Origin of the sequence: Bradyrhizobium sp. SZCCHNR1017, from assembly GCF_032381375.1 — a bacterium.
In the GTDB taxonomy this organism is placed as follows: domain Bacteria; phylum Pseudomonadota; class Alphaproteobacteria; order Rhizobiales; family Xanthobacteraceae; genus Bradyrhizobium.
The window spans coordinates 171,196-396,867 of the sequence record NZ_JAUHIR010000001.1 but is presented as its reverse complement, the minus strand read 5'-3'; the positions used below and the strand labels follow the sequence as shown (position 1 = coordinate 396,867).

Genomic DNA, 225,672 nt, shown 5'->3' with positions numbered 1-225,672 from the left:
GCTCTAGGCCTATCGGCTAGGGAAGATTGTCCCGCAGGAAGATATCGATGCGGATGCGCTCCTGATCGGGGCTGATCGGCTCGCCCGAGCAATGCGCGAGCAGGACCCGCGCAGCCGAGCGCGCCTCGTGGCCGGGATCCTGGTTGATGATGGCGTCGCACGTGCCGCGGACCAGGAACCGCCTGGTGTGCTGGGTCAGCTCATGAGTGATCCAGACCACCTCCCGGGCGCGGCCGGATGCCTCGAGCGCATCGGCGATGCCACGGTTGCCGGCGCCACAACAGTAGATGCCGCGCAGATCCGGATGGCGCGCGAGCAGCGCGGCGGTCAGCTCCCGCGTGCGCTCGCTCTCATCGCGGCCTTCGATTGCCGGAAGCGCGAGCAGGTTCGGGTACTCGCTGGACAGGATCTGGTGAAAACCGAATTGCCGCTCGGCGTGATCGCGCAGCGACAATGATCCCGCGATCACGGCAACCGTCCCCTCGCGACCGCCGAGATAGCGCCCCATCAGCGTGGCCGCCGTCCGTCCCGCGGCAGGGTTGTCGATGCCGACGTAGTGCAGGCGGCGCGAGCTCGGGGCGTCCGAGACCAGGGTCACCACCGCGACGCCGCGCGCGGTGAGCTCGTCGATCGCGGCGCGCACTCTGGGGTGATCGAGCGCGATGACCGCAACGCCCTGATAGGCCGGCGACAGGTTCTCCAGCGCACCGGCCAGCACGTCAGGATCGAACACGTCGACGTGGAGGATATCGATGAAGCCGCGCTGGCCGGCCAGCCACTCTGCCGTGCGCTGGACCTGCTCGGTCAGGATGGTCATGAAGCTGTTGCCACCGGTCGGCAGCACGAAGGCAAAGCGGAAGCTCTGGCCGCGCGCGAGCCGTGCCGCTGCGACGTCGGCGCGATAACCCAGCTTGGCAACAGCGGCCTCCACCCGGGCAACGGTCTTGGCACGCACGCCCTCGCGCCGGTTGATGACGCGGTCGACGGTGGCGAGCGACACGCCCGCCGTCCGCGCGACGTCCTCCAGCGTGGCCCGGACCGGTAACGGGTTCGCGTCAGCCGTCACTCGCGCGCCGCCCATAGCATGCCGCGGGTCATCAACGTCCGGATCTCCGGCACGTCGAGCTCGTAGGCACGGTGGCCGAGGGAGGAATAGAACACCCTGCCCGCGCCGTAACGCTTCTTCCAGACCACCGGCATCACCACCCCCTCGATCCATGGGGCGTGCTCTCCGGTGAAGGTCGTGGTCGCCAACACCTCGTTGGCCGGATCGACGTGCATGTAATACTGCTCGGAACGGTGCTCGAAACTTGTCAGGCCCTTCATGATGGGATCGTCCGGCCTGGTCAAGTCGACCCGGTAGTCGATGATGTTGCCGGGATGGGCGACCCATTGCCCGCCGCACAGGAACTGGTAGTCGACCGAATCGCGGAAGGCATCGCACATGCCGCCATGATGGCCGGCGAGCCCGACGCCGCTGCGCACCGCCGCGCAGAGGTTGAGCGCTTCCGCCTTCTCGATCTTGGACATCGTGTAGATCGGGATGATCAGCGACAGATCGTGGATCGCAGGATCTGCGAACGCGGCCGTCGTGGTCTCGATCCGCACCTCGAAGCCTTCCGCCTTGAGCCAGCCGCGGATCATCGAGGCACAGAGATCGGGGTCATGTCCTGGCCAGCCGCCCCATACAATCATTGCCTTGCGCATGTCTCTGTCCTCAGTCGATCTGTCCGGTGTCGCGTCCAACAGGCAACATCGCCGGCCGCTCCACGCGGCTCTCGATCTTGACCCGCCGCCCTTCGCTTGCGGAGGTCTGGAACGCCTCCATGACCTCCAGCACGTGGAAGGCGAGCGCACCGCTGGCCCGATGCGGCCGGTCGTTCAGGATCGCGGTCGCCATATCGGCCACGCCGATGGAGCGGAACTCGCCGTCGACGTGACCATGCGTCAACGGCATCGTCTGCCAGTCGCCGCCGGTCTTGGCGACCTGCACCTCGCCGCCGAAGCGGTTGGGGTCCGGCACCAGCATGCTGCCCTCGGCGCCATAGATCTCGATGGGCGCGTGCCGGTGCTTCGGAACGTCGAAACTCATGGTGACCGAGACCACCGCCCCGCTCTCGAACTCGAGCGTGCCCGCGACGTGGGTCGCGACCTCGACCGGGATCAGCGTGCCGTTCATCGGCTGGCTGGTGACCAGGCGTTCGGATCTCGGGCGCGCGGTCGAGCCCATCACGCTCGCGACCGGGCCAAGCAACTGCACCAGATCGGTGATGTAGTATGGGCCCATGTCGAGCATCGGGCCGCCGCCGCGCAGGTAATAGAAGCCCGGCGCCGGATGCCAGCGCTCATGGCCGGGACAGCCGAAGAACGCGCTGCCCGCGACAGGCGTGCCGATCGCGCCGTCGTCGATCAGCTTGCGCGCGGTCTGGTGGCCGCCGCCGAGGAACGTGTCGGGCGCGCAGCCGACCCGCAGGTTCTTCTGCGCGGCAAGCTCGATCACCTTGCGGGCTTCCGCGACGTCGATTCCGAGCGGCTTCTCGGAATGAACGTGCTTGCCGGCATTCAGCACGGCGAGACTGACATCGGTATGGGCGAGCGGCACCGTGAGATTGATGACGATCTCGACGTCATCGCGCTTCAGCAATTGATCGACCCGCATCGCCGGCAGGCCGAAGGCTGCGCCCTGTCGCTCGGCTGCGTCGCTGCGCATGTCGGCGAGCGCCTTGATGTCCAGAACGGGGAAGCGCTGGGCCGCCTTCAGATAGGCGGTGCTGATGTTGCCGCAGCCGATGATGCCGATGCCGACTTTTCTCATTGGGGTCTCCGTGAGGTCCGGTTCATCCCTTGACCGCGCCCGACGTCAGGCCGGCAACGATGTGCTTCTGCGCCAGGAGGAAGAGGATGATCGTTGGCAGGATGGTCAGGGTGATGAAGGCGAGGATCAGGTGCCACTCGGACGAATACTCGCCCTGATAGACCATGATGCCGAGCGGCCATGGATACAGCGCATCGGTGTTGAGCATCACCAGCGGCAGCAGATAGGCGTTCCAGCTGTTGACGAAGGTAATGGTGCCGACCGTCGCCAGGATCGGGCGCGACAATGGCAACGTCACGTAGCGGAAGAATTTGATATAGCTGCAGCCGTCGACCAGCGCGGCCTCGAGCAGCTCGTAGGGGATGTCCTTGAAGAAGCGGCGCAGCAACAGCACGCTCATGGCGAGGCTGAAGGCGACCTGCGGCAGCGCGACGCCGAAATAGGTGTCGAGCAGCCCGAGATCGCGCACTTTGATGAACAGCGGCAACACCGCGGTCGCCGCCGGAAACAGCAGGCCGAGCGTCAAATAGCTCAGCAGCATCGAGCTGCCGTAGAATCGGACATGGGCAAAGGTGAAGGCCGCCATCGACGCGACGATGAGAGTCAGGACCACCGTCAGCGTGGAGATGATCAGCGAATTGCGCAGGAGCTGCCAGTAGCGCCCGGAGAACAGGATATCGGCATAGTTCTGCCACGCCCAGTGCTGCGGCAGGCCGAACGGATTGACGCGCAATTCCCCGAGCGACTTGAAGCCACCGAGCAGCGTCGCAAGCAGCGGCACCAGCACGAAGATAGCGACGATCGCGAGGAAAACCGTCTTGAACAGCACGGCGGGATCGAATGGTGCCCGGGTCGTCTCCACCTCATTCATCGCGCATGAACCATCGCTTGTAGGTGAAGGCAAAGGTGACGCAGATCACGAACAGGATGACGCCGATGGCGCTGCCATAGCCGACCCGCATCCGGGAGATGCCGTTGTTGTAGAGAAAGCTCACCATCGTATTCGAGGAGTCGGCGGGCCCTCCGCGCGTCAGCGGCATCACCAGGTCGAACAGCTGCAGCGAGCCGACGATGGCGAAGAACACCGAGAGCCGTATCGTCGGATAGAGCAAGGGAATGACGATGTGGCGCAGGCTCTGCGACCGCGTCGCACCGTCGATCCGGGCGGCCTCGATCAGGCTCTTGTCGATGCTCTGCAGCGCTGCGATGAACAGCATCATGTGGAAGCCGAAATACTTCCAGACGATCACGATCAGCACCGCCAGCATCGCGGTGTCGGTCGAGGCCAGCAGATGCGGCGGCTCGGCGCCGAAGCTGCGCCAGATCGACGCGACCAGGCCGTAATCGCCGTCATAGACGAAGCTGAAGATCAGCCCGGTCGCAATCTCGGCGAGGATATAGGGCATGAAGAACAGCATGCGCAGTGCCACCGCGCCGCGGAACCGCTCCGCGAGCATCAGGGCCAGCGTCAGCGCCAGCGGCAACTGGACACACAGCGAGACCGCAATGATCAGGCCGTTGTTGCGCAGCGCGAGCCAGAACGCGCGGGTCTCCAGCACGAAACGATAGTTGTCAAAGCCGATCCAATGGGTCGGCCTGCCGAACCCATTCCAGTTGAAGCCCGAGTACCAGGCGGCCTCGCCGATCGGCAGCACCACGAAGAGCGTGAACAGCAGCAGCGCCGGCGGCAGGAACAGGATCAGGACGGTGAAGCGGCCGTCCCAGCTCGGGCCGCCCACCGCGCGCGTGGAGAGCGATGCCGGCGATACACCCATCGCCGGCGAACTCGCGATCGGACGTGCCACGTCAGTTGCCCTGCTTCCGCGCTGCCTCGATCGCCTTGGCAGCCTCCTGCGGACTCATGCTGCCGCCGGCGATCTCCGCGGAGACATCGTTGACGACGCGACCGACGGAGGGACCGAGGCTCTGGTCATAGAAGTTCTGGTGATAGTTCGATTTGGCCAGATTGGACGCGATCAGCTTCATGAAGGAATTGTTGAGGCCGGCGTCCGCGCCCTGCACCACCGGGATGATGAAATTTCCCGCCGCCAACCGTGTCTGGACGTCCTTGGAGATGAAGTACTTCAGGAAATCGACGGCTTCCTTGGGCGAGCCCTTGGTGACCAGCCAGCCGGTGATGCCGCCGAGCGTATCCGTTGGCGCGCCCTTGCCGCCTTGCACGACCGGAAAATCGAACCAGCAGATCTTGTCTTCGCTCAAGCCGACCTTGTCGGCGGCGAGTGCCCGCTGCAGATTGTAGACGGAGCTGATCGCGAGCGTCATCGCCGCCTTGCCATCGCCGAAATAACCGACGGCCTGCGGATTCTTGAAGCCAAGAAAGCCATTCTGGAATGGCTGGAGATCGACGAGCTGCTTGAACAGCTCGCCTGATTTGACGAAGGTGTCGCCGGCAAAGCCGCCATTCTCGCCGCGCAGCGCCGCGTCGAATGCCGGCTTGCCGCCGATCCGCACCGCAAGATGCGTCCAGTAGAAATGCAGCGGCCATTTGTCGGCGCCGCCGACCACGATCGGGGTCACGCCGGCCGCCTTCAACGTCTTCACGGCGCTCAGCAGATCGTCCCAGCTCTTGATCGCCGTGGGATCGACCTTCGCCTTGGCCATCAGCTCCTTGTTGCAGACGAAGCCGACCTGCGACAGCGAGATCGGAAGGCCGTAGACGTGGCCGCTATCGGTGAATGCCGCGAGCGCCGCCGGAGTCACGCTGTCGCTGTAGCCTTTCACCTGCTCGGTGATGTCCTCGAGCACGCCAGCCTCGATCTGCGCCTTCAGGACACCGCCCGCCCAGCTATAGATGATGTTCGGCCGGTCCTTGGACTGCAGGATGGTCGGCAGCTTGGCCTTGTAGGCCTCGTTCTCGAGGAACTGCATCTCGATCTTGACGCCCGGATGCGACGCCTCATAGGCGCGGGCCACCTCCTCCCAGATCTTCACCTGGGCCGGATTGACCTCGATATGCAGCCATTTCACGGTGGTATCGGCGCTCGCGACGGTGGCCCAGAGCAGGCATGCGGCAGCAGCGAGTCCCAGCTTCGCGAGCAGTCTCATCACAATCCTCCCAACCGTCTTCTTTGTTGCGGTAATCCTGTCCTCATTTTTTGAGGTGCGCAACTGAAATTCTGACAGAGCAAACCTCAAACGTGTTCGCATTTGCGAACAGCTTCACGAGTAGACAGAGAGATTGCTAATTGGGCTGAGCAAGACTCGGCGGGCAGCCGCACGCGCCTTTCGCCTGGAAAAGGCGGAGCGGGCGTCTGCCGGACCGCGAAGGATATGCTGGAGATCGCCTGACGCTCAGGTGCAGCGCGCCTTGAAATTTGCGGCGACAAGCTTCGCCATCACGTCGTTGAGATGCGCCTGGTCGCGCGTCTCGATCACCAGCTCCAGCAAGGTCGCCTTGGCCGGCAGGTCCGAGAACGTTCGCTGATGCGACACCTCGATGATGTTGGCGCCGGCATCGGCGAGCAGCGTCGACACGGCAGCGAGTTGTCCGGGACGATCGACGATGTCGATCGACAGCTGCGTCAGCCGCCCCTCGCGAGCGAGCTCGCGGGTGAGCACCGAGGCGATCAGTCGGGTGTCGATGTTGCCGCCGCTCAGCACCAGGCCGACATTGCGGCCGGCAAACTGCGCGGGATGCGCGAGCACTGCGGCGAGACCGACGGCGCCGGCGCCTTCGACCACCGTCTTCTCGATCGAGATCAGCGTGGCGAGCGCACGCTCGATCTGCGGCTCGTTGACCAGCAGGATATCGTCGACGAGATGGCGGATGATCTCGGTCGTGATCCGGCCCGGCGATTTCACCGCGATGCCCTCGGCGAGCGTGTCGCCGCGCATCGGCAGCTGACTGCTGCGGATGGCGTTGTACATCGACGGATAGAGTTCGGCCTGAACGCCGACGATGCGCAAGCCCGGCTTGATCGCGCGCGCCGCGACCGCCATGCCGGAGATCAGCCCGCCGCCGCCGATCGGCACCACGAGCGTATCGAGCTCGGGGACCACCGCGAGCATCTCCAGCGCCACCGTGCCCTGCCCTGCGATGATCAGTGGATCGTCGTAAGGATGGATCATGGTCATGCCGTGCGCCGCGCCGTGCTCCCTGGCGAACGCGCCCGCCTCCTCCAAGGTGGCGCCGGAAATCACGACCTCGGCGCCGTGCCGCTTGGTGTTCTCCACCTTCACCATCGGCGTGCCCACCGGCATCACGATGGTCGCGGGAATGCCGAGACGCCGCGCGTTATACGCGACGCCCTGCGCGTGGTTGCCGGCCGACATCGCGATCACGCCGCGTTCGCGCTGCTCGGCGGACAGCGCATTCAGCCGGTTCAGCGCGCCGCGCTCCTTGAACGACGACGTGAACTGCAGGTTCTCGAATTTCAGCCAGACGTTGCAGCCGCAGATCTCGCCGAGCGTCCGGCTCTGGTTGCAGGCCGTCGCGAGCACGGCGCCACCGATGGTCTCGGCGGCGGCCCGCACATCGTTGGCGGTGACGGGCAGCGCGTTCAGATCAGTGGCGGTCATGGGTCTGCCCATTCCTCAGCGTGCGTCATTGCACGCGATGCCGGCGGCGCGCCGACCTCGCATGATGTTGCCGATCGTGCCGGCGCGTCTGCGGCCGGACGATCCAGATCGGTCTCAGCTCCCGAGATCGGGCAGTCCGAGCATCAGCCGCATGTTCTGCACGGCCGCGCCCGAGGCGCCCTTGCCGAGATTGTCGAGCCGCGCCACCAGCACCGCCTGGTGATGCTGGTCGCTGGCGAAGACGTAGAGCTCGAGCTTGTTCGTCTCGTTCAGCGCCTCCGGCTCGAGCCGGCCGCTCTTGGCCGCCGCGCCATCGAGCGGCATCACCGAGACGTATTTGCTGCCGGCATAATGCTTCGTCAGGGCCGCCTGCAGGTCCGAGCCTGACGGCTTGCCCGGCAGTGTGTCGAGTTGCAGCGGCACGGAGACCAGCATGCCCTGCCGGTAGTTGCCGACGGAGGGAATGAAGATCGGCCGCCGGGTCAGCCGCGAATAGAGCTGCAGCTCAGGCAGATGCTTGTGCTCGAGGCCGAGACCGTACAGCTCGAAGTTCGGCGCGGTGCCATTCTCAAAGGCCGCGATCATCGTCTTGCCGCCGCCGGAATAGCCGCTCACCGCGTTCACCGTGACCGGATAGTCCTGCGGCATCAGTCGGGCATCGACCAGCGGCCGCAGCAGCGCGATGCCGCCGGTGGGATAACAGCCGGGATTGGAGACCTTGCGCGCATTCCGGATCTTGTCGGCCTGGTCGGCGGCGAGCTCGGGAAAGCCATAGGCCCAGTCCGGCGCGACCCGGTATGCGGTCGACGCGTCCAGCACCTTCGGCGCAGAGCTGCCCATGCCGTCGATCAGCGCCACCGTCTCCTTGGCCGCATCGTCCGGCAGGCAAAGGATGACGAGATCGACCTCGGCCATCAGCGCCCGCTTGGCCGCCGGATCCTTGCGCTTGTCCTCGGCGATCGTCTTCACGACGATGTCCGGCTGGTGCCGGAGACGCTCGGCGATTCCCAGGCCGGTCGTTCCCGAGCCGCCGTCGACGAACACGGCGCGTGTCGCAGTCCCGGAGGCGGCGTGAGCTTTCGGCACGTTGCTGTCGATCACGGTCATGACACGCTCCTTAGGTCTGGGTTTCGCCGGCAAAGGCCTGGGGCCGCGCCTGCCGCATGAGAGAGGAAATCTGTTGCGAGCCAATGTCGGGCTGCTCGCCGAGCCTCGTCGCGATCGTCGCGTAGTCGGCCTCGGACTTGTGCTGGTTGAGCTTGAAGCTGCCTTCGACCTGATCGATCGTCATGACGATGCCCACAATCGCCTTGCGCATCGCCTCGAGGCGTCCCGCCGTCATCTTGTCCGAGGTCCAGGGCTTCTTCGGCAGCAGCCGCTGCTCGAACTTCGCACTGACCTCATCCGTCTGCCGCGCGAGCTCGGCCTCCGACAAGATCCGCGCCGTACCGGTCAGATGCACGGCCTGATAGAGCCAGGTCGGCACCTGGTCGGGCGACACATACCAATCGGCGGAGACGTAAGCATCGGCGCCGCTGACGGCCAACAGCCAGGGCGTCGTACCGTCGGCGATCCTTGCCAGCGGATTGCCGCGCGCGACATGGAAGAACGCCTGCGGCGTACCATCGTTCAAGGCGCCCAGGTGAAACGGCACCGGTGACGCGATCGGCTTTGTGCCGTCCCACGCGCAGACCATGCCGAAGCCGCGCGCGTCAGCGAAGCCGAGGCTCGCGGCGCGATCGGGCTTGAAGGGCGGTGGCGTGTACATCGGAAACTCCTGCTGGACGAAGGAGCCGCCTGGTCAATCGCGCTGCAAGGAGAAAGTCTGCCGCGGGATCGGATCCGGCGGCAGGGGCTGTGATCTAGACGCAGATCATCGCCCGTACCGCGGAGGTACGACGGCGCATTTCGGCGATCATGTGGGTCGCTGCGTTGATCATGGGGGCAGGCCTATAAGGCTGCCGGGTTCCTGCGTCAAGCTCGCAAGTCGGCCGGCGCGTTCAGGGCTGGCGTCAGACCGCATGCCACAGCCATTCCATGATGCGCCCGATGATGTCGCCGAACAGCAGCAGCACCGCCGACCACACCAGCGCCGACACGAAGTTGGCGATCTGGAACACCATGTAGGGCATCTCGAAAATGCCCGCCGCCAGCGGCACCGATGCGCGCAACGGGCCAAAGAACCGGCCGATGAAGATGCTCGGCACGCCCCAATCGCGCACGAAGGCCTCGCCGCGCGGCAGCAGCTCCGGGTAGCGCGACAGCGGCCACATCTGGGCGACGCGGTCCTTGTAGCGGTAGCCGAACCAGTAGGAGACCCAGTCGCCGAGCGCGGCGCCGATGCCCCCGGCCAGCCATATCGGCCAGAAGCTGATCCCGGTGGCGCCGATCAGGGCGCCGATCGCGACCAGGGCGCCCCAGGCGGGAATCAGGAGCGAGACGAAGGCCAGGGACTCGCCAAAGGCAAGCAGCAGGACGATCGGAGCAGCCCAGGCCTGATGGTCGCGCACGAAGTCGGCAACCGCGCGGCCAAAATCTTCCATCTGCTCGACGCCTTTCTGCTCCGCGGCGCTTAAGTGCTTGAAGGCCTTCGCGGTTCCATGGCGCAGACTGGTACGCCACCGAACCCGCCCACTTCAAGTCACAACAACCGGCTGAACCGCGTGAACAGCGGCGATCCGGCGTTCGGAACCGGCCAAGACGTGGCAGGCCGGTGAACGTCGTTGTTTCCCGGGGTCATTGTTTTATGCCGGTCCATGGCATAGTCAGGCCCAACGATTCGTTCCATCTTGCGCACACGCAACATCAGATTCCATGGGTAAGCCGTTGAAATCAGCTGCAAAAGCCAAGGCCAAGGGCGTCACGGACCCGTTGGCGGCGTTCGCCGCCAAGGGCAAGGCTCCGGCCAAGCCAGCCGCCCGCTCGGCGAGTGCCGAGGGCGATTACACTGCCCGTGACATCGAGGTCCTCGAGGGCCTGGAGCCGGTGCGGCGCCGCCCCGGCATGTATATCGGCGGCACCGACGAAAAGGCGCTGCACCACCTGTTTGCCGAGGTCATCGACAACTCGATGGACGAGGCGCTGGCCGGCCACGCCACCTTCATCGAGGTCGAGCTCGACGCCGAAGGCTTCCTCACCGTGACCGACAACGGCCGCGGCATTCCTATCGATCCCCATCCCAAGTTTCCGAAGAAGTCGGCGCTCGAAATCATCATGTGCACGCTGCACGCGGGCGGCAAGTTCGACTCCAAGGTCTACGAGACCTCGGGCGGCCTGCACGGCGTCGGCATCTCCGTGGTGAACGCGCTGTCGACCCGGCTCGAGGTCGAGGTCGCTCGCAACCAGAAGCTCTACCGCATGGTGTTCGAACGCGGACATCCCAAGGGCAAGCTCGAGGAGGTCGGCAAGGTCGCCAACCGGCGCGGCACACGGGTGCGTTTCCAACCCGACCCGACCATCTTCGGCGCCAAGGCGACGTTCAAGCCGCAGCGCCTGTTCAAGATGGCGCGCTCGAAAGCCTATCTGTTCGGCGGCGTCGAGATCCGCTGGAAGTGCGATCCGTCGCTGCTGAAGGGCATCGAGGACGTCCAGGCCGAGGCGACGTTCCATTTCCCCGGCGGTCTGAAGGACTACCTGGCCGCAGCGATCCATGCCGACACGCTGGTCCATCCGGATATCTTCGCCGGCAAGTCGGGCCGCACCGGTGGCCATGGCGGCTGCGAATGGGCGGTCGCCTGGACCGCCGATGCCGACGGCTTCCTGTCCTCCTACTGCAACACGATTCCGACGCCGGACGGCGGCACGCACGAATCCGGCATCCGCAGCGCGCTTCTGCGCGGCCTGAAGGACCACGCCGAGCGCGTCGGCCAGGGCAAGCGATCCGCCAACATCACCTCCGAGGACATCATGGCGGGCGCCGCCATCATGCTCTCGGTGTTCGTGCGCGAGCCGGAATTCCAGGGCCAGACCAAGGACCGCCTCGCCACGGCAGAGGCCCAGCGCATCGTCGAGCAGGCCGTCAAGGACCCGTTCGACCACTGGCTGTCCGGCAATCCGGTGCAGGCCAACCGGCTGCTCGATTTCGTCATCGAGCGCGCCGAGGAACGCATCCGCCGCCGGCAGGAGAAGGAGACGGCGCGCAAGACCGCGACCAAGAAGCTGCGCCTGCCCGGCAAGCTCGCCGACTGCACCGACGCCGGCACCGAAGGCTCCGAGCTGTTCATCGTCGAGGGCGATTCGGCCGGCGGCAGCGCCAAGCAGGCGCGCGACCGCAAGAAGCAGGCGGTGCTGCCGCTGCGCGGCAAGATCCTCAACGTCGCCTCCGCCGGCAAGGACAAGCTGACCGCCAACGCCCAGCTCGCCGATCTCGTGATGGCGATCGGCGCCGGCACCGGCACGTCGTATCGCGAGGAGGATCTGCGCTACCAGCGCATCATCATCATGACCGATGCCGACGTCGACGGCGCCCACATCGCCTCGCTGCTGATTACCTTCTTCTACCGGCAGATGCGGCCGCTGATCGACGAGGGGCATCTCTACCTCGCCGTGCCGCCGCTCTACCGGCTCACCCATGGCAGCAAGACGTTCTACGCGCGCGACGATGCCCATCGGGACGAGCTCCTGAAGCGCGAGTTCAATGCCAACGCCAAGGTCGAGATCGGCCGCTTCAAAGGTCTCGGTGAGATGATGCCGGCCCAGCTCAAGGAAACCACCATGGATCCGGCCAAGCGCACCCTGCTGCGCGTGGTTCTGCTGGCCGAGGATCGCGACGGCACCGCCGACTCGGTCGAGCGGCTGATGGGGACCAAGGCAGAGGCCCGCTTCGCCTTCATTTCGGAAAAGGCCGAATTCGCCAGCGACGAGCTGCTCGACGTCTAGCTTTTGACCCGATTTCACGCCTCGATTGCAGGTTCCATTGGCTCGCGCGAGCCTGCAATCGACCTTTCCAATCAGAGGGTTACGAGAATCCCAAGCATCCCGCAGCGCACTTTCCCCTCCGGTGTGCTCAACCTGCAACAGCTTTTGGGCACCAATCGGCTATAGTTCGGGCACATCTGGCGAGGGAATCGCCGCCGCAACCCGGCACCTGCGACACGACGATCTTGGGGAATTGGATATGAAGAAGTTTTTGCTTGCTGCCACTGCGCTGGTTGCGATCACGGGTGCCGCCTCAGCTGCTGATCTGGCGGCTCGCCCCTACGTGAAGGCTCCGATGATGCCGGTGGCGCCGAGCTGGACCGGCTTCTACATCTTCGGTGGCGCTGGTGGCGGCCTCTGGGATGCAGACTCCCACACCAACTTCAACGGCGTGCCGCTGACGATCGATCAGCGCGTCGGCGGCGACGGCTTCCTCGGCACGGTCGGTGCGGGTTATGACTGGCAGGTCAATCCGACCTGGGTCTTCGGCGTGTTCGCTGATGGCCAGTTCGGCAGCCTGCGTGGCACCTTGCAGGATCAGTTCGCTGCCCTGACCGGCCGCATCAAGATGGAAACCGCCTGGGCCGCTGGCGCCCGCGTCGGTTACCTGGTTGCGCCGAACGTGCTGTCATACGTCAACGCGGGCTACTCCGGTTCGCACTGGTCGGGCACCGGCCTGACCACCCTCACCGGCGCGGCCTCCGGTTTCCACACCGACTCGTTCAACCGCAACGGCTGGTTCGTCGGCGGCGGCGTCGAGAACAACCTGAACATCTTCGGCATCTCCGCGCCGGGCTGGTTCATGAAGACCGAATATCGTGCTGCCTATTACGACCGCAAGGACATCGCGGTCCGCACCGATGTCGGCAACCTCGTGACGACCGACTCGGTCAGCTTCAAGCCGTGGGTGCAGACCATCAGCACCTCGCTGGTCTACCGCTTCAACTGGACCGGCCCGGTCGTCAAGTACTGAGCCGAACGCACTCGGTCTTTCAATAATTCTGCGAAAAGCCCCGGTTGATCCGGGGCTTTTTGTTTTTGGCTCGGATATTGGCGGCTGGAGCCGCTGGTCATCTGCCGCGCCGGCCGCTAGCCTCCTCGTCACAAAACTTCACAAAAAAGACGGCAGCAGCGTTTCCGATGCTGTGACGCGGTCGACGAGGGAGGACATGGTCATGCGGAAATTCCTGATGATCGGCGGCCTGCTTCTGCTCGCCATCGGCCTGCTCTGGGTCGGTCAGGGCACCGGGGTAGTGGCATGGCCGCGGACGAGCTTCATGATCAACCAGCTGCAATGGGCCGGCTATGGCGTCGGCATGGGTGCACTCGGCCTGGTGATGATCTGGCAGGGCACCTGCTGACGTCTGACAACAACGACATGGAGACACGACATGGCGGGCCGTTTCGACCTGAGTGGCAAGGTTGCGATCGTGACGGGAGGCAACGGCGGAATCGGCTTGGGGATGGCGCGCGGGCTTGCCGATGCCGGCGCCGACATTGCCGTGGTCGGCCGCAACGAAACCAAGTCACGGGCGGCGGTGGCTGATCTCGCCGGTCGCGGCGGCCGTGCCATCACCGTCACAGCCGACGTCAGCGACAAGGACGACGTCGCCGCCATGGTCGCGCGCGTGACCAGCGAGCTCGGTCGCATCGACATCCTCATCAACAATGCCGGCATGAGCATCCGCAAGCCGCCGCACGTGCTCGAGCTGGAGGAGTGGCAGCAGGTGATCGACACCAATCTCACCAGCGCGTTCCTGTGCTCGAAGGCCGCCTACCCGGCCCTCAAGGCGAACGGCGGCGGCAAGATCATCAACATCGGCTCGATGCTGTCGATCTTCGGCGCCAGCTTCGCGCCGGCCTATGCGGCCAGCAAGGGCGGCATCGTGCAGTACACGCGCGCCTGTGCCTGCGCCTGGGCGCCCGACAACATCCAGGTCAACGCGATCTTGCCGGGCTGGATCGACACCGACCTGACGCGCGCGGCGCGCAGCCAGATCGACGGCCTGCACGACCGCGTGCTGGCGCGCACGCCCGCGGCACGGTGGGGCGACATCGACGACTTCGCCGGCATCGCGACGTTCCTGAGCTCGCCGGCCTCGGACTTCGTCACCGGCACAGCCATTCCCGTCGATGGTGGCTATTCGATCATGGCCTAGCCGAGGTCTCAGCGTCGAAAGCTCTTGATTTCGGAGACGCTGCCGTCGCGATAGGTCAACTCCACCGAGACGAACTTCGTCGCTGGCGGCAGCTTCAAATAGGGCGTGGCGTTGGAGGGAATCGCAATGGGATCGCGCATGTCGCAGCCGGGCATGTTGAGGACCTTGTCCGGCACCGCCGTGTCGATGCCGATGCGGACCTCGCGGATGGCGCAGCGATACGACATCAGGTGCGTGTAGTAGACCAGGAGACCGTTGAACTCGCGGAACGACAGCCAGCTCGTCGCGGTCATGTCGAGGATCTTGCGCTGGTCATGCACCAGCGCGGCCTCCGGCTCGAAGCGGATCGGGAACGGTCCCTGCATCTCGCCGGATGCATCGACATAGCGGACCTGGATTGTGCCCGCGGGCGCATCCGCCGGCAGCTGGATCGAGGGATTGGGCATGCGCTTGCGCGTGCGCGGATCGAGCACGTCCATGAAGCCGGTCTCGCGAAACTCTCCTGCCTCACCCATGCGCCAGGAAATGCCGAGCGTCGGATCGGCGATCGAGAACGTGAGGGTCCAGCCGCCATTGTGGCGCGAGAACATCGCAATCGGTGCGTTCAGGCTCTCGTTCGCCGGCGGAATGCGCGGCGCCGAGACGGGAGGCAGCGCCGCCAGCTTCTGCTGCGGCTCGGCCGGCTTGTCGGCTGCAGCCGGCCCCTTCGCCATGCCGTTGAGAAAGACATCGTCGACCATCTGGTCGAAATAGACCGGAATCTGCTTGTGCCGCACGGTCTCGGCGAGCTCGCTGACCAGCCGGCGCGTGCGTTGCGCCACCTGCACCAGATTGACGCCGGGCTGCGTCAGCTCCTTGGCGAAGGTGCGCGTGAACACCGAGTTTGGATTGACGTCATCGTTGGAGAGCCGGTCGAGCGCGGTCTGGCGCGGACCGGCCGAGAACACTGAGAATACGCCTTCCGGCAACTGCGTCATCGGCGCCAGGCCACCCCCGCCCGCCACCGCGCGCGTGCCCGAGCGCTCGAACGGATTGTTGCGGCAGGCGTCGAACACCAGGATCGAGGTGCGCGCCTTCTTGTTCTGCAGCCGCTCGATGACGCGGTCCGCGAGGATCGAGGCGTCGCGTACCAGCTCTTCCTGGCCTTCGGTGGCCGCGGGCACGTCGGTCGGCAACAGGAAGTTCTGACCAGCAATTTCGAAGCCGTGACCGGCATAGAAGAAGAACGCAGTGTCGCCCGGCTCGACGGCGTTGTCGAACGCCAGCAGTGTCTGGCTGAACTGCTGGCGATTGAGATTCTCCGCGACCATGACATTGAAGCCGAGCTGCTTCAGCGTGTCGCCCATCGTCCGCGCGTCGTTGACGGCCTTCTGCAGCTTCGGCACGAAGCGGTAGTCGTTGTTGCCGATCACGAGCGCAACGCGCTTCTCGGCACGCGCGGCGGCCGGCGCCAGAACCACTGCCAGCATCGCCAGCCCGCACGCCAGCCACGTCCGCATCGATCTCATCGTTCGTCCCTGCCCTCATCGCGTGGGCTGCCGCCCTCGGATAGTCGACGGCACCGCGCCACCGGTTCATGCCCGGCGGCACACGCGGCTGCTCCCCTGCCGAACACACGCCGCAATTCCGTCGACAATTCGACCAGAGCGCTTTCCGCGACCGGCCGTAGGAAGCTTCGGAGCACCCGAATACGACAGATCGACGACAGGTTGCCTGCAAATAATGCAAAAACATTAAGCTTTTTCGGTACTTCGCTCCCCTCCTCCATTGACTTTGCAGAATTCGCCCCTATCTTCCGCAACAGCGCGGCCGGATCGCATCCGATTCCTGAGAGATTGACCGCGGGTCGGCGTTAGTCAGAAAACCCCCAGCTTCGTTAGAGCATGCCGTTTCGGGGTTGAGCGCGACCACAGCCTTTTACCCTCGATTCCTAACGGCGGCGTCGAATAGAGGCCCCGTCGCCTATCGGCGCGTGACATAGAGGCTCGATGTCTTTTTCCAATCTCGGCTTGTCCGACAAGGTGTTGGCTGCAGTTGCGGCCACTGGTTACACCACCCCGACCCCCATTCAGGAACAGGCGATTCCTCATGTGCTGGCGCGCCGCGACGTGCTCGGCATCGCCCAGACCGGCACCGGCAAGACCGCCGCTTTCGTCCTGCCGATGCTCACGATCCTCGAGAAGGGTCGTGCCCGCGCCCGAATGCCGCGCACCCTGATCCTGGAGCCGACCCGTGAGTTGGCCGCCCAGGTCAAAGAGAACTTCGATCGCTACGGCGCCGGACAGAAGCTCAACGTCGCCCTGTTGATCGGCGGCGTCTCCTTCGGCGACCAGGACGCCAAGCTGACCCGCGGGGTCGACGTGCTGATCGCCACGCCAGGCCGACTGCTCGATCATACGGAACGCGGCGGATTGCTGCTCACGGGCGTGGAGCTCCTGGTCATCGACGAAGCCGACCGCATGCTCGACATGGGTTTCATCCCCGACATCGAGCGCATCTGCAAGCTCGTCCCCTTCACCCGCCAGACCCTGTTCTTCACCGCGACCATGCCGCCGGAAATCCGGCGCATCACCGAAACCTTCCTGCACAACCCGCAGAAGGTCGAGGTCTCCAAGCCGGCCACGACCGCCGTCACCGTGACCCAGTTGCAGGTCCCATCCGGACGCGAGGCGCATCAGAAGCGCGAGGTGCTGCGCAGGCTGTTGCGGAACGCCAAGGATCTCAACAACGCGATCATCTTCTGCAACCGCAAGCGCGACGTCGCCATCGTTCACAAGTCGCTGCAGAAGCACGGCTTCAGTGTTGGCGCCCTGCACGGCGACATGGACCAGTCGGCCCGCACCGCGGCGCTCGATCAATTCCGCAAGGGCGAACTGCCCTTGCTCGTCGCCTCCGACGTCGCCGCACGCGGCCTCGACATTCCCGAAGTCAGCCACGTCTTCAATTTCGACGTGCCGCATCATTCCGACGACTACGTTCACCGCATTGGCCGTACCGGCCGCGCCGGACGGACCGGCACGGCAATCTCGATCGTGGCCCCGGCCGACCAGAAGTCGATGGTCGCCATCGAGAAGCTGATCGGACAGGGCATTCCGACCATCGAGGGTGACTACGAAGTGCAGGAGTCCTCGGGCGACGAGGATACGCGTGAGCGACGTCCGCGTGACGCCGCGCGTCGCGGCAGCCGCGGCAAGGCCCGGGAGCGCGATGCGGCCCCGCGCGAGCGTGATCCAGCCCCGCGGGAGCGCGAGCCGCGCGCGGCAGCTCCGCGCGCCGCACAGGCAAATTCTCCGCGGCCTGCGCCGAGCGCTCGCAAGGAACAGCCTCGCAACGAACAGCCTCGCAATGAAGCGCGGCGGCCGCGGCGCGACCACGACAACGAGCCCGCCGATCACTCACATCTGCCCGCCTTCCTGCTTCGCCCGGTGCGGGCACCGCTTCCCTGAGCCGCGGGCCCAAGATTCCGGGCTGCTCCCCCATGCGGTCGCCCGGAACATCAGCCGCTGCATTCGTAGACCTGACTTAAGTCGACAGCGCTGAGCTCTCGGCGAGGCGTGCGTCGAGCGAACAATTCCAGCCCGCGTCAGCAAGTTCCCGGCAGCATCCTATGTAGCTCATTGAACATATGAGCTGCCGTTCCCGTACCCACGGCGCGGCGCATCCGGGACTCTACGGCCGTATTTACCCCTGGTTCACAAACGTCCTTTAGCTTGGCCGGCATTGTTTATTTCATTGCTGTGACGACGACGGCGACGCGGGCGATTGGGGGGAACCTGTGGTGGTCAATGCGCTTGACGAACACGAACGCACGATAGGCTTCGCCGAAGTCGCGCTCAGCCAGATCAGAACGCTCCGCCATTCGGCCAATCCGCGCAATTACGAGGTCTGGTACGTCTACGCGACGGGCTACAACGCACCGCTGAACGAGATCATCAACGAGACGCTTTCGCGCAACGGCAAGCTGTCGCAGTCCGATCTCGATCAGCTCTACGACTCCTACCTCGCGCAGCTCAAGACGTCGGATCGCATCGACAAGGTCGGCGCGCGCGTCGTCGGCGAGATCGACGACCTGGTGAACATGCTCACCGATGCTCTCGGCAGGACGGCGAGCTACGATGCGAGCCTCGCGGGCGCCGATCAACGACTCGCGTCGGCCACCAGCCGCGAGCAACTGGTCGACATCATCGAGGCGCTGGCCCATTCGACCAAGCAGATGCGCGAAACCAACCGGATCCTCGAAGAGCGGCTGACGCTGTCCAAGGACGAGATCAGCGGGCTGCAGCATAGCCTGGAGGTCATTCGGGCCGAGAGCCTGACCGATCCCCTCACCGGCCTCGGCAATCGCAAATATTTCGACCGAATGATCGAGACGACGGTGCAGTCGGGGCTCGCGACCGAGCAGCCGCTGTCGCTGTTGATGTTCGACATCGACCACTTCAAGTCCTTCAACGATTCCTACGGACATCTCACCGGAGACCAGGTGCTGCGCCTGGTCGGGATGACCCTGAAGCACGCCATCAAGGGCCAGGATATCGCAGCGCGCTACGGCGGCGAGGAGTTCGCCGTCGTGCTGCCCAACACCTCGCTACAGCACGCGCTGACGGTGGCCGATCACATCCGCCGCGCCGTCACGGCAAAGGAGCTCAAGAAGAAATCGACGGGAGAGATTCTCGGACGTGTGACCATCTCGGTCGGCGTATCCGTGCTGCGGGCCGGCGATGACACCGACGCCCTGATCGAGCGCGCGGACGCCTGCCTCTATGCCGCCAAGCGCAACGGCCGCAACAAGGTGGTATGCGAGAACGATCCCGAATACGCGACGACGACGCGAGGTCGGGTCGCCTGACGGCAAGGTCGCCAGCGACGCATATGGAGCATCAGCGTGTTCGCGATGATGCTGCGCGCGACGTCTGCCGGCCACGCGCCACTGTCGCGCTGCGTGTTTTGCGACCGGCGGGACCCTTGTCTGCGCTCTTGTCAACGCTCTTGGCCACATTTCCCGTCTTGGCCGGCTTGGTCTTTTTCACTGCCGGCCTGGTTGGTCCAGGCTTCGCCCCACCCCGGGTCGGGACCAGTCCGTTGCCCCGCGCCGCCCGCTTCTTGCTGGTCCGCTTGCTCAAGGCCGCCCTCTGGGCCGCTGCGAATGCATCTCTCGCCCAGACCGCGAACTCGTCGGTGTCATCGAACAGATGTGCCGGCACCTGCCAATACGACCGCACCGTCATGGTCCGCGCGCGGGTCTCGTAGGAAAACGGCTTGGATCCGGCCTCCTCGAATCTGGCAAAGCTGGTTTCGTCAGCACGGAGATAAAGGCCGCTGCGCAGCGCAAGCGCGAAGTTGATGCCGTCGGCGGAGATGCCGAAGCCGGAGAACATCCGCCGGATCGTGACCGGACCGAAGCCGGCGAACAGATCGATCAGGAATTCGCGGTCCATCGCTCCAGCTCCCGCCAATACCCCACGTGCTCGCCTGGAGTTTTCGGTCGGGAAGGTGGCGCGTGTCAATGTCCGGAACGCGACAGCACCGGAGCCGCACTGGCTGGAAGCGGACGATCAGACCTCGGCCGGCTTGAGCTGCACCGACTCGCCGCAGCCGCAGGCGCTGATCTGGTTCGGATTGTTGAAGACGAACTGGGCCTGCATCTTGTCAGCCTGATAGTCCATCTCGGTGCCGAGCAGAAACAGCACGGCCTTGGGATCGACCAGGATCTTGACGCCCTTGTCCTCGACGACCTCGTCGGTCGGCCGGATATCATGGGCATACTCGACCGTGTAGGACTGACCGGCGCAGCCGCCATTCTTGACACCGACACGCAATCCGATGATCTCGGACTCGGCGCGATCGGTGAGCTCACGGATGCGCTTGGCCGCCGCATCGGTGAGCCGCATCACCTGCGGGCGGGGCCGCGGCTTGGGCTTGGCAACAGGCGCTGTCGAATTCGTCGTGCTGGTCATGGCGTCATCCCGGCGGGGTATGTGATCCGCCCTTACTATTCAAACTTCGTGCCCGCTCGTCTCACCACATGTTCAGGACGAGCCGGGCCTCGTCGCTCATCCGGTCCGGCGTCCATTGCGGCTCCCAGACGATGCTGACGTTGACGACGCCGACACCCGGCACGCTCGCAATCGCGTTCTCCACCATGGTCGGCAGCTCGCCCGCCGCCGGACAGTTCGGCGTCGTCAGCGTCATCATGACGTCGACGCTGCGGTCGTCCTTGATGTCGACCTTGTAGATCAGGCCGAGCTCGTAGATGTCGGCCGGGATCTCCGGATCGAACACCGTCTTCAGCGCCGCGATGATCTCGCTGGAGAGCCGCTCGGTCTCCTCCGGCGGCAGCGCCGAATGCGTTTCGACGGACTGAGTTTTGACGTCGGCCGTGTCGGTCATGCAAACAATTCCCGCGCCTTGATCAATGCCTGTGCAAGCTGATCGACCTCTTCCCTCGTATTGTACATGCCAAACGAGGCCCTGCAGGTCGCCGTGACGTTGAATCTCTCCAAAAGCGGCATCACGCAGTGCGTGCCCGCACGCACCGCGACACCCTGCCGATCGATCACGGTCGCGATGTCATGGGCATGCGCCCCCTTCATCTCGAACGAGATCACAGGGCCCTTGCCCTTGGCGGTGCCGATCAGCCGCAGCGAGTTGATCTCGCGCAGCCGATCCTGGGCATAGGTGAGCAGGTCGTGCTCATGCGCGGCGATGCGCTCCTTGCCGACCGAGTTGACGTAATCGATCGCGGCGCCGAGCCCGACCGCCTCGACGATCATCGGGGTGCCCGCCTCGAACTTGTGCGGCGGATCGCCATAAGTGACCCAGTCGCGCGCAACCTCGCGGATCATCTCGCCGCCGCCATTGTAGGGGCGCATGGCAACGAGGTGGTCGTACTTGGCGTAGAGCACGCCGATGCCGGTCGGCCCGTACAGCTTGTGGCCGGTGAAGACGTAGAAGTCGCAGTCGATGTCCTGGACGTCGATGGCGAGATGCACGGCGGCCTGGCTGCCATCGACCAGCACCGGAATGCCGCGCGCATGCGCAATGCGCACGACCTCCTTCACCGGGACCAGCGTGCCGAGCATGTTCGACATCTGGGTGATAGCGACCAGCTTGGTTTTCGGCGTGAGCAGCTTCTCGAACTCGTCGATCAGGAAATTGCCGTCGTCGTCGACCGGAGCCCACTTGATCACCGCGCCCTGGCGCTCGCGCAAGAAGTGCCAGGGCACGATGTTGGAATGGTGCTCCATGATCGAGAGCACGATCTCGTCGCCCTCGCCGATGTTCGGTCCGCCCCACGACGACGCCACGAGATTGATCGCCTCGGTCGCGTTGCGGGTGAAGATGATCTCCTCGCTGCGCCGTGCATTGAGAAAGCGCGTGACCCGCTCGCGGCCGCCCTCATAGGCCTCGGTCGCGGCGTTGGCGAGATAGTGCAGGCCACGATGCACGTTGGCGTATTCGCTGGTGTAGGCCTGCGTCATGCGATCGAGCACCGCGCGCGGCTTCTGCGCCGACGCCGCGTTGTCGAGATAGACGAGCTTCTTGCCGTAGACCTGCAGCGCCAACGCAGGAAAATCCTCGCGGATGCGGGCGACGTCGTAGGATCCGTTGGAGACGGCGGGATGCGTGCTCATGCGCGCGCCTCCATCCAGTCCTGGGCGGCAGCAATGACGCGCTCGCGCAAGGAATCGTCCTCGATCGCTTCGATCGCCTCGCCGACGAAGGCCTGGATCAGCAGCGCCTGGGCCTGCTTCTCCGGCAGGCCGCGGGCCTGCAAATAGAACAACAGGCTGTCGTCGAGCGCGCCGGCGGTGGCGCCGTGGCCGCAGGAGACGTCGTCGGCGAAGATCTCGAGTTCCGGTTTCGAGTCGGCCTCGGCCTCGTCGGACAGCAGCAGCGCACGGGTCATCATCTTGCCGTCGGTCTTCTGCGCGTGGGGGCGGACGATGATGCGGCCCTGGAACACGGAATGAGCGCGATCGTCGAGCACCGCGCGGAAGTTTTCGCGGCTGGTGCAGCCCGGCACCGCATGGTCGACGACGAGCGTCAGATCGCCATGCTGCTTGTCACGCAGCAGGTTCACGCCGTTGATGATCAGCTCGCTGCCTTCGCCCTTGAGAGTAATGAAGCCCTGCAGACGACTGACGGCGCCGCCTGTCGTCATGTTGAAGAGATTGAGTTTCGACCTCGCACCGACCTCGTACCTGGCTGAGGTGATGTTCACAGCATCGCTGCCATCGCGCATCAGGCGAATGGTGGACAGCGCAGCGTCATCACCGAGGGAGACGACCACGGCGTCATTGGCCTGATAGCCTGAGGCACCATCGGCGGCGATCGCGCTTTCGATCAAGGTGGCCTGCGCGCCGTTCCCCACCGAAAGATGTGAGCGACTGGCGCGCGATGCTTGCGATGCTGTCGCGATGTGAATGATCTGCAGCGGATGCGAGAGCTTTGCACCGTCCGCCACGGAGATCAGGACTCCGTCGGTCGCAAGCGCCCCGTTCAACAGGACCATCGCATCGTTGACAGTCGTCTCCAGCAGCCGCTCGCTGCCGGCGCTCTGCAGCGCCTCGCGAAGCGTGCGAACCTTGACACCATCCTCGAAGGCCGAGATATCCGAGAGCTCCGCCACGAACACGCCGTCGACCAGCACCAGCTTCCGAGCACCGTCGACGGCAACAGAAGCCAGCACGGCCTTAGCCCGCGCCAGCGCCGCCGCATCCGGCGCGCCTGCCAGCGGCAGCACCTCGCGCATCAGCGCACGCAGATCGGTGTACTTCCATTCCTCGATACGACGGTGCGGCAGGCCTGTGCGCTCGAAAGCCGAGAAGGCTTCGCGCCGGATATCGGCCACCTTGCCGGTGCCGGGCAGACGGCCCCAAGCGGCAGAGAGCAAGCTGCTCGCCGCCGGACCGCTGTCGTTCTTGACCAAAGCTACGTTCATCACAGATCCATTCACGCGAGGCTCAGGCCGCGTCTTCGAACTGGGCGTAACCGGACGCCTCCAGCTCGAGCGCGAGCTCCTTGCCGCCGCTCTTCACGACGCGGCCCTTCGACATCACATGAACGACGTCGGGGACGATGTAGTTCAGCAGCCGCTGATAGTGGGTGATCACGATCATCGAGCGCTCCGGCGAGCGCAGCGCGTTGACGCCGTCGGCGGCGATGCGCAGCGCGTCGATGTCGAGGCCGGAATCCATCTCGTCGAGGATGCAGAGCGACGGCTGAAACAGGGCCATCTGCAGCACCTCGTTGCGCTTCTTCTCGCCGCCGGAAAAGCCGACATTGACGCCGCGCTTGAGCATGTCCTGCGGAATGCTGAGCGATTTCGAGATCTCGCGCACCTTCCTGAGGAAGTCCGGCGTCGAATACTCCTCCTCGCCGCGCGCCTTGCGCTGCGCATTCAGCGCGGTGCGCAGGAAAGTCATGGTGGCGACGCCGGGGATCTCGACCGGATACTGGAACGCGAGGAACACGCCCTTGGCGGCACGCTCGTCCGGCGCCATGGCGAGCAGATCCTCGCCCTTGAACAGGATCTCGCCGCCGGTCACCTCATAGCCCGGCTTGCCGGCGATGACGTGGGACAGCGTCGACTTGCCGGAGCCGTTCGGCCCCATGATCGCGTGCACCTTGCCGGCGTCGATCGACAGCGTCAGGCCGTGGAGAATCTCGCGCTCCTCGACGCGGACCTGCAGGTTGTTGATTTCGAGTAGTGCCATGATCTGTTTCCGCTCAACGCTTGCCCTGGCGCCACCGATTCCATCGGGTCCGAGGGCGTATGATATCGATGTCAGCACGAGCGGGCCGCGCCGCGGCCCCGCTGCATTGTGGCCTCAGCCGACCGAACCTTCGAGGCTGATCGAGATCAGCTTCTGCGCCTCGACCGCGAACTCCATCGGGAGCTGCTGCAGCACGTCCTTGACGAAGCCGTTGACGACGAGCCCGACCGCCTCCTCCTGCGAAAGACCGCGCTGGATGCAGTAGAACAGCACGTCCTCGGAGATCTTGGACGTGGTCGCCTCGTGCTCGAAGGTGGCCGAGGAATTCTTGGCCTCGATATACGGCACGGTATGCGCGCCGCATTTGTCGCCGATCAGCAGCGAATCGCAGGCGGTGAAGTTGCGCGCGCCGGTGGCTTTGCGATGCGCCGTGACGAGACCGCGATAGGTGTTCTGCGAGCGGCCTGCGGCGATGCCCTTGGAGATGATCCGGCTGGTCGTGTTCTTGCCGAGATGGATCATCTTGGTGCCGCTATCGACCTGCTGATAGCCGTTCGAGATCGCGATCGAATAGAACTCACCGCGCGAATTGTCGCCGCGCAGGATGCAGCTCGGATATTTCCAGGTGATCGCCGATCCCGTCTCGACCTGGGTCCAGGAGATCTTGGAATTGTCGCCGCGGCAGTCGCCACGCTTGGTGACGAAATTGTAGATGCCGCCCTTGCCTTCCGAATTGCCCGGATACCAGTTCTGCACCGTCGAGTACTTGATCTCGGCGTCGTCATGCGCGATCAGCTCGACCACGGCGGCATGCAGCTGGTTCTCGTCGCGCTGCGGCGCCGTGCAGCCTTCGAGGTAGCTTACGTAGGCGCCCTTGTCGGCGATGATCAGCGTGCGCTCGAACTGGCCGGTGTTGCGCTCGTTGATGCGGAAATAGGTCGACAGCTCCATCGGGCAGCGCACGCCCGGCGGCACGTAGACGAACGAACCGTCTGAGAACACCGCCGAGTTCAGCGTCGCGTAGAAATTGTCGGACGTCGGCACCACGCTGCCGAGATATTTCTGCACGAGCTCGGGATGCTCGCGGATCGCCTCCGAGATCGGCATGAAGATCACGCCGGCCTTCCTCAGCTCCTCCTTGAACGTGGTCGCCACCGACACCGAATCGAACACGGCGTCGACCGCGATCTTGCGCGTCTCGGGGCTGCCCGCGCCGGGCACGGGCTCGACGCCTTCGAGGATCGCGACCTCGCGCAAGGGAATGCCGAGCTTCTCATAGGTCTTCAGGATCTCCGGATCGATCTCGTCGATCGAGGAGAGCTGCTTCTTCGGCTTCGGCGCCGAGTAGTAGTAGAGATCCTGGAAATCGATTTTCGGATAGTCGACGCGCGCCCAGGTCGGCTCGGTCATGGTCAGCCACCGGCGATAGGCCTCAAGGCGCCATTCGAGCATCCAGGCGGGCTCGTTCTTCTTGCCCGAGATGAAGCGGACGGTGTCTTCGGAAAGCCCCTTCGGAGCCTTCTCGGATTCGATGACGGTCTCGAACCCATAGCGATATTGGTCGACGTCGATCCGCCTGACGCGGTCGACCGTCTCTTGTACGGCTGGCATTCAATCCTCCGCTCGCGGTTTCAAGGACCGCGGTGGACACGTTCTGGAACCGTCTTACGACGTTTCCTCGACGAAATCACGCCCTTAGAATCGCTCAAGCACGGTTTCGTCGCCACCTTTAAGTAGGGTCAATGACAGCTTTCGCCAAGCCTGCACGCCGCGATCGACGTCCGCCTCCGTCGTGGACCAGCCCAGACTGAGGCGCACCGCTCCCTGGGCCGCTGCGGAACTGGCGCCCATCGCTTCCAGGACATGGGAGGGCTGGACCTTGCCGGACGAGCAGGCCGAGCCGGAAGACACCGCGATTCCTTCGAGATCGAACCCGATCACGGCCGTCTCGGCCTTCAGCCCCGGCGCCGTGAACAGCGTCGTGTTCGGAAGCCGCGCCGCATCGGAGGAAAATACCGTCACGCCAGCGGTCTGACGAAGGCCCGTTTCCAGCCGGTCGCGCAGCGCCGTGATCCGAGGCAGGTCGACCTCGAGCTCAGCCAGGGCAGCACCGACCGCGGCGCCAAATCCGGCAATTCCGGCCACGTTTTCGGTTCCAGCCCGGCGACCGCGCTCCTGGCCGCCACCGCGGAGAACCGGAATCGGCTCCTCCACACCAGCGCCCAGAACCAGCGCGCCGACGCCCTTGGGTCCGCCGATCTTGTGCGCAGAGATGGTCATAAGGTCTGCGCCCATCTCTTTGATATCGAGGGGTATTTTCCCAAATGCCTGGACCGCGTCGACCTGCAGCAGGCCGCCCGCCTGGTGCACGATCTCAGCAACTTTCGAAGCCGGTTGAAGCACCCCGGTCTCGTTGTTGGCGGCCATGACGGATACCAGCGCCGGCGGTCCTCCGGCCAGCAGGGCTTTCAGGCGGCCGAGATCGACCACGCCGGAGGGGTCGACCGGGATCGTCTGCACTACTGATGGCGCGAACCGGCCGCCGGCCAGCACCGAGGCATGCTCGACCGCCGACACCAGCAGCCGCTCGACCGGGCCGGCCGGCGCGCGCAGGCCTGGGCTCAAGGCGAGCACATTGGCCTCGGTTCCGCCGGAAGTGAACACCACGCGGCGCGCGACGGTGCCGAGCCCCCGGGCGATCACCTCGCGGGCCTCCTCGGTCAGCCGCCGCGCCTTGCGGCCTTCGGCGTGAACCGACGAGGGATTGCCGACCAGATCCATGGCGGCGAGAATCGCCGCGCGCGCTTGCGGTCGCAGCGGGGTCGTCGCATTCCAGTCGAGATAGATCCTGTCGGCCATGGCTTGTTCTTATCAACTCGGGCCACGAACGACCATCGCTCGCCCGCGCCATGATGATGCGCGACGGCCAGCGTGATATTGTCGGGCGCGAGATTGAGATAGCGGGTCCGGTGCCATGAACAAGCTTGTCGGCTCGATGCTGCGTCCGAATGATCGGATCTTCTACGCGATCATGGCCGGGCTCTCGCTCGGCATCGGCGTCGTCAACGCCCTTTCCGCCGCCCACGATGCCGTCAGGCGGGGCGCGGCCTATGATCTGGAAAAACAGTTGCTATGGGAGATGACGAGCATTGTCGTCCTCATCCTGCTGGCGCCGCTGCTGGTCGCTACGGTTCGTTCCATCCGGCTGGGTCCGGCTGCCATGGCACGTCACATCGCGCTCGCAATTGCCGCCGTGGTCGCCTTCTCTGCGCTTCACATGATTGGCATGGTGACGCTCCGCAAGCTGCTGATGTGGACCGCGGGCGGCGCCTACGACTTCCAGCTCTCGCTGGCCACCATCGTGTACGAGTTCCGCAAGGACGTCATGACGGCGCTCCTCATCGGTGCCACGCTCTGGCTGTACGACGGCTATCGCGCGAGCGCTGTCCGAGAGCCGACACGGCGATCCGAGCCGCCTGCCCCTGCCACGCTCTGGCTGCGCGACGGCGCGAGCCGCATCCGCATCTCGCCGGCCGACATCCTGTGGGTCGCCGCGGCCGGCAACTACGTCGAATATGCCATGGCCGACGGCAGGCGACATCTGATCCGCGGCACCTTGTCGGCCGCCGAGGTCGAGCTCGCTCGCTTCGCGCTCGTCCGCATCCACCGCGGCCGGCTGGTCAACATGGCCCGGGTCGCGGCGCTTTCGGTCCTGCCAACGGGCGATTTCGGCCTGACCTTCGACAACGGACAATCCGCGCAGGGCAGCCGCCGCTATCGCAGCGCCGTTGCGCAACTGGAGCACACGGCGTCGCTGCGCTGAACGGCCGGGCCGCAGACGAAAACGCCAGTATTTTCATCGAATTGCAGGCGCATTCGGATCACGTTCCGCGACCGCTTCGCCCCGCCGCTGTATCGGCGGCCCGGTCTGCATCCCTGCCGCAGCCGCCTTGCCGGGCGTTGAAAATCCTTGCTTTTTGCCCCGCGCTCCATGCTAGAAGGCCAACTTCCAGTCACGCCAGCGCTGCTCCGTCCAAGCGAACGGATGGCGCTCGATCACCACTTTTCCTGCTGAACTCGTCGGCGAGGCGCCAGATGAAGCATGGACGAAGTCGGTCGACGCTCTGCCAAGGATTCTCTGATGCCTGAAGTCATCTTCAACGGTCCGGCCGGCCGCCTCGAAGGCCGTTACCATCCGGCGAAGCAGAAGAACGCGCCGATCGCGATGATCCTGCATCCGCATCCGCAGTTCCACGGCACGATGAACCATCAGATCGTGTACCAGTGCTACTATGCCTTCGCGCATCGCGGCTTCTCGGTGCTGCGCTTCAATTTCCGCGGCGTCGGCCGCAGCCAGGGTTCGTTCGATCACGGCACCGGCGAGCTGTCCGATGCGGCCTCCGCGCTCGATTGGGCGCAGACCATCAACCCCGAAGCTCGCGCCTGCTGGGTCGCCGGCTTCTCGTTCGGCGCCTGGATCGGCATGCAGCTCCTGATGCGCCGCCCGGAGGTCGAGGGCTTCATCTCGATCGCGCCGCCCGCCAACCTCTACGACTTCTCGTTCCTGGCGCCCTGCCCGTCCTCGGGCCTGATCGTGCACGGCGAGCGCGATGCGGTGGTGCCGCCCAAGGACGTCAACACGCTGGTCGAGAAGCTGAAGACGCAGAAGGGCATCGTGATCGACCAGCAGGTCATCCCCGGCGCCAACCACTTCTTCGACGGCAAGCTCGAGCCGCTGATGGAAACCATCACCGCCTATCTCGACATGCGCCTCGCCAATGTGAGGTGAGGTTGCGTCATCACCCGCGAAAGAAAGCGGGTGATCCAGTACGCCGCGGCTTCTCGGCTGATCATCAGCGTCTCGGAATACTGGATCGCCCGGTCAAGCCGGGCGATGGCACTGTGAGCGGCGTGAACGCTCGGTACGACAACAACGTTCCTACGCCGCCTGCTTCAACAAATACGCATCGTGCCGCGCGAGGAACGCGCGCAGCAGCTGCGGATAGTCGGCGCTGACCGCCGTCCTCACGCTCGGCCGCTGCGCGAGCCGATCGCGCCACGCCCGAACCTTCGGCGTCGACGCAAAGATGCCGAGATCACCGTAGCCATCGAACACATCGAAGTAGCGGAAGATCGGCGCGAACACGGCGTCGACCAGGCTGAAGCGGACGCCATCGAAATACGGCCCCTCGCCCAACGCAGCCTCAACGCGGACGAACTTCGCCGTCAGCGCCTCGCGCTTGGCCGCGAACACCGCGGCATCCTGCGTCGTCTCCAGGCCCCAGAGATCGCCGAGGATCGCTGAACCGAACTCCATCCAGGCGCGATGCTGCGCACGCGCGAGCGCGCCCTCGGGATGCAGCCTCGCGCCGGCTTGCGTGTCCTCGATGTACTCGCAGATCACGTTGCTCTCGAACAGCGCCACCTCGCCTTGCGCCGTCGGCACGACCAGCACCGGCACCTTGCCGAGCGGCGATATCTTCAGGAACCAGTCGGGCTTGTTGGCGAGATCGATGTCGATCCGCTCGAATGCGACGCCCTTCTCGGTGAGCGCGATGACGGCGCGTTGCACATAGGGGCAGAGCTTGTGGCTGATCAGCTTCAGGGCAGGCGCCATGACATCCTCGGCAGTTTGATGCAGATGCATCAAACTAGATGCATGCGCATGGAACTGTCAAGGTCCATGCAGATGCATGGATTATGGTCGCGCGATCACTCCGCCGGTCATCGGAAACGGCACGCCGGTGGTGGTGGGATAGCTCAGCGGCAGGCCCTTCATGCCGCGGACCGCCAGGAAGCCGAACGCCTGGGCCTCGATGGCGTCCGCCGACCAGCCCAGCGCATCGGCCGATTCGACGCTCGCCGGCGCGACACGCTCCCGTAGCATCCGCATCATGGTATGGTTGCGGGCGCCGCCGCCGCAGACGATCCAGCTCGCCGGCGGCTTCGGCAGCAGCGGGACGATGCGGGCAATCGCTGCGGCCGTGAACGCCGTCAGGGTCGCGGCCCCGTCCGCCGGCTTCACATCGCCCAGCTTCAGCGCGGCAAAATCATTGCGGTCGAGAGATTTCGGCGGCGGCAGCGCGAAGAAGGGCATTTCCAGCGCGCTGGTGATCCAGGCCTCGTCCGGGTTGCCCTGCTCCGCCACGCGGCCATCCTGATCGAATGCCTGTCCCGTGGTCCGGTGCATGAAATCGTCGAGCAGCGCATTACCGGGACCGGTGTCGCAGGCGATCAGCACGTCGTCGCCGTCGATATAGGTGATGTTGGAGACGCCGCCGATATTGACCACGGCGATCGGCCCCGCGCGCGACAGCGACTGCGCCAGGGCGCGGTGATAGACGGGCACGAACGGCGCGCCCTGCCCGCCGAAATCGACGTCGGCGGCGCGGAAATCGTGCATCACCGGGATGTGGACGGACTTGGCAAGCACGGCCGCGTCACCGATCTGCACGGTCAGGCGGCGCTCGGGGCGGTGCAGCACGGTCTGGCCGTGGAAGCCGATGATGTCGATGTCCTCGGGCTTGAGCCGGTGCTGCGCCAGGAACGCGGCGACCGCCTCGGCATGCGCCACCGTCACGACGCGCTCGGCGTCGCGCACCCGTCCGGGGCGCGCATCGCGCCGCTCGATCTGCACCGCATCGGCGAGCGCCTCGCGCAGCAGGCTGCGCTCCGCGGCGCTATAGGCCCGGTAGCCCGAGGGACCGAGGCTCTTGATCTGCCGCCCATCGGTCTCGATCAGGGCCACGTCCACCCCGTCGAGCGAGGTGCCACTCATGAGGCCAAGTGCGGTCAGAATCATTGCAGTCGAACCTGAAAACCCTGCCCTGCTTGCCAAGTACGGCCGATTTGAGGTCCCGCCCAGGCCGTGCACATGCTTGTACAAGCCCGGCGCATCTTATAATGCCACAACGCCCGTATCCGTGGCATGTGCCTCCCGCACGTCCCCGCGACAAGCGGTCAATACCGTAAACAAATGCTCAGAGTCGCCGACAATGACTGGCTTCAAGTCTGATTTCCTGAACGTGCTGCAGAGCCGCGGGTTCATTCATCAGTGCTCGGATTTCGAGGGGCTGGATGCCCTCGCCGCCAAGGGCCAGGCGACCGCCTATGTCGGCTACGACTGCACCGCACGCTCGCTGCACATCGGCAACTTCCTGACCATGATGATGCTGTATTGGCTGCAGCAGACCGGGAACAAACCGATCACGCTGATGGGCGGCGGCACCACCATGGTCGGCGATCCCTCCGGCAAGGACGAGACGCGGGCGATGCGCACGGTCGAGGAGATCGAGGCCAACAAGGCGTCGATCCGCGGCGTGTTCGCCAAGGTGCTGCGCTACGGCAATGGCGCCACCGACGCCATCATGCTCGACAATGCCGAATGGCTGACGAAGCTGAACTGGATCGAGATGCTGCGCGACATCGGCCGGCATTTCTCGGTCAACCGCATGCTGACCATGGACTCGGTCAAGCTGCGGCTCGAGCGCGAGCAGGAGATGAGCTTCATCGAGTTCAACTACATGGTCTGCCAGGCCTACGACTTCGTCGAGCTGGCGCGGCGCACCGGCTGCCGGCTGCAGATGGGCGGCTCCGACCAGTGGGGCAACATCGTCAACGGCGTCGAGCTCGGACGCCGCATGGGCACCGAGCAGCTCTTCGCGCTGACCACGCCGCTCTTGACCACCGCATCCGGCGCCAAGATGGGCAAGACCGCGCAGGGCGCGATCTGGCTCAATGCCGACCAGTGCAGCCCGTATGATTTCTGGCAGTACTGGCGCAACACCGAGGACGCCGACGTCGTCAAGTTCCTCAAGCTGTTCACCACGCTGCCGCTGTCCGAGATCGAGAAGCTCGGTGCACTGCAGGGTGCCGAGATCAACGAGGCCAAGAAGGCACTGGCCGATGCGGCCACCACCTTGCTGCATGGCGAAGAGGCGGCACGCACCGCTGCCGAGACCGCCCGCCGCACCTTCGAGGAAGGCGCCATCGCCGAGAACCTGCCGACGGTCGAGGTGCCGCAGGCCGAGCTCGACGCTGGCCTTGGCGTGCTCAACGCCTTCGTCAAGGCCGGCCTCGTCGGCTCCAACGGCGAGGCGCGGCGGCAGATCAAGGGCGGTGGCCTGCGCGTCAACGACATTGCGGTCACCGACGAGAAGATGGCGCTGACGCCGGCTGCACTGACCAGCGAGGGCGTGATCAAGCTGTCGCTGGGCAAGAAGCGCCACGTGCTGGTCAGGCCTGCATAGCCGCATTCGTTTTTGCCTGCTTGTCAGGGAAGGCCGAAAGGCGCTCCCTCAGGGCATGACGATCAGCGCGCCGCAAGAGACTGCGCAAGCCGAGGAAACGCCGACAGCTCCACCACGCGCGCGCATGGCGTTCGTGGTGCTGGGTCTCTGCTTTGCGCTCTCGGTGGTCGGCCGCGGGCTGGGGGAAAGCTTCACCGTCTTTCTCAAGCCGATCTCCGACAGCTTCGGCTGGGACCGTTCCGAGGTCGTCTCGATCTATTCGCTGACGGCGCTCGCCGGCGGCCTCGCCGCACCGCTGATCGGGCGGCTGTTCGATCACTCCGGACCACGCGCCGTCTATGCGCTCGGCCTCCTGCTGCTTGGTTCCGCCTTCACGGCCGCGGCGCACGCGCGGGCGCTGTGGCAGTTCCAGATCAGCATCGGCCTGTGCGTCGGCATCGGCATCGCGCTGATCGGCAACGTCCCCAACTCGATCCTGCTGGGCCGCTGGTTCGGCAAGAAGCTGCCGACCGCGATGGCGGTGATCTATTCCGCCACCGGCGCCGGCGTGCTGATCCTGCTACCGGGCTCGCAACTGCTGATCGACGCGATCGGGTGGCGCAGCACATATCAGGCGTTCGGCGCCGCTACCTTCATCCTGCTGGTGCCGCTGGCGCTGCTGCCCTGGCGGCTGTTTGCCGCCGGCGCGCCCCACATCACCAGGCCCGTCGCCGACGAGTTCGCCGACGATGCCTGGACCTTGTCGCGAGCGCTGCGCCATCACGCCTTCTGGGCGTTGTTCTCGACCTTCTTCTTCACCGCCGTTGGCATGTATGCGATCGCGCCGCAGGTCGTCGCCTATCTGATCGATGCCGGCTTTGCGCCGCTGCAGGCCGCCACCGCCTGGGGCTTCTCGGGCGTGGTGCTGCTGTTTGGCATGCTCGGCGTCTCGGCCCTCGACGGGCTGATCGGCCGGCGGCCGTCGGTGCTGTTCTCCTACGCCGTATCGATCGCAGGAATCCTGATGCTGTGGGCGCTGCAATTCTCGCCGAACATCTTCCTGCTCACCGGCTTCGTCGTCTGCTTCGGCAGCATGATCGGCTCGCGCGGGCCGCTCCTGTCGGCGACCGCGATGAAGATCTTCCGCGGCAGGCGGCTTGGGACCATCTACGGCACGATCACGATCGGCAGCGGGCTCGGATCGGCACTGGGATCATGGAGCGGCGGCGTCATCCACGATCTCACCCACGGCTATGATGCCGTCATTCTGCTCGCGCTCGTGAGCGTCGTCATCGGCATGATCCCGTTCCTGGTCGTTCCGGCCCTTCGCACCTAGTCGGCCCGCGGTCCAAGTACGATGTGCTTGCGCGCTCCGATAGCCGCCCGTCCACATAGTGGACGGCGCACAACAACCACGCGTTCATGATTAGTAAGCAGCTTGATGATAGTTGTTTCGGCAAGGACGCGCCGTCGAAAGCGCGCGCCATACCGACGGGATCGTCCGCGCCCTGGCCGATGGCGCCAAGCAGATCGAGCACGTCGCCGAGCTGATCTCGAGCATCGCGGGCCAGACCAACCTGCTGGCGCTCAACGCCACGATCGAGGCCGCGCACGCCGGCGAAGCCGGGCGCGGCTTTGCCGTGGTCGCGGCGGAGGTGAAGAGTCTGGCCAGCCAGACCGGCACAGGCCACGCAGGAGATCGGCGACCGCATCGCCCGGATCCAGAACGCGACGCGGGAAGCGGTCGGCGCGCTCGACGCCATCACCCTGACCATCGAGGAGGTGTCCGCGATCGCGGCCACGATCGGATCGGCGATCGAGGAACAGGGAACGGCCACCGCGGAGATCGCGCGCAACGTCACCCAGACCGCGCAGGCCACCCGCGAGGTCACCGCCAACATCGGCGGCGTCTCGACGGCGGCCAATGAGACCGGGAGTGCCGGCCACGTGCTGATCGCGGGCGGCAACCTCTCCAAGCAGGCCGAGCAGCTCTCCCGCGAGGTCGACACCTTCCTTGCTGGCCTCAGAGCGGCCTGAACCGCATCGATCGGGTCTGTTGACGTCGCCGAACGCCGGCGGCCGGCAGCGTCAATTGTTCGGCGGCAGCTCCGCCGGCGGGTATGGCTGCTTGCCGGTGTTGAAGTCCATGATCTTGCGCGTCACGCCCGGCAGCATGGCCGAGATCGGGTTGATGCGCACCACAGGCTGGCTTGGCGTGCCCACAACCTCATAGGTCACGCCGAACAGACCTTCATTGCTGCCGCCGAGGAACAGCCCGACGATCGGGATCTGGTTGAACATGTTGTTCAGCCCGTACAGCGGCACGATCGTGCCCGAAGCCCGGACCTGGTTGACGTTGTAGTCGATGCTGCCCTCGATGGTCAGGCCGAGCGTCGGTCCCTTGACGACGCCGTCGCGGATCGAGAGCAGCCCGTTCTGCCGCGTGAACTCCGCGCGCAGCATGGTGAAGGCGATGCCTTGCGAGGCGCCCTGTGCTGCGCCGGAGGCGGCGCGATCCAGCGCCTGCTCACCCCTGACGGTGAAGTTGCGAACGATCGCCAGGCCTTCCTTGGGGCTGGAGTCGGCCGTCGGCGGCTCCATCGCCAGTTCCAGCTCGCCGCCAGCCATCTTGGAATAGGTGTCGGCGAAGCGCAGCAGCGCGCCGGCATCGTTGGTTACGAGATAGATCACCTCGCGGCCCTGGCGACGCGCGCGAGGGTCGGCGCTCGGCGCCTCGCGGCCGACGCGGATGTCGGCGGTGACGGGCGTGTCGCGGCCGACCTTGCCGGTCAAATTGAAGCTCTTGAAGGCGCCGCCGCGCCTGGAGAACTTGAGGTCGACGCTGCGCAGCGCCTCGCCGTTGAAGCCGGCGACGGCGCCGAGCTTGACCTCGGCGTCGAAGTCGAGGTTGGAGCGTGCCTTGTTCTTGTCGGCGTCCTTGTTGGTGCCCGAGATCGCCGACTTCAGGAAGCCGCGGCCGTCGAACACGTCGCCGCGCATCGACAGCTTCAGCACGCCGTCCTGGCCGCGCTCGGCCTTGAGCTGCGTCTTGTCGCCTTCCGACGGCGAATAGGTCGGGAAGTTGGCGTTCATCAGGTCGCCGTTCTGGTCGACTTCCAGCGAGCCCTTGATGGAGACACCGCCGCCTTCGATGTTGATGTCCTCGAAGCGTGTCGACTGCTGCTTGGCGACCACGTTGAAGGTGGCCTTGCTCGCCTTGCCCGGATTCTTCACCCAGCCCGGCAGCAGGTTGTCGAGCTTGAGCTGGGTCAGATCGGCCTCGACGCCGAGCCGGCTGTCGCGATCGGCGGAGCCCGCGATCTTGCCGTTGAGCTTGAGCGGCACGTTGCCGGTGATCGCGGTGCCCAGATCCATGCCGAGCCGGGCCCGGCTGGCATCGTCGAGGATCGCCTGCATCTTGATGTCGGCGTCGCCTTCCGTCGGCTTGCGATAGTCGAGCGTGGCCGGCTGGCCGTTGATCTTGACGTCGCCCTTCACCTGATAGCCGGCGGTGTTGGCCACGATCTTGAGCGTGTTGGCCTCGAGCTTCTGGTTCATCACCAGCTTGTCGGCGGCAAAGCCATTGAGATCGGCCGTGACCGCGTAGCTGGTGTCGGCCTTGGTCAGTTCGCCCTTGACCGGCATCGCGAGATTGACGCTGGCCTGGAACGTTCCCTTGGTCTGGTTGGGATCGATCGGCATCGACGACAGATCGTTGAGCCGGTCGGAGGCGAGGATCTCGGCGGCAGCGGCGACCTGCCCTTCGACGCGCATGCGTACCCGCGACGGCGACGGCTTCGGCGCCATGTCCGGTACTTCGAACACGACGTCGGAGAAGTTGAGCTTGCGCCCGGCCGGCGTATCCGCGACGCCCTGCCCGATCGTCACCGTCGCGGTGCGGCCGGTGACATGCGCCTTCACGTCGGCATCGCGCACCGACGGCAAGCCGTCGACCGGATGCACGGTGACATTGGTGGCGACGATGTTGACGTCGAGACCATCGTCGGGAATCGGCGGCCCCTTGCGCGGCAGGTTGCGCGTCGGCGAATTGACGGCGACGTCGATCCGCTGCACCGAGCCGCGCTCGATGCGCTCGATGATCCAGGCCCGCACCTCCGGCACGATCAGCGCCGGCCAGATCCGTTTCATCGCCAGCGCGGGCATCGGCGTCGCCGCGAAGCCGAGCTTCAGCCGCGGCTCGCCGGCATAGTCGACGCTGCCGGTGCCGGCGACGCCGATCTCGCCATTGGAGACCTCCGCCTGCGTCAGCAGCACGCGCTTGCCCTCGGTGTCGAAGCGGAAGTTGATCGAGATGCGGTTGAAGATCAGCGGTGGCTCGTTTTCGATGGCGCCGAGCAGAATGGTGCCGCCGTTGAGACCCAGCCGCCAGTCGTTTGCGGTGTCGTTCGGAGGCTCGAGATTGGCGTTGAGCGTGATGCGGTTGGCGCCCGAGATCACCTTCAACGGCGCGATCAGCACGCGGCGCCCGGCGTCCCATTCCATGCTGATCTCGGCGGAGTCGATCGCCATCGGATAGTCGGGCGTATCGGTGTCGATGATCTTGCCGGCGCCGATGTTGATCTTGCCGCGCAGATAGGTCGGCAGCCCGTCGCGCGCGAGCTCGCCCTTGATCTCGCCGGTCATGGGCAGGTCCGCCATGTAGGTGAGATCCTTGAGCCGCATCGCCAGCAGGATGTTGCTGGTGGAGACCTTGTCGGCCTTGATGTCCACCGTGCGCACGCCGTTGGCCTGGGGCCCGACCAGGATGCGCAGCTGCCACGGCTTGGCGCCCTCTTCGCCGAGGCTCAGCGCCACCCCGCCGCCGGACGGCCGGCGCAGGCTGAGGCTGATGTTCTCGAACGTCCATTTGTTGCCACGCTGCTGGTCGTCGACGATCAGCACGCCGTTCTTCAACCCGATCTCGTTCAGGTTCTGGCCATCGAGCCCGGTGAGGCTGAGGCTGTCGAGCCAGTCCAGGCCGGCAAGCAGGCCGTTCGGCGCAGCGGTCGCGGGCACAGTCGACATGGCCGGCGGTGCTGGCTGCGAGCCGGCCTGCGGTCCCGGTGCGTTGGGCGGTGGCGCGGCCTGTCCCGGTCGCGGGAATGTCGGCGGCAGGCCGGCATCGCGCTTGGAGGCGACGCCCGTTGCCAGCGGCTTGGTGGTCTCCCCCGTCGACACCGTGACGGTGCCGTCCGGGGTGATGCGAATCGCGAGCTCGGCGTCGACCAGCTTGAGGCTCTCGGCACGCAGCTGGCCCATCAGCAGCGCGGCGCCGGACAGCCGCACCTCGGCCTTGGGCGCGCTGGCGACGATGGCGTGATCCTGATCGCGCACGATGATGTCGCGGATCCGGACCGCGATCCTGATCCGGCCGGCACGCTCGATCTGGGTGCCGCCGACCTCGACGGTGTTGCCGTGGCCGATATTGTCCTCGATCGCCGCCGCGAGCCACGGCGTCGCCAGATCGAGGCTGATCGGGCCCGCACCGAGCCGCAGCCACAGGCCGGCGAAGCCGAGCCCGACGAGCAGCATGAGCGATGCCAGCGTGATGACGATCCGCTTGGCCACGCGGCCGCCCGGCAGACGCGGACGCGCCCAGCCGAATCGACCGGTGCTCCCGCCCGAATCGGGCCGCGACAACAGGCGCCGGGCGCGCTGCCCGACCGTCTCGTCGTGCTCGGCGGCAGCCTCATACTGGTCGGCCACATCCCAGTCGGCCTCATCCCACTGCTGGCCCTGGGTGTCCGCTTGCAGATGGGGCCGGTGGGGTGATGTCTGTCTTGCCATTGCCTCTCGGTGCCGGCCCCTCGTGTCCGAAACATTCGTGCCAACCTGGCCTCGGCCAGGTTGGTCGCCGGTGTGGCCCCGCCCGTTCACGCAGCGCGCGTGCTCACTGCCGGCAGGACTCGATGCCCCAAATGATCCCGTCACGCTTCGGCGGGTGCTGTCAACACGCCGCTGGCGCTTCGCCGGCGGCGCGGACGACGCGCGACATCCTCGTCACTATCCCCCGCCGCCGTCAGGTTTGCCCACCTGCTCGCGCCAGCGGACCGGCGCCTCTCCACCGCCGGACGAATTCTGTGGCGGGGACGTCTGATCCGGAGACGGTACGAGAGTCGTCATTGCACTGTGCTCAACTGCGCTGGTGCTCACGCCTGCTGGTAGCCATGATCTTCGCTTCATCGCAAGAGGCGCGATCCCCTGCGCGCCGCGAAGCACGGATTCCAGATCGATCCCGGGACACCGGACAAGAACCGAGATACTTTCATTTTTGAGCCGCCGAAAGCGACGAAAGGAAGGCGTATGTCAAAGGAATCACAAAAGAAATCCTCCAACCCGGCGTCCTACGGGGCGATTGACGGGAACCGGCTCGCCACCGCGGCCAAGAAGGCCACCAAGAAGACGGCCAAACCGGCAGTGGCGAAAGCCGCCAAGACGACCTCTACCAAGACGACCTCCGCAAAGACCACGACGTCCAAAGCCGCGACCACCAAAACGGGAGCTGCGAAGGCCGGGCCCACCAGGACGCCAGCCACCACTGGAACGGGCCTCACCGAGGGCGTCAAGGCACCCGCGTTCAAGCTGCCGCGCGATGGCGGCGGAACCGTTTCGCTGGCCGACTACGGCGGCCAGAAGCTCGTGCTGTTCTTCTATCCCAAGGCCAATACGCCCGGCTGCACCAAGGAGGCGATCGACTTCACCCGCCTGTCGAAGGACTTCGCTGCCGCCGGCGCCGCAGTGCTCGGCGTCTCCGCCGATTCGGTCAAGGCGCAGGACAATTTCCGCGACAAGCACGATCTCGCCGTGCCCCTGATCTCGGACGAGACACATGAGATGCTGGAGGCCTACGGCGCCTGGGGCGAGAAGTCGCTCTATGGCCGCAAGTTTCTCGGCATCATCCGAAGCACCGTCTTGATCGGCGCCGACGGCCGCGTCGCCAAAGTGTGGCGCAACGTCAAGGTCGACGGCCATGCCGACGCGGTGCTCGCGGCGGCGCGCGCGCTCTGAGAATGCGCCTGACGGCGTTGGCGGAAAATTAACCATGCAGGGGTCAAATCGCTCCCGTAAATGACGCCGCTGGAACGACGATCTCCGGCCGGCGCGGGAGTGCCGATGTCGTATCGTTCCGGCCATCACGCCGAATATCCCCAGCACCATTCTCATGACCGTGGGCACGCCCATCACCATCGGCGCGCCCCCGTCAGCCATCCGGCGCCGGTCGCGGCCGCGTCGCAGAGCGACTACACGCTGGTGCATGCCGGCAAGCAGGTGCGCATCGGCCCGGTGGTATTCTGGATCGTGGTCGGCACCGTCAGCCTGCTCGGGCTGTGGTCGGCGGCGACCGCGACCTATTTCGCGTTTCGCGACGACGTGCTGACGCGGCTGATCGCGCGCCAGGCCGAGATGCAATACGCCTATGAGGACCGCATCGCCGAGCTACGCGCCAAGGTCGATCGCGCCACCAGCCGGCAATTGCTCGACCAGGAGCAATTCGACCAGAAGCTCGACCAGATCCTGAAGCGCCAGAGCGCGCTTGAAGGCCGCGCCACCGCGCTCGGCAGCATGCCCGACATCACCGGCTCGATCCGCGCCCCGGCGCGCGCGCCTGTCGCGATCGAGCCGCCGTCGGCGCCAGCCACGCCCAAGCCGTCGCCGATCAGCGACACCGTGATCTTCACCGCGCCGCCGGACCGCGAGGCCCGGCTCGAATCGCGCAGCCCCGTGATGGCCAACGCGCAGCCGAACCCATCGACCAAGCTCGCCGGCGTCGACAACGTGCTGACGCGGCTGACGCGCTCGCTCGACCAGGTCGAGGCGCGGCAGATCGCGATGCTGTCCTCGGCCGAGGAGACGCTGGAATCGAAGCTGCGCCGGATGCGCGGCGTCATCACCGATCTCGGCCTCGACATGGGTCAGCTCGAAGCCGCGGCACCGAAGGGCGGCATGGGCGGCCCGTTCGTGCCGGTCAAGCTCGGCGCCGAATCCGGTCCGTTCGAGCGCCAGCTCTACCGCATCAGCATCACCCGCGCCCAGGTCGAGAAGATGAACCGCACGCTGTCGCTGGTGCCTTATCGCAAGCCGGTGATCGGCGAGGTCGAGTTCACCTCCGGCTTCGGCGTGCGCTCCGATCCGTTCCTCGGCCGCCCAGCCATGCACACCGGCCTCGACTTCCGCGCCGCCACCGGCGATCCGGTCCGCGTCACCGCCAACGGCAAGGTGGTCAACGCCGGCTGGGCCGGCGGCTACGGCCGCATGGTCGAGGTTGATCACGGCAACGGCCTCTCCACCCGCTACGGCCATCTCTCCGAGATCAACGTCAAGATCGGCCAGCATGTGAAGATCGGCGACATCATCGGCGAGGTCGGCTCGACCGGCCGCTCGACCGGCCCGCATCTGCACTACGAGACCCGCATCGACGGCGAAGCCGTCGACCCGCAGAAATTCCTGCGCGCCGGCGTCCGGCTGAGCGCGGGCTAGGTCAATCAGCTCACATCAAGTTGGTGCGGTGCAGCGTCCCGCGCGGGCGCTCCACAGCCGGGCCTATCGCCTGGCCGGGAGCATGAAGACCTGGCCCGGATAGATCAGATCGGGACTTCGGATCTGCTCCCGGTTTGCCTTGTAGATGACCGCGTAGCGCGTGCCGCCCCCAAGCAGGCGGCGGCTGATGTGCCACAAGCTATCGCCGCGGGCGACCGTGACCGTCGTCATCTTCGGCTCGCCTCTGGCAGAGGGCACGATCGCCTCACGCGGGTTGCCTGCAGCCGCGACCAGCGTGGACTGAGCGGCCGCGCGTGCCTTGGCCGTCTCGGCCCCCGCAACAACCGAGGACAGCGATGCAGTCGTCGCGTCGTCGGGCAGGCTCAACGGGACCTCGGCGCGCGCCTGGACGGAGCCGGATGCCGGATCGACCTCGTCGAGCCTGATCCGGTCTTTGCCCGCCCGGCTGACGTCCTTGCCGATCGCGATGCTGAGACGTCCGTCGGCACCCGCCACCGTCGATGAGATCAGGCGATCGTTCAAATAAAGCCTCACCGTCGCGCCCGGACGCGCCCGGCCGTTGACGCGCAGGACGCCATTCGTCTCGTGATCCACCGCGTCCACCGCCGGCGCCTGCGGGATCGCGCCGGCCGGCTTCGACAGAACGCGCGTCGGCTCATCCGGCGACAGCAGAGCCACCGTGGCCTGCTGCCGCCCGGCCTCGACGTTCACCGCCACGCTCTGCTTCGACGTCACCTCGTGTCCGTCGGCGAGCTTCGATCGCAGGGTCAGATCGTAGGTTCCGGCAGGGAGACGGGGCGGCACCATGGCGAACTGTCCGGCCCGGTCCGCAACGACGCGGTCATGAACCTCGCCGTTGCGCAGCAGCTCCACGGTGGCGCCGGGCGCTGCGCGCCCGGCGACGACGGCGTCACCCGAAGGAGCGACGTTGACGACATCGAACGCCGGACCATCGCTTTCGGCGCCCGACTGTGGAACCAGCGGGCCCAGCGCGTCGGCAAGACCACTCGCCTGCTGCTGCATCGTCGCAAGCGGGCTCGCGCCGCGACCATGGTCCGCGGCGGACGGCGCTTGCTCGGCGGTCGGAACCGATGCGGACTGCCCCGGCGCTTCGGCCGCCGGGATTGCCGCTCCGCTCGCGGCCGTTTTGTCCCGCCCGATGATCGGGACGTCACGGACCAGGGCGGGATCGAACACGACGACCAGCGCTGCCGCCAGGACAATGAGGGCCGCGACCCCAAGAATGATCCGGATCACCGGCTTGCCGCTCATGATCATGCCTCGGTCCATTGCTGGTCGCGTCGATCGCGCGTGTGTCGAGCCATACCATCCGGTCCGGCGAAACACCATTGCAGCCGGGCGGGCACGACACCGGACAATTCCGGGATACCGGCCGCCGAGGCCGCCCATGGCTGGCCCGGCCGCGCCCGGACCCGACCGGCTCACGCCGCGCCGAGCGCATCGACAAAGCGCGACAAATCTTCCCACAACTCGCCCGGCTCCAGCGCCGCCTCGTCCTGCGAGACGCCGATGCTGAGCCGCACCAGCACATCCTTGAGCGCCTTGCGCAAGGCCAGATCCCTCACCGTGATCGCGCCGAGCAGCAGGTCGGAATGGTCGCCGACCGCGGGCACGAGACAACATCCGGTCATTTGCGCGACGCGCGTGCCCTGCTCCGGCCTTCGGACGCAATCTGCGCCGCGCATTCGGCGAACACCTGGCGCAGGAATTTGTGGCTGGGGTCCTGATCCCTGAACGAGGGCCAGATCATGGACTCGTTCAGGCGCGGAATCTCGAACGGGAAGCCGACGAACTTCACGGGATAATGCAGCGCCAGATCCTGCGCGAGCAGCCGATGCAGTGTCGCGATCCGGTCCGTCCCGCACAACATCCTGGGCAGGAGGCAGTAGGAATCGACCGTACAGGCAATCTTTCGCGGCCGGCCGGCGCGCGGGAAGAACAATTCCTCGAACGAGAAGGTGCCGGCTTCGCCGAGGCGGACGTTGACGTGATCGGCCGCGAAATAATCGTCCTCGGACAGCTTGCCACGCCGCAACGGCCGCTCCCGGCACATCATGCAGACATGATCGTCCGACAGCAGATGCGTCTGCGGATGCGCTATCCGTGATGCATACTGCTCGGGCAATATCAGCAGGTCGATGTCGCCGAGCCCGAACACCTGCTCGACATGCTTGGGCAGATGCGCGATCTCGAGCTGGAATCCGCTCGCGCGCTGCGCGAGCGCGATCGCCACTCGCGACACCAGCACATAGGTCGCGTAGTCGGATGCACAGATTCGGAACGTGCGGCTGATCGTCGAGGGATCGAAGTCCGGCCTCGTGCTGATCGCGGCGCGCGCACGAACGAGCGTGTCCTTGACCGGCTCGACCAGCGCCTGGGCGAGCGGCGTCAGCTCGAACTGCCGTCCGACCTGGGTCAACAACTCGTCCTCGAAGAACTCGCGCAGACGCGCCAGCGCGGCGCTGGTCGCGGATTGACCGAGCCGGAGGCGATCCGCAGCCCGCGTGACGTTGCGCTCGTCGAGCAGCGCGTCGAGCGCCACCAGCAGATTGAGATCGAACCTGTCCAGCCGCATCGCAGCGCGCTCCCTTCCCCTGGACTTGTCACTTGGTATCGATCGTATCGATGACGATGCGCAATTCAATCGATTTTGCCGGATCACGGGTTCGACCTAGCGTGTGCTCGGACCAGCGTCGGCAGAGGGCGCGAAAGCCCGGGCCAAGGGGCCCCCGCGACTGGTCCGTTCACGGGGAGGGAAACATGAGCCGATCGAGCTCGGGTGGAGTCGTGCTCGCCACGTGCCACGTAGCCGGCATGCTGGACCTGGTGGCGCTGCCGGTCTGGGTCGGAACGTTCATCGAATTCTACGGTCTGTCGCCGGCGCAGGCGGGTGCGACCGTCACCAGCTTCCTGGCGGGCATCGTGCTCGCGAGCCTGGTGACCGCGCGATCGTTCACGCGGCTCGACGCGCGCAGCATCGTGGTCGGCGGCTTCGTCGTGGCCGCTGCGGCGTTCGGCTATCTCGCGGGCAGGCCGCCAGAGCTGGTGCCATTCTGGGTCCTGCCGGTCATCCACGCCATCGCGGGCCTCGCAGCCGGTGCCGCCTTGTCGATGACGCACGGCACGATGGGCCGTACCGACAATCCGCACCGCCTGTTCGGCCTCGCCAATGTCGCGCTCGCCGTCTTCAGCGTCGCCTTCTTCGCCACCGTGCCGGCCCTGATCCATGCGATCAGCCCGCGCCTGCTGTTCGCGGTGTTCGCAGCCAGCATGGCGGTCGCGGCGCTCCTGGCCTCTCTCGGCTTCCCGCGCTCCGTCGCCGCCGCCGAGACCGGCGGTGAGATGCTGCACGCGATGCCCGGCCGAGCCTGGCTGATCATCGCCGTCGTGATCTGCCTCGCCTTCAACCAGTCGCTCGTTTTCTCCTTCCTGGAGCGCATCGGCCGTCACAAGGGGCTGTCGCAGGACGACGTCACCAAGGTGCTGATCGCCGTCGGCTTCATCAACCTGCTTCCCGGCGCGCTGGCGGCGGCCCTGCAACGACGCCTGTCGCCGATCGCGATCGGCATTGCCGGCCCGCTGCTGCAGGCCATGCTGGCTTTCGTGATCGTCAATGCCCAGGGCTTCTCGACCTACGCGGCCTTTGCGATCCCCTACGTCTCGATCGTGATCTTCACCCACACGTTCCTGTTCGGACTGCTGTCGCAGATCGACCCGAGCCGGCGCGCAGTCGCGGCGACACCGGCGATGATGATGATCGGATCGGCCGCGGGACCCGCCGTCGCCGGCGCGATCGTGGAGAGCCTGGGCTACGGCGGCCTGAGCTACGTGGCCGGAACGATATCCACGCTCGCCGTCGTCCTGATGCTGACCTTCAAGGCACGCACCGCCGCATCACCGGCAATGCTGCGCTCCGCCTGAGCCCCCTGCCCCCAAGGAGAGTCCCATGAACAAGCACGTCACGCAGCACAACGGCCTGGAGTTTCCGCAGGATATCGTGTTCTCCGGCTATGCCGCTCCGGTACGGATCGAGGGCGAGGTGCACGACCTCGAGGTGATCGGCCGCATTCCGGCGGGGCTGGAAGGCGTCTACTACCGCAACAGCGCCGACCACACCTACCCGCCCCTGCTGGGCAAGGACATCTTCCTCAACGGCGACGGCATGGTGCACATGGTCCGCATCCAGAACGGTCATGCCGATCTGGCGATGCGCTACGTCCGCACCCGCAAGTTCCTGATCGAGCGGCAGGCGCGCAAGGCGCTGTTCGGCGCCTATCGCAATCCGTTCACCGATTCACCCGAGGTGGCGGGCGAGGATGCCAACACCGCCAACACCTCGGTGATGTGGCACCATGGCAAGCTCTATGCCCTGAAGGAATCCGGCCGCCCCTACGAGCTCGATCCGGTCACGCTGGAGACCCGTGGCGAGACCGATTTCGGCGGCCAGCTCCGGAGCCGCACCTTCACCGCCCATCCCAAGATGGACCCGCTCACCGGCGAGTGCATCGCGTTCGCCTATAATTGCGAGGGCACGGCCAGCAATGACATCGAGCTCTACACCATCGCGCCGGACGGCGAGTTCACCCGCACCGAGCGCTTTACCGCGCCCTACTGCTCGATGGTCCACGACTTCCTGGTATCACGCAACTACATCGCCTTCGTGATCTGCCCGATGGTCTGCGACTGGGATCGCGTCAGGAAGGGCGAGCCCTATTGGCATTGGGACAGCCACAGGCAGACCCATGTCGCCGTGATCCCGCGCTGGCAGGGCGTGGCCGGCATCCGCTGGTTCACCGCGCCGAAGCTCGCGATGCAGACCCACACCTTCAACGCCTGGGAGCACGGCAGCCGCCTGGTGCTCGACCAGTTCGTCACGGAGTCCGGCTGGCTCAGCCAGTTCCCGGACATCCGCGATCCCGAGGCCAAGGAGCTGCCGCCCTTCGGCGAACGTTGGACGATCGATCTGTCGAGTGCATCTGGCGCCATCGACATCTCGCGCTTCATCGGACACATCGGCGAGATGCCGGTCATCGACCAGCGCTTCGCGATGGCCCGCGTCCGGCACTTCTGGTTCGGCACCAACAATCCCAAGCTCGGCCCGATGCTGCCCTTCGGCCCCAAGGGACCGCCCTTCACCTGCCTCGGACATTTCGACGAGGAGACAGGCAAGCTCGACTTCTACTACGCCGGCCCCGAGAGCTCGCCCGAGGAGCCATGCTTCGTTCCCCGCAGCGCGCACGCAGCCGAGGGCGACGGCTGGCTGCTCAGCATCGTCGGACGGCGGGCGGAGAACCGCACCGATCTCGTCATCCTCGACGCACGCAATCTGTCGGCCGGCCCCATTGCGACAATCCGCTTCCCGTGCCGGGTGCACGAGGGTTTCCACGGCATCTGGGTGCACGCCGACGTCCTTTAACGCATCCGGCCACCGGAGGCGCCAGCCGCGGATCCGCCAGCGCCTCGCGCTGAACGACAAACACTCCAATGACAAAGAGCCTCGCAGCAGGCCTGTCACAACCGGGGAAACACCATGATACGTCTGTACGGCTCGATGCACTCGCGCGCGCATCGCTGCGCCTGGATGCTGAAGGAGCTCGCGCTCGACTTCGAGCACGTTCCGACCGGCTTCACCGACGGCAGCACCCACACGCCGGACTTCCTGAAGATCAATCCCAACGGACGCGTGCCCACGTTCGTCTCCGACGAGATCCGCCTGTTCGAGTCGCTCGCGATCAACCTTCATTTGGCGCGCCGCTACCGCAGCGACCTTTCTCCGGCCACCCTGGAAGAAGACGCGCTCGTCACCCAGTGGAGCTTCTGGGTCGTGACCGAGATCGAGAAGCCCCTGCTTCTCGCCGCAGCCAATCGCGTCCTGTTCGATGCCGACAAGCGCGATGCCGACGAGCTCGGGATCGCGCTCACCAAGCTCGGCCGTCCGCTGGCGGTCCTCGATCGGCATCTCACCGAGAGGCCCTATCTCGTCAGCGGCCGCTTCACCGTGGCCGACCTGAATGTCGCCGCCGTCATGACGCTGGCCCGGCTCGGCACGCTCGACATGTCACCATGGCCCCATGTCGACCGCTGGCTCGATCGCTGCCTGGAACGGCCGGCCGCTGCGGACTGGAAGACGATCAGTTTCCGCGTTCCGCGGCCCGAGAACCCTCTCGGCATCCTCGCGATGTTCGTCTGAGGCACTATCGCAGATTGAATGAGGAACCGCACATCATGCTGATGCTCGCCGACGCAGTGATCATCATCGACGCCGCGCTGCGCGAAGCGCGTGCGAAGAACCTCGCGCCGCTCGCGGTCGCCGTGCTCGATCCAGGCGGACACCTGATCGCCTATCAGCGCGAGGACGGCGCCGGCATCGTCCGCTTCGACATCGCCTTCGGCAAGGCCTTCGGCTCGCTCGGCATGGGCTTCGGATCACGCGAGCTGAGCCGTCGCGCCGGCAACATGCCGACATTCTTCACGATGCTATCAGCCACGACCGGCGGCCGCCTCGTCGCCTCGCCCGGCGGCGTCCTGGTGCTCGGACCGGACAGGCAGGTGCTCGGCGCCGTCGGCATCTCCGGCGATCTCGGCGACAATGACGAAGCCTGCGCGATCGCCGGCATCGCCGCGGCGGGCTTTCGAACGGAAGGGCCGCCCGGCGCGTGAACCGGTGAAGAACGGCCAAGCGGACCGCCGAAACGGTCCACGCGGCTGATCATCGCTTGGCCGGGAGCACGAAGACGTGGCCGGCCCCACCGCGGGTGGGCGCCATCATTCGGCTGAAGGGGAGGATCACGCCAAGCAGCAACTCCCTCATCCGAATTCTCCCACGCGATTTTGTTATTTCTTTTTTCCAGAAATCATGTATGATCCCCCCATCCTGCCCTCTCTGCGAGGGGCGTACGCGTCGTCACGGACGTTGGGGCGGGATGCGGTGGACGCGGGCTGCGATGCACGACGGGCATGGCGGTCGCGGACGATGAAGTCGCGTGGTCCTGGCGCCCCGATGCTGGCGCCAAGTTCGTGCCGGTGCAGATGCGCTGGCGCGGATGACGGGGGCAAGAAAGCCGGTCCCCGGGGAGATCGCGTATAAGTTGTTAAAACCATCGCGCAGGGAATGCCGGTTACGGCTTTGCCTGTGGTACCTGCCGCCTGCATTCTTCTCGCAGGCGGGCCATGGGTGAGGCCTTCACCCGGCATTCCCTGCACCCTCGCGTCGAGGGGGCGCTGCCGAAAACCCCGGGTGCACCGCGCCGCGGGAGCTCTTTCTGCACGCTGAATCACATACTTGCGCGCGAGAGCGAGCATTCCATACAAATTGCAACCTTTATGAGCAGTGCGTAGTCGTACGGTGCCTAGGTTTTACGCAACTTTTAAGGAGTCGGCGCCTTCTAGGCGGTGATCTGAAACTCTGCATCCAGTGTCCGCATGCAGGTGGGACAATTTGGAGTCATACCGTGCGCAAAAATCTGCCTGTCACCCACAACGAATACCCGATCACCGACGAGACGCTGATCGTCTCGCGCACCGATCTGAAGGGCAAGCTGACCTACTTCAACGACCAGTTCGTCGATGCCGCCGGCTTCACCCCCGACGAGCTGATGGGCCAGCCGCACAACATCATCCGCCACCCCGACATGCCGGAGGCCGCATTCGCCAATCTCTGGGACACGCTGAAGCAAGGCAAGCCGTGGGCCGGCGCCGTCAAGAACCGCCGCAAGAACGGTGACTTCTACTGGGTACTGGCGAGCGCATCCCCCATCCGCGAGAACGGCCGGATCACGGGCTACACCTCCATCCGCACCAAGCTGCCGGCCGAGCAGCGCGCCGAGGCCGAGAAGGTCTACGGGCTGTTGAATCAGAACAAGGCGCAGGGCTACGCGATCAGCGCGGGCGTCATCCGCCGCCGCTCGGTGTTCGACCGCCTGTCGCTCTTCACGGGTACGCTCAGGGCGCGCCTGACGACCTTGGCCGCGGTGCTGGGCGTGTTCATGCTGATCATCGGCGCGGCCGGCCTGCTGTCGACCCGCTCCACCAACGTCGCCATGAAGTCGCTGTACGAGGATCGCACGATCCCGCTGGCGCAATTGCTCGAGATCAACGATCGCACCTTGCAGAACATGTCGTCGCAACAGTCTGCGGCGGCGAACGGCAAGGCCGGAAAACCGATCGACGGCATCAGGGCGCTGGTGGACGGAAACAGCGCCAGGATCACCAAGGTCTGGGCCGACTACATGGCGAGCTACCTGACGCCGGAGGAGAAGATCGTCGCCGATGCCTTCGCGATCAAGCGCAAGGCCTATCTGGAGGAAGGCATCAGGCCGGGATTGGCTCTGCTCGAGCAGGGCAAGTTCGACGAGGCGAGCCAGCATATCGCCACCAAGGGGCATGATCTGTTCGAGGCCGCCAAGCACGAGCTCGACAAGCTTGTTCAGATCCAGGTGAAGGAAGGCAAGGCGCTCTACGAGGAGGCCGAGAGACAATATCTGGTGGTGCTCGCGATCATTTCTGTGATGATCCTGGCCGGTATCGGAATCGGCGCTACGTTCAGCCTGCAGAGCATCCGCGCGGTGCTGCGGCCGCTCAAGGTGCTCAACGACGCCATGCAGAACATCACCGCCGGCAAGCTCGACAACCGCATTCCGGTGGAGCGCGACGACGAGCTCGGCGAGGCGCTGCGCAACCTGCAGACCGTGCAGGCGATCGTCCGTTTCAACAGCGAGGAAGTGAAGGCCGTGCAGCACTCGGCCGAGGTCAAGCGCAAGGCCGGAATGAACAAGCTCGCCAGCGAATTCGAAAGCGCGATCGGCGGCATCGTGCAGACGGTGTCCTCGGCCTCGTCGCAGCTCGAGACGTCCGCCGGCACGCTGACCTCGACCGCGACGCGCTCGCAGGAGCTCGCCACCACCGTGGCCGCCGCGTCCGAGCAGGCCGCGACGAACGTGCAGTCGGTCGCCTCGGCCACCGAGGAACTGACCTCGTCGGTGACCGAGATCAGCCGCCAGGTGCAGGAATCGGCGCGCATCGCCAACGGCGCCGTCGATCAGGCGCGCACCACCAACGACCGCGTCAACGAGCTCTCGAAGGCTGCCGCGAGGATCGGCGACGTGGTCGAGCTGATCAACACCATCGCCGGCCAGACCAACCTGCTGGCGCTGAACGCCACCATCGAGGCGGCGCGCGCCGGCGATGCCGGCCGCGGCTTCGCCGTGGTCGCGTCCGAGGTCAAGGCGCTCGCCGAGCAGACCTCGAAGGCCACCGGTGAGATCGCCCAGCAGATCTCGGGCATCCAGGCGGCGACACAGGAATCGGTGTCGGCGATCCGGGAGATCAGCACGACGATCGAGCGGCTGTCGGAAATCTCCTCGACCATCGCCGCCGCCGTCGAGCAGCAGGGCGCGGCGACGCAGGAGATCTCGCGCAACATCCAGGAAGCGTCGCGCGGCACCGCCGAGGTCAATGCCAACATCGTCGACGTCCAGCGCGGCGCCTCGCAGACCGGCTCTGCTTCGGGCAACGTGCTGTCGGCGGCGCAGTCGCTGTCGCAGGAGAGCGACCGGCTGCGGCAGGAGGTCGACCGATTCCTCGGCAACGTGCGGGCGGCCTGAGCCGCCCCGCGCTCACCGCCCGGTCAGCCGGATCGGGCGGCCCTGACTGATGAAGGCGTAATGGCCGGCGCCGATGCCGCCGACCATCAGCGCCTCGACGACGGGCTCGGCAATCTCACCGGTCGCGGCCCAGTCGATGACGAAGTTGGCGCCGGTGCCGCCGCGGGTGTCCTTGATGGGCACGAAGATCTCGACGGTCGCGAACGGCCTCAAGGCGACGGGCTCGCGCAGATGCGCCTCCACCAGCGTGCCGGCCGTATCGTAGTAGTTGATGCGCCGGACGATCAGCGGCCGCTGCTCGGAGGCGTTGTGGATGCTCAGCGTCACCGAGAAATCGGCCTGGACCCGGCCCGGGGTCATCGCGACGCTGGAATAGACGGGGACATAGACGGCGCCCGTGACCGTGACGGGCTCCGCCGGAACGGGCGTCAGCGAGCTCGCGAAAGCGGTGGTCACGTCGTCGGCGGCCCGCGCCGCGCCGGCCGCAACAGCCGCGATGAGCAGCAGCGCGAATGCGCCGGTCCGGATGTGACAGATTGCGGGTTTCCTTGCGCGGCGGCGCGACATAAGTTGCCGCCCCGGGGGTTGCTTCATGCATGAACTGATCGGCGACATCACGCTCTGCATCCTGTTTGCGTGGGTGCTTGGACTGGCGGCGCACAGATGGCGCCAGCCCTCGATTCTCGCTTATCTGGTCGCGGGCTTCGCCATTGGCCCCTTCGGCACCGGCTGGGTCAAGTCCCAGGAGTCGATTTCGGTGATCTCCGAGCTCGGCCTGATCTTCATGCTGTTCATGATCGGGCTCGAGATCGACCTCAAGAAGATCATCCGTGCCGGCCCGGTGATTCTGATCGCCGGTGGGGTCCAACTGCTCGGGGGTGCCGCGCTCGGCATCCTGTTCTTCGTCGCGATCGGCATGCGGATGGGCGCCGAGAGCTACGACGCACTCTATCTCTGCGTCGCCTGCGCGCTGTCCTCGACCGTCATCATCGTCAAGGTGCTGTACGAGAAGCGCGAGCTCGACACCCTGCCCGGCCGCATCACGCTCGGCGTGCTCGTGCTGCAGGACGTGTTCGCCATCCTGTTCCTGGCGGTGCAGCCGAGCCTCGACGACCTCCATGTCAGCGTGATCCTGCTGTCGTTCGCCCGGGCCGGCACGCTGGTCGCGATCGCCCTCCTCCTCAGCCGCTACGTCTTGCCGCCGGTGTTCCATCGCATCGCGCGTACCCCGGAGCTGATCCTGCTCGGCGCGCTGGCCTGGTGCTTCCTGATCGGCGAGATCGCAGAAAGGCTGCACCTGTCGCGCGAGATGGGCTCGCTGGTCGCGGGCGTCTCGCTGTCGACCTTCCCCTACGCGCTCGACGTCACCGCCAAGGTCACGACGTTGCGCGATTTCTTCATCACGCTGTTCTTCGTCGCGCTCGGCATGACGATCCCGATCCCGACGATGTCCGTGGTGGGGCTGGCGCTGGTGATCGCGTTGTTCACGGTGGCGAGCCGGCTGCTCACGACGTTCACACCGCTCTACATGATGCGGCAGGGCCTGCGTGCCAGCCTGCTGCCGGCGCTCAACCTCGCCCAGATCAGCGAATTCTCGCTGGTGGTGATCCAGACCGGCGCCGCCGCCGGGCACCTCAAGAACGGCACGTCGAGCGCAGCGTCCTTTGCTTTCGTGCTGCTCGCCGTGCTCTCGACCTTCGTCATCGTACGCTCCGATCCGATCGCGCGGCGAAGCATCCCGCTGCTCAAGCGGATCGGTCTGCGCGACCTCGATGCAAGCAAGGATGGCGAGGCCGGCCATGAGGGCGGACACGGCGCCGGACGGCCGATCGTTCTCCTCGGATTCTTCCGCACGGCAAGCGCGCTGCTCAGCGAGATCGAGCGCAACGAGCCAGCGCTGCTGGAGCAGATCGGCGTGGTCGATTTCAACCCGGTCGTCTTCCGAACCTTGTCCGATCGCGGCATCCAGGTGACCTATGGCGACATCAGCAACGTCGACACGCTGATTCATGCGGGGGTGGGCCAGGCCGAGCTGATCATCCTGAGCATCCCGGATTCGCTGCTCAAGGGTGCCAATAACGAAAAGCTGGTGCGCCATGTCCGCAGCATCAATGCAACGGCCAAGATCATCGCGACCGCCGACCTGCTCGCCGACGTCAACGACCTCTACGCTGCCGGCGCCGACTACGTGACCGTGCCGCGGCTCAGCGATGCGCAGGTGCTGCTCAACCTGATCCAGGACGTCAGCGCCGGGCTCCTCTCCGAGCGCCGCAGCCAGGCGGAGACGATGCTCGCCGACCGCCGCGAGGTGCTGCCATGAGCCTGGCACGCATCCATCTCCCACAGAACCTGCGATCCTGCTGGACTTGAATCATGGCAAACACGAGCGTTCACGTCGTCGATCACCCGCTGGTCCAGCACAAGCTCTCCTTGATGCGCGAGCGTGACCGCTCGACCAAGGGCTTCCGTGAGCTGTTGAACGAGATCGGCATGCTGCTGGCCTACGAGGTCACGCGCGACCTGCCGCTCGAGCTGGTCGACATCAAAACGCCGATCGCGCCGATGAAGGCGCCGAAGATCGCCGGCAAGAAGCTGACGCTTGCGCCAATCCTGCGCGCCGGCGTCGGCTTCCTCGACGGCATGCTGGCGCTGATGCCGTCCGCGCGCATCGCCCACATCGGGCTCTACCGCGATCCCAACACGCTGCAGGCCGTCGAGTATTACTTCAAGGCGCCGCAGGACCTGAGCGACCGCACGGTGATCCTGATGGACCCGATGCTCGCGACCGGCAACTCCGCCTGCGCGGCTGCCGAGCTGCTCAAGACGCGCGGCGCCCGCGACATCCGTTTCGTCTGCCTGCTGGCGGCACCGGAAGGCATCGCCAAGTTCGAGAAGGAGCATCCGGACATCCCGATCTGGACCGCGGCGATCGACGAGAAGCTGAATGACCACGCCTACATCGTGCCCGGTCTGGGCGATGCCGGCGATCGGATGTTCGGCACGAAGTGATCGTGCGCGTGCAGTTCAGCAGGACGGTCGCGGTGAAGGGCGAATGACGCTGAAGATGCGACCGTCGATCACCAGCAGCGCACTCCCGATCACCAGCGCGCCGCTGATCTCTCCCAACGAGATGCTTTCGCCGAGCACCAGCGACCCGAGCAGGATCGTCGTCAACGGGATCAACAACGTCACCAGCATCACGTTGGTCGCCCCGGACCGGCGCAGGATTTGGAAGAACACGATATAGGCGAACGCCGTCGACAGCGCCGCAAGGCTTATGACCGCGACCCAGGTCTGCAGTCCGGGAAGCGGGAGACGCCAGGGCTGGTCGACGACAGCGGCGATGGCCAGCATCATCACGCTGGAAGCCGAGAGCTGGAAGGTGGCGGTTGCAAGCGGCGGCGAATGGGCGAGATGGCGGCGCACCAGCAGCGCGGCGATGCCGTAGCTGAGCGACGCGCCAAGACCGAACAGAATGCCGTAGCCGCCTGCCGAGCCGTCGAGCCCCGGTCCGCCCCGCAGGATCACGACCCCGACGAGGCCGACGACCAGACCCGCTGCCCGCCGGGCCGACAGCCTTTCCTCTCCCGCGGCGGCCATCACCACGATTGTGAACAGCGGCGTCGTCGCATTGAGGACGGCAGCAAGGCCGGAGGTGATGAACGTCTGGCCGATCACGATCAGGCAGAACGGCACGACATTGTTGAACAGCGCCACGGCAAGGAACGGCAGCCAGCCGACAACCCCCTTGGGAAAGCCGAGCCCGCGCAGTCGCGCCACCGGCAGCAGAATCGCCGCCGCCAGCACGATGCGTAGCAGCACCAGCGTCAGCGGGGGCAGTTCCTTCAAGGCGAGGCCGTTGAAGATGAACGATCCGCTCCACAGCAGCGAGAGCAGGCCGAGCAGCGACCAGTCCCGCGCGTCCATGCTCTCGTTCTGGGATGTCATCGCCGCAAGCCGCTGTTTCATCTGCGCGAGCCTTGCAGGCGAAGACTCGCGCCGTCCACCCGCTTTCCGTTGGTGTGTCTACGGCATGGATCTCGGCCGCGACACCAGCTCGATCATGCGGCCTTCGTCCTCATCCGGCATCACCGCCTTCGCCCGCGCATAGGCATCGACGGCTGCCTGGGCCATGATGGGACGCTCACCAAGCAGCTGCTCGGCGAGCTGCAGCGCATAGGCTGCATCCTTGTGACGGAGCGCCGCGGTGAAGCTTGCATCGGCGAAGTTGCGCGCGATCATGCGCGGCGCGTGGCGCAGAACCTGGGGGCTCGCCGCGACGCCGCTCTGGATCGCCTCCAGCACGAGCTTCATGTCGAGGCCGGCCTGCTCGGCGATTGCGAGCCCCTCCGCAAGACCTGCGATCTGCATCGCGCCAAGCAGGTTGTTGATCAGCTTGTAGACTGTCCCGGCGCCCACGGGCCCGAAATGGCGAATCGTCGAGCCGATCGGCTCCAGATACGGCCGCGCGCGGTCGAGATCGGCAGCGTCGGCACCGACCAGCAAGGTCAGCTTGCCGCTCGCGGCCGCGTCGGGCAGCCCGGTCACCGGACAGTCGAGATAGGTCACGCCGCGCGCATCCAGCTCGCGCGACAGGCGCAGCGCATGGTCGCGCGATACGGTCGAGCATTCGATCGCGATCGTGCCGACCCGCATGGTGGCCGCGGCGCCATCCGGCCCGAGCCAAACCGCGCGCGAGGCGTCGTCATCAGCCACCATCGTAACGACCGCATCGGCATCGATTGCCGCATCAGCTGGCGAGGTCGACCAGCGCGCGCCGCGCGCGATCAGATCCTCCGCCTTCGCCCGGCTGCGATTCCAGACCGCCACGGAATAGCCTGCGTCGAGATAACGGCCGGCCATACCATGGCCCATGCGCCCGAGCCCGATGAAGGCAACGCGCGCCACGCTCAATCGACGTCCTCGATCGCGGCGCCCGGCGTCGTGCCGAACGCGCGCTGCGCCAGCGTCGCCGCCATGAACTCGTCGAGATCGCCGTCGAGCACGCCGGCGGTGTCGGACGTCTGCACGCCCGTGCGCAGATCCTTCACCATCTGATACGGCTGCAGCACGTAGGAGCGGATCTGGTGGCCCCAACCGATCTCGGTCTTGGCCGCCTGGTCGGCCGCCGCTTTCTCCTCGCGCTTCTTCAGCTCGATCTCATAGAGACGTGCGCGCAGCATGTCCCAGGCCTGGGCGCGGTTCTTGTGCTGTGACCGGCCAGCCTGACAGACCACGGCAACGCCGGTTGGGATGTGCGTCAGCCGCACCGCCGATTCGGTCTTGTTGACGTGCTGGCCCCCGGCGCCACCGGACCGCATGGTGTCGACGCGGACATCGGACTCCTTGATGTCGATCTTGATGCTGTCGTCGATGACCGGGAAGATCTGCACCGAAGAGAACGAGGTGTGGCGGCGTGCATTCGAATCGAACGGAGAGATTCGGACCAAGCGATGCACGCCAGCTTCAGTCTTCAGCCAACCATAGGCATTATGCCCGGAGATCTGGATGGTCGCCGACTTGATGCCGGCCTCTTCGCCCAATGATTCTTCGAGATACTCGATCTTGAAACCGTGCTTCTCGGCCCATCGGGCGTACATGCGCAGCAGCATCTGCGCCCAGTCCTGGCTCTCGGTGCCGCCGGCGCCGGCATGGACCTCGAGATAGGTGTCGAACTTGTCGGCCTCGCCGGACAGGAGCGCCTCGAGCTCGCGCCGCGCGACCTCCTTCTTCAGCTCCTTCAGCGCATTCTCGGCTTCGGTGACGACACCGGGATCGTTCTCGGCCTCGCCAAGCTCGATCATCTCGATGTTGTCGCTGAGCTCACGCTCGACCTTGCCAATGCCGGTGAGCGAATCCTCCAGCGAGGTCCGCTCCTGCATCAGCCGCTGAGCTTTTTGGGGGTCGTTCCAGAGATTGGGGTCTTCGGCGAGCTTGTTCAGCTCGGCCAGCCTTGCCGTCGATGTCTCGACGTCAAAGATGCCTCCTCAGCAGCCCGACCGACTGCTTGATCTCTTCTACGATTTTCTCGATTTCGGCGCGCATGTCGCTCTCTTCAGGCCACGGCTCGAAGCGCCGCAGCATCATCTCTCACAGGGGGATGTAACGGCGCTCGGCGCAAAGCGCAATCGCTCTGCACCGCACCAGCACAGTTTCGCCGGTCTAGTAGAGGCTACCGGTACCCGGACGGATGATGAAGCTGCCAGCATCAGGCTGGCCGCCGCTCTGCGACGGCATCACGCGTCCATCGGCGTCGGCGACACCGATGACCGAGTAGTTGTCCGGCGGCGCCGTACCAGGTTTGAACGCTTCCATGATCGTGCGGCCGCCATCGCCAGGGCTCGCGCGCATGCCGGTCTTGGCATCGACACGGACCAGCTTGATGCCGGCCGGGATCTTGAAGGGCGTGGCCGGCTTGTCGGCCAGCGCGAGCTTCATGAAGTCTTTTGCGATCGGCGCGGCCAGATGACCGCCGGTCGCAGCATTACCCCTACCGAGCGGCCGGGGCTTGTCGTAACCCATGTAGATGGCGACGGCGAGGTCCGGCGAGAAGCCGACGAACCAGGCGTCCTTGGCCTCGTTGGTGGTGCCGGTCTTGCCGGCGATCGGCTTGCCGACCTCCTTCAGCACGGTCGCCGTGCCCGCCTGCACCACGCCCTCGAGCATCGAGGTGATCTGGTAGGCCGTCATCGTATCCAGAACCTGCTCCCGACGGTCGACCAGCTGCGGCTCGCTCTGGTTCTTCCAGCCGTCCGGTGCGTCGCAGCCGCGGCACTCGCGGGCATCATGCTTGAAGATGGTGTGGCCGTAGCGGTCCTGGATGCGGTCGATCAAGGTCGGCTTCACCCGACGGCCGCCATTGGCGATCATCGAATAGGCCGTGACCATGCGCATGGCCGTGGTTTCGCCGGCGCCGAGGGCGTAGGAGAGGTAATTCGGCAGTTCGTCATAGACTCCGAACCGCTTGGCGTATTCGGAAATCAGGGGCATGCCGACGTCCTGCGCGAGACGCACGGTCACCGTGTTCAGCGACAGACGCAGCGCGTTGCGCAAGGTCGTGGGCCCGAGATATTTGCCGTTCGAGAAGTTGTCGGGGCGCCAGACCTGCCCGCCCTGCCCCTGGTCGATCTCGATTGGTGCGTCGACGACCTGGGTCGACGGCGTATAGCCGTTGTCGAGCGCCGAAGAATAGACGATCGGCTTGAATGACGATCCGGGCTGCCGATAGGCCTGCGTTGCCCGGTTGAACTGGCTCTGGTCGAAGGAGAATCCGCCGACCATAGCGAGCACACGGCCGGTGTTCGGGTCCATGGCAACCATCGCGCCGGACACTTCGGGCAGTTGCTCGAGGCGATACTGGCCTTCGACCGGATTGCCTTCCTTGTACAGCGGATCGGCATAGATCACGTCGCCCGGCTGCAGCACCTGGGCGACCGACGTCGGCACCTTGCCACGGCCGTTGGCCGTCGCAGCCCGCGCCCATTTCACGCCGTCAAGCGTGATCAGGCCAGTCTGGCGTTCCTTGCTGACGGCGCCGCCGAGTTCGCGCGGCGGCTGGAAGCCGATGCGGGCGGACTGGTCACTGGTCTCGAGCACCACGGCCATCCGCCACGGTGAGATGTCCGAGAGCGATTTGATGTCGGCGAGCTTCACCCCCCAATCGCCCGAAGTATCGAGCTTGGAGACAGGCCCGCGATAGCCCTGCTCCTGGTCGTACCTCACGAGTCCGGCGACCATGGCCTTGCGCGCCATGACCTGAATCTTCGGATCGAGCGTCGTCCGGACGGACAGGCCGCCTTCGTAGAGTTTCTTCTCGCCATAACGTTCGAAGATGTCGCGGCGAACTTCCTCGGCGAAATATTCACCCGCAAAGATGTGGGCGCCGGTGTTGCGGCTCGCGATCGTCAGCGGATCCTTGCGCGCCTTGTCGGCGTCGGCCTGCTTGATCCAGCCGTTCTCAAGCAGACGATCGACGACGTAGTTGCGGCGCTCGATGGCGCGGTCGCGATTGCGGATCGGATGCAGGCTGCCCGGCATCTTCGGCAGCGCGGCGAGATAGGACGCCTCCGCCACGGTGAGCTCGTTCACCGACTTGTCGAAATAGACCAGCGACGCCGCGGCGATGCCGTAGGCGCCGGAGCCGAGATAGATCTCGTTGAGATAGAGCTCGAGAATCTTGTCCTTCGAGTAGGTGCGCTCGATGCGCATCGCCAGCAGCGCTTCCTTGATCTTGCGGGCGAACGACACCTCGTTGGTCAACAGGAAGTTCTTGGCGACCTGCTGGGTGATGGTGGAGGCGCCCTGCGGACGGCGATTCGAGCCGAAGTTCTGCGCGTAGACCACGGCGGCGCGCGCCATGCCGGTGAAATCGATGCCGCCATGCTCGTAGAAGTTCTTGTCCTCGGCGGCGAGGAAGGCGTTGATCACGAGCTTGGGAACCGCCTGGATCGGCAGGTACAGCCGGCGCTCCCGGGCATATTCACCGACCAGCGAGCCGTCGACCGCGTGCACGCGCGTCATCACCGGCGGCTCATAATCCTGCAACTGGGAGTAGTCAGGCAGGTCCTTGGAAAAATGCCAGATCAGGCCGGCCGCTGCTGCCACACCGACCAGGAACAAGACGGTACCGGCCGCGAACAGGAAGCCCAAAAACCGCACCAGAAAGCGCATCGGCGAATATCCGTTCCAACTCTTGTTTCGTCTCTCGGCTCGGACGCGGCGCACCCACAGGCGCTACCGCCAAAAATCACACGGTCGGCTGCAATGCCGCGTGACCCATGCCAGAGAAACGCATGGTCAAGCCTATCAGCGGTCAAGCCTATCACAAGTCTGCCGAGAAGGAATCCTCACTGATTCCGGGTGCCTCGCAGCACGTTTATACGGATGTTGCTGTGGCCAAACTAGGGCTTTGCGCGCACCGCCGCCGGCTTGTCCGGCCTCTCGGGACCCGCATTGGCGATGCGCTTGGCCAGAAAGGCATCGATCGCCCGCGCCATTGCGTCCGCCGTGCGCGACCGCCATGCGTCGGAGACCAGGTTCCCCATATCGCCCTTATTGGAGACATAGCCGAGTTCGACCAGCACGGATGGCACGTCGGGCGCCTTGAGCACGCGGAAACCGGCCGATTTCAGCGGGCGCTTATGCATATGCACCGCCGTCTTCATGTCGTTCATCAGCACACGGGCGAATCTGTTGGAAAACGTGCGGGTTTCCCGGCGGGCAAGATCGATCAGGATGTCGGCGACGTCAGCCGGCTCCTCGGTCAGATTGACCCCGCCGATCTGGTCGGCCCGGTTCTCGGCCTCGGCCAGCCGTTCCGCCTCGACGTCAGACGCCTTGTCGGACAGCGTATAGATGGTCGCGCCCTGCGCAGTGCCCTCACCTCGCGGCAGCGCATCGGCGTGGATGGAGACGAACAGAGCCGCCGACTGCTTCTGGGCGATGCGGACCCGGTCTCCAAGCGGGATGAAGGTGTCGTCGTCGCGAGTCATGATCACGCGGAACTTGCCCGACCGTTCCAGCCGGTCGCGCAGCGCCTGGCCGAAGGCGAGCACCAGATTCTTCTCCGGCACCTCGCCGCCCTGGGTGCCGTAGTCGATACCACCATGACCGGGGTCGATCACGACCACGGGCCGGGTGTCCGGCGGACCATCCGTCGGAGGGGGGGCGATGGCGACCGTCGTCGGCGGCGGCCGGACTGCCGGCGCAGGGTTTCCTGCGACCGCGACCGACGCCGTCGCGGAACCCGAATCGGCAGGCCTGGGCGCAAGACGGCTGTCGCTGCCGATGGCGCGGGCGAAGGTCGCCTCGTCGACCTCCTCCAGCTCAAGCACCAGCCGCGGCGGCTGACCGTTGGCGGCATCCAGCACCGTGGAGTTGGCGATTCGAGCCGGGCCGGTGAGATCGAAGACGATGCGGGACCCACCGGGCATCACCATCCCATAGCGGAACGCCTTCACCAAACCACGGCCGCTGGTCCCGGCTCCAGTGGGCAGATGAAAGCTGACCTGGGGCAGGTCGACGACGACGCGATAGGGTTCGCTGAGCAGGAAGGTTCGAAACGGCACCGTCCGGTCGAGATCGAGCACGAATCGGGTCTGTCGGGAATCGCCTGCGACCCGTGCATCGGTGGCGATGGGGAACCCGGGCCCGACCACGGCGGACGGCACCTGGCCGACCGGCCCGCTCTGGGCGCGGGCCGGAATGACCGCCGCACATAACATTTGCGTGACGCACAGCGACGCGCATCCCAGCAAGGAAAGGTAATTCGCCCGGCCAATTGCCAAATCGATGCCTCCGCGGGATCGTCTTACCGCAACCAATCCCAGGGGTTAACCGCCAAATTTTGTCATTTTCGTTAAAGGCCACCGATTGTTGCGGTTCCGCGACGCTTCGCTTGCGCGACCTGACCATTCCTCGTATGTACGAAGGGCTGAAGGCTAATCCTTACTGCCGGTTGTGTCGCGTTCAACCTCCGGTGAAACGCCGGAAGCTTCGTGATCGGGGTGCTCGATATCGGGTCCTCGGTCGTTGCGAAGAGTCCAGCGCCTTTCCGACGCTCCACCAAAGCCTGCGCGATCCCGCGCGGCCGCAACGGAGAGCCGGTCACGAGCCGAGTGGCGCCTGTCAGGGCGCCTCCTCGCAGAGACCGCCCGGGCACCAGGTCAGACACGGTATAGCCTGATACCGCACCCGTGACAGGGTGGGTATTCGATCCAGGCAAGCGTTTCGGCGCAATCTGGCCTTCGGCAACAGAGAAGGCGGCACCCGCTGCCGCCCACATATTCCAGACGGGCCGACGCTTGATGCGCCAGACTGAGTTGCCAACCATGACCAGCGGACGATCCGCGCCGATGCGGGGCCAGACCCCCGTCCGGCCAATCGCCCCGCCGGCATCAGGGTTGGCGCGGCGCGACCAGCTGCGTTTAGGCCTTCCCCTCACCCCCGAATCAGGTGGACCGTCGCGTCATCCGACAGCGCGCCACGCGCTCGCGGCCAATCGCGCCCGTCGCCTCCAAGAGTTCCAATATGCCCAACAAGATGTTGATCGATGCTACCCACCCGGAAGAGACCCGGGTCGTTGTCGTCCGCGGCAACCGCGTCGAGGAATTTGATTTCGAAACGGCCCAACGCAAGCAGCTCCGCGGCAACATCTACCTGGCCAAGGTTACCCGGGTCGAGCCCTCGCTGCAGGCCGCCTTCGTCGAGTATGGCGGCAACCGCCACGGCTTCCTGGCCTTCAGCGAAATCCATCCGGACTACTATCAGATCCCGGTCGCCGACCGGCAGGCTCTGATCGAGGCCGAGGAGCGCGCGCACCGCGAAGCCGAAGAGGAAAGCGAGAACCGCTCCAACCGCCGCCGCAACCGGCACCGCAGTTCACGGCGCCGCGGCAGCGGCGAACGGGTCCAGAGCGAGATCGTCGAGGCCGCCGAGGCGGGCCTCCCTGCCCCGACCGAAGGGCACGAGGCCGACCACGAGGCGCAAGACCACCACGCCTACGCGCAGGACGATCAGCCGCACGCCGACGCGACCGCTCCCAGCGAGGCGCAGGGCTTCTCCGAAGGCCCGGTCGAGGCTCAAGGTCGGGACGCCTCGGGCGAAGCTCGGCAGGGCGCAGCCGACGAATCGCGCGAGCATGCCGACCGTCAGCCTGATGCCGTTGCCGCGCAGGACCATGACGCTGCTACCGAGCAGCCCGCCGGCGAAGCTGCGGAGGCCGCGAGCCCGCAGACCGGCGACTCGCACGCTGCCGAGGCGGCCAGCCCGGCTGTCGCGGCAGACGAGCACGACGACGAGCATGACCATGAGCATCACGGTCACGACGAGCATCATGACGGCGAGCACGAGCATGATGAGCACGAACATCACGAATACGACCATCATGAGCATGATCACGATGAGCACGACGACGATGACGTCGCTGCCGTGGGCGAACATGCTGATCACGGCGTCACCATCGTGCCCGGCGACGAGAACGGCTCCGACACCGCGTCCGGCGACCATGAGGACGACGAGGACGACGGCGAGGAGATCGAGGAAGAGCACGTCGAATCCGTCGGCGGCGATGACGTGCTGGAGGAAGTGCCGGAGCGCACCTTCCGTCCGCGCCGGCAGTACAAGATCCAGGAAGTCATCAAGCGCCGCCAGGTGATGCTGGTGCAGGTCGTGAAGGAGGAGCGCGGCAACAAGGGCGCGGCGCTGACGACCTATCTGTCGCTGGCCGGCCGCTATGCCGTGCTGATGCCCAACACGGCGCGCGGTGGCGGCATCAGCCGCAAGATCACCTCGGCGCAGGACCGCTCGCGCCTGAAGGAAGTGGTGCAGGACCTCGACGTGCCCGAGGGCATGGGCGTGATCCTGCGCACCGCCGGCGCCAACCGCACCAAGCCCGAGATCAAGCGCGACTTCGAATATCTGCTGCGTCTCTGGGAAACGGTCCGCGACATGACCCTGAAGTCGCAGGCCCCGACCCTCGTGTATGAGGAAGGCTCGCTGATCAAGCGCTCGCTGCGCGACCTCTACAACAAGGAGATCGACGAGATCCTCGTGGCCGGCGAAGACGGCTACCGCGAGGCGCACGATTTCATGAAGATGCTGATGCCGACCAATGTCCGGGCGGTGAAGCAGTATCGCGACGGCCAGCCGCTGTTCTCCCGGATGGGCGTCGAGAGCCAGCTCGACGCGATGTTCTCGCCGACCGTGCAGCTGCGCTCAGGCGGCTATATCGTGCTCAACCAGACCGAGGCGCTGGTCTCGATCGACGTGAACTCCGGCCGCGCCACGCGCGAGCATCACATCGAGGACACCGCGCTCAAGACCAATATGGAGGCGGCCGAGGAAGTGGCGCGGCAGCTCCGTTTGCGCGACCTGGCCGGGCTGATCGTCATCGACTTCATCGACATGGACGAGAAGCGCAACAACCGCTCCGTGGAACGCAAGCTGTCGGACTGCCTACGGCAGGATCGCGCGCGCATCCAGGTCGGCCGGATCTCGCATTTCGGCCTTCTGGAGATGTCGCGGCAGCGCATCCGGGCCAGCGTGCTCGAAAGCTCGACCGAGCCGTGCGCGCATTGCGGCGGCACCGGTCACGTGCGCTCGGTGTCCTCGGTGGCGCTGCAACTGCTGCGCAGCCTCGAAGAGACGCTGATGAAGGGCGCCACCCACAATCTCGTGGTCCGCACCCGCACCGAGGTGGCGCTCTACGTGCTCAATCACAAGCGCGGCCATCTGCGTGACCTCGAGAACAGCTTCAAGGTCTCGCTCGCCGTCATCGCCGATCCGAGCGTGAGCGGCCAGCAATCCTTCATCATCGATCGGGGCGAGCAGGTGCACACGCTCGAGGCCGCCAAGGCGCTGCTCGCCGCGCAGGCCTCTGCCCCGCCGCTGGCGGCCGAGGAAATCTACGACGAGGAAGAACCGTTCGACATCGAGACGGAATCCGAGGTCGAGACCGAGGAGACCGAAGGCCTGTCCGAGGACGCAGCCGACGGCAGCGCAGCCGAAGGCGAGCGGGACGGCGCGCGCCGCAAGCGGCGACGGCGCCGGCGTGGCCGCGGCAGCGAGGCCCGCGAGGGCGCGCTCCCAGAAGGAACGGCCGGACTGCAGTCCGCCGAGCCCGGCTCTGCCGCCGAGCAGTCAGCCGAGGATACCGACGGCGAAGACGACGAGTCGGAGGAACAGCCTGCGTTCGCACAAGGCGAGCAGACGGATCAGCCTGGCGGCGAGCGGCGTCCGCGCCGGCGTGGACGCCGCGGCGGTCGCCGTCGGCGCGGTGGCGCGGAAGAAGGTCTCGCCGCGTCGATCGGCGACGAGCTCGCGCCGGCTTCGGCATCGGAGGCAGAAGCCGCCGTGGCCGATTTCGACGGCAATGGCGCTCCCCACCACGACGAGGAAGAGCCGGCAGAGCCCGCGGCGCCAGTCCATGCGTCGGCCGCAACCGAGGCCGATGAGCCCGTCGCTGACGCCTCCGTGCCAATGCCACAGGCTGCTCCGGGGCAGCCCGAAGTGCAGCAGAGCGAGGCTCCGAAGACGGAATCCGAGAAGACCCCACGCCGTTCGACGGTTCGCGAGAAGGTCAGCTTCCTCACCGAGCCGAGGCCGGAGGGCGCGGTTTCAGCCGTCAACGTCGCCGAGAGCAGCGCACCCACTCCTGCTGTCGACGTCGCGGCGTCCGAACCGGTTGCCACCGAGCCGGCGGCCACCGATTCCTCGTCCCCTGCGGCCCCGCGCCGGGCCGGATGGTGGTCCCGCCGTTTCGGTGGCGGGCAGTAAACCCCCGCTCTCCGACGCTTCAATGCAAAACGCCCGGCCAGATTGGCCGGGCGTTTTTCATATGGCGTTCTTCGTATGGCGATCGTTCTTGACCGTGACGACCGGAGGCCGCTCAGCCGGTCGTCACGGCCGTCTCGACATCCGACGGATCGATCTGCTGATTGAGCCGTCGCTGCAGGAAATCATGGTCGAGTTCGTCTTCGCGCCACGAGACGAACACGGTGGCGATGCCGTTGCCGATGATGTTGGTCAGTGCACGCGGCTCGCGCGCCCTAGCCTAACCAGCGCGCGATCCGGGCCACCGCCTCACGCATGTCCTCGGCCGAACGCGCATAGGAAAAGCGCACGAAGCTGCGGCCGTGGATCGGATCGAAGTCGACGCCCGGCGTGGCCGCCACATGGGTCTCCTCCAGCATCCGCTTGGCGAAGTCGAAACTGTCGGAGGTGAAGTCGGACACGTCGGCATAGAGGTAGAAGGCGCCGTCGGTCGGCAGGAACCGGGTCAGGCCGGCCTTCGGGAAACCCTCGATCAGGATGCGCCGGTTCTCCTGGTAACCGTGCTTGATGGCCTCCATTTCAGTCCGGCCGTCGAACGCCGCTTCCGCCGCGATCTGCGACAGGGTCGGAACCGAGATCGCGAGGTTCTGTTGCAGACGCTCGATCGGCCGCACCAGCGCATCTGGCACCACCATCCAGCCGATGCGCCAGCCCGTCATGCAGAAGTACTTCGAGAACGAGTTGATGATCAGGGCCTCGCGCGACAGCTCCGCCGCCGTCACCGCCGGAAACGCGTAGTCCAGACCATGATAGATCTCGTCGGAGATGAAGCGGATGCCGGCGTCGCGTGCGGCTGCGATGACACCGCCCAGCGCCTCACGCGACATCATGGTGCCGGTCGGATTGGCGGGACTTGCCACCAGCACACCCTTCAGCGGCGTCTTGCGGTGCGCGGCGAGCAGCGCTTCGCCGGTCAGGGCGTGACGGTTCTCCGCCGTGGTCTCGATCAGCACCGGCTCGCAGCCCAGCGCCGTCAGGATATGGCGATAGGGCGGATAGCCCGGCACGGTCACGGCCACGCGGTCGCCGGGCTCGAACATCGCCAGGAACGCCAGGATGAATCCCGCCGAGGATCCCGTCGTGATCACGATCCGCGCCGGATCGACCTCGCAAGCGTGCGTCTCACGATAGTGCCGCGCGATTCGCTGTCGCAGCGACAGCAGACCGAGCGCCGAGGTGTAGTCGATGCGGGCCTGATCGAGCGCGGCATGCGCGGCCGCAATGGCCGCTCGTGGCGCAGGCGCCGCCGGTTGGCCGACCTCCATGTGGATGACATGTCCACCGCCCGCCTCGATCCGCTCGGCCGCAGCCATCACGTCCATCACCATGAACGGCGGAACATTGCTGCGCGCGGACGGCGCCGTCAGGTCGGCGATCCGCTGTTCCAATGTCGGTATCACTGTCGCATCCACCATCGATATCTGCTATTGACCCCGGCTGTTCGGACCCGCTCCGTGAACCGGTCGGGGTCAGCCCATGGGCCTCGTTCGCCGCAGATGAGCCGCATTCCGCCGTTTGGTGGGCAATAGCCCGTCTCGCGCCTCGCGCCAATTGCAAAGATCGCCTGATGTCGCTCCGTATCGTGCTTCGCAAGAAACTGTCCGGCGGGCTTGCCGCGGTCGTCGCGGCGGCCGTGACGCTGGCGCCGCTCGCGCCTGCATCGGCGCAGCAAGGCAAGGGACCGCCGATCCTGCGCGACACCGAGACCGAGGTGCTGCTGCGTGAATATACCCGGCCGATCCTGCGCGTCGCCGGGCTCGAAAAGCAGAACATCCAGATGGTCATCATCAACGATGCGTCCTTCAACGCGTTCGTTGCCGACGGCCGCCGCATCTTCGTCAATTACGGCGCCATCCTGCAGTCGGAAAATCCGAACCAGCTGATCGGCGTTCTCGCGCACGAGACCGGCCATCTCGCCGGCGGCCATCTCGCCAAGCTGCGCCAGCAGCTCGCCACCGCCCAGACCCAGATGATCATCGCCACCATTCTCGGCGCCGGCGCCCTCGCGGTCGGCGCGCGCGGCGGCGGCAGCGGCCTTGCCAATGCCGGCGCCGCGACGCTGTCGGCCCCGGGCGAGGTCATCCGCCGATCGCTGTTGTCGTATCAGCGTCAGCAGGAGGAGAACGCCGACCGCGCGGGGGTGAAATTCCTCACTGCGACAGCGCAATCGCCGAAGGGCATGTACGAGACGTTCAAGCGCTTCACCAATGAGAGCCTGTTCGCCGCGCGCGGCGCCGACCCCTATCTGCAATCACATCCGATGCCGGCCGATCGCGTCGAGGCGCTCGAGGGCCTCGCGCGTCAAAGCCCCTATTGGGACAAGAAGGACGACCCCGCATTGCAGCTCCGCCACGACATGGTCCGTGCCAAGATCTCGGCCTTCATGGAACGGCCGGACACGGTGGCGCGGCGCTATCCATTGTCGGACACCGGCCTGCCCGCCCGCTACGCCAGGGCAATCTCCACCTACCTGCATGGCGACCTGCGCAGCGCCCTGAGCCAGATCGATGCCCTGATCCAGGTGCAACCCAACAACGCCTATTTCTACGAGGTCCGCGGCCAGGCCCTGCTGGAGGGCGGCCGCCCCACTGAGGCGATCGCCCCGCTGCGCAAGGCGGTGCACCTGTCCAATAACGCCCCGCTCATCGAGATGTTACTTGGTCAGGCCTTGGTGGCATCCGAGAACAAAGCCTACACTGAGGAGGCGATCTCAATCTTGCGCGCGGCGGTCGCGCGCGAATCCGAGGCGCCGCTCGGCTATTCCCAGCTCGCGATGGCCTACGGTCGCAAGGGCGATTATGCGGAGGCGGATCTCGCCTCGGCGCAGGCCGCCTTCCTGCGTGGCGACAACAAGACGGCGCGCGAGCTTGCCTCGCGTGCAAAAACCCGCTTCGCGGTCGGCTCGCCAGGCTGGGTCAGGGCTGACGACATCGTCACGGCAAAGCCGCTTTCCGGCCAGTAGGGTGTCGGACAGCGGGGTTGGCGCCCGCTGAAGTTTTGAACTACTGCTATCATCCGATCCAGAATATCAAAATACCGTCACGACCATCGACAAGGACCCGATCATTTGACCCAGAGGACCTCCTTCATGCCGTCAGTCCGCACGCTCATTCCCGCGATGTTGCTCGCGCTTTCGCTCTGCGGCGTGCCTCAGCTCGCGTCGGCGGAGAGCTTCTCCGACAGCCAGCGGGGCGAGATCGAGACCATCGTCCGAAACTACCTGATCGCGCATCCCGAGGTTCTCGAAGAGGCGATGGCCGAGCTGCAGAAGCGCCAGACGGCAGCCGAGGCGGCCAAGCACGAGGCCAGCGTCAGCAAGAACGCCGAGACCATTTTCAACTCGCCGCGCGGCGTCGTGCTCGGCAACAAGGATGGCGACGTCACCTTCGTCGAGTTCTTCGACTACAATTGCGGCTACTGCAAGCGCGCGATGGCCGACATGATGGAGCTGATGAAGAGCGACCCGAAGCTGAAGGTCGTGCTCAAGGAATTTCCCGTGCTGAGCCAGGGCTCCGTCGAGGCCGCGCAGGTCGCCGTTGCCGTTCGCATGCAGGCCCCGCAGAAATATCTCGACTTCCACCAGAAGCTGCTGGGCGGCCGCGGCCAAGCCGACAAGGCCCATGCGCTCGCGGTCGCCAAGGATCTCGGGCTCGACATGGCGCGCGTCGAGAAGGACATGGCGAGCCCCGAGGCCAAGGCGACGATCGAGGAAAACTTCAAGCTCGCCGAGGAGATGGGCATGAACGGGACGCCGAGCTACGTGATCGGCAAGCAGGTCGTGATCGGCGCCGTCGGCGTCGAGGGCCTGCGCGAGAAGATCAGCGCGGCCCGCTGCGGCAAGGCGAGCTGCTGAGCATCTCTGCCAAAGCGTCTCGCCATCACGAGATCAATCGAAGGCCGGCTGTCTCAGCCGGCCTTCTGCTTTTGCCGTGAGCCGGTGGCGAAGCGGCAGCCGGGTGGCGGCAGCGCCCTCGCCTATCCCTTCAGCTTCATGCCGAGCCGGGTTCGAAGTGCCTCGCGGATGTGCCCGCGTGCAATCGCCTCGGCCCGATCGGGATCGCGGATCGCGATCGCTTCGATCAGCTCACCATGCTCGGCCGCGGCTGTTGCCGCACGTCCTTCGGCCGCAAACGTCGTGGTTCCCAGCAGCGCTGTCGCGACATGCATGTCCTCGAGGGCGGCATCGAGATAGCGGTTGCGCGCCGCGCGCTGGATCGCACCGTGCATCAGCCGGTTCAGCCGCGCGAGCTCGGCGGCGTCGTCCCCCCCGCTGACAAAGCGTGCATGAATGTCGCGGAGCGCCGCGATCTCGGCCGACACGGCATACTGCGCGGCGAGCCGGGCCGCGGCGCCTTCGAGAATTTCCCGCATCGCGTACAGCTCGAGGACTTCATTCTCGTCGAGACTGCGCACGATCAGGCCGCGTCCACCAGCCGGCTGCACCCACCCCTTGGCCACCAGCTTGCCGAAAGCCTCACGGACCGGCGTCCGGCTGACGTTCAGCTTCTGGGCGACCTCGTCCTCACGCAGCCGATCGCCGGAGCGATAGAAGCCGTTCTCCAGCGCATGGCAAAGCGCACGAAATACCGCCTCGCCGAGAGAGACGTTGTCACGATCGATGGTGAGCGATGGCGCTTCCGAGGACATGGGGGTCACCATTTCACAATCTCGTTGCGAACAACAGCATATCTTGCATATTTTTGTATACAATAGCATACTAACCCTATGCGCACTGTAGCCTTTACTTCCGTACCGTCCATCATCGCTTGGCCGACGGCTGGCATGCCGATGGGGTGGCTGTGTGGACCAAAGCCGGTCCAGGCCCCGCCGCCTTGCGTCCGCGAGGGCCTGCGATGACTGATCAGAGCGATATCGCCGACCATCCCCTGACCTACGACGTCGTCGTGGTCGGCGGCGGCAACGCAGCCCTCTGCGCCGCCATTGCGGCACGGCGCGGCGGGGCCTCGGTCATCGTGCTGGAGGCGGCCTCCAAGTTCTATCGCGGTGGCAATACGCGCCACACCCGCAACATGCGCTGCGCCCATGACGCGGCGACCGCGACGTTGAGCGGCCCCTACCCTACACCGAGGACGAGTTCTGGGACGATCTCCTGCGCGTCACCGAAGGCCAGACCAACGAACAACTGGCGCGCCTGATGATCCGCGAGTCCAAGGACATGCTCGACTGGATCGTCGCACAGGGCGTGCGTTTCCAGCCGTCGCTCGGCGGGACGCTGAGCTTAGGGCGGACCAACTCGTTCTTCCTGGGCGGCGGCCGGGCCATGCTCAATGCGCTGTATCTGACCGCCGAGCGGCTCGGCGTCGACGTGCTGTATGAGGCGGAGGTGGTCGGGCTCGACATCGATGAGACCCGTTTCGACGCTGCGATCATCCGGCAGCGTGACGCCAGGACGCGGATCTGCGGCAAGGCGCTGGTTGCGGCAGCGGGCGGCTTCGAAGCCAACATCGACAGGCTGGTCGAGGGCTGGGGCGAGATCGCGCGCAACTTCCTGATCCGCGGCACGCCCAACAATCGCGGCACGGTGCTCGACATGCTGCTCGGCGCCGGCGTCGACAGCATCGGCGATCCGACCCAGTGCCACGCGGTGGCGATCGATGCGCGCGCCCCCAAATATGACGGCGGCATCATCACGCGGCTCGACTGCGTCGTGTTCGGCATCGTCGTCAACAACAACGCTGAGCGATTCTACGACGAAGGCGAGGACGTCTGGCCGAAGCGCTACGCGATCTGGGGACGCCTGGTTGCCGCTCAGCCGGACCAGATCGCCTACATCATCTTCGACGCGAAATCGGCGAACCTGTTCATGCCGTCGCTCTACCCCGCGATCGAGGCGGCCAGCATCACCGAGCTCGCTGGCAGGCTCGGCCTCGATCCGGACAAGCTGACCGCCACCGTCGCGCACTTCAACGCATCGGTGCGCGACGGACAATTCAATCCCGACATCCTCGACGATTGCCGCACCGAGAACCTGACGCCGCCGAAATCGCATTGGGCGCGCCGCATCGATAGCGGCCCCTACTACGCCTATCCGGTTCGGCCCGGCATTACCTTCACCTATCTCGGCGTGCGGGTCGATCACGCCGCAAAGATGATGATGAAGTCCGGCGGTCCCGCCGACAACATGTACGCCGCAGGCGAGATCATGGCCGGCAACGTGCTCGGCCGCGGCTATGCCGCAGGAATCGGCATGACGATCGGCAGCGTGTTCGGGCGTATCGCCGGCCAGGGAGCAGCGACACATGCAGCGCAGTGAGGCGTTGACCGAGGCGGATCGGCTGATGACGATCTGCAATTCCTGCCGCTATTGCGAGGGACTCTGCGCCGTGTTTCCGGCAATGGAGATGCGCCGCGCCTTCACCGGCGGCGACCTCAACTATCTCGCCAATCTCTGCCATGCCTGCGGGGCCTGCTACGTCGACTGCCAGTTCTCCCCCCCGCACGAGTTCGACGTCCGCGTCCCCTCCGTTCTGGCCCGGGTGCGGCACGAGAGCTATGCCGACTATGCCTGGCCGCGCGCGCTGGCACCGCTGTTCAGGCGCAATGGTCTCGCGGTATCGCTCATCGCCGTGGTCAGCATGGCCGCGTTCATCATCGGCATCGTGGCCTTCAACGATCCCGCCGCGGTGTTTGCAAGCCGGCACGGCCCCGGCTCGTTCTACGTGCTCATGCCCCACAACGCGATGGCGCTGTTGTTCGGCGCCGCCTTCCTGTGGGCCATCATTGCCTTCATCATGGGCGCTCGGGCCTTCTGGAACGATATCGGCGAGCCGAGCTCGACCTTGACGCGCCCACGTCCACTGCTGCGCGCCGTTCGCGACGCAGCCAGCCTGCGCTATCTCGATGGTGGCGGCGTCGGCTGCTACAACGAGGATGAGCGGCCAAGCGACACCCGGCGGTTCTATCACCATCTGACGTTCTGGGGCTTCATGCTCTGCGTCGCATCGACCAGCGTCGCGACGCTCTATCACTATCTTCTGCACCGTGAGGCGCCCTATCCGTTGTGGGACCTGCCGGTCGTGCTCGGCACGCTGGGCGGATTGGGCATCGTGGTCGGTCCGCTCGGACTCTACACCGCCAAGCGCAGCCGTGAGCCTGCGATGATGGATGCGGGCAGTCGCGCCATGGACGTCGCGTTCTTGGCGATGCTCGTCCTCACCGGCGCAACCGGGCTCGCCCTCCTCTTGCTACGCGAGACCAGCACGATGGGCCTGCTGCTCGCGCTCCATCTCGGTGCGGTGTTCGCGCTCTTCATCACGATGCCCTACGGCAAGTTCGTGCACGGCCTTTATCGATTCTTGGCGCTCGTCCGCTACGCGCGCGAACGTCACGGCGCGTAGCTCATGCGAAGTCGCCGGCGACACGCAACGGATCACTGTTGTCGTCATGCAGCATTCATGACTCTGAGCATCCGTTCATAAAGTTGCGATCTGCGACATTTTTCCGGAACGATCGGCGACGCACGGAACGACTCCTACCTCCTGCCGTTGTCGGCGCGGGCAGTGCAAATACGAGGAGGATAGAGGATGACCAATCGCTTGATGGTATCAGTTGCTGCAATCGCGCTCCTGGCGGGTGCAGGTTTTGCTCATGCGCAAGGTACCGGCGGTGCGGGCGGCGCAGCTGGACAGTCCGGCGGCGCAGCCATGCAGGGCGGTGCGACCGGTGGTGCTGCCGGCGGAGCATCGAGCGGTGGCATGAACGCGCCCGGCGGCGCGATGCATCGCGACAGCGGCTCGCCTGCGTCCGACATGCGCTCCAGTCAGTCCGAACAGAAGCCCGGTGCGACCAAGGGCCAGCGCGCCGAGGAAGGCATGAAGGGTCCGAATGCCAAGGGCGCGACCTCCGAGAACGACAAGGCCGGCTCCAAGAACATGAAGGCCGAGGGTCGCGACAGCAAGAGCGGCACCAGCACCAACGCCGAGACGAAGACCGGCAGCGATCGCTCGCAGACCACCACCGGACAGGCCGGCGCCGGCGCCAAGCTCACCACCGAGCAGCGCACCAAGATCACCAGCGTGATCCGCAGCCAGCACGTCGAGCCGGTGACCAACGTCAACTTCAACATCTCCGTCGGCACAAGAGTGCCGCGCGAGGTTCATTTCCACCCGCTCCCGGCCGAAGTCGTGACGATCTATCCGGAGTGGCGCGGATATGACTTCATCCTGGTGCGCGAGCAGATCGTCGTGATCGATCCTCGCACCTACGAGATCGTCGCGGTTCTCAACGTCTGATCCCGACCGGGCAGGCGACGAGAACGAGGGGCGGGCAGCAATGCCCGCCCCAATCTATTGTGCAAAGAGCACGCGGGAGCCACTGCACGCAACGCGTGCGGTCCCGTGGACGAACCCGGTTGTTCAGCAATTTCGTATGCTTAAGACGGTTTTTTCGTCTGACGGACCAAGCGTCGGGCAGCCGGCCCGGCTGCCGAAAGGCTTCCCCTTGGCGGCTTTGTTACCTATAACGCCGCCCACTGCCGCCACACCGCCGGGATGGGAATGGCCGACGCCGCGCACAACACGATCTATGTCCTCAACGGACCCAACCTCAACCTGTTGGGCACCCGCGAGCCGGAGACCTATGGCCATGCCACCCTGGCAGACGTCGAACGGCTCTGCGTCGAGACGGCCGCCCGCTTCGGCCTGACGGCGGAGTGCCGGCAGTCGAACCATGAGGGTGTGCTCGTGGATTGCATCCATGAGGCCCGCAGCCGCGGTGCGGTCGGAATCATCCTCAATGCCGGCGCCTACTCTCATACCTCCATTGCCTTGCACGACGCGCTGATGGGGGTGAAGATCCCCACCGTCGAAGTGCACATCAGCAACATTCACGCCCGCGAGAGCTTCCGGCACCATTCTTTCACCGCGAAGGCCGCGTTTGCCTCGATCTGCGGCTTCGGCATCGACGGCTACCGGCTGGCGATCACCGGCCTCGCCGCCAAGATCGGCGCCAAAGCCGTCACGCAGACCGACATCTAGCGCAAGCCTGACGTCACAGTCCTCACGCACCCAACGTTCCGGATCAGATCATGGCGCCCCAGCCCGACGACAAGACCATCGCGAAATCCGAAGACAGCCAGCTCATTCGCGAGCTCGCAGCGCTGCTGGATGAGACCAGCCTGACCGAGATCGAGCTGGAGCGTGCCGGCCTTCGCATCCGCGTTGCCCGCAACGTGACCGTTGCGGCGGCCGTCCATTCGGCCATCGGAACCGCCGCCGCTGGCGTTCCCGTGGTCGCAGCCGCCACCGCGGCAGCCGCCGGCGCGGACTTGTCAAAACATCCCGGCGTGGTGCCCTCTCCCATGGTCGGCACCGCCTACTGGGCGCCCGAGCCCGGCGCCAAGCCGTTCGTCGAGGTCGGCTCCAAGGTGTCCGTCGGTCAGACCCTGATGATCATCGAGGCGATGAAGACGATGAACCAGATTCCGTCACCGCGCGCCGGGACGGTGACGCAGATCCTGGTCGAGGACGGCCAGCCCGTCGAGTTCGGCGAGCCGCTGGTGATCATTGAATAATTGCGAGTAGCGAATGGCGAATAGCGAATAGCCGTCCGTTCCCTATTCGCTACTCCCTATTCGCTACTCGCCACTCGCGCCCGAGGCACCATGTTCGACAAGATCCTCATCGCCAATCGCGGCGAAATCGCCCTTCGCATCCTCAGGGCCTGCAAGGAGCTCGGTATCTCCACCGTCGCGGTGCATTCCACCGCCGACGCCGATGCGATGCATGTCCGCCTCGCCGACGAAAGCGTCTGCATCGGGCCGCCGCCGTCGAAGGACAGCTACCTCAACATTCCCGCCCTGCTCGCCGCCTGCGAGATCACCGGCGCCGACGCCGTGCATCCCGGCTACGGCTTCCTGTCGGAGAACGCGCGCTTCGCCGAGATTCTCGCGGACCACAATCTGCATTTCATCGGGCCGAAGGCGGAGCACATCCGCCTGATGGGCGACAAGATCGAGGCCAAGAAGACGGCCAAGCGGCTGGGCATTCCCGTCGTTCCAGGCTCGGATGGCGCTGTCACTCCGGACCACGACGCGATGGCGATCGCCAAGGAGATCGGCTTCCCGGTGCTGGTCAAGGCAGCCGCCGGCGGCGGCGGCCGCGGCATGAAGGTCGCCCACACTGAGGCCGACCTGCAGCTGGCGCTGACCACAGCGGCCAACGAGGCGAGATCGGCGTTCGGCGACGCCTCGGTCTATCTGGAGAAGTATCTGCAGAAGCCGCGTCACATCGAGATCCAGGTGCTCGGCGACGGCCGCGGCGGCGCCATCCATCTCGGCGAGCGCGACTGCTCGTTGCAGCGCCGCCATCAGAAGGTCTGGGAGGAAGGCCCCTCCCCGGTGCTTGACGCAGCGGCCCGGGCCAAGATCGGCAACACCGTCGCCAAGGCGATGCAGGAGCTGAAATATATCGGCGTCGGCACCATCGAATTCCTCTACGAGGACGGCGAATTCTATTTCATCGAGATGAATACCCGCATCCAGGTCGAGCATCCCGTCACGGAGATGATCACCGGGATCGACCTCGTACTGGAGCAGATCCGCATCGCCGCCGGCGGCGACCTGCCGATGACCCAGGACCAGGTTGTCATCAACGGCCACTCCATCGAGTGCCGCGTCAATGCGGAAAACCCTGTCACCTTCCGGCCCTCGCCGGGCAAAATCCTGCAGTACCATCCGCCGGGCGGCCTCGGCGTCCGCATCGACTCTGCCGTCTACCAGGGCTACGTGATCCCGCCCTATTACGACTCGCTGGTCGGCAAGCTGATCGTCCACGGCAAGACCCGGGTCGAATGCCTGATGCGGCTGCGGCGGGCGCTGGACGAGATGGTCGTCGACGGCATCGAGACCACGCTGCCGCTGTTCAGGGCCCTTGTCCGCGAGCCGGCCATCATCGATGGCGACTATCACATCCACTGGCTCGAACAGTACCTCGCTGGCCAGAAGGCGGAGTGAGCGGCTAACCGCAAAATTCCACTGACGCGCCGGAACCCTCCAGCCCGCACTGCGTTCTGCTCTTTCGGCGGTTCCGCTGAGGGGGCAGGTATTTCAATTGGCATGCGAGTGAGCGGTGGCGCCTGAGATTGGACAAAGGCGCACGCTGGGACAAATCCTGCTGCTGTCGGCGGGATTCCTGGTGCTGGTCGTCGTCAGCACGGCCTCGGTGCTGCTCGTCAACAAGGCCCGCAAAGACAACGCCTGGGTGGTGCACACCATCGAGGCGGAGAACCAGATCAACGCGCTGCTGCTCGAGGTCCGCCGGGCCGAGAGCGGCGCCCGCGCCTACCTGCTGACCCAGGACAATACGTTTCTGACCGATCACGACGCCGCCGTCACCGCGATCGCGCCGGTGCTCGACAAGCTCGGAACACTCGTGGCCGACAATCCTGCCCAGGTCGAGCTGCTCCGCCAGGTCCGCGCCGAAATCGACACCCGCCTCGGCCAGTTCAGGCGCGAGAAGGAGCTGGCCGCGCAGGGTGACCTCGCCGCCGCCGCCGCGCTCGTGCGGAGCGCCGCTTCCGGCAACACCAGCATCAACATCCGCGATCTCGCCAATCGCATGCGGCTGGAGGAAGAGCGGCTGTTCGTGCTGCGCACCGCCAATGCCGACCGCAGCCAGCAGCTGGCGACCGTCGTGACGGTGACTGGCTCGGCCCTGGTCGTCCTGCTCGCGATCATCTCGGTGCTCCTTGTGCGCCGCTCGACCAGCGCGCGCGACGAGGCCGAGGCCAGGCTGCGCGAGAGCAACCTCAACCTCGAAGCCACCGTCGACGAGCGCACCGCGGACCTGCGCGAGGCCAATGAGGAGATCCAGCGCTTCGCCTATATCGTGAGCCACGACCTGCGCTCGCCGCTCGTCAACATCATGGGCTTCACCAGCGAGCTCGACGAGCTGCGCAACGACATCTTCCGGCGGATCGCAACGCTGGCGCGGGCGGCCTCCGACGCGCCGCCGCCGGCGGAAGGCGCCGAGCCCGAGCTCGAAGGCGCCGACCAGCAGCTGTCGGAGGATTTCAGCGAGGCGCTCGGCTTCATCAAATCCTCGATCGCCAAGATGGACCGGCTGATCACGGCCATCCTCAACCTGACCCGCGAGGGCCGCCGCGAGTTCGTGCCGGTGCGGATCGATACCCGCGAGCTGATCGAGGGCATCGTCTCGACCCTGGCGCATCAGGCGGCGGAAACCGACACCACCATCCGCGTGGAACCGTTGCCGGCCATCGTCAGCGACCGCCTGGCGCTGGAGCAGATCTTCTCCAACCTGATCGACAACGCGATCAAATATCTCAAGCCGGGCGTTCCCGGCGACATCGCCATTCGCGCCCGTACCAAGCTCGGTTTTGCCATCTTCGAGGTTACGGACAACGGCCGGGGGATTGATCCCAGGGATCATCAACGTATCTTTGATCTTTTCCGTCGCGCCGGAACCCAGGACCGTCCGGGTCAGGGGATTGGATTGGCGCATGTCCGCGCGCTGGTGCGCCGGCTCGGCGGAACCATGTCGGTCGCGTCGGAGCTAGACCAGGGCAGCACGTTCACCATCACGCTCCCGATCAACTGGAACGCCTCAAACCGGAACTCAGACCGATGACCATGCCCGTGACGATCATCATGATCGAGGACGACGAAGGCCACGCCCGCCTGATCGAGCGCAACATCCGCCGGTCCGGCGTCAACAACGAGATCAAGCCGTTCACCAATGGTACAGATGCCGTGAAGTATCTGCTGGGTGCTGACGGCACCGGCCTTGATCACAAGGGGCACGCATTGCTGATCCTGCTCGACCTGAACCTGCCGGACATGACCGGCATCGACATCCTCAAGATGGTCAAGCAGAACAGTTTCCTGAAGAGCGCGCCGGTGGTCATCCTCACCACGACGGACGACTCGCAGGAGATCAAGCGCTGCTACGAACTCGGCTGCAACGTCTACATCACCAAGCCGGTCAACTACGAAAGCTTCGCCAACGCCATTCGCCAACTCGGCCTGTTCTTCTCCGTCATCCAGGTTCCGCCCGCCGCATGAGCTCCGCCGCCCCCACGCTGCTCTATATCGACGACGACGCAGCGCTGGCGCGGCTGGTCGAGCGCGGGCTCAAGCGATTGGGCTTCACGGTGGAACACGCCGCCGACGGCAGCGCGGGCTTGCAGCGGCTGGAGCGCGGCGGCATCGACGTCGTGGCGCTCGACCAGTACATGCCAGGCTTCGACGGACTCGAGACGCTGGAGCGCATCATGGCGCTGCCCGAACCGCCGCCGGTGGTGTTCGTCACCGCCTCACAGGATTCCAAGATCGCGGTCACGGCCCTGAAGGCCGGCGCGGCCGACTACCTCGTCAAGGACGTGCAGGGCGAGTTCATTCCCCTGCTGCAGGTCGCGGCCGAAGGCGCGGTGCGCCAGGCCCGGCTGCAGAAGGCCCGCGACGAGGCGGAGGCGGAAGTGCGGGCGTCACGCGACCGCTACGCGGCGCTGGCGGCCGAGCGCGAGGTCCTGCTGCGCGAGGTCAATCACCGCGTCGGCAATTCGCTGCAGATCATCGCCTCGCTGCTACATCTTCAGGCCAACTCCAGCACCCAGGACGACGTCAAGGCCGCGCTCACCAATGCAATGGGCCGCGTCGCCGCCGTGGCGCAGGTGCATCGCCGCCTCTACACGTCTCAGGATCTCAAGAGCGTGCTGCTCAACCAGTATCTGGATTCGCTGCTCGACGACCTGCGCCGCTCGGCGGAGGGCAACCGGATGTCGCGGCTGACCCTGAAGGCGGAGCCGGTCGAGATCGACCCGGATCGCGCGGTCGCGATCGGCATCGTCGTCAACGAGCTGGTCATGAACGCGGTCAAATACGCCTACCCCGATGGGCCGGGCCCGATCCATGTCGAACTGAAGCTTGCAGGTGAGGACATCGTGCTGTCGATCGCCGACAACGGCGTCGGCCTCAACGCAACCAGCGATCCGCGCTCGACCGGAATGGGCCAGCGCATCGTCAGCGCCATGGCGACCAAGCTCGACGCCACCGTCGGCCCCGATCCGAGCCATGCCGGCACCAGGATCGTGGTCCGCTTCCGCCTCGAAAAAGATGCTCCCAAGCCCGCGGCTGCCGCGGTCGGCTGAGCCGACGCAGCCGGCACGCAACCATCGCGCGCCCGGCATCGGCCTGCTATGCTGATCCCATGAATACGCGCGACTCTGCAGCGTCCGAGATTACGCCCGAGGTCCTGCTGCGTGCCTATGCCTGCGGCATCTTCCCGATGGCCGAAAGTGCCGACGACCCGACCTTGTTCTGGGTCGAGCCGGAGCTGCGCGGCGTCATTCCGCTCGACGGCTTTCGCGTCGCCTCGCGCCTTGCGCGCACGGTCCGGTCGGACGCCTTCGCCGTGACCGTGAACCAGGCGTTCAAGGCGGTGATGGATGGCTGCGCCGAGCCGCAGCCTGGCCGCGAGGACACCTGGATCAACAGGCGTATCCGCGAGCTCTACACCGGCCTCCACGCGCTTGGCCATTGCCACAGCGTCGAATGCTGGCAGGATGGCGAGCTGGTGGGCGGCCTCTACGGCGTCAGCCTGGGCCGCGCCTTCTTCGGCGAGAGCATGTTTCACCGCACCCGCGACGCCTCGAAGGTCGCGCTCGTGCATCTCGTCGCGCGGCTGATCGCCGGGGGCTTCGAGCTGCTCGACACCCAATACGTCACCGAGCACCTCAAGACCTTCGGCGCCGTTGAGATCCCGCGCCGGCGCTACACCGTGCTGCTCGAAAAGGCCCTGAGGGGGCCGGCCGCCAATTTCGCCAGGCTGGCGGTTGATCGGCCGATCTCGGGCACCGAGGCACTCGCGATCATCGCAGCGCGCGGCTGAGCGAGGTTATCTGAACACTCCGCCGAACGGTCCACCCGCCTGGGGCGGCGGCGGTGGTGGCGGCACCTGCTGGGTCTGAATCTGCTGCGGCGGCGATGGCGGTCTGGGCGCCGCCTGCCGCTGCTGCGGCGGACGCTTTTGCGCAGGCTGCGGCGCCGCGGCCGGCTTCTGATCCGGCGCGGCGGCGCTGACGACCGTGGTCTGCGGCTCTTTGCAGTCAACCAGCCAGATGTCGTAGATCGGGTGCTCGACGCCGTGCAGACCGGGGCTGGCCGCGAACATCCAGCCCGAGAAGATGCGCTTCACCTCGCCCTGCAAGGTGATCTCGTCGACCTGCACGAACGCGTCGGTGTTGGCGGCCTCGGTGGCTGGCCTCGTGTAGCAGGCGTCGGTCTTTACCCGGAGCGCCCCGAACTGCACGGTCTCGCCGATATCCTCGTCGAAATTGATGATGCGGCCGGTGATCTTGTCGAGCCCGGAGAAGCTCGCCTTCTTGTTGACGATCTTCTGCGCCGGCGGTTCGGTCACGACCTCGTCGCCCGGCTGGATGGTGGCCGGGGTCTGCGGTACCGCGCCGTTCGGCGGGATCGCTGCATTCTGGGGTGCGCCGCGTGGCGGTGCCTGCCGCTGACCAAGCGCAGCCCCCGGCTGGCCGGGTGGCGGCACGGCCGCAACCGGAGGATTGTTCTGTGGCAGGATCGTCGTTCCCGGCGGCGGCGCCAGCGGCTGGGATTGGACCGGACCCGGCAGGGCGGCGCCCTGCCCTGGCGGCGGACGGGTTGGCGCCGGCAGCACCCGGCCCTGCGGCAGCTCCGGGATCTCCTCCTCTTCCTCGGGAGGCGGAATCGGCTCGCCACGGCGCGGAATGTTGCCCGGCGGGCGCGGAACGGGATCGGAGAAAATGGTACCGATCTGCGCGCGCGCCGGCACGGACAGCGTGAGGGATGTGGCGGCCAGCAATGCCGCGATACCGGTCAGGACGATTGTTCGGTGCATCTCGCGCGGCTTTATCAGGCGAATCGGGGTTCGGGACAATCAAATCGCGTCATGACCCATCCGCCGCTCTCGATCAGCCCTCCCGTTAACATGTCGAATACGGCGGGGGAAGGGCGAGCTGCCAGCACTCCGCGTGCTGGTCAGCCGGTTCTTCCAATGAGATAGTCGTGATCAAGAGCCGGATCGGAACCGGCGCCAAAGGGAAGGAAATCGATGTCTGATTCGATCCGTCTCGACGGCCGAGTGGCCGTCGTTACCGGCGCGGCCGGCGTCATCGGCGCCGCGACCATGCGGCTGCTGGCCGCGCGCGGGGCCCGCATCGTCGCCGTGGACCGGCGCGAGGCCGATCTCGCCGCCGCGACGGCCGCCCTGCCGGCGAGCGCCGAGGCGCTCGCCGTGGCCGCCGACGTCACCGACGAGGACCAGGTCGCGGCTTATGTGCGACAAGCGTGCGATCGGTTCGGCACCATCGACGTGTTCTTCAACAATGCCGGCATCGAAGGCGAGATCAAGCCGATCACCGCATATCCGCTGGAGGCGTTCCGTCGCGTGCTCGACGTCAACGTCGTCGGCGTCTTCCTCGGCCTCAAGCACGTGCTGCCGGTGATGCTGAAGCAGAACCGCGGCTCGATCATCAACACCGCCTCGATCGCCGGCCTGATCGGCTCGCCGCAGATCGCCGTCTACAGCGCCAGCAAGCACGCGGTCATCGGCCTGACCAAGAGCGCGTCCTGGGAGTGCACCGGCACCAATGTCCGTGTGAACTGCATCTGCCCCGGGCTGATCGAGAGCCGCATGCTGAGCGCGATCATCGAAGGGCGCAGCGGCGCCGCGGTTCCGGCCGACAAGGTGGTCGATCGCGTCCCCGCGCGCCGGCTCGGCCAGGGCGCGGAGGTCGCCTCGATCGTCGCCTTCCTCGCCTCCGACGATGCCAGCTACGTCTCCGGCGCGGCCTACACCGTCGATGGCGGCCGCACCGCCGCCTGACGTCCCTTCAACTTGACCGTCTTTCAACCCGACAGGTTTTTGCAATGCCCGTGCAACTCGATGCCGATGCCGCTGCCGTCTACAAAGCATTTCAGGAGGCCGGTCGGCCGGCTTATGAGACGCTGACACCACAGGAGGCGCGGGACTACTATCTGGCCGCGCGCGTCGTGAGCAATCCCGAGCCGCCCGAGCTTGCGGACGTCAAGGACCTCGCCATCCCTGCCCCGCATGGCACAATCCCGGCACGGCTCTATCGGCCAAGGACGGTGCGGCAGACCAACGGTCTTGCACCAGGATTGGTGTTCTATCACGGCGGCGGCTGGGTGATCGGCAATCTGGAGTCGCATGACGTGGTCTGCCGCGCGCTGGCGCACGAAGGCGAACTGATCGTGATCTCGGTCGACTACCGCCTCGCGCCCGAGCACAAGTTTCCGGCCGCGGTCGACGACGCCGCCGCGGCCATACGATGGATCGCCGACAATGCTGCCGCGCTCGGCATCGATGCCGCCAGGCTCAGCGTCGGCGGCGATTCCGCCGGCGGCAATCTCGCCGCCGTCGTCGCGCTCTTGGCGCGTGACGGCAAGGGCCCGAAGCTCTCAGGCCAGGTGCTGATCTATCCGGCCACCGACTTTTCGATGAGCCATCCCTCGCACAGCGAGCCCGAGACCAGCGTGCTGCTGACGCATTCGGTGATCCGCTGGTTTCGCGACCATTATCTCAACAGTGCCGCCGACGTCCACGATTGGCGGGCCTCCCCGGCGAAGGCGGAAACCCTAGCCGGGCTACCGCCTGCCTATGTGCTCACGGCCGGCGCCGATCCGCTGCGCGACGAGGGCGACGACTACGCGCGCCGCTTGCGCGAGGCCGGCGTGCCTGTGACGCATCGCAACCATCCCGGCCAATTCCACGGCTTCTTCACGATGGGCAAGCTGCTCGACCAGGCCAATGTCGCCGCACGCGACATCGGCGCCTGGCTGAAGCAGCTCGACCGGCCCGGCGGCATCTGAGCGTTACCGCGCTGAGCTCAGAACGCACCGACCCGCGAGTTCGCGGGTCGTGCTCACATGCGGCCGAAGTCGTCGCGTGTGAGATCGGCTTGCTCGCGCTCGAGCAGCAGCTACATCCCGCGCAAGCCGGCCGGGACGACTGGACAGCTCACATTTCATTCCTCGCAGCAGGAGACTCCCGCATGAAGACCGTGAACCTCGCCGACAAGCTGAGCCAATTCTCAGGCCATTGGGACCCGCACGTGGTCGCGGACTACAACGACAATGACGTGATGGTCGTGAAGTTCATGGGAGAATTCCCGTTCCACAAGCATGACACGACGGATGACTTCTTCCTGGTCCTGGAAGGCGAGATGGAGATGGACATTCAGGGGCAGCCGTCGCGGACGGTGAAGGCCGGCGAGTTGTTCGTCGTCCCCAAAGGGGTCGTCCACCGGCCGCGCGCGGCCAAGGAGGTCAAGGTGCTCCTGATCGAACCCAAGGGCGAACCGAACTCCGGCGACTCCGACCGGGTGCCCGCGCCCAAGCCGCGCATCTGACTCGCCGGAAGGCGTCAGACCTTCGGGCCTCCGCGAGCTTGAGATATCATTCAGAGCGGACAGGTGAGCAGGATAAACATGGAGCCAACTCTGGAGATTGCGCTGGCTTGGTTCAAGCCCGAAGAGTGGGAGGACATCAGGCGGATCTGCCCGGATCTGCACGACACTTATGAAGAATGGCTGGCCAGCGCTCAGGAGGTCATCGACACGATCGGCAGTCGCCCGGACGAGCGGATCGTGAAAGTGATCCTGACCGCGGCCGAGCTTCGGAAATGGCAACGTGCGACAGGCCGCAAAGTCGATGGCAGGGTTCGCTCACAGCTTGCCGCCAGGCGCGCGCGCAAGATCCGCAACGAGTCCCCACAGCCGGCTCCCGAGCCCCGTTCTGGCTCAGAAGGCAGTCGCTGACGCTTGTCGCTCAGTTCGCTCAGGCGGGCCAGGGCAAGTTCTGAGGGCGCAACGGCCGCCCATGCAGCGAACGAAGCGGAGCATCGCCGAAATGTCCGCTGTTCTTGCGCTGCAACCGAGATAGTGTCCCGTCGCCCGCAAGGACGGCTTATGGCCGTCTGGCAGGCCCCTCCTCCAATAGGATCGCTCCGATGTTCGACCGCTTGACCCGCCAGCCCGAGGATCCCCTGCTCGCTCTGATCGGCATCTTCAAGGCTGACCCGAGAGCCGACAAGGTCGATCTCGGCGTCGGCGTGTATCGCGACGAGGCCGGCCATTCGCCGATCTTCCGCGCTGTGAAAGCTGCGGAGCGCATCATCTGGGAGAGCCAGGACAGCAAGAGCTATGTGGCGCCGGAAGGCGACCAGCTCTTCCTCGACCTGCTGTGGTCGCTCGTCGGCGGCCCCGCGCCCTCGGTCCATGCCGCAGGCGTGCAGACCCCGGGCGGCTCGGGTGCGCTCCGCCTCGCCGCCGATTTGATCCGCCAGGCCGGCACCGGCAAGATCTGGCTCGGACTGCCGAGCTGGCCCAACCACGCCGGCATCTTCGCCGCGGCGGGGCTCGAGGTCGAGACCTATCCCTACTTCGACGTTCCGTCGCAGACGCTGCAGCTCGACCGCATGCTGGAGGCGCTGCAGCGCGCCGCGCCCGGCGACGCCGTCCTGATCCACGCCTCCTGCCACAACCCGACCGGCGCCCCGCTCAGCACCGAGGACTTTGCGCGCATCACCGCCGTGATGGCCGCGCGTGGCCTCGTGCCGCTGATCGACTCCGCTTATCAGGGTTTTGGCGCCGGTCTCGAGGGCGATGCCGCCGGCCTGCGGGCAATGGTCGCGGCCCTGCCCGAGGCGCTGCTGGCGGTGTCCTGCTCGAAGTCCTTCGGACTCTACCGCGAGCGGACCGGCGCGCTCTACGCCGTCGCCTCGGCACAGGCCGCAGCCGAGACCGCGCGCTCCAATCTCGTCTCCATCGCCCGCACCAGCTATTCGATGCCGCCCGACCATGGCTCGGCGATCGTCAAGACGATTCTCGACACGCCGGACCTCTATGCCGACTGGAGCAGCGAGCTCGAGACGATGCGCCAGCGCCTCGCCGCGCTGCGCCGCTCTTTTGCCGAGGCGCTCGGCGGGCGCTGGTCCAACACGATCGCGATCGGCGTCCAGGAAGGCATGTTCTCGCTGCTGCCGGTGACGCCGGCCGAGGTCATGACTTTGCGCGAAAAGCACGGCGTGTACATGCCGACCTCGGGCCGCATCAACATTGCAGGCCTGAAGCTCGCCGACGTCGCGCGCGTTGCCGGCCTGTTCAAGTCGCTTTGAAACATCGCCTGCAAGGATCAAGGCCGTGACAGAGATCGTCGCTCAGGAGCGGCACAAGCTCTACGAGGACGCGATGGCGCTGACGCTGGGCACGCTGTTCGTGTCGCTCGGCATGCTGATCTACAGCAAGACGGTGCTGCTGGTCGGCAGCACCGCCGGTCTGTCGCTGCTGTTGAGCTACATCAGCGGTTATGGTTTCGGCGTCAGCTTCTTCCTGATCAATCTGCCGTTCTATGCGTTGGCCGTCCGGCGCATGGGCTGGCCGTTCACGATCCGCACCTTTGTCGCGGTCGGGCTCGTCGCCCTGTTCTCACGGCTGACGACGTCATGGATCGACATCAGCCATATCGATCCGATCTATGCCACCGTAATCGGCGCCGGCCTGACCGGGACCGGCCTGTTGATGCTGTTCCGGCATCGCACCGGGCTTGGCGGGATCAACATTCTGGCGCTGTATCTGCAGGAGCACTGGAAGATCCGCGCCGGCTATTTCCAGCTCGCCGTCGATTTCCTCATCATGATCGCCGCGTTCTTCGTCATCCCCGTGAACCGGCTGGCGCTGTCGATCCTCGGCATCGTGATCGTCAACGTCATCATCGCGATCAACCACAAGCCGGGGCGCTATATGGCGCTGAGCTGAACGGCCGAGCTCCAAGCGCAAGGTCGATCTGCGCTCGGATAGCCCCACCGTGACACGCGCCGGATGCCGCACGAGTGCGCTGCACCTTGCCAGACGGCGCATTCCGTGGGATGAAAGCTCTGGTATGCCAGCAACCGAGGCAATGGGTTACCGCATCCGTCCGCTCCTGCCGGACGCCTGACGGACTCGTCGGTACGGCTGGATCGCCAACAAGAAACGCGAACGCAAAATCTCGAACCGATCTCTGGGGACGACCAAGGTATGGCACGCAACATTCTGATTCTCGGGGCCTCCTACGGCTCCCTCCTCGGCACCAAGCTGCTGATGGCCGGCCACAACGTGACGCTGGTCTGCCGCAAGAAGACAGCCGAGCTGATCAACCGCGACGGCACGGAAGTCCGCATCAAGCTGCGCGACGAGCCGGCGCATCGCTCGATCTTCTCGCGCGACCTGCCGGGCAAGCTCGACGCGGCCACGCCCGATAGCGTCGACCTGTCGCGCTACGACCTGGTCGGTCTTGCGATGCAGGAGCCGCAGTACACCAACCACACCATTCGCGTGCTGATGGTGAAGATCGCCGAGGCCAAGCTGCCGTGCCTCTCGATCATGAACATGCCGCCGCTGCCCTATCTCAAGCGCATCCCGGCGCTCGCCAACGTCGACCTCGACGAGGCCTACACCAATCCCGCGGTGTGGGAACGCTTCACGCCCGGGCTGGTCACGCTGTGCTCGCCGGATCCGCAGGCCTTCCGTCCGCCGGAGGAAGCCGCCAACGTGCTGCATGTCGGCCTGCCGACCAACTTCAAGGCCGCCGCGTTCGAGGACGAGACGCACAACGCGTTGCTCCGCGAGCTGGAGCGCGACATCGACGCGGTCAGGCTCGACGGCCAGGACGTGCCCGTGAAGCTGAAGGTGTTCGACTCGCTGTTCGTGCCGCTGGCGAAGTGGTCGATGCTGCTCACCGGCAACTACCGCTGCATCACCCGCGGTGAACCGCAGGCGATCCGCGATGCCGTGCATAGCAATCTCGCCCAGTCGAAATCGATCTACGAGCATGTCGATGCCATCGCCCGCAAGCTCGGCGCCGATCCGAGCGACCAGGTGCCGTTCGAGAAATACGCCAAGGCGGCCGAGAGCCTGCTCAAGCCGTCGTCGGCCGCGCGCGCCGTCGCCGCGGGCGCGCCGTTCATCGAACGCGTCGACCTTCTGGTGAAGCTGATCTCGCAGCAGCTCGGCATGCCCAACCCCGACATCGAGCAGACGGTGCAGACGGTCGACTTCAAGCTCAACGAGAAGATCGTGGTCGGCGGCTCCAGCGCGCAGTGATGCGCAGGCGCCGACATCGTCCGTAACCAGATGTGACTTTGCATGAACGCGCGGCCGACGCATGGTTCGCGCGTTCATTGATTCCCATCGTTCGGAATGAAGATGCCGTCCTTCGGGCCTCTCGCTTTTCCTCTGCAGGCCCTGAGCTGGCTCGGCAATCAGGGCACCCGCGCCATCGTCGCGGTTCTGCTGGCGGCAATCGCCGTGCCGCCGCTGGGCGAGCTGGCGCGGCCCTACGTCACACAGGCGATCTTCCTGCTGCTCTGCATCTCCTTCATGCGCGTCGACGTCGCGATGCTAACAGCGCATCTGCGCCGCCCGCTGCTGGTGGTGGCCGCGACCGCATGGACCACGATCGCCGTGCCGACGCTGGTCGGCACGATTGGACGCATCGCCGGCGTCGATGCCACCGCGCCCGACCTGTATCTCGCGCTGATGCTGCAGGGGACGGCCTCGCCGATGATGGCCTCGCCCGCACTCGCCGCGCTGATGGGGCTCGACGCGACGCTGGTTCTCATCACGCTGGTGACCTCGACCGCGCTGGTGCCGCTGACGGCGCCGCTGTTCGCCTATGTGTTTTTGGGTGAGACATTGTCACTGTCTCCGGCCGCGCTCGGGCTGAAGCTCGCCGCCATCCTTGCGGGCGCCCTGGCGGCGGCCGCCGCGATCCGCCTTGCCCTCGGCATCGCGACGATCCGCCGCCACCGCGCGCCGATCGACGGCGTCAACGTCCTCATCCTGTTCGTGTTCGCGTCCGCCATCATGGCCCATTTCCTGGCCGACCTGGCCGCCAGCCCGTTCCGCATGCTGGGACTGGCGCTGCTCGCCTTCACCGTGTTCTTCCTGTTGCTTGGTACCACGATGCTGCTGTTTCGCGGCGCGGGGCGCGAACGCGCGATGGCGCTCGGCATGATGGTGTCGCTACGCAACATGGGGCTGATGCTCGCGGCGACCGAGGGCGCGATCCCCGGCACCACCTGGCTGTATTTCGCGATGAGCCAGTTCCCGATCCACCTTGCGCCGCAACTGTTGCGCCCGCTCGCCGAGCGCCTGCGTCCAAGGCCGCTTCCATCGGGCGGGACCGATCACGGCTTGATCAATCCTGCATCGGAATGAGGCAGAGCAGCAACGGCATGCGGCCGTTCCGGCATGACACGACGGCGAGCCGCTTACTATCAAGGCCGACATGGTTGTTGCTGGCGTGCAAGGCCGGCGCTACGCTCCGTGCCTGTTGGTGCAGGAGGATTATGTGACCACGTCAGACGATCAGAAAATTTCCGAAGACCGCCGCGATGCGCTGCGCTACGCGCTCGCCATCGGCTCCGGTGCCGCGCTTGCGTCCGCCATGACGACGACGCCCGCCTCGGCGCAAGCGGCCGACAACACGCTCGACCGCGTCCGCGCCAACAAGGTGCTGCGCATCGCCGTGCTGCCGGGCGAGCTGCCCTATTTCAACAAGGATCTTGCCACCGGCACCTGGTCGGGCTTCTCGATCGAGATGGCCAACGACATCGCCAAGCTGCTCGACGTGAAGCTCGAATATGTCGAGTCGACCTACGGCAATTCGGTGCTCGACCTGCAGGCCGGCAAGATCGATCTCGGCTTCGCCCTCAACCCGACGCCGCAGCGCGCGCTGGTCATCGACTTCTGCGGCACGGTGTTCCCGCATCCGTTCGGCGCCATGCTGAAGAAGGGCATGGAAGCGAAGACCTGGGCCGACATCAACAAGCCGGAAGTGAAGATCGCCGTCGACGTCGGCTCGGCCAACGAGGCGGTGGCGCGGCGCTTTGCTCCCAACGCCACGATCAAGTCGCTCAAGTCGCGCGACGAAGTGATGCTGGAGATGGCCTCGGGCCGCGTCGACGTCGTCGTCAACGCCCTGATCCTGGGCCTCACCGCAATCGCCAAGAACCCCAATCTCGGCTCCTACAAGATCCTGCAGTCGCCCTCGGTCGCGATCCCCTCCAGCATGGGCGTGCGCCGCGAGGCCGACAAGCGCTGGCGCGACTTCCTCGCGGTGTGGATCGACTACAACCGCGGCATCGGCCAGATGCGCGAATGGTTCGTCAAGGGCCTGGGGCTGGCCGGCGTCAAGGCCGAGGACGTGCCGGTCGAGGTGAATATCTAAGCGAAGCCACGCTCTCTCCCAGCGTCATTGCGAGGAGCGCAGCGACGAAGCAATCCAGGACCGTTCGTGCCGCCCTGGATTGCTTCGCGTCGCTCGCAATGACGGAGGCATTCGATGATGTATCGCCTCACGCCTTGTCGTACGTCATGCCGCGCTCGAAGCGGCGGCCCAGGAGCGTCGCCGGAAACAGGATCGCGAAATAGATCAGCGCGATGATGGTGTAGACCTCGAGCGGCCGATAGGTGTCGGCGTTGATCAGCGTCGCGTTGTAGACGAGATCGGGCACTGCGATCACCGACACCAGCGAGGTGTTCTTCAACTGCGTCACCGACTGGTTGACGTAGGGCGCCAGCATCGGCTTCAAGGCCTGTGGCAGGATCACGAGCCGCATCATCCGCCACGGACGCAGGCCGAGCGCGCGCGCCGCATCCCATTGCCCGCGTGGCACGCTCTCGATGCTGCCGCGCACGATCTCGGCATAGAACGCCCCGGCGTAGAGCGACAGCACGGTGACCGCGGCGACATGCGCCGGAATGTTGACGCCGATCACCACCGGGAACGCGTAATAGAACCAGATGATCTGCACCAGCAGCGGGGTGCAGCGGAACAGCTCGATATAGCCGATCAACAGCCAGTCGATCACGACCGGACGGCGCAGCCTGACGATGCCGACGACGAGCCCGATCACCGAGCCGAGCAGGATGGTGCCGAGCGTGTACGCCATGGTCCAGCCGAGCCCCAGCCAGAACAGATGGCTGTACTTGGCGAGGATGGCGAAATCCCAGGTATAGTTCATCGCAGCTCCGGCGTGACGCGGTCGCGGCCCCTCACAGATACCGGCTCGGAGCAAAGGCGGAGACGTCGAACGACGGCGCCTCGCCCGTGATCATCGCGGCGATCGCCGCGCCCGTGGCCGGCCCCGTGGTGAAGCCGATATGCTGATTGCCGAATGCAAGCCACAGGCCGGAATGGCGCGGCGCCGGCCCGATCATCGGCAGCGAATCCGGCAAGGTCGGCCGCGCGCCGCGCCATGGCTGGGCCACGGCCTCGCCGAACTCGACCACGCCGCGCGCCAGCGGGACCACCTGCTCGAGCTGGGCGAAATTCGACGGCGCATCGCGATCGGTCAGCTCGACGCCGGAGGTGACGCGCACGCCGTTCTCCATCGGCGTCATCAGGAAGCTGCCCTCGGCGTCGTGGATCGGACGGTACAGCATGCGCTCCGGATTGGGCGTGAACTCCTGGTGATAGCCGCGCTCGAACGCCATCGGCACCCGGTAGCCGAGCGACCTGAGAATGTCCGGCGACCAGGGACCGAGCGCAACCACGACATGACGGGCGCGAATCTCGCCGTCGCCGAGCACGACACGCCAGCCGTCCCCGTCGGACAGCACCGCCCTGATCTCGGACTGCCGCAGCACGCCGCCCGCGCCCTCGAACATCCGCGCGTAGGCTTTCGTCACATTGCCGGGCGAGTCGACCGACGCGGTCTGGCTATGCAGCAGTCCCACTTTGTAGACCGGCAGCATATTAGGCTCGAGCGCGGAAATGCCCTGGCGGTCGAGCAGCTCGCTCTTGATGCCGTATTCGGCCAGGAGAGCCTGCTCCGCCTTGGCCGCTCCGACAGCGTCGCTGCGCCACGCCTTGAGCCAGCCGGTCTCGCGGATCCGCTGCGGCTCGCCGGCGCGAACGATCCAGTCGCGATGCAGTTTCAGCGACGCGCCGATCAGGCCATGCAGCGCGGTGGCGCGCGGCTTGACGCGGGACTCCACGGCATTGGCGAGAAAGCGCAGCACCCATTCGACATTGCGCAGCGTCCATGCCGGATCCCAGCGCAGCGCCGCGCTCTTGTTGCCGAGATAGGACGGCAGGGCCTTGAACAGCGAGGGCTTGTTGAGCGGAAGGATCGAACCGGAGGAGAGAATGCCGGCATTGCCGTACGATGTCTCCTCGCCCGGCGCCTTGCGGTCGACCAGCACCACCGAGAGCCCGCGCTCCCGGATGGCGTAGGCGGAGGAGACGCCGACGATCCCCGCTCCCAGCACGACCACGTCGGCTGTCTGCTGCATACGCTCCATCGTCTCTCGATCCATCTGCTGCTTACATCAGGGTCAGGCCGCCATCGACCGGCAGCACCGCGCCGGTGACGTGGCCGGCGTCTTTCGACAGCAGGAAGGTCACGGCCGCGGCGATGTCGTCGGGCTCGGCGAGGCGCTGTTGCGGATTGGCCGCCGCCGCCGTCTGCCACGCGGCCGGATCGAGCGAGCCGAGCCGTCCCGCATCCTTGCGCGTATAGCCGGGCACGACGACATTCGCGGTGCCGCCGCACGCAGCCAGCTCGATGGCGAGGCATTTCACCAGCGCCTCCAGCGCCGCCTTGGCGGCGGCCGAGGCCGGGAAGGTGCCGCCCGGCACGAAGCGGTGCGCGACGAAGCTGGAGATCGCGACCACGCGCGCATGGGTGCTCTGCACGAGGTCAGGGAGCGCGGCGCTGGCGAGCTCATGAAATGCCGCGGGCATCACTGCGAGTGAGCGGTCGAGCCCGTCGCGCGGCAGATCGCGAAAGCTGCGGCGGTCGGCAAAGCCGGCAGCATGCACCACCGCGTCGATCCGGCCGAACCGCGTTCGTGCCGCAGCCGCCAGCTCGGTGGCAACGCCCTGCCTGACCAGATCGCCGCAATGAAACTCGGCTTCGGCGCCGGCCTCCCGGCACGCCGCGGCGACGTCCCGCAGACGCGCGAGACCTGCTTCGTCAGCCCCCTGCCCGTGCAGCATCAAGGCCTGCCCCGGTGCGGCCACGCGGCGCGCCACCGCAGCGCCGATGCCGGCCCCGCTGCCGGTGATGATGGTGACACGCATCGCGCCTCGTCTACCCCTCGGTTTCGCGGGGCGGACTATAGGTCTCACACCTGCCGATGCCAACACGCGGACGGACATGCGCCGATGTCCGTCGCGCGGGACTTCTTGCGCCTCAGACGTTCAGAACGTCCAGGTCGAACGGCTGAGTTCGCCGCTCAGCACTTGGCGCCGACTTTGCACTTGTTGGTCGACTGTGAAATCGTGCCGCCCTTGCCGCTGCAGGTGGCGGCATAGGCATTCACGCAGGCGACCTTCGCGGATGTGCAGCCCGCATGATCGTTCTTCACGCAGATCGTCTCGCTATAGGTCTCGATCGTGCTGCCGCCTTTCTTGCAGACGCACATTCCGGTGACTTCGGCTTTTGCCGCAAAAGCGCTGTCGACACTGCCGACCGCGGCAGCAGCAAACAAAATCAGGGACAGAAATACGCGCATCGTATCCTCCATGGACAAAGTGGCAATGCGCGTACTATGCGCGCTTCGCGCATGTCACACAACTTTAAATTGTCTCAACTGCCATCGAGGATCGTCGCCCGCGGCTGCTCGTCCACTGATCCAGGTCAGGCGGTGAGGCGTGCCGCGCGCCGCAGGGCCTGCGGCGGCTGGCCGAAGGCGCGAATGAAGGCGCGGCGCATCCGCTCAGGATCGCGAAAGCCGGTCGCCTCGGCCACCAGCTCGATCGGCTGATGCGAAGCCTGCACGCGATCGCGCGCCACCTCCAGCCTGAGACGCTCGATCGCCTTCGACGGCGTCGTGCCGGTCTCGGCCACGAAGGCGCGGGTGAAATGCCGCGTGCTCATGCCGGCACGCTCGGCAAGGTCGTCGACCGTCAGCGGCGCATCGAGATGCTCCCGCGCCCAGGTCAGGAGCTCGGCGAAGCGGCCGCTCGGCGCCTTCAGCTCCAGCAGCGAGGAGAACTGCGACTGCCCGCCGCTGCGGCGATGATACAGCACGAGCTGACGTGCGGTCTTCTGCGCGATCTCCTCGCCGTGATCGTCGGCGACCATGGCGAGTGCGAGATCGATGCCGGCAGTGATCCCAGCCGAGCTCCAGACATTGCCGTCGCGGACGTAGATGCTGTCAGGCTCGAGCTTCACTTGGGGGTAGGCTCGCAGGAACTGCCGCGTGCGCTGCCAATGCGTGGTCGCGCGCCGCCCGTCCAGCAGGCCCGCTTCGGCCAGCACGAAGGCGCCGGAACAGATGCTGGCAAGCCGGGTGCCCCGCTGCGCGACCTTACGAACGAAGTTCAGCGTGCATGCGTTGCGGCTCGCAGCTTCCACGCCCTCGCCGCCGGCGATCAGCAGCGTGGTCAGCGCCGACACCGGACCGAATTTCCGCGCCAGCATTTCGGCCCCTGACGACGACCGCACGGGTCCGGGCGTGGCGGCGACGACCCTGATCGATGGCGCGGCGCGCGCATAACGCGAAGCGATCTCGAACACCGAGATCGGTCCGGCGGCGTCGAGCAACTGAAAATCGGGGTAGATGAGCACGCCGATCATGGTGGATGACTCCGTGAGCCCAAGTCCGTGAGCCCAAGTGCGAAATCCCAAGCCCGTCCGGAAACGAGGGAACTTTGGCATATGCGCCATCCAGCGGACCATGCAGAATGCCCGCCGTCAAGCACCACACCTGCGAGCACCGCCATGGCCCAACCGCTCTCGATCGCTCTCGTCCTGTTTCCACATCTGACCCAGCTCGATCTCACCGGTCCGGTGCAGGTGTTCTCCAGCGTGCCGGGGGCGACACTGCATCTGGCGTGGAAGAGGATCGAGCCGATTCCGACCGACTCGGTCCTCACACTGATGCCGACCACCACCTTCGCTGACTGTCCGCAGGCGGACGTGATCTGCATTCCCGGCGGCTTCGGCGTCGACGCCATCCTCGATGACGCCGAGGTCATCGGCTTCATCCGCCGCCAAGCCGAACGAGCCAGGTACGTCACCTCGGTGTGCACGGGCTCGCTCGCGCTCGGCGCCGCCGGCCTGCTGGATGGCTATCGCGCAGCGACCCATTGGAGCGCGCGCGAGTGCCTGCCGCTGTTCGGGGCCACCGTCAGCACCGAGCGCGTCTGCATCGACCGCAACCGGATCACCGGCGGCGGCGTCACGGCCGGCATCGACTTCGCGCTGACCCTGGTGGCGCAGTTGGTCGATCGTCAGACGGCGGAGGCAATCCAGCTCAGACTCGAATACAATCCGGCGCCCCCTTTCACCGCTGGATCCCCCGACACGGCGCCGCCCGAGGTGGTGTCACGCATGCTGGAGCGGATCGCACCGTTCCGGAAGCGGCGAATCGAGGCGGCGGAGCATGCGGCGGCCGCCCTCAGGAGCAACCCGGCGTAGCGCAGGCTTGGCAGGCTCCCGACAGTAAAGAGGCCGCCCAGAGCTCGGGGCGGCCTTTTCCGATCGGGTCATCTCGAGCGAAATCGAATCAGCCGCCAGGAGTCCAGGGCTGATAATCACCGGTGGCCTTTGGCCTGCGACCGCTGCCCAAGGTCGAGCCGGCCGGGCGATACGCCAGCGCAGTCCCCGTCAGGTTCGGCTCATGCGGCTTTTCCCACTCGCGGGGCTTGTAGCCCTCCTGAGTCGGCGGCACATCGACCATATGATGCATCCAGCCGTGCCATTCGGGCGGAATACGGCTGGCTTCGGCCAGTCCGTTATAGATCACCCAGCGCCGCTCGAAATGCAGCACCGGGTCGATCTTGCCGCCGGCAGTCCGATAATAGCGGTTGCCCTGTGCGTCCTGCCCCACGAGCTCGCCGAAGCGCCAGGTCCACAATTGCGTGCCGAAAGTCTGGCCGTTCCACCACGTGAAGAGCTTGAGAAAGAACTGTTTCATGGGCTTGGGGCCGGTTCTGTGAAGGTCCCGGTTCTGATGCCACCCCGCCCGCATCTTGTCCAGTGTTGCACCGCTCCGCCCGCGACGATGTATCGGTTCGCGGCGGGGAACGACATCCGCGGCCTGCGGTTAGGTCACTTTCCCCCCCTGATGGAGCGATAGCGATGACCAGACTGAAGAGATGGAGCACTGCGGCGGCAGTGGCGCTGATTCTGCCGCTGGCGGCAGCGACGACGAGCTTTGCCCAGGGTCCCGGCGGCGGTCGTGGTCCGGGCGGCGGTGGTGGTGCCGCCATCGGCGGGGGCGGTGGCGCGGCCATCGGTGGTGGCGGCGGCGGAGCGATCGGCGGCGGCGGACGCGGCGGCTTTGCGGCCGGCCCGGGTGGCGCCGGGATGAGCGGCGGCAGCTTCGCCGGACGCGCAGCCGTTGGCGGCGCAGCGCTGGCGGGTCGCGGTCCGGCGGCCGGCGCCAACGTCGCCGTCAACACGGGTGGCGGCCGCGGCAACTGGAGCGGCGGCAATTGGAGTGGCGGCGGCTGGCAGGGCGGTCACCGTGGCGGCTGGCATCACCGCGGCGGCGGCTTCTGGCCGGGTGTCGGCGTTGGCGTCGGGATCGGATTGGGCAGCAGCTATGCCTACTACAACGATCCGTATTATTACGGGCCCGACTATTACTCCGACTACTCGTACTATGACGACTCCGCGCCTGTCGCCATCGTTGGAACCGAAGGCGTCGACCCGAGCTACTGCGCACGCAGGTACCGCTCGTATGATCCGGCTTCGGGAACCTATCTCGGCTATGATGGCTTTCGCCATCCATGTCCGTAAGAGTCTGACATAGTAGCTGCGACAACAGAGGGCGGCGAGCCTATGCTCGCCGCCTTTTTCGTGCCGTATTGTTGTTTGTTCTGTGTCTAATGCGCCACGTTGCAGGCTGATTTTCGCCCATATTTCAAAATGTGCCTCGCGACGTGCAGATGATCGGCCCGTTTCGGTCCAATATCGTTTGAGCATGTGATTCTGCCCGTTTGGCCGCTTCGCAGGCTTGGTTGATATCAGTTGATGGACACATGGATTTTCGCGGAACTCGCGCAATGCAAACGCCGCGGGTGAGTGGCTTGGGCCTGCCGCCCGCGAACGCGCCAAGAACTTCGAACAAGGAGGCGCGCCTTGCCGACATATCTTCACTGCTTGGACGCAGCTGCATCGAAACTCGGATGCATATGGCTGGCCGCGCTGATCCCCGGCCCCGCTGGCGGACGTGTCGATGATTGAGAAACGCAGATGACCTATCAGCGTCTCGCATTGGGGCTCGGTCTCGGAACGCTGCTGGCGATCGGCGCCGCGTCCACGGCGCTCGACATCAAGTCGCGCCACGACGCGGCCTGGGTGAATTCATCGCTCGACATCCTGCAGAAGACCTCCGATCTGCGTCTGCTGCTACGCGAAGCGGAAGCGACCTCTCGCGGCTACGCACTCGTCGGTGACGATCAATTCAGGACGGAGTTTGCCGATGTCAGCACGAGAATTCCGGTCGCCATGGCCGAGCTGCGGCGCGCCGTGGCCGACAATCCCGAACCGCTGAAGCTTCTGACCGAGACCGAAGCCCTGATTGTCCGCAGGGTCGAGCTCGCTGCGGAGTTGATCCGGTTGCACGCCGCCTCGGATCGTGCGGGGCTCGAAGCCCTCAGAAGCCGCGCCGAAGGGCCGGCAACCATGAGCGAGATCACGGCCCATCTCGACCGTTTCGTTGCCGATCAGCGCAAGCTGCTGACGCAGCGTTCGATGACGTCGAAATCCACCGGATCGCTGCTGCTCACGATCGACCTGTGCGGTCTCGCGCTGCTGCTGATCATCGCCTTCTACCTCATCCGGCGGACGTATCTCCACGATCGTGCGCTGCGCGCGTCGCTGGTCCGCTCCGAAGCCGAGGCCAACTCGCTGGCGGAAAAGGCCGAGCAGCAGCATCTCGACCTGATCGCCGCCCATGAGAAGCTGCGCCATTCCGCCGAGATCCTGCAGAACACGTTCAACAGCATGGCAGAGGGCGTGCTCGTCATCGATGCCACGGACACGGTGGTCTTCTCGAACCCCGCGGTCGAACATCTGCTCGGCTACAGCCCGGAAAAGAATCTGGCCGACGTCCGCGCGCGCCTCCGCGTCTACGAAAGCGACGGCGTGACGCCTGTTGCAGCGCACGACCTGCCGACGCCGCGAGCGTTGCGGGGCGAGAGCTTCGACCGCCGCGAGCTGATCGTCTACCGGCCCGACCAGGACGAGACGCTGCGGCTGATGATCTCCGGCCGCCCGCTGCGCGACGCCGCGGGCGGCATTACCGGCGCGGCGATGGTCTATCACGACATCACCACGGCGCACGAGACCGAGCGGCTGCTGCAGCAGGCGCAGAAGCTGGATGCGATCGGCAAGCTCACCGGCGGCGTCGCACACGACTTCAACAACATGCTGACGATCATTACCGGCACCATCGAAACGCTGGCCGACGAGGTGAAGGACCGCCCCGCCGCCGCGGCGACCGCAGCGCTGATCGGACAGGCGGCAGACCGCTGCACCGAGCTGATCCGGCATCTGCTCGCCTTCGCCCGCAAGCAGCCGCTGCATCCGCGCGACAGCGACGTCAACAGCACGATTCTCGACATCGCAAAGCTGCTGCGTCCGACGCTCGGCGAGCAGATCGAGATCAACTCGATCCTCGAAGAGGAGACGCTGATCACGCACATCGATTCGGCGCAGCTCGCCAACTCCCTGGTCAACATGGCGATCAACGCCCGCGACGCGATGCCCAATGGCGGCAAGCTGCTGCTGGAATCGCGCAGGGTGGAGCTCGATGAGGCCTATGCCTCAGCCAACGCCGGCGTGACGCCCGGCCCCTATGTCATGGTCGCCGTCAGCGACACGGGTACTGGCATGTTGCCGGAGGTCCGCGACCGCGCCTTCGAACCCTTCTTCACGACGAAGGAAGCCGGCAAGGGCTCCGGCCTCGGCCTCAGCATGGTCTACGGCTTCGTCAAGCAATCCGGCGGCCACATCAAGATCTACAGCGAGGAAGGACGGGGCACCACGATCCGGCTCTACATCCCTGTGCCCAAGGGACAGGCTGCGAGCCCTGCTCCGCCCGAGCCCCCGCCGCCGCGCGGCGAGGAGACCATCTTCATCGTCGAGGACGATCCACTGGTGCAGGACTTCGTCGTCTCACAGTTGCAGAGCCTCGGCTACAAGACCATCACCGCATCGACCGGGGTCGAGGCGCTGGCCAAGATCGACTCCGGCCAAAGCTTCGATCTCCTGTTCACCGACGTCATCATGCCCGGCGGCGTCAACGGCAAGGAGCTCGCCGAGGAGGCGCTGCGGCAGCGGCCCGGCACCAAGGTGCTGTACACGTCCGGCTATACCGACAATGCGATGGTCGAGCACGGTCGCCTCGACCAGGCTGCGCTCCTGCTCACCAAGCCCTATCGAAAGTCGGAGCTCGCCAAGATGGTGCGGCTGGCGCTGGCAGGCCCCGTGGATGACGCCTTGGCCGATGATGCCTTGGCCGAGAACGCCTTTTCCGAGGACGCGCAGACGCGCGCTCACTTCTCCTGACTTGACCATCGCGCAGATCGGAACTGCGATCGTCACGGAGCTGGGCCACAAATTCCAATGGAAACCTACCCCATGCAATTGGCAGGACGCGACGGCATCCCGCGCCATTGGAGGCCACCGATGATCCGCCGGCGGGTGGTGATCGGGCTCGGCCTTGGAACCCTGCTCGCGATCGGCGCCGCGTCGACGGGACTGGACATCAAGGCGCGCAACGATACCGCCCTGGTCGAGCACACGATGGAGGTGCTGGAGAAATCCTCCGAGCTCCGCGCCCTGCTGCGACAGTCAGAAGCCGCCTCGCGCGGCTTCGCATTGTCCGGAGCCGACCGGTTCATCGCAGAGTTTCAGGCGACGAGTGGACTTATTCCTGCGGCCTGGGCGGACCTGCGAGAGCTCGTCCGGGACAATTCCTCGCAGAGCGAGCGGCTGCGATCGATCTATGGCATCGTGCAGCGGCGCATTCAGCTTGCCGGCGAGCTGGTCCGTCGCCACGCGGCGAACGATCGCGACGGCCCGGAGGCGCTGGCGGCGAGCGCGGCCGGTCCGGCGGCGATGACGACGATCAACCAGGCGCTCGACGCCTTTACCGATGAGGAGCGCCGGCTGCTGGCGGACCGCGCCACGATCTCGCGACGAACCGGATCCTGGCTACTGGCGATCGACCTCGCCGGCGTCGGCCTGCTGCTCCTGATGTCGGCCTATCTCGTCCGGCGCGCTCATCTTTCCGACCGGGCGCTGCGCTCGTCCCTCACCCGGTCACGGGAGACCGCGACCTCGCTGGAAGCCCAGGCCGTGCAGCAGCGCAGCGATCTCGCCGCCGCCTATGACGCGCTGCGCCGCTTCTCCGCCATTCTCACGAACACCTTCAACAGCATGGCCGAGGGCGTCCTCGTCGTCGATCCCGAAGGCACGATCATGCTGTCGAACCAGGCGATGGGACGTTTCCTGGGAACGAATGTGGGCAAGACCTTCGCCGAGATGCAGGCTGCCAACCAGTTCTACGAGAGCGACGCCGTCACCCGCATCGTCGATGAGGAGCTCCCGATCGCGCGCGCCTTGTGCGGGCTGTCGTTCGACCGCCGCGAGGTCGTGGTCAAGCCGACCGACGGCCGGCCGCAGTTTCGCCTGATGGTCAGCGGGCGGCCGCTGCGCAATTCCGCAGGCGCGATCAGCGGCGCCGCGCTGGTGTATCACGACGTCACCGACGTGCACGAGACCGAGCGCCTGCTGCAGCAGGCGCAGAAGCTCGATGCCATCGGCAAGCTCACCGGCGGCGTCGCGCACGACTTCAACAACATGCTGACGATCATCACCGGGTCGATCGAGGTCCTGATCGACGCGGTGCAGGACCGGCCGGCGGCGGCCGAGTTCGCAGCCCTGATCGGCAGGGCCACCGATCGTTGCACCGAGCTGATCCGGCATCTGCTCGCCTTCGCCCGCAAGCAGCCGCTGCGTCCGCGCGACATCGATGTCAACGCCACGGTGGAGGACATCGCCAAGCTGCTGCGGCCGACCCTCGGCGAGCAGGTCGAGATCAGGACCGTTCTTGCCGACGAGGATCTCATCGCCCATGTCGATTCCGCGCAGCTCGCGAACGCGCTGGTCAACATGGCGATCAACGCGCGCGATGCGATGCCCGATGGCGGCAGGCTGCTCCTGGAGACGGCGAAGACCACGCTCGACGCGGCCCATGCAGCGGCCAATCCCGGCATCGTGCCCGGTTCCTACGTCATGGTCGCGGTCAGCGACACCGGCAGCGGCATGCCGCGGGAGGTGAAGGACCGCGCCTTCGAGCCGTTCTTCACCACCAAGGATGCCGGCAAGGGCTCCGGTCTCGGCCTCAGCATGGTCTATGGCTTCGTCAGGCAGTCCGGCGGCCACGTCAAGCTTCAGAGCGAGCAGAACCGCGGCACGACGATCCGGCTCTATCTGCCGGCGGCGCAGGCGACGCAGCAGATCGAGACGGAGCACGAGCAGGCGCTGCCGCATGGCCGCGAGACGATCCTGGTGGTCGAGGACGATCCGCTGGTGCGCGACTTCGTGCTCGCCCAGTTGCAGGGCCTCGGCTACACCACCCTCGTCGCCTCGCAGGCCTCGGAGGCCCTGGCCATCGCCGCGCGGAACCAGCCCTTCGACCTGCTGTTCACCGACGTCATCATGCCCGGCGGCATCAGCGGCCGGCAGCTCGCCGAAACCATCATGACCACGCGCCCCGCGCTCCCAGTGCTCTACACCTCCGGCTATACCGGCGATGAGATGGTCGAGAACCGGCAGCTCGTGCCGGACGCGCTGCTGCTAACCAAGCCCTATCGCCGCGCCGAGCTCGCGCAGATGGTGCGGCAGGCGCTGGACGGCAAGCCGGCGGCCGGCTGGCGCTAGCCGCGGGTCGCCATCGCCACCGCGGCCAGCGTGAAGGCCAGCGCGGCCACCTGCCCTGCCCCGAGCGGCTCGCGCAGCGCGATCGCGGAGGCCAGGACGCCGATCACCGGCACCGCCATGGTGCCGATCGCCGCCACCGAGGCCGGCAGCCGCGACAGCGCCGCGAACCAGGCGACATAGGCGACGCAGAACTGGATCACGGTGGAATAGAACATCAGCGCCCAGTCGAGCTGATCCAGCTTCGTCCAGTCGGAATGCTCGACCGCGAAGCCCACGAGCACGATCGGCACGCAGCCGATGCCGATCTGCCAGGCCGCCGCCGACAGCGGCGGCAGCCTGATCGGGAGCTTCTTGGCCATGACCGTGCCGAGCGCGAAGCCGAACGCGCCACCGAGCACCATCAGGATGCCCGGCAGCTTGTCGCGGCTGGCGTTGAGCCCGTTGCTGCCCATGATCGAAGCCAGCCCGGCGAACGCCAGCACCAGCGCGAGCACGCGCAACAGCGTCGGCCGCTCGCCGAGGATCGGCCAGGCCAAGAGCGAGGCCCACACCGGCATGGTGTAGGCGATCAGCGCCGCCTCGCTCGCCGGCAGCCACAGCAGCGCCAGCCCCATCAGTACCATCCAGGCGGTGACGTTGAGCATCCCGGCCAGGATGAGCCGCGGCCAGACCTCCCGCGGCACGGCGAGGCTCTGGCTGCGGATGACGGCCAGCAGCGCCAAGAGAGCCGCCCCGACCACCCCGGTGGTGCCGCGCAGAGTGAGCGGCGGCAGCACGCCGACCAGATGCTTGGTGACCGGCCAGTTGAAGCCCCAGCCGAGCGAGGTGATGGCGAGGAACATCAGCCCGGCGGGCGTGATCCGCCCGCTGGCCACTGGCTTGTCTGTCATGGAATCACCGGCGCCGTCCGTGGGACGATGAGCTTGCCGGCGTTTTCCCGGCCACACCAGGGATTGTGGGGCATGCCTGCCCCGCGAACGCTCCGTAGGCGCCCGTGAGTCCCGCTGATGCAAGCGAAACACGTCATTCGCACGCGAATAAATCTGCCCCTGTGAACAGCGGGACGAAGCCCTGTGGACAGCCTGCGGCACAAATTTTTTCGGTTTCGAATCCGCGAGGACTCGCCGATAGTTACGGCCATCACGATACCGGCACGCGCCCTGGTTATCCCGTACTTTCCCCCATATTTAGTGTTTGGTTAGGGAACCCCCACTAGTCCTTGACGTGGGAAGCGGAGTCGTCCTAGCTTCCGGCCCGGTTCGGCGCACAGTCATGTTTCGGGTCTGGCCGGCCGCTTCCCTCGAGAGGGCTCGAAGACGACCACGCCGCCGTCCCTACGGCTGCGGGCGTGGGTCGCCGTCTGCCCTGTGTACCACCGCTGCGCCGCCGCGCCCTGGCGGGGAACCCACTAGATGTGGGGTCTCCCCTGCAATGACGACGGAGCAGAGCGGCGGGAGTGACGCGTTGAGATCAGACGGCGCAGGCAGCGGACGGGCTGCACGCGCCGGCGAGGAAGACGGGGCGAGACGCCGGACAACGGCGCGGCAGCTTCCGGCTTCGAGGCTGAACAGATGCGGACCGGGCAACCGGTTGAACTGCGGCGGCAGACGAGTTTCCCGGCAGCGTCCGGGGACTTCCAGCCGCCGCCCTTGGATGCAATGATCCCGGCCGCAGCGAACGCGGTCCGGCAAGAACAATTGGGGCTCGCGATGCGGATTGAACGGCGCAACACCACCGAAGGACAGTCACCCTATGCAGGGATCGACTTCCGCCTGACCACGTCCGAGATCAAGAATCCGGATGGCTCCGTGGTGTTCCGGCTCGAGAATGTCGAGGTCCCCGAGTTCTGGTCGCAGGTCGCCTCCGACGTGCTGGCCCAGAAGTATTTCCGGAAAGCGGGCGTCGCCGCGCGCCTGAAGAAGGTCGAGGAAGAGAGCGTGCCGTCGTGGCTGTGGCGCTCGGTGCCGGACACCGAGGCGCTGGCCGCTCTCCCCGAGAACGAGCGCTACGGCAGCGAGCGCTCGGCCAAGCAGGTGTTCGACCGCCTCGCCGGCTGCTGGACCTATTGGGGCTGGAAGGGCAACTACTTCTCCTCGGAAGCGGACGCGCAGGCGTTCTATGACGAGCTCCGCATCATGCTCGCCAAGCAGATGGTCGCGCCGAACTCGCCGCAATGGTTCAACACCGGCCTGCACTGGGCCTACGGCATCGACGGCCCCGGCCAGGGCCATTATTACGTCGACTACAAGACCGGCAAGCTGACCAAGTCGAAGTCCTCCTACGAGCATCCGCAGCCGCATGCCTGCTTCATCCAGGGCGTCGAGGACGACCTCGTCAATGACGGCGGCATCATGGACCTGTGGGTGCGCGAGGCGCGCCTGTTCAAATACGGCTCCGGCACCGGCTCCAACTTCTCGCGGCTGCGCGGCGAAGGCGAGCGGCTGTCGGGCGGCGGCCGCTCGTCCGGCCTGATGAGCTTCCTCAAGATCGGCGACCGCGCCGCCGGCGCGATCAAGTCGGGCGGCACCACGCGCCGCGCCGCCAAGATGGTGGTGGTCGACGCCGACCATCCGGACATTGAGGCCTATATCGACTGGAAGGTGAAGGAGGAGCAGAAGGTTGCGGCGCTGGTCACCGGCTCCAAGATCAACCAGAAGCACCTCAAGGCCGTGATGAAGGCCTGCGTCAATTGCGAGGGCTCCGGCGACGACTGCTTCGACCCCGAGAAGAACCCGGCGCTGCGCCGCGAGATCAAGCTCGCGCGCCGCGCGCTGGTGCCCGACAACTACATCAAGCGGGTGATCCAGTTCGCCAAGCAGGGCTACAAGGACATCGACTTCCCGATCTACGACACGGACTGGGATTCCGAGGCGTATCTGACCGTGTCCGGCCAGAACTCCAACAACTCGGTGTCGCTGAAGGACGACTTCCTCCGCGCCGTCGAGACCGACGGCGACTGGAGCCTGATCGGCCGCACCAACAAGAAGGTCGTCAAGACGCTGAAGGCCAGGGACCTCTGGGAGAAGATCGGCCACGCCGCCTGGGCCTCGGCCGATCCCGGCCTGCACTTCAACACCACGATGAACGACTGGCACACCTGCAAGGCGTCCGGCGACATCCGCGCGTCCAATCCGTGCTCGGAATACATGTTCCTGGACGACACGGCGTGCAACCTGGCCTCGGCCAACCTGCTGACGTTCTACAACACCGAAACGAAGCACTTCGACGTCGGCGCCTACGAGCATCTCTGCCGGCTCTGGACGGTCGTGCTCGAGATCTCCGTGCTGATGGCGCAGTTCCCGTCGAAGGCGATTGCCGAGCTCTCCTACGAGTTCCGCACGCTGGGCCTCGGCTATGCCAATATCGGCGGCCTCTTGATGACCATGGGCCTGTCCTACGACTCCAAGGAAGGCCGCGCGCTGTGCGGCGCGCTCTCGGCGATCATGACCGGCATCGCCTACAAGACCTCCGCCGAGATGGCCGGCGAGCTCGGATCCTTCCCCGGCTACAAGAAGAACGCCGCGCACATGCTGCGCGTCATCCGCAACCATCGCCGCGCCGCGCGCGGCGAGGCGACCGGCTATGAGGCGCTCTCCGTCGCCCCGGTGCCGCTCGACCACGCCCACTGCCCGCAGGTCTCGCTGGTCAGCCACGCCATCCAGGCCTGGGACGACGCGCTCGCGCTCGGCGAGACCAACGGCTACCGCAACGCTCAGGTCACCGTGGTCGCCCCCACCGGCACCATCGGCCTGGTGATGGATTGCGACACCACCGGCATCGAGCCTGATTTCGCGCTGGTGAAGTTCAAGAAGCTGGCCGGCGGCGGCTACTTCAAGATCATCAACCGCGCCGTGCCCGCAGCCCTGCGCGTGCTCGGCTATCGCGAGAGCGAGATCGCCGAGATCGAGGCCTATGCGGTCGGCCACGGCTCGCTGTCGAACGCGCCCGGCGTCAACGCCACCACCTTGAAGGCCAAGGGCTTCACCGACGAGGCCATCGCCAAGGTCGAGAAGGCGCTGCCGACCGCCTTCGACATCAAGTTCGTGTTCAACAAGTGGACGCTCGGCGAGGACTTCATCGTCAAGCAGCTCGGCGTCACCACTGAGGCGATCGCCGCCCCCACCTTCGACCTGCTCACGGCGATCGGCTTCACCAAGCGCGAGATCGAGGCCGCCAACGTGCACATCTGCGGCGCGATGACGGTCGAGGGCGCCCCGCATCTGAAGGCGGAGCACTATTCGGTGTTCGACTGCGCCAACCCCTGCGGCAAGATCGGCAAGCGCTATCTCTCGGTCGAGAGCCACATCCGCATGATGGCGGCAGCACAGCCGTTCATCTCGGGCGCGATCTCCAAGACCATCAACATGCCGAACGACGCCACGGTCGAGGACTGCAAGGCGGCGTATCTCTTGTCCTGGAAGCTCGCGCTGAAGGCCAACGCGCTCTATCGCGACGGCTCGAAGCTGTCGCAACCGCTCAACTCGCAGCTCATCGCCGACGATGAGGACGAGGACGATGCGGTCGAGTCCTTCTACGACAAGCCGATGGCCGCGCGCGCCACGCAGGTCTCGGAGAAGATCGTCGAGAAGCTGGTCGAGCGCATCGTGGTGATGCGCGAGCGCGAGAAGATGCCGGACCGCCGCAAGGGCTACACCCAGAAGGCGGTCGTCGGCGGCCACAAGGTGTACCTGCGCACCGGCGAGTATGACGACGGCCGCCTCGGCGAGATCTTCATCGACATGCACAAGGAGGGCGCCGCGCTGCGCTCCTTCATCAACAACTTCGCCATCGCGGTGTCGCTCGGCCTCCAGTACGGCGTGCCGCTGGAGGAGTATGTCGACGCCTTCACCTTCACCCGCTTCGAGCCGGCCGGTCCCGTGCAGGGCAACGACTCGATCAAATATGCGACGTCGATCCTCGACTACGTGTTCCGCGAGCTCGCCGTCAGCTACATGTCGCGCTTCGACCTCGCCCATGTCGACCCCTCCGAGAGCAATTTCGACGCGCTCGGCCGCGGTGTCGACGAAGGCAAGCCGTCGGAGGACGGCCCGAGCCAGCAGGCCGCGAAGTATGTGTCGCGCGGCCTGACCCGCTCCCGGACCGACAACCTCGTCGTGATGCGCGGCGGCTCCTCGTCACCCTCCCCTGCAGGGGGAGGGTCGATCGGAAGCTCCGCTTCCGATCGGGGTGGGGTGAATCTCACCGCCCTCTCCCATGCCCGCACCGGTGACGCCCTCGACGGCGCCACCGCCCTGAAGCAGGAGCCGCAGCACGACCTCTCGCCCACCGAGAAGCTCGAGGCCCTGCAATGGAGCAAGGCCGGCACGGCCAACGCGCAAGTCGCCTCCAAGGCCGAACGCCGCGCCGAAGCCAAGGCCAAGGGCTACGAAGGCGAGATGTGCTCGGAGTGCGGGAATTTCACGCTGGTGCGGAATGGGACGTGCATGAAGTGCGATACGTGCGGCAGCACGACGGGGTGTTCGTAAGAACGTCTTCGCCCCCGACAGCAAAAATCTAGATGCCCATTTTCGTGGGCATCTAGACAAGCTTTCGACAGCACTGCATTGCTGAGGCTTTAGGACGATGAAGTGCCCACACTGCACTATCTTTTTTCATGACAGCTGGATTGAAGATACCTTTCAGAGGCACGGCCATAATCTTGTTCCTGATCGCATCAATCAGGATCTATATTGGTACTATCGAACCGCATACTGCCCTGAATGCCAGAGGGTAATCATAGAAGTCGCGCGGAAGAGGAACCGAAACTCAGATCCAGAGTGGGAAATCATCGTCCCTAAAGGCGCGACTAGGGGTCCCGCGCCTCCTGAGGTGCCGGTCGACATAGTTCGCGATTATTTGGAAGCTTGTGACGTTTTACCGATCAGCGCCAAAGCCTCGGCCGCTCTAGCCCGAAGATGTCTTCAAGCGATGCTTCGGTCTGCGGGCTATAGAGCCAAAGACCTCGCCAAAGAGGTCGACCTATTATTGAACGAGCCCGATCCGAAAAAGGCACTTACTCATCAATTGCGAGAAACAGTTGATGCAATCCGAAACTTCGGGAATTTCTCTGCCCATCCAATAGACGACAAAACAACGATTCAAGTAATTGAGGTAGAACCGCATGAGGCAGAATGGTGCCTCGATGTCATCGAAGAGCTATTCCAACACTTTTATGTTGGACCAGCTAAAGCAAAGGCGAAGAAGGACGCCCTAAACGCGAAACTTACAGCGGCCGGGAAGCCGCTAGCAAAGTAGCTCGCGTAGGGCGGATTAGCGGAGCGTAATCCGCCGCTTGACCGGAGCGGCGCGTTACGCTTCGCTAACGCGCCCTACGCAGCGAGCCCTGGGCTTACCCCGTCTCCCACATGCACCTCCACGTATTCTCCGATCTCCACACCGACACGGCCGAGATCAAGCCGATCGAGGCCCTGCCCGGGATCGATGTCGCAGTCGTCGCCGGCGATGTCTGCGAGGGGGTGGTGAACGGGTTTGCGCGGCTGCGCGAGATCGTGGCGGAGGACGTGCCGATCGTCATGGTGATGGGCAACCATGAATTCTATCATCGCACCTACCCCGAGGAGCTGAAGCTGGCGCGGGCCGAGGCGGCGCGGTTCGGGGTGCATCTCCTCGAGAACGAGGCGGTCGTGCTCGCGGGCGTGCGCTTTGCGGGCGCCACGCTGTGGACCGACTATGCGATCTTCGGCCCCGGCAGCGAGGCGGAGGCGATGGCCGCCTGCGGGGACACGATGCACGACCACCGCTGCATCATCTGGCAGGACGAGCCGTGGCTGCGGTTCACGCCGCGGGAGGCGCTCGGCCTGCACCTGACATCGCGCACCTGGCTCACGGGCCTCTTGGAGACGCCGTTCGACGGCCCGACCGTCGTCGTCACCCACCACGCCCCCGGCTGGGGCTCGGTCGCCGAGCGCTATCACAACGACCTGACCACCGCCGCCTTCGCCTCCGATCTCTCCGCGCTGATCCTCGCCACCCAGCCGGCACTGTGGATCCACGGCCACATCCACACGCCCTCGGACTATCGCGTCGGCACCACCTGCGTGATCTGCAACCCGCACGGCTATGGCCGCGAGAACCCGGATTTCGATCCGGAGCTGGTGGTGGAGGTGTAGTCGTCTGCTCGGCGTGGCTGGGCAGGCTCTCTCTTCCGTCATTCCGGGGCGCGCGAAAGCGCGAGCCCGGAATCCATAAGCACGAGCGGCTATGAGTTGCGAGATGCAGGCCGCGACGATGTGTGCCCAGCCCCGCGGCCTGTGAGTATGGATTCCGGGCTCGCGCTTCGCGCGCCCCGGAATGACGTGGGGAGAGAACACGCACCCTTCTGCTGGCTCGGCCTCCGGCGCTACTTGAAGCACACCGCCTTGTCGCCCGCCGCGAACGAATTCCCCGGCATCGGCCGCAGCGGGAGTTACGGTGACGCTGCACCTTACTCGATCTGTTTGCGCTCGAACGTCCTCACCCACTCCCGCTGATCTTCCGTATCCGGCACGCGCACGCCGCGTGCGGCGGCGATCCGGTCGAAGGCCTCAGCTCCATCAATGCCCAGCCGAATCATCACGCAGGCCGCGATGACGGCGGAGCGGCCGATGCCGGCGCGACAATGGATCAGGACCGTCTGGCCGTCCGTCAGCCGCGCGGCGAGGTCGTGTGCGAGCCGCAACGCTACGCTGCGGCTCTCAGGAAGACCACGGTCGGGGATCGGAAATGACACGAAGGCCATGCCGTGTGACTGGCACAGCGCGGCCTCGCGCTGAAGGCCGAGGTCATGAACCTCAGCCGGCTCCAGCAGGCTGACGACGACGGCGATGCCCTCGCCCACCCAGGCCGCGATGTCCTCCGCCAGCCAGTCCTCCGCCCTCGGCCGCGCCGCGATGGCGAGGCGGCCGGCGGTGGGCAGGTCGATCCGGTGCAGGCGGGACATGGTGATGGTCCTGTCATGAATGAGCGTTCGTAACCCGGATGAGCGAGAGCGACATCCGGGATCGCGGCTGCCGAGACGGATGCACTCTCAGGCCCCCGAACATCATACCGCGTCCGCTACTCGATCCCCAGGATTTCCCGGAGCAGCGGAACGATCGCCGACACGCCGCAGTTTGCTACGAACCCAACAACGAAGGAGGTTCGTTCATGAGGATGGCAATCGTCTTGACGGCGGCTCTGTTCGCCGCTTCGCCGGTGTTCGCCGCAGAGACCGGCGCAAGTTCGCACGGCGCGTCGAAGAAAGCGCCCGGTCAGCAGATGCAGCGTAGCAAGACGTCGACGGCGCCCGGCGCTTCGGAGTACGCGCCCGGTCATCAGAGCAACACCGCCGCCGGCCCGGGGCATTCCGAGAGCGCTCCTGGCCAGCGCATGACGACCACCGGCTCCAGCACGCATAGGAAGTAGTGGGCGCGCGAACGGGAACGATCCCGCTTCTCGGCCCCCCCCTTTCGCTTGAAGACACAGAAAAGCCGTAAGCCTCTCAGTTCATCTTCCAGACATCCGAGGAGTCACATGCGCAAAGCGATCTTCATCTTGGCAACATCGATTTCAACCGCGCTGATCGTGCCCGCCAGCGCGTTGCCTCGCGCTCCCCTTCAGGTCGATCGCGGCGCATCTGATCTCATCGAGGTGAGAGGCGGTCATGGCCATGGTCATGGTCACGGCTGGGGCCGCGGCGGCGGTCACCGGGCCTTCGGCTGGAGTCGCGGCCGAAAGGTGGGTTGGCGCGGTCATCACTGTCCGCCAGGCCACTGGAAGAAGGGATGGTGCTGATCGGCCGGACCAGGAGCGTTGGCAAGCGTAGGGCGGATGAGCGGAGCGTAATCCGCCGCTTGACCAGATCGGCGCGTTACGCTTCGCTAACGCGCCCTACGCGGCGAGCCCTGGGCTCCACCTCCCTGCCCGCCATGAACCTCCACATCATGGCGTGCCGATCGTCATGGTGATGGGCAACCATGAATTTGATCACCGCACCTTTCCCGAAGAGCTGAAGCTGGCGCGCGCCGAGGCGGCGCGGTTCGGCGTGCATCTGCTGGAGAACGAGGCGGTCGCGGGCGTGCGCTTTGCCGGCGCCACGCTGTGGACACGACCACGCACTTCCCGCGCGCTTTGGTTGACTTGCATCAACAGGGTCGAAGTGAATCCGCATCAAGCTGTCATCGTCAGAGAAGCGGAGGCAGTATCATGGCCGACTCGCAAGCATCTCTCGTCCCATCCCACGACGCGCCCGATCCGCACCGTCAAATCGATTCAGCCGCGTGGGCCGTCTTCTTCATCTGGCTCGGCGTGGTCATGCTCGCGGGGCTTCCCTGGGGCTGGTTCCTGGTGGGCGTCGGCGTCCTCATCCTGGGCGCACAGATGGTGCGGACGCAACGGAGCCTAAAGGTCGACAGGTTCGGCGTGGTCATCGGGGTCATCATTCTTGCGGCCGGCCTGTGGGATCTTCTTGCCTTGCCGTTGCCGCTCATGCCGATGATCCTGATCGTGCTGGGCGGATATCTGCTCTGGAAGACGCTTTCGACGACGGAATCCCCCTGAAGCGGCGCACGAAACATCAGGAGGCTCGGATGAGCGGGACAGCCCGTAGGGTGCGGGCGGTTCGCATTGGTGGGCACGCGCCGCCTTGCGGCGGCGCTTTGCCCGCCCTGCGGCGTTACTTGAAACACACCGACTTGTCGTTCGGGTCGAACGAATTGCCCGGCATTGGCCGCAGCGGGGTCAGCTTGGGGTTGGCGGCCAGCAGCCGCTTCGAATAGGCCCCCAGCGCGGCGTTCATCGTGTTGAGCCGGTCCTGCGCGTCGGTGCGCTGCAGCGGCAGGGTGACCACGCCAGAGTTGTAGACCTCCGCACGCGACCATTGCTGGCCCTGCACGATGCGGCCGACGAGGCGCGACTTCAAATCGGCGGCGCTGTCACCGGCCGCGCTCTTGGCCCCGACGACGTTCGGCGGCAGCAGACTGGGGTTGACGATCCAGCCGCGCGGCTTGGCGACGTTGTTGCCGAACAGGATCAGCTCGTCGACGGTGTTGTTCAGCGCCACATAGTCGCGCAGCGGCAGGCTGGCGTCGCCGGTGCCGGTCTCCTGGACGTGGCTCGCCAGATGCGGGCCGGTGGCGCAATAGGTGCCGAAGCTGAGCTTGATGCTGCCGGAGCTCATGGCCATGTAGCTGCCGACATCCGAGCCGCCCGGCGGCGACGGCGCGTCGTCGCCGCAGAAGGTGCCATGCGACGAGGCATCCTGCAGGGAGTGCAGATAGAGCCCGATCCGGGCGATCTGCACCGGCACCGGCGGCTTCCTGGGATCGTCGAACAGCACGCCGGTCGTCCGGCTCTTGTCGTCCAGCCAGGACTTGAGTTGGGTGTAGTCGACGACGCCGTTGCTGTTGTCGAGCACCTTCGGTCCCGAGGTGATGTTGATGGCCGGTCCGATGGCGTAGTTCTCCAGCAGCGGTACGTTGCCGCTGATCGGCGTGCCAGCCAGGCATTGCGGGCCGCTGAAGTTCGAGGAGCCGTTCGGCACCGTGTATCCGGCGGTGCACAGCAGGCCCGGGCCGTCGTCGGGCTTCATCGCCCATTGCCTGAGATCATACAGCGTGCCCTGATAGACGCTGTCGATGGTCACGGGATAGCCGGGGGGCGGATAGTGGAACGGATACACCGCCTGCACGCCGCTGGCGCCGTGCACGTCGGTGCCCTGCCCGTTCGGCGAGAAGTTCAGCAGGTAATGATACAGCGGCCCGTCGGTGGTGTTGTTGGTGCGCTGGAAGCCGTTGAACTTGGCGGTGATGTAGCTGGCGCCGGAATTGGTCGATGTCGCCTGCCCGCCGCACTGATCGATCGGCGCATATTGCGCGTAGTCGGAATTCTCGTTGTAGGCGGCGATCCAATAGGCCACGTCGGCGCGATAGCCGAGCGCCTGGGCGATGAAATAGGTGGAGTCGGCGTGGATCATGCTGCGGCCGGGCGGAATGACGGCGAACTGCACCGCCTCGAGCAGGCAGCCCCGGTTGAGCGCCTCCGCCGGATTGCGGCACGCGCTGGCCGGCGCGAGACAATTCCTCAAGCCGTCCTTCACGCGCGGGATGCAGATGTCCTCCAGGAACGCCTGCGCGGGGTGCGGCGCGGTCAGGCCCCAGCCGAGAACGGACGATCCCACGACGACGGAGAGGGTCGACAATGCAAAGCCAATGCGCATGAAAAACTCCTTGGTGATTGAAATCCAGCCGGTCGGGAGCTGAACCATGGTCAAACGCCACGTCTCTCAAGCCACGCGAAACGCTGCGTGAGGCTTGCCTCGCGGATTCGGCGAGGATGATTTGCCCCCATCTCGATCAAAATATCAACCTATAGTTGTTATGACAAATGCATCGCTTTCGCAAAGATGGCGCGCTGCTTGGCCCGCCGACGGCTCGCCGTTGACGCAGGTCTTTCAGACTCGCATCATCACGCCCTGATGTATCGCGATGTCACCGAGCCGCCGTCGGAGGTGCGCTATCGCTTCCCTTGCTGCCGCTTCCTCACCCTGGGTGAGCGCGGCGGGTTCGAGATCTGCCCGGTCTGCTATTGGGAGGACGACGGCCAGGACGACCACGATGCCGACCTCGTCCGTGGTGGTCCCAATGGAGCGCTGTCGCTGACCGAGGCACGCGCCAATTTCAAGACCCACGGCGCCTCGGAGGCGGCGCATCGTGCGTGCGTCCGCCCCCCCCCCCGGCGGACGGCGAACGCTAGCTCGTCGCACGATGCGGGACCGTCATCGGCCCGACGGGAGACGCCGGATGTTGTCATCGCTGGATGCCACCACGCCAGCATAGCGATCGCAGGCGAGCACCAAGCGCTAGCGTCATGTCGCAGGGAACGAGCCGTTCAGCTCGCTCCGTCTCGTTTGCCATGAGCGTCGTTCTTCTCGCGCTGAGGAGAGATCTTCCAGTCGCGACCTGCCTTACGGTGGTCCCAATCGATGCCGGGTCCCATCCGATGCAGCGTGTGCTGCTTCTGACGTTCGCTGGTCGACTGCCCCTTCTCTCTTGCCGGCACGCCTGAACTCGCTTTGGTCTCCGCGGGATTGGGGGAAGGTTTTCCTTGCCCCTGAGCGAACAAGGGATTGAGGCTGACTGACGCCAGCAAGATGATCATGAAGGCAAAAGTACGCATGGAACAGCTCTCCCTTTGCATGTCACATCGACCATCCGGCCGCGACCTCGACAGGAGCACTCTGAAGGTCGCGGGCGGCTGCGGATTGATCTGGATCAGATATCCCGCGGGACCAGGCAATCGCGGCTCGCCGGAGCGGATTGACCAGCGATGAATGGAACATGCCTTTGCCTGAGCCGTTCCTGGGTGAAGTGCGGATCGCGGCTGTTTACAGAGCAGACAGATGACCAAGTTTGCGAAGGGCGACCACGTCTCCTGGAACTCGGAGGCCGGCCGCGTGACCGGACGCATCGTCGCGGTGCATGTGCGCGACTTCGACTACAAGGGCTATCGTCACCGCGCCAGCAAGGACTCTCCGCAATACGAGATCAAGAGCGACAAGAGCGACCACATCGCCGCTCACAAGGAGAGCGCCTTGACCAGGGTGAGCGGCGATGAGGCTCGCGGTTCGCAGGGATGACCGAGCACTCACCCGCCAAGACCGCAATGACACGGGCGCGCGACGCGCTTCCCGTCTTCACCATCGGGCACTCCACGCGGACGATCGCCGAGTTCGTCACGCTGTTGCGGGCCGGCGAGGTTCAGCTCGTCGTCGATATCAGGCGCATCCCGCGCTCGCGGACCAACCCGCAGTACAATTCGGAGGTGCTGCCGGCCGAGCTCGCGCGCCATCAGATCCGCCATCTGCGCATTGCCGAGCTCGGCGGCCTGCGCAAGACGAGCGGAATTTCACCGGACACGAACGGCTTCTGGACCAACAAGAGCTTCCATCATTACGCTGACTACGCCCTGTCCGATGACTTCCGGCGCGGCTTCGATCGCCTGCTGACCGTGTCGGCCGCGCAACGCACGGCCATCATGTGCGCGGAGGCGGTGTGGTGGCGCTGTCATCGTCGCATCGTCGCCGACTACCTGATCGATGCCGGCTGCGCCGTGTATCATCTCATGGGCCACGACGAGGTTCGTGCGGCGACGTTATCTGAGGGTGCGGTGCGAGCCGGCGACAGATTGACCTATCCCGGCTCGAACAACGAATGACACGCAACTCGCGGCGCAGCCGACGCGCTCCGCATCGCGACCAGGCTAGGTCTCCTCCTCCATCGTCACCGCGACGGCGCCGATGGCCGACAGCCGCACCTTGTCGCCTTCGACGTCGGCGACGAGACCCTTGTCGATGAAGTGATGATGCCCCTTGTGGCTGCCCTCGCCGCTGTCCTTCCTGGTCAGCTTGATGCGGTTGCCGTCGACGCGGTCGACGGTGCCGACATGCGCGCCGTCGGCGCCGATGACTTCCATGTGTTCCCTGATGTCCTGCATGACGCGTCTCCTTCGTGGCTGATGATGGGTCTGAAACTGCCTCAACCGGCGGGGTGCCCGAACTGTTCCTTCCGCGCACGGAGCCGTCGGGCGGATCAGCGCAGCGTGATCCGCCATTCCTCCGCAGGCGGCGGTTACGGCTGCGCCAAACCCCGCCCTACGAACTCTCGTCATTGCGAGGAGCCGAAGGCGACGAAGCAATCCAGGGCGGCACGAGAATTCTGGAGTGCTGCGGATCCTGCCACGGGCTGCGCCTTGGCGCGGACCCGTCGGCTGGCAATGACGCGAAAATCCGCCTGCGCCGACAAGCCATTTTCATCAGCGGCCTCAAGCTGATCTGGCCTGTCCAGTCCTTCGGTGAAAAATAAATCACTTTCGCTTTTTCAAAAATCATGATTGTCTACGCCCATCCCGGCCCGCCGAGAGGGGCGCATCGCGATCGTCACGAGACGTGGGCCGGAGATGCGGTGGCTGTGAGTGTGCCGCAGCGGGCTCGAGGCCCGCCGACGAACGGCACGCTTGCGGACGTGAAGACGCGTGGTCCTGGCGCCCCGAAGCTGGCGCCAAGTGCGGTGGTGATGATGATCGCGCCGCGCGACGGTGGCTAACAAGCCGGACACCGGGGAGATCGCGACATAAGCGTGAAAACCATCGCGCGGGGAATGCCGGGATGCCTCGGCTGAACCTGTGGTGACTGCCGCCTGCTTATCTTCTGCAGGCGGGCCATGGGTGCGGCCAGCGCCCGGCATTCCCCGCGCCCTCTCCCTTCAGAGGGCCGACGACCGGCAAGGCTCGGGCGCCATCTGCGTCGCGGGATCGCGCCCGCTTGGCGATGCTACGCCTTGCGCACGGTGCCGAGGAAGCCCTCCACCGCCACGCGGAAACGATCGGCATCGGTCGACATGCGGCGGACGGAATCGACCATCGCCGCGCCCGCATTGCCGGTCTGGCGGTTGAGCGCTGCGACCGAGCCGATCGTGTCGGTCACGGCGCGGGTGCCCTGGGCGGCATGCTGGAAGTTGCGCGAGATCTCGGTGGTGGCGGCGCGCTGCTCTTCGACCGCCGCGGCGATCGCCGTCATCTTCTCGTCGATGCTGGAGATGTTGTGGCTGATGGCGCGGATCGCCTCGACCGACTCGCCGGTGGCGGCCTGGATCTCGGCGATCTGGCGGGTGATGTCGTCGGTGGCGGTCGCCGTCTGCGCCGCGAGGTTCTTGACCTCGCCGGCGACCACGGCGAAGCCGCGGCCGGCTTCGCCGGCGCGCGCCGCCTCGATGGTCGCGTTGAGCGCCAGCAGGTTGGTCTGCGCGGCGATCGCGGTGATCATCTTGACCACCTCGCCGATGCGGTTGGCGGCGCGGTCGAGCATCTCGACGGTGGCGTTGGTCTGCGCCGCCTTCTCCACCGCCTGGCGCGCATCGGCCGCCGAGGCCTGCACCTGGGCCGCGATCTCGGAGACCGACGCGGTCAGCTCCTCGGTGGCGGCGGCGATGGTCTCGAGATTGGTGGTCGCGGTCTCCGCGGCGCTGGCGACCGCGGCCGTCTGCTCGGTGGACTCATCGACCAGCTTGCGGACCTCGCCGGCGCTGGAATCGAGCTGGCCGGTCGAGTTGCCCATGCTGACGATGACCGCCTGCACGGTGTCGTCGAAGCTCTTGCAGGCGCTGTCGATCGCCTGCGAGCGCTCCAGCCGGCGGCCCTGGTCGAGCTCGCGCTCGCGCGACAGCTGCTCGGCGGTGGCGGCGCTCTCGCGCAGGCCCTCGAGGGCGGCAGCCATGGCGCCGAACTCGTCGGCATGAGCGAACTGCGGCACCGGCGTCTGGTAGTCGCGCTGGCCGATGCGCTGGATCGCCTGCATCAGGACGCCGACCGGGCGCATCAGGCGGACGCGCACCGCGCGCAGCGCCAGGCCGGCCACCACGAGCGCGGTGATGAAGGCGAGCGACTGGACGATCAGGCTGCTCAGCGCCGCGGTCTTGATCTCCTCGGCGCGCGCGATCGAGCCGTCGAGCGCGGTCATGCCGATGGCGATGATGCCGGCGAACGGGCCCTGGCAGAACGCGTTCCATTCCGGCGCCGGCATCGCCGGCTTGCCGCTGCCGTCGAACCCGTTGGCGAGCTGGTCCATGCGCTGATGCGCGGCCTCGACCTCGGCGCGCGAGGTCTTCACGGCCCCGGCGAGCCCGGTGCTGCCGCCCCCCGCCAGGAGGTCGTCGAGCCCGGACCAGCCGGCCGCGACGGTGCCGCGCCATTGCGCGATCGCGCCCTTCTGGGTGTCGTCGAGCGGCTTGGAGGCGTTGATGTTGGGGCGCAGCGCCGAGCATTGCAGGCCGTAGCGGTCGCGGACCTGCCAGGCCAGCCGCCGCGCCTGCACCATCTTGGCGATCGCCGGATCGGTCATCCAGGCGCGGTTCGAGACGGCGAGCGAGGCGGCGTTGGCGACGTCCAGCGTCTTGGTCATTGCCTGGTACCAAGCCTGCGTACGCGCCAGCACGCGTTCGGAGCGCGGCTTCGCGGCTTCATCGAACAGCAGCTTGAACTGCGGAACCGTGGCGTCCCAGCTCGATTTCAACCCGGCCATGAGGTCGTCGCGCTCGGGCATGTCGACGCCGGCGAGCGCGGCGACGATGCCGTCATAGCCCTTGGCCTCGATGCCCTGATATTCGGTGAGCTTGGCGCGCGGATCGTCCTCGCTCAGCAGCACGCTCTGGATGTCGCCGCGGTGGGCGCGCATGACCAGGACGTTCTGGAAGATCGCCTTGTCGGCCGCGGTCAATTGCTCGGTCGCGACGCTCTCGCGATAGCGGCCCGCGGCGCCGCTCATCAGGATCGCCGTGGACACCAGGATGCCCGCCGCCAGCACCGACAACAGCACCATCAGCAGAGTACTGACCGATTTCTTCATCACGCCCCGCCCCACACCAGAAAGTGGCAGGATGACGCGATTGCACAAATTCTTCCTTAACCATGGACCGGCACACCGGCGGCCGAGGTAATCAGTTGCCGAAATCCCCTGCTCCACGCCAACAAAAATTGCGCAAGCCGCAACGCGGCAGCCGCTGGCGCGCGCTGCGGCGCGATGCGAAGCGAATCGCAGGGCGCGGTGCGCAGTGGTTGGGCCGGACGGTGGGCGCGGCGCCGCGGTGGATCAAGATCGCCTGCGGCGCCTTGGTGCTGCTCGTGACCTTCGCGCTGGTCAATCTGGCCTATCACGTGCTGCGCAAGCCGACCGAGCTGTTCGTGGTAACGGGTCATTCGCTCGACAAGGAGCCGGAGGAGACTTGGCGCCAATATGGCGCGCTGTTCCGTGAGAGCTCGACACGATCGATCACGTCGGAGCTGCTCGCCGCCCTGGCGCAGACCGAGAGCTCGGGCAATCCGGTGGCGCGCACCTATTGGCGCTGGCGCTTCGCATGGAATCCGTTCGCGCTGTATCAGCCGGCGTCCAGCGCCGTCGGCTTGTTCCAGATGACCGACGGCGCCTTTGCCGACGCCGCACGGTTCTGCATCCGGGATCACGAGGTGGTCAGCGACGGCTGTGGGTCACCGAGCCTGTACGTCCGCGCATGGCCGGCGCATGCGGTGGCGCTCACGGTGATCTCGCTCGACCGCCAGGTCTCCGCCGTGCTCGCGCGGCAGCCTGGCGCCAAGCCGAGCGCGCAGCAGCGGCAGGATCTCGCGGCCGTCATTCATCTGTGCGGCGCCGGGCCGGCGGCCGGGTTCGCGCGCCGTGGCTTCAAGCCGGCGGATGGCGAGCGCTGCGGCGACCATTCGGTCGCCGGTTATCTCGGCCGCGTCAATGCGATGAAGAAGCAGTTTCAGAAGCTCTCGGCGGCGGAGCAGAGCTAGCGCATGGCGCCCGCTCGGCAACATCGCAGCCCGCCCGGTTCCGCGTTAAGCACGTCGGATTCACCGATGTGGGCAAAGCGCGCCCGTTAAGACATTGGCAACGAACTGCCGCGCATTTTCTCCGTCCCATTAGTACAGGAGTCACCATGTCAGAGATCGGCATTCCCGGCGCGCGCATCCGGTCCTTCATCGAGCGGATCGAGCACCTCGATGGCGAATTGGCGGAGCTGAACGAGCAGAAGAAGGAAGTGTTCGCCGAGGCCAAGGGCGAAGGCTTCGACGTCAAGATCCTGAAGGAGATCATCAAGCTCAGGAAGCAGGACCAGGACGAGCGCGACGAGCACGAGACGCTGCTCGACACCTATCTCCGGGCGATGGAAGCGGCCGAGACCGGGCCGGCCAGCAAAACCCCCGAGCGCAAGGCGGCGTGACGCTGCCGACCGACGATGGCGGCGCGCAGCCCATCTGCGCCGCGCGCTGCCCTCCCCGGGATTTTCCTTGCCCGGTTCCATCCGAGCCTCTAACGCTGCGCTACGCTTCTGCCCGCGCCCGAGGATGAGATGACCGACGCAATGACCTGCCCGCAATGCCGCTCCGAGCACGCCTATCAGGACGGCGCGCTATGGGTCTGTCCCGAATGCGGCCATGAATGGAGCGGCGACGCCGCCCTTGCGGCATCGGCCGGCGATGACGCCAGCATCCGCGATGCCAACGGCAACGTTCTGGCCGACGGTGACAGCGTCATCGTCATCAAGGACCTGAAAGTGAAGGGATCGTCGTCGGTGGTGAAGGGCGGCACCAAGGTGCGCAACATCCGCCTGCAGGAGGCGAGCGACGGCCACAACATCGCCTGCAAGATCGACGGCATCGGCCAGATGAACCTGAAGTCGGAGTTCGTGCGCAAGGCGTAGAGCCTGGTGCTCCCGGAACATTCGCGACGCCATGGCGTTCGGATCGACAACGGGAGGATGGCCATGCTGACGGACGACCAGATCGCGACGCTTTCGGATATCGGCCAGGCAATCGCCTTCTCGCCCGACCGGCAGGACGAACTCGATGGACTGATCCGCGAAGGTTATGTCGCCAAGGACGGCGACATCTACGAGCTGACGGCAAAGGGGCAGAAGATCCTGACCGATCGAGGTGCCGGATTGAACGAGGCCTGACGGACCGGAGGCTCGCAGCACCGGGCATCGGGGCGTCGGTATCAGCGCCACCGGAAAGTCTGGCATCCGGCCAAATATCATGCGGGGAATCGGCGGTTCGTCTGCAGACACCCTTGCGAATCGAACTCTGATTCACCCAATGAACGGCGATATTCCGCCCGAAGACCCCGAAAACAATGTCCGCGGGCGCCGCAGGACTGCGCAGGCGCTGCCTGTTATTTGACGCAACAGGTCCGGCTCAGGCCCGGCACTCAGGCCGAACAACACAACACGGGCAAATCGCCAATTGATCGAGCAGCAAACGCAGGCCGGTTGCCGAACGCTGCGTGATCCAAGCAGTGAATCCGTCACGCTTCTGTCGCCATGAAGTGACACCCGTAGCAATCCGTTCCGTAGCAGCACGGCGTGGATTCATAACTTGGCATGAACTCTGCTTTCCAGATCCTGACCGGGTCCCACTCTTTGGAGGCAGAATCAACGTGCTCGTCACTCTCGTCGCAATGCTATGCAACGGCCAGCTCTGCATGGAGAAGGTCGTCACCAACAGCGAGATGTCCGGCATCACGATGACATCCTGCGCCGTCAGCGCGCAGATCGGAATCGCAGACTGGATGTCCAAGGGTCCCTATCACGAGTGGCATCTGCAGGGTTACAAGTGTGTCGCCGGCAAGTACGTGCCGAAGACCAACGCCTGATCCGCTTTGCACGTCCGGCTGGCGCCCGGATATCCGGGGCCGGCCGGGCGGAAGAGCTCTGCACTGCTGTCGAATGTTCGACCCCAGCCGCGTCGCATTCGGGACATGCGCAGCAAAAAACGCTGCCGTTAGCGTGCAAACGAGCCCTGAATCGGCGAATTCGATGCGCAATGGCGCTGGCCCGCTTCGTGCAATGCCCCTCAGCGACAATGAGGGGATGACGTCATGCCGTTCTACAGCTTCCATTGCGCAGCCTGCGCAGAGGATGTCGAGTTGCTGATCGGGATTTCTGAAAGGCCAGTCTGTCCGACCTGCGGCAGTCGCAAGCTGACCCGCCTACCCTCGCTGCCGGCGCCGCCAGCGCGCAGCCCCGGCCTGATCAAGGCCGCGCGCAGCCAGGCAGCACGCGAGGGGCACCTCAGCAACTACAGCCGCGCCGAACGGAAGAAGCGCTGACCCGGCCGCGGCCGCCGGCCCTCGGCCTCAGTCCGACGTGATCTGCACCTCGGGCACGTCATCCTCGGGATCGTCGATGTCGAGGCCGTCCTCCTCGTCCAGATCGATCCCGGAGAGGCAGATGTCACCGTCGTCGATCACGAGCTCGACCGGGGACAACGTCCGGCCCTGGCAGGGCCCGATGAAGCATTGTCCGGTATCGAGGTCGAACTGCGCACCATGCTCGCCACAAACGAGGAAATTGCCTTCCTCGTCCATGAACTCGCCCGGATGCTTGTCGAGGCGGGCGCCCTGATGCGGGCAGGCATTCTCGAAGCCATAGAAATTGTTGCCCTTGCGCGTGACCAGGATCGGCCAAGGCTTGGCGCTGCCGTCGGGCTCGCGGCGCTGGAGAACGAAGCCCCGCGCCGCGCCATCGTCCACCTCATAGGTCGCGCAGATCGCAAACAGCGTGCTCATCATCCGCCTCTTCTCGCCTCGCCCGGCGTTCTTGGCGCATCCGCGACATCACAGGCGCGCTGAAGAGGCTCGCAGCAAGCAGCATGCCAGCCAGTACCTGACAGACACAGATCGCGGCCTCAGGCCGCTGGCATGCCGAGGCGGCCGATCCCGGGAAATTTCAGCGCCGGCCGGCGCAGATCGACGCCGAGAACTCCCCCGAAGAAGTTCAGCTCGACGCCCTCGATCCACCCGACGGTGACACCGAGATAGCCGCCGAGCGATACGAACAGACCGGTCCCGGAGGCCGTGCGCCCCCACCAGCCGTCAAAGGGGAAGTCCTTGCCGATTGCAGTCGGCGGCAGCACGGCGTTCAGCTCCGGAACCGCGTTCAGCGCCGCCTGCACGAAGGTGTTCGAATTCGGCCCCGGCCAGGCGTTGTAGTCGCCATAGGCGCGGAAGCGGTAGTTCTCGATCACGCTGCGGATCCTCGGGATCACCCGCTCGGCTTCATCGCCGTCGACGGCCAGCACTGTCTCCGGCAATGCACCGAACCAGCGACCATCGGGCGCGAAGCCATCGACCCGGATCGGCTCACCCCACGCGGTGTAGTCGTAGCGGGTGTAGCGCGGGCCGCCCTTCTCCTTCACGACGATCCAGGTGTGGACCGCGAAGATGCCACGCCAACGCACCGTGCGCGCAGCGAATACGCGCACCATCGCGTCGGCATGCTGCGCCGGCGATGGCAGCAGGCCCGCGCTCGAACGGTCCGCAGTCTGCCAGCTGCCGCGACGATCGCCGCGCAGATAGTTCGCGGCAGACAGCGAGATGGGCACGAAGATGAGCAGCAAGAAAGCGAGCACGGGCTTTTTCACGATGAGCGAGGACAATGGAGGCGCCGAGGAATGACAGCCATGTAGTCATCGCGCCCGCCGTCGCCAACGCCGGCCGGCACGCCACCTTCACAATCCGGACACCAGGGCAGCGCTGAAGACTCAGTGCCGGCGGAAACCACCGCCCGGGCCGGAACGCCCGCCGCCGCGAGGGCCGCTGACGCCGACACGCGCAGCACCCATGGCGGGGCCGCCCCCGATATGCGCCAAGCCGATTTGCGGCGAAGTCCCGATCATGCGCATGCCGCCCATCTGCGCGCGGGCGCTCTGCGGCGCACCGCTGCTTCGGCTCATCAATGGCTGCACCATGGGTGGCGTTGCAGCTCGAGCGGGAGCACCAGCCACGACCGGAGGTGCGGCGGGACCGGCGGCAGTCGAAGGCGGCACGCGACCTTGCATGCCCGAAGTCGGTCCGGATGGTTGGCCCGTGCCGGCGACCGCGCCCGCTCCGGCGCCAGGCTGGATCATCCCGCCGGGACCACGACCCGGCATCCCCGGGGTCATGCCAGGCTGAGGCGGATTTTGCGCCATGACCGGCGGATGGCGATGCCAGTAGCGGTTCCAGAACGCGTGCCGATGATACCAAGGCCGTCCGAAATAGAAGCTGCTCCAATAGGTGGTCAGCGTGAAGCCGACAGTCGGCACGTACTCGACATATTCGGGCAGGTAGACGTACTGCTCACGATACAGATAGGCGAGCGTCCGCGCCGCGACCCAGCCGCGTTCGCCTCCGAAGCTGACATCGCACCATGCGCCGCCTTGAATGCAGCCATGGATGGTGATCCTGGCACCGACTGGAATGCGCTCGACGACGGGAAAACCGGGGCCGGGTCCTGCGCGCATGGTGGCCGCGGTGCGCACCAGGCCCGGCGCGGCCACCGCCAGCGAGGCGGGCGTGACAATCAACAGCGCAGCAACAAGACACGGTCTGAGTTTCACCACGGGCGCCCTCCTGTCTGTTTGCCCGAGCGAGCTCGGGCGCGAGACTCTCGCGCCCCGCATGCGCGGCTCAGGCATCCGGTCCACGGGGATGGTTGCAGACTATCGCGGCAACCTCACGGCGCTCCGTTGTCGGAGAGGAGTTGCGCTGCTCCACCGAGAGCACGGCGAAATGCCTCGTCGAACGTCACGCCACGGAATTGCCACCGATCTTGCTTGCCAGCGCGATCGAGGCGCCATTGCGTGACCCAGCCCAGTTCGGCATCGTCCCAGGTGAGATCGCCAAAGAGCATGACATCAGCGCCGGGAAACCACGACGCAACCGCCGCGGGCTGGACATCGTTCAACTTGGTCCGCTCAATAGCGGCCTTCGAGACCTCGGAGGCGCTTGGCAGAGCGATCTCGAGTCCACGCTTGACGGCGGCTGCGCGCAGCGCGTCGCGCTGCAGATCGGACCTCCGGTCGTCGGATGCAACGAAGAAAGTACGACCGCCCGACGTCATCGCCACGATCACGGCAATCGACGGGCGCGGCGCCGGCCACGGCTTGATGTTCAAGCTCGCAAGCAACTGATCGATCCGCGCGCGATCGAATGACACAGTCAAGTCATATGGACGGTCGCGCGTGCCCTGCTCATCGTGCTTCGGCTTGCCCGACATCTGATCGTGATAATCGAAGCCGGTGACGAACTCCGCTGCCCGCGCCTCGAGTGGCGCGAGCCTTGCGTCGTTCCTGAGCTGAAATGCACCGGACACCTTGATCAGCACGTCTTCCAGACATGCTGCAAATGCCGCCCGGCGATTGTCCTCGCCCTGACCGGTCACGACCGTCTGCGCCTGGTACAGGTCGGTCGGAGCCGCATTCGCAATAGTGCAGGCCCCGACGACCATCATCGCCCAGAGCCCGAGACGCCATACGCCCCAACCGCGGAGAGCACCGCACTGCCTCATCGCGCCCTCGATCCGGCTATGTCGGCTATTTCTGCCGGTCGAGCTTGACGATCGTCGGTGTGGCGGCGTCGGACGTCGAGAACGTCACGCGATCGCCGGCGTGGATGTTCTCGATCATGGCATTGTCCTTGATCTTGAACTCCTGGGCCGCTCCCGCCGTGTTGGCGCCGACGGTCCCGTTGGGAACGCGCTTGATCGCGATCGTGCCGTTGAGACGGTTGATCCCCGTGACCATGCCCGCCGTGTCTTGCTCCGCTGCCAGAGCGGGCCAAGTCCCCGCAAACAGGGCGACCGTCGCCAGAGTAATGCCAACTGCTCTCATCGCTGTTCTCCTGCCTTGCTTCTCGCGGCAAACAAAACACCACGAATTCTTTGGTTCCCGGAACCTTCAGCTTCGTCGCTGACGACTTTGGGCCGTCTAACGCGCCACAATCAATGCGCCGTGCAGCCCGTTTGTCGCCCCCAAGCACTACGCCTACATAAAACATGCTGATCGTCTCCGCCGCTGCGGACGACGCGCGCTCGACCGGGCGCAATCGCGAACCTTCTTCGACCGACACGGCTCGGCCACCCTCATGTAGTGATTTGCACGGATTTGTCATCAGACCAGCGCGTGATCAAAGTTTTCCTGCACTCGCAGTATCGACGCCCCGTAACGCCGAATTCATCAATGCGTCAGGATGCGCCTTGACAGCACAGGCAGCCGGGAGGACGATAATCGTGTCGTCCAATCTCGGTGGCCGTTCCTGACGGCGCCGCGATGTCCGAACGACAACAACCCATCTGATTGCAGGGAGGTTCTATGACTCCACCTCCGTACCAGATCCGCTGAGTGCGACGGGACTCGCTTCGGACCATCGCATAGCGGCAAATCACGAACGGCACGCCGGGTCGCGGCTTAGTGGGCTGCATCAGCGAGGCATGGCCCCTTGCCCGCCCGGCGCTGTTCCGTCCATCTGGATCACTTCAGCGCGAGCTTGGTAGCTATCTGCGGCTCCCAATACTTGGGTTGATACTGCGCAACGAGAGTATTGGAACGTGTGATCAGTCGATCGCGCGCAGCGATCAGCTGACCAATGGCAGCCGAGATATCCGCTCGCGGCATCGCCGCATTCCCAATGTCCCCGACCAATATCCCCGAACGAAATCCTTCATCGCCTGATGCACGGCGGGTGCAGGCGTCACCCGCCGCCGAAGCAATCTGCCGCAGCTACTTGCTGTAGTCGTAGAAGCCCTTGCCGGTCTTGCGGCCGAGCTGGCCTGCGGCCACCATCTCCTTCAGCAACGGCGCCGGCCGATACTTCGGATCGTTGAAGCCGTTGTAGAACACCTCCATCACCGACAGCATCGTGTCGAGACCGATCAGATCGGCCAGCGCCAGCGGACCGATGGGGTGATTGCAGCCGAGCTTCATGCCCTCGTCGATGTCGGCCGCGGTCGCAATGCCTTCCGAATACGCGAAGATCGCCTCGTTGATCATCGGGCACAGGATGCGGTTTACGGCAAAGCCCGGGCTGTTCTTCGCGGTGATCGCGACCTTGCCGATCCGCTTGGCGAAATCGGCGGCGGCCGCATGGGTCGCATCCGAGGTCTGCAGGCCGCGGATCAGTTCAAGCAGCGCCATCATCGGCACCGGATTGAAGAAGTGCATGCCGATGAAGCGGTCGGGCCGGTCGGTGGCGGTGGCCAGCTTGGTGATCGAGATCGAGGAGGTGTTGGTCGCGATCAGCGCCTCGGGTTTCAGACCGGCACAGAGGTCCTTGAGGATCTTGAGCTTCAACTCCTCGTTCTCCGTGGCGGCCTCGATGACCAGGTCGCAGTTCGACAGCTTCGCCTTGTCGGCGGTGCCGGTGATGAGCGACAACGCCCTGTCCTTGTCGGCGGTCGTCATCTTCTCCTTCTTGACCAGGCGATCGAGGCTGGAGCCCACCGTCGCCAGCCCGCGCGCCACGGCCTGCTCCGAAATGTCGACCATGACGACCGGAACGCCCGCGGCGGCGCACACCTGCGCGATGCCGTTGCCCATGGTGCCTGCTCCGATGATGCCGACCGTCTGAATCATTGCCGCTTCCTCTCAATCTCGTATCCGCGGGGACCGCCCCGTCCTGCGCGGTTGCTTAACAGGCTATCGGCCGGCCGGGTAGACCCAAGGCGGCGGGCCGAGAGGGGGCCGGCTGCCCCGCGGTTCGGCGGCATCGGAAGCGAACGGTCGCCCCGGGGTCCAAACCAAGAGCCGGCAGACAACCGGCACGGCGCCCAGCCAGAGCCAGCCGCCCGCACCCGCGCCGACGGCGCCGCGCAACGACGCGGCCGGCGACAGCGCGCGCGGCACCGGGCCGCTGAACAGGAGCCGCTGACCGACACGCCGGCACGGGCGACCGGGCGGCGGCGGCCGTCGCGTGAGCGCCACGCCAAATCCGTCGGTGTCATCGGAACACCTGTTGAGGCCGACGGTTCTCCACGCTGCAACAGCTCCAATCGAGGAGACCGCCGTGGCGACCGCCGAAACCACCCGACCATCCCCGGAGCCAACGGCGCAGATCGCACGGCATCCGATCCATCCGATGCTAGTGCCGTTCCCTATCGTCTGCTTCATCGGAGCGTTCGTCACCGACATCGCCTATTGGCGGACCGCTGAAATCATGTGGGCGGATATCTCCGCCTGGCTGCTGCTGGTCGGACTGATCATGGGCGTGCTGGCCGGCATCGCCGGGCTCATCGACTTCCTTGGCAATCGGCTGATCCGGTCGCAGGCACCGGCCTGGCCGCACACGGCCGGCAACCTCATCGCCCTGGTGCTGGCCTTCTTCAACAACTTGGTCCATTCACGCGATGCCTGGACCTCGGTCGTGCCGACCGGCCTCATCCTGTCGCTCGTCACGGTGCTGATCCTGCCCGTCACCGGCTGGCTCGGTTGGTCGCTCGTGTATCGTCACAGGGTGGGAGTCGCACGATGACGCCGTCCGGCTCCTCCCGCCTCGCGCCTCTGCTCACAGCCCTGCTGCTCGGAGTATCCGCGCTTGGTCTCACCGCGTGCAACGAAGGCGGCGATCCGAACGCCGAGATCGGCGCCAACGTCAAGCTGCCCGCATTGACGCAATACCTGTTGCCGCCGATGAACGTCGCCACGGTGGTCGGCTGGAAACAGGGCGAGACTCCCAAAGTCGCGCCGGGCCTGAAGATCGAGGCGCTCGCGACCGGCCTGCAGCATCCGCGCTCGCTCTACACGCTGCCGGACGGCGACGTGCTGGTGGTGGAATCGAAAGCGCCGCCCCCGCCGCCGGCGAAACGGCCGAAGGACCTCGTGATGGCCCTCGTCGAATCCTGGGCCACGTCGGGCGGCAACACCGGAGCGAGCAACCGCGTCACATTGTTGCACGACGCCAATGGCGATGGCATTCCCGAGCAGCAGAGCCTGTTCATCGACCATCTCAATTCGCCGTTCGGGATCGCTCTGGTCGGCAACGATCTCTACATCGCCAACACCGACGCCATCGTTCGATATCCCTACACGCCGGGCGAAACCCAGATGAAGGACGCGGGCACGACGCTTGCCGCGCTGCCGGGCGGCCCGATCGATCATCACTGGACCAAGAGCCTGGTGGCGAGCCCCGACGGCCGGTTGCTCTATGTGGGCGTCGGCTCCAACAGCAACATCACCGAGAACGGCATCGAGGCCGAGAAGAACCGTGCCGCCATTCTCGAGGTGGATCGCACCACGGGACGCTGGCGGGTATTCGCGAGCGGCCTGCGCAATCCGAACGGATTGAGCTTCGAGCCGCAGAGCGGCGCGCTGTGGACGGTCGTGAACGAGCGTGACGAGATCGGTCCGGACCTCGTGCCCGACTACATGACCTCGGTGAAGGACGGCGGCTTCTATGGCTGGCCATACAGCTATTACGGCCAGCATGTCGATCCCCGCGTGCAGCCGCAGCGGCCGGACCTGGTCGAAAAGGCCATCGTCCCGGACTACGCGCTCAGCTCGCATGTCGCGCCGCTCGGCATGACGTTCTACACCGCCAGCGCACTGCCGCAGGCCTATCGCGGCGGCGCGTTCGTCGGCGAGCACGGCAGCTGGAACCGCACGCCGTTGAACGGCTACAAGGTGGTCTACGTCCCCTTCGATGGCGGCAAGCCGAACGGCGAAGCCCAGGACGTCGTGACCGGCTTCCTCAATGATCGGAACGAGGCGCGCGGCCGGCCGGTCGGTCTCGCCGTGGACAAGACCGGCGCCCTGCTGATTGCCGACGATGTCGGCAATACGGTCTGGCGCGTCACGGCATCCGGCGGCTGACGGCCTTCAGCCCAATGACGCGAAGAATGGAGGACGATATGGGACTGGCTCAATACGCTATCGTTGCGGTCGGCGATCATTGGAGCGTGCTGCATGACGGCAACGCCCATGGCGACTACGCGACCAAAGAGGCTGCGTTCGAATCCGCTGCATCAGCTGCGACGCTGGCCATCAAGCAAGGCCACGAGGTGCATCTCAGCGTTCCGGGCAATGACCCCGATCGCTCGAACAACTAATCAGCACCACAACACTCATCGTGAGTTCCGACGGGACCTCCAGGGATAGTGAAGTGCACGCTAACGTGTGTTAGCGACAGCCCCTCGGCAGGGCAGCAGACTCATGTTCGGAGGATCAACAGGAGTTTCGCCATGAAGGTCACCCGGAACCGGCGCAAGCAGACAGTGTCGTTCCGCCAGCGGCTGCAGCAGGCTGCAGCCGCTGCCCGCGAGGCGGCAGCACGTCTTCCCGCAGGCCCCGAACGCGACATCATGCTGAAGAAGGCGATGCAGGCGGAGACGGCGGCGCATATCAACGAGCTGTTGAGCGCGCCGGTGCTGCACGCCGCGGAGCGCTAGACCACGCGCCGTATCGTCTGCTGCGGCTCTGAAAGGAACCCGAACGCCATCACGACGCTTTGCTTTCGAGGTCTTGTCTCGGCGAGAGGACGATGATGGCCCGGGTCGTGATAGGCACATCGGGATGGCACTACGAGTCCTGGCGCGGCGCGTTCTTTCCGCCGGGACTGCTGATCAGACATCGGCTGCCCTACTACGCCAGCCAGTTCGAGACCACCGAGCTGAATGGCGTGTTCTACAGGACACCGACGGAAGCTGCCGTCCGCGGCTGGCGCGATCAGACCGGGCCCGATTTCGTTTTCGCCTGGAAGGCCTCCAAGTTCATCACGCATTGGAAGCGCCTGTCTGCGCGCTCGGTCAACAGCATCGCGCTGATGGAGAGCCGGCTGTCGCTGCTCGGCGACAAGGCCGGCCCCGTGCTGTTCCAGCTGCCGCCGCAATTCGAAGCGAATCCAGAACGGCTCGAGTCGTTTCTGCCGCTGCTGCCGACGCACCGGCGCTACAGCTTCGAATTCCGTCACCCGAGCTGGTACACACCGGCCATCATGCGCCTGCTGAGGGATTCGAACATCTCGCTCTGCCTGTCGGACCATCACGACGCGCCGGCACCGTGGAGGCGCACGGCCGATTTCGTCTATGTGCGCGGCCATGGTCCGGGCGGCCGCTACAAGGACAACTATCCGGACGCGACACTCGAGGCCTGGGCCAAGCGCATGCGCGCCTGGGCGTCGCACGGCATCGACGTCTACGTCTATTTCGACAACGACCAGAAGAGCGCGGCACCCGCCGACGCTCTGCGGCTACGCCGGCTGCTCGCGGCGTCTTCTCACCGCGCACGCCACGCAGCGCGCGCCAGCTCGTCGGAACATCGTGCACATCTCTCGGTTTAGGTCTGCAACCAACGAGGGGAACGATCCGCGCGACGCACACTCGTCACGCTCGGCTGCCTGGTGCTGGCGAGCCCTGCCCTCGCCCAATCCGTCGGCGAAAAGACCGGGGTGAATTCGGCGCTCGGCACTGCGCCGAGCACCGAGGACTTCGTCAAGCAGGTCGCCATCAGCGACATGTTCGAACTGCAATCGAACCAGCTCGGCGAGCAGAAGGGCAACGCGCGGGAGAAGAGCTTCGCCGCGCAGATGGTCAAGGATCACACCAAGACTTCGACCGAGCTGAAGAGCATGGTCGAGCGCGGCAAGGTCAAGGTCCAACTGCCCGTCGTTCTCGACAGCGCGCATCAGAGCAAGCTCGACAAGCTGAAGGCAGCGAGCGGCAAGGACTTCAGCTCGGATTTCGACGACATGCAGGTCAGCGCCACAAGGACGCGGTGTCGCTGTTCGAGCGCTATGCGAAGGGCGGCGACAATCCGGCGCTGAAGGAATGGGCCGGCAAGACCCTGCCGGCCCTGCAGCATCATCTCGAAATGGCGCAGAACCTCGACAAGGGCAAGTGAACGAACGATATGAGCGCCGGTCCGAGCTGGCCCACATGATGTTCGGATGCTGTGCCGTGCAGTCCCGTCGTCAGGCGGCGCGGACGGAGGATTGCCGAGTGATCGATGCTCGACTCGATCCGTTCGCGATCGACCTCGATCCGGCCTTGCGGCGCGGTCGACCATCGTGCGCACGTCGGTGAGCCTTGCCTTGGCAGCGCTCAGTCCGTCGAAGATGGCTTGGCTGTCGGAGAGCGTCTCAACGGCCGCTTTCGCTTTGGCGAAGGCGGCGTCGGCCTGCCGCCCGGCCTTGTCGACGGACTTGATCGCTTCGGTTCTGCTCGCGTAGGCGCGATAGCGAGATACCAGCACCTCGCCCCCGAGAACACAGGCAAGCGCCGTGACCGAGAGCATTGATGCCGCAAAGAGCTGACCCGACTCGCATTGATGCATTTTCAGTTGCTTGTTTTGATCAACCCAGAAGCCGGAACTAAGGGGGCCTTAACTACACAGGTTTCGCCGAGCGCCAGATCGTCGCGATCACGCATCGGGTCCCGTAATTTCACGGGCTTCGATGGTGATGCCGCATCAGATTTCATGAGAGTTCCACGACAGGGGCGCGAAGGACTGGTCGGACTCGCGCGATGTTGCCCAGCTCCGAGCATCGCTGAGGGCAGGAGCATCGCCAAGATGCCGCAGCAGTCCCCGGCTGCGGGCCGCACTTTGGTTCCGCGCGCAGGTGCAGAAAGATCAGCGGTCAACGCGGTATCATGCTAACATAAGTTATTGAAGTCGCACCGAATGGAACCCCAATAAACCAACTCGGGGGAACCACTCTTTGAGTCATCTGGTCCGCAAGCTCGAGAATTTCGTCCGCCTCTCTGCGGCCGACCGCCTGATGCTCAACCGCGCGGCGGCTCAACGGGTAAGGACCTTCGCGCCACGCACCGACATCGCGCGCGAAGGCGAGAAGCCCAAGGACGTGCATCTGATCCTGAACGGCTGGGCCTGCCGCTACAAGCAGCTCGAGGACGGCCGCCGCCAGATCGTCTCGTTCTTCCTGCCTGGCGATATCTGCGATCTCAACATCTTCATCCTGCGCGAGATGGACCATTCGATCGGCACCATCACGCCGGTATCGATCGCCGACCTGCCGCGCGAGTTCTTCGACGAGATCAGCGCCGGCTATCCGCGCATTGCGACGGCGTTCTGGTGGGAGACGCTGGTCAACGCCGCAATCCAGCGCGAATGGACCATGAATCTCGGGCAACGCACCGCGTCCGAACGCATGGCTCACCTGTTGTGCGAGCTGTTCTTCCGGCTGCGCCTGGCGGGCCTGGCCGACGACAGCAGCTGCAGCTTCCCTCTCACCCAGGCCGATCTCGCCGAGGCGACAGGCCTGTCGAAGGTCCACGTCAACCGCACGCTGCAGGAACTGCGCGCCAGCAACCTGATCGTGCTCAAGGGCAAGATGCTGGTACTTCCGGACCTCGAGCGCCTGATGAGCGCCGGCCTGTTCAACGCGAATTACTTGCATTTGGACCGCGAAGGCCGTCAGCTCGACGCGAATGAGTGAGAGGTTCGGAGCGCTGGCGCTTGCGCTATGCTGACCGTGTCGGCACTCTGCCGGGGAAACGGCGATGGTCGAACAGCGCATGGTGGACGGACCCTTCGAGCAGGAGATCGTGCAGCGCCTCGGGCTGATGCCCAACCTGTTCAGGTCGGCGCCGTCGGCGCCTGAGGCGACCCGACAGCTCTGGCAGTTCGCCAAATGCGCCTATCTCGACACCCCGCTTCCGGCCCTTTTCAAGGAGCGGCTCGCCGTCCATCTGTCGCGCCTCAACCGCTCGCCTTATTGTCTGACCCGGCATTTCGGATTTCTGGTCGGATTGGGCAAGCCCGCGGGTGACTCGACGTCTCGCCCGGAGACGATCGATCGGGCGCGTCACCTGCTCGCGCGGCCGCTCGCGGATCCCGCGCGCGCCGCGGCGGCGCTCGACCGGCTTGAACTCGTCCAGCCCCCGCTCGACATCCCGGAGCCGGGCAGCGATGGTGAGGCGGACCTGTTCGAGGCCGCGTCGGTGCTGTTCATGCAGCGTGCTGATTCCGACCGCTCGCGGCGCGCAATCCGACATGCCTTCGGCAACACCAGGTTCGATCTGCTGGCGGCCTTCCTCGCCTATCTGCGCACAGCCCATTTCTGGGCCGATGTACACCTGCTTGCGATCGATTCGGACGTGCTTGCCCTCGCACAGACCGATCCCGAGCTTGCCGTCTGCCTCGGGTGCAGCGAGCTGCCGGAGGCAGGGCCGTCCGCACGGCAGCCGCATTCGAACGGCGGCGATGCCGGCGATCATCGGCTGCGCCGCCTCCTCGAGATCGATTCGGTCGGCGTGCTGTTCTTCGATCATGCAGCCGGCACCCTGATCGACGCCAACGAGGCCTTCTTGGCGATGACAGGCTATTCGCGCCAGGACATCGACAGCGGCGAGCTGACCTGGAAGAGCCTGACACCCCCGGAATGGATGCGCACATCGAGCGACCAGATCGAGCTGCTGCGGCAGACGGGCCGGATCGGTCCCTATGAGAAGCAGTATTTTCGCAAGGACGGGGAACGCGCCTGGATGATGTTCGCCGGCCGTGACCTCGGCGACGGCACCCTGGTCGGGCTCGCGATGAACATCGACGACCGCAAGCGCACCGAGGCCGCGCTGCGCGACAGCGAGGCGCGCTTCCGCCAGTTCGGCGAAGCATCCTCCGACGTCGTGTGGATCCGCGATGCCGAGACCCTGCGCTGGGAATATCTCAGCCCCGCATTCGAGACGATCTATGGCGTCCCGCGCAGCGCTGTGCTCCGCGGCGACCATCTGGCATCGTGGACCGAGCTCATGCTGCCGGAGGACCGGCCCCGCGCCATCGAGAGCCTCGAGCGCGCCCGGCGTGGCCAGCGCGACAGCCTGGATGTCCGTATCGTCAGCCAGCCGGACGACGTCACGCGCTGGCTGCGCATCCGTAGTTTTCCCATGGTCGACGAGCTGGGACGGGTGCAGCGCATCGGCGGCATCACCCAAGACATCACGGCGCTGGTCTCGGCCTCGGAGCACCAGAAGCTGCTGCTCGCCGAGCTGCAGCACCGCGTCCGCAACATGCTCGCCGTGATCCGCTCGATCATCCGCCGCACGGGCGACTCGAGCGACAGTGTCGAGGATTTCGCCAGTCACCTCGAAGGCCGCATCACTGCGCTGTCGCGCATCCAGGCGGTCGTCACGCGCGATCCCCTCGCCGGTTTCGATCTGGCCGAACTGATCGCCGATGAGCTGCGCGCCGGTGCCGCGCGCGAGGACAGGCAATTCTCGCTGTCGGGCCCCCAGGTGCGACTGAAGCCGAAGGCGGCCGAGAGCATCGGGCTTGCCATGCACGAGCTCGCGACCAATGCGCTGAAATACGGCGCGCTCACAGTGCCGCGGGGCTTCATCAGGATCGAATGGCGGCTCGATGAGCGCGACGCGGCCGACTGGCTGGTCATCGACTGGACCGAGACCGGCATGTCCGGCCGTCCGCTGGGTGCGCAGCGCCAGGGTTTTGGAACCGTGCTGCTGGAACAGATGCTGCCGTACGAGGTCGGTGCCCGCGTTGTCCGGCGCTTCGAGCCGAGCGGCCTCTGCTGCGAGATCCGGGTGCCCACCGGCGACATTCTCAAGCGTTGACGGGCCGATCGACGCTTCATTTCGCGGCACCGGTCGGTAACAATGGCCCAGGATCCCGCCGGCGCGGCGAAACGCCGTCGGCATAGCCTTCGCGGTGCATTCGGGGTATGCTCCGCTTGCGGCCAGAGGTGGAGGTCGCATGGGTCGCGCAACCGCCATGTCTTCGCCTTGGTTGGGGCGGATATGACCAAGTGTCGATGAGAATGGGAATCAGCCGAGCGTCGGCGCGACGGAACGATGATGGGACGTTCCCGAGCATGCGGCTCTGGCCAAGATGGATCACCGTGAACATGCAGATGCGTGGGCACGAGGGACAACCGGTATCCAGGTTCTGTGCTGATGCGGCCGGAGAGGCCGAGCGTTTCGTGGCGCAGTCGTCATCCGACGTTGGTGTCACGAAGCGTCAGTACGATGCAGCGTGAGTACGCGAAGCGTGGGTGCACGAGGCGTTGGTAGGACGACGCATCGGAACAGAGCCGAGCGCCGCCTGCGAGGCGGACGACAACGGAGGACGGAGCGTCAATGCTTGCAACGACGACCAAGGACGGCGATCAGCAGCCTCATGCCGTGATCGATCCCGAGATCGTGCTGGCGGCCCGCGCCGATCGCACTGCCGCCGAAGCGGACAGGCGCAGCTCGCAACGGCCACCGGACGTGCCCTCGCCGAAGATCGACCCTGACTACAGGACGCAGGCGACCAGCGACTTCGCGGTCACCAGAGAGCGCAGCACGTTCGCCACCTGGGCCGTGCGCACCATTCTGGCGGTGCTGTTCGCGGTCGGCAGCGCCGTCGCCGCAGCCGCCTGGCAGAGCTATGGAGACCAGGCCCAGGAGATGATCGCGCATTGGATGCCGCGGATCTCGCTGGCTTCGAACGCCGACAAGGATGCCGCGGCACAGCCAGCCGCGACCGCGCCCCAGCAGGCGGCCGCAGAAGCGCCGGCCGAGGCGCAGGAGCACGCAACGAGCGCGGTTGGCGCGACCTCGCAGGAGCAGGCGCAGTTGCTGCAATCGATGGCCCACGACCTCGCTGCCTTGAGCCAGCAGATCGGCGAGCTGAAGACGAGCCTCGCACAGTTGAAGGCCGGGCAGGAGCAGATGGTCCGCGACATGGCGCGGGTCGCCGAGGCCAAGTCCAGCGACAGGCCCACCGAGCGGCCGAGCGAGCGGACCGCGGAAGCACGGTCGTTCGATCCGCGCGCCATCGAGCAGACGATCCGGCCGCCGCGCCCGGCCGCGCGCCCTGCGACGGCGGCCGTGACCCCGGCACAGCCTGGTGCGGCAGCACCGCACCGGCCGCGCATGCCGCCGCCGGCCGCAACCAGCATGGCCCCTCCGCCGCCCGCCCCGATGCCGCTGCCGTCGGCGCCGGTCGATCCGGATCAGCCCGTGGTGCGCCCGCCAATGCCGGTGCGCTGAAGGATCCGCACAGGCGCCCGCGCTGGTCCGCGCCGATCGGCGCAGCGGTGATCGATGTCGTCGATCCACTTGTGGCGACGCGGCTTTCCGAGCTAAGGAACTGCGCCTGACAATGCGCATCCCCGAGGGGTTCATGAGCCTGACCGATCCGACCGTCCTGTCCGCCTCCGACCTCGCAGACCGCATCGCGATCCTGCGCGACAACATCCGCCAGATCACCGAGCAGGCCGCCTCGCAGTCGGGTGCCGCGGACGAGGAGCGCAACGCCGACCGCCTCGCGCAGCAGAGCGAGGAGCTCGACGTTCTGCTCAAGGAGCAGGAGCGGCGGCTGAACAAGTAGCCGGCGACCCCTTCGATCAATTCGCGCGTGCTGCACTGCGCTCGTTGTTGCCCGCGCTTCGCCCACAGGCTAGCCTCGCCGAAAACAAGCGGGAGGTAGCCAGAGAATGCGAAACGGTCTGCTTTACACGTCAACCCTTGCGGCATTGACCATCGCGGCATTGCTGGCGGCCCTGACACCGGGCAGCGCCGAGCCACGCCACATGTATACGACCATGGTACTGGAGGCGTTCGCCACCAAGGTCGAATGTCCCGGCGTCGATGTCGTCTATCAGGATCTGGTCCAGAAGGCGCAGGACATGAAGATGCCTGACGGCACGACCGAGAAGGTGCGCAAGGCGATCGCCTACATGCACACCGGCGGCAAGATGGGCGAGAAGCAGGACGACGATCTGATGGCGGAGGTGGCCGTCGCCACGCAGGCCATCGACATGGATCAGCGCCGCCTCGGCATGACGAACTGGTGCGAGGAGCAGAAGAAGACGCTGGCCGGCTTCATCCGTCCCAAGGGCTGACCCCGGAGCGGCCTCGGGGCTACCGACGGAGTGGAAAGACCGCACGGCTCGTCGGTCTGCGCACAGCCATAGCGGGCACGGCACAGCCCGGCGGCGGGCAGGAACCCGGATGGCCGCTGCCGCTTGGCCTTGAGCTGCTACGCAGCAGACATCCAGCCCGGAGCGAGCCATGCGCATCGAAACCGCCTTCCTGTTCGACCTCGACGGCACGCTGGTCGACAGCGTCTATCAGCACGTGCTCGCCTGGAAGACGGCGCTGGATGCCGAGAACATCGAGCTCTCGGTCTGGCGCATCCACCGCAAGATCGGCATGAGCGGCGGCCTGTTCACCAACCAGCTGCTGCGCGAGACCGGTTTTGCCATCGAGCCCGAGCGGATCGAGCGGCTGCGGAAAGCGCATGCGGCGGCCTATCAGAAGCTCGGAGGCCAGGTCCGGCCCCTGCCCGGCGCCCGCGAGCTGCTGGGTTTCCTGACCGATGCCGGCATCCCCTGGGCGATCGCGACCAGCGGCAGAATGGAAACGGCGGCCGTCAATCTCGCCGCGCTCGGCGTCGATCCCAAGACCAGCGCCGTCGTGACCCGCGACGAGGTCCGCTACGCCAAGCCTGATCCCGACCTGTTTCTCGCGGCCGCCGCCCGCCTCGACGCGCCGATCGAGCGCGCGGTCGTGATCGGCGACAGCATCTGGGACATGCTTGCCGCAACCCGCTGCCGGGCGCTCGGCGTCGGCCTGTTGAGTGGTGGCTATGGCTCGGAGGAATTGCGCCAGTCCGGCGCCATCCGCGTCTACGAGGACCCGGCCGACCTGCTCGACCACATCGACGAGGTCGGGGGCCGGCGTTGACTCCAGCCAGTCAGCTCTGCGGGCCCGACAGCGAGATGTCGCGTTCGGCGCGGAACACGTTGGCATAGAGGTTGGCGATCCACTGGCGCCCCGTCGATGTCATGTTGAGATAGCGGATCTCGGTCTGGATGTGCGGGGCGACGCTGTTCCAATAAAACTGCGGATAACGATTGACGATGTCGGCCGGTGACTCATAGCCGAGCTGCCGGTTGATGCCGACCTCCTCGAACTCGTGATACAGCGCGTTGGCCTTGCGGATGTAGTTGGGGTCGCCGAGCTGGCCGATCAGGTCGGCGGCGCGCACGATCGACTGCTCCTCGTCGAACTGCTGGCCGGCGAGCGGCGGAAAGCGCGTGCCCTCGATGGCGCGGGCGATGCGGTCCTTGTCCAGCGGCGCCATGCCTTCGATGCGGTTGATCACGTACAGCTTCGAGCGGTCGACGTGATACGGCATCAGGCTGGCATCGGAGGAGCCGCGCGGCAGGCAGATCTTGCGGCCGCCGCGATCGACGACGAAGCCATTGACATCGTCTTCCCTGAACAAGCCGCGGACATAGCCGATGTCGTGAAGCAGGCAGGCCAGGATGACGTGGACGTAGTCGTCCGCCGTCATGTGGCTGTGCAGCGCACGGCCGCGCAGGATCTCGTGGCCGGCCAACGTCACCAGCAAGGTGTGCTCGACGTTGTGATACAGCGCATCGCTGTTGCCGATGCATTCCAGCGCAATGCGCGCAGCTGCCGGAAGCATCTCCGTCAACTGGGTATGAGACGATCCGAAACGGCGTCGCATATAGGAGCTGAGGAAACGCTCCAACGCCGCTGCCGCGAGCTCCGGTAAGGTCATCATCGCCGCTGCCCCGCCTCAGACAGCCCAAACACAACGTCAAAAGACATAACGCCCGAAAACACAATCACGATAACGCGGCTCGTGGCACGACTGAGACGTCACGATGATCCGGCTCGGGACGGCCAGCTTCGCACGGACACGCGCGAGATCGGCCTCCCGGGGGCGTCGAGCACCTTGGCCGACGAGCATAGCCCAGGTCGAGGATATCGGCCACACCCGGACGAGCACACACCGGAAAACTGCGGGCCGAGCGGCTGCACCTGAGCAGCTCAAATTCGATCGCCGCGGCCCGTTCACCTCACGTGACGAGAGAGGCGGAGCGCGACGTGCAGGCGATCGCTAATGTCCCCGCACCGGCAGCGGCGGCTGCGGCGGTCGTGTCTCACCACGATGGGCCGGGCGCCGCGAAGGGGGACGGCGGGCCGACGCGGCTGCCGGCGCATCGACCGACTGCAGATAGGTGCTCAAGGCCGACGCGGCGTCGTCGCTGCTGGTGTAGTGCTTCTGCAGGAACAGATAGAGCGTCAGGCGAAAGCGCCCCTTGGCGAGCCCACGTGCCGAGCGATGACAGGTGGCGCAGCTGTCCGCAAACAGCCGCGCACCGGATTTGCCGGCATCGAGATTTTCCGCCCGTGCACCGCTGATGACAATCAGCAGCAGCACGGCCGATCCAACAAGCCTCAGCCGCGCTCCGGCGCGCCTGCGCGCGTGGACGCGCTCAGGCGACATCAGCCTGCGGGCTTTCCTCGGCCTGCGCACCCAGCGCATCGAGATCGACCAGCGCCGGATCGTCGGGCATCGGCTCGCTCTGCTGCTGTCCGCCGCCATGGACGTGCATCAGCGTCTGGACCCGGCGCGCGTTGAGATAGTCGACGTGCTGATGCGCCAGCGCCAGCGGCAACAGGGCCTTGGGCAGCGCGGTCATGGTGAACGCGGCGACGCGCTTCACCTCCTCGCCCTCGCGCCAAGTCAGGGGGCTCAGCGTATAGATCATCTGACGGTCGGTCTCGGGCGCCGGCAGTTGCCGCGTCTCGGGCGGCGCCAGCAGGGCCACGTTGATGTTGCCGGCCCGCGTGCGGCTTGCGGCGGCGCGCAGCTCCCAGCAGATCAGCTCCGCGGCGGAGAGCACCTCGCGGCGGATGTCGTCGACATCGGACGCGAAACGACTGGCCTCGCTCAGCGCCGCGCGGCCGCGCGTGACCGCATCGACGAGCGCCGCCGCACCGATTTCGAAGCGAGGAACCGCCTGCTCGATGGCGGTGGCGACGGCCTCGATGTCGTTGGCGGCGCGGTCGCGGTCGCGCTGCGCCACCGCGTCGGCGAAGGCGCGCTCCGCCAGGATGATCTGCTCGTCGCATTCGGCGACGGATGCGCGCAGCGCCTTGGCCTTCTGCTCGACGGCCTGCATCTTGGATTCGGCACGATCGAGCTGCCCGTTGCTGGCGCCGGCCTTGGCGAGCCGCTCCGCGACGACGCGCTTCTCGTCCAGCGCCGCCTCGGCCACGCGGAGACGGTCCGTCAGCCGCTGCCGCGCGGCCTGCTTGTCCTTCAGCGCACGCTCGAAGATCTCGACGGGGCTCAGCTCACGCTTGAAGAAGACCATGGCAATAATCCCTGGACGGCGGGCGCGCCGGCAACGTTGGTCAGCGGCGAATCCACTGCCGAATCATGTTGCCCGATTCTTGCGTGGAAAATGGGTCGGAAACCAGGATGAGATGCGGCACACGTTCCCTTGACGGAACGTATCCACCGCCGGCTGGTGCGGAGCAGAGTCGGCGGATCCGACGGACCGCGCGGCGATATTCGGTAAAATGGAATCCGATGTCAGCTCTGATGCGGACCGCGCATCATCCTCATGGCGTCCGCGATGTGGCGCCATTCGCGGGCCTCCTCGGCCTCGCCACTGGCTTCGCATTGCTGCGCCTTCTGCGCAGCCTGCGCGACGGCCGAGGCGCCGTGCATCTCGAGCATCTGCCGGGCGATCGCGTGGATCTGGACTTCAGACATCATGTCGAGCTCCTGTCGCCGGATCGAATGGTTCGCGACAACTTCCTCTGCGCCGATGCGTTCCGTGAGCTGGATCACTGCACGTCCGGTTCCACCGGCCCAGACTGCGCCCCGTAATTTACCTTACGTGATCAATCCGATTTCGCGCGCGCCGCCACGCTGTTACTTCTGACTGAGATTCGCCGGAGGGCGATTGAGGAGACGGACATGACGCAGGTCTTCTTCCACTGCTCCAATCCCGATGAGTTCCTCGTCGATCGGCGTGGAACCGCGGTCATCGATCTCGCCGAGGCCTGTGATCACGCCGAGCGCGTCATGCAGTCGCTGATCTCGTCCGAGAGCGAGGAGGATTGGCGCGACTGGGTGCTGCACATTTCCGACGATCTCGGCGAGGAAATCATCGCCATGCCATTCACGTCGGTGCTCGGCCCGATGCATTGAACGGAGCTGCGCACTGCGCCCTCCCCGGCGCTGAGACATTGTGTCCGCATTAGGGTTACCGGCTTCCTTACAAGTTCCGCTCCTCGCATTCTTCTCGCCACATTTGTCCGCCATTTCGGCGCTGTTGCGACGGAGGGGACATCTCATGACCAGACTGCTGACGGCCGCGGCCTTGGCGCTGACATTGACGGCATCGGCGGCGATGGCCGACGAGCACCGCGGCGGCGATGCCGCACTGGGCGCCTTGTCGGGCGCCGTCGTATTTGGACCGGTCGGGGCCGTTGCCGGCGCCGTCGTCGGCTATACCGCAGGTCCTTCGATCGCGCGCTCCTGGGGCTTCCGCCGCTCGCGTGCAGCCCGGTCGCAGCAGGTCCGGCGTCCGGTCAGGGACAGCCAGGCTGCGATGACCGAGTCTCAGCAGCAGCCGCAGGCCGCGCCGCGCAGCGCACCCCCGCCTGCACGGACCGTCGCTGTCGCTCCGCCGGCGCCGCGCGGCCCGGTCGCGCCGCCGGTACAGACACTCGAGTAGACACGCTGGTAAATCAGTAGCCGCGGGCGCGATCGACGACGTTCCGCAACGTCTCTCCGCGCAGCAACCGCCGCGCATTCTCCGCGACCTGCTGCGCGATCACCTCCCAGGAGGCGATCGCCGCCATGTGCGGCGTCACCAGCACGCCCGGCTCGCGCCACAGCGCATGGTCCGCGGGCAACGGCTCATGCGCGAAGACATCGAGCACCGCGCCGCGCAGATGGCCGCTGCGAAGCAGCGCGACCAGATCCTCCGTCACCAGGTGCTCGCCGCGGCTGCACAGGATCAGCGCGGCCCCCTTGGGCAGCCGGCCCAGGCGACCGGCATCGAGCAGGCCCACGGTCGAGGCCGTCAGCGGCAGCAAGCAGATCAGGATCTCCGTCTCGCCGAGGAAGGCGTCGAGCGCATCGGCGCCGCTATAGGTCCGCACACCGGCGAGCGCCTTGGGCGAGCGCGACCACGCGCTCACCGCGAAGCCCAGATCGACGAGACGGATCGCGGCCGCGGAGCCGAGCTCGCCGAGCCCGAGAATGCCGACCCGACGGTCCTTCGCTGCACGCTGCTCGTACCGACGCCACACGCCGTTGCGCGCATTGCTGACCACGCGGTCGAAGTCGCGGTGGAAATACAGCGTCCCCCACAGCACGAACTCGGTCATGGCCGCGGAGATATCGGGATCGACGATCCGGCACAGCGGCACGTCCGGCACGGTCGGATCGGACAGGATGTTGTCGACGCCCGCTGCGATCGAATGGATCAGCTTCAGCTTCGGCATCGCCGCCAGCGCGCCGGGCTCCGGCTTCCAGCACACGGCAAGCTCGGCGCCGCGCGCCGCGGCTTCCGGCCATGACGCGACGGTCACGCCCGGCAGCTCGCGCGCGAGCAGCGCCTGCATCGGATCCATCAGTCCGGGACGGCTGAGAAGCGCGACCGTGATCATGCCGGCCGCAGTCCACACCATTGCGCGACGAACATTGCAATGGACAGCGTGGTCTTGCGCACGCTGTCGAGATCGACACGCTCGTCGAACGCGTGCGGACCGATGCCATAGGGCCCGTAGCACAGCGCCGGGATGCCATAGTCGACCTGATAGTAGCGGGTGTCGTTGACCGCCGTAGAGAGCCGCACGTCGAGCGGCTGCTCGAACACGCGCGCATGTACCTCGGCGAGCGCGGCCTCCGCGGCGCTGCCGGGCTCGCACACCGCAGGATCGGCCTGAAAGCCGCTCCACACCAGCTCGACCGGATTCTCCGACAGGAAGCTGTCTGCGGCCTGCGCCTTCGCGAGACACTGCTCGATGCCGGCCATGGCCTGCGCCGGCGTCTCGCCCGGCAGCACGCCCAGCCGGCAATCGAGATCGCACCACGCCGGCGTCGAGCTCGCCCAATCGCCGCCCTTGATGATGCCGACGTTGAACTTGATCGGGTCCTTCACCGACGCGAACCATGCGTTCGATTTGGCGCGCGCGTTGATCCCTTGGGTGTGCTCCTGGAAGGCGCGGATCAGATGCATCGCCGAGAGGATCGCGTTGGTGCCGGTCTCGGCATAGGCAACGTGGACCGGCGTGCCGCGCACGCGCAGCCGGAACCAGATGGCGCCGACCTGCGCGCGGGTCAGCGTGTGGCCGGTCGGCTCCGGGATCAGGCAGGCATCCGCCGTGTAGCCGCGCATCAAGGTCGAGAGCGCGCCGTTGCCGGTGCTCTCCTCCTCGGTCACGGTCTCCAGGTGAATGCGTCCGTCCGGCACGAAGCCGGCGGCCTTGATCGCGTCGAGCGCGAAGATCATCGCGGAGACGCCGGCCTTCATGTCCTGCGCGCCGCGACCGATCATCCAGCCGTCGCGCACGATCCCCTCATAAGGCGGATCGTTCCAGAGATCGGTCGGCCCTTCCGGCACGACGTCGATGTGGCCCTGCAGGATCAGGCTGCGGCCCTTGCCCGCGCCGTCGAGCGTCGCCACCACCTGCTGCGAGCCGTCGAGTGCGATGCTGTCCATCGGCGCCGCCTTGGGATGGCGCATCAGGTCGACGTCCTCGAGGCTGAAGCGGTCGACCTGATAGCCGCGGGTCTCGAACTCGCCGGCCAGCCAGTCCTGCACCGGCGCCTCTTCGCCGCGCAGGCTGCGGAACTGGACGAGTTGCTGCAGGAAGGCGACCTGCTTGGCGAAGTTGGCATCGACAGCGGCGGCGAGCCGCTCCATCACGTCATTCGGCACAGCCGCCGCAGCGTCGGTCACGTCTCAAACCTCCAGCCTTCCCGTTCACCTCGGCCGCGCGTCAGGCGGCCAGGCACTTCTCCAGGATCGCGAGCCCTTCGTCCACGATCTCGTCGGACGCGGTCAGCGGCACCAGGATGCGGATGGTGCTCGCGGTGACGCCGCAGGACAACAGGATCAGTCCGTTCTCGTGCGCCACGCGGGTCACGCGCTTGGTCATTTCGGAATCCGGCTCGTCGCTGCCGCGCTGCTTCAGGATATCGAATGCAACCATCGCGCCAGGACCGCGCGGCCCGGAAACCGGAACCAGGTTGTTGGCGCGCGAGAAGCGCTCGATCGCCGCGCGCAGCCGCTCGCCGATCGCATTGGCGCGGTCGAGCAGCTTCTCCTGCTCGAACACGTCGAGCACGGCGAGCGCCGCCGCGCAGGCCAGCGGATTGCCGCCATAGGTGCCGCCGAGGCCGCCCGGCTCCGCGGCGTCCATGATCGCGGCACGTCCGATCACGCCGGACAGCGGCATGCCGCCGGCGAGACTCTTGGCGACGCAGATCAAATCCGGCTGCACGTCGTAGTGCTCCATCGCGAACATCTTGCCGGTGCGGCCGAAGCCGGTCTGCACCTCATCTGCGATCAGCACGATGCCATTGCTGTCGCAGATCCGGCGCAGGCCGCGCATCAGCTCCGGCGGCGCCTGGTGGAAACCGCCCTCGCCCTGCACCGGCTCGATGATGATGGCCGCGACCTGCGAGGCGTCGATGTCGGCCTTGAAGATGAAGTTGATGTAGGACAGCGTATCCTCGACCGTCACGTTGCTGCCGGAGATCGGGAACGGCGCGTGCCAGACGCCGGGCAGCGGCGGCCCGAAATGCTTTTTGTACGGCATCACCTTGCCGGTCATCGCATTGGCGAGCGCGGTGCGGCCGTGGAACGCGCCGGTGAAGGCGATGATGCCGCTGCGCCCCGTGGCCGCGCGCGCGATCTTGATGGCGTTCTCGGTCGCCTCCGCGCCGGTCGTCAGCAGGATCGACTTGGCCGGCCCCGAAATCGGCGCCAGCGCGTTGAGCCGCTCGCTCAGCCGCACATACGGCTCGTATTGCAGCACCTGGAAGCAGGTGTGGGTGAAGCGGTCGAGCTGCGCCCGAATCGCGGCAACGACATGCGGATGGCAGTGGCCGGTGTTGAGCACCGCGATGCCGCCGGCAAAGTCGACATAGCGCTTGCCCTCGACGTCCCACACCTCGCTGTTGAGGGCGCGGTCAGCAAACAACGGCGTCGCATAGCTCACGCCCCGGACGACGGCCTCGTGTCGCCGCGCCAGCAGGTCTTCGTTCGCAGCCGAATTCGCAGCCAAATTCGCAGCCAAATTCGCAGCCAAATTCGCAGCCATGGCTCAACTCCTCGTGGGAAAATCGAGCCGCAGGCTACGCCGAGAGCCGTCGCGATCAATCAGCTTGTTCCCGACGACGGGTGCCTGCAATGCACCAGACCCAGCGGGATGAGCGCGCAGCTACGCGGCGAGCACATTCTTCAGCCAAGCCCGCAGCGCGACGATCGCGGGCTCGTCCCAGCGCTCCCGAAGCGCGACGAGCTGATAGGCTCCCATGTGGAGTGCCGAGGGGATCACCTCGACCAACGCACCGCTGCGCAGATCATCGGCGACCAACACCTCGTTGGCGAGCGCGACGCCCTGCCCGAAGCGGGCCGCCTCGATGGCGAGATGCGCGTGCCACAGCCGCTGACCGCGCAACGTGACCGGCTCCCGATACCCCGCCAGCTCGAACCATTGCTCCCATTGCGCGGTGGACTCCTCGTGGATCAGCGAGGCCCTGGCGAGGCCCGGGAGTGTCGCGATCGCCGGAAACCTTGCCAGATAGGCCGGGCTTGCGACCGGGAATACGCGTGGGCGCACCAGCTCCTCAGCGACCAAGCCGCCGCTCCGGTCGACCGCTTCGGCATAGACGATCTCCGCATCCGCTTCGCCGCGCTGCAAATCGGGGTGCGCCAGCGTCGGCTGCAGATTGATGTCCCAGTTGCGCGGCGGGCCGCTCAGCTCGGGCAGCCGCGCCAGCAGGCGGCGATTGGCGAGGCCCGGAATGCACCAGATGTTCAGGGTCGGACGCGCCACGGGCCGCACCGAGATTGTCGCGCGGGCGATGATGTCGAAGGCCTGGCTGACCTCGGCATGAAACTGACGTCCGGCCTCGGTCAGCGCGAGGCCCCGCCCCTCCGCCCGCACCAGCGCCACGCCCAGACTGCGCTGCAGATTTTGCAGATGGCGCGAGACCACGGTGTGGCTGACCGCGAGCTCGTCGCCGGCGGCGCGCACGCTGCCCTTGCGGCCGACGGCCTCGAAGGCACGCAGCGCGATCAGGGAGGGCAATCGGGGTCTCGTCATGCTCGCACAGTTCTCAGCCTGCGCGATCTCCCCCCCGCCCTGAAGCGGAACCGCCGCGATCCGTGATCGCGCGGCTGATGTCGGAGCGCCGGCTGCCATGGCGGCGTCCGTTGTCCGCACAAGGCGTTCCGGGCGGAGCGCCGCATCGCGGTCACGAGGGCGCTTGCGCGCGTCACGCCGCTCTTAGCGTCAGCATTGGCGCAACGCCAGCCCAGAGAAAGCCACGCGCGCGGCCTGGACCTCCGCGGACGTCTTAACGAGGCAGGCCACGTCGCAAACGATCCTTAAGCCTCCCGCCATGGCAGGCGCCATTTGCCTAAAAGTTTCCACAATTCGACTTTGAATCGGGAGTGCTTCGAGCAGGAGAACCCCCAAGATGCGGATCAGCCAAATGATCTACGTCGGTTCGCTGGCAGCCCTCGTCGCGACGGCCGCCCCCGCACTGGCGAAAAGCTCCCAGACGCCCAAGCCGGATGATCAGACCACGTCGTCCCTGCCGTGCCGCGCCTACCAGCAGGCCCCCGACGGAACCTGGATGGAGCGGCCCTGTCAGGGCCAGGGCGCAAGCGCCCCGGCGCGTCAGCGCGCGGTCACCAACGGGACCGGCAGCGCCGAACAACGTTAGCGGACCTGGTTCGCGGACTTGGCGCAAGAGCCGGAGCGCTTGCGCTCCGGCCCGCACTGATGCCCGCGCTCAGTAAGGTGGCGCCCGGCGCGCCCGCTGCTCCCTGCCCGCCTCGACCCACCACAAGAGATCGTCGGCAAAACGCGGAAACGCGCGTTCCAGCGACTGGCCGGAATCGCCGGTCGGCCTGCCGTCGGCGGACAGCGCCTGACCGATCGGGCCGACGGCAAGCGTGCTCGACACCACCACCATGCCCATCTCCGACAACGTGCCGTGCCACGCAGTGGCGGCCCGGGCCCCGGAGAGCCGGCCGGCGGAATAGCTCGCGATCGCCGCCGGACGCCAGAACCATTCCTCGAGAAAGTGGTCGGTGAGGTTCTTCAGTCCCGGCTGCATGCCCCAGTTATATTCGCCGGTGACGAACACGAAGCCGTCGGCGGCACGGATCTTGGCCGCAAGCTTGGCCATGGCCGCTGGCGCCTGGCCGGACGGATATTCCTTGTACATGCGGTCGAGCATCGGCAGGCCGACCGCCTTGGCGTCGATCAGCTCGACGTCCTGGTCCTTGGCGCGCAACCCGTCCACGACGAATTGCGCGAGCCGGATGCCCATCCGGTCGGAGCGGTAGGAGCCGTAGAGGACGAGGATGCGGAAGCTCATGGCGGGTCAACTCCTGGCCGGACGATCCGCGCCAGACTACCACGCCGTCATGTCATGGAGGTCATTATGGTCACGCCGCAGATCGATGGACCGGCGGCGCGTGGTTGCAGAAACGAGGCGAGGCAGGCTCAGCGCGTCACCGTGGCCGAAGCGGAGCGCTCGGATGGCCGGCCGAACACGCTGCGGCAGCCGTCGCTGAGGCTGGCGCGCTGCTTCATCATGCAGGCAATGATGCGGTCGCGATCGGGAATCTCCGACGAGCACAGCCGGAACACGTCGCCCGTGCACAGCCGCCGCTGGTCGTCCTCCGTGAAGGCATGGCCCGCGCGCGGGCTGGCGACCATCGCCAGCGCAAGCCCTGCCATCGCCACATTCCAATTCCGCATCCTGAACAGATGAGTTCGCATCGCCGTCCCCAATTCGCCCGCTGTTTGTCCGGTTCACCCGCTGCTTTCGCTGATGTCGCGAAGCAGTTGCCGCCGCAGAATCAAATGATGACACGTCGCGGCGCGCCTTCAACAAGCGCTCTCGTTCCTGCACCACAATTTTGCGGCCTGTTGCATCTTCGACTCCTTTTGCGCTGCCGGAACCCGTGAGACGCCGCCAAATTGTCATTAGGCGAACGCAATCCGGCCCAGCCGCGCTCACACTCTCACGGCGTAGTGGCGGCGTCCTGATGGTGCTTCGGACCATCACGTGTCCCGAGTTCAGGTGTGGGAGTCAGGTTCATGGCGTACACGATGGTGGCTGAGCGGGAGCAGCAGACAATCCGCAAGCAGCGCGAAAGCGCCCTCATCGTTCTCGCCAACGCACAGGTGATGGAGGCGGAAGGCTGGCAGGTCGTCATCACCGACGAGGACGGCAACAGCATGCCGCTCGCCGAGTTCGAAGCTGGCATCTCGCAGAAATTTTCGTCCTGGTACAAGGCCAAGCAGCGGCCGGTGGTGCCCACCACCATTCCCGCCCCCAACCTGTTCTCGACGCCGGCCAATGACGACGCCGGGCCGGAGGCCGTCGTGGCCGCCGAACTCGCCGCCGAGCAGGTCGGGACGGCCGAGGTCCAGGAGGCTCCTGTCCAGGAGATCGCCGAGGACGATTTCGAAACGGCCGAGACCGCCAACGCTCCGACGGCCGAGAAGGCCGAGCGCGAGGAGATCGCGCTCGACGCCGCCGAGATGGCCGACTGACGCTGCGGCCGCGCCGCAGCATCAGCGAGAGTCACTCGCCGCCTTCGTAGAACAGCTCCAGCGGCAGCCCGGCCTGGGCCTCGCCGATCCATTCCCGTGCAATGATGTTGGACGGCCCAGCGCGTGCATCGCGGCATGCAGGCGAAGACCATCCCCGGTCGTTTCGCGTGGCGCGGATCGAGCGTGCTTCGGCCTGTCGTCGCTTCCTCGCGCGATCAGCGTGCGCCGGGCGACTAACAAACATGTTAGCCCCGCGGCTCTCGGTCGAACAACGATCATCGGAACGAAGCGACCATCTGCCCGTCGGGCAAATCAAGGCGCATTTCCATCTCGCGGCGTCACCTCCAGGGCCTGAATCGGCAGCAACGGCGGTGCGCGCGGAAACGATTTTCCGCAGGCCCATCAAGCTGATTTGGCCTGTCCAGTCCCGCCGCCAAAAATATTCTGCTTTTCCTAAATCTAATTCAGTGCTTTTGTCGCGCCATCTCCCGCTCGCAGGAGGGGCGGTTCGCGGTCGTCACGGACGTGGAGCGGGAGGAGCGGTGGACGCGATGGCAGCGCAGCGCATCTTGCGCCGACGAACGCTGACGTCGCGTACGGTCAAGTCGCGTGGTCCTGGCATCCCGACGCCGATGCCCCCACGGTGGCGCGCCCAAAGCGCGTTGTCGTGCACGGTGACCAGAACGCCCGGCGCACCGGGGAGCGCGCGAAGCAGCCGTTAAGATCATCGCGCGGGGAATGCCGGTTGCCCGGCTGAACCTGTGGTGACTGCCGCCTGCTTTTTTTCTGCAGGCGGGCCATGGGTTGCGGCCAGCATCCCGGCATTCCCCGCGCCCTCTGCTGTGCGGAGGGCAAGACGGATGGATCACTCGGGCGCATCAGCGCGGCGAGAACGCGAGGGCGTGCGTGAATGAGACTTCGCAGGACGGTGCTTCAAATCGCTCGGTGTCATTCCGGGGCGCGCGGAGCGCGAGCCCGGAATCCATACGCTGCAGCAGAACTGATGGAGCACGCTGGAGCGACACACCTGCCCGACACGCCCGCTCGTGGTTATGGATGCCGGGCTCGCGCATGCGCGCGCCCCGGCATGACGATGTTGAGAGACCGTGGCGCCACCCACCGCCGTCATGCCCCGCCCCCGGGTCTCGCCTTCGGCGAGCCCGAGGACAGGCTCCGGCGGGACATCCACTACGCCGCGGCCTCTCGATCAATGACGACTGCGGCGGCGTAGTGGGTCGCCCGGTCCCGTCTTCGCCCGATGGGCTTCGACGCGGCAACGAGCGCCAGGGCGCGCCGCAGCTTTAGCGGAGGCGGCAAGCCGGGCGATGACACCGAATGTAAAGCAGGCATCAACACGAGCCAGAGGCCGCGGGTGCCCTGGGGGATGATCCAGTCTCACAACAGCTTCGCGCTCACGAACAGCGTGCGCACGGCGTTGGTGGCCTGCACTGTCATGATGGCGTTGTCGGCCGCGGCCTGCAGGGCGGCCATGGCCTGGTCGTGCAGCGACTTGAACTCCATCCACTCGACTGCGTTGAGGCTGGTGAGGAACTGATGGGCCTGCCCGACCGTCGAAATCACGACCGGCTTGCCGTTCACCTTGATGTTGAAGGTAGTACGCAGACGCGTTTCCGAGTTTGCGGGATCAATCATGGGGACCTTCCGGAAGATGCGACGGGCGTCACCGCCGAGGTCGCGCCGAGGCCCAGCAACAAAACGTCACTCGGTCTTTTGCGCGGTCCGCGTCGGGGTGCCAGCCTCGAGCCCGACGACGACAACGAGTCGGTTGAACTCGCCGTCATCATACGCCTTCAGGAAGCGATCGTAATTCTTGATCGAGACGCAGCCGTTCGAATCACCCTCCGGACCCAGCATATAGGGGTGGGTCAGCAATCCGCTCCGGCCGAGCGTCGATCCTTCCACCACGTTCATGCGCAGGGCGCGAACGCCGTGAAACGGTTTTTCGCGCGGCTTCAGGTCATAGGTGGCGGGCGGGGTCGCGCCAACCATGCGCTGATTGACGTGCTCGGGGTCGTCGCGCAGGCTGCCCATGCCGGAATGGGCCTCGAGCCCGATGCCGGACGGCAGATACACCATCTTGGCCTTGATGTCGTACACGGCGGTCTTGTCATAGCCGAGCGCACCGAGATCGATTCCGGATCGGACGATGCCGCTATCCGGACCGAGCGAGGCGAACTTGGTCGGGCTCGGCAACAGGTCGGACAGCTTCTGCAGGATGGAGCGATCGTCGACGCGTCCGACCGCTTCAGGCGCACTGGCCGAAACCAGGCTGGTCGGCAGGTTGGCGACGGACGGGCGCGGGCGCGGCAGCGGCACGCCCGGTGCAGGCATCGTGACGGTATTGCCCTCCGTCAACATCGGCCGCCAATCGCTGTTGCTGGGGTCGCGAGCGCCCGGATCACGCGCTTCCATGCCCTTCACCAGCGCGGCCCGGGCATCGAGCAATTGGCGGTCGATCGCGCCGCGAAGGGCGAAACGGTCGAGCGCGCGAACCGCGTCTTTTTCCGAATAGGCCGTGGCCGAGGCGGAGGCCGGCGCGAAACGTGTTTCGAAGGTCATGGACGGCGCGGCGGCGGCCGGAATCGCCGCGCTCGCAAGCGACGTCTCATCGCTGTTGGCTCCGACCCATGCAGCCGCGCCCGCTGCGACCGCAAGTGCTGCAAGCACGAGTGCGATCGCTTCGGAGCGCCCGAAGCGGCCTTGCGACAACAGAACGTCTACGCTTGCTTCACTGGAAGCCATCACGTCCCCGATATACCCCCTTTTCGGACCACCCGGGAAAGGTGACCGACCCCAAGGGGTACGATTCGACCCGTCATGACATAGGATGGCAAGAGTGCGGCATAATCTAGACAAACGCCAGCCCGGAGTGATCCGGCGTGAACCGACGCCCAAGCCTCGCACGGGCTGCGCCGCAACCGTCCCAGAAAGCCGATTATATCGATGAATCAGCCGGTTGGAGGAATGTATGAACGCCGAATGGGATGATCTCGGCCGATTTGCCGACGCACAGGATTCGATTTATTCGCGCGTGACCGCCGAACTTGCGGCCGGTGCCAAGCAAAGCCACTGGATGTGGTTCATCTTTCCCCAGGTCGAGGGGCTCGGCAGCTCCGCCATGGCGCAGCGCTACGCGATCCGCTCCCGCGCCGAGGCCGAGGCCTATCTGGCGCATCCCCTGCTCGGCCCGCGGCTCGTCGAATGCACCCGACTGGTGCTCGCGGTGCAGGGCAAGTCGCTGCGCGACATTCTGGGTGTTCCGGACGATGCCAAATTCCGCTCATGCATGACGCTGTTCGATTCGATCAGCCCGAACGGGATCTTCGCGCAGGCGCTCGATCGCTATTGCGACGGTGCGCGCGACCCGGCGACGCTCGCGTTTCTGCAGCACAGCACCGCATGAGCACACGGTTACCGCAGATGCGCATCTCGGCCTCATAGGGCTGACACGGTAATGAACCAACTCTGCCCTGCGGCCGGATTTCGGGTGCCAAGCCCGAACAGGAAACTTGATCGCGCCAAGATTTGCGGGTCCCATCCGCCGCGTTGTTTGTCCCAAGGAGACACACTCATGAAGAAGTTTTTCCTGATTGCCGCGCTCGCGACCTTCGCCGCCGGATCTGCCTTCGCCCAAGACAGCTGCGAGACCAAGGCCGTCGGCAAGGACGGCAAGGCGCTCGCCGGCGCCGCCAAGACCTCGTTCATGAAGAAGTGCATGGCCGAGACGTGTGAGACCAAGGCGGTCGGCTCCGACGGCAAGAAGCTCGCCGGCGCGGCCAAGACCAGCTTCATGAAGAAGTGCGAGGCCGGCGGCTGACGCGCTGGCGGCTGACGACACTGGCGCCCCGCCATGATGCTTGGCGGGGCAAGGCCATGCCGGCGGGCTCCATCAGCGCGAAGCGTATCGGCAAGCTACGACGCGGGCGGCGGGCGCCTCGATGTCGAACGGCTTGGTCAGCAGTGCGCAGCACGCCGCCATAGAGCTCGACCCAGCCCTCGGCCGGCACCATCTCGCGGACCTTCTGCCCGATCACGTTCAGGATGCCCGCATGCAGGGCGTAGGCCGGATTGGCTTCAACGTGGACGGAATCGCTCAGCGGGCCCTGCGGACCGTCGAAGAACTCGATGGGCGAGTGGTGGAGAGCTGAGGAGGACCGGCACACTGTTGAACCGAGGGAAACCCGCAGGACACCACTGCATGTCGCCCGCCCTGGCGGGCCCATGCGAGATCAACATGCTCACCGCATCCGCCCTGCTCTGGACCCGTGTCGCCGCCGGCATCTTCGGCTTTCTCGCCCTCAATTCCGCCTACGGACTCTGGCTTCAGCGCAAGAAGACCAGCGGCGGCCGCAACTGGCCGGTCGTCGAGGGGGAGATCGTGGCCTCGGCGGTTTCTGTCGCGGCGACGCATCGGTCGGCAGATGACACCGATGCCAAGCCTGACATCCGCTACCGCTACGAGGTGTCGGGCAAGAGCTACGAAGGTCGCCGCATCCGTTTCGGCAGCCCGAGCCGCGTCACGCGCCTGCAAGCCGACGAGATCGCCGGCAAATATCCGCAAGGCGCGAAGGTCCGCGTTTTTTACGATCCGAAACGCCCCTCGCAATCGGTGCTCGAGCCTACCAATGCCAGCGGCACGGCGGCGCTGGTGGCGCTGTTCGTCGTGCTGTCGGCCGTGACCGCCGTGTTGGTGGCGCATTCGCTCGCCGGCAAGGTGCTCACGACCGAGGCTGGCGTGCCGCTGTTCGCCTTCCTGATGCCGTTCGCCCTGTTCGGCTTCGGAGCCGTCGCACTCGCCTCATACTGGAAGCTGCGGCAGGAGCGCCTGGCGAGCCGCTCCTGGCCGACTACGCCGGGACGCATCACGCGCTCCGGCGTGACGATGGAGATCACACGACGTGAGGACGATCGCGGACGAGAAACGGAAGAGGAGCGTTTCCGGGTCACGATCGAATACAGCTACACGGTAGATGGTCGCTCTTTCCACAGCACGCATTGGAATTGGGGCTGGACCGCGCTGCATTCCGACAGGTCGATCGCTGAAGCCGTCGCCGCCAAATATCCGGTCAACACCGACGTCACCGTCTACTACGATCCGATACAACCCGAGACGGCCGTGCTCGATCCCACAAACAAGAGCGGCGTCGCGGCGCCGCTCTGGGTCGGCATTATCCTGATCGCGATCGGCGCGCTGTTCCTGTTCGTCTTCACCCACGTCCAGATGAGCTAGCCGGGGATGATGCGAACAAGGCGCAAGCAGAGCACGAGCGACGAGTATGGCCGCGTCGTCAGCTGCGCAGGCCCGGCGCTTCGTGGCCGCTGCGGGCGACATACTCGGTATAGCCGCCGCCATACTGATGGAGGCCGTCAGGGGTCAGCTCGAGCACGCGGTTGGAGAGCGCGGCGAGGAAATGACGATCGTGCGAGACGAACAGCATGGTGCCCTCGAAGTTCGACAGGGCCGCGATCAGCATCTCCTTGGTCGCCATGTCCAGATGGTTGGTCGGCTCGTCCAGCACCAGGAAGTTGGGCGGATCGTAGAGCATCTTGGCCATCACGAGCCGTGCCTTCTCGCCCCCCGACAGCACCCGACATCTTTTCTCGACGTCGTCGCCGGAGAAGCCGAAGCAACCCGCCAGGGCCCGCAACGAGCCTTGACCGGCTTGCGGAAACGAATGCTCGAGCGACTCGAACACGGTCTCGTCGCCGTCCAGCAGGTCCATCGCATGCTGCGCGAAGTAGCCCATCTTGACGCTGCCGCCGATCGTCACCGAACCGTCATCGGGCTCCGCGCTACCGGCGACGAGCTTCAACAGGGTCGACTTGCCAGCGCCATTGACGCCCATCACGCACCAGCGCTCGCGGCGCCGGATCATGAAGTCCAGCCCGTCGTAGATGCGGCGGCTGCCGTAGCTCTTGGACACGTTCTTCAGGGCTACCACATCCTCGCCCGAGCGCGGCGCGGGCAGAAAGTCGAACGCCACGGTCTGGCGCCGCTTCGGCGGCTCGACCCGCTCGATCTTGTCGAGCTTCTTGACCCGGCTCTGCACCTGCGCCGCGTGCGAGGCCCGCGCCTTGAAACGCTCGATGAACTTGATCTCCTTGGCGAGCATCGCCTGCTGGCGCTCATATTGCGCCTGCTGCTGCTTCTCGTTCAACGCCCGCTGCTGCTCGTAGAAATCGTAGTCGCCGGAATAGGTCGTGAGCTGGCCGGCGTCGATCTCGATCACCTTGTTGATGATGCGGTTGATGAATTCGCGGTCGTGCGAGGTCATCAGCAGCGCGCCCTCGTAGCCCTTGAGGAAATGCTCCAGCCAGATCAGGCTCTCGAGATCGAGATGGTTGGACGGCTCGTCGAGCAGCATCACGTCGGGGCGCATCAGGAGGATGCGCGCCAGCGCGACGCGCATCTTCCAGCCGCCGGACAACAGGCCGACGTCCTTGTCCATCATCTCCTCGGAGAAGCCGAGGCCGGCCAGCGCCTCGCGGGCGCGGCTGTCGAGCGCGTAGCCGTCGAGCTCCTCGAACTGCGCCAGCACCTCGCCATAGCGCGCGATGATCTCGTCCATCTCGTCGGCGCGGTCCGGATCGGCCATGGCGGCCTCGAGCTCCTTGAGCTCGGCGGCGACCGACGACACCGGCCCGGCGCCGTCCATCACCTCCGCCACCGCGCTGCGGCCGGACATCTCACCGACATCCTGGTTGAAATAACCGATCGAGACGCCGCGATCGATCGAGACCTGCCCCTCGTCGGGCTGCTCGCGGCCTGAGATCATCCGGAACAGCGTCGTCTTGCCGGCCCCGTTGGGGCCGACCAAGCCGATCTTTTCGCCGCGCTGGAGGGCGGCGGAGGCTTCGATGAAGAGAATCTGGTGGCCGACTTGCTTGCTGACGTTATCGAGGCGGATCATGAGGTCTCAGGACATGGACAGGTTGCCGCCGCTCTTAGTCGATGCGCGCCGCCGGTGGAAGGCGCAATTTGGGCGCCCTCCGCCGCTCTGTCCGCCCCGTCCCGGTCAGCGGCCCTGAGGCCGAAAATCCTGGTTGCCGAACGGTTTGTCGGTCGGGATGCGGATCGCGACGTAGCCCCGATCCATGGTCGCGTGGCAAGCGTTGCATCCCGACGTCAGCTCGGTCACGGCGGAAGCGAAACGCTTGCCATCCTTGGCAGCGATGGCGTCCGAGATCGACTGGATCGGCTGGCCGAGCGTGGTGACATTGTTCACCGGCAGGCCCGAATAGAAGACCGCGGCGTCAGTCAGGCTCTGCCTCAACTGGGCGAGCTCATAGGACGCGAGATCCCAATTCTTGGACTGTCCCGCGAACCAGAGCTTCGCGTGTCTGACCTGAATCAGATTCATGATATCGCCGAGCCGCGGCAGATATTGTTCTGCATTGGACTGCGACTGCGCTGCAGCCAGGGAGATGGCCGAACAGGCGACCAGAACACCTGAAACCCACTTGCGATAGCTCATTCCATGCCCCGCTTCCAAACAAACCGCTACGGAAAGACATACCGCTGCGATCGAAACCGGACTTGCGATTGATCAAGTCCGCCTCCGATCGTTCGAGCCCGCCAAACGAATGATCCGCCGAAGCGGCTGCTCCGGCGGATCATCATATCAGCCCCCGGCCCCGGGGTATTGTGGTCGGCGTCTTAGGCTGCGGCTTTCGCGCCGGTCGGAACCATCGCGATCGTCTTCAGGACCTGAGACGCGATCTGGTAGGGGTCGCCCTGGGAGTTCGGACGGCGGTCCTCCAGATAGCCCTTGTAGGCATTGTTCACGAAGGAATGCGGCACGCGGATCGAGGCGCCACGGTCGGCCACACCCCAGCTGAAGGTGTCGATCGAAGCGGTCTCGTGCTTGCCGGTCAGGCGCATGTGGTTGTCCGGACCGTACACAGCGATGTGGTCGGCGCGAGCTTCCTTGAAGGCGTCCATCAGCTTCTCGAAATACTCCTTGCCGCCGACTTCGCGCATGTACTTGGTCGAGAAGTTGCAGTGCATGCCCGAGCCGTTCCAGTCGGTGTCGCCGAGCGGCTTGCAGTGGAACTCGATGTCGATGCCGTACTTTTCGGTCAGGCGCAGCATCAGGTAGCGGGCCATCCACATCTGGTCAGCAGCCGTGCGCGAGCCCTTGCCGAACACCTGGAATTCCCACTGGCCCTTCGCCACCTCGGCGTTGATGCCTTCGTGGTTGATGCCGGCCGCGAGACAGAGGTCGAGATGCTCTTCGACGATCTTGCGGGCGACGTCGCCGACGTTCTTGAAGCCGACGCCCGTGTAGTACGGGCCCTGCGGCGCCGGATAGCCGTATTCCGGGAAGCCGAGCGGACGGCCGTCCTTGTAGAAGAAGTACTCCTGCTCGAAGCCGAACCACGCGTCTGGATCGTCCAGGATGGTGGCGCGGGCGTTCGACGGATGCGGGGTCTTGCCGTCCGGCATCATCACTTCGCACATCACCAGCACACCGTTGGTGCGGGCGGCATCGGGATACACGGCGACCGGCTTCAACACGCAGTCGGAGCTATGGCCTTCGGCCTGCATCGTCGACGAGCCGTCGAAGCCCCAAAGAGGCAGCTGTTCCAGGGTCGGAAAAGAGGAAAATTCCTTGATCTGTGTCTTGCCGCGCAAATTCGGCACCGGCTTGTAGCCGTCGAGCCAGATGTACTCGAGCTTGTATTTCGTCATTGAGCCTCTCTGTCTTATCGAAAGGTGGGAGCCCAGCAATCGAAGGCTCCCCGCTTACCCGGCCACGATCGGCCAGCGCACTCTTAAGCATGGAATGTGCCAAGTCCCGCGACGTCCCGTCGCATGGACGGAGACCGATCGGGGCCGAGCTGGCTGCCGGTTTTGCACGTCAGGGGTGCGGCAAAGCAGCGCGACCGGGATTGCACGGAGCGCATGGCGGAGAGGAGAGCTTGTCGAAAACCCGCTTGATTCCTTGGCATTTGCGGCGACGCGCAAGAGAGGCCGAACAAGCCGTCAGCAGTTCCGGGACATTTTCGAAAAGAGTTGGAGCTCTGTCCGCAACCTTTGGTCCAGCCCAAGTGTTGGTCAGATGAACATTGCTGCTGGGGGAGCACATGCAGAAATGCCTGCAAAACGCGCAACATGTGATTTCGTTTTGATCATGTTGCATTACCTCCGGGCAGCACTGATATCGACGCTGGTAACCACAACGGAACGAGTCGGGCGCAACCTGATGTGTGGCCGATGGAAGGAGAATGAGGAATGGGCACCAATGTGGACGAGGGATCCGCAAGGATCTACCAGTTTCCGCGCGGAGGGCGAGCGGGTCTTGCACCTCGCCAATCCGGATCGTCGCCTGAGCGGCCGATCGCGCCGTCGATCCAGCCGACGATCTACAGCGCGAGCTGGTATCATGACGAGGCGATCCAGGAAGCCAAGCCGGTGTGGGACCGCTGATGTCAGACTGTACCGTGACGCCAGCACGCCTTTGCTGAAGGGTCGGACCGACAAGGTTCCGGCCCTTTTTCTTGCGCCGCTGTCTGCATGTCTCTCGCCGCTGCTGACGGCCGCCGGCGGGCTCGACGTGCCGGGGTCAAACAGGCCGCCGTCGTGACCCGTTTCATGGTCTTCCCTATCCTGTCGAAGGCTACGCATACGCGTCGCGTCGATGAAACGGCGTTTCACATCGAAGCCCGCATCCCCTAGAATGGGTTGATGTCTGCCCATCCGCTCCGCCATCTCGGCCTTCACGGTGCCACCAACTTCAGAGATCTCGGCGGATATCCCAGCAGGGACGGCCGGCACGTGCGATGGCGGCAGCTGTTTCGGTCGAACCATCTCGGACAGCTGACCGAGCCCGACGTCGCGGTCCTGCGGGAGCTTGGCGTTCGGACGGCGTTCGATTTCCGCGGTCGCAACGAGCGCGCTGCCGGGCTCTGCACCATCGCCGAGATCACCGTCCATTCCGTGCCGATCGAGCCGAGCGTGGTGCCGGCGCTGCGGGCTCTGGCGACACGAGGACAGCTCACAACCGACCATGCCTTGGAGCTGATGCGCGAGTCCTACCGCAACTACATCCGCCGCTACACGCCGCGCTTCCGCGCGCTATTCCAGCATGTTCTCAATGAGGACGCCCCGTTGGTGATCCATTGCACGGCCGGCAAGGATCGCACCGGTGTGGCCTGTGCGCTGGTCTTGCACGCGCTCGAGGTTCCGGATGACGTCATCTTGAAAGATTACCTGCTCACGAACCAGCTCTATCGTCGCGAAACTGCAGCTCACCCGGATCTTCCCGCTGATGTCGTCCAGACGATCGGGACAGTCCAGGCCTCGTTCCTGGCAGCTGCGTTCGACGCCATGCGTGATGATTTCGGCGACGTCGACACCTACCTGCGCGACGGTCTCGGCATCGACGGCGCAGCACGGAAGACGCTACAGGAGCGCTATCTCACGCTGTGAGCCTGGGCGGTCCGAATACGCTTGAGCGATCAGGCCGCTTCGATATCGGCTGTCTCGGCGGCTTCCATCGCGTCGAGATCGGCAATCACCTCCTCGAATGCGGAAATCGCCTGTTGAACCGCCGCGATCTGCATCAATTCCCAGCCGGTCACCGGACCTGCACGGTTCTGCAAGGCGACCACCAGATCCCGCCGCTGCTCCTTCAGCTGCACCAGCGGCAAACCATGGTCCGGCAGATGTCTCATCATGTCAAAGCTCCAACGCCCCTCAAGCGGCATAGCGACAGGCTAGCGGGCCGCGCTGGCAATCCACTTACGAAAGTCCGGCTAATTTTATCGATCAGGCCAGCGCGACCGGCGCCGTCATGATGGCGCTGGCCAAAACGTCGCTGATCTTCGCGGTGGCGGCTTCGCTCACATGCAAGCGGTCGCCGTGCCCGTCGTCGAGCGCAGACAACGGAATCTGGCCGGCCTCATGCCAGCTCTTCATCAGATTCCAGCGCCTGAAGACATTGACGTCGGCCGCAGACGTGACCTTCTCGATGCGCCGCTGAATGTCCTCGGCACGCGCCAGCCTGCTGGGCACCGTCACGATGGCAGCCGTATATTGCAGGTCCATCACGATGGCATCGATGGCCAGCCCCGCCAGCCATCGAAGGCCGACGCGCAGCGCCGCCTCGACGTCATCGGGACTGTAGACCTCGGGCCTGTAGGCGGCGTTGGTGCCGACCTGCCAGATGACGAGCGAAGGCTGCTCCGCAATCACGTCGCATTCGAAACGCGAGAGCTCCTCCGGGGATTCCTGTCCGCCCACACCCCGATTGAGGACGTCGATCAGGCTGCCGAAATTGGTCTTGCGCAGCGACTGCTCGATCCGGGCCGGAAAAGCGACAATTCCGTTGGTGCCGGCGGTGGAAGATGAGCCAAGCGCCACGATCCGGGTCTTGCGCTGCGCATCCAGACTCTGCCTGAACCGTCTGATCGGACGAGGAAAACCGGTGGAAACGTCGGGAAATTCGAGAGAGCCTGTCGCGGTCATGGTCACCTCTGACGAACCACGCTTTCTGATTGCAATTGCATGCCCCGGCCGCCCGGCCATTGCAACTCATCGGCAGGGCCATAGTATAACGAGCGGTGCTGTGGGGCGCGTCAACGGAGACCAGGGACGGAATGAACGGAGCAGTGATTGTCATTACGGGTGCGCAAGGGGCGCTCGGACGAAGCGTGGCCGATCTCGCGCTCGCACGGGGCGCGCATGTGGCCGGGATCGATCATGCCCAGGCCGAAATCCCGGCGAGTGACGACCGCATCGAGCTCGGAGGCGTCGATCTCTCCGACCCCGAGCAGGCAAAGGTCGCGATCGACTCCGTCGCCGCCCACTTCGGCACTCTGGATGCGCTGATCAACATCGCCGGCGCGTTCGCGTTCGAGACGACTGCCGACGGCGACGATGCCGTCTGGGAGACGATGCATGCGCGAAACCTGATGACTGCGCTGCACGCATCGCGCGCGGCGATTCCGCATCTCGTCCGCTCCAGCACGGGCCGCATCGTCAACATCGGCGCCATGGGCGCGCTCCAGGCCAGTGCCGGCATGGGCCCCTATGCGGCCTCCAAGTCGGGAGTGCATCGCCTGACGGAAGCACTCGCGGCCGAATGGAAGGGCAAGATCACCGTCAACGCCGTCCTGCCGTCGACGATCGATACGCCGGCCAACCGCGCCAGCATGCCCAAGGCCGATTTCGACAAATGGGTGACGCCGCAGGAACTCGCGGAGGTCATTCTGTTTCTAGCCAGCGACGCCGCGAGCGGCGTGACCGGCGCGCTGCTACCGGTTGTCGGCCGGGTGTAGCGAAGCCAGCCGTTCACCCCGACTTGGCGCTGACATCACCGGACTCGGCGGGCTAGACTCGCGCGCGCTCTGAGTCGCACACATCGGACGGCCCCTTGGAAACCGCGCTCTACCTTCCCGTCAAACGCTTCCTCGAAAACCTCGGCTTCTCGGTCAAAGGGGAAATCGGCGGTTGCGACGTGGTGGCGCTCAAGGGCGACGACCCGCCGGTGGTCGTCGTCTGCGAGCTGAAGCAGGTCTTCAACCTGGAACTGCTGCTGCAGGCAGTCGATCGGGCCGGTGCCTGTGACGAGGTGTGGGTTGCGGCGAACCTGTCGGCACGCGGCAAGGGCCGCGAAAGCGACTCCCGCTACCGCAATCTGTGCCGTCGGCTCGGCTTCGGCATGCTGGCCGTGACCTCAGCCGGAGACATCGAAGTGCTGGTGCAGCCGCCCACCACGGCGCCGCGCAAGAACCCCAAGAAGCGTTCGCGTCTCGTGATCGAGCATCAGCGGCGCAAGGGCGACCCCGTCGCTGGCGGCTCGACCCGGGCTCCCATCATGACGGCCTATCGGCAGCAGGCGCTGGCCTGCGCCTCGGCGCTGTCGGGCGGGCCGAAACGCGTCCGCGACCTCCGAGCGGACATTCCGGATGCGCCGAAGATCTTGCAGCGTAACGTCTATGGTTGGTTCGACCGCGCCGAGCGCGGCGTCTATGTCCTCACGAAAGCCGGGCTCGCGGCCTTGCGCCGCTGGCCCCAGGATATCCACATGACGCAGGCAGCGTTGCCCAATCGCGACATGGTGAACGCATAGCTGGGCTGCCCCGCGGAATATATATTGCAATGCAACAATCCTGCTTCTAGGTATCCCGGACGATTCACGAGGCCCCCATGAGCGAAGATTGGAACACCAAGTACGGTCCGCGTCGCGTCAGGCGTGATCCCCCGACACTGGAAGAAGCGATCTTCGCTGCGTCAGGCATCACCGACGACGTGCAGGCTCAGGCCGAGATCGCGTCGGCGCTGATGGGTCTGCCGCTCGAGCAGGTGCTCCCCGAGGTGAAGAAGGCAGTCCGCGTTGCCGCGCGCACCAACACGCGCGTCATCACGGCCGACCAGGGCACGCAGCAGCGTGCCGTCGTGGTCGAGCGCCGCACCGTGCGCCGCTTCAATTTCGACAAGCGCACCGGCACCTGAACGCCGCCCTCCGGGGCGCATCGGCAATGCAATCAAACGAAAAGGCGCGGCAGCGGTGATCGCTGTCGCGCCTTTATCGTCGCAGCAACGGCTCGGCTCAGGCGGCGCGCTTGTCGCCGTACATCCGGGTCACGAGCTTCCAGCAGGCGCGATTGAGGGTGAAGAACGCCCGCGCTGCCGCGATCGGCGCATCGATCACGAGCTTCGCCAGCTCATCCTGGGGCTGCTCGGTCAGATCGATCGTGCCGGTCGATTCGCCGTGACGGAACGCCAGATGCGCACCGAACTTGGCCGCCAGCGCCCGCATCGCATGGTTCTGCGATCCCGTCGTGACGCGGAGCTTGCGATAGCCCTTCCACCGCGCCTCCGAGATCACGCGCTGGAACAGCAGGCTGCCGACCCCGCGGCGACGCACGCAAGCCTCCACGCTGAACGCAATCTCCGGAAGCCCGTCCTCGGACTGCTCCGGCGGATGCAGCTCGGCGGCGCCGCGCACCATGCCATTTTCCATGTAGGCGACGACGATCGTGCCATCGGCCGCACAGCGGGCCGCATAGCGTTCGATGAAACTGTCATCGAGGAAGCCGTTGAATCGATCGTGCCGGCTTTCCGCATCGAGCCGCAACAGATGATCGCGCAGCAACGGCAGTTCTTCGTGCTGGCTGAGGGTCCGCACATAGCCGAAGCCCGGCCGGGGACGAAAAGTATCTACCTGTGACACTGCCTGAGACTCCTCTCGAGAGCCCTCGCACACAGACGTCTTTCCCTAGACAGGAGCTATATTGTGCATCGCAACATTCATTGCAAGCCCCGCGCTCTACGGAGAGAACATGCGGCCATGCAAGGATCGCGTGAGTTAACGATTCGTTTGTGTACGAATCATCACAGCACGAGCTGAGTCTGGGTCACGAGTGCGACCAGCCTGCCGTCGTCGGTCTCGATCCGGGTTTGCCACACCTGGGTGCGGCGGCCGCGATGCACGGGCGTGGCGGTTGCCGTCACCACCGTCCCCTCCTTGGCGCCGCCGATGAAGTTGGTCTTGCTCTCGATCGTCGTGGTGCCCTTGGCGTCCTGCGGCAGGTTGATCACGGTTGCGGCCGCGCCGACCGAATCCGCCAGCGCCATGACGGCGCCGCCATGGATGGTGTGATGCAGAGTGCAGAGATCCGGCCGCACCTGCATTTGCGCCACGACGCGATCGGCGCTGGCCTCGGTGAAGGTCACACCCTTCAATTCCGCGAACGGCATCTTCATCGCATTGATCTTGTCGAGTGGCGTCATGCCTTCCCTCCCCCGTTGATCGGACGACCCGTCTTCGCGGGTCAGCGCCGCATCTGGATGCGCCGGGCTTCGAACCCGAAGCAATGACCTGAGAGGTCATTGCTTCGGTCCGATCGTGCCGCCGCTCAGACCTTCTCGATCCCGCACCACTCCGCGATGAACAGCGCCATGGTCTTGGTCACCTGGCGCAGCGAGTCGAGCTCGACATATTCGTTGAAGCCGTGCATGGCGGCGCCGGTCGCGCCGAAGCAGAGGCTGGGGATGTTGTAGTTGAGCCCGTAGAAGCGGGTATCCGTGAGCGCCGTGAAGACGAGATCCTGGACCTCGCCGCCGTAGACGGCGGTGAAGGCCTTGCCGAACGCCGCCTCCGGCTCGGCCGAATTGGTCAACTCGTAGCCTTCGGACAGGAAGCCCGACCACTCGACGACCGGCGGATTGTTGGAGAGAAAACGATGATCACGCGAAGCCGCGGCGACGCAGGCGAGGATCTCGTTCTGGCAGTCCTTGACCGACCAGCCCGGCAGGATGGCGATGCGGCAATCGACGTCGCACCAGGCCGGCACGCTCGAGGCCCAGTCGCCGCCTTTGATGATGCCCGGATTGAAGTTGATCGGATGCGTGAGCGTCCTGAAATGACGATCGCTCTTGGCGCGCTCGTTCCAGTCCGCCTCGAGCTTCTCCAGCGCATGGATCAGATGATAGCTCGCCTGGATCGCATTGGCGCCGACGCCGGCCTCGAACACATGCGCCGGGAAGCCGCGCACTTTCAGGCGGAACCAGATCACGCCCACCTGAGAACGCACCATCTTGCCGCTGGTCGGCTCCGGGATGAAGCAGGCATCCGCGCGGTAGCCGCGCTGCAGGGTCGACAGCGCGCCGACGCCGGTGCTCTCCTCCTCGATGACGGATTGGATGTGAATTCGCGCCGTCGGCTTGAAGCCGGCAGCCTTGATGGCATCGAGCGCATAGAGCGCGCCGATGGTACCGGACTTCATGTCGCAGGCGCCGCGGCCATACATCCGACCGTCGCGGATCACCGGCGAGAACGGCGGCGTCTCCCACATGTCGAGCGGACCGGCCGGCACCACGTCGCAATGGCCCTGCAGGATCAGCGATCGCCCGGCCGACGTCGCCGGCCGGTAGGTTCCGACCACGCTGCGTGCTCTCGAGAAGTCGTGCTCGATCGGGCCGTAGCCGCGCATCTCCTTGAGATCGTCGAGATCGATGTGCCAGTCGTCGACCTCGTAGCCGCGCGCGCGCAGGAGATCGCTGAACATGTCCTGGCACGGCCCTTCGGCGCCGCGGGTCGAGGGGATGGCGACGAAGTCGCTCGTGGTCGCAAGCTGCCGGTCGAAGTCGGCATCGACGGCGTCGACGATGCGCTGCGTAATGTCCTGGGTGATCATGCCTGTCGAGGTTCCAATTGCCGATGACTGCAGCAAATCACAATCTCATGCAGAGTTGCACCGGATTCGCCGCTGCTTTCAGAATCGCAAGGCCGCCCGTACATTCGCGCATACGAAAATGGCCGCAACATACTTTGGAATTTAACATGTCGGATCACCGCAATATCCTTTATTTCCTCCTCGGCATTCTCAGCGCGGCGATCATCGTGCTCGGCTACAATTTCTATCAGGCCAAGAAGCAGCCGGAGGGTGTCCAGATCAATATCGGGCCAAACGGACTGAAGATCGAAGGAAAGTGATGCGTTCTCAAATCTCCTCGTTCGCGAATGTCGCAGCGCGCCCTCTCGGCGTCCTCGGTGTCCTGCTTTTGGTTGCCGCACCCGCGCAGGCGCAATATGTCGGGCGCGAGCAGGACATCACCGATCTCCGGCTCGGCCAGCGGGTGCTGGTCGATGACGGCACCTGCCCCGCCGGCCAGGTGAAGGAGGTCTCCGGCTCCAAGATGGCTGAAACCGGTATTGTCCGCACCACGAAATGCGTGCCGCGCTTCGGGCCGAAGAAGAAGTAGCTGACCTCGTTCGATGCGGCTCTCGCCGCCGACCTCCGGCGCGTGACCTTCCGCACAGTCCCACAGCCGCGCATCGACGATGCTCCTGCCCGTGGACAAGCGGGGACGCAGCATGTCGATGTCAGCGGTGCAGGATCACGGCTTCTTCGAAGCGGCCGACCGGCCGCAGCCGGTCAAGGCCGATTTCAGCCGTTACGCCCTGCTCGGCTATCTGTCGATCGCGCTGGTGTTCGGCGGCTTCGGCGTGTGGGCGGCCTATGCGCCGCTCGATCGCGCGGCGATCGCACCGGGCACCGTGTCCGTCTCCGGCGATCACAAGGTGGTTCAGCACCGTGAGGGCGGAATCATCAGGGAGATCCTGGCCAAGGAAACTCACGCCGTGCATCGCGGCGACCTGCTGTTTCGGCTGCAGCCGACCGAGGCCCAGGCCAACACCGACCTCCTTCGCAAGCAGATGGACGCGTCGCTGGCCGAGGAGGCGCGCCTGCTCGCCGAGCGCGGCAATGCGCGGATGATCACGTTTCCCGACACGTTGCTCAACCGCCAGAACGTGCCGGAGGCGGCGCTTGCCATCGCCGACCAGCAGCGGCTGTTCGTCGAGCGCCGCAATGGCCTGATCAGCCAGATCAACATCCTCAACTCGCAGATCGCCCAGCAGCAGCAGGAGTTCGCCGGCCGTGACCGCCAGCGCGCCGCGCTCTCCGCGCAGCTCGCGAGCTTCGAGACGCAGATGAACAATGTGCGCCCGGCGGTCGCCGCAGGCTATTATCCGCGCAACAAGTTCCTCGAGCTGGAACGCGAGCGCGCCCGCGTCGAAGGCGATCTCGGCCAGGCGCAGGCCGACGTCGCGCGGCTGACGCAGACGGCCGCGCAGACGCGCCTGCAGATCGATCAGACGCTGCAGAAATATCTGACCGAAGTCGGCCAGCAGCTCGACGGCACCCGGGCCAAGCTGTCGGACCTGCGCGAGAAGCTGGTCATCGCCGAGGACGTGCTGCGCCGGGTCGACATCCGCGCCGAGCGCGACGGCATCGTCATGAACATGAAAGTCCACACCGTCGGCGCCGTCGTGAAGCCCGGTGATACGCTCGCCGAGATCGTTCCGGTCGGCGAAGGCGTCGACGTGATGGCGCACGTCTCGCCGCGCGACATCGAGAGCGTCGCCATCGGCCAGAGGGCCGAGGTGCGCTTCTCCAATTTCTCCTCGCGCACGACGCCGACGATCTTCGGCAAGGTCTCGAGCGTCTCGGCGGACGCGATGTCGGACGAGGCGACCAAGCAGAGCTACTATTCGGCGCGCGTCGTGATCGACTATTCGACCATCCCGCCCGAGATCGCCGAGAAGATCCTGCCGGGCATGCAGGCCGACGTCATCATCTCCACGGGAGAGCGCACCGTGCTCGAATATCTGGTCGGCCCGCTGCTCAACACGCTCGCCAAGACGTTCCGTGAGAAATGAGCCGAGAACACCTATGCCGACGGCACCGGTGGCGCGCCCGCGACGACAGCAAGGTCGCGGGCACGCCGCACGCCGATGGCGTCCAGCTCGCTACCCTGTTCCGGATCGGCAAGGCTCTCACGTATCGCTCCATCCAGATCAGCAAGGCCGCCTGCTGCCGCCACGCCACCGGACATCGCGAGCTGCCAACCTCTGGTGTCGGCCAATTCAGCTAGAAGCGCCGGCCACTCCGTCCCGAGCCCGAGCACAGCCACCTGCGACGTGCGTCCAAGGGTCAGTTGCCCGACAACGATGTCGCCAAGGTGAGCACCAATCGCCAGCTCGACGGGCCGACCGATCTCCGCGGCGATCTTTTCGTTGACGCGGTCCATGACCACGTCCATGGCGCCGATCGCCTGCAGCGCATCGCGGCAGCCTTGTTCTGCTCCCTGCTCCTCGCCGAAGACGGCGAGCACGCCATTGCCGAGGAAACGATCGATGCGCCCGGAATGGGCTTCGATCGCCCTGCCAATGGCGCCAAAGATCTCGTTCATCATGAACCCGAGGTCGGATGGCAGCCGGTCGCGCGCAATGGCCGCAAGCGGACGGACGCGGACGTGGACCAGGCATACCGCACGGCGCTCGGCGGTAAGGTGGTCGACGAGGGGCGCCCTCTCCGCTTGATCGCCGCCGAGGAGACGCGTGATCGTCAGCGGCGCCGCCGGACGGATCTGGCAGGCCAGGCGCACATTCGCCGGTGCCGCCAAGTCGGCGAGCATGACGCGCTCCGCGTGGCCGGGCGGTGCCAGCGTCTCCGCACCTTCATCAACGCGGACGCGACAAAGACCGCAGCGGGCACGGCCGCCGCAGTCGGATCGCTGCGAAAGATCGTTGCTGCCGATGATCTCCAGCAGCGTCGGACCGACCGCGGCCCGCACCGTCGCACCACCCGTGAAAGCAATGGCGATCTTCGGCGCCGCGAGGGACGCGACGTGACGGAACACGATGAGCGTCACGCCTGCAACGAGCAGCGCGACGACCGCGATCTGCGCCGAAACCTGCAGCAGGGCGATCCACTTTCCGTCGAGTTCGCTCGGCCAATGGGTGACCTGGCGCATCTGCTCGGCCATACCGGGATTGCCGAGCAACGTGGCGACGGCGCGTCCGGACACCACGAACCCCATCAGCGCCGCCATCGGCACCGCGACGGCGAGAACAACCAGCAGCGGCTGGACGAGGCGGTACCAGCTCCGGAATTTCAGCCATTGATGCAGGCCGACGCAGCCGTGGATCCAGACCAGCAGCAGCAGCGCGGTCTGAATCCAGGCCGCCTTGGGCCACAGCAACGCCAGCGCATAGAGGTAGCCATCCTGAACGCCGAACAGCGCATGAGCCATGTGGGTCTCGATGACATGCGGCAGCAACAGCAGCGGGATCGCAAATCCGGTGGCGATCTGAACAAACTCCCACGAGGACAGCCGCCACGTGCCGCGCTGAACCGTCTTGGCGAACGCCAGCACGACATGCGCGAGCAATGCCGCCGACAGCACGATCATTCCCGGCCACGATCGGGTGACGACCAGTCGCCATTCCTGCACCTCGTCCATCGCCTCGAGGCTGAACAGACCCACCGCATGGTTGAGAAAATGCGTCGCGGCGAACGCAAACAGGACGAGGCCGGACATGAGCCGGATGTTCTGGGACGTTACGGCAGGCATGAGCTCACTGTGATTCAGGCAAGCTGCGAAATCTGAGCACGGCTGAACCATCCGGTAGCGGCTGCCACCGGCCAACTCAAGCGCCGGCAGATCAGCCTCGAGCTATGTGAGGTCAGTCACGGTCGACGACGGGTGCCCCAGGCGAAGCTCCCCAGCACCATCGCAAGGGGATCCGACATGACGAGCACCACCCGAAGCCCGCTGGGAACCGCGCTCCGCGCCTGCTTTCCCGCGCTCACCGCGACCTTCGTGCTCAGCCTCTTCATCAATGCGAGCATGCTCGCCTCGCCCCTCTATTCCATGCAGGTCTACGACCGCGTCCTCACCAGCCGCAATCTCGGCACGCTGGTCATGCTGACGCTCATCGTCGGTGTCTTCCTGGTGTTGTATGGCGTCCTCGAATTCGCCCGTTCCGGCGTTTTGGCCCGGGCCGGCGTGCAGTTCGAAGGCACGCTGCGCCACCCGCTGTTCGAGACGATGATGAAGGCGGAGCTGTCGCCGCGGCATCGCTTCGGCCAGCAGATCATCCGTGACGCCGAGACCATCCGCGACTGCATCTCCAGCGGCACCGCCGCCATCGCCTGCGATCTGCCGTGGACGCCGGTGTTCGTCGCGCTGTGCTTTCTGCAGCATGCCTATCTCGGCATCCTCTCGCTGCTCGGCGCGATCGTGCTGTTCTCGCTGGCGCTGCTCACCGAATTCTACACGCGCGCCAGCGTCGAGCGCACCAACGCGCTGGCCAACGAGGCCTCGCGCTTCGTCGCGGCGGCGCTGCGCAATGGCGAGGTCGTGCGCGGCCTCGGCATGGGCGACATTGTCATGGACCGCTGGAGCTGCCGGCAGTCGGCGATGGTAGATGCCCACAGCACCCTCGTCGAGCGGGGCGCGGCGATGCATTCCGTCACCAAGTTCGCGCGCATGGCGGTGCAGACCTCGCTGCTGTGCATCGGCGCCTGGCTCGCGATCGAGCAGCAGATCTCGCCCGGCGCGATGATGGCGACGTCGATCATCATGGGCCGCGCGCTGGCCCCGGTCGAGCAGGTCGTCGGGCAGTGGAAGCGCATCATCGCATTCCGCTCGGCCTACCGCAGGCTGGAGGAGCTGTTCCAGGCCTTGCCGGTCACGGCTGCACCGACGGCGCTGCCGACGCCGCGCGGCGACATCGACGTCGAGAACGCCGTGGTGTGGCCGCCGGCGGCCGGCCGCCCCTCGGTCAAGGGCGTCAGCTTTTCGCTCAGGGCCGGCGAGAGTCTCGCGATCGTCGGCGCCTCCGCCAGCGGCAAGTCGAGCATGGCGCGCGCCATGGCCGGCGTCTGGCCGCTGCGCGAAGGCGTGATCCGCATCGACGGCGCCGCCTACAGCCAATGGGACCCAAACCGGCTCGGCAAGCATATCGGCTACCTACCGCAGGACATCGAACTGTTCTCGGGCACCGTCGCCGACAACATCGCCCGGCTTGCGAAGGTCGACGAGGCCGCCGTTGTCGCTGCCGCCAAGGCCGCCGGCGCGCATGAGGTGATCCTGCGCCTGCCCAACGGCTACGACACGCCGATCGGTGAAGGCGGCGTGGCATTGTCCGGCGGCATGCGACAGCGCGTCGGCCTCGCCCGCGCGCTCTACGGCAATCCGCGGCTCCTGATCCTCGACGAGCCGAACTCGAACCTCGACGAGGACGGCGAGCGGGCGCTGGCGCAGGCCATGGCCCAGGCGAAGGCCGCCGGCCGAACCGTGATCGTCGTCACGCACCGCCCGCAGCTTCTGGCGCATGTTGACCGCATCATGGTGATGGCCTTCGGCAAGACGCTGGCATTCGGCCCGCGCGACGAGGTGATCGCCAAGATGCGCGGCCAGCGTGTCGTCGTCGCCCACGACCGGGCGACGGCCAGCGCCGCGGCCTGAACGAACCCAGTGCAAATCTCACACCGCAAGGAGCCGGCCATGATCAAGTTCACATCGTCTACGAGGACCCTGCAGCTGGCCCTCGCGACCGCCGTCCTGTTGCCGATCTCGGCTTCGGCGGAGACGCCGATGACCGCGCGGCAGATGCTGGCCCACGCGCAAACTCAAGCCCTCAATGTCCCCAGCGATATCAGGAAGCCCGAGCTGGACCGCAGCGAAAAGATCACCAGCGAGGCCGCCTCCGCAGGCAATGCGGCCATCGCCGCCCCGCTTCCGGTGATCGAACCGCCGGCGCCGATCTCGCCGCCAGCCCCGGCGCTCACCGCACTGGCTGCGCCCGTCCCGGCGCCTGAGGCAGCTTCGTCGCAGACGCGTACCAACTCGCTCACGGCCGCCGCCCCCGTTGCTGAAGCTGCCAAGACGTCGAATCCAATGCTCGCGACACCGCCCGTGGCCGCCACCACCGAAACACGCCCGATGGCACCGGCCGCGACGCCGCCCGTCACGGCCGCAGCTTCACCGGCCCTCGTCCCCGCGACCGCTCCCGTTGCCGCGCCGCCCCAGTCCGGCCTGCCGGCCGCGGCGGCCACCCAGACCACGGGGACGCAACCGGCCGCCTCGTCGTCCGCCGAAAAGCCCGCTCCTGCGGGACATCAGCCAACCCGTGCAAGCGCGGCAGCGGCCCGCCCTGCGCCCAAGCCTACTGCGAGATCGTCGAGACACAGCGACGAGGATGCCATCAGTACCCGGATCTCGCGCATCATGCGCCGGCCGGACGTGCAGTCATTGATGTCGCAATATGGCCTGGATTGACGACGAGCACCGCGGACGATGGACGCTGATCGACATCGGTTCAGACAGCCGATCAGTTGGCCGGATCGAACATGCACTGCAGCGCGGGCTTCGCGATCTTGGTGAACGTGGGCCCGATCTCCGCTCGCTTCGGTGCGGGCACCCAATCGATCTCGATGGTCGGCACGCCGGTCTCACTGATCCCGCGCAGCAGCGCCTCACGCAAGTCGGCATCCTCCACCATCGCGGCCGCATGGTCATGCAGGCAGGAGCAGACAGCTTCAGGACGCGTCCACCGGTCGAGCATATGAGGCGCACATTGCCGTACGAACTCGCCGCGCAGATCTGGCAATCGGGTCGTCGTCCGCGCCTCGACGAAGGACCAGAAGAGGCACGGCAGCACGGCAAGCGCCGCAGCATCCAGTCGAAAACGCATGGTGGACCGCTGGTGTTTGTTTTTCGTCATGTCATCCACGCAGGCCGCGACGACACGATTCGCATGCCGCCCACGCTTTCATACCCGCTTCACGTTTCAAGCGGCCTGCGGCACGGGCACAAAATGGTTTCATGGGCCCGCCGCTCCGTTTCATCGCAACCCACCCGACGACACAAAATACAATCAAAACGAGAGTGATCTAAAGCGCCACCTGCTTTGGCCGAGCCAGCGCGATCCGGGGCGACCGTCAATCTGTCGATGGAGAGCTTCTTAACGACCTGGCGTTAACCGTGGCCGGCAGGGAGAACCTCCCAGATCGCTACGGCGACCCAGCAGCGCGGCGCGTTTGGGGGCCGACGTTGCTCCGCAGGGTCACCATGGGCAGGCGCTTGCACACACCCAAACCGAAGGTATCTCGCCGCAGCTCGCCGGCTACGCCGATGGCGCAGCAGCGAACCGAGGGCTATGCCGGCTCGACGCCACAGAGCCTGGTCCGGCTGATCGGCTGCCACGATCCTGCCAAGCACAAATTGCCCAGCGAGGCTTTCGGCAGCCGATCGTCCCTTGGCAGGTCCCTTATTGAATGAAATCACCGCACTTCTGGACTGCGCCGTCATCGGATTTGCCCCAAGGCATGATCGGGACGGAGGAGGTCGAGTTCTTCGGTGAGCCCTCGATCAGCCTGTCCGAGTAAACCATGTAGACCAGCACGTTGCGCTTGGCATCGCAGCCACGAACGATCTGCATCTTCTTGAAGAACAGCGACCGCCGCTGCCGGAACATGTCGTCGGCCTGTTCGAGCTTGCGCTTGAACCTGATCGGGCCGATCTGCCGGCATGCGAGCGAGATGTCGGAGACCTCCTCGGCCAGGCCCAGCCAACCGGCATAGCCGCCCTTCTGCGGCACCGTGAAGTGGCAGGCAACGCCCTCGACCTCTGGATCATCAACGCCATAGGTCGCGAGCTTGTCATTCGGGCTGAGCAATTTGAACACGGTGGACCGACGGAAGATCAGATCCGGCTCGTCCGCGGCGTATGCTGAGATCACAGGCGAGGACAATCCGATAAGCAGCAGGCAAGCGAGGGTTTTCAGCCACAGATCAAACCGTTTGGTGGCTCTGAACGACATGTCGGTCTCCGTTATACCGCCGATGCTCGGCATACCGCCCATGTAGGGACACAAATGCCTGCAAGGAAGGCGCTCCAGCCCGTGACCTTCCACTACCCGTTTAACGGGATGTGAGGCTTTTCTGCTACGATTGGAACGAAATCACGCAGGGCAGAAGCCCCAAGCTGGTGAACGCAGACTCCGTCTGCGACACTAAAGACCAGATGGTTCTTGAGGATTTGCCGGAATGCTCTGCGTTCGTGCAGCCGCCAGGGGGCGGTTCTATTGTGCAGCAATCGTTTCAGTTCCGCTTGCCATAGCAGCGACCTCACAGGCTGACGCAGCGTCATATTACTACTGGAACGACGCTCAGCCCGTCACCATTGCTCCGACCATACGCCCGGCCGTGCCGCGCAAGCCCAAGGCGCGCCACCTCGACAAGCTGACAAAGACCGAGAAGGAGGCTGCCAAGCCGCAAGGACCGGTCACGATCGCGGTGTCGATCAACAAGCAGCAGCTCAAGGTCTACGACGCAAACGGTCTGTTCGCGGAAGCGCCGGTCTCGACCGGCATGAAGGGACATTCCACGCCGTTGGGCGTGTTCAGCGTCATTCAGAAGCAGAAATTCCATCGCTCCAACATCTATAGCGGCGCCCCGATGCCGTTCATGCAGCGCATCACCTGGTCGGGCGTCGCGCTCCATGCGGGCGTGCTGCCCGGTTACCCAGCCTCGCATGGCTGCATCCGCATGCCGGCAAGTTTTGCAACCCGCTTCTATGGCTGGACGCGCATGGGATCCCGGGTCCTGGTCACGCCGAGCGAAGTGGCTCCTGCGAGTTTCTCGCATCCGATGCTCGCTGCCCTGAAGGCACCGCAGCCGAGCGCATCGGTGCAACCCGATGCGACTGCGCCGGCAGCGATCAAGTCGGACAAGGGCGCCGCCGTCACCACCGCGATCACAGTCGCGACGACGGATCTGCGCGCCACGATCGGTCATGCCGAGAGCCCGCGCTCCGGCGAAGGATCGCCCGCCGCGTCGCGCCAGGTGCGGACCGCCGATGCCAGCAACGCCAACGGACTCCCTCCGATGGTCTCGGACGCTTCCCCAAGCGCCGAACCATCGCGCTCGCTCCCGATGGAGGTTCAAAGCGATACTGCCGATCTGAAGCCCAGTGTCGCCGAGATCAAGATTGAGCCCGCGACCGCCGACGCAGAGGCGAAGTCTGCCCCCGGCGACGTCGCTCCGGCGAGCGAGCCCACGAATGCTGCGCAGGTGGCCGCTCCGGCTGTCGAGAAGCCGGCTGAGGCATCGGCGAACGCCGAAGCCACCGGTTCGACCGAACTCAAGCCTGCTGAGTCCAAGTCGGTAGAGTCCAAGCCTGCCGACGCCCCGATCGCGGAGCAGCCTGCGTCGCCGCCCACACCGGCGGCAGAGGCACCGGCGAAGCCGGTCGATCCCAACGATCTCGCCAAGGATCAGTCGCGTGTTGCCGCACCGGACAAGCCGATTGCGCCCAAGCCCGAATTGAAGCGCAACAGCCAGATCGCGATCTTCATCAGCCGCAAGGATTCGAAGCTGTACGTGCGGCAGAACTTCGCTCCGGTGTTCAACACCCCGGTCACCATCGCACCGGGCGACAAGCCGCTCGGCACCCACGTGTTCACCGCGACGGCTGACAAGGCCGATCCGGCGACGATGCGCTGGTCCGTCGTCTCGCTGCCCTCCTCGGCGCGGAGCACCGCGGCGAACGATGGCACTGCCAGGGCGGTCCGGCGGGGTAAGAAGTCCGCGGGCGCCGATGCCGAGCCGAAACAGGTCGTTCAGCTGAGCAGCGCGGCCGAGGCGCTCGATCGCATCACCATTCCCGCCGACGTCATGGCGTGGCTCGGCGAAGCCCTGTCGACCGGAAGTTCGCTGATCGTTTCCGATCAAGGCATCAATCAGGGCGAAACCGGCGAGGGCACCGAGTTCATCCTTTCGCTGCGCTGACGACCGACGACGTCCCTCTTTCCGCCCCACGGCAGGGGTATCCCCGTGCCGGAACGCAGTCTGATCCAGCGCAACGTGGCGGCCGTTGAAGCAGCGGCCGGTCGAGCGCGGGCACATTCATGCTGACGGGGCTGGCTCTGCTCAGGGAGATTCACATGATCGATCGCAGGATGGTTGTTCTCGGCATTGGCGCCTCGTTGTCGGGTGCGACGCTCACGTCGCAGGCTGCTCGTGCCGACAATGCAGCGAGCAAGATGACCGCCTATCGCTTCTCCTTCCCGGCGCTGGCCGGTGAGCCGATTCGGCTCGCCGATTTCGCGGGCAAACCGGTGCTGGTCGTCAACACGGCCTCCCAGTGTGGCTACACCCCGCAATACACCGGGCTCCAGAAGCTGTGGAGCGAGTTCCATGAGCGCGGGCTGACGATCATCGCCGTGCCGTCCAACGACTTCAACCAGGAGCCTGGGATCGCCGGCGACATCGCCGAGCAGGCCAACAAAGACTATGGCGTGACCTTCCCCATGACCGCAAAAGCGGTGGTCACCGGTTCCAACGCCCACCCATTCTACCGCTGGGCTGCCGAGGCGCGGCCCAAGGAGACGCCGCGCTGGAACTTTCACAAATATCTGATCGGTCGTGACGGCTACATCGCCGACGTGTTCGCCTCCTCGGTTGAGCCGACGGATACGCGGGTCAAGACCGCAGTTGCCCGGTTGCTGGCGAACGGCTGAGCAACACTCGGCAGGAATGCGGCGGAAGCTGGCAACTTCCCCGTGTTTTTGCCTTGTTTCCTTTTGGCGCCACTCCGGCTGCTGGGCTAGTATCCCGGCCGGATGACGGAGCGACTCTCGACGCTGGCGCTCCCGTTGCAACAACCCCGAGGAAACACGATGCGGATTGCAGCAGGATTGGTGTTCGCAAGCTCTTTGGCGGCTTCGCTGTTGACGTCTGGCGCGGCCTGGTCCCAGGCGCAGCGCACGGCGGCGGCGCCGACCCCGGCCGCTGCTGCTCCCGCACCGGCCCCTGTTCCCGCCGTCGCCGCCCAGACGCAGCCGCCGCGCGCGCCCTGCATGAACCCCGATGCGCTCGGCGTCGGCCGCACCGTCGAGATCGATACGACCGGAGGTCCCGGATTCGGCTTCGAGCACTTCAAGGACCTCGACTTCCTGAAGGATCACGAGGTCGTGCTGACCTTCGATGACGGTCCGTGGCCGGAGAACACGCCCAGCGTGCTCAAGGCGCTTGCCGACCAGTGCACCACCGGCATCTTCTTCATCATCGGCAAGCATGCGACCTATTATCCGGAGATCCTGAAGCAGGTCTACAATGCCGGCCATACTGTCGGCACGCACACCTGGTCGCATGCGACGCTGACCAACAAGAAGCTGACCGAGGATCAGCGCAAGGAAGAGATCGAACTCGGCATCAGCGCCGTGAAGTGGGCGCTCGGCGGCAATTCCCCGGCGCCGTTCTTCCGCTTCCCGGCATTGCAGCATCCGCCGGAGATCGTGACCTATCTCGGCACCCGCAACATCGGCATCTTCTCCTGCGATCTCGACTCGTTCGACTTCAAGGCGCGCAATGCCCAGGCGGTGATCGACGTCACCTTCAAGAAGCTCGACAAGCTCGGCAAGGGCATCATCCTGATGCACGACTTCCACAAGCATACCGCCGAGGCCCTGCCCGAGATGCTGCGCCGCCTGAAGGCCGGCGGCTACAAGGTGGTCGCGATGCGCGCAAAGGCGCCGGTGCAGTCGCTGCCGCAATACGACGAGCAGCTCGCCAAGGTCGCGAAGCTTCCGACGGTGAGCCAAAGGCCGGTGTCGAGCGTTGTGACGACAGTGTCCGAATGAGACGGGATTCCTTTCGTCAGTGACCAAGCTTCGTATCGAAGGTTACGTGATCGTGTCGGCCGACGGGATGTTGGCCGACGCGAGCAATGCGATGCCGACCGCCCTGAAATTTCCCGGCGACGCCGCATTCTTTTCCCAGGCTCTCGATGGCGCCGATCTGATCGTCCACGGCCGCAACTCCTATGAGGACCAGCCGAACTCGCCGAAGCGCCGGCGCATCGTCGTGACCGGGAAGGTGGCGGGACTGGCGCCGGATCCGGAAAAGCCGCTCTCCACCCTTTGGAATCCGGCGGGGGCCTCCTTCGAAGCCGCCTGTGAAGCCGCGGGCGTCAGCTCTGGCACGGTGGCGGTGATCGGCGGTCCCGTCGTGTTCGAGATGTTCATGGACCGCTACGACACCTTCTTCCTGTCAATGGCCCCCCACGTCTCCCTGCCCGGCGGCGCACCGTGCTTTCCCGGCGTCGGTCCCGACCGTTCGCCGCAGCAGGTGCTGACGGCCCACGGCTACACGCCCGCCAATCAGCTGATGCTCGATCCTGCCCACGACGTCAGCGTGACCGCCTGGAAACGCACCGCTCAGAGCTCCCTCTAGATGTCTCCATACGCGCTCTGCTCGGGCGCTTTCGGACCCTTGCCATAGCCGAAGATCATGAACAGCGCGCCGATGATCGACAGGTTCTTCAGCGCGTCGATCAGGGTCTTGGCGTTGTCGGGCGGGGCCTGGTTCCAGAAGTCATGGAAGTAGAAGATGGTCGCGCCGACGAACACGATCATCAGAGCTGCGAAGAAACGCCCGAGAAGGTTGAGCGCGATCATCACGCCGGCGAGCACCTCGAACGCGCCGGCCGCGATCGCCAGGATCTGCGGCATCGGCATCTTGGCAGCGGCCTCGAGCTGCGCCGCATAGGGCGCGAGCATCGTGGGAATCGTGACCTTGGCGGCGATGAGATCGGCGGTGGCGGGAATGCCGAACAGCTTGGTCGCGCCCGTGTAGATGAAGATCACGGCGAACAGAACGCGCCCGAATGTAATGAAACCCGGCATTCTCGCCCTCACGGATCAACTTCAAACGATGTGTCGCCGGCCCACCGGGCCGGATATGTGACGTCGCGAACGCTTTTCAACAATAAAGGCGGGCGGAATACGACCGAAACCGGACGAATTCCGCCACACTTCGATCACGCCAGCAGCGTCACGCGAACAGCGTCGGCTGCGCCCTCCCCGCCCGTTCCTGGGCTTCGACCGCGGCCACCGCTGTCATGTTGAGAATGCCGCGCGCCGTCACCGACGGCGTCAGGATATGCGCCGGCCGCGCCGGACCGATCAGGATCGGCCCCACCGGGACCGCATCCGCCAGCACCTTGATCATCTGATAGGCGACGTTGGCGGCGTCGAGATTCGGCATGATCAGGACGTTGGCCGAGCCTTCGAGATCCGAATGCGGCAAAATCGCCTTGCGCGCGGTCGCCGACAGCGCGGTGTCGCCCTGCATCTCGCCGTCGGCCTCGAGGTCGGGACGATGCTGCTTCAGCAATGCCGTCGCCTGCCGCATCTTGCGCGACGAATCCGTGTCGTAGCCGCCGAAATCCGAGTGCGAGACGAAGGCGATCTTCGGCTTGATGTTGAAACGCGTGACGTGGTTGGCCGCCAGCGAGGCCATCTCTGCGAGTTCCTCGGCCGTGGGATCCGGCCGCACCTGGGTGTCGCCGATGAAATAGGCGCCCTTGCTGGTGATGGTGAGCGCCAGCGCCGCGTAGTCGCTGACCCCCGGCATGAAGCCGATGATCTCACGGACGTGGCGCAGATGGCTCATATAGCGCCCCTCGACGCCGCAGATCATCGCATCCGCCTCACCCCTGACGACAGCGAGCGCCGCAATCACGGTGGCATTCGTGCGCACCACCGTGCGCGCCGCATCCGGCGTCACGCCGCGCCGTCCCGCGACCTCGATATAGCTCTGCACATAGGAGCGGTAGCGCGGATCGTCCTCGGGGTTGATCAGGTCGAAATCACGCCCGGCCTTGATCGACAGGCCGAAGCGCTTGATGCGGGCCTCGACCACGGAAGGACGGCCGACCAGGATCGGCCTCGCCAGCTTCTCCTCCAGCACCACCTGGGTGGCGCGCAACACGCGCTCGTCCTCGCCCTCGGCATAGATCACGCGGACCGGCTGCGTCTTTGCCTTGGCGAACACCGGCTTCATCACCAGGCCGGAGCGGAACGCGAAACGCTCCAGCAGCGCAGTGTACTCGTCGAAATTGATGATCGGCCGCGTGGCGACGCCGGACTCCATCGCCGCCTTCGCCACCGCCGGCGCAATGCGCAGGATCAGGCGCGGATCGAATGGCGAGGGGATCAACGAGCCCGGACCAAAGCCCTGGGTCTCGCCGGTGTCGAAGCCGCGGGACACCGCGTCCGACGGCGGGTCCTGGGCGAGCTGCGCGATCGCATCGACCGCGGCCTGCTTCATCGCCTCGTTGATCGCAGTGGCGCCGACGTCGAGCGCGCCGCGGAAGATGAACGGGAAGCACAGCACGTTGTTGACTTGGTTCGGGAAGTCCGAACGCCCCGTGCAGATCATCGCGTCGGGCCGTGCCGCGCGCGCCTCCTCCGGCATGATCTCCGGGTTGGGATTGGCGAGCGCCATGATCAGCGGTTTCTCGGCCATCTGCTTGAGCAGCTCCGGCTTCAGCACGCCGCCGGCGGACAGCCCGAGGAAGATGTCCGCGCCGCCGATCACCTCGGCCAGGGTCCGCTTGTCGGTCTTCTGCGCATAGACCGCCTTCCAGGGATCCATCAGCGTGTTGCGGCCCTCATGGACGACACCGTCGATGTCGCAGACCCAGATGTTCTTGCGCTGCGCGCCCATCGACACCAGCAGGTTGAGGCAGGCGATGGCGGCGGCGCCCGCGCCGGAGGTCACGATCTTGACCTCGGAGAGCTGCTTGCCCGCCAGCGACAGCGCATTCTTGATCGCGGCGCCGACGATGATCGCGGTGCCGTGCTGGTCGTCATGGAAGACCGGGATCTTCATGCGCTCCTTGAGCCGCGCCTCGATCTCGAAGCATTCCGGTCCCTTGATGTCCTCGAGGTTGATGCCGCCGAAGGTCGGCTCCAACGCCGCGACCGTCTCGACCACCCGGTCGATCGTGTCGGCCGCAATCTCGATGTCGAACACGTCGATCCCGGCGAATTTCTTGAACAGGACCGCCTTGCCCTCCATCACCGGCTTGGAGGCCAGCGGGCCAATATTGCCGAGCCCGAGCACGGCGGTCCCGTTGGAGACGACGGCCACCAGGTTGGCCCGCGCGGTCAGTGAGGCGGCCTCGGCCGGGTTGCTGGCGATCTCGGTGCACGCAGCGGCAACGCCCGGAGAATAGGCCAGCGCCAGGTCGCGCTGGTTGGCGAGCGGCTTGGTGGCCTGGATCTCCAGCTTGCCGGGCCGCGGCAGGCGGTGGTAGGCCAGGGCTGCGGAACGAAGATCTTCAGAATAGGACGACGACATACGTGCTCCAGCGTTTCCGACCCGGATTTTTGGTCTCTTGAGTCTCGGTCAGACGTCGGTTTTTCCGGCCGGTGGAAGCGCATGTGATGCACGTTGGGCGGCTTTCATGCAACATCCGAAACCATGCTCGCCGGCATCCCGGGCCAGCGATTCCCCAGTTCGCAGAAGCACATCCCTACTCCATCGATTTCATTGAGACCATCACCACTTGCTGCCTAAGCCTTGGGCGGAGCACATCAAATGACCCGTATCCTGATCGGAATTGTCACGGCCGTCGCGCTGGCCGTCGCCGGCTTCGTCGGCGTGCCCTGGTACGCCCAGGGCCGCGCCGAGCGCGAGGTCGAGGCAAACTTTGCCCAGATCCGGCAGAGCGGCGCCATGGCAACCCATGGCAAGGTCGCCTTCGACCTGTGGAGCCGCAAGTTGACAATCGCCGATGTCAAGCTCGAGTCGGCCACGCAGCCGCCGGCCAGCGTCACGTTCGGCACCATCACCGCGACCGGGCTGAGCCAGCATGATCCCGAGCATGTCACGGCCGCCAGCATCGAGATCAGCGACATCGCCATGGCCGGCCAGATCCCCGGCCCCTCTCCGCTCCGCCTGAACTACAAGCTGCCGCAACTGGTGGTGAAGGATTACGCCGGCCCCGCGCGGCTCGCCGCGATCCCGGCCGGTGCGGGTGCACTCGAGACCACCCGCGCCCTCGCCCAACAGCTCGCCACCATCAGCGCCACCTCGGCCACGGTGCCGCGGGTCACCGGCACCATGGAAGGCGGCGCTTCGGTCGGGCCGACCGAGTTCGGCTATTCCGGGCTGGTGGTGGACGACATCAAGGACGGTCGAATCGGCAACTACAAGATCCAGGAGGTCACCTTCAGCACGGCGGCGCAACCGCCGAACGGCAAGGTCGAGACGGTGCGCGGCCGCATGCTCGACATCGTGACCAAGGACATCGACGTCAACGCCATCGCCGGCCTGTTCGCGGCCGAGTCCACCAAGGACGATCGTGCCATTCGCCTGAGCGGCTCCGCCGGGATGGGCCTCTACGAGATCACGTCCGATCTCGGCATGCGCATCCACATCGACAGCCTGACGATGGACGAGTTCGGCGTGCGGCCGTCGCGCATCCAGCTTCCGGCGCTGGTCGCCGCCCTGACGCCGACTTCTCCGCGAACGAGCGCCATGACGCCCGACCTCATCGACAAGGTCGCCAGCATCTATGATGGCGTCGTGTTCAAGAACGTCGAGGTCAAAGGCCTGGCGGTCGAGACGCCCGACGGCCCGGTCAAGGTCGCGCTGACGCGATTCGACCTCGACGACGGCAAGGGCGACGTCGCGTTCGAGGGCTTCGACGGACGGACCCCGAACGGGCCGGTCAAGCTCGGCCGCTTCGCGGTCAAGCGCTTCGACATGGGCGGCCTGCTGCGCCACACCGCCAAATTCGCCGTCCCCGGGGCCAAGCCCAGTCCGGCGGAGGCGCTGGCGCTGTTCAAGCTGATCGGCGGCATCGAGCTGAAGGGGCTGACGACCTCCTACAAGGCGAGCACCAAGCCGGTGCAGATCGACAATTTCAGCCTCGACTGGGGCCAGTTCGTCGGTCCCATCCCGACCCAGGCGCACCTAGTGGCCAAGATGGCCGGTCCGCTGGATGCGTCCAATCCGGCGCTGCTGCCGCTCCTCATCGCCGGCATCGACACCGCCGCGTTCGACGCCGATCTCGGCCTCGGCTGGACCGAGAGCTCGGGCGCGTTCGCGCTCCAGCCGTTCAAGCTCGAGGTCAGCAACCTCATCGCGGCCTCCGCCAATGTCTCGCTGTCGCAGGTGCCGCGCGACGTCTTCACCATCGACCTGCAGCAGGCGACCACCGCGGCGGCGCAGATCGAAGCCAGCGGACTGGAATTGACCTTGCACGATCTCGGCGCGGTCGACCTGCTCGTCGCCAACTACGCGCGCGGTCATGCGATCACGCGCGATGCCGCGCGCAAGGCGCTGGTCGACAGCATCAAGGCGATCGGCGCCCAGGTCGCGGCCGACAACATCGATGTCGCCGGTGCGGTCGACGCCATCGGCCGTTTCGTCCAGACCCCGCGCCAGACCCTCACGCTGAAGCTCTCGCCGCGCGCCAAGGTCCCGGCCCTGCAGCTCGCCCAGCTCATCGCGCTCGACCCACCAAGCGCGCTGGCGCAATTCAAGATCGAGGCCCAGACCACGCCGTGATGTGAGCTGCGACGTGAATGGAGGAGTGAGTCCCCGCCTCTCTCCTCCGTCATTCCGGGGCGCGCGCAGCGCGAGCCCGGAATCAATAACCACGACTGTGCATGAGGACGGGGATACCTGCATGCGCGACCTCCTTCACCAACCGCCGTCTGGGAGTATGGATTCCGGGCTCGCGCTGCGCGCGCCCCGGAATGACGACGGTGGGATTTGTGCGTGGGGCTAGCATCGGCGCCGATGGCGAGCACGGCATTCATTCCATGAACGTCCGCGCCTGTTGCCTCGCTCATTCAAGCATCTCGTATTTCAACGCACGCGCGTCCTCAAGCCCGCGGCGCGATCGCCCGAGTTTGTCCGGTCGTTCGGCCCTCCTCCAACGAAGAGGGCGCAGGGAATGCCGGGTGCTGGCCGCAACCCATGGCCCGCCTGCGAAAAAAATGCAGGCGGCAGGTACCACAGGTTCAGCCGATCATCCGGCATTCCCTGCGCGGTGGGCTTTTCGGCTGCTTCGCGCTCTCCTCGGGGACCGGCTTGTTTGCCCCCGTCATCCGCGCAATGCCGCAAGGCATCTTCCGCGAACTTGACACCAGCATCGGGGTGTCAGGACCACGCGACTTGACCGTCTGCACCGTGCCGTTCGTCGACGCGCGCTATCAGCACGTTGCGAACACGGTGCAGCCACCGCCTCCCCGCCTCACGCCTCGTGACGACCGCGAACCGTCCCTCTTCATCGAGGCGGGATGGCCGGAAATGTGAAGGTGATTTGCCCGACGGTGCAAGGGGCAAAGCTGCGGCAAACTAACACGACGGGCAATTAGCGCATGGCGGAGTTGCCGGGATTGCCTGTCGGGCAGAGTGCAACGTAGCTACTGCGATCATGTGAGAACCGTGCGAGATGTCGACGCGTATCGCAAGATGTAGGGCTTATGGGCCGGCCTCCCCGCCGGATGCCGTGATCCAAAGAACGCAACATAACAATCGTAGCCGCCGATCTCTTCCTCCAGCCAACAGTGCACGACGACGCCATATTCCGGGACACCATCCTCAACACCATCATAACGGACCGCCGTTCCCGGCAACAGATATCTATCAGGAGTAGATTGATTGCTGGACATGCGAACTTGTTCTTCCCCAATGCTGTCGTCCAGGCGAACCCCGCCGGGCTTGCACCAAACGGGCTCCATACTCACGGGATTTGGTTGGAGGGCGCGCACACGTCGCTCAAACCTTTCCTCACAAACCCGCTGAGGTTATGGGTCCTGGGTCGGCGCCGCACCGCGCTGTCGCACGGCACGGCTTGCACAGGACGACAGCGGAGGCAGGCCCACACGGCCGTCTCTCGAAAAACGCCGCCTCCTGTCTGAGTCCGCTTTGCCACGTCCGAAGGATTGCCCTACACATCTCCTCACCCAACAAAGAAATCCGATGCCCGACGTCCCGACCTTCCTTCTATTCCTCTCCGCCGCCCTCGTCATCGCGCTCACGCCCGGCCCCGGTATCTTCTACATCGTGGCGCGCACGCTGGCCGGCGGGCGAAGCGAGGGACTGGCCTCCAGCGTCGGCCTCGGGCTCGGTGGCCTCGTGCACGTGGTCGCCGGTGCGGTCGGGCTGTCGGCGCTGGTGATGGCGAGCGCGGAGGCGTTCACGGTGCTGAAGATCGCGGGCGCGGTCTATCTGATCTGGCTCGGCGTGAAGACGTGGCGGGAGGCCCGGGTCGCCCAGCCGGCCGAGGTGACGACGACTGGCAGCCGGCGCGCGTTTCGCGAGGGCATCATCATCGAGGCGCTGAACCCGAAGACGGCGGCGTTCTTCCTCGCCTTCATCCCGCAATTCGTCGATCCCGCCGGCGACGTCGCCGCGCAGTTCGTCGTGCTCGGGCTGATCTCGGTGACGCTCAACACCAGCGTCGACCTGGTCGTGACGTTCTGGACCGCCAAGGCGCGGCATCGTCTCGCCCAGCGGCCAAGCCTCGTGATGCGGATGCGGCAGGCGTCTGGCGCCGTCATGTGCAGCCTTGGCGGCGCCCTGTTGTTGGCGCGGCGCACGAGCTGACGACCAGATTGGCGCCAAGTCGTCACGTTCATACGCACATTTCCGCGGCGTGCCGGCATCGCCATGCCGGTGCACGCGAGCCGATGCTGCTAGGCGACCACCCCCGCTGAGCTAGTCGCGATAGCGGCAGAACTCGTCGCCATTTTCGTATTCGTAGCAGATCTTGACGCGCCGGTAGGGCCGTTCGCCATCGAAACTGCGCGCGCGACGATCCATATCGTCATCATCGCGTTGCATTCGCGCGTTTCGACCCGTGGTGCGATGGTCCATGTCCTGGTCCATCATGCGGCCCATGCGGTGCTGGCGCATCCGATCCATGTCCATGCGATCCATGCCCATCCGGTCGTCGTCGCGCTGTTGTGTCGTCCAGTCGCGGTTCACCCGCGTGTCCTCGGCCCTCTGGCGCTCGCGTTCACGGGCCTGGTCCGACTGCTGGGGCGTGCGTTCCGGCTGCACGGGAACGGCCTGGGTCTGGCTGGTTCCCGGCGTGCTGTCGGCCTGCTGGGCCCATGCGCCGGCGGGGAGGAGACAAGAGGATAGTAACACGACGGTCGCTGCTGCTGGAACGCGCATGGTTCATCCTCCAAGGGAATGCTGTCTAACCGCGCGGGTCAGCGTTGGTTCAAACGACATCGCCTGTTTTGGTGCTGCGCCGCACAGATGACAGCCGGACGCGGAAGCGATCTGGGGGTGCCGAGCCGGGACGGTCGCCGGCTGCTCTCTGGCGTCAGCCCGAGATCAGGTCGTGGTTGATTCCACGCCGGCGCCAATATCGCGCACGCAGCCGCGGTGCGATCTGCCACGAGACAATGGCTGACAGCACCACGCTCAGGGCAATCATGACCGGCATTGCGAGCATCGCGTGATTGCTAAGCGGCGTGAGAAGAATCGTCAGAACTCCCGCACCGAACAGCACGGCCTGAACCATCATGAAGACCATCGCCGAAATCTGTGTTCGCATGGACATTGCGGTCGCTCACGGTTGTTGCGCCTGCAAGTCAATGAAGCATCCGTCGAACAGTTCCGGCATGATCTCGAGGTCGGATCCGTGTCGCCCGGCCGCCCGCAAGCCGGCCGGGGGACGTTGTTTGCACTGCGGCGTTGACGGGGGGACGACAAGTTCGGCTGCCTCCCCCCGCCCGTCATTCCAGCTCGATCGCCTGGTAGGTGCCGGTCTCGTCGAGTGCGGTGCCCCAGATCTTGTGCGAAGCTTGGTGCTCAGCGCGTCCGAACGACAGCTTGCTGCCAAGGCCGAGGTCGATGCTCTGCATCGACTCCAGCGTGTCGACCAGCCGCTCGGTCTCGAGCGGCGTCGTCTGCTTCAGGGCCTGGATCAGGATGCTTGCCGAGATGAAGCCTTCGAGCGAGGTGTAATCCGGCGCTTCGCCGGGGAAGTACTTTTCCAGCGCGGTCTTGTAGTCGAGCACCAGGCTCGAATAGCCGGCGACCGACGGAACGCCCTGCGTGACGATGACGCCGTTGGTGTATTTCGAGCCGAGCAGCTTCAGCTCGGCGGCGAGCGACGACGATCCGACCGCCGAGATGTTGGCATAGATCAGCCCTGGAACCGCCTCGTGGGTCTTCTCGATGAATTTCGCCGCCGCGCGGTCGGTCGCGATCATGATCACGGCCTTGATCGGCGGCTTGGTCTGCGCCTTCAGCTTGCCGACGGCCTCGTCGACGTCGAGCGTGCCGCGCGGGAAACCATAGCGGATGATCGGATCGGTGATGCCGTTCGCGCGGAACGCCTTGGCGACACCGTTGGCGCCGTCGTCGCCATAGGCGTCGTTCTGCGCGAATACGGCGATCTGCTTCGCCGGGATGCGCTTGACCTTCATCAGATAGCGCACGATCGCGGCGGTCTCTTCGGCGTAGCTCGCACGATAGTTGAAGACGTAGCGGTCGGGCGGATCGCGGCGGACGACGGCGGAGCCGCTGTAGGGCGCAAAGAACAGCGCCCGGCGCTCCAGCGCGTAGGGAATCGCCACCGCGTTGTTGGCAGTGCCCATGTTGCCGATATAGCCGAACACCTGATCCTTCTCGTACAGCTGTGTCATGGCGCCGAGCGTCCGCGTGGGATCATAGCCATCGTCGGCAGCGATCAGCCTCAGCTTGCGGCCGTTGATGCCACCGGCATCATTGGCGCGGGCGAACGCGGTCTCGATGCCGAGTTTCATCTGGCGCGCGGACTCCTTGCGGACTCCGGAGAATGGGATGACGGTGCCGAACCGGATCTCGGTGTCGCTGACGCCGTGCGGAAGCGGAGGCGGCAGGTTGGCCGTGGGCTGCGTCGACGCGGCCGCGGTCGACGGCGCCAGCGCGAAGGACAGCGAGGGCGCCGCCGACTGCTGCTGGCTGAGTGACCGCTCAAGCTCTGCCAACTGGCGCTCTGCGGTCTGACAGTTCACCTGCGAGGACGCGACCCGGCCGCGACCCTCGGCGATATAGCTGTTGAAGGTGCGGATGAGCCCATCGCGCTCGCCGCCATTCGAAGAGCCCTGGCGGATCACTTCGCTGAATTGATCGATGATGGTCTGGACGCGCCCCTGGGCGATCTCACGGCACGTCGCGGCCTGGCCGACGACCGGTCCGACGCGGGCGGCGAGATCACGAACGACATCGGGGGAAATGGGGACAGCAGAGGCGGCAGGGACGAAGAGGCAAGTTCCGAGCAGGAGCGCACACCAGCGAACGGTCATTTTGAACTATCCGTCTTCTTGTGATTGGTTGGCTATGTTCACTACATGAGTCAGACAGGCTTCCTATTAAGGACAGGTTGCATGACACCGCAACCGCCATTCGACTGATCGGTGCCGCCTGGAACTCATAGCGGCCCACACCGCTCGATCGCGTTACGCGCCGCGTCGCGCAAGGTGCCGAACTAACAAGCGGCATGAACGATTAGTTCTCAGAATCAACGGTTTGCCGTAGGGGCACGATGACCGCTCTGGCCGGCCGCTCGACCACGTCAGCGCGATGCTCCCGATCGTCCGGCGCTGCCTGGACGCGACCGGAGACCCGGATGAAGTTGTTCGCAGTCTTAACCAGCATTAACGCGAGAACATCAAATGCAGAGCGACGCCTTTAAGGCCGGGTCATCTTGCGCCGCAGTCTCGAGTCACCGGCGACGACATGCCGCAGCTCAGCATCCGATAACGACGAGGTGAGACTGAATTGACGGGAGAAGCGTCCTGACCCGCCGGCCCATCGCTGGCTCGCTGCCGATTTTGGCGATAGCAGCAGATCGCAGCTCATAACAGTGGGAAGAGGTTCGTGATGCCATGGAAGAATACGACGATGGAGTTCGGTGCGATCGCCAAGCTCTTCCACTGGACCGGCGCCGCGGCCTTCATCGCGGCCTATGCCGTCGTGTACTATGTCATCTGGTTCATGGACGACACTTCCCCGGACGCCTTGCCCGTGCTCAACGTCCATTGGGTGCTGGGCATGATCGTCGGCCTGTCCGTCCTGCCTCGCCTGCTGTGGCGGCTCGTCAACGTTCAGCCCGATCAGCCGCATGCATCAGATGCCGAGGCGTGGCTCGCGCACGCCGCGCATTGGGGATTGTACGTGCTGCTGATCCTGATGCCGCTGACCGGCTATATCGGCACCGATGCCGCCACCGACTTCGGAGCGTTCGCGCTGCCGAACTTCCGTGAGACGGCGCTGTTCGGCTGGATCGAGACGCGCTGGGGGATCACCTGGGAGGCGTTCGAGCCGCCGGTCGACGCAATCCACCATGTCGTCGGCAAATGGATCGCGTGGATCGTGGTGGCCCTGCACGTCGCGGCCGCGCTGTTTCATCACGTCGTCCGCCGCGACGGCGTCCTGACACGGATGCTGCCGGGCCGTTCGGCCGCGTGAACGATGCGCGACCCGTGACGACCGCTCTGCGATCCCCACACGATCGTCATTGCGAGGAGCCGCAGGCGACGAAGCAATCCAGAGACCTCGTGCCACCCTGGATTGCTTCGCTGCGCTCGCAATGACGAAGATTCGTGCATCACCCGCAGTCTGCCGAACTACTTGTTCGGCAGATTCGTCCTGATGTGCAGCTCGCGCAGCTGCTTCGTGCTGGCCTCCGACGGCGCGCCCATCAGCAGGTCCATGGCCTGCTGGTTCATCGGGAACAGCGAGATCTCGCGCAGGTTCGTGGTGCCACAGAGCAGCATCACGATGCGGTCGACGCCGGCGGCCATGCCGCCATGCGGCGGGGCGCCGTACTGGAAGGCGCGGTACATGCCGCCGAAGCGGTCGACCACCTCCTGCTCGCCGTAACCGGCGATCTCGAACGCCTTCACCATCGCGGCTGGCTTGTGGTTGCGGATGCCGCCGGAGGCGATCTCGTAGCCGTTGCAGGTGATGTCGTACTGGAACGCCTTGATGGTCAGCGGGTCCTGCGTCTGCAGCGCCTCCAGGCCGCCCTGCGGCATGGAGAACGGGTTGTGCGAGAAGTCGACCTTCTTGTCGTCCTCGTTGTACTCGTACATCGGGAAGTCGACGATCCAGGCCAGCTTGAACTGATCCTTGTCGGACAGGTTCAGCTCATCGGCGACCTTGTTGCGGGCGAGGCCTGCGAACTTCCAGAACTTGTCGGGATCGCCGGCGACGAAGAAGGCGGCGTCGCCCTCCTTGGTGCCGAGCTGGCTGCGAATCGCAGCCGTGCGCTCCGGACCGATGTTGTTCGCCAGGGGACCTGCGCCCTCGCCGCCCTCGCGCCACATGATGTAGCCGAGGCCGGGCTGGCCCTCGCCCTGCGCCCACGAGTTCATGCGGTCGCAGAACGCGCGGCTGCCGCCGGATGGCGCCGGGATCGCCCAGACCTGGTTCTTGGGGTCCTCGAGCATGCGCGCGAACACCTTGAAGCCGGAGCCGCGGAAGTGCTCGGAGACGTCGGCCATCTCGATCGGGTTGCGCAGGTCGGGCTTGTCGGAGCCGTATTTGCGGATCGCCTCGGCGAACGGGATGCGCGGCCAGCCCTTGGTCACCGGCTTGCCCTTGGCGAAATCCTCGAACACGCCGGTGATGACCGGCTCCATCGCCGCGAACACGTCCTCCTGCTCGACGAAGCTCATCTCGACGTCGAGCTGGTAGAACTCGCCGGGCAGGCGGTCGGCGCGCGGGTCCTCGTCGCGGAAGCACGGCGCGATCTGGAAGTAGCGGTCGAAGCCCGACATCATCAGCAGCTGCTTGTACTGCTGCGGCGCCTGCGGCAGCGCGTAGAACTTGCCGGGATGGATGCGCGACGGCACCAGGAAGTCGCGCGCGCCCTCCGGCGACGACGCGGTCAGGATCGGGGTCTGGAATTCGAAGAAGCCCTGCTCCTTCATGCGCCGGCGCATCGAATCGATGATCGCGCCGCGCGTCATGATGTTCTGGTGCAGCTTCTCGCGGCGCAGATCGAGGAAGCGGTATTTCAGCCGGATGTCCTCAGGATATTCCTGCTCGCCGAACACCGGCAGCGGCAGCTCGTCCGCGGGGCCGAGCACCTCGATGTCGGAGACGTACAGCTCGATCTTGCCGGTCGGCAGATCGTCATTGTCGGTGCTCTTGTTGTCGGCGCCGGCCGGGCGGCGGCGCACCTTGCCCTCCATGCGCACGACCCATTCCGAGCGCAGCTTCTCGGCCAGGCTGAACGCCGGCGAGTCCGGATCGACGACGCATTGGGTGATGCCGTAATGGTCGCGCAGGTCGACGAACAGCACGCCGCCATGGTCGCGGATGCGATGGCACCAGCCGGACAGCCGGACCGTCTCTCCGATGTTGCTCTCGCGGAGCGCGCCGCAGGTATGGGTCCGGTAGCGATGCATGGTCGTCCTGAATGGTCGTCGTGAGGAGAAGGAATCGGCGCAGCCGCAGGGGCGCGCTCCGAATGCGCGCAGGGTTTAGCCGAGCCGCCCCGGCGCGGCAACCGCAGGAACGGGCCTTTTCGGCTTCGCGCCGGAAAAGGCCGCCCGCCCTGGGCCTCACCGCAACGTCGGCGCCGATGCTGAATTGAGCTGGCGCCGAAACGCTCACCTGACGGCCGTTTGGGCTCGAAAAGCGGCCGCCCCGCGCCTATCTTGGAGCCATGACCGTGCATTTCCCCTTCCAGAACTCCTACGCCACGCTGCCGGACAATTTCTTTGCCCGGGTGGCGCCGACCCCGGTCGCAGCGCCTCGTCTGATCAAGCTGAACCGGCCTCTCGCCGCGGAGCTGGGGCTGAACCCGGCCGAGCTGGAGACGCCGGAGGGCGCCGAGATCCTGGCCGGCAAGACCGTGCCCGAGGGCGCCGAGCCGATCGCGATGGCCTATGCCGGCCACCAGTTCGGGCATTTCGTGCCGCAGCTCGGCGACGGCCGGGCGGTCCTGCTCGGCGAGGTCGTCGACCGCAACGGCGTCCGCCGCGACATCCAGCTGAAGGGCTCCGGCCCGACGCCATTTTCGCGCCGCGGCGATGGCCGCGCGGCGCTGGGGCCGGTCTTGCGCGAATACATCGTCAGCGAGGCGATGGCGGCCCTGGGCATTCCGACGACGCGCTCGCTCGCTGCGGTCGTGACCGGCGAGCAGGTCTATCGCGGCACCGCCCTGCCCGGCGCGGTGCTGACCCGTGTCGCCACCAGCCACATCCGGGTCGGCACGTTCCAGTATTTCGCCGCGCGCCAGGACGTGGACGCCGTGCGCCGGCTCGCCGACCACGTCATCCACCGGCACTATCCGGATCTCGCCGGTACCGAGCGCCCCTACCACGCCCTGCTGGATGCCGTGATCGCCCGCCAGGCCAAGCTGATCGCCGAGTGGCTGCTGGTCGGCTTCATCCATGGCGTCATGAACACCGACAATACCTCGGTGTCCGGCGAAACCATCGACTACGGCCCCTGCGCCTTCATGGACGCCTACGATCCCAAGCAGGTGTTCTCCTCGATCGACGAGTTCGGCCGCTACGCCTTCGCGAACCAGCCGCGCATCGCGATGTGGAACCTGACCCGGCTTGCCGAGTGCCTGTTGCCGCTATTCGGCGACGACAAGGACCAGGCGATCAAGGAGGCCGAGGCTGCGCTCGACGGCTTCGCCACCCAGTTTACGGACGCGCACCAGGCGGGCCTGCGCCGCAAGCTCGGCCTGGCCACGCAGCGCGAGGGCGACCAGCCGCTGGCGCAGGCATTGTTCGACGCGATGGCGGCGGCCCGAGCCGATTTCACGCTGACGTTCCGCCGTCTCAGCGACGCCGCCGGCAGCGGCGATCTCAGCGAGGTCCGCGTCCTGTTCGAGGATCCCACCGGCTTCGACGAGTGGGCCCAGCGCTGGCGCCAGCGCCTGGCGGAGGAACCGCAGACGGCGGCGGAGCGGAGCGCGGCCATGCGCAAGGTCAATCCCGCCTTCATCCCGCGCAACCACCGCATCGAGGCGGTGATCACGGCAGCGGTCGAGAACGACGACTACGCGCCGTTCGAGGAGCTGCATGCGGTGCTGGCCCGGCCCTATGACGACCAGCCGGACCGGGCTGATTATGCCGATCCGCCGCAGCCGGAGGAGCAGGTGTTGCAGACCTTCTGCGGCACCTGACACGCGGTCTTAACCTCGCGTCCACCATCGCCCTGACAGCGCCCGGGCCCTTAAGAAACGATCAACGCAGCCCCGACAAGTTGAACCAACAAGTCGGGGAGGTCTGAGACGTGGACGCGCTGGTGTTCGAATTCATGGGTCTGGCAATGATCGCCTTGTGCCTGATCGTGCTCGCGGTGCCCTCGGCGCGCCGGCCTGCGGGCCGCGTCCGGCATCACTGACCGGCGCCGGACGCGCCCTATCATCAACCATAGAGCGATCAGCTCGCGTCGCGGTGCTTGCGTTCGGGGCGGATTGGGCCGACAAGCGGACACGAATTCGTCCCGTACCCTTTGCCGACACCCTTGACTTGTCAGCGTTTTCGGACGACGGCGTAAGAGCCTCGTCATGGATCGTTCATGGACTTGATCACCACCACCGCGGACCTCGCAGCCGCCTGCGCCCGCCTCGCCCGCCACCCGGTCGTCACCGTCGATACCGAGTTCCTGCGGGAAACCACCTACTATCCCCTGCTCTGCGTCGTGCAGATGGCGAGCCCGGACGAGGCCGTGGTGATCGATGCTCTGGCCGAGGGCCTCGATCTCAAAGCCTTCTTCGAGCTGATGGCGAACGAGAAGGTCCTCAAGGTCTTCCACGCCGCCCGCCAGGACATCGAGATCATCTGGCACCGCGCCGGCATCGTGCCGCATCCGATCTTCGACACCCAGGTCGCCGCGATGGTGCTGGGGTATGGCGACAGCATCGCCTATGACCAACTGGTCGAACGCATCACCGGCCATCGCCCCGACAAGACCCACCGCTTCACCGACTGGTCGCGCCGGCCGCTGACCAAGGAGCAGGCGCACTACGCCGAGGCCGACGTCACCCATCTGCGCGACGTGTTCGCCGCGCTCGATGCCGATCTGAAGAAGCGCGGGCGCAGCGACTGGGTCAGCGAGGAGATGGAGATCCTGACCTCGCCGAAGACCTACGACTTCCACCCCGAGCGCGCCTGGGAGCGGCTGAAGACCCGCGTCCGCAAGCCGAAGGAATTGGCCGTGTTGATCGAGGTCGCGGCCTGGCGCGAGCAGGAGGCGCAGAGCCGCGACGTGCCGCGCAGCCGCGTGATGAAGGACGACGCGGTCGGCGACATCGCCACCCATGCCCCGACAACGATCGAGAAGCTCGGCAATCTGCGCTCGCTGCCCAAGGGCTTCGAGCGCTCCAAATGGGGCTCCGACATCGTTGCCGCCGTGCAGCGCGGTCTGGCGCGCGATCTCGCCGCTTTGCCCAAGCTGGAAAAGCCGCGCAACAACTCCAACGGCGCTGCGATCGTCGAGCTGCTCAAGGTCCTGCTGCGCATGACCTCGGAACGCCACGCCGTGGCGAGCAAGGTCATCGCCACCGTCGACGATCTCGAGCAGATCGCCGCCGATGACAATGCCGACGTTGCTGCGCTGCAGGGCTGGCGCCGCGAGCTGTTCGGCGAGGCCGCGCTCGCGCTGAAGCACGGCAAGCTCGCACTCGCCATCGAGAAGGGCCGCGTCGTCCGGGTCGACCGGGCCTGATCGGCGTCGCAGCGGCTCTGGCCGGCTGCGTCTTCCCGAGTCTGCCAAGTTGATTGCAGCAGGCGGCACGGGTGGTCATGATGCCGCCCATCATTCGGCGCTGGTCTGCCCCCTCAACTCCGCCTCGATTGTCTGGGACACCTCAACCAGAGCCATCGAAAGGATGTAGGCGCTGGTCGGCAGATTGAGCTGGCGCGCCTTTGCGATGGCTGCCCGGAGGCTGCTCGCCAGCTCTTTGAGCTCTTCCTCTCGGGTCATGTCGTGGTCTCGGTCCTGGAGCTGCCGCGTGAGCAAAGACGATTGCGAACCGCCGGAACAGAGGCTGCTGCGGCTGCTCAGCGAGAATCCGGTCGACCTGCACGTCGTCGAGGCCCTTCGCCTCGTCGTCGCGTTCAACAAGATCAGCGATCCGGCCGATCGCCGTATGATTATCGATCTGGCCGAACGACTCGCCTCAGGATGATACCGCCAATAGCCGCCGCGGTCACACCGCTAGACGGCCGCCGGCGCCGATAAGCTCGGCACTGTCGAGGACGCCGGCAAAATTGCCGATCACCTTGGTTACAACCAGCTTGTACAACGCGGCGTCGCCGGCGCAGGCCTGCCGGCAGGCGACGGCGTCTCCGATCACCTGATAGCGGTGACTGCGGTGAAAGCCGTCCACCACCGTCGAGAGGATCGTCTCGTCCAGCGAGAAGCCGAGCAGCACGCAGCGCATGCTGCGCATGTTCGCCATGTACTCGGCGAACCGGGCCGAGCTATAGGCCGAGGGCAGTGGATGCTCGAACGCGAGCTCCCCCGGGGTTGGCTTGAAGTCCGGAAGCCAGTTCGTCAGGTTGGAGGCCGGGTTGAACCAGGCTGCCTGTGCGATCCGCTTGAGATGGACGACCGGCCACAGGTTGTCGCGCCAGAGCGCGATCAACTGCCGGCACAGCGCCATGACGACGTCGCCATCGGCGATCAGATGCCTGCGCCCCTCGGCGAGATATTCGCACTGCAGATCGGCGCAGACGAGAACAGGCGGATCCGCCTCGGTGGCACCGAACAGATCTCGGCCCGTCATCACGGTCTCGCTGCGGCGAAGTCGTGCAAGGGCGACGATGCCGGCCGGCCGGCCGAGAGATCGAGCACACCCGGCCGATCCCAGTCGCCTTCCGGACGAATGATCATGTAGGGATCGCTGTCGAGCGTGATCGCATCGTCGCACGGCTCGAGGTCCAGCACCATCTCCGTGTAGGAGAAGTCGGAGAATGTGAGCTTGCGATTATGGCCGAGCGGCTTGGCGCCGAAATGCGCCCAGAAATCAACGAGACGATCCTGCGCGTGGCCATAAGCCTTCTTGAAGCCCTTTCGCCTGCAATAGTCGAGCGCCTCGCGAACCAGCTTGAACGACAGCCGGGAACGCCGGTACTGATGGCGCACCGCCAGCCGCTCGACCTTGGCGAAGTCGCCGAAGAAGCGCACGCGTACGCATCCCGCCGGCTCCTTGCCGACGAAACCGAGGAAGTGGGCTGCAACCAGATCGTTGCCGTCGAACTCCTCCTCCATGGGACAATCCTGCTCGGTCAGGTAGACCGCCGAGCGGATCGCCGTAACGAGCATGAGGTCATTCGGATCGCGCGCGATGCGCACCGTGATCGCGCGGGGATTTGTCTTTGCCGCCATGGCCGAACTAATGCTGTGCATCCGCAATGCTCCCTTGTTCGAAACCCTTCATCGACTGGATCGAAGGCGCGATCATCTCCGGCATCCGGTTCCACGGCCGCTGATACCACCAGAGATCGGGCTGAAAGCTCGGTACCGGCGTGAAGCCGAGCGCGCCGAGAAACGCGCGCCCTTCCGGACTCGATGGTTGCGCATAGTAATCGGCTGCGCGAAATCTCGCGCCTTGCAGCGCCTGCGCGACATTGCCGAGACCGATCGCTCCTCGCCCTTGCGCGACGAGCGCCCAGACATAGATGGCGGCTACGTCTTCGTCCGGCCGCGCCAGAAATCTGCGCGGCGGATCATTCAAATTGAACTCATCCAGGAGCAACGCATCGAGGCCTGAGCAGTTGAGATAGAGGAAGGCGATGCCGCCGAGCAGGTTCCTGCCGCGGTAGAGCGCGAAGATCGAGTCCGGATCGTGCCGCAAGAACTCCGCAAGCTCGTGTTCTGAGGCACGAACGCCCGGTATTTCCCGGCGTGCGAGCGCCGTGAGCTCGCCGAGCCGATCGAGCGTGACCGCCTGAGCCGCGACCCGATCCGTCCGCGGCAGCGCGTCGAGCTGATGTCGCAGCGTGAATTCTGTGCTTCCGCGGTGAGGGTTCTGCATCTATGTTTCCAGCTTGGCTTTGATGACGTCATCATACTTGTCGGAGCTGGAGTGTATGCGGCAACATTTGCATCGGGGTGCTGCATCCACGCAGCGCAGGAAGTCTGACGAAACGCTTAACCCCTCATGGGAGGATTTGAGAGCATTTCTGCTCTGTACGCGTCACCGCAGCTTCCGAAACGCGGCGGATGTTCTCGGACTGACCGGCACGACCCTGATGCGCAAGATCGACCGGCTCGAGGAAGAGCTCGGATGCAAGCTCTTCATCCGTGATCAATCCGGCCTGTCGCTCAGCGACGAGGGACGATCGTTGCTCTTCGACGTCGAGCAGATGGAGCGGCTGAGCTTCAACATCTTCCGGCGCGCTTCGCTGTCGACCGACACTCAGGGGTCGGTGCGCGTCGCCGTGACCGAAGGCCCCGGCAACTTCTGGATCCTGCCGCGACTGATCGATTTCCAGAAGACCTATCGCAGGATCACCGTCGATCTGAGCTGCGCGATGCAGCAGGCCGACGTGTCGCGGCTGGAGGCTGACATCTCGATCCAGTTCGAACGGCCGACCAACCCTGACGTGATCGTTGCAAAGCTCGGCCGTCTGCACATCTACGGCTTCGTGTCGGAAGCCTATCGCGACGCGCATGGACTGCCGACATCGCTGGCGGAGCTCAAGGATCATCGCATCATCAAGCAGCACGGCGTGCAGCTCGACGAGACCGGCTATGCGCGCATCCTCGGCTTGGAGTCCCTCGAAGGCATCGTCGGCATCTCAACCAATTCGAGCGTTGCCGTGCTTTACGCGGTCGAGCGCGGCGCCGGCATCGGCTTTCTGCCGACCTCGGCGGTCGCGCTCGGGGCGCCGCTCGTTCCTGTGGATCTCGGCATCAACTACCACATGGATCTGTGGATGACCTATCACAAGGAGTTTCGCAACTCCGACCGACACAAGGTCGTCATCGACTGGTTGAAACGCATCTTCGATCCGAAGGTCCATGCCTGCTTCCGGGACGAGTTCATCCACCCGCTGAATCTCGTGCCGCTGATGGCGCCCGCGCGGGATGTCGTCGGCTTCAACGGCTACGTCGCGCCGAAACCCGTATGACGAGCTACCATTTGAACTCGACGCCGAGCGTGCCCTGATGCGATTGCAGCAGCGAGCGAAGCTTCGCATCGTAGTTGAGATAGAGGCGTGCCGTTCGATTCAGGGATAGCGACAGTGCCGCGCCGGCGTCGGCGCCGTAGCGGCCCTCGCCAAGGCCCTGCAGCGTGATGCTCTGCGGACCGAGGCTGACGGTCACCGCGCCGAGATTCTGGCTGAAATTGTCGACCAGCTTGCCATAGGCCGAGACGTCGAGGATCTTGCCGTCGACGATGAAGTAGCGGCCGAACTCGGCGCCGACGAGAACGCGGGCGCGCTCCAGCGAGGTACCGCTGACCGACAGCGGATCGAGCCCGCCCGCCTCCTGGAATGCCGCCGTCGTGGCGCGCGTGTATTCGAAGGCAAGCTTCGGAACGATCCGGCTCTCACCGATGCTCCAGTAGTAGTCAAGCTCGCTCAGCACGCCCGTGATGTGGGCGCCGTAGACCGACGTCGCCGTACCGAGGCTGGTGTCGCGCCGCGCACTGATCCCGCCGAAGCCATGGACGACCGCGATCGCCCAGGTCCAGGGTCCCTGGTCGACCGAGGCGTTGAACCCGAACTGTGTGAGATCGAGCGTCGCCGCTTGCAGCGCCAGCGGCAAATCGACCCAGGTCCGGCTCTGGTCGACGGATAGTCCGACATTCACGCCCGGCATGAGACGCATGCCGATACCGGCGACGCCGCCCCAAGTCGTCCTCTTGTCGCCGACGAAGTCGCCTTGCGCATTGCTGCGGACGGTTGCGCCATACATCTCGCCCCAGGTCCGGAACCGAGGCTGTTCCGAAGCCTCCGGCGCGCCGCCGCCGCCGGGATTGCTCCGCGGCAGCCGGGTGGCGCCCTGCGTGGCCTGGGTACCGAGCCGTTCGAGGAAGCTCGCGCCGAGATCGAGCACGGTTCGGTCGGCCGAGCGTTCGGAACTGATCGCGCCCGGTGCAGGACTGGGCAGCGGGCTCGGCGTTGGCGTCGGGCTTGCGGCGATGCTCGGCAGGCTGGCCTGCGCGGCGCAGGGCGAAGAAGCGGCGGCCAAACCGAGCCCGCCGATGAGCAGCATCGCCCCGCATGCGCCGCTGCGCATTCGCCAACCCAGCCTGGCCTGAGACGCCCCGCGCATCGATGCCCCGTTCGCCGCCCGCTCAAATTCGCTTCAATATTGCAGCGATGTTCTGCCCGCAGTTCCCGATCGCGGTCAATGAGGATTGCCATGTCGCGGCTGCCCTGCAAGGATTTGTGGTTCCAGCGCCACAAGCCACGCAGTTGCAGCAGCAGCCGGCGACGCGACGCCGCGACGCGTTCTCATCAGTCCGCCAACCTTGATATCGGCGGAAAATCGTGTTGCAATCTCCCGTACAATCGGATTGGCCGTTCGACTGTGCGTTTCGCGACTTCGGAAATTGAGCAGATCCCGGGAAGCCCGTTTGTGGCGTGGCACGCGCGAGCGTGGCCGCGTCTTTTTTTCGTCTAGACGAAGGAGACAGCGATGCCGACCTACAAGGGCAGCGTGAAGTGGTTCAACCCGACCAAGGGATATGGCTTCATCAAACCGGCTGGCGGAGACAAGGACGTGTTCGTCCACATCTCGGCCGTGGAGCGTGCTGGACTGACCACGCTCAACGAGAACCAGACGATCGAATATGATCTGGTGGAGAGCCGCGGCAAGACGTCGGCAGAGAACCTGAAGCTCTCGTGAGCATCGTCCCGGCGGAGGGCGCCACAGCGCGGGTTCGTAAACCTACTCACGAGCTCCGCGTCACGCTCGCTCGCCGCGGATGATCAGACTTCGTCAGCCTTGATGTACCCCGGCCCCGCCGGGGATTTTTTTCGTCCGGCGACAGCTACCGGACGACGGGCCAGATCAGCGCGTGATCGCCCTGCTCCACGGACGACGTCCGGCAGAGATCGCCTTCGAGCCGCACCAGGCCCTTGGCCAGCAGCTTCAGCGCCTCGGGATAGATGCGATGCTCGACGCCGAGAATGCGCGTCGACAGGGTGTCCGGCGTATCGTCGTCCCTGACCACGACCGCGCCCTGCATCACGATCGGACCAGCATCCGTCTCCGGAATGACGAAATGCACGGTGGCGCCTGACAGCTTGACGCCGGCACGCAGCGCCTGGCCGTGCGGATCAAGGCCGGGGAACGATGGCAGCAGCGACGGATGAATGTTCAGCATCCTGCCATACCAGCGCTGCACGAACTCCGCCGTGAACAGGCGCATGAATCCGGCCAGGCAGATGATCTCGATGCCGCGTGCATCGAGCGCCTGCTGCAGTCTGGCTTCGAACCCTGCGCGGTCCTTGCCGAACGGCTTGCTCTCGATGATTTCGATCGCGACGCCGCTTTCCTGCGCTTTCTGCAGTCCGGCCGCATCGGCTCGGTTGGAGATCACGATGGCGACCTCGGCCGGAAAATCCGGCTGCGACGCCGCGTGGATCAGCGCGGCCATGTTCGACCCACGGCCCGAGATCAGGATGGCGACGCGGCGCTTCATCGGCTCACTCGTCTCACAGAGCCAGATCGAGGGCGCCGGTGTAGATCACGCGCTCGTCGCCTGTCGCAGCAACGACCTCGCCGAGCCGTGCGACGTGCTCGCCATTCGCGGTGAACACCTCGATGACGGCATCGACGGCCTCGGCCTTGACGATCGCGATCATGCCGATCCCGCAATTGAAGGTGCGCAAGAGCTCGCGCTCTGCAATGCCACCCTGCTCCGCCAGCCATTTGAAGACCGGCAGCACCGGCAGGCCCGTCAGGTCAATCGAGACGCCGAGATGCTTCGGCAGCACGCGCGGAATGTTGTCGGTGAAGCCGCCGCCCGTGATGTGTGCGAGCCCCTTCACCGCACCGGTCTCGCGGATGGCGCGAAGGCACGATTTCACATAGAGCCGGGTCGGCGTCAGCAGCGCCGCGCCGAGAGTCAGGACCGGCGCGAACGGTGCCGGCGCATCGAAGCCGAGGCCGGACTGGGCGACGATCTTGCGCACCAGCGAATAGCCGTTGGAGTGGACGCCGGAGGATGCGAGCCCCAGCACCACGTCACCGGCCGCGATGTCGGGAGACGGCAGCAGCGTCCCACGTTCCGCCGCGCCGACCGCGAAACCGGCAAGATCGTAGTCGCCGTCCTTGTAGAGGCCCGGCATTTCCGCGGTCTCACCGCCGATCAGCGCGCAGCCGGATTCCCGGCAGCCTTCGGCGACACCGGCGACGATCGACGCCGTCGCCTCCGGGTCGAGCTTGCCGCACGCAAAGTAGTCGAGGAAGAACAGCGGCTCGGCGCCCTGCACGACGAGATCGTTGACCGACATGGCGACCAGGTCGATGCCGATGCCGCCATGCAGCCCGGTCTCGATCGCGATCTTCACCTTGGTGCCGACGCCGTCGGTTGCCGCGACCAGCACCGGATCCTTGAATCCGGCGGCCTTGAGGTCGAACAGGCCGCCAAAGCCGCCGATCTCGGCATCCGCGCCGGCGCGGGCGGTTGCGCGCACCATGGGCTTGATCAGATCGACCAGACGGTTTCCGGCATCGATATCGACGCCCGAATCTGCATAAGTGAGCCCGTTCTTGCGCTCGGTCATGGTAAAAACCCCTAATCTGGCCGCTGGTTACGTCGGAATCCGGCCGCGCGCAATGGCTCGCAAGGGGCTCGTCCCCATACTATCTAGGAACGGACCGGTTCGCCCTGTTTCGGAATCGGATTGTCTTTTGATCGAGTCGTCGTCGGGACCCGCTGCGTGACCATTCCCCACAGTATCCCCAATCTGATCACGCTGGGTCGAATCCTGCTGGTTCCGATCGTCGTCTGGGCCATTGCGGCCGGCCAGATGGAGATCGCATTTCTGGTCTTCGTGGTCGCGGGGGTGAGCGACGCCGTGGACGGCTTCCTGGCCAAGCGCTTCAACCTGCGGTCCGAGTTGGGAGCGCTGCTCGATCCTCTCGCCGACAAGGCACTGCTGGTCTCGATTTTCGTCACGCTTGGCATCTGGGGCGCGATCCCGCGCTGGATCGTCATCCTGGTGGTCTCGCGCGACATCATGATCGTCTCGGCGGTGATCGTGTCCTGGCTGTTCGACCGGCCGGTCGCGATGAAGCCATTGATGGTGTCCAAGCTGAACACGGTCGCCCAGGTGGGATTCGCGGCGCTCGTGCTGGCCTCGCTCAGCTTCGGCTTCGAGCCCCAGCCCTACGATGTGGTGCTGATGGTGCTGGTCACCGTCTTTACCCTCGTGTCGGTCGGGCTGTATCTCGTCGACTGGGTGCGTCACATGAGCACCATCGAGGTCCGGTGATCCTCCGCGGAGGGCCCGTCCCGACCTCACGCACCACACGATACGGAGCAATTCGATCTTGGCTGGCCATATCCCCCCTCGTCAGCTGGCCTTCGCGCTGCCGCATGCGGAGAGCCTGACGCGGGACAATTTCTTCGAAGGTCCAGGCAACGCGGCCGGGCTCGCTCTGGTCGACGCCTGGCCGGAATGGCCGGCGCGGACCATGTTCCTGGTCGGCCCCGACGGCTCTGGCAAGAGCCACCTCGCCGCCATCTGGGCCGAGCGGGCTGGCGCCCGATCGCTGTCCGCGCATGCCCTCGAGGCGAGCGTGGTCCCTGGGGCGCTCGCCACCGGCGCGCTGGTGCTGGAGGATCTGACGGCAACCGATCTCGACGAGCGAGCGCTGTTTCACCTCCTGAACCTGGCCCGCCAGGACGAGGCTTTCGTGCTGATCACGGCGCGCGAGGCCCCGGCGGCCCTGCCCATCGCCCTGGCCGATCTGAGGTCGCGGCTGCGCGCCGTCCCGATCGTCACGCTGCTGCCGCCCGACGACCAGCTGTTCCGCGCCTTGATCGTCAAGCTGGCCGCGGACCGGCAACTGGCGATCGACGAGACCGTGGTCAGCTATCTCGCAAGCCACATCGAACGGTCCTACGCGGCCGCCCGCCAGACCGTCGCACTGCTGGACGACGAGTCCCTGCGGCTCGGACGGCCGGTCACCCGGGCGCTGGCGGCGGAGCTGCTCCGCCCGCTGTGACCCGCGGCCATCTTGACGGCGGACGGGCACGGAACCCCAATGGTGCCGGCAACGTCATCCCCTGGTTACCCAGATTGGGCTACGGTCGACCGTTCGCGACTGGTTCGCGACTGGATGGATATGGATCGAATTCCGATGGATACCGAGCAAGTTACTGAAATCTCAGAGAAAGAACCGGTCGCCGCGCCGTCCATCGAGATTGCCTCGAGCCCCGAGCGATTCATCAATCGGGAATTGTCCTGGCTTCACTTCAACCGCCGCGTTCTGGAGGAATCGGTCAATCCGCGCCATCCCGCCCTGGAGCGGGTGCGCTTCCTGTCGATTTCCGCCAACAACCTTGATGAATTCTTCATGGTGCGCGTCGCCGGCATCCGCGCCCAGGTCCGCGAGGGCATCGCCGAGCGCAGCCCCGACGGGCTGACGCCGACCGAGCAACTGAAGCTGATCAACGAGACGGTGTCGCAGCTCGCGATCGACCAGCAGGCGATCTGGCGCGACCTGCGCAAGTTTCTCGGCGAGCTCGGCATCGTGCTCGTCGACGGTCAGGACGTCACCAAGAGCGAGCGCGCCTGGATCGAGGACCACTTCCTCGCCAACATCTTCCCGCTGCTGACGCCACTCGCGATCGATCCGGCGCATCCGTTCCCGTTCATCCCAAGCCTCGGCTTCACGGTGGCGCTGCAATTGATCCGCTCCGCCGACGGGCGCCCGATGAACGCCCTGATCCGCATGCCCGGCAAGATCGACCGCTTCATCCGCTTCCCCGGCTCCAAGGATGGCGTGATCCGCCTGATCACCCTGGAACAGGCGACCGGCCTGTTCATCGGCCGGCTGTTTCCCGGCTACACCGTGAAGGGCCAGGGCGCCTTCCGGATCATCCGCGACAGCGAGATCGAGATCGAGGAAGAGGCCGAAGACCTGGTGCGGCTGTTCGAAACCGCGCTGAAGCGGCGCCGTCGCGGCTCGGTGATCCGGCTCGAGATCGAGGCCAACATGCCGGAGGAGCTGCGCCGCTTCGTGCAGAATGCGCTCTCGACCACCGATGACGAGGTGTTCCTGGTCGACGGCGTGCTGGCGATGAACGAGCTGTCGCAACTGACGCGCGTCGACCGGCCCGACCTCGAATTCGCGCCCTATGTGCCGCGCCATCCCGAGCGTGTCCGCGACCATGGCGGCGACATCTTCGCCGCCATCCGGCAGAAGGACCTGATCGTCCATCACCCTTACGAGTCGTTCGACGTCGTCGTGCAATTCCTGCAGCAGGCGGCGCGCGATCCGGACGTCGTCGCGATCAAGCAGACGCTGTACCGCACCTCCAACAACTCGCCGATCGTGCGCACGCTGGTGGAAGCTGCCGAAGCCGGCAAGTCGGTGACAGCGCTGGTCGAGCTCAAGGCGCGTTTCGACGAGGAGGCCAACATCCGCTGGGCCCGCGATCTGGAGCGTGCCGGCGTGCAGGTCGTCTACGGCTTTCTGGAGCTGAAGACGCATGCCAAGCTGTCGATGGTCGTGCGCCGCGAGGGCGGCAGCCTCACCACCTATGTCCACACCGGCACCGGCAACTATCATCCGGTGACGGCGCGCATCTACACCGACCTGTCCTACTTCACATCGGACCCGGTGATCGGCCGCGACGTCACGCGGGTGTTCAACTACATCACCGGCTATGCCGAGCCGATCGACATCGAGAAGATGGCGGTGTCGCCGCTCACGCTTCGCAAGCGCATGATCGAGCACATCCACGGCGAGACCAGCTTCGCCCGCCAGGGCAAGCCGGCCGTGATCTGGATGAAGATGAACTCGCTGGTCGATCCAGACATCATCGACGCGCTGTATGAGGCCTCGCAGGCCGGCGTCTCGATCGAGCTGATCGTGCGCGGCATCTGCTGCCTGCGTCCCGGCCTCCCCGGACTGTCGGAGAACATTCGCGTCAAATCGGTGATCGGCCGCTTCCTCGAGCATGGCCGCATCTACTGCTTTGGTATGGGTCAGGGCCTGCCGAGCGCCAAGGCCGCCGTCTACATCTCCTCGGCCGACATGATGCCGCGCAATCTCGACCGCCGCGTCGAGGTGCTGTGCCCGCTTCAGAACCCCACCGTCCATCAGCAGGTCCTGGAACAGATCATGGTCGCGAACCTGAAGGATACCGAGCAGAGCTGGCAATTGTTGCCGGACGGGTCGTCAACGCGTATGAAGGCCGCGAAGGGCGAGGAGCCGTTCAACCTGCACAATTACTTCATGACGAATCCGAGTCTGTCCGGCCGTGGAAAGTCGCTCAAGGAATCATCGCCGCGCCGGCTCACGCGCCGGAATGAACGCTCTCCTTCATAGGGGCTGTCTGCACCGGGGCCTTCTGCGACGGGACATGCCGTGGTGAAGCGGCCCGGCACGAGGTCCGCCAGCGTCGGTGTCATCGACATCGGCTCGAATTCGGTCCGTCTCGTCGTCTACCAGGCGATGGAACGCAGTCTCGTCACCGTGTTCAACGAGAAGGCGCTGTGCGGGCTCGGTCGCGAGGTCCAGACCACCGGCCTGCTCGCGGCCGATGCCGTCGACAAGGCGCTGACCGCGCTGAAGCGCTTCCGCGCGTTGTGCAAGGTGCAGCGGGTGGGGCAAGTGCATGCCATCGCGACCGCCGCCTGCCGCGATGCTTCGAACGGCCCTGATTTCATCGCCAAGGCCGAGAAGATCTGCGGCGTCCCGATCCAGATCCTCACCGGCCCCGAAGAGGCACGCTATTCGGCGCTCGGTGTCATCTCCGGCATTCACAAGCCCGATGGCATCGTCGGTGATCTCGGCGGCGGCTCACTTGAGCTGATCGACGTGCGCGGGCACCAGGTCCGCAGCGGCGTCACCCTGCCGCTCGGCAGCCTGGCGCTGCAGGATCTCGCCGAGAAATCGCTGAAGAAGGCGCAGCGGATCGCGAGCGAGGCGCTGACCGACCTGCCGCAACTGCTGGCCGGCCAGAACCGCACCTTCTATGCGGTCGGCGGCACCTGGCGCGCGCTGGCGCGCATCCACATCATCCAGAGCGGCTATCCGCTCGGGGTGATGCACGGCTATGCGATTCCGGCGGCCGATGCGCTGGCCTTCGTGCGCCGGCTGCGTCGTCTCGTCGCCGCCGACATGCTGGCCGACATCGAAGCGATCGCCGAGGCGCGGCGCCCGCTGCTTGCCTATGCTGCGCTGGTGCTCGAGCACATCATCCGCGTCGCCAGGCCGACGACCGTCGTGTTCTCGACCTTCGGCGTGCGCGAGGGCCTGCTCTACTCCAAGCTTCCAGACGCCGAGCGCGCCAAGGACGGGCTGCTGTGCGCGGCGCAGGGCCTCAACGAGCTGTTGTCGCGCTCGGCCCAGCATGCCCGCGAGCTGATCGACTGGACCGACCGCCTGTTCCGCGTAATGCACATCCGCGAGACCGAGGACGAGCGCCGGCTGCGGCACGCCGCCTGCCTGTTGTCCGACATCGGCTGGCGCATGCATCCGGACCACCGCGGCGAGCAGACCTACGGCATCGTTCTGAACGGCAATTTCGGCTCGATCAACCACGAGGGCCGCATCTTCGTCGCGCTGTCCGTGTTCTTCCGCTACGAGGGCCTGCGCGACGAGGCGGCGGCGCCTGCCCTTACCGAGCAGCTGAGCCCGGCCCAGATCGATCGTGCGCGCCTGCTCGGCACCGCGTTTCGCGTCGCGCATCTGATCTCGGCGGCGCGGCCCGGCGTGCTGCCCGCAACGCATTTCCGCACCCAGGACCGCAAGCTGATGCTGGTGTTCGAGCACCAGATGGTCGACCTCGTCGCCGACCGCGTCGGCGGACGCTTCAAGCAGCTCGCGCGTCTCGTCGGCCGCTCCGGCTCGATCGTGCGCAGCTAGATCCGGATCAGGACCGCGGAGCGCCGACCGAAATTGCGATCATGCGCTTGGCGATGACGCCATAGACCTTGCGCCAGGCCTGCTCGACCTCATCATTCCAATGCGGACCAAGTCCTTTGGCGAGGCTCCACAATAGTGCTTCGCCGACCACCGGATAGTGCTCAGGCCGGACTCCATAGCGCGCATGATTGCGGCCGAGGATGTCGGTGCTCGACAACAGACCAGTCGTCTGATCGAGGCTGCCGACGAGGACCGCCAGGGTCGCGATGAAGTCCCGTTTCAGCACATCCATGTCGGCGGGAAACATCGCCCGACATTCCGGCGCGAGCTCGAAGACGCGGTCATAGAACGTCGTCGTCATCTGTGTAGCATTGGCAAATACCAAGTCGAACGACGACTTGACGTGCGCAATCTCATCTGCAGTCAACATGCGCAAGTCCAATTCGAAACAATTCCAATCATGGCCCGATCAGTGGAGCTCGACGTAGTGGTGTCGTGGCGGCCCGAACGGGTTCAAGATTATAAGAAGCAGACGACCGCGCCCTGCGGTACTTGGCAAAGGCGCGGCACCGTGCCGCAGCACTGTGGATTGGCTTGTGATCCTGCCGCGACGATGGCTGACCGACTCAGTGATCGGAGACGGTAACGGCAACAAACACAACGGCCATCGTGTTTCTCACAGGCCATCGGAGGACGCCGACACGCCGGCCGCCGACCGGCGCCAAGGCCGACTGATCCGTTGGACCGCGCAGACGGCCGCCGATGCGAATGGCGGCCGTCCGCGTCAACCGACGCCTGGCTCACACCGCGAGGTTCATCCAGACGGATTTCGGCTCCGTGAAGTTGTCCAGCGCGGCCGTGCCGTGCTCGCGGCCCAGTCCGGAGTCACGATCGCCACCCCAAGGCAGCCGCACATCGGTGTACCCATAGGTGTTGATCCACACGGTGCCGGCGCGCAGGCGCTTGGCGAAGCGATGGACGCGCCCCATGTCGCGGCTCCAGACGCCGGCGGCCAGGCTGTAGGCCGTGCCGTTCGCCATCCGCAGCGCTTCGGCCTCGTCCCTGAACTTGATCACGCTGACCACGGGTCCGAAGATCTCCTCCTGCGAAATCCGCATGTCGTGCGTGACGCCGGCGAAGACGGCGGGGCTGACGAAATAGCCGCGGGCGGCCGCGCGCTGGCCGCCGGTGACGAGCGTGGCGCCTTCGTTGCGTCCGATGTCGACATAGTCGAGGATCGTCTTCATCTGCCGTTCGGAGATGACCGGTCCGAGCGAGGTTGCGCGATCGAGCGGATCGCCGATCCGCAGCGCCCGTGCGCGCTCGGTCAGGCGCTCGACCACCTCGTCATACACGCGCTCGTGCACCAGCACCCGCGATCCGGCCGAGCACACCTGCCCCGTGTTGAAGAAGATGCCGCTGGCCGCAGCCTTCGCGGCGGCCCCGATGTTCGCATCGTCGAAGATGATGTTGGCCGACTTGCCGCCGAGCTCGAGCGAGACGCGTTTGAAGTTGCCGGCCGCCGCCTTCATGATGCCGCGGCCGACGCCGGGCGAGCCGGTGAACGTCACCTTATCGACATCGGGGTGGTTGACCAGCGCCTCGCCGACGGTGCGCCCGGGGCCGGTCACGATGTTGAGAACACCGGGCGGCAGTCCGGCTTCGAGCGCGAGCTCCCCGATCCGCAGCGCCGACAGCGACGTCAGCTCGGCGGGCTTCATCACAACGGTGCAGCCGCAGGCCAGCGCCGGCGCGAGCTTCCACATCCCGATCATCAGCGGGAAATTCCACGGCACGATCGCCGCGACCACGCCGACCGGCTCGCGCACCGTATAGGTCAGCGCATCATCGCGCGTGGAGACGACTTCACCGCTGATCTTGTCGGCCCATCCGGCGTAATAGGTGAGCGTATCGATGGCGGCGGGAAGATCCTGGCGCAGGATCGCCGACACCGGCTTGCCGGCATCGAGGCTTTCGAGCTCGATGATCTCGTCGGCATGGTCGCGCAACAGCTGCGCCCATTTCAGAAGGATCGCGCCGCGCTCCGCCGCACGCATCGTTCGCCACGGCCCTTCGAAGGCCTTGCGGGCCGCGGCGACTGCGAGATCGACATCCTCGGCATTGCCCTCGGCGACCGTCGCAATCGCCTGCTCGGTTGCAGGATTGAGCGACGTGAAGGTGCGTCCCGAAACCGAGGGAACATGCCTGCCGCCGATCAGGAGCTGGAACGGCTTCGTCAGATAGGACGTCCCCCTCGAGCCGCGCTCGTAATCATATGCAATCGACATCATATTTCCTCCGTTTGTTGTATACCAATGAAGGTAAGAACAAATATCTGTTCGTAAATATGATATCTGTTGCCTATGGCCGGCGGTCATATGAAGCCGACTTCACAAGCGGGCCCTGATGTTGCGGATCGCGATCGAACCTGTCTGGCGCTTCTACAAGGACGACGGCCCGCAGAGCATCGTCGTGATGCTCCGCGTGCTCAGTGAAATCGGGAGGACGGGTAAGATCACCAGCGCGGCCAGTGACGCGCATCTGTCCTATCGTCACGTCTGGAATCTGATCGAGCAGTGGTCTGAATTCTTCGGCGTGCCGCTGGTCGAGACCCAGCGCGGCAAAGGATCGAAGCTCACGGCGTTCGGCGACAAGCTGGTCTGGGCCGGCGAGCGCATGCAGGCTCGCCTCGGCCCGCAGCTCGACAATCTGGCGCAGGAGCTGGTGACCGAGATCAAGCCGTTCCTGCAGTCGCATCCTGGCGTGATCCGCGTTCACGCCAGCCACGGCTTTGCCGTCGCCAAGCTGCGCGAGCTGTTGGATCGCGAGTCAGGCGTCGGGGTCGATGTCCGCTATGTCAGCAGCCAGCATTCGCTGGCCTCGCTGGCGCAAGGCGAATGCGACCTGTCGGGACTGCATCTGCCGCGCGGCGAGCTGCGTGCCCAGAACATCCAGGCCTGCCGGGATTGGCTCGATCCCAAGCAGGACTGCGTCATCAGCTTCGTGACCCGCGAGATGGGGCTGATGGTCAAGCGCGGCAATCCGCTGTCCATCCGTTCATTGGCCGATCTTGCCGACGGCAGGGCGCGCTTCGTCAATCGCGATCATGATTCCGGCACCCGCCTGTTGTTCGATCAGTTGCTCGCGTCACAAGGCATCGACGAAACCAGCATCAATGGCGCGCAGCAGATCGAGTTCACCCATGCCGCCGTCGCCGCCTATGTCGCGAGCGGCATGGCCGACGTCTGCTTCGGCGTCGAGGCCGCCGCGCGGCAGTTCGGGCTCGACTTCATCCGTATCCTCACCGAGGATTATTTTTTCGCCTGCCATAAATCGTTTCTGGAAACCGACCCGATGCGGCGGGTGCTCGAGGTGATGAAGGGCGACGAATTCCATCGCGCCGTCGCTGCCCTGCCCGGCTACCAGCCAGCCGCCACGGGATCGGTCCACACCGTCCGCGAATTCCTCGATCGGCTGGATGCGGAGTCCTGACGCCGCCCGGTCGGATGCGGCGCGTCCTGACGATCAGCTACGGCAGATCGACGCCGCGCGCCGGCACCGGCTGCAGCTCGCTCTCGGCCTGACGCTGCAACGCGCGGCCGCGCCAGATCGAGCCGGCGATCAGCACCACACCGGCGCCGATCAGCGACATCAGCGTCTCCATGACATCGACATGGCTCGCGAGATTGGTCTTGCCGGCGAACAGCGCCGAGGTCGCCTCGATGTTGATGAGGACGGTGCCGTCGAGCAGATGGTGCAGCATCGGCTCGATCGCGGGATCGGTCGCGATCACCTCGCCGGCCACCCAGCCGAGCAGCATCGCGCCGAGCCAGACCAGCAGCGGGACCCGATCGAGCACCAGCATGATCAGCGCGGCACCCGCGATGATCAGCGGGATGCTCATGGCAAGGCCGATGATCAGCAGGGACGCCTGGCCGTTGGCGGCCGCAGCCACCGCGATCACGTTGTCGAGGCTCATCACGAGGTCGGCGAGCGCGACGATGCGGACCGCATGCCACAGCGTCGTGCCGGCCGCGATCTCGTCGTTCTCGTCCTCGGGCACCAGCAGCTTGGCGGCGATCACGATCAGTGCCAGCCCGCCGATCAATTTCAGGTATGGCAGCGCCATCAGGGTGGCGACGATGCCGGTAAAGGCGATGCGCAGTGCGACGGCAATGCCGGAGCCGGCCACCATGCCCCAGAAGCGATGCTTGCCGTGCAGGCCGCGGCAGGCGAGCGCGATGACCAGCGCATTGTCGCCCGACAACAGCACATTGATCCAGACGATCTTGCCGAGCGCGAGCCAGAAGCCCGGGCTCTGCAGGTCGGCCTCGAATTGAGCGAGCACATGGCCGAAGCTGGCGGAATCGGCGAGTTGCGATAGCCAGTTCACGGCCAGGCCTTTCAGATAAGTTCAGCGCAGAGCACGAAGGTCGTGCGGCTGAGGGGGCCCTCAGCCGCACGAGGATCGATCAACCGACGATCTCGTTGCCGGAGAAGAACTGCGCGATCTCGATCGCTGCCGTTTCCGCCGCGTCGGAACCGTGCACCGAGTTCTCGCCGATCGACTTCGCATGCAGCTTGCGGATGGTACCGTCGGCCGCCTTCGACGGGTCGGTGGCGCCCATCACGTCGCGGTACTTCAGGATGGCGCCCTCGCCCTCCAGCACCTGGACCACGACCGGGCCGGAGATCATGAAATCGACCAGTTCGCCGAAGAATGGCCGCGCCTTGTGCACGGCATAGAAGGTCTCGGCCTGATCGCGGGTCATGCGGATGCGCTTCTGGGCCACGATCCGCAGGCCGGCCTTCTCGATCAGCGCGTTGATCGCGCCGGTGAGATTACGCTCGGTCGCGTCGGGCTTGATGATCGAAAAGGTGCGCTCAATCGCCATGATATCGTCCTTGGAGGTGCGGGATTTCGGTGAGTTGCGGGCTTATATCGACGCGATCGGCCGACGGCAAGCGACCGGGGCCCCTGCCGGAGCGCGACGCCTTACGACAATTTCACAATTCTGAACATAGTCTGAAGGCTCCGTGCCACCCGTGTTCAGCTCGAAGCTCCTAGGGTGTTGGCATCGGGCGAGGACGAGCCAGCAATACGACCGGTGGCCGCCCTCTCCCAGCCTCATCCGTCGGACAATTTCGGCGCCACCAGCGCTGTCATCCAGGAGACGATCATGTTGCGCAAACTCTCCCTCATCGCGGCGGCCACCGTTGCCCTCGGCGCAGCCGCCCTCGCCCCGACTGCCGCCTCGGCTCACTGGCATGGCGGCTGGCATGGGGGCGGTTGGCACGGAGGCTACGGCGGATGGCACCGTCCGTTCTACGGCCCGCGCTTCTTCGTCGGTGGCCCGGTCTACAGCTACGGCTATGGCGGCTGCTACGTGCGCCGCGTGGTTCCGACCCCGTGGGGACCGCGCTGGCGGTGGATCAACCGCTGCTATTGATACGAGCCTCGGCGCGGCACCCGCCCCCCCGCCGCACCGAACTCGCATCGCCCCGGCGTCTCCCCCACGCCGGGGCTTTTTTTGTGCATTTTCAACCTCATTTCGGGGTCTTCCGGTCGGGAGCGGGAAACAAATCGAGCGGTCACGACTTGTTACGGCATCGTCCTGCAACTGCTCGTGGAACTCCCTCATGTCTGGCCGCACCGCCGATTTCAGCGAGGCGCTCGATCGCAAGACCAGCCGGTCGATCTGCGAGGCCGTCGGCGAACGCCTGCAACGCAGCCTGCCGCCGGACGGCTCTCGTCTGCCGGCTCAGCTTGCGGACCTGATGAACGAGTTGCGAAAGCGCGACGAGACCGGGATGAGCCTCTCCGGCCGCTGAGACCGCGACAAAGCGGTTGCCTTTGGCCGCGCGCGCGGTGACAAGGCGCGCATGCTTTCCATCACCGACATCTCCATCCGCCTCGCCGGACGGCTTCTCATCGACCAGAGCTCAGTGCAGATTCCGCCCGGCGCGCGCGTCGGACTGGTCGGCCGCAACGGCACCGGCAAGTCGACCCTGTTCAAGGCGATCCGCGGCGAACTGTCGCTGGAGACCGGCAGCATCACCGTGCCGCCGCGGTGGCGCATCGGCAGCCTGGCCCAGGAAGCCCCGAGCGGGCCCGAAAGCCTGATCGAGGTGGTTCTCCGGGCCGACCTCGAGCGGCATGCGCTGCTGCAGGAGGCCGAGACCGCCCATGACGCACACCGCATCGCCGAGATCCAGACCCGGCTCGTCGACATCGACGCGCATTCCGCCCCAGCGCGCGCGGCCGCTATTCTCAGCGGCCTTGGATTTTCCGCCGCGGATCAGGCGCGAGCCTGCGCCGAGTTCTCCGGCGGCTGGCGCATGCGGGTCGCCCTTGCGGCAACGCTGTTCGCCGCGCCCGACCTGCTCCTGCTGGACGAGCCGACCAACTATCTCGACCTCGAGGGCACGCTGTGGCTCGAGGATCATCTGGCGCATTATCCGCGCACGGTGATCGTGATCAGCCACGACCGCGATCTCCTGGAAACCTCCGTCGACCAGATCCTGCATCTCGACCGTTGCAAGCTCACGCTGTATCGCGGCAGCTACTCCTCCTACGAGGAACAGCGCGCCACCCGCGAGATGCTCGATGCCAAGGCGGTCAAGCGCCAGGAAGCGGAGCGTGCGCGGCTGCAGGCCTTCGTCGAGCGCTTCAAGGCCAAGGCCTCGAAGGCGCGCCAGGCGCAGTCCCGCGTCAAGATGCTGGAGCGGATGAAGCCGATCACCGCGCTCGTCACCCAGGACGTGCACGAGATCACCTTCCCCGCACCGGAGCGACTGCTGTCGCCGCCGATCATCGCGGTCGACAACGCCTCGGTCGGCTACGATCCCGTGCAACCGGTGCTCAACAGAGTCACCTTACGCATCGACAATGACGACCGCGTCGCATTGCTCGGCGCCAACGGCAATGGCAAGTCCACGCTGGTGAAGCTGCTCGCCGGCCGGCTCACACCGTTTTCCGGCAAGGTCACGCGCGCCGACAAGCTGTCGATCGCCTATTTCGCCCAGCACCAGCTCGATGAGCTGGACGAGACCGGATCGCCGTATAGTCACGTGCGCAAGCTGATGGGCGATGCGCCGGAATCGAAAGTGCGCGCGCGCGCCGGCGCGATCGGATTTTCCGGCAAGGCCGCCGACACGCTGGTGAAGAGCCTGTCGGGCGGCGAGAAGGCGCGGCTGCTGCTCGGGCTCGCGACCTTCTTCGGCCCCAACATGATCATCCTGGACGAGCCGACCAACCATCTCGACATCGACAGCCGCGCCGCGCTGGCCGAAGCGATCAACGAATTTCCCGGCGCCGTGATCATGGTGTCGCACGATCGCTATCTGATCGAGGCCTGCGCCGACCGCCTCTGGGTCGTCGCCGACCACACCGTGAAGACCTATGATGGCGACCTCGATGACTACAGGCGCATGGTCTTGTCGACGCGCAGCACGCCGGCCCGCGACAACGAGCGCTCTCAGGTCGCCGAGAAGACCGAGCGGCCCCGCAGCGATAACAAGCGCAGCGGGCTGAAGCAGAAGATTGCGGCAGCCGAAGCCGAGATCGCCCGCATCACCGAGATCATCGCCAAGATCGACGGCGCGCTGTCGCTGCCCGACATCTTCACGCGCGACCCAAAGCAGGCCGCGCAATTGTCGAAGGCGCGGGCCAATGCCGCCGACGCGCTGGCGCGCGCCGAGGAGCAGTGGCTGGAAGCCAGCACGCTGCATGACGAGGCGGGGAGCTGAAGTGCCCCGAGCCTCGGATCGGCATTCGGCCGAAAGTCGCCGATAGCTCGGCTTTCAGCTGCTTCCAAGTCGAAAGCCTTCGCGGTCGGCGGCTAACACGGCTGAATGCGGGATCGGAGCGAGCGACCGGATCAATTGGTTCGCTGGAACAGGTCGGCACCCGGCAGATTGCCGAGATCACCGTTGGGCTGAATGTAGAAGAGATTCCAATTCGCCCGAAGTTGATTGCCGCCGACTTGGCCTCTCCAACGCGTGATGGAATTGCACTGGGCAAAAGTCACGACCAGCATAACGGCGCTGCCGGCGGATCTGCCGGATACCGGATAGGGAATACCCTGGCATGCGAACCCAGATGCGTTGTTGGTGAATTGCCCTCGCACCTGCCCATCGGTGACTGACCAGATCTCGAGAACCGAGCCTCGTTGATTGGTCCATCTCGACGGCGCCGGCAGGACGTCGGCACGCGCAGCAATCGACGAAACCACGACAATCATGCCTGCGAAAAGATACTTGCTGAAGAACCACTTCATGGCGCGCCTCGCTATGCCCAGAGCTAGAGGTAGCAACGATGACTACATACATCCATAAGATTGAAAGCGCCATTGTAGCAGAATCAAAATTGCTCTACTTTTGGTAGCTGACGTTGATGTTTGAGGTTCGATTGAGGCGATTCAGGAGGACGAAACATGAACAAGCAGCTTTACGCTCGACTTGACGGCCTGCTCTACGACGTCTGCGTCAAGGCCGGTCAAAAGGTGAAGACCGGTGAGGTCCTCTACGTCATCGAGGCGGCCAAATCACAGCTGTCGGTGAAAGCTCCCTACTCCGGGACAATCAGTCAGGTCAGGCGCAAAGCGGGCGATACGTTGAACGCGACCGATGTCGTGATGGAGCTGGATGCGGAGGACGCGGCAGCTTAATCGTCGCCGAAGTTCGGAGTCCTCTGCAGATGGATCGGCGACGACGCGCCGTTGTAGACCGTCGCTCGATCCAGCACGCGCTCGGCCTCGGCGGACGGCCAGGATCTTTCGATCTTGGGCCGCTTTCTGTCGAAGGCGCATTGCAGCCCCTCCGGGAGATCCGACCAGAACGGCACGAAGGACAATACGATCAGGGCTCGGTCTTCGCTCGAATTGTTCGCATGGGATGCGTGAAGGAGCCTGCCGTCGCGAACGATGAGATCCCCCTTCCGAACAGCAACATCAACTTCGTCTGGCCTTGTGGAAACCAGCACGTCGTCGACATGCAGAACCCGATCGGGATGTGTCGGCCTGCCCTCGATCAATGCATGTAGATCGTTCTTGCGCCGATGACTGCCGGGAAGCACGCGCAAGCATCCGTTTGCGGCACTCGTGTCGGTCAAATAGTACATGAAATAGAGAATTGGAGGCGTGGCGCCGTAACTCACGGCGCTCGACCAGCCCCACCAATCCTGGTGCCAGTGCAGCCTCGGACACCCGGCCGGCTTGGAGATCAGAAATCCAGCAAAGAAGCGCGCATCCCGGTATCCGGCGTGCTCCAACAATTCATATTGTGCATCGAAGAGAATGATGGGCGCGAAATCGACCGAAAAGTTGACAGAGACAACAAGCCCGAGATGGGGCTCCGCTCTCGCCTCACGACTGGCCCGAGACTTGATTCGATTGCCGGCCTCCAACAATTCGCGAGGAAGAAAATCACGGCGCACCGCATACCCGGCCTCCTCCAACTCGCGACGGAGGCCGGTTATTTGCATCGCCGCCTCCCGCCGTCAGCTCGTCCGCTTCTTCGCCTTCGGCTTCGCCACCTTCGGCGCCGGTCCCGGATCGGGCGCGCGCTCGACCGAGGTCAGGCGGCCGGAGCTGAACGTGTAGACGCCGGCGCGTGCGCCGCGCAGCCAGGTCACCGTGGCCACGCGCTCGCCGCCATTGCTCGAGATGTTGACGTTGTCGGGTGCACCGATGCCGCGCACCACGTCGCATTCGGTGTGGCCGAGTGCGACGGTGCCGCCGGCAGCCGGCGTCGCGGCGGCGGGATCATTCGCCAGCGCGTTCGCGCCCGCAGCATCGGCCGCAGGCGCCATGCCCGGGCATGCGCCTTCGGCGCTCACAAGATCCTCAGCCGTGACCGGCTTGTCCGGCGTCAGCGGCGGCGCGTCGATCGAGATGTTTCTGATGAACAGGCGCTGCGGCCGGTTGAACCACTCGGCGTCCTTGGACAGGAAATCGGGCGTGCTCGAGCATCCGGCGACGACCGGGGCAAGCACAAGGAACGCCAGAGCGCGCGTCAGCTGTTTGGTGTGGTCTCGCACGATGAACCTTGCTGAATTGCAACCTGTGGACACTCTAACGTGTTGTCCCAACATCACTTTGCGGCACGTTCGTGACTTTGCCAACGCTCTGCCGGTAAATCGGCAGATTATCATTAATCACGCGGCGCTGCCATCATTGGCGCTTCACGGGCCTCCGTATCATTGTCGGCGCTGCCAGCGCCCCCGTTCATCCGCCTGCCAGTAGGTGACCTCGAATCCCCGCGATTTGCAATCGGTCCACACCGATCTCGCAGCCGCGAGCGCGTCCGCATCATCGCCGTTGAACACGAGCACCATGCGCTCGTAGCTGTGCGAGTCCGATGGCAGCGCCGCGTTGTCCACCAGGAAACGGACGTTCGCGCCGTTGGGATTGCTTTCTTCCACCGCGAGCACGATCGGCTGGTCGGCCACATCGGCCACCCGCCAGGTGGCGTGCGGCAGAAACGAATCGTCGCGATAGGTCCACAGATGCGCATCGAGCGCATCCGCGCGCTCCTCCGATGTCGACTGCACCACGACGCGCCAACCGCGCTCGAGCGACTTCTCGAGCAGCGGCGGCAGCACGCCTTCCACGGTCATGTTCTGCAGGTGGTAGAACAGGACTTCGGTCATCGCCCCGCGTCACGCCTTGGCGCCGGATTTGGCTTCAGCTTTGGTGTCGGATCTGGATTCGTAGGAGTCCCACACCAGCCGATCGAGCAGCCGGACGCCATAGCCCGATCCCCAGCTCTGGTTGATCTCCGATTTCGGCGCGCCCATCGCGGTGCCGGCGATGTCGAGATGCGCCCACGGCGTGTCGTTGACGAAGCGCTGCAGGAATTGCGCGGCGGTGATCGAGCCGCCATGGCGTCCGCCGGTATTCTTCATGTCGGCGAACTGCGAATCGATCAGCTTGTCGTATTCGTGGCCGAGCGGCATCCGCCACACCTTCTCACCCGTCTCCTGCCCCGCCTTGAACAGCTTGTCGGCGAGATCATCATTGTTGGTGAAGAGACCGGCATGCTCGGTGCCGAGCGCGACCATGATCGCGCCGGTCAAGGTCGCCAGGTCGATCATGAATTTCGGCTTGAACTTGGTCGCGACGTACCACAGCACGTCGGCGAGCACGAGGCGGCCCTCCGCATCGGTGTTGATGATCTCGATGGTCTGGCCCGACATCGAGGTGACGATGTCGCCCGGACGCTGGGCGTTGCCGTCCGGCATGTTCTCGACCAGGCCGATGGCGCCGATCACGTTGGCCTTGGCCTTGCGTGCGGCGAGTGCATGCATCAGGCCGACCACGCAGGCCGCGCCGCCCATGTCGCCCTTCATGTCCTCCATCGAGCCGGCCGGCTTGATCGAGATGCCGCCGGTGTCGAAGCACACGCCCTTGCCGATGAAGGCGACCGGCTGCTCGCCGCGCTTGCCGCCATTGTAGTGCATCACGACGGTGCGGCTCGGCCGTGCCGAGCCCTGGCCGACGCCGAGCAGCGCGCCCATGCCGAGTTTCTTCATCGCGGGCACGTCGAGGATCTCGACGGTGACGCCGAGCTTGCGCAAGGCGGCAGCGCGTTTGGCGAACTCTTCCGGGTAGAGCACGTTCGGCGGCTCGTTGACGAGATCGCGCGCCAGTATCACCCCGTCGGTCACGTGAGATCGCGGCGCGAAGGCCTTCTTGGCCGCCGCGACGTCCGCCACGGCGATCGAGACATTGGCGCTGACGGCGCCCTCCTCGTCCTTCTTCTTGGTCTTGTAACGGTCGAACCGATAGGCCCGCAGCCGGATCCCGGCGGCCAGCGAGCTGACCTGATCCGGCAACAGCGGTCCCGAAGGCAGCTCGGCGAGCACCGCCACCGCTTCAGTTCCGGCGTTCAGCTTTCCGGCTAAAGTCCCGCCGTATTTGAGGAAATCCTTGTCCTTGAGGTCCGAGCCCTTGCCGATGCCGATGACGATCAAGCGCTGAATCTTGATTCCCTCAGGAGCCAGCAGATCCAACACCGCGCCATCCTTGCCCTTGAACCGGGCTGCCCCGGCCGCGCGCTTGATCAGGTCCGAGGCTCCCCCGAGCGCCTTCTCGGTCGCGACTCCAAGACGCAGAGTGTCATCGCAGAACGCCACCACGATGCCACGCGGGGCGGTCGACAGCGGGACGAAGCCGACCTTGACGGCGTCGGACATCAAGCAATCCTCCAAATTTCGACGTGATGAGCCGCCACGTCCGGCCGAAAACCTCAAGGACCAGACGCGGATGGCGGCAGTTCGGAACCCAACTTGGCAGCAGTATGACCTGCCCGGGCCGCGGCTGCCAAGCGCCGCGTGGCGGGCCAGTCACAATCATGAAATTTTGACCGTATTTTCGGGGCGCCACGCCACAGCCATTTTGTCGACGGATCAACGAGATGGTAATGATATTCACTGCTCTTGGAACGTCACGGCGACAGCGGCCTTGGGGGACCCGTTTCAAGGGGGGCTGCAGCGCTCGTTCCGGGACTGCTGATTGGGGATCGAGCGCAGACGATGGGGTCCATCGACAGGTACATCTTTCGCACGACGCTGGCGTCGTTCGCGCTGGTGTTGGTCAGCCTCACCGGCGTGATCTGGATTACGCAGGCGTTGCGCGGCATCGACCTAATGACCAGCCAGGGCCAGACGATCCTGACCTTCCTTGGCATCACCGGGCTCGTGATTCCCTCCCTGCTCGGCGTCATCGCGCCGATCGCGCTGATGATCGCGGTCTCGCACACGCTGAACAAGCTGGCGACCGATTCGGAGATCATCGTCATGAACGCCGCCGGCATGTCGCCGATCCGGCTGTTCGTGCCGTTCGCCTATGCCACCTGCGCGGTAGCCGTGCTGGTGACGGTGATCGCCGCCTTCTTCGCCCCCGACGGCCTGCGTCGGATCAAGCAGTGGGATGCCGAGATCACCGCCGACGTGCTCGCCAACATCCTGCAGCCCGGGCGGTTCGCGCAGCTCGACCAGAACCTGACCATCCGGATCCGCGAGCGCCAACCCGGCGGTGAGCTGTCCGGCATCCTGATCGACGACCGCCGCGACCCCAAGGAGCGAATCACGATCATCGCCGAGAAGGGCACCGTCGTGAAGAATGCCGACGGCTCGTTCCTGGTGCTGGAGGACGGCAATCTGGAACGCTTCGAGCTCGGCAAGCGCGAGCCGGCGATGGTCGCGTTCGCCCGCTACGCCTTCGACATGTCGAAGTTTTCGAACCAGGGCCGCGACGTCACGCTCGGCATCCGCGAGCGCTATCTGTGGGAACTGATGGCGCCCGCCGAAAACGATCCGATCTACAAGCAGATCCCGGGACAATTCCGCCAGGAATTGCACGACCGCTTCCTGGCGCCGATCTATCCGTTCGCCTTCGCGGCCCTCACCTTCGCATTCCTGGGCGCGCCGCGGACCACACGCCAGAGCCGCAACTTCTCGTTCGGCAGCGCCATTCTCGCCGTGTTCGGCGTCCGCATGGCGGGCTTCGCCTGCTCGGTCATGACCGTGAAGACGCCGATGGCGGCGCTGGTGCAGTACGTCATGCTGTTCGGCGTGCTCGGCCTCAGCATCTGGATCATCATCGGCGGCGTGGTGGTCGAGCCGCCGGCGCGGCTGATGGAAGCCATCAACCGCTCGAACGCGCGGATCGCACGCCTGTTCGGAAGGCCGGCCACCGCATGAGCATGGTCACCAACACGCTCGGGCGCTATTTCGCCGGCCGCTTCCTGGTCTCGGCGGTCGGCGTGTTCGCGAGCATCTTCATCCTGCTCGTGCTCGTCGACTACATCGAGATGGTACGCAAGACCTCCGGGCTCGCCTCGGCCTCGGCGCTGATGGTGGCGGAGACGTCGCTGTTCCGGGTGCCGCAATTGCTCGAGAAGATGATGCCGTTCTGCGTCCTGATCGGCGCCATGACCTGCTATCTCGCGCTGTCGCGCCGACTCGAACTCGTGGTGGCACGCGCGGCCGGGGTCTCCGCCTGGCAGTTCATCGCGCCGGCGCTGGCAAGCGCCATCGTGCTCGGGCTGATGGCGACGACCCTCTACAACCCGATGTCGGCAAATCTGCGCGAGCTCTCCAAGCGCATGGAGGCCGAGCTGTTCGGCGCCGCCCCGGGCGGCGGCGTGCAGGACGCGGCCGGCTTCTGGCTCAACCAGATCAACCCCGACGGCTCTGTCATCATCAATGCCGCGCGCAGCGAGCAGCAGGGCGTCCGCCTGACCGGACTGACCCTGTTCCGTTTTGATACGGACAAGCACTTCAAGGAACGAATCGAAGCGCGCGAGGCGACCCTGGAAGAAGGCCGGTGGGTCTTCCGGTCCGTGCGCCGATTCTCCCTCGATGCGCCGCCGGTCGACGAACCGACGTACATTCTTCCGACCAGCCTGACGCCGGCACAGGTCCGAAACAGCTTCTCCACCCCCGAAACTGTGTCGTTTTGGCAACTTCCGACATACATCCGCTCGTCGGAGAGCTCGGGCTTCGCGACCGCGGGGTACAAACTGCAGTATCATAAGCTGATCGCGCAGCCGTTTTTGCTGGCTGCGATGGTCATGCTGGCTGCGTCCGTGTCGCTCAGGTTCTTCCGAATGGGTGGCGTACAGAAAATGGTTTTGAGTGGCGTGGGCGCCGGGTTTCTGCTCTACGTTCTGTCGAAAGTAACTGAAGATTTGAGCAAGGCTGAGTTGATGAATCCGATCGCTGCGGCGTGGCTGCCGGTGTTCGTCGGCGGCCTCACGGGCTTCATGGCCTTGCTCTACCAGGAGGACGGCTAGTGTCGTTCGTTGCCGTCCGTCAGACAGCGCTCGCCGCGCTTCGGCAGCATGCCGTTGCGCGCGTCGGTTGCGCGCGCGTGCGTCGCGCCGGGTCTGGCGTACTTGGATTCGTTTTGGCCTGCGGGCTCGGCCTGATGGTCGCTGCTGCGACCGCGGTCGTGGCGCCGACCCCTGCCGTCGCGCAGGGCTTCACCTACAATCCGCGCCCGCCCAAGGCGCCGCCGCCGCGCGTCGCCAACGACAACCAGATGCTGGTGCAGGCGACCGAGGTCGATTACGACTACAACAACTCGCGCGTGTCGGCGGTCGGCAACGTGCAACTGTTCTACAACGGCACCTCGGTCGAGGCCGACCGGGTGATCTACGACCAGAAGACCAAGCGCCTGCATGCGGAAGGCAACATCCGCATGACCGACGCCGACGGCAAGATCACCTACGCCAACAGCCTCGATCTGTCGGACGACTATCGTGACGGCTTTGTCGATTCGCTGCGCGTCGAGACCGAGGATCAGACGCGGATGGCGGCGACCCGCGCCGACCGCTCCAAGGGCAATTACACCGTCTTCGAGAACGGCGTGTACACCGCCTGCGCGCCGTGCAAGGACGATCCGAAGAAGCCGCCGCTGTGGCAGGTCAAGGGTGCGCGCATCATCCACGACCAGACCGAGAAGATGCTGTATTTCGAGAACGCCCAGCTCGAATTCTTCGGCGTTCCCCTGGCCTACATCCCCTACTTCTCGACGCCCGATCCGACCGTGAAGCGCAAGAGCGGCTTCCTGATGCCCGGCGTCACCCAGACCGGCGGCTACGGCTTCGGCGTCGACATCCCCTATTACTGGGCGATCGCGCCGGATTACGACGCGACCTTCACGCCGCGCATCACCTCCAAGCAGGGCGTGCTGCTGCAGACCGAGTTCCGCCAGCGCCTCAGCAATGGCGGCTATCAGGTGCGCCTGTACGGCATCGATCAGCTCGACCGCAACGCCTTCGCCGGCCAGCCGGGCGACCGCCAGTTCCGCGGCGGCGTCGACACCAAGGGCCAGTTCGCGCTCAACGACAAGTGGGTCTGGGGCTGGGACGGCATCCTGCTGTCCGACTACATGTTCCTGTCGGATTACCGGCTGGCGCAGTACCGCGACCCGTTCAACTCGTTCATGAGCCTGCCGACCGAGGCGATCTCGCAGCTGTATTTGACCGGCGTTGGCAGCCGCAGCTTCTTCGACGTCAGGGCGATCCACTATCTGAGCTTCTCGGGCAACCAGCAGACCGTGCCGGTGGTCTATCCGGTGCTGGATTACTCGAACGTGCTGAACTATCCCGTGTTCGGCGGCGAGTTCAGCTACAAGACCAACTTCGTCAATCTGAGCCGCCAGACGGCGGTGTTCGATCCGATCACCACCACGGCCAACACCAACGGCCTGTGCACGACGACATCGGCTGACCCGCTTGCGCGCCTGCCGACGCAGTGCCTGCTGCGCGCCACGCCCGGCACCTACACCCGCCTGACTGCGCAGGCGGAGTGGCGGCGGTCGTTCACGGATCCCTACGGCCAGATCTGGACGCCGTTCGCGATCCTGCGCGCGGATGCGATCAACGCCAACGTCTCGAACCAGCCGGGTGTGGGCAACTTCCTGCAGACCGGCGACACCCAGGCGCTGCGGCTGATGCCGACGGTCGGCCTGGAATATCGCTACCCGTTCATCAACGTTCAGCCGTGGGGCACGACGACGATCGAGCCGATCGCGCAAGTGATCATCCGGCCGAACGAGACCTATGCCGGCCGGCTGCCGAACGAGGACGCCCAGAGCATGGTGTTCGACGCCAGCAACCTGTTCAGCGTCGACAAGTTCTCCGGCTACGACCGCGTCGAGGGCGGCGGGCGCGCCAATGTCGGCGTCCAGGCGACCACGCAGTTCGACCGCGGCGGCACCATCAACGTGCTGTTCGGCCAGTCCTATCACCTGTTCGGGATGAACTCGTTCGCGGTGCAGGACGCCAACAACACCGCCATCGGCTCCGGCCTGGACAAGAACGTCTCGGACTACGTGGCGCGGGTCGACTACTCGCCGAACCGCACTTACACGTTCAGCATGCGCAGCCGGTTCGACCAGCAGACCCTGAACATCCAGCGCTTCGAGGCGGAAGCCAAGGCGAACTTCGACCGCTGGTCGGTGGCCCTGACCTACGGCAACTATGCTGCCGATCCGGCGATCGGTTACCTCACCCGTCGTGAGGGCATCCTGGGTAGCGGCTCGGTCAAGGTGGCACCGAACTGGGTCGTGACGGGCGCCGCGCGGTGGGACCTCGCTGCCAACAAGATCAACCAGTATGTGATCGGCGCGGGCTATGTGGACGACTGTTTCGTGCTGGCCGCCAACTATGTAACGTCGTATAACTATACGGCAGGCACCACTCCACCCGTTCTGAGCCATGCCTATATGCTCCAGATCGGGCTTCGGACGCTTGCCACGACCTCGTCGACGGGAACCGGGGCTGGCGGCCTTCAGTAGTGCGCGCCAGTCTCCGACGGGCCGCTCCGTGGGGTTCGAAAGTCCCTCGTCGGGAGCCGTGGCGCGGCTTCCAGTTGGATCAATAGCGACAGCGAAGCTTGGTCATGACGATCGCGTTCTCTCCTCGCCTTCGGGCCCTGGCCATCTGCACTCTTGCCGCACTCGCCTGCGGCATCGGAACGATGTCGGCTCGCGCCCAGAGCATCGTCGTCATGGTCAATGGCGATCCCATCACCGACTATGACATCGAGCAGCGCACCAAGCTGAACTTCCTGAGCACGCGCAAGCATCAGTCCCGCCAGGAGATCATCGACGAGCTGATCGACGACAAGGTGAAGATCAAGGAAGGCAAGAAGTTCGGCGTCGAGCCGACCGCCTCCGACGTCGACCAATCGTTTGCTGGCATGGGCTCTCGCATGCGGCTCAACCCGGAACAGTTGACCAAATCGCTGGAGAGCCAGGGCGTGCGGCCGGAGACGCTGAAGGCCCGCATCAAGGCGGAGATCGTCTGGAGCAGCCTGGTGCGCGGCCGCTACAAGGAGCGTCTGCTCGTCTCCGACAAGGACGTGGCCGCGGCCGTCGCCGCTGCCGGCGGCGACGGCGATCAGCAGGGCCAGGCGTTCGAGTACAAGATGCAGCCGATCGTGCTGATCGTGTCGAACTCCTCGAACCAGGGCTTGATGGAAGCACGTCACAAGGAGGCGGAAGCGCTGCGCTCACGGGTGCAGACCTGCGCCGAAGCCAACAACATCTTCAAGACGACGGCGAACGCGGTCATCAAGGAGATCGTCGTCAAGACGTCCGCCGACATTCCGCCGAATCTGCGCAAGCTGCTCGATGACACACCGATCGGCCACCTGACTCCGCCGGAAGCGACGCGGCAGGGCATTCAGATGGTGGCGCTCTGCTCGCGGACTCCGACCACGATCGACACGCCGAAGAAGCGCGAGATCAAGGAGCAGATGTACACCAAGAAATACGAGGCCACCTCCAAGGCCTATCTGCAGGAAGTCCGCAAGGCGGCGATGATCGAATATCGCTGATGACGAAGCCGCTCGCGCTGACCCTGGGGGAACCGGCAGGCATTGGCCCCGACATCACCCTGCAGGCGTGGCTGCGCCGCACCGAGCTCGGCCTCCCCGCCTTCTACGTGCGCGGTGATCCTGCCTTCCTGGCTCAGCGCGCCAAGCTGCTCGACCTCCCCGTCACCGTGGACGAGGTTCGTCCCGAACAAGCGGCGCAGGCGTTTGCGACCGCGCTGCCCGTGGTCCCCACCGGGCACGCCGTGACGGCCCCGCCGGGCCGCCCGGACACGACGAGTGCCGAGGCGGCCATCGGCTCGATCCGGGAGGCCGTGGCCGACGTGAGGGCCGGACGCGCCAGCGCCGTCGTGACCAACCCGATCGCCAAGGCCGTGCTCTACCGTGCCGGCTTCTCGCATCCCGGCCATACCGAATTTCTCGCCGAGCTCGCCGCGGATGGCGGAGCCACGCCACAGCCGGTCATGATGCTGTGGTCGCCTGTTCTCGCCGTGGTGCCTGTGACGATCCACGTCGCGTTGCGCGATGCGATCGACCAGCTGACGAGCCCGCTGATCACGTCGACGACGCGAATCGTCGCGGCGAGCCTGCGCCGCTATTTCGGCGTATCGCGGCCGCGCATTGCGATGTCGGGCCTCAATCCGCATGCGGGCGAGGACGGCACGCTCGGCACCGAAGAGGACACGATCATCGCGCCCGCGATCGCAACCTTGCGCAATGCTGGCCTCGACGTGCAGGGACCGCTGCCGGCAGACACGATGTTTCATGAAGCCGCGCGCAAGACCTATGACTGCGCCATCTGCATGTACCACGATCAGGCACTGATCCCGATCAAGACGCTGGCGTTCGACGAGGGCGTCAACGTGACGCTCGGCCTGCCCTTCATCCGCACCTCGCCCGACCACGGCACGGCGTTCGACATTGCCGGCAAGGGCACCGCCAATCCGGCGAGCCTGATCGCGGCGCTCGAGCTCGCGGCGCGCATGGCCAGCCAGTCGTCATGAGCGCGATCGACGACCTCCCGCCGCTGCGCGAGGTCATTCGCGATCATCAGCTGTCGGCTCGCAAGGCGCTCGGCCAGAACTTCCTGCTCGATCTCAATCTCACCGCCCGGATCGCGCGCGCCGCCGGCCCGCTGGAGGACGCCACCGTGGTGGAGATCGGCCCCGGTCCGGGAGGCCTGACGCGGGCGCTGCTCGCGCTCGGCGCGCGCCACGTGATCGCGGTCGAGCACGACGAGCGCGCGATCCCGGCGCTGCAGGCGATCGCCGCGCGCTATCCGGGGCGGCTCGAAATCGTCTGCACCGACGCCCGCACCTTCGACGTCCGGCCCTACCTCGGCAGCACCAAGGCGAAGATCGTCGCCAACCTGCCCTACAACATCGCGACGCACCTCCTGATCGGCTGGCTTTCCGCAGAGCCGTGGCCGCCCTGGTACGACATGATGGTGCTGATGTTTCAGCGCGAGGTCGCCGAGCGCATCGTCGCGCGCGAGAACGAGGACGCCTATGGCCGGCTCGGCGTGCTCGCCAACTGGCGCTGCGAGACCAAGATCCTGTTCGACATCTCGCCATCCGCCTTCGTGCCGCCGCCGAAGGTCACGTCGTCCGTGGTGCGGCTGGTGCCGCGCCCGTCGCCCGAACCCTGCGACCGCCGCGCGCTCGAGCAGGTCGCCGCCGCCGCCTTCGGCCAGCGCCGCAAGATGCTGCGGCAGAGCCTGAAGTCGCTGCCGGCGGATCCCGCGCGGCTCGCAGCCGCCGCAGGCGTCGATCCCACCCGCCGCGCCGAGACCATTCCGGTGTCGGGCTTTGTTGCCATGGCCCGCGAATTGACCAATAGTCGCGACGCGAACAAGTCTTAATCAACAAGCATTTCAGGGAGTTTCATCATGGCGTTGATGCGCCGTCAGTCGCTCGTCAAGTTCGACGCACCGCTGTGCGAAACCATCGTCGAGACGCCGAAGCCGCAAGGCCGGGAAGTTCTGGTTCGCATCGAGCGCTGCGGCCTGTGCCACTCCGACCTGCATATCCAGGACGGCTATGCCGATCTCGGCGGCGGCAAGCGCCTGGACACCACGCGCGGCATGACCCTCCCCTTCACGCTCGGACACGAGATTGCCGGCGTCGTCGATGAGGTCGGACCCGACGTGCCGAAGGAACTGATCGGCGCGCGCCGCGCAGTGTTTCCGTGGATCGGCTGCGGCCAATGCCGCGACTGCGCCAATGGCGACGAGAATTTGTGCGCCAAGCAGCGCTTCCTCGGCGTCTCGATTGACGGTGGCTTCGCCACCCACGTGCTGGTGCCGGATGCGAAGTATCTGCTGGAATACGATCCGCTGCCGGTCAATCAGGCCGCGACGCTGATGTGCTCCGGCGTAACGGCCTATGGCGCGCTCAAGCGCCTCGTGGATCGGCCGCGCCAGCGCAATCTGCTGCTGATCGGACTCGGCGGCGTCGGCATGATGGGCCTGTCGTTCGCGCAGGCGATGTTCAAGCAA

The 225,672-nt window shown here is 65.7% G+C and carries 216 protein-coding genes and 5 pseudogenes (2 of these 221 cut by a window edge); 123 read left to right on the top strand and 98 right to left on the bottom strand.

Going from position 1 to position 225,672, the window contains the following annotated elements; all coding sequences use genetic code 11:
* Positions 1-7 carry the final stretch of an MAPEG family protein gene (locus QW863_RS01920; protein WP_315712124.1) on the top strand. The gene continues 392 nt to the left of window position 1, outside the view, so 7 of the gene's 399 nt are visible here — the last part of the coding sequence; the start codon falls outside the window, past its left edge; it ends in the stop codon at positions 5-7.
* 9 nt (positions 8-16) lie between these two features.
* Here the strand turns inward: QW863_RS01920 and QW863_RS01915 are convergent, their stop codons facing one another.
* The 10 genes from QW863_RS01915 to QW863_RS01870 all read right to left on the bottom strand — a co-directional run bounded on the left by QW863_RS01915 (position 17) and on the right by QW863_RS01870 (position 9,897).
* Positions 17-1,066, bottom strand: coding sequence for a LacI family DNA-binding transcriptional regulator (locus tag QW863_RS01915; RefSeq protein WP_315712126.1), 1,050 nt, complete (start codon positions 1,064-1,066; stop codon positions 17-19).
* Positions 1,063-1,707 carry a ThuA domain-containing protein gene (locus QW863_RS01910; RefSeq protein WP_315712128.1) on the bottom strand — a complete coding sequence of 215 codons (645 nt, stop codon included), beginning with the start codon at positions 1,705-1,707 and terminating at the stop codon, positions 1,063-1,065. Before QW863_RS01910 ends, QW863_RS01915 begins: the two co-directional genes overlap by 4 nt.
* A gap of 10 nt (positions 1,708-1,717) precedes the next feature.
* Positions 1,718-2,815 (bottom strand): Gfo/Idh/MocA family oxidoreductase, encoded by a 1,098-nt coding sequence (locus QW863_RS01905; protein ID WP_315712130.1) that lies wholly within the window; start codon positions 2,813-2,815, stop codon positions 1,718-1,720.
* A 22-nt stretch (positions 2,816-2,837) separates the two neighbouring features.
* The gene (locus QW863_RS01900; RefSeq protein ID WP_315712131.1) at positions 2,838-3,686 is read right to left on the bottom strand and encodes a carbohydrate ABC transporter permease; all 849 of its coding nucleotides are present in this window, start codon (positions 3,684-3,686) and stop codon (positions 2,838-2,840) included.
* Complete coding sequence (locus QW863_RS01895; protein WP_315712132.1) at positions 3,679-4,620, bottom strand: sugar ABC transporter permease; 942 nt, start codon at positions 4,618-4,620, stop codon at positions 3,679-3,681. Before QW863_RS01895 ends, QW863_RS01900 begins: the two co-directional genes overlap by 8 nt.
* Before the next feature lies 1 nt (position 4,621).
* Positions 4,622-5,881 (bottom strand): extracellular solute-binding protein, encoded by a 1,260-nt coding sequence (locus QW863_RS01890; protein ID WP_315712134.1) that lies wholly within the window; start codon positions 5,879-5,881, stop codon positions 4,622-4,624.
* A gap of 246 nt (positions 5,882-6,127) precedes the next feature.
* Positions 6,128-7,354 carry a threonine ammonia-lyase gene (locus QW863_RS01885; protein WP_315712136.1) on the bottom strand — a complete coding sequence of 409 codons (1,227 nt, stop codon included), beginning with the start codon at positions 7,352-7,354 and terminating at the stop codon, positions 6,128-6,130.
* A gap of 114 nt (positions 7,355-7,468) precedes the next feature.
* Entirely contained in the window at positions 7,469-8,461 is a 993-nt protein-coding gene (gene argC / locus QW863_RS01880) for an N-acetyl-gamma-glutamyl-phosphate reductase (protein WP_315712138.1), read from the bottom strand.
* A gap of 10 nt (positions 8,462-8,471) precedes the next feature.
* Positions 8,472-9,122, bottom strand: a complete 651-nt coding sequence (locus tag QW863_RS01875) for an FMN-binding negative transcriptional regulator (protein ID WP_315712139.1) — start codon at positions 9,120-9,122, stop codon at positions 8,472-8,474.
* Between the two features lie 244 nt (positions 9,123-9,366).
* Complete coding sequence (locus QW863_RS01870) at positions 9,367-9,897, bottom strand: DedA family protein (RefSeq protein ID WP_315712141.1); 531 nt, start codon at positions 9,895-9,897, stop codon at positions 9,367-9,369.
* A 271-nt stretch (positions 9,898-10,168) separates the two neighbouring features.
* Here QW863_RS01870 and parE point away from each other — a divergent pair, with 271 nt between their 5' ends.
* The 4 genes from parE (at position 10,169) to QW863_RS01850 (ending at position 14,430) form a co-directional block, all read left to right on the top strand.
* Complete coding sequence (gene parE, locus QW863_RS01865; RefSeq protein ID WP_315712143.1) at positions 10,169-12,232, top strand: DNA topoisomerase IV subunit B; 2,064 nt, start codon at positions 10,169-10,171, stop codon at positions 12,230-12,232.
* Between the two features lie 238 nt (positions 12,233-12,470).
* Complete coding sequence (locus QW863_RS01860; RefSeq protein ID WP_315712144.1) at positions 12,471-13,244, top strand: porin family protein; 774 nt, start codon at positions 12,471-12,473, stop codon at positions 13,242-13,244.
* Between the two features lie 202 nt (positions 13,245-13,446).
* Positions 13,447-13,632, top strand: coding sequence for a hypothetical protein (locus QW863_RS01855; RefSeq protein ID WP_315712631.1), 186 nt, complete (start codon positions 13,447-13,449; stop codon positions 13,630-13,632).
* 30 nt (positions 13,633-13,662) lie between these two features.
* Entirely contained in the window at positions 13,663-14,430 is a 768-nt protein-coding gene (locus tag QW863_RS01850) for a glucose 1-dehydrogenase (RefSeq protein WP_315712145.1), read from the top strand.
* An 8-nt stretch (positions 14,431-14,438) separates the two neighbouring features.
* Here QW863_RS01850 and QW863_RS01845 read toward each other — a convergent pair whose 3' ends face one another.
* Positions 14,439-15,938 carry a caspase domain-containing protein gene (locus tag QW863_RS01845; RefSeq protein WP_409977876.1) on the bottom strand — a complete coding sequence of 500 codons (1,500 nt, stop codon included), beginning with the start codon at positions 15,936-15,938 and terminating at the stop codon, positions 14,439-14,441.
* A gap of 480 nt (positions 15,939-16,418) precedes the next feature.
* Here QW863_RS01845 and QW863_RS01840 point away from each other — a divergent pair, with 480 nt between their 5' ends.
* The gene (locus tag QW863_RS01840; protein ID WP_315712146.1) at positions 16,419-17,876 is read left to right on the top strand and encodes a DEAD/DEAH box helicase; all 1,458 of its coding nucleotides are present in this window, start codon (positions 16,419-16,421) and stop codon (positions 17,874-17,876) included.
* Between the two features lie 332 nt (positions 17,877-18,208).
* Positions 18,209-19,276, top strand: coding sequence for a GGDEF domain-containing protein (locus tag QW863_RS01835; RefSeq protein WP_315712147.1), 1,068 nt, complete (start codon positions 18,209-18,211; stop codon positions 19,274-19,276).
* Positions 19,277-19,307: 31 nt separating this feature from the next.
* Here QW863_RS01835 and QW863_RS01830 read toward each other — a convergent pair whose 3' ends face one another.
* The 8 genes from QW863_RS01830 to QW863_RS01795 form a co-directional block, all read right to left on the bottom strand.
* Positions 19,308-19,865 (bottom strand): TfoX/Sxy family protein, encoded by a 558-nt coding sequence (locus QW863_RS01830; RefSeq protein ID WP_315712148.1) that lies wholly within the window; start codon positions 19,863-19,865, stop codon positions 19,308-19,310.
* Positions 19,866-19,982: 117 nt separating this feature from the next.
* The gene (locus QW863_RS01825) at positions 19,983-20,384 is read right to left on the bottom strand and encodes an iron-sulfur cluster assembly accessory protein (RefSeq protein ID WP_315712149.1); all 402 of its coding nucleotides are present in this window, start codon (positions 20,382-20,384) and stop codon (positions 19,983-19,985) included.
* A 61-nt stretch (positions 20,385-20,445) separates the two neighbouring features.
* Complete coding sequence (locus QW863_RS01820; RefSeq protein WP_315712150.1) at positions 20,446-20,817, bottom strand: SUF system Fe-S cluster assembly protein; 372 nt, start codon at positions 20,815-20,817, stop codon at positions 20,446-20,448.
* Positions 20,814-22,061 (bottom strand): cysteine desulfurase, encoded by a 1,248-nt coding sequence (locus tag QW863_RS01815; protein WP_315712152.1) that lies wholly within the window; start codon positions 22,059-22,061, stop codon positions 20,814-20,816. Before QW863_RS01815 ends, QW863_RS01820 begins: the two co-directional genes overlap by 4 nt.
* Entirely contained in the window at positions 22,058-23,371 is a 1,314-nt protein-coding gene (sufD, locus tag QW863_RS01810) for a Fe-S cluster assembly protein SufD (RefSeq protein WP_315712153.1), read from the bottom strand. Before sufD ends, QW863_RS01815 begins: the two co-directional genes overlap by 4 nt.
* 22 nt (positions 23,372-23,393) lie before the next feature.
* The gene (sufC, locus tag QW863_RS01805) at positions 23,394-24,146 is read right to left on the bottom strand and encodes a Fe-S cluster assembly ATPase SufC (protein ID WP_315712154.1); all 753 of its coding nucleotides are present in this window, start codon (positions 24,144-24,146) and stop codon (positions 23,394-23,396) included.
* Positions 24,147-24,260: 114 nt separating this feature from the next.
* Positions 24,261-25,757: a Fe-S cluster assembly protein SufB gene (sufB, locus tag QW863_RS01800; protein ID WP_315712155.1), complete on the bottom strand. Its 1,497-nt coding sequence runs from the start codon at positions 25,755-25,757 to the stop codon at positions 24,261-24,263.
* An 84-nt stretch (positions 25,758-25,841) separates the two neighbouring features.
* Positions 25,842-27,005, bottom strand: a complete 1,164-nt coding sequence (locus QW863_RS01795; protein WP_315712156.1) for a cysteine desulfurase family protein — start codon at positions 27,003-27,005, stop codon at positions 25,842-25,844.
* A gap of 115 nt (positions 27,006-27,120) precedes the next feature.
* Between QW863_RS01795 and QW863_RS01790 the strand changes: the two genes are divergently transcribed.
* Together QW863_RS01790 and QW863_RS01785 are read left to right on the top strand one after the other, a co-directional pair.
* Positions 27,121-27,969, top strand: coding sequence for a LytTR family DNA-binding domain-containing protein (locus QW863_RS01790; RefSeq protein WP_315712157.1), 849 nt, complete (start codon positions 27,121-27,123; stop codon positions 27,967-27,969).
* A gap of 318 nt (positions 27,970-28,287) precedes the next feature.
* Positions 28,288-28,935 (top strand): alpha/beta hydrolase, encoded by a 648-nt coding sequence (locus QW863_RS01785; RefSeq protein WP_008971476.1) that lies wholly within the window; start codon positions 28,288-28,290, stop codon positions 28,933-28,935.
* Between the two features lie 150 nt (positions 28,936-29,085).
* Here the strand turns inward: QW863_RS01785 and QW863_RS01780 are convergent, their stop codons facing one another.
* Positions 29,086-29,763 carry a glutathione S-transferase family protein gene (locus tag QW863_RS01780; RefSeq protein WP_315712159.1) on the bottom strand — a complete coding sequence of 226 codons (678 nt, stop codon included), beginning with the start codon at positions 29,761-29,763 and terminating at the stop codon, positions 29,086-29,088.
* An 81-nt stretch (positions 29,764-29,844) separates the two neighbouring features.
* Positions 29,845-30,948 (bottom strand): anhydro-N-acetylmuramic acid kinase, encoded by a 1,104-nt coding sequence (locus tag QW863_RS01775; RefSeq protein WP_315712160.1) that lies wholly within the window; start codon positions 30,946-30,948, stop codon positions 29,845-29,847.
* A gap of 193 nt (positions 30,949-31,141) precedes the next feature.
* Here QW863_RS01775 and tyrS point away from each other — a divergent pair, with 193 nt between their 5' ends.
* The 3 genes and pseudogenes from tyrS to QW863_RS01760 form a co-directional block, all read left to right on the top strand.
* On the top strand, positions 31,142-32,395 hold the full coding sequence (gene tyrS, locus QW863_RS01770) for a tyrosine--tRNA ligase (RefSeq protein WP_315712161.1): 1,254 nt from the start codon (positions 31,142-31,144) through the stop codon (positions 32,393-32,395).
* 55 nt (positions 32,396-32,450) lie between these two features.
* Positions 32,451-33,710 carry an MFS transporter gene (locus QW863_RS01765; protein ID WP_315712162.1) on the top strand — a complete coding sequence of 420 codons (1,260 nt, stop codon included), beginning with the start codon at positions 32,451-32,453 and terminating at the stop codon, positions 33,708-33,710.
* A gap of 124 nt (positions 33,711-33,834) precedes the next feature.
* A pseudogene (locus QW863_RS01760) lies at positions 33,835-34,411 on the top strand (methyl-accepting chemotaxis protein); the annotation flags it as partial.
* A 51-nt stretch (positions 34,412-34,462) separates the two neighbouring features.
* On the opposite strand, the gene QW863_RS01755 reads toward QW863_RS01760, so the two are convergent.
* Positions 34,463-38,161, bottom strand: a complete 3,699-nt coding sequence (locus QW863_RS01755; protein ID WP_315712163.1) for a DUF3971 domain-containing protein — start codon at positions 38,159-38,161, stop codon at positions 34,463-34,465.
* 516 nt (positions 38,162-38,677) lie between these two features.
* On the opposite strand from QW863_RS01755, the gene QW863_RS01750 reads away from it, so the two are divergent.
* Both QW863_RS01750 and QW863_RS01745 read left to right on the top strand, forming a co-directional pair.
* The gene (locus tag QW863_RS01750; protein ID WP_315712164.1) at positions 38,678-39,382 is read left to right on the top strand and encodes a peroxiredoxin; all 705 of its coding nucleotides are present in this window, start codon (positions 38,678-38,680) and stop codon (positions 39,380-39,382) included.
* 105 nt (positions 39,383-39,487) lie between these two features.
* A complete protein-coding gene (locus QW863_RS01745; protein WP_315712165.1) occupies positions 39,488-40,852 on the top strand; it encodes a M23 family metallopeptidase in 1,365 nt (454 codons plus the stop codon).
* Positions 40,853-40,915: 63 nt separating this feature from the next.
* On the opposite strand, the gene QW863_RS01740 is transcribed toward QW863_RS01745, so the two are convergent.
* From QW863_RS01740 to QW863_RS01730, 3 genes are all read right to left on the bottom strand, one after another.
* A complete protein-coding gene (locus QW863_RS01740; protein ID WP_315712166.1) occupies positions 40,916-42,151 on the bottom strand; it encodes a LysM peptidoglycan-binding domain-containing protein in 1,236 nt (411 codons plus the stop codon).
* A gap of 164 nt (positions 42,152-42,315) precedes the next feature.
* Complete coding sequence (locus tag QW863_RS01735; protein ID WP_315712167.1) at positions 42,316-42,507, bottom strand: hypothetical protein; 192 nt, start codon at positions 42,505-42,507, stop codon at positions 42,316-42,318.
* Positions 42,508-42,521: 14 nt separating this feature from the next.
* Positions 42,522-43,469 (bottom strand): LysR family transcriptional regulator, encoded by a 948-nt coding sequence (locus QW863_RS01730; protein WP_315712168.1) that lies wholly within the window; start codon positions 43,467-43,469, stop codon positions 42,522-42,524.
* A gap of 185 nt (positions 43,470-43,654) precedes the next feature.
* Between QW863_RS01730 and QW863_RS01725 the strand changes: the two genes are divergently transcribed.
* From QW863_RS01725 to QW863_RS01705, 5 genes are all read left to right on the top strand, one after another.
* A complete protein-coding gene (locus QW863_RS01725) occupies positions 43,655-44,815 on the top strand; it encodes an MFS transporter (protein WP_315712169.1) in 1,161 nt (386 codons plus the stop codon).
* Positions 44,816-44,840: 25 nt separating this feature from the next.
* On the top strand, positions 44,841-46,310 hold the full coding sequence (locus QW863_RS01720) for a carotenoid oxygenase family protein (RefSeq protein ID WP_315712171.1): 1,470 nt from the start codon (positions 44,841-44,843) through the stop codon (positions 46,308-46,310).
* A 114-nt stretch (positions 46,311-46,424) separates the two neighbouring features.
* Positions 46,425-47,084: a glutathione S-transferase family protein gene (locus QW863_RS01715; RefSeq protein ID WP_315712173.1), complete on the top strand. Its 660-nt coding sequence runs from the start codon at positions 46,425-46,427 to the stop codon at positions 47,082-47,084.
* Positions 47,085-47,119: 35 nt separating this feature from the next.
* The gene (locus QW863_RS01710) at positions 47,120-47,554 is read left to right on the top strand and encodes a GlcG/HbpS family heme-binding protein (protein ID WP_315712174.1); all 435 of its coding nucleotides are present in this window, start codon (positions 47,120-47,122) and stop codon (positions 47,552-47,554) included.
* Positions 47,555-48,345: 791 nt separating this feature from the next.
* Positions 48,346-50,496: a methyl-accepting chemotaxis protein gene (locus QW863_RS01705; RefSeq protein WP_315712176.1), complete on the top strand. Its 2,151-nt coding sequence runs from the start codon at positions 48,346-48,348 to the stop codon at positions 50,494-50,496.
* Between the two features lie 12 nt (positions 50,497-50,508).
* Here QW863_RS01705 and QW863_RS01700 read toward each other — a convergent pair whose 3' ends face one another.
* Positions 50,509-51,063 carry a DUF3124 domain-containing protein gene (locus tag QW863_RS01700; RefSeq protein ID WP_315712178.1) on the bottom strand — a complete coding sequence of 185 codons (555 nt, stop codon included), beginning with the start codon at positions 51,061-51,063 and terminating at the stop codon, positions 50,509-50,511.
* Positions 51,064-51,088: 25 nt separating this feature from the next.
* Between QW863_RS01700 and QW863_RS01695 the strand changes: the two genes are divergently transcribed.
* Both QW863_RS01695 and upp read left to right on the top strand, forming a co-directional pair.
* Positions 51,089-52,816, top strand: a complete 1,728-nt coding sequence (locus QW863_RS01695; protein ID WP_315712180.1) for a cation:proton antiporter — start codon at positions 51,089-51,091, stop codon at positions 52,814-52,816.
* Between the two features lie 53 nt (positions 52,817-52,869).
* Entirely contained in the window at positions 52,870-53,505 is a 636-nt protein-coding gene (gene upp / locus QW863_RS01690) for a uracil phosphoribosyltransferase (protein ID WP_315712182.1), read from the top strand.
* A 15-nt stretch (positions 53,506-53,520) separates the two neighbouring features.
* Here upp and QW863_RS01685 read toward each other — a convergent pair whose 3' ends face one another.
* The 5 genes and pseudogenes from QW863_RS01685 to QW863_RS01665 all read right to left on the bottom strand — a co-directional run bounded on the left by QW863_RS01685 (position 53,521) and on the right by QW863_RS01665 (position 60,719).
* On the bottom strand, positions 53,521-54,465 hold the full coding sequence (locus QW863_RS01685; protein ID WP_315712183.1) for a DMT family transporter: 945 nt from the start codon (positions 54,463-54,465) through the stop codon (positions 53,521-53,523).
* Positions 54,466-54,522: 57 nt separating this feature from the next.
* A pseudogene (locus QW863_RS01680) lies at positions 54,523-55,428 on the bottom strand (NAD(P)-dependent oxidoreductase); the annotation flags it as partial.
* A protein-coding gene (prfB, locus tag QW863_RS01675) for a peptide chain release factor 2 (protein WP_315712184.1) occupies positions 55,407-56,541 on the bottom strand; the annotation gives its coding sequence in 2 pieces (ribosomal slippage) (positions 55,407-56,471 and positions 56,473-56,541; 1,134 coding nt in all). The pseudogene QW863_RS01680 and the gene prfB, both read right to left, overlap by 22 nt.
* 117 nt (positions 56,542-56,658) lie before the next feature.
* Positions 56,659-59,166 carry a penicillin-binding protein 1A gene (locus QW863_RS01670; protein ID WP_315712186.1) on the bottom strand — a complete coding sequence of 836 codons (2,508 nt, stop codon included), beginning with the start codon at positions 59,164-59,166 and terminating at the stop codon, positions 56,659-56,661.
* Between the two features lie 230 nt (positions 59,167-59,396).
* Positions 59,397-60,719 carry an N-acetylmuramoyl-L-alanine amidase gene (locus QW863_RS01665; protein ID WP_315712634.1) on the bottom strand — a complete coding sequence of 441 codons (1,323 nt, stop codon included), beginning with the start codon at positions 60,717-60,719 and terminating at the stop codon, positions 59,397-59,399.
* A gap of 805 nt (positions 60,720-61,524) precedes the next feature.
* Between QW863_RS01665 and QW863_RS01650 the strand changes: the two genes are divergently transcribed.
* Positions 61,525-64,770, top strand: coding sequence for an Rne/Rng family ribonuclease (locus QW863_RS01650; protein WP_409977875.1), 3,246 nt, complete (start codon positions 61,525-61,527; stop codon positions 64,768-64,770).
* A 112-nt stretch (positions 64,771-64,882) separates the two neighbouring features.
* Here QW863_RS01650 and QW863_RS01645 read toward each other — a convergent pair.
* Both QW863_RS01645 and QW863_RS01640 read right to left on the bottom strand, forming a co-directional pair.
* Positions 64,883-65,035 (bottom strand): annotated as a pseudogene (locus QW863_RS01645) (dicarboxylate/amino acid:cation symporter); the annotation flags it as partial.
* Positions 65,036-65,042: 7 nt separating this feature from the next.
* A complete protein-coding gene (locus QW863_RS01640; protein ID WP_315712191.1) occupies positions 65,043-66,242 on the bottom strand; it encodes a pyridoxal phosphate-dependent aminotransferase in 1,200 nt (399 codons plus the stop codon).
* A gap of 152 nt (positions 66,243-66,394) precedes the next feature.
* On the opposite strand from QW863_RS01640, the gene QW863_RS01635 reads away from it, so the two are divergent.
* Both QW863_RS01635 and QW863_RS01630 read left to right on the top strand, forming a co-directional pair.
* The gene (locus QW863_RS01635) at positions 66,395-67,789 is read left to right on the top strand and encodes a M48 family metalloprotease (RefSeq protein ID WP_315767296.1); all 1,395 of its coding nucleotides are present in this window, start codon (positions 66,395-66,397) and stop codon (positions 67,787-67,789) included.
* A 126-nt stretch (positions 67,790-67,915) separates the two neighbouring features.
* A complete protein-coding gene (locus QW863_RS01630) occupies positions 67,916-68,680 on the top strand; it encodes a DsbA family protein (RefSeq protein ID WP_315712195.1) in 765 nt (254 codons plus the stop codon).
* A gap of 122 nt (positions 68,681-68,802) precedes the next feature.
* On the opposite strand, the gene QW863_RS01625 is transcribed toward QW863_RS01630, so the two are convergent.
* Entirely contained in the window at positions 68,803-69,474 is a 672-nt protein-coding gene (locus QW863_RS01625; protein WP_315712636.1) for a GntR family transcriptional regulator, read from the bottom strand.
* A 206-nt stretch (positions 69,475-69,680) separates the two neighbouring features.
* Here QW863_RS01625 and tcuA point away from each other — a divergent pair.
* The 10 genes and pseudogenes from tcuA (at position 69,681) to aat (ending at position 79,694) form a co-directional block, all read left to right on the top strand.
* Positions 69,681-71,101, top strand: a pseudogene (gene tcuA, locus QW863_RS01620) (FAD-dependent tricarballylate dehydrogenase TcuA).
* The gene (gene tcuB / locus QW863_RS01615; RefSeq protein WP_315712198.1) at positions 71,088-72,185 is read left to right on the top strand and encodes a tricarballylate utilization 4Fe-4S protein TcuB; all 1,098 of its coding nucleotides are present in this window, start codon (positions 71,088-71,090) and stop codon (positions 72,183-72,185) included. Before tcuA ends, tcuB begins: the two are co-directional and overlap by 14 nt.
* A gap of 186 nt (positions 72,186-72,371) precedes the next feature.
* Positions 72,372-73,079 (top strand): DUF1236 domain-containing protein, encoded by a 708-nt coding sequence (locus tag QW863_RS01610; RefSeq protein WP_315712199.1) that lies wholly within the window; start codon positions 72,372-72,374, stop codon positions 73,077-73,079.
* A 264-nt stretch (positions 73,080-73,343) separates the two neighbouring features.
* Entirely contained in the window at positions 73,344-73,823 is a 480-nt protein-coding gene (aroQ, locus tag QW863_RS01605) for a type II 3-dehydroquinate dehydratase (RefSeq protein ID WP_315712200.1), read from the top strand.
* A 50-nt stretch (positions 73,824-73,873) separates the two neighbouring features.
* Complete coding sequence (gene accB, locus QW863_RS01600) at positions 73,874-74,359, top strand: acetyl-CoA carboxylase biotin carboxyl carrier protein (protein ID WP_315712201.1); 486 nt, start codon at positions 73,874-73,876, stop codon at positions 74,357-74,359.
* A gap of 90 nt (positions 74,360-74,449) precedes the next feature.
* Positions 74,450-75,799 (top strand): acetyl-CoA carboxylase biotin carboxylase subunit, encoded by a 1,350-nt coding sequence (gene accC, locus QW863_RS01595; RefSeq protein ID WP_315712202.1) that lies wholly within the window; start codon positions 74,450-74,452, stop codon positions 75,797-75,799.
* Between the two features lie 115 nt (positions 75,800-75,914).
* Positions 75,915-77,435, top strand: a complete 1,521-nt coding sequence (locus QW863_RS01590; protein WP_315712204.1) for a sensor histidine kinase — start codon at positions 75,915-75,917, stop codon at positions 77,433-77,435.
* Positions 77,432-77,869, top strand: a complete 438-nt coding sequence (locus QW863_RS01585; RefSeq protein WP_172109443.1) for a response regulator — start codon at positions 77,432-77,434, stop codon at positions 77,867-77,869. The genes QW863_RS01590 and QW863_RS01585 overlap by 4 nt, the downstream gene beginning before the upstream one ends.
* Complete coding sequence (locus QW863_RS01580) at positions 77,866-78,954, top strand: sensor histidine kinase (RefSeq protein ID WP_315712206.1); 1,089 nt, start codon at positions 77,866-77,868, stop codon at positions 78,952-78,954. The genes QW863_RS01585 and QW863_RS01580 overlap by 4 nt, the downstream gene beginning before the upstream one ends.
* Positions 78,955-79,013: 59 nt before the next feature.
* The gene (gene aat / locus QW863_RS01575) at positions 79,014-79,694 is read left to right on the top strand and encodes a leucyl/phenylalanyl-tRNA--protein transferase (RefSeq protein WP_315712207.1); all 681 of its coding nucleotides are present in this window, start codon (positions 79,014-79,016) and stop codon (positions 79,692-79,694) included.
* A gap of 6 nt (positions 79,695-79,700) precedes the next feature.
* On the opposite strand, the gene QW863_RS01570 is transcribed toward aat, so the two are convergent.
* Positions 79,701-80,690: a DUF2155 domain-containing protein gene (locus QW863_RS01570; RefSeq protein WP_315712209.1), complete on the bottom strand. Its 990-nt coding sequence runs from the start codon at positions 80,688-80,690 to the stop codon at positions 79,701-79,703.
* A 213-nt stretch (positions 80,691-80,903) separates the two neighbouring features.
* On the opposite strand from QW863_RS01570, the gene QW863_RS01565 reads away from it, so the two are divergent.
* From QW863_RS01565 to QW863_RS01525, 9 genes are all read left to right on the top strand, one after another.
* Entirely contained in the window at positions 80,904-81,677 is a 774-nt protein-coding gene (locus tag QW863_RS01565) for an SDR family oxidoreductase (protein WP_315712210.1), read from the top strand.
* A 44-nt stretch (positions 81,678-81,721) separates the two neighbouring features.
* Positions 81,722-82,684 (top strand): alpha/beta hydrolase, encoded by a 963-nt coding sequence (locus tag QW863_RS01560; protein WP_315712211.1) that lies wholly within the window; start codon positions 81,722-81,724, stop codon positions 82,682-82,684.
* Between the two features lie 182 nt (positions 82,685-82,866).
* Entirely contained in the window at positions 82,867-83,223 is a 357-nt protein-coding gene (locus QW863_RS01555) for a cupin domain-containing protein (protein ID WP_315712213.1), read from the top strand.
* Between the two features lie 78 nt (positions 83,224-83,301).
* Positions 83,302-83,631, top strand: a complete 330-nt coding sequence (locus tag QW863_RS01550; RefSeq protein ID WP_315712215.1) for a hypothetical protein — start codon at positions 83,302-83,304, stop codon at positions 83,629-83,631.
* A 191-nt stretch (positions 83,632-83,822) separates the two neighbouring features.
* Positions 83,823-84,989, top strand: a complete 1,167-nt coding sequence (locus tag QW863_RS01545) for an amino acid aminotransferase (protein ID WP_315712217.1) — start codon at positions 83,823-83,825, stop codon at positions 84,987-84,989.
* Positions 84,990-85,014: 25 nt separating this feature from the next.
* Complete coding sequence (locus QW863_RS01540) at positions 85,015-85,629, top strand: YitT family protein (RefSeq protein WP_315712219.1); 615 nt, start codon at positions 85,015-85,017, stop codon at positions 85,627-85,629.
* A 261-nt stretch (positions 85,630-85,890) separates the two neighbouring features.
* The gene (locus QW863_RS01535) at positions 85,891-86,955 is read left to right on the top strand and encodes a ketopantoate reductase family protein (protein WP_315712221.1); all 1,065 of its coding nucleotides are present in this window, start codon (positions 85,891-85,893) and stop codon (positions 86,953-86,955) included.
* A gap of 102 nt (positions 86,956-87,057) precedes the next feature.
* A complete protein-coding gene (locus QW863_RS01530; protein WP_315712223.1) occupies positions 87,058-88,071 on the top strand; it encodes a Na+-dependent transporter in 1,014 nt (337 codons plus the stop codon).
* Positions 88,072-88,204: 133 nt separating this feature from the next.
* Positions 88,205-89,083 carry a transporter substrate-binding domain-containing protein gene (locus tag QW863_RS01525; RefSeq protein WP_315712225.1) on the top strand — a complete coding sequence of 293 codons (879 nt, stop codon included), beginning with the start codon at positions 88,205-88,207 and terminating at the stop codon, positions 89,081-89,083.
* 127 nt (positions 89,084-89,210) lie between these two features.
* Here QW863_RS01525 and QW863_RS01520 read toward each other — a convergent pair whose 3' ends face one another.
* From QW863_RS01520 to QW863_RS01500, 5 genes are all read right to left on the bottom strand, one after another.
* On the bottom strand, positions 89,211-89,879 hold the full coding sequence (locus tag QW863_RS01520) for an amino acid ABC transporter permease (RefSeq protein ID WP_315712227.1): 669 nt from the start codon (positions 89,877-89,879) through the stop codon (positions 89,211-89,213).
* Between the two features lie 31 nt (positions 89,880-89,910).
* A complete protein-coding gene (locus QW863_RS01515; RefSeq protein WP_315712229.1) occupies positions 89,911-91,161 on the bottom strand; it encodes an FAD-binding oxidoreductase in 1,251 nt (416 codons plus the stop codon).
* 22 nt (positions 91,162-91,183) lie between these two features.
* Positions 91,184-91,942: an SDR family NAD(P)-dependent oxidoreductase gene (locus tag QW863_RS01510; RefSeq protein ID WP_315712231.1), complete on the bottom strand. Its 759-nt coding sequence runs from the start codon at positions 91,940-91,942 to the stop codon at positions 91,184-91,186.
* Positions 91,943-92,097: 155 nt separating this feature from the next.
* Positions 92,098-92,376: a hypothetical protein gene (locus QW863_RS01505; protein ID WP_315712234.1), complete on the bottom strand. Its 279-nt coding sequence runs from the start codon at positions 92,374-92,376 to the stop codon at positions 92,098-92,100.
* 125 nt (positions 92,377-92,501) lie between these two features.
* Positions 92,502-93,443, bottom strand: a complete 942-nt coding sequence (locus tag QW863_RS01500) for a GlxA family transcriptional regulator (RefSeq protein WP_315712236.1) — start codon at positions 93,441-93,443, stop codon at positions 92,502-92,504.
* A gap of 144 nt (positions 93,444-93,587) precedes the next feature.
* Here QW863_RS01500 and QW863_RS01495 point away from each other — a divergent pair, with 144 nt between their 5' ends.
* Entirely contained in the window at positions 93,588-94,286 is a 699-nt protein-coding gene (locus QW863_RS01495) for a DJ-1/PfpI family protein (RefSeq protein WP_315712238.1), read from the top strand.
* A gap of 88 nt (positions 94,287-94,374) precedes the next feature.
* Here QW863_RS01495 and QW863_RS01490 read toward each other — a convergent pair whose 3' ends face one another.
* On the bottom strand, positions 94,375-94,785 hold the full coding sequence (locus tag QW863_RS01490; RefSeq protein WP_315712239.1) for an NADH:ubiquinone oxidoreductase subunit NDUFA12: 411 nt from the start codon (positions 94,783-94,785) through the stop codon (positions 94,375-94,377).
* A gap of 164 nt (positions 94,786-94,949) precedes the next feature.
* Between QW863_RS01490 and QW863_RS01485 the strand changes: the two genes are divergently transcribed.
* From QW863_RS01485 to QW863_RS01475, 3 genes are all read left to right on the top strand, one after another.
* On the top strand, positions 94,950-95,612 hold the full coding sequence (locus QW863_RS01485; RefSeq protein WP_315712240.1) for a BA14K family protein: 663 nt from the start codon (positions 94,950-94,952) through the stop codon (positions 95,610-95,612).
* A 456-nt stretch (positions 95,613-96,068) separates the two neighbouring features.
* Complete coding sequence (locus QW863_RS01480) at positions 96,069-98,387, top strand: CHASE3 domain-containing protein (RefSeq protein WP_315712241.1); 2,319 nt, start codon at positions 96,069-96,071, stop codon at positions 98,385-98,387.
* Between the two features lie 120 nt (positions 98,388-98,507).
* Positions 98,508-100,766, top strand: coding sequence for a CHASE3 domain-containing protein (locus tag QW863_RS01475; protein ID WP_315712242.1), 2,259 nt, complete (start codon positions 98,508-98,510; stop codon positions 100,764-100,766).
* Here QW863_RS01475 and QW863_RS01470 read toward each other — a convergent pair.
* Complete coding sequence (locus QW863_RS01470; RefSeq protein WP_315767287.1) at positions 100,763-101,656, bottom strand: DMT family transporter; 894 nt, start codon at positions 101,654-101,656, stop codon at positions 100,763-100,765. The genes QW863_RS01475 and QW863_RS01470 overlap by 4 nt on opposite strands.
* An 819-nt stretch (positions 101,657-102,475) precedes the next feature.
* Between QW863_RS01470 and QW863_RS01465 the strand changes: the two genes are divergently transcribed.
* From QW863_RS01465 to QW863_RS01460, 3 genes are all read left to right on the top strand, one after another.
* Complete coding sequence (locus QW863_RS01465) at positions 102,476-106,252, top strand: vitamin B12-dependent ribonucleotide reductase (RefSeq protein ID WP_315712244.1); 3,777 nt, start codon at positions 102,476-102,478, stop codon at positions 106,250-106,252.
* A gap of 97 nt (positions 106,253-106,349) precedes the next feature.
* Entirely contained in the window at positions 106,350-107,021 is a 672-nt protein-coding gene (locus QW863_RS35975; protein WP_315810493.1) for a DUF4145 domain-containing protein, read from the top strand.
* 110 nt (positions 107,022-107,131) lie between these two features.
* Positions 107,132-107,896 carry a metallophosphoesterase gene (locus QW863_RS01460; protein ID WP_315712245.1) on the top strand — a complete coding sequence of 255 codons (765 nt, stop codon included), beginning with the start codon at positions 107,132-107,134 and terminating at the stop codon, positions 107,894-107,896.
* Between the two features lie 314 nt (positions 107,897-108,210).
* Here QW863_RS01460 and QW863_RS01455 read toward each other — a convergent pair whose 3' ends face one another.
* Entirely contained in the window at positions 108,211-108,705 is a 495-nt protein-coding gene (locus tag QW863_RS01455) for a protein-tyrosine phosphatase family protein (RefSeq protein WP_315712246.1), read from the bottom strand.
* Positions 108,706-108,911: 206 nt separating this feature from the next.
* On the opposite strand from QW863_RS01455, the gene QW863_RS01450 reads away from it, so the two are divergent.
* The 3 genes from QW863_RS01450 (at position 108,912) to QW863_RS01440 (ending at position 110,303) form a co-directional block, all read left to right on the top strand.
* Positions 108,912-109,169 (top strand): hypothetical protein, encoded by a 258-nt coding sequence (locus QW863_RS01450; protein ID WP_315712247.1) that lies wholly within the window; start codon positions 108,912-108,914, stop codon positions 109,167-109,169.
* Positions 109,170-109,277: 108 nt separating this feature from the next.
* A complete protein-coding gene (locus QW863_RS01445; protein WP_315712249.1) occupies positions 109,278-109,538 on the top strand; it encodes a hypothetical protein in 261 nt (86 codons plus the stop codon).
* Between the two features lie 411 nt (positions 109,539-109,949).
* Positions 109,950-110,303, top strand: a complete 354-nt coding sequence (locus QW863_RS01440) for a hypothetical protein (RefSeq protein WP_315712251.1) — start codon at positions 109,950-109,952, stop codon at positions 110,301-110,303.
* A 115-nt stretch (positions 110,304-110,418) separates the two neighbouring features.
* Here the strand turns inward: QW863_RS01440 and QW863_RS01435 are convergent, their stop codons facing one another.
* Positions 110,419-111,960 carry a hypothetical protein gene (locus QW863_RS01435; protein WP_315712252.1) on the bottom strand — a complete coding sequence of 514 codons (1,542 nt, stop codon included), beginning with the start codon at positions 111,958-111,960 and terminating at the stop codon, positions 110,419-110,421.
* 186 nt (positions 111,961-112,146) lie between these two features.
* Here QW863_RS01435 and QW863_RS35970 point away from each other — a divergent pair, with 186 nt between their 5' ends.
* A complete protein-coding gene (locus QW863_RS35970; RefSeq protein ID WP_409977874.1) occupies positions 112,147-112,659 on the top strand; it encodes a CPCC family cysteine-rich protein in 513 nt (170 codons plus the stop codon).
* Here QW863_RS35970 and QW863_RS01430 read toward each other — a convergent pair.
* Positions 112,632-112,919: a hypothetical protein gene (locus tag QW863_RS01430; RefSeq protein WP_315712254.1), complete on the bottom strand. Its 288-nt coding sequence runs from the start codon at positions 112,917-112,919 to the stop codon at positions 112,632-112,634. The genes QW863_RS35970 and QW863_RS01430 overlap by 28 nt on opposite strands.
* Positions 112,920-113,142: 223 nt before the next feature.
* Between QW863_RS01430 and QW863_RS01425 the strand changes: the two genes are divergently transcribed.
* Positions 113,143-113,379: a DUF2945 domain-containing protein gene (locus QW863_RS01425; protein ID WP_315712256.1), complete on the top strand. Its 237-nt coding sequence runs from the start codon at positions 113,143-113,145 to the stop codon at positions 113,377-113,379.
* Positions 113,376-113,957 carry a DUF488 domain-containing protein gene (locus QW863_RS01420; protein WP_315712257.1) on the top strand — a complete coding sequence of 194 codons (582 nt, stop codon included), beginning with the start codon at positions 113,376-113,378 and terminating at the stop codon, positions 113,955-113,957. The genes QW863_RS01425 and QW863_RS01420 overlap by 4 nt, the downstream gene beginning before the upstream one ends.
* Positions 113,958-114,002: 45 nt before the next feature.
* Here QW863_RS01420 and QW863_RS01415 read toward each other — a convergent pair whose 3' ends face one another.
* Positions 114,003-114,236: a DUF2171 domain-containing protein gene (locus QW863_RS01415; RefSeq protein WP_315712258.1), complete on the bottom strand. Its 234-nt coding sequence runs from the start codon at positions 114,234-114,236 to the stop codon at positions 114,003-114,005.
* Between the two features lie 53 nt (positions 114,237-114,289).
* Between QW863_RS01415 and QW863_RS01410 the strand changes: the two genes are divergently transcribed.
* The gene (locus QW863_RS01410; RefSeq protein WP_315712260.1) at positions 114,290-114,604 is read left to right on the top strand and encodes a hypothetical protein; all 315 of its coding nucleotides are present in this window, start codon (positions 114,290-114,292) and stop codon (positions 114,602-114,604) included.
* Between the two features lie 467 nt (positions 114,605-115,071).
* Here the strand turns inward: QW863_RS01410 and QW863_RS01405 are convergent, their stop codons facing one another.
* The gene (locus tag QW863_RS01405; RefSeq protein ID WP_315712261.1) at positions 115,072-117,141 is read right to left on the bottom strand and encodes a methyl-accepting chemotaxis protein; all 2,070 of its coding nucleotides are present in this window, start codon (positions 117,139-117,141) and stop codon (positions 115,072-115,074) included.
* A gap of 164 nt (positions 117,142-117,305) precedes the next feature.
* On the opposite strand from QW863_RS01405, the gene QW863_RS01400 reads away from it, so the two are divergent.
* The 6 genes from QW863_RS01400 to QW863_RS01375 all read left to right on the top strand — a co-directional run bounded on the left by QW863_RS01400 (position 117,306) and on the right by QW863_RS01375 (position 120,402).
* A complete protein-coding gene (locus QW863_RS01400; protein WP_315712638.1) occupies positions 117,306-118,085 on the top strand; it encodes a transglycosylase SLT domain-containing protein in 780 nt (259 codons plus the stop codon).
* 146 nt (positions 118,086-118,231) lie between these two features.
* Entirely contained in the window at positions 118,232-118,516 is a 285-nt protein-coding gene (locus QW863_RS01395) for a DUF2312 domain-containing protein (protein ID WP_315712263.1), read from the top strand.
* 129 nt (positions 118,517-118,645) lie between these two features.
* The gene (locus QW863_RS01390; RefSeq protein ID WP_315712264.1) at positions 118,646-118,996 is read left to right on the top strand and encodes a zinc ribbon domain-containing protein YjdM; all 351 of its coding nucleotides are present in this window, start codon (positions 118,646-118,648) and stop codon (positions 118,994-118,996) included.
* Between the two features lie 63 nt (positions 118,997-119,059).
* Entirely contained in the window at positions 119,060-119,251 is a 192-nt protein-coding gene (locus QW863_RS01385; protein ID WP_315712266.1) for a hypothetical protein, read from the top strand.
* Positions 119,252-119,730: 479 nt separating this feature from the next.
* Positions 119,731-119,946 (top strand): hypothetical protein, encoded by a 216-nt coding sequence (locus QW863_RS01380; protein ID WP_315712268.1) that lies wholly within the window; start codon positions 119,731-119,733, stop codon positions 119,944-119,946.
* Positions 119,947-120,171: 225 nt separating this feature from the next.
* Positions 120,172-120,402, top strand: coding sequence for a zinc ribbon domain-containing protein (locus QW863_RS01375; RefSeq protein ID WP_315712270.1), 231 nt, complete (start codon positions 120,172-120,174; stop codon positions 120,400-120,402).
* 27 nt (positions 120,403-120,429) lie between these two features.
* On the opposite strand, the gene QW863_RS01370 is transcribed toward QW863_RS01375, so the two are convergent.
* From QW863_RS01370 to QW863_RS01345, 6 genes are all read right to left on the bottom strand, one after another.
* On the bottom strand, positions 120,430-120,864 hold the full coding sequence (locus QW863_RS01370) for a Rieske (2Fe-2S) protein (protein ID WP_315712272.1): 435 nt from the start codon (positions 120,862-120,864) through the stop codon (positions 120,430-120,432).
* 116 nt (positions 120,865-120,980) lie between these two features.
* A complete protein-coding gene (locus QW863_RS01365; RefSeq protein WP_315712274.1) occupies positions 120,981-121,703 on the bottom strand; it encodes a DUF3750 domain-containing protein in 723 nt (240 codons plus the stop codon).
* Positions 121,704-121,835: 132 nt separating this feature from the next.
* Positions 121,836-122,675 (bottom strand): SH3 domain-containing protein, encoded by an 840-nt coding sequence (locus QW863_RS01360; protein ID WP_315712276.1) that lies wholly within the window; start codon positions 122,673-122,675, stop codon positions 121,836-121,838.
* Between the two features lie 113 nt (positions 122,676-122,788).
* Positions 122,789-123,622: a DUF2066 domain-containing protein gene (locus QW863_RS01355; RefSeq protein ID WP_315813922.1), complete on the bottom strand. Its 834-nt coding sequence runs from the start codon at positions 123,620-123,622 to the stop codon at positions 122,789-122,791.
* A gap of 25 nt (positions 123,623-123,647) precedes the next feature.
* Positions 123,648-123,944, bottom strand: coding sequence for a copper-binding protein (locus tag QW863_RS01350; protein ID WP_315712278.1), 297 nt, complete (start codon positions 123,942-123,944; stop codon positions 123,648-123,650).
* 888 nt (positions 123,945-124,832) lie between these two features.
* Entirely contained in the window at positions 124,833-125,684 is an 852-nt protein-coding gene (locus tag QW863_RS01345) for a 3-hydroxybutyryl-CoA dehydrogenase (protein WP_315712279.1), read from the bottom strand.
* 430 nt (positions 125,685-126,114) lie between these two features.
* Between QW863_RS01345 and QW863_RS01340 the strand changes: the two genes are divergently transcribed.
* The 13 genes and pseudogenes from QW863_RS01340 to QW863_RS01275 all read left to right on the top strand — a co-directional run bounded on the left by QW863_RS01340 (position 126,115) and on the right by QW863_RS01275 (position 136,744).
* Entirely contained in the window at positions 126,115-126,579 is a 465-nt protein-coding gene (locus QW863_RS01340; protein ID WP_315712280.1) for a DUF2231 domain-containing protein, read from the top strand.
* Positions 126,576-127,916: a sorbosone dehydrogenase family protein gene (locus tag QW863_RS01335; RefSeq protein WP_315712281.1), complete on the top strand. Its 1,341-nt coding sequence runs from the start codon at positions 126,576-126,578 to the stop codon at positions 127,914-127,916. Before QW863_RS01340 ends, QW863_RS01335 begins: the two co-directional genes overlap by 4 nt.
* A gap of 38 nt (positions 127,917-127,954) precedes the next feature.
* Positions 127,955-128,152, top strand: a complete 198-nt coding sequence (locus tag QW863_RS01330; RefSeq protein WP_315712282.1) for a hypothetical protein — start codon at positions 127,955-127,957, stop codon at positions 128,150-128,152.
* A gap of 132 nt (positions 128,153-128,284) precedes the next feature.
* On the top strand, positions 128,285-128,491 hold the full coding sequence (locus QW863_RS01325; RefSeq protein ID WP_315712284.1) for a hypothetical protein: 207 nt from the start codon (positions 128,285-128,287) through the stop codon (positions 128,489-128,491).
* A 95-nt stretch (positions 128,492-128,586) separates the two neighbouring features.
* On the top strand, positions 128,587-129,381 hold the full coding sequence (locus QW863_RS01320) for a DUF72 domain-containing protein (protein WP_315712639.1): 795 nt from the start codon (positions 128,587-128,589) through the stop codon (positions 129,379-129,381).
* A 174-nt stretch (positions 129,382-129,555) separates the two neighbouring features.
* A pseudogene (locus QW863_RS35965) lies at positions 129,556-129,941 on the top strand (DUF4142 domain-containing protein).
* A 105-nt stretch (positions 129,942-130,046) separates the two neighbouring features.
* Positions 130,047-130,337 (top strand): hypothetical protein, encoded by a 291-nt coding sequence (locus tag QW863_RS01305; RefSeq protein ID WP_315712286.1) that lies wholly within the window; start codon positions 130,047-130,049, stop codon positions 130,335-130,337.
* 421 nt (positions 130,338-130,758) lie between these two features.
* Entirely contained in the window at positions 130,759-131,496 is a 738-nt protein-coding gene (locus QW863_RS01300) for a Crp/Fnr family transcriptional regulator (RefSeq protein ID WP_315712288.1), read from the top strand.
* 64 nt (positions 131,497-131,560) lie between these two features.
* Positions 131,561-133,627, top strand: a complete 2,067-nt coding sequence (locus tag QW863_RS01295; RefSeq protein ID WP_315712289.1) for a PAS domain S-box protein — start codon at positions 131,561-131,563, stop codon at positions 133,625-133,627.
* Between the two features lie 522 nt (positions 133,628-134,149).
* A complete protein-coding gene (locus QW863_RS01290; protein ID WP_315712290.1) occupies positions 134,150-135,046 on the top strand; it encodes a hypothetical protein in 897 nt (298 codons plus the stop codon).
* A gap of 133 nt (positions 135,047-135,179) precedes the next feature.
* Positions 135,180-135,386, top strand: coding sequence for a hypothetical protein (locus QW863_RS01285; protein WP_315712292.1), 207 nt, complete (start codon positions 135,180-135,182; stop codon positions 135,384-135,386).
* Positions 135,387-135,492: 106 nt separating this feature from the next.
* Positions 135,493-135,900, top strand: a complete 408-nt coding sequence (locus tag QW863_RS01280) for a hypothetical protein (RefSeq protein WP_315712293.1) — start codon at positions 135,493-135,495, stop codon at positions 135,898-135,900.
* A 169-nt stretch (positions 135,901-136,069) separates the two neighbouring features.
* Positions 136,070-136,744, top strand: a complete 675-nt coding sequence (locus QW863_RS01275; protein ID WP_315712294.1) for an HAD family hydrolase — start codon at positions 136,070-136,072, stop codon at positions 136,742-136,744.
* A gap of 10 nt (positions 136,745-136,754) precedes the next feature.
* On the opposite strand, the gene QW863_RS01270 is transcribed toward QW863_RS01275, so the two are convergent.
* The 4 genes from QW863_RS01270 to QW863_RS01255 all read right to left on the bottom strand — a co-directional run bounded on the left by QW863_RS01270 (position 136,755) and on the right by QW863_RS01255 (position 139,598).
* Positions 136,755-137,591: an HD domain-containing protein gene (locus QW863_RS01270; protein WP_315712295.1), complete on the bottom strand. Its 837-nt coding sequence runs from the start codon at positions 137,589-137,591 to the stop codon at positions 136,755-136,757.
* 339 nt (positions 137,592-137,930) lie between these two features.
* Positions 137,931-138,320, bottom strand: coding sequence for a cytochrome C (locus QW863_RS01265; protein WP_315712297.1), 390 nt, complete (start codon positions 138,318-138,320; stop codon positions 137,931-137,933).
* Positions 138,310-139,194, bottom strand: coding sequence for a hypothetical protein (locus QW863_RS01260; RefSeq protein ID WP_315712299.1), 885 nt, complete (start codon positions 139,192-139,194; stop codon positions 138,310-138,312). Before QW863_RS01260 ends, QW863_RS01265 begins: the two co-directional genes overlap by 11 nt.
* Positions 139,195-139,415: 221 nt before the next feature.
* On the bottom strand, positions 139,416-139,598 hold the full coding sequence (locus QW863_RS01255; protein WP_315712640.1) for a hypothetical protein: 183 nt from the start codon (positions 139,596-139,598) through the stop codon (positions 139,416-139,418).
* A gap of 207 nt (positions 139,599-139,805) precedes the next feature.
* Here QW863_RS01255 and QW863_RS01250 point away from each other — a divergent pair, with 207 nt between their 5' ends.
* Both QW863_RS01250 and QW863_RS01245 read left to right on the top strand, forming a co-directional pair.
* The gene (locus tag QW863_RS01250) at positions 139,806-140,039 is read left to right on the top strand and encodes a DUF6894 family protein (RefSeq protein WP_315712301.1); all 234 of its coding nucleotides are present in this window, start codon (positions 139,806-139,808) and stop codon (positions 140,037-140,039) included.
* A 145-nt stretch (positions 140,040-140,184) separates the two neighbouring features.
* Positions 140,185-140,568, top strand: a complete 384-nt coding sequence (locus tag QW863_RS01245; protein WP_315712303.1) for a hypothetical protein — start codon at positions 140,185-140,187, stop codon at positions 140,566-140,568.
* Between the two features lie 13 nt (positions 140,569-140,581).
* On the opposite strand, the gene QW863_RS01240 is transcribed toward QW863_RS01245, so the two are convergent.
* The 4 genes from QW863_RS01240 to QW863_RS01225 form a co-directional block, all read right to left on the bottom strand.
* A complete protein-coding gene (locus QW863_RS01240; protein WP_315712642.1) occupies positions 140,582-141,508 on the bottom strand; it encodes a glyoxylate/hydroxypyruvate reductase A in 927 nt (308 codons plus the stop codon).
* Positions 141,505-142,803 carry an ArgE/DapE family deacylase gene (locus tag QW863_RS01235; RefSeq protein ID WP_315712305.1) on the bottom strand — a complete coding sequence of 433 codons (1,299 nt, stop codon included), beginning with the start codon at positions 142,801-142,803 and terminating at the stop codon, positions 141,505-141,507. The genes QW863_RS01240 and QW863_RS01235 overlap by 4 nt, the downstream gene beginning before the upstream one ends.
* A gap of 40 nt (positions 142,804-142,843) precedes the next feature.
* The gene (gene gabT, locus QW863_RS01230; RefSeq protein WP_315712306.1) at positions 142,844-144,169 is read right to left on the bottom strand and encodes a 4-aminobutyrate--2-oxoglutarate transaminase; all 1,326 of its coding nucleotides are present in this window, start codon (positions 144,167-144,169) and stop codon (positions 142,844-142,846) included.
* 120 nt (positions 144,170-144,289) lie between these two features.
* A complete protein-coding gene (locus tag QW863_RS01225) occupies positions 144,290-145,177 on the bottom strand; it encodes a LysR substrate-binding domain-containing protein (protein ID WP_315712307.1) in 888 nt (295 codons plus the stop codon).
* A gap of 376 nt (positions 145,178-145,553) precedes the next feature.
* Here QW863_RS01225 and QW863_RS01220 point away from each other — a divergent pair, with 376 nt between their 5' ends.
* Positions 145,554-145,802 (top strand): hypothetical protein, encoded by a 249-nt coding sequence (locus tag QW863_RS01220; RefSeq protein WP_315712308.1) that lies wholly within the window; start codon positions 145,554-145,556, stop codon positions 145,800-145,802.
* A 69-nt stretch (positions 145,803-145,871) separates the two neighbouring features.
* On the opposite strand, the gene QW863_RS01215 is transcribed toward QW863_RS01220, so the two are convergent.
* Both QW863_RS01215 and QW863_RS01210 read right to left on the bottom strand, forming a co-directional pair.
* A complete protein-coding gene (locus QW863_RS01215; RefSeq protein WP_315712309.1) occupies positions 145,872-146,462 on the bottom strand; it encodes an NAD(P)H-dependent oxidoreductase in 591 nt (196 codons plus the stop codon).
* A 128-nt stretch (positions 146,463-146,590) separates the two neighbouring features.
* Positions 146,591-146,827 (bottom strand): hypothetical protein, encoded by a 237-nt coding sequence (locus QW863_RS01210; protein ID WP_315712310.1) that lies wholly within the window; start codon positions 146,825-146,827, stop codon positions 146,591-146,593.
* Positions 146,828-147,190: 363 nt separating this feature from the next.
* On the opposite strand from QW863_RS01210, the gene QW863_RS01205 reads away from it, so the two are divergent.
* Positions 147,191-147,649: a hypothetical protein gene (locus QW863_RS01205; RefSeq protein WP_315712311.1), complete on the top strand. Its 459-nt coding sequence runs from the start codon at positions 147,191-147,193 to the stop codon at positions 147,647-147,649.
* Positions 147,650-149,044: 1,395 nt separating this feature from the next.
* Here the strand turns inward: QW863_RS01205 and QW863_RS01200 are convergent.
* Entirely contained in the window at positions 149,045-149,302 is a 258-nt protein-coding gene (locus QW863_RS01200; RefSeq protein ID WP_315712312.1) for a hypothetical protein, read from the bottom strand.
* Between the two features lie 66 nt (positions 149,303-149,368).
* Entirely contained in the window at positions 149,369-150,412 is a 1,044-nt protein-coding gene (locus QW863_RS01195; protein WP_315712643.1) for a DUF2778 domain-containing protein, read from the bottom strand.
* A gap of 226 nt (positions 150,413-150,638) precedes the next feature.
* Here QW863_RS01195 and QW863_RS01190 point away from each other — a divergent pair, with 226 nt between their 5' ends.
* The 4 genes from QW863_RS01190 (at position 150,639) to QW863_RS01175 (ending at position 152,900) form a co-directional block, all read left to right on the top strand.
* A complete protein-coding gene (locus QW863_RS01190) occupies positions 150,639-151,073 on the top strand; it encodes a DUF1810 domain-containing protein (protein ID WP_315712313.1) in 435 nt (144 codons plus the stop codon).
* Between the two features lie 168 nt (positions 151,074-151,241).
* Positions 151,242-151,487 (top strand): hypothetical protein, encoded by a 246-nt coding sequence (locus QW863_RS01185; RefSeq protein ID WP_315712314.1) that lies wholly within the window; start codon positions 151,242-151,244, stop codon positions 151,485-151,487.
* Positions 151,488-151,608: 121 nt separating this feature from the next.
* Positions 151,609-151,818, top strand: coding sequence for a hypothetical protein (locus tag QW863_RS01180; protein WP_315712658.1), 210 nt, complete (start codon positions 151,609-151,611; stop codon positions 151,816-151,818).
* 86 nt (positions 151,819-151,904) lie between these two features.
* Entirely contained in the window at positions 151,905-152,900 is a 996-nt protein-coding gene (locus QW863_RS01175; protein ID WP_315712316.1) for a DUF3592 domain-containing protein, read from the top strand.
* 58 nt (positions 152,901-152,958) lie between these two features.
* Here the strand turns inward: QW863_RS01175 and QW863_RS01170 are convergent, their stop codons facing one another.
* The 3 genes from QW863_RS01170 to QW863_RS01160 form a co-directional block, all read right to left on the bottom strand.
* Entirely contained in the window at positions 152,959-154,581 is a 1,623-nt protein-coding gene (locus tag QW863_RS01170; protein ID WP_315712317.1) for an ABC-F family ATP-binding cassette domain-containing protein, read from the bottom strand.
* 105 nt (positions 154,582-154,686) lie between these two features.
* Positions 154,687-155,145, bottom strand: coding sequence for a hypothetical protein (locus QW863_RS01165; RefSeq protein ID WP_315712318.1), 459 nt, complete (start codon positions 155,143-155,145; stop codon positions 154,687-154,689).
* A 182-nt stretch (positions 155,146-155,327) separates the two neighbouring features.
* Positions 155,328-156,362, bottom strand: coding sequence for a glutamine synthetase beta-grasp domain-containing protein (locus tag QW863_RS01160; RefSeq protein ID WP_315712320.1), 1,035 nt, complete (start codon positions 156,360-156,362; stop codon positions 155,328-155,330).
* Between the two features lie 543 nt (positions 156,363-156,905).
* Between QW863_RS01160 and QW863_RS01155 the strand changes: the two genes are divergently transcribed.
* The gene (locus QW863_RS01155) at positions 156,906-157,100 is read left to right on the top strand and encodes a DUF2735 domain-containing protein (protein ID WP_315712321.1); all 195 of its coding nucleotides are present in this window, start codon (positions 156,906-156,908) and stop codon (positions 157,098-157,100) included.
* Positions 157,101-157,358: 258 nt separating this feature from the next.
* Positions 157,359-158,102, top strand: a complete 744-nt coding sequence (locus tag QW863_RS01150; protein ID WP_315712322.1) for a tyrosine-protein phosphatase — start codon at positions 157,359-157,361, stop codon at positions 158,100-158,102.
* 29 nt (positions 158,103-158,131) lie between these two features.
* Here the strand turns inward: QW863_RS01150 and QW863_RS01145 are convergent, their stop codons facing one another.
* Positions 158,132-158,350 carry a hypothetical protein gene (locus QW863_RS01145; RefSeq protein ID WP_012044361.1) on the bottom strand — a complete coding sequence of 73 codons (219 nt, stop codon included), beginning with the start codon at positions 158,348-158,350 and terminating at the stop codon, positions 158,132-158,134.
* A 91-nt stretch (positions 158,351-158,441) separates the two neighbouring features.
* Positions 158,442-159,200, bottom strand: a complete 759-nt coding sequence (locus tag QW863_RS01140) for an SGNH/GDSL hydrolase family protein (RefSeq protein WP_315712323.1) — start codon at positions 159,198-159,200, stop codon at positions 158,442-158,444.
* Between the two features lie 71 nt (positions 159,201-159,271).
* Between QW863_RS01140 and QW863_RS01135 the strand changes: the two genes are divergently transcribed.
* The 3 genes from QW863_RS01135 (at position 159,272) to QW863_RS01125 (ending at position 161,129) form a co-directional block, all read left to right on the top strand.
* Positions 159,272-159,952 (top strand): SDR family oxidoreductase, encoded by a 681-nt coding sequence (locus QW863_RS01135; protein ID WP_315712644.1) that lies wholly within the window; start codon positions 159,272-159,274, stop codon positions 159,950-159,952.
* Positions 159,953-160,047: 95 nt separating this feature from the next.
* A complete protein-coding gene (locus QW863_RS01130; RefSeq protein ID WP_315712324.1) occupies positions 160,048-160,746 on the top strand; it encodes a DUF2161 domain-containing phosphodiesterase in 699 nt (232 codons plus the stop codon).
* Between the two features lie 77 nt (positions 160,747-160,823).
* Positions 160,824-161,129, top strand: coding sequence for a hypothetical protein (locus QW863_RS01125; protein WP_172109527.1), 306 nt, complete (start codon positions 160,824-160,826; stop codon positions 161,127-161,129).
* A 97-nt stretch (positions 161,130-161,226) separates the two neighbouring features.
* Here the strand turns inward: QW863_RS01125 and QW863_RS01120 are convergent, their stop codons facing one another.
* From QW863_RS01120 to QW863_RS01110, 3 genes are all read right to left on the bottom strand, one after another.
* Positions 161,227-161,883 carry an N-acetyltransferase family protein gene (locus QW863_RS01120; protein WP_409977870.1) on the bottom strand — a complete coding sequence of 219 codons (657 nt, stop codon included), beginning with the start codon at positions 161,881-161,883 and terminating at the stop codon, positions 161,227-161,229.
* Positions 161,884-162,011: 128 nt separating this feature from the next.
* Entirely contained in the window at positions 162,012-162,410 is a 399-nt protein-coding gene (locus QW863_RS01115; RefSeq protein ID WP_315712326.1) for a PaaI family thioesterase, read from the bottom strand.
* A 125-nt stretch (positions 162,411-162,535) separates the two neighbouring features.
* Complete coding sequence (locus QW863_RS01110) at positions 162,536-163,816, bottom strand: ArgE/DapE family deacylase (protein WP_315712327.1); 1,281 nt, start codon at positions 163,814-163,816, stop codon at positions 162,536-162,538.
* Positions 163,817-163,962: 146 nt separating this feature from the next.
* On the opposite strand from QW863_RS01110, the gene QW863_RS01105 reads away from it, so the two are divergent.
* From QW863_RS01105 to QW863_RS01095, 3 genes are all read left to right on the top strand, one after another.
* The gene (locus tag QW863_RS01105; RefSeq protein ID WP_315712328.1) at positions 163,963-164,115 is read left to right on the top strand and encodes a hypothetical protein; all 153 of its coding nucleotides are present in this window, start codon (positions 163,963-163,965) and stop codon (positions 164,113-164,115) included.
* Entirely contained in the window at positions 164,115-164,384 is a 270-nt protein-coding gene (locus QW863_RS01100; protein ID WP_315712330.1) for a DUF6719 family protein, read from the top strand. The genes QW863_RS01105 and QW863_RS01100 overlap by 1 nt, the downstream gene beginning before the upstream one ends.
* A 112-nt stretch (positions 164,385-164,496) precedes the next feature.
* A complete protein-coding gene (locus QW863_RS01095; RefSeq protein ID WP_315712331.1) occupies positions 164,497-165,843 on the top strand; it encodes an HlyD family type I secretion periplasmic adaptor subunit in 1,347 nt (448 codons plus the stop codon).
* An 11-nt stretch (positions 165,844-165,854) separates the two neighbouring features.
* On the opposite strand, the gene QW863_RS01090 is transcribed toward QW863_RS01095, so the two are convergent.
* Positions 165,855-167,507, bottom strand: coding sequence for a 2Fe-2S iron-sulfur cluster-binding protein (locus tag QW863_RS01090; protein WP_315712332.1), 1,653 nt, complete (start codon positions 167,505-167,507; stop codon positions 165,855-165,857).
* A gap of 210 nt (positions 167,508-167,717) precedes the next feature.
* Between QW863_RS01090 and QW863_RS01085 the strand changes: the two genes are divergently transcribed.
* Both QW863_RS01085 and QW863_RS01080 read left to right on the top strand, forming a co-directional pair.
* A complete protein-coding gene (locus QW863_RS01085) occupies positions 167,718-169,439 on the top strand; it encodes a type I secretion system permease/ATPase (RefSeq protein ID WP_315712333.1) in 1,722 nt (573 codons plus the stop codon).
* A gap of 39 nt (positions 169,440-169,478) precedes the next feature.
* On the top strand, positions 169,479-170,252 hold the full coding sequence (locus QW863_RS01080; protein WP_315712335.1) for a hypothetical protein: 774 nt from the start codon (positions 169,479-169,481) through the stop codon (positions 170,250-170,252).
* Between the two features lie 52 nt (positions 170,253-170,304).
* Here the strand turns inward: QW863_RS01080 and QW863_RS01075 are convergent, their stop codons facing one another.
* Complete coding sequence (locus QW863_RS01075; RefSeq protein ID WP_315712645.1) at positions 170,305-170,667, bottom strand: hypothetical protein; 363 nt, start codon at positions 170,665-170,667, stop codon at positions 170,305-170,307.
* 576 nt (positions 170,668-171,243) lie between these two features.
* Positions 171,244-171,795, bottom strand: coding sequence for a CreA family protein (locus QW863_RS01070; protein ID WP_315712646.1), 552 nt, complete (start codon positions 171,793-171,795; stop codon positions 171,244-171,246).
* A gap of 226 nt (positions 171,796-172,021) precedes the next feature.
* On the opposite strand from QW863_RS01070, the gene QW863_RS01065 reads away from it, so the two are divergent.
* The 4 genes from QW863_RS01065 to QW863_RS01050 all read left to right on the top strand — a co-directional run bounded on the left by QW863_RS01065 (position 172,022) and on the right by QW863_RS01050 (position 176,209).
* Entirely contained in the window at positions 172,022-173,764 is a 1,743-nt protein-coding gene (locus QW863_RS01065; protein ID WP_315712336.1) for a L,D-transpeptidase, read from the top strand.
* Positions 173,765-173,919: 155 nt separating this feature from the next.
* Positions 173,920-174,495, top strand: coding sequence for a glutathione peroxidase (locus QW863_RS01060; RefSeq protein WP_315712337.1), 576 nt, complete (start codon positions 173,920-173,922; stop codon positions 174,493-174,495).
* Between the two features lie 159 nt (positions 174,496-174,654).
* Positions 174,655-175,617 carry a polysaccharide deacetylase family protein gene (locus QW863_RS01055; RefSeq protein ID WP_315712338.1) on the top strand — a complete coding sequence of 321 codons (963 nt, stop codon included), beginning with the start codon at positions 174,655-174,657 and terminating at the stop codon, positions 175,615-175,617.
* A gap of 19 nt (positions 175,618-175,636) precedes the next feature.
* A complete protein-coding gene (locus QW863_RS01050) occupies positions 175,637-176,209 on the top strand; it encodes a dihydrofolate reductase (protein WP_315712339.1) in 573 nt (190 codons plus the stop codon).
* On the opposite strand, the gene QW863_RS01045 is transcribed toward QW863_RS01050, so the two are convergent.
* Complete coding sequence (locus QW863_RS01045; RefSeq protein WP_315712340.1) at positions 176,206-176,661, bottom strand: DoxX family protein; 456 nt, start codon at positions 176,659-176,661, stop codon at positions 176,206-176,208. The genes QW863_RS01050 and QW863_RS01045 overlap by 4 nt on opposite strands.
* Before the next feature lie 148 nt (positions 176,662-176,809).
* Positions 176,810-179,122: an NADP-dependent malic enzyme gene (locus QW863_RS01040; protein WP_315712342.1), complete on the bottom strand. Its 2,313-nt coding sequence runs from the start codon at positions 179,120-179,122 to the stop codon at positions 176,810-176,812.
* A 240-nt stretch (positions 179,123-179,362) separates the two neighbouring features.
* Here QW863_RS01040 and QW863_RS01035 point away from each other — a divergent pair, with 240 nt between their 5' ends.
* The 3 genes from QW863_RS01035 to QW863_RS01025 all read left to right on the top strand — a co-directional run bounded on the left by QW863_RS01035 (position 179,363) and on the right by QW863_RS01025 (position 183,388).
* Positions 179,363-181,339 (top strand): hypothetical protein, encoded by a 1,977-nt coding sequence (locus QW863_RS01035; protein ID WP_315712344.1) that lies wholly within the window; start codon positions 179,363-179,365, stop codon positions 181,337-181,339.
* Between the two features lie 414 nt (positions 181,340-181,753).
* Positions 181,754-182,092, top strand: coding sequence for a hypothetical protein (locus tag QW863_RS01030; protein ID WP_315712345.1), 339 nt, complete (start codon positions 181,754-181,756; stop codon positions 182,090-182,092).
* Between the two features lie 669 nt (positions 182,093-182,761).
* Complete coding sequence (locus QW863_RS01025) at positions 182,762-183,388, top strand: LysE family translocator (RefSeq protein ID WP_315712346.1); 627 nt, start codon at positions 182,762-182,764, stop codon at positions 183,386-183,388.
* A gap of 111 nt (positions 183,389-183,499) precedes the next feature.
* Here QW863_RS01025 and QW863_RS01020 read toward each other — a convergent pair whose 3' ends face one another.
* The 3 genes from QW863_RS01020 to QW863_RS01010 all read right to left on the bottom strand — a co-directional run bounded on the left by QW863_RS01020 (position 183,500) and on the right by QW863_RS01010 (position 186,087).
* Positions 183,500-183,961: a hypothetical protein gene (locus QW863_RS01020; protein ID WP_315712347.1), complete on the bottom strand. Its 462-nt coding sequence runs from the start codon at positions 183,959-183,961 to the stop codon at positions 183,500-183,502.
* 154 nt (positions 183,962-184,115) lie between these two features.
* On the bottom strand, positions 184,116-184,328 hold the full coding sequence (locus tag QW863_RS01015) for a hypothetical protein (RefSeq protein ID WP_315712348.1): 213 nt from the start codon (positions 184,326-184,328) through the stop codon (positions 184,116-184,118).
* Positions 184,329-184,530: 202 nt separating this feature from the next.
* Complete coding sequence (locus QW863_RS01010) at positions 184,531-186,087, bottom strand: ABC transporter substrate-binding protein (protein ID WP_315712350.1); 1,557 nt, start codon at positions 186,085-186,087, stop codon at positions 184,531-184,533.
* A gap of 577 nt (positions 186,088-186,664) precedes the next feature.
* On the opposite strand from QW863_RS01010, the gene QW863_RS01005 reads away from it, so the two are divergent.
* On the top strand, positions 186,665-187,252 hold the full coding sequence (locus QW863_RS01005) for a cytochrome b (protein WP_315712351.1): 588 nt from the start codon (positions 186,665-186,667) through the stop codon (positions 187,250-187,252).
* Between the two features lie 158 nt (positions 187,253-187,410).
* On the opposite strand, the gene aspS is transcribed toward QW863_RS01005, so the two are convergent.
* Entirely contained in the window at positions 187,411-189,198 is a 1,788-nt protein-coding gene (gene aspS / locus QW863_RS01000; protein ID WP_315712352.1) for an aspartate--tRNA ligase, read from the bottom strand.
* A gap of 260 nt (positions 189,199-189,458) precedes the next feature.
* On the opposite strand from aspS, the gene QW863_RS00995 reads away from it, so the two are divergent.
* On the top strand, positions 189,459-190,934 hold the full coding sequence (locus QW863_RS00995; protein ID WP_315712353.1) for a protein adenylyltransferase SelO: 1,476 nt from the start codon (positions 189,459-189,461) through the stop codon (positions 190,932-190,934).
* A gap of 398 nt (positions 190,935-191,332) precedes the next feature.
* Positions 191,333-192,481: a ribonuclease D gene (gene rnd, locus QW863_RS00990; RefSeq protein ID WP_315712355.1), complete on the top strand. Its 1,149-nt coding sequence runs from the start codon at positions 191,333-191,335 to the stop codon at positions 192,479-192,481.
* Positions 192,482-192,571: 90 nt separating this feature from the next.
* Here rnd and QW863_RS00985 read toward each other — a convergent pair whose 3' ends face one another.
* A complete protein-coding gene (locus QW863_RS00985) occupies positions 192,572-192,739 on the bottom strand; it encodes a hypothetical protein (RefSeq protein WP_315712357.1) in 168 nt (55 codons plus the stop codon).
* Positions 192,740-192,767: 28 nt separating this feature from the next.
* Between QW863_RS00985 and QW863_RS00980 the strand changes: the two genes are divergently transcribed.
* The gene (locus QW863_RS00980) at positions 192,768-192,944 is read left to right on the top strand and encodes a hypothetical protein (RefSeq protein WP_315712358.1); all 177 of its coding nucleotides are present in this window, start codon (positions 192,768-192,770) and stop codon (positions 192,942-192,944) included.
* Between the two features lie 21 nt (positions 192,945-192,965).
* Here the strand turns inward: QW863_RS00980 and QW863_RS00975 are convergent, their stop codons facing one another.
* From QW863_RS00975 to QW863_RS00965, 3 genes are read right to left on the bottom strand one after another with little or no spacing between them, the layout of a single operon-like run.
* A complete protein-coding gene (locus QW863_RS00975; RefSeq protein WP_315712360.1) occupies positions 192,966-193,544 on the bottom strand; it encodes an isochorismatase family protein in 579 nt (192 codons plus the stop codon).
* Positions 193,544-194,167 carry a GNAT family N-acetyltransferase gene (locus tag QW863_RS00970; protein WP_315712361.1) on the bottom strand — a complete coding sequence of 208 codons (624 nt, stop codon included), beginning with the start codon at positions 194,165-194,167 and terminating at the stop codon, positions 193,544-193,546. The genes QW863_RS00975 and QW863_RS00970 overlap by 1 nt, the downstream gene beginning before the upstream one ends.
* Complete coding sequence (locus QW863_RS00965; protein ID WP_315712362.1) at positions 194,154-194,795, bottom strand: hypothetical protein; 642 nt, start codon at positions 194,793-194,795, stop codon at positions 194,154-194,156. Before QW863_RS00965 ends, QW863_RS00970 begins: the two co-directional genes overlap by 14 nt.
* Positions 194,796-194,850: 55 nt before the next feature.
* Here QW863_RS00965 and QW863_RS00960 point away from each other — a divergent pair, with 55 nt between their 5' ends.
* Positions 194,851-195,894, top strand: coding sequence for a LysR family transcriptional regulator (locus tag QW863_RS00960; RefSeq protein ID WP_315712364.1), 1,044 nt, complete (start codon positions 194,851-194,853; stop codon positions 195,892-195,894).
* Between the two features lie 4 nt (positions 195,895-195,898).
* Here QW863_RS00960 and QW863_RS00955 read toward each other — a convergent pair whose 3' ends face one another.
* Positions 195,899-196,984, bottom strand: coding sequence for an autotransporter outer membrane beta-barrel domain-containing protein (locus QW863_RS00955; protein WP_315729332.1), 1,086 nt, complete (start codon positions 196,982-196,984; stop codon positions 195,899-195,901).
* A gap of 426 nt (positions 196,985-197,410) precedes the next feature.
* Here QW863_RS00955 and QW863_RS00950 point away from each other — a divergent pair, with 426 nt between their 5' ends.
* Positions 197,411-197,620: a cold-shock protein gene (locus tag QW863_RS00950; RefSeq protein ID WP_315712366.1), complete on the top strand. Its 210-nt coding sequence runs from the start codon at positions 197,411-197,413 to the stop codon at positions 197,618-197,620.
* 145 nt (positions 197,621-197,765) lie between these two features.
* On the opposite strand, the gene purN is transcribed toward QW863_RS00950, so the two are convergent.
* Both purN and purM read right to left on the bottom strand, forming a co-directional pair.
* Complete coding sequence (gene purN, locus QW863_RS00945; RefSeq protein ID WP_315712367.1) at positions 197,766-198,419, bottom strand: phosphoribosylglycinamide formyltransferase; 654 nt, start codon at positions 198,417-198,419, stop codon at positions 197,766-197,768.
* A 13-nt stretch (positions 198,420-198,432) separates the two neighbouring features.
* The gene (purM, locus tag QW863_RS00940) at positions 198,433-199,506 is read right to left on the bottom strand and encodes a phosphoribosylformylglycinamidine cyclo-ligase (protein ID WP_315712369.1); all 1,074 of its coding nucleotides are present in this window, start codon (positions 199,504-199,506) and stop codon (positions 198,433-198,435) included.
* Between the two features lie 156 nt (positions 199,507-199,662).
* Between purM and QW863_RS00935 the strand changes: the two genes are divergently transcribed.
* The 4 genes from QW863_RS00935 to ppx all read left to right on the top strand — a co-directional run bounded on the left by QW863_RS00935 (position 199,663) and on the right by ppx (position 204,826).
* Positions 199,663-200,217 carry a CDP-alcohol phosphatidyltransferase family protein gene (locus QW863_RS00935; RefSeq protein ID WP_315712371.1) on the top strand — a complete coding sequence of 185 codons (555 nt, stop codon included), beginning with the start codon at positions 199,663-199,665 and terminating at the stop codon, positions 200,215-200,217.
* Positions 200,218-200,275: 58 nt separating this feature from the next.
* Positions 200,276-200,953: a DnaA ATPase domain-containing protein gene (locus QW863_RS00930; RefSeq protein WP_315712372.1), complete on the top strand. Its 678-nt coding sequence runs from the start codon at positions 200,276-200,278 to the stop codon at positions 200,951-200,953.
* 135 nt (positions 200,954-201,088) lie between these two features.
* Positions 201,089-203,284, top strand: coding sequence for an RNA degradosome polyphosphate kinase (locus QW863_RS00925; RefSeq protein ID WP_315712373.1), 2,196 nt, complete (start codon positions 201,089-201,091; stop codon positions 203,282-203,284).
* A 42-nt stretch (positions 203,285-203,326) separates the two neighbouring features.
* The gene (gene ppx, locus QW863_RS00920; RefSeq protein WP_315712647.1) at positions 203,327-204,826 is read left to right on the top strand and encodes an exopolyphosphatase; all 1,500 of its coding nucleotides are present in this window, start codon (positions 203,327-203,329) and stop codon (positions 204,824-204,826) included.
* 7 nt (positions 204,827-204,833) lie between these two features.
* Here ppx and QW863_RS00915 read toward each other — a convergent pair whose 3' ends face one another.
* Together QW863_RS00915 and QW863_RS00910 are read right to left on the bottom strand one after the other, a co-directional pair.
* Complete coding sequence (locus QW863_RS00915) at positions 204,834-205,256, bottom strand: globin family protein (protein ID WP_315712374.1); 423 nt, start codon at positions 205,254-205,256, stop codon at positions 204,834-204,836.
* Positions 205,257-205,626: 370 nt separating this feature from the next.
* Positions 205,627-207,114, bottom strand: a complete 1,488-nt coding sequence (locus tag QW863_RS00910; protein WP_315712376.1) for an aldehyde dehydrogenase family protein — start codon at positions 207,112-207,114, stop codon at positions 205,627-205,629.
* A gap of 118 nt (positions 207,115-207,232) precedes the next feature.
* Between QW863_RS00910 and QW863_RS00905 the strand changes: the two genes are divergently transcribed.
* Positions 207,233-208,318 carry a substrate-binding domain-containing protein gene (locus QW863_RS00905; RefSeq protein WP_315712378.1) on the top strand — a complete coding sequence of 362 codons (1,086 nt, stop codon included), beginning with the start codon at positions 207,233-207,235 and terminating at the stop codon, positions 208,316-208,318.
* Between the two features lie 37 nt (positions 208,319-208,355).
* On the opposite strand, the gene QW863_RS00900 is transcribed toward QW863_RS00905, so the two are convergent.
* The gene (locus QW863_RS00900) at positions 208,356-209,219 is read right to left on the bottom strand and encodes a TerC family protein (protein ID WP_315712379.1); all 864 of its coding nucleotides are present in this window, start codon (positions 209,217-209,219) and stop codon (positions 208,356-208,358) included.
* 79 nt (positions 209,220-209,298) lie between these two features.
* On the bottom strand, positions 209,299-209,721 hold the full coding sequence (ndk, locus tag QW863_RS00895; RefSeq protein WP_315712380.1) for a nucleoside-diphosphate kinase: 423 nt from the start codon (positions 209,719-209,721) through the stop codon (positions 209,299-209,301).
* A 285-nt stretch (positions 209,722-210,006) separates the two neighbouring features.
* Here ndk and QW863_RS00890 point away from each other — a divergent pair, with 285 nt between their 5' ends.
* The 3 genes from QW863_RS00890 (at position 210,007) to QW863_RS00880 (ending at position 212,575) form a co-directional block, all read left to right on the top strand.
* Complete coding sequence (locus QW863_RS00890) at positions 210,007-210,276, top strand: sulfur globule protein precursor (RefSeq protein WP_315712648.1); 270 nt, start codon at positions 210,007-210,009, stop codon at positions 210,274-210,276.
* A gap of 190 nt (positions 210,277-210,466) precedes the next feature.
* Positions 210,467-210,658: a hypothetical protein gene (locus QW863_RS00885; RefSeq protein ID WP_315712381.1), complete on the top strand. Its 192-nt coding sequence runs from the start codon at positions 210,467-210,469 to the stop codon at positions 210,656-210,658.
* A gap of 51 nt (positions 210,659-210,709) precedes the next feature.
* Positions 210,710-212,575: an ABC-F family ATP-binding cassette domain-containing protein gene (locus tag QW863_RS00880; protein ID WP_315712382.1), complete on the top strand. Its 1,866-nt coding sequence runs from the start codon at positions 210,710-210,712 to the stop codon at positions 212,573-212,575.
* 131 nt (positions 212,576-212,706) lie between these two features.
* Here the strand turns inward: QW863_RS00880 and QW863_RS00875 are convergent, their stop codons facing one another.
* Positions 212,707-213,105: an avidin/streptavidin family protein gene (locus QW863_RS00875; RefSeq protein WP_315712383.1), complete on the bottom strand. Its 399-nt coding sequence runs from the start codon at positions 213,103-213,105 to the stop codon at positions 212,707-212,709.
* Positions 213,106-213,261: 156 nt separating this feature from the next.
* Between QW863_RS00875 and QW863_RS00870 the strand changes: the two genes are divergently transcribed.
* Positions 213,262-213,495 carry an acetyl-CoA carboxylase biotin carboxyl carrier protein subunit gene (locus QW863_RS00870; protein ID WP_315712384.1) on the top strand — a complete coding sequence of 78 codons (234 nt, stop codon included), beginning with the start codon at positions 213,262-213,264 and terminating at the stop codon, positions 213,493-213,495.
* Here the strand turns inward: QW863_RS00870 and QW863_RS00865 are convergent.
* From QW863_RS00865 to QW863_RS00850, 4 genes are all read right to left on the bottom strand, one after another.
* Positions 213,492-214,310 carry a phytanoyl-CoA dioxygenase family protein gene (locus tag QW863_RS00865; RefSeq protein ID WP_315712386.1) on the bottom strand — a complete coding sequence of 273 codons (819 nt, stop codon included), beginning with the start codon at positions 214,308-214,310 and terminating at the stop codon, positions 213,492-213,494. The two genes, QW863_RS00870 and QW863_RS00865, sit on opposite strands and share 4 nt — an antisense overlap.
* Positions 214,311-214,325: 15 nt before the next feature.
* Positions 214,326-214,820: a hypothetical protein gene (locus tag QW863_RS00860; protein ID WP_315712649.1), complete on the bottom strand. Its 495-nt coding sequence runs from the start codon at positions 214,818-214,820 to the stop codon at positions 214,326-214,328.
* Between the two features lie 204 nt (positions 214,821-215,024).
* Positions 215,025-215,477, bottom strand: coding sequence for a DNA polymerase III subunit chi (locus QW863_RS00855; RefSeq protein WP_315712387.1), 453 nt, complete (start codon positions 215,475-215,477; stop codon positions 215,025-215,027).
* A 9-nt stretch (positions 215,478-215,486) separates the two neighbouring features.
* Complete coding sequence (locus tag QW863_RS00850; RefSeq protein WP_315712388.1) at positions 215,487-217,022, bottom strand: leucyl aminopeptidase; 1,536 nt, start codon at positions 217,020-217,022, stop codon at positions 215,487-215,489.
* A gap of 339 nt (positions 217,023-217,361) precedes the next feature.
* Between QW863_RS00850 and lptF the strand changes: the two genes are divergently transcribed.
* The 7 genes from lptF to QW863_RS00815 form a co-directional block, all read left to right on the top strand.
* Positions 217,362-218,531, top strand: coding sequence for an LPS export ABC transporter permease LptF (gene lptF / locus QW863_RS00845; protein ID WP_315712390.1), 1,170 nt, complete (start codon positions 217,362-217,364; stop codon positions 218,529-218,531).
* Complete coding sequence (gene lptG / locus QW863_RS00840; protein ID WP_315712392.1) at positions 218,528-219,625, top strand: LPS export ABC transporter permease LptG; 1,098 nt, start codon at positions 218,528-218,530, stop codon at positions 219,623-219,625. Before lptF ends, lptG begins: the two co-directional genes overlap by 4 nt.
* A complete protein-coding gene (locus QW863_RS00835) occupies positions 219,625-222,135 on the top strand; it encodes an LPS-assembly protein LptD (protein ID WP_315712394.1) in 2,511 nt (836 codons plus the stop codon). Before lptG ends, QW863_RS00835 begins: the two co-directional genes overlap by 1 nt.
* A gap of 104 nt (positions 222,136-222,239) precedes the next feature.
* Positions 222,240-223,178 (top strand): SurA N-terminal domain-containing protein, encoded by a 939-nt coding sequence (locus QW863_RS00830; protein WP_315712396.1) that lies wholly within the window; start codon positions 222,240-222,242, stop codon positions 223,176-223,178.
* Positions 223,178-224,179: a 4-hydroxythreonine-4-phosphate dehydrogenase PdxA gene (pdxA, locus tag QW863_RS00825; RefSeq protein ID WP_315712398.1), complete on the top strand. Its 1,002-nt coding sequence runs from the start codon at positions 223,178-223,180 to the stop codon at positions 224,177-224,179. The genes QW863_RS00830 and pdxA overlap by 1 nt, the downstream gene beginning before the upstream one ends.
* Complete coding sequence (rsmA, locus tag QW863_RS00820; protein WP_315712399.1) at positions 224,176-225,036, top strand: 16S rRNA (adenine(1518)-N(6)/adenine(1519)-N(6))-dimethyltransferase RsmA; 861 nt, start codon at positions 224,176-224,178, stop codon at positions 225,034-225,036. Before pdxA ends, rsmA begins: the two co-directional genes overlap by 4 nt.
* A gap of 27 nt (positions 225,037-225,063) precedes the next feature.
* Positions 225,064-225,672: the 5' portion of an alcohol dehydrogenase gene (locus tag QW863_RS00815; protein WP_315712400.1), read on the top strand. Its footprint extends 450 nt past the window's final position; the window shows 609 of its 1,059 coding nt (coding positions 1-609); the start codon lies at positions 225,064-225,066; its stop codon lies off the right edge, out of view.

Bases quoted from the DNA above. Each gene is read 5' to 3' on its own strand.
- QW863_RS01910 (WP_315712128.1), bottom strand. From the start codon at position 1,707: ATGCGCAAGGCAATGATTGTATGGGGCGGCTGGCCAGGACATGACCCC.
- QW863_RS01905 (WP_315712130.1), bottom strand. From the start codon at position 2,815: ATGAGAAAAGTCGGCATCGGCATCATCGGCTGCGGCAACATCAGCACC.
- QW863_RS01900 (WP_315712131.1), bottom strand. From the start codon at position 3,686: ATGAATGAGGTGGAGACGACCCGGGCACCATTCGATCCCGCCGTGCTG.
- QW863_RS01890 (WP_315712134.1), bottom strand. From the start codon at position 5,881: ATGAGACTGCTCGCGAAGCTGGGACTCGCTGCTGCCGCATGCCTGCTC.
- QW863_RS01885 (WP_315712136.1), bottom strand. From the start codon at position 7,354: ATGACCGCCACTGATCTGAACGCGCTGCCCGTCACCGCCAACGATGTG.
- argC (WP_315712138.1), bottom strand. From the start codon at position 8,461: ATGACCGTGATCGACAGCAACGTGCCGAAAGCTCACGCCGCCTCCGGG.
- QW863_RS01875 (WP_315712139.1), bottom strand. From the start codon at position 9,122: ATGTACACGCCACCGCCCTTCAAGCCCGATCGCGCCGCGAGCCTCGGC.
- QW863_RS01870 (WP_315712141.1), bottom strand. From the start codon at position 9,897: ATGGAAGATTTTGGCCGCGCGGTTGCCGACTTCGTGCGCGACCATCAG.
- parE (WP_315712143.1), top strand. From the start codon at position 10,169: ATGGGTAAGCCGTTGAAATCAGCTGCAAAAGCCAAGGCCAAGGGCGTC.
- QW863_RS01860 (WP_315712144.1), top strand. From the start codon at position 12,471: ATGAAGAAGTTTTTGCTTGCTGCCACTGCGCTGGTTGCGATCACGGGT.
- QW863_RS01855 (WP_315712631.1), top strand. From the start codon at position 13,447: ATGCGGAAATTCCTGATGATCGGCGGCCTGCTTCTGCTCGCCATCGGC.
- QW863_RS01850 (WP_315712145.1), top strand. From the start codon at position 13,663: ATGGCGGGCCGTTTCGACCTGAGTGGCAAGGTTGCGATCGTGACGGGA.
- QW863_RS01845 (WP_409977876.1), bottom strand. From the start codon at position 15,938: ATGAGATCGATGCGGACGTGGCTGGCGTGCGGGCTGGCGATGCTGGCA.
- QW863_RS01840 (WP_315712146.1), top strand. From the start codon at position 16,419: ATGTCTTTTTCCAATCTCGGCTTGTCCGACAAGGTGTTGGCTGCAGTT.
- QW863_RS01830 (WP_315712148.1), bottom strand. From the start codon at position 19,865: ATGGACCGCGAATTCCTGATCGATCTGTTCGCCGGCTTCGGTCCGGTC.
- QW863_RS01825 (WP_315712149.1), bottom strand. From the start codon at position 20,384: ATGACCAGCACGACGAATTCGACAGCGCCTGTTGCCAAGCCCAAGCCG.
- QW863_RS01820 (WP_315712150.1), bottom strand. From the start codon at position 20,817: ATGACCGACACGGCCGACGTCAAAACTCAGTCCGTCGAAACGCATTCG.
- QW863_RS01815 (WP_315712152.1), bottom strand. From the start codon at position 22,061: ATGAGCACGCATCCCGCCGTCTCCAACGGATCCTACGACGTCGCCCGC.
- sufD (WP_315712153.1), bottom strand. From the start codon at position 23,371: ATGAACGTAGCTTTGGTCAAGAACGACAGCGGTCCGGCGGCGAGCAGC.
- sufC (WP_315712154.1), bottom strand. From the start codon at position 24,146: ATGGCACTACTCGAAATCAACAACCTGCAGGTCCGCGTCGAGGAGCGC.
- sufB (WP_315712155.1), bottom strand. From the start codon at position 25,757: ATGCCAGCCGTACAAGAGACGGTCGACCGCGTCAGGCGGATCGACGTC.
- QW863_RS01795 (WP_315712156.1), bottom strand. From the start codon at position 27,005: ATGGCCGACAGGATCTATCTCGACTGGAATGCGACGACCCCGCTGCGA.
- QW863_RS01790 (WP_315712157.1), top strand. From the start codon at position 27,121: ATGAACAAGCTTGTCGGCTCGATGCTGCGTCCGAATGATCGGATCTTC.
- QW863_RS01785 (WP_008971476.1), top strand. From the start codon at position 28,288: ATGCCTGAAGTCATCTTCAACGGTCCGGCCGGCCGCCTCGAAGGCCGT.
- QW863_RS01780 (WP_315712159.1), bottom strand. From the start codon at position 29,763: ATGGCGCCTGCCCTGAAGCTGATCAGCCACAAGCTCTGCCCCTATGTG.
- QW863_RS01775 (WP_315712160.1), bottom strand. From the start codon at position 30,948: ATGATTCTGACCGCACTTGGCCTCATGAGTGGCACCTCGCTCGACGGG.
- tyrS (WP_315712161.1), top strand. From the start codon at position 31,142: ATGACTGGCTTCAAGTCTGATTTCCTGAACGTGCTGCAGAGCCGCGGG.
- QW863_RS01765 (WP_315712162.1), top strand. From the start codon at position 32,451: ATGACGATCAGCGCGCCGCAAGAGACTGCGCAAGCCGAGGAAACGCCG.
- QW863_RS01755 (WP_315712163.1), bottom strand. From the start codon at position 38,161: ATGGCAAGACAGACATCACCCCACCGGCCCCATCTGCAAGCGGACACC.
- QW863_RS01750 (WP_315712164.1), top strand. From the start codon at position 38,678: ATGTCAAAGGAATCACAAAAGAAATCCTCCAACCCGGCGTCCTACGGG.
- QW863_RS01745 (WP_315712165.1), top strand. From the start codon at position 39,488: ATGTCGTATCGTTCCGGCCATCACGCCGAATATCCCCAGCACCATTCT.
- QW863_RS01740 (WP_315712166.1), bottom strand. From the start codon at position 42,151: ATGATCATGAGCGGCAAGCCGGTGATCCGGATCATTCTTGGGGTCGCG.
- QW863_RS01730 (WP_315712168.1), bottom strand. From the start codon at position 43,469: ATGCGGCTGGACAGGTTCGATCTCAATCTGCTGGTGGCGCTCGACGCG.
- QW863_RS01725 (WP_315712169.1), top strand. From the start codon at position 43,655: ATGAGCCGATCGAGCTCGGGTGGAGTCGTGCTCGCCACGTGCCACGTA.
- QW863_RS01720 (WP_315712171.1), top strand. From the start codon at position 44,841: ATGAACAAGCACGTCACGCAGCACAACGGCCTGGAGTTTCCGCAGGAT.
- QW863_RS01715 (WP_315712173.1), top strand. From the start codon at position 46,425: ATGATACGTCTGTACGGCTCGATGCACTCGCGCGCGCATCGCTGCGCC.
- QW863_RS01710 (WP_315712174.1), top strand. From the start codon at position 47,120: ATGCTGATGCTCGCCGACGCAGTGATCATCATCGACGCCGCGCTGCGC.
- QW863_RS01700 (WP_315712178.1), bottom strand. From the start codon at position 51,063: ATGTCGCGCCGCCGCGCAAGGAAACCCGCAATCTGTCACATCCGGACC.
- QW863_RS01695 (WP_315712180.1), top strand. From the start codon at position 51,089: ATGCATGAACTGATCGGCGACATCACGCTCTGCATCCTGTTTGCGTGG.
- upp (WP_315712182.1), top strand. From the start codon at position 52,870: ATGGCAAACACGAGCGTTCACGTCGTCGATCACCCGCTGGTCCAGCAC.
- QW863_RS01685 (WP_315712183.1), bottom strand. From the start codon at position 54,465: ATGAAACAGCGGCTTGCGGCGATGACATCCCAGAACGAGAGCATGGAC.
- QW863_RS01670 (WP_315712186.1), bottom strand. From the start codon at position 59,166: ATGCGCTTTCTGGTGCGGTTTTTGGGCTTCCTGTTCGCGGCCGGTACC.
- QW863_RS01665 (WP_315712634.1), bottom strand. From the start codon at position 60,719: ATGTTATGTGCGGCGGTCATTCCGGCCCGCGCCCAGAGCGGGCCGGTC.
- QW863_RS01650 (WP_409977875.1), top strand. From the start codon at position 61,525: ATGCCCAACAAGATGTTGATCGATGCTACCCACCCGGAAGAGACCCGG.
- QW863_RS01640 (WP_315712191.1), bottom strand. From the start codon at position 66,242: ATGGTGGATGCGACAGTGATACCGACATTGGAACAGCGGATCGCCGAC.
- QW863_RS01635 (WP_315767296.1), top strand. From the start codon at position 66,395: ATGTCGCTCCGTATCGTGCTTCGCAAGAAACTGTCCGGCGGGCTTGCC.
- QW863_RS01630 (WP_315712195.1), top strand. From the start codon at position 67,916: ATGCCGTCAGTCCGCACGCTCATTCCCGCGATGTTGCTCGCGCTTTCG.
- QW863_RS01625 (WP_315712636.1), bottom strand. From the start codon at position 69,474: ATGTCCTCGGAAGCGCCATCGCTCACCATCGATCGTGACAACGTCTCT.
- tcuB (WP_315712198.1), top strand. From the start codon at position 71,088: ATGCAGCGCAGTGAGGCGTTGACCGAGGCGGATCGGCTGATGACGATC.
- QW863_RS01610 (WP_315712199.1), top strand. From the start codon at position 72,372: ATGACCAATCGCTTGATGGTATCAGTTGCTGCAATCGCGCTCCTGGCG.
- aroQ (WP_315712200.1), top strand. From the start codon at position 73,344: ATGGCCGACGCCGCGCACAACACGATCTATGTCCTCAACGGACCCAAC.
- accB (WP_315712201.1), top strand. From the start codon at position 73,874: ATGGCGCCCCAGCCCGACGACAAGACCATCGCGAAATCCGAAGACAGC.
- accC (WP_315712202.1), top strand. From the start codon at position 74,450: ATGTTCGACAAGATCCTCATCGCCAATCGCGGCGAAATCGCCCTTCGC.
- QW863_RS01585 (WP_172109443.1), top strand. From the start codon at position 77,432: ATGACCATGCCCGTGACGATCATCATGATCGAGGACGACGAAGGCCAC.
- QW863_RS01580 (WP_315712206.1), top strand. From the start codon at position 77,866: ATGAGCTCCGCCGCCCCCACGCTGCTCTATATCGACGACGACGCAGCG.
- aat (WP_315712207.1), top strand. From the start codon at position 79,014: ATGAATACGCGCGACTCTGCAGCGTCCGAGATTACGCCCGAGGTCCTG.
- QW863_RS01570 (WP_315712209.1), bottom strand. From the start codon at position 80,690: ATGCACCGAACAATCGTCCTGACCGGTATCGCGGCATTGCTGGCCGCC.
- QW863_RS01565 (WP_315712210.1), top strand. From the start codon at position 80,904: ATGTCTGATTCGATCCGTCTCGACGGCCGAGTGGCCGTCGTTACCGGC.
- QW863_RS01560 (WP_315712211.1), top strand. From the start codon at position 81,722: ATGCCCGTGCAACTCGATGCCGATGCCGCTGCCGTCTACAAAGCATTT.
- QW863_RS01555 (WP_315712213.1), top strand. From the start codon at position 82,867: ATGAAGACCGTGAACCTCGCCGACAAGCTGAGCCAATTCTCAGGCCAT.
- QW863_RS01550 (WP_315712215.1), top strand. From the start codon at position 83,302: ATGGAGCCAACTCTGGAGATTGCGCTGGCTTGGTTCAAGCCCGAAGAG.
- QW863_RS01545 (WP_315712217.1), top strand. From the start codon at position 83,823: ATGTTCGACCGCTTGACCCGCCAGCCCGAGGATCCCCTGCTCGCTCTG.
- QW863_RS01535 (WP_315712221.1), top strand. From the start codon at position 85,891: ATGGCACGCAACATTCTGATTCTCGGGGCCTCCTACGGCTCCCTCCTC.
- QW863_RS01530 (WP_315712223.1), top strand. From the start codon at position 87,058: ATGCCGTCCTTCGGGCCTCTCGCTTTTCCTCTGCAGGCCCTGAGCTGG.
- QW863_RS01520 (WP_315712227.1), bottom strand. From the start codon at position 89,879: ATGAACTATACCTGGGATTTCGCCATCCTCGCCAAGTACAGCCATCTG.
- QW863_RS01515 (WP_315712229.1), bottom strand. From the start codon at position 91,161: ATGGAGCGTATGCAGCAGACAGCCGACGTGGTCGTGCTGGGAGCGGGG.
- QW863_RS01510 (WP_315712231.1), bottom strand. From the start codon at position 91,942: ATGCGTGTCACCATCATCACCGGCAGCGGGGCCGGCATCGGCGCTGCG.
- QW863_RS01505 (WP_315712234.1), bottom strand. From the start codon at position 92,376: ATGCGCGTATTTCTGTCCCTGATTTTGTTTGCTGCTGCCGCGGTCGGC.
- QW863_RS01500 (WP_315712236.1), bottom strand. From the start codon at position 93,443: ATGATCGGCGTGCTCATCTACCCCGATTTTCAGTTGCTCGACGCCGCC.
- QW863_RS01495 (WP_315712238.1), top strand. From the start codon at position 93,588: ATGGCCCAACCGCTCTCGATCGCTCTCGTCCTGTTTCCACATCTGACC.
- QW863_RS01490 (WP_315712239.1), bottom strand. From the start codon at position 94,785: ATGAAACAGTTCTTTCTCAAGCTCTTCACGTGGTGGAACGGCCAGACT.
- QW863_RS01485 (WP_315712240.1), top strand. From the start codon at position 94,950: ATGACCAGACTGAAGAGATGGAGCACTGCGGCGGCAGTGGCGCTGATT.
- QW863_RS01480 (WP_315712241.1), top strand. From the start codon at position 96,069: ATGACCTATCAGCGTCTCGCATTGGGGCTCGGTCTCGGAACGCTGCTG.
- QW863_RS01475 (WP_315712242.1), top strand. From the start codon at position 98,508: ATGATCCGCCGGCGGGTGGTGATCGGGCTCGGCCTTGGAACCCTGCTC.
- QW863_RS01470 (WP_315767287.1), bottom strand. From the start codon at position 101,656: ATGACAGACAAGCCAGTGGCCAGCGGGCGGATCACGCCCGCCGGGCTG.
- QW863_RS01465 (WP_315712244.1), top strand. From the start codon at position 102,476: ATGCGGATTGAACGGCGCAACACCACCGAAGGACAGTCACCCTATGCA.
- QW863_RS35975 (WP_315810493.1), top strand. From the start codon at position 106,350: ATGAAGTGCCCACACTGCACTATCTTTTTTCATGACAGCTGGATTGAA.
- QW863_RS01460 (WP_315712245.1), top strand. From the start codon at position 107,132: ATGCACCTCCACGTATTCTCCGATCTCCACACCGACACGGCCGAGATC.
- QW863_RS01455 (WP_315712246.1), bottom strand. From the start codon at position 108,705: ATGTCCCGCCTGCACCGGATCGACCTGCCCACCGCCGGCCGCCTCGCC.
- QW863_RS01450 (WP_315712247.1), top strand. From the start codon at position 108,912: ATGAGGATGGCAATCGTCTTGACGGCGGCTCTGTTCGCCGCTTCGCCG.
- QW863_RS01445 (WP_315712249.1), top strand. From the start codon at position 109,278: ATGCGCAAAGCGATCTTCATCTTGGCAACATCGATTTCAACCGCGCTG.
- QW863_RS01440 (WP_315712251.1), top strand. From the start codon at position 109,950: ATGGCCGACTCGCAAGCATCTCTCGTCCCATCCCACGACGCGCCCGAT.
- QW863_RS01435 (WP_315712252.1), bottom strand. From the start codon at position 111,960: ATGCGCATTGGCTTTGCATTGTCGACCCTCTCCGTCGTCGTGGGATCG.
- QW863_RS35970 (WP_409977874.1), top strand. From the start codon at position 112,147: ATGGCGCGCTGCTTGGCCCGCCGACGGCTCGCCGTTGACGCAGGTCTT.
- QW863_RS01430 (WP_315712254.1), bottom strand. From the start codon at position 112,919: ATGCGTACTTTTGCCTTCATGATCATCTTGCTGGCGTCAGTCAGCCTC.
- QW863_RS01425 (WP_315712256.1), top strand. From the start codon at position 113,143: ATGACCAAGTTTGCGAAGGGCGACCACGTCTCCTGGAACTCGGAGGCC.
- QW863_RS01420 (WP_315712257.1), top strand. From the start codon at position 113,376: ATGACCGAGCACTCACCCGCCAAGACCGCAATGACACGGGCGCGCGAC.
- QW863_RS01415 (WP_315712258.1), bottom strand. From the start codon at position 114,236: ATGCAGGACATCAGGGAACACATGGAAGTCATCGGCGCCGACGGCGCG.
- QW863_RS01405 (WP_315712261.1), bottom strand. From the start codon at position 117,141: ATGAAGAAATCGGTCAGTACTCTGCTGATGGTGCTGTTGTCGGTGCTG.
- QW863_RS01395 (WP_315712263.1), top strand. From the start codon at position 118,232: ATGTCAGAGATCGGCATTCCCGGCGCGCGCATCCGGTCCTTCATCGAG.
- QW863_RS01390 (WP_315712264.1), top strand. From the start codon at position 118,646: ATGACCGACGCAATGACCTGCCCGCAATGCCGCTCCGAGCACGCCTAT.
- QW863_RS01385 (WP_315712266.1), top strand. From the start codon at position 119,060: ATGCTGACGGACGACCAGATCGCGACGCTTTCGGATATCGGCCAGGCA.
- QW863_RS01375 (WP_315712270.1), top strand. From the start codon at position 120,172: ATGCCGTTCTACAGCTTCCATTGCGCAGCCTGCGCAGAGGATGTCGAG.
- QW863_RS01370 (WP_315712272.1), bottom strand. From the start codon at position 120,864: ATGATGAGCACGCTGTTTGCGATCTGCGCGACCTATGAGGTGGACGAT.
- QW863_RS01355 (WP_315813922.1), bottom strand. From the start codon at position 123,622: ATGAGGCAGTGCGGTGCTCTCCGCGGTTGGGGCGTATGGCGTCTCGGG.
- QW863_RS01350 (WP_315712278.1), bottom strand. From the start codon at position 123,944: ATGAGAGCAGTTGGCATTACTCTGGCGACGGTCGCCCTGTTTGCGGGG.
- QW863_RS01345 (WP_315712279.1), bottom strand. From the start codon at position 125,684: ATGATTCAGACGGTCGGCATCATCGGAGCAGGCACCATGGGCAACGGC.
- QW863_RS01335 (WP_315712281.1), top strand. From the start codon at position 126,576: ATGACGCCGTCCGGCTCCTCCCGCCTCGCGCCTCTGCTCACAGCCCTG.
- QW863_RS01330 (WP_315712282.1), top strand. From the start codon at position 127,955: ATGGGACTGGCTCAATACGCTATCGTTGCGGTCGGCGATCATTGGAGC.
- QW863_RS01325 (WP_315712284.1), top strand. From the start codon at position 128,285: ATGAAGGTCACCCGGAACCGGCGCAAGCAGACAGTGTCGTTCCGCCAG.
- QW863_RS01320 (WP_315712639.1), top strand. From the start codon at position 128,587: ATGGCCCGGGTCGTGATAGGCACATCGGGATGGCACTACGAGTCCTGG.
- QW863_RS01305 (WP_315712286.1), top strand. From the start codon at position 130,047: ATGCTCGACTCGATCCGTTCGCGATCGACCTCGATCCGGCCTTGCGGC.
- QW863_RS01295 (WP_315712289.1), top strand. From the start codon at position 131,561: ATGGTCGAACAGCGCATGGTGGACGGACCCTTCGAGCAGGAGATCGTG.
- QW863_RS01290 (WP_315712290.1), top strand. From the start codon at position 134,150: ATGCTTGCAACGACGACCAAGGACGGCGATCAGCAGCCTCATGCCGTG.
- QW863_RS01285 (WP_315712292.1), top strand. From the start codon at position 135,180: ATGAGCCTGACCGATCCGACCGTCCTGTCCGCCTCCGACCTCGCAGAC.
- QW863_RS01280 (WP_315712293.1), top strand. From the start codon at position 135,493: ATGCGAAACGGTCTGCTTTACACGTCAACCCTTGCGGCATTGACCATC.
- QW863_RS01275 (WP_315712294.1), top strand. From the start codon at position 136,070: ATGCGCATCGAAACCGCCTTCCTGTTCGACCTCGACGGCACGCTGGTC.
- QW863_RS01270 (WP_315712295.1), bottom strand. From the start codon at position 137,591: ATGATGACCTTACCGGAGCTCGCGGCAGCGGCGTTGGAGCGTTTCCTC.
- QW863_RS01265 (WP_315712297.1), bottom strand. From the start codon at position 138,320: ATGTCGCCTGAGCGCGTCCACGCGCGCAGGCGCGCCGGAGCGCGGCTG.
- QW863_RS01260 (WP_315712299.1), bottom strand. From the start codon at position 139,194: ATGGTCTTCTTCAAGCGTGAGCTGAGCCCCGTCGAGATCTTCGAGCGT.
- QW863_RS01255 (WP_315712640.1), bottom strand. From the start codon at position 139,598: ATGTCTGAAGTCCAGATCCACGCGATCGCCCGGCAGATGCTCGAGATG.
- QW863_RS01250 (WP_315712301.1), top strand. From the start codon at position 139,806: ATGACGCAGGTCTTCTTCCACTGCTCCAATCCCGATGAGTTCCTCGTC.
- QW863_RS01245 (WP_315712303.1), top strand. From the start codon at position 140,185: ATGACCAGACTGCTGACGGCCGCGGCCTTGGCGCTGACATTGACGGCA.
- QW863_RS01240 (WP_315712642.1), bottom strand. From the start codon at position 141,508: ATGATCACGGTCGCGCTTCTCAGCCGTCCCGGACTGATGGATCCGATG.
- gabT (WP_315712306.1), bottom strand. From the start codon at position 144,169: ATGGCTGCGAATTTGGCTGCGAATTTGGCTGCGAATTTGGCTGCGAAT.
- QW863_RS01225 (WP_315712307.1), bottom strand. From the start codon at position 145,177: ATGACGAGACCCCGATTGCCCTCCCTGATCGCGCTGCGTGCCTTCGAG.
- QW863_RS01220 (WP_315712308.1), top strand. From the start codon at position 145,554: ATGCGGATCAGCCAAATGATCTACGTCGGTTCGCTGGCAGCCCTCGTC.
- QW863_RS01215 (WP_315712309.1), bottom strand. From the start codon at position 146,462: ATGAGCTTCCGCATCCTCGTCCTCTACGGCTCCTACCGCTCCGACCGG.
- QW863_RS01210 (WP_315712310.1), bottom strand. From the start codon at position 146,827: ATGGCAGGGCTTGCGCTGGCGATGGTCGCCAGCCCGCGCGCGGGCCAT.
- QW863_RS01205 (WP_315712311.1), top strand. From the start codon at position 147,191: ATGGCGTACACGATGGTGGCTGAGCGGGAGCAGCAGACAATCCGCAAG.
- QW863_RS01200 (WP_315712312.1), bottom strand. From the start codon at position 149,302: ATGATTGATCCCGCAAACTCGGAAACGCGTCTGCGTACTACCTTCAAC.
- QW863_RS01195 (WP_315712643.1), bottom strand. From the start codon at position 150,412: ATGGCTTCCAGTGAAGCAAGCGTAGACGTTCTGTTGTCGCAAGGCCGC.
- QW863_RS01190 (WP_315712313.1), top strand. From the start codon at position 150,639: ATGAACGCCGAATGGGATGATCTCGGCCGATTTGCCGACGCACAGGAT.
- QW863_RS01185 (WP_315712314.1), top strand. From the start codon at position 151,242: ATGAAGAAGTTTTTCCTGATTGCCGCGCTCGCGACCTTCGCCGCCGGA.
- QW863_RS01180 (WP_315712658.1), top strand. From the start codon at position 151,609: ATGTCGAACGGCTTGGTCAGCAGTGCGCAGCACGCCGCCATAGAGCTC.
- QW863_RS01175 (WP_315712316.1), top strand. From the start codon at position 151,905: ATGCTCACCGCATCCGCCCTGCTCTGGACCCGTGTCGCCGCCGGCATC.
- QW863_RS01170 (WP_315712317.1), bottom strand. From the start codon at position 154,581: ATGATCCGCCTCGATAACGTCAGCAAGCAAGTCGGCCACCAGATTCTC.
- QW863_RS01165 (WP_315712318.1), bottom strand. From the start codon at position 155,145: ATGAGCTATCGCAAGTGGGTTTCAGGTGTTCTGGTCGCCTGTTCGGCC.
- QW863_RS01160 (WP_315712320.1), bottom strand. From the start codon at position 156,362: ATGACGAAATACAAGCTCGAGTACATCTGGCTCGACGGCTACAAGCCG.
- QW863_RS01155 (WP_315712321.1), top strand. From the start codon at position 156,906: ATGGGCACCAATGTGGACGAGGGATCCGCAAGGATCTACCAGTTTCCG.
- QW863_RS01150 (WP_315712322.1), top strand. From the start codon at position 157,359: ATGTCTGCCCATCCGCTCCGCCATCTCGGCCTTCACGGTGCCACCAAC.
- QW863_RS01145 (WP_012044361.1), bottom strand. From the start codon at position 158,350: ATGATGAGACATCTGCCGGACCATGGTTTGCCGCTGGTGCAGCTGAAG.
- QW863_RS01140 (WP_315712323.1), bottom strand. From the start codon at position 159,200: ATGGCCGGGCGGCCGGGGCATGCAATTGCAATCAGAAAGCGTGGTTCG.
- QW863_RS01135 (WP_315712644.1), top strand. From the start codon at position 159,272: ATGAACGGAGCAGTGATTGTCATTACGGGTGCGCAAGGGGCGCTCGGA.
- QW863_RS01125 (WP_172109527.1), top strand. From the start codon at position 160,824: ATGAGCGAAGATTGGAACACCAAGTACGGTCCGCGTCGCGTCAGGCGT.
- QW863_RS01115 (WP_315712326.1), bottom strand. From the start codon at position 162,410: ATGACGCCACTCGACAAGATCAATGCGATGAAGATGCCGTTCGCGGAA.
- QW863_RS01110 (WP_315712327.1), bottom strand. From the start codon at position 163,816: ATGATCACCCAGGACATTACGCAGCGCATCGTCGACGCCGTCGATGCC.
- QW863_RS01105 (WP_315712328.1), top strand. From the start codon at position 163,963: ATGTCGGATCACCGCAATATCCTTTATTTCCTCCTCGGCATTCTCAGC.
- QW863_RS01100 (WP_315712330.1), top strand. From the start codon at position 164,115: ATGCGTTCTCAAATCTCCTCGTTCGCGAATGTCGCAGCGCGCCCTCTC.
- QW863_RS01095 (WP_315712331.1), top strand. From the start codon at position 164,497: ATGTCGATGTCAGCGGTGCAGGATCACGGCTTCTTCGAAGCGGCCGAC.
- QW863_RS01090 (WP_315712332.1), bottom strand. From the start codon at position 167,507: ATGTCCGGCCTCGTCCTGTTTGCGTTCGCCGCGACGCATTTTCTCAAC.
- QW863_RS01085 (WP_315712333.1), top strand. From the start codon at position 167,718: ATGACGAGCACCACCCGAAGCCCGCTGGGAACCGCGCTCCGCGCCTGC.
- QW863_RS01080 (WP_315712335.1), top strand. From the start codon at position 169,479: ATGATCAAGTTCACATCGTCTACGAGGACCCTGCAGCTGGCCCTCGCG.
- QW863_RS01075 (WP_315712645.1), bottom strand. From the start codon at position 170,667: ATGCGTTTTCGACTGGATGCTGCGGCGCTTGCCGTGCTGCCGTGCCTC.
- QW863_RS01070 (WP_315712646.1), bottom strand. From the start codon at position 171,795: ATGTCGTTCAGAGCCACCAAACGGTTTGATCTGTGGCTGAAAACCCTC.
- QW863_RS01065 (WP_315712336.1), top strand. From the start codon at position 172,022: ATGCTCTGCGTTCGTGCAGCCGCCAGGGGGCGGTTCTATTGTGCAGCA.
- QW863_RS01060 (WP_315712337.1), top strand. From the start codon at position 173,920: ATGATCGATCGCAGGATGGTTGTTCTCGGCATTGGCGCCTCGTTGTCG.
- QW863_RS01055 (WP_315712338.1), top strand. From the start codon at position 174,655: ATGCGGATTGCAGCAGGATTGGTGTTCGCAAGCTCTTTGGCGGCTTCG.
- QW863_RS01045 (WP_315712340.1), bottom strand. From the start codon at position 176,661: ATGCCGGGTTTCATTACATTCGGGCGCGTTCTGTTCGCCGTGATCTTC.
- QW863_RS01040 (WP_315712342.1), bottom strand. From the start codon at position 179,122: ATGTCGTCGTCCTATTCTGAAGATCTTCGTTCCGCAGCCCTGGCCTAC.
- QW863_RS01035 (WP_315712344.1), top strand. From the start codon at position 179,363: ATGACCCGTATCCTGATCGGAATTGTCACGGCCGTCGCGCTGGCCGTC.
- QW863_RS01030 (WP_315712345.1), top strand. From the start codon at position 181,754: ATGGCCCGCCTGCGAAAAAAATGCAGGCGGCAGGTACCACAGGTTCAG.
- QW863_RS01025 (WP_315712346.1), top strand. From the start codon at position 182,762: ATGCCCGACGTCCCGACCTTCCTTCTATTCCTCTCCGCCGCCCTCGTC.
- QW863_RS01020 (WP_315712347.1), bottom strand. From the start codon at position 183,961: ATGCGCGTTCCAGCAGCAGCGACCGTCGTGTTACTATCCTCTTGTCTC.
- QW863_RS01015 (WP_315712348.1), bottom strand. From the start codon at position 184,328: ATGGTCTTCATGATGGTTCAGGCCGTGCTGTTCGGTGCGGGAGTTCTG.
- QW863_RS01010 (WP_315712350.1), bottom strand. From the start codon at position 186,087: ATGACCGTTCGCTGGTGTGCGCTCCTGCTCGGAACTTGCCTCTTCGTC.
- QW863_RS01005 (WP_315712351.1), top strand. From the start codon at position 186,665: ATGCCATGGAAGAATACGACGATGGAGTTCGGTGCGATCGCCAAGCTC.
- aspS (WP_315712352.1), bottom strand. From the start codon at position 189,198: ATGCATCGCTACCGGACCCATACCTGCGGCGCGCTCCGCGAGAGCAAC.
- QW863_RS00995 (WP_315712353.1), top strand. From the start codon at position 189,459: ATGACCGTGCATTTCCCCTTCCAGAACTCCTACGCCACGCTGCCGGAC.
- rnd (WP_315712355.1), top strand. From the start codon at position 191,333: ATGGACTTGATCACCACCACCGCGGACCTCGCAGCCGCCTGCGCCCGC.
- QW863_RS00985 (WP_315712357.1), bottom strand. From the start codon at position 192,739: ATGACCCGAGAGGAAGAGCTCAAAGAGCTGGCGAGCAGCCTCCGGGCA.
- QW863_RS00975 (WP_315712360.1), bottom strand. From the start codon at position 193,544: ATGACGGGCCGAGATCTGTTCGGTGCCACCGAGGCGGATCCGCCTGTT.
- QW863_RS00970 (WP_315712361.1), bottom strand. From the start codon at position 194,167: ATGCACAGCATTAGTTCGGCCATGGCGGCAAAGACAAATCCCCGCGCG.
- QW863_RS00965 (WP_315712362.1), bottom strand. From the start codon at position 194,795: ATGCAGAACCCTCACCGCGGAAGCACAGAATTCACGCTGCGACATCAG.
- QW863_RS00960 (WP_315712364.1), top strand. From the start codon at position 194,851: ATGCGGCAACATTTGCATCGGGGTGCTGCATCCACGCAGCGCAGGAAG.
- QW863_RS00955 (WP_315729332.1), bottom strand. From the start codon at position 196,984: ATGCTGCTCATCGGCGGGCTCGGTTTGGCCGCCGCTTCTTCGCCCTGC.
- QW863_RS00950 (WP_315712366.1), top strand. From the start codon at position 197,411: ATGCCGACCTACAAGGGCAGCGTGAAGTGGTTCAACCCGACCAAGGGA.
- purN (WP_315712367.1), bottom strand. From the start codon at position 198,419: ATGAAGCGCCGCGTCGCCATCCTGATCTCGGGCCGTGGGTCGAACATG.
- purM (WP_315712369.1), bottom strand. From the start codon at position 199,506: ATGACCGAGCGCAAGAACGGGCTCACTTATGCAGATTCGGGCGTCGAT.
- QW863_RS00925 (WP_315712373.1), top strand. From the start codon at position 201,089: ATGGATACCGAGCAAGTTACTGAAATCTCAGAGAAAGAACCGGTCGCC.
- QW863_RS00915 (WP_315712374.1), bottom strand. From the start codon at position 205,256: ATGTTGACTGCAGATGAGATTGCGCACGTCAAGTCGTCGTTCGACTTG.
- QW863_RS00910 (WP_315712376.1), bottom strand. From the start codon at position 207,114: ATGTCGATTGCATATGATTACGAGCGCGGCTCGAGGGGGACGTCCTAT.
- QW863_RS00905 (WP_315712378.1), top strand. From the start codon at position 207,233: ATGTTGCGGATCGCGATCGAACCTGTCTGGCGCTTCTACAAGGACGAC.
- ndk (WP_315712380.1), bottom strand. From the start codon at position 209,721: ATGGCGATTGAGCGCACCTTTTCGATCATCAAGCCCGACGCGACCGAG.
- QW863_RS00890 (WP_315712648.1), top strand. From the start codon at position 210,007: ATGTTGCGCAAACTCTCCCTCATCGCGGCGGCCACCGTTGCCCTCGGC.
- QW863_RS00885 (WP_315712381.1), top strand. From the start codon at position 210,467: ATGTCTGGCCGCACCGCCGATTTCAGCGAGGCGCTCGATCGCAAGACC.
- QW863_RS00880 (WP_315712382.1), top strand. From the start codon at position 210,710: ATGCTTTCCATCACCGACATCTCCATCCGCCTCGCCGGACGGCTTCTC.
- QW863_RS00875 (WP_315712383.1), bottom strand. From the start codon at position 213,105: ATGAAGTGGTTCTTCAGCAAGTATCTTTTCGCAGGCATGATTGTCGTG.
- QW863_RS00870 (WP_315712384.1), top strand. From the start codon at position 213,262: ATGAACAAGCAGCTTTACGCTCGACTTGACGGCCTGCTCTACGACGTC.
- QW863_RS00865 (WP_315712386.1), bottom strand. From the start codon at position 214,310: ATGCAAATAACCGGCCTCCGTCGCGAGTTGGAGGAGGCCGGGTATGCG.
- QW863_RS00855 (WP_315712387.1), bottom strand. From the start codon at position 215,477: ATGACCGAAGTCCTGTTCTACCACCTGCAGAACATGACCGTGGAAGGC.
- QW863_RS00850 (WP_315712388.1), bottom strand. From the start codon at position 217,022: ATGTCCGACGCCGTCAAGGTCGGCTTCGTCCCGCTGTCGACCGCCCCG.
- lptF (WP_315712390.1), top strand. From the start codon at position 217,362: ATGGGGTCCATCGACAGGTACATCTTTCGCACGACGCTGGCGTCGTTC.
- lptG (WP_315712392.1), top strand. From the start codon at position 218,528: ATGAGCATGGTCACCAACACGCTCGGGCGCTATTTCGCCGGCCGCTTC.
- QW863_RS00830 (WP_315712396.1), top strand. From the start codon at position 222,240: ATGACGATCGCGTTCTCTCCTCGCCTTCGGGCCCTGGCCATCTGCACT.
- pdxA (WP_315712398.1), top strand. From the start codon at position 223,178: ATGACGAAGCCGCTCGCGCTGACCCTGGGGGAACCGGCAGGCATTGGC.
- rsmA (WP_315712399.1), top strand. From the start codon at position 224,176: ATGAGCGCGATCGACGACCTCCCGCCGCTGCGCGAGGTCATTCGCGAT.